The 230,686-nt window shown below is 60.3% G+C and carries 203 protein-coding genes and 4 tRNA genes (2 of these 207 running past the window's edge); 124 read left to right on the forward strand and 83 right to left on the reverse strand.

The window, feature by feature from the left end; all coding sequences use genetic code 11:
• Window positions 1-757, reverse strand: the 5' portion of a protein-coding gene (lipB, locus tag ABIE28_RS06235) for a lipoyl(octanoyl) transferase LipB (protein ID WP_502913363.1). It extends 8 nt beyond the left edge of the window; 757 of the gene's 765 nt are visible here — the first part of the coding sequence; the start codon lies at window positions 755-757; its stop codon lies off the left edge, out of view.
• Window positions 758-830: 73 nt separating this feature from the next.
• Between lipB and ABIE28_RS06240 the strand changes: the two genes are divergently transcribed.
• The 10 genes from ABIE28_RS06240 to ABIE28_RS06285 all read left to right on the forward strand — a co-directional run bounded on the left by ABIE28_RS06240 (window position 831) and on the right by ABIE28_RS06285 (window position 9,419).
• Window positions 831-1,064, forward strand: a complete 234-nt coding sequence (locus tag ABIE28_RS06240; protein WP_354061127.1) for a FliM/FliN family flagellar motor switch protein — start codon at window positions 831-833, stop codon at window positions 1,062-1,064.
• A 222-nt stretch (window positions 1,065-1,286) separates the two neighbouring features.
• A tRNA-Leu gene (locus ABIE28_RS06245) sits at window positions 1,287-1,373 on the forward strand.
• Between the two features lie 97 nt (window positions 1,374-1,470).
• On the forward strand, window positions 1,471-3,087 hold the full coding sequence (locus ABIE28_RS06250; protein ID WP_354061129.1) for a hypothetical protein: 1,617 nt from the start codon (window positions 1,471-1,473) through the stop codon (window positions 3,085-3,087).
• A 155-nt stretch (window positions 3,088-3,242) separates the two neighbouring features.
• Window positions 3,243-3,548 (forward strand): hypothetical protein, encoded by a 306-nt coding sequence (locus ABIE28_RS06255; protein WP_354061131.1) that lies wholly within the window; start codon window positions 3,243-3,245, stop codon window positions 3,546-3,548.
• A 5-nt stretch (window positions 3,549-3,553) separates the two neighbouring features.
• Window positions 3,554-4,621: a tyrosine-type recombinase/integrase gene (locus tag ABIE28_RS06260; protein WP_354061133.1), complete on the forward strand. Its 1,068-nt coding sequence runs from the start codon at window positions 3,554-3,556 to the stop codon at window positions 4,619-4,621.
• A gap of 5 nt (window positions 4,622-4,626) precedes the next feature.
• Window positions 4,627-4,839 (forward strand): hypothetical protein, encoded by a 213-nt coding sequence (locus tag ABIE28_RS06265; protein WP_354061135.1) that lies wholly within the window; start codon window positions 4,627-4,629, stop codon window positions 4,837-4,839.
• Between the two features lie 149 nt (window positions 4,840-4,988).
• Complete coding sequence (locus ABIE28_RS06270; RefSeq protein WP_354061137.1) at window positions 4,989-5,219, forward strand: hypothetical protein; 231 nt, start codon at window positions 4,989-4,991, stop codon at window positions 5,217-5,219.
• Window positions 5,220-5,567: 348 nt separating this feature from the next.
• Window positions 5,568-7,991: a hypothetical protein gene (locus ABIE28_RS06275; protein ID WP_354061138.1), complete on the forward strand. Its 2,424-nt coding sequence runs from the start codon at window positions 5,568-5,570 to the stop codon at window positions 7,989-7,991.
• A gap of 174 nt (window positions 7,992-8,165) precedes the next feature.
• Window positions 8,166-8,711, forward strand: a complete 546-nt coding sequence (locus tag ABIE28_RS06280) for a ribonuclease H family protein (RefSeq protein WP_354061139.1) — start codon at window positions 8,166-8,168, stop codon at window positions 8,709-8,711.
• 81 nt (window positions 8,712-8,792) lie between these two features.
• On the forward strand, window positions 8,793-9,419 hold the full coding sequence (locus tag ABIE28_RS06285; protein WP_354061141.1) for a hypothetical protein: 627 nt from the start codon (window positions 8,793-8,795) through the stop codon (window positions 9,417-9,419).
• Window positions 9,420-9,729: 310 nt separating this feature from the next.
• Here the strand turns inward: ABIE28_RS06285 and ABIE28_RS06290 are convergent, their stop codons facing one another.
• Window positions 9,730-10,068, reverse strand: coding sequence for a Rap1a/Tai family immunity protein (locus tag ABIE28_RS06290; RefSeq protein WP_354061143.1), 339 nt, complete (start codon window positions 10,066-10,068; stop codon window positions 9,730-9,732).
• A 159-nt stretch (window positions 10,069-10,227) separates the two neighbouring features.
• On the opposite strand from ABIE28_RS06290, the gene ABIE28_RS06295 reads away from it, so the two are divergent.
• The 3 genes from ABIE28_RS06295 (at window position 10,228) to ABIE28_RS06305 (ending at window position 11,738) form a co-directional block, all read left to right on the forward strand.
• Window positions 10,228-10,458, forward strand: a complete 231-nt coding sequence (locus ABIE28_RS06295; protein ID WP_354061145.1) for a Rha family transcriptional regulator — start codon at window positions 10,228-10,230, stop codon at window positions 10,456-10,458.
• Window positions 10,459-10,849: 391 nt separating this feature from the next.
• Entirely contained in the window at window positions 10,850-11,059 is a 210-nt protein-coding gene (locus tag ABIE28_RS06300; RefSeq protein WP_354061147.1) for a Rha family transcriptional regulator, read from the forward strand.
• Window positions 11,060-11,264: 205 nt separating this feature from the next.
• The gene (locus ABIE28_RS06305) at window positions 11,265-11,738 is read left to right on the forward strand and encodes a MarR family winged helix-turn-helix transcriptional regulator (RefSeq protein ID WP_354061149.1); all 474 of its coding nucleotides are present in this window, start codon (window positions 11,265-11,267) and stop codon (window positions 11,736-11,738) included.
• Window positions 11,739-11,740: 2 nt separating this feature from the next.
• Here ABIE28_RS06305 and ABIE28_RS06310 read toward each other — a convergent pair whose 3' ends face one another.
• Entirely contained in the window at window positions 11,741-12,178 is a 438-nt protein-coding gene (locus ABIE28_RS06310; protein WP_354061151.1) for a hypothetical protein, read from the reverse strand.
• A gap of 202 nt (window positions 12,179-12,380) precedes the next feature.
• On the opposite strand from ABIE28_RS06310, the gene ABIE28_RS06315 reads away from it, so the two are divergent.
• Window positions 12,381-12,935, forward strand: coding sequence for a recombinase family protein (locus tag ABIE28_RS06315; RefSeq protein ID WP_354061152.1), 555 nt, complete (start codon window positions 12,381-12,383; stop codon window positions 12,933-12,935).
• A 90-nt stretch (window positions 12,936-13,025) separates the two neighbouring features.
• Here the strand turns inward: ABIE28_RS06315 and ABIE28_RS06320 are convergent, their stop codons facing one another.
• The 3 genes from ABIE28_RS06320 to ABIE28_RS06330 form a co-directional block, all read right to left on the reverse strand.
• Window positions 13,026-13,745 (reverse strand): hypothetical protein, encoded by a 720-nt coding sequence (locus tag ABIE28_RS06320; protein ID WP_354061155.1) that lies wholly within the window; start codon window positions 13,743-13,745, stop codon window positions 13,026-13,028.
• Between the two features lie 33 nt (window positions 13,746-13,778).
• Window positions 13,779-14,552, reverse strand: coding sequence for an LEM-3-like GIY-YIG domain-containing protein (locus tag ABIE28_RS06325; protein WP_354061157.1), 774 nt, complete (start codon window positions 14,550-14,552; stop codon window positions 13,779-13,781).
• Between the two features lie 78 nt (window positions 14,553-14,630).
• Window positions 14,631-16,061: a trypsin-like peptidase domain-containing protein gene (locus ABIE28_RS06330; RefSeq protein WP_354061159.1), complete on the reverse strand. Its 1,431-nt coding sequence runs from the start codon at window positions 16,059-16,061 to the stop codon at window positions 14,631-14,633.
• Between the two features lie 191 nt (window positions 16,062-16,252).
• On the opposite strand from ABIE28_RS06330, the gene ABIE28_RS06335 reads away from it, so the two are divergent.
• Together ABIE28_RS06335 and ABIE28_RS06340 are read left to right on the forward strand one after the other, a co-directional pair.
• On the forward strand, window positions 16,253-16,804 hold the full coding sequence (locus ABIE28_RS06335) for a hypothetical protein (RefSeq protein WP_354061161.1): 552 nt from the start codon (window positions 16,253-16,255) through the stop codon (window positions 16,802-16,804).
• A 34-nt stretch (window positions 16,805-16,838) separates the two neighbouring features.
• A complete protein-coding gene (locus ABIE28_RS06340) occupies window positions 16,839-19,331 on the forward strand; it encodes a restriction endonuclease (RefSeq protein WP_354061163.1) in 2,493 nt (830 codons plus the stop codon).
• 633 nt (window positions 19,332-19,964) lie between these two features.
• On the opposite strand, the gene ABIE28_RS06345 is transcribed toward ABIE28_RS06340, so the two are convergent.
• Window positions 19,965-20,339, reverse strand: a complete 375-nt coding sequence (locus ABIE28_RS06345; RefSeq protein ID WP_354061164.1) for an MmcQ/YjbR family DNA-binding protein — start codon at window positions 20,337-20,339, stop codon at window positions 19,965-19,967.
• A gap of 135 nt (window positions 20,340-20,474) precedes the next feature.
• Between ABIE28_RS06345 and mgtE the strand changes: the two genes are divergently transcribed.
• From mgtE to ABIE28_RS06380, 7 genes are all read left to right on the forward strand, one after another.
• On the forward strand, window positions 20,475-21,890 hold the full coding sequence (gene mgtE, locus ABIE28_RS06350) for a magnesium transporter (RefSeq protein ID WP_354061166.1): 1,416 nt from the start codon (window positions 20,475-20,477) through the stop codon (window positions 21,888-21,890).
• Window positions 21,891-22,463 (forward strand): chloramphenicol phosphotransferase CPT family protein, encoded by a 573-nt coding sequence (locus ABIE28_RS06355; protein WP_354061167.1) that lies wholly within the window; start codon window positions 21,891-21,893, stop codon window positions 22,461-22,463.
• A gap of 354 nt (window positions 22,464-22,817) precedes the next feature.
• Complete coding sequence (locus ABIE28_RS06360; protein ID WP_354061169.1) at window positions 22,818-23,495, forward strand: glutathione S-transferase family protein; 678 nt, start codon at window positions 22,818-22,820, stop codon at window positions 23,493-23,495.
• On the forward strand, window positions 23,492-23,917 hold the full coding sequence (locus ABIE28_RS06365) for a DUF1489 family protein (protein ID WP_354061171.1): 426 nt from the start codon (window positions 23,492-23,494) through the stop codon (window positions 23,915-23,917). Before ABIE28_RS06360 ends, ABIE28_RS06365 begins: the two co-directional genes overlap by 4 nt.
• Window positions 23,918-24,096: 179 nt before the next feature.
• Entirely contained in the window at window positions 24,097-24,816 is a 720-nt protein-coding gene (locus tag ABIE28_RS06370) for a VWA domain-containing protein (RefSeq protein ID WP_354061173.1), read from the forward strand.
• Entirely contained in the window at window positions 24,813-25,529 is a 717-nt protein-coding gene (locus ABIE28_RS06375) for a DnaJ domain-containing protein (RefSeq protein WP_354061175.1), read from the forward strand. The genes ABIE28_RS06370 and ABIE28_RS06375 overlap by 4 nt, the downstream gene beginning before the upstream one ends.
• Before the next feature lie 112 nt (window positions 25,530-25,641).
• Window positions 25,642-26,481, forward strand: a complete 840-nt coding sequence (locus ABIE28_RS06380; protein ID WP_354061177.1) for a division plane positioning ATPase MipZ — start codon at window positions 25,642-25,644, stop codon at window positions 26,479-26,481.
• Between the two features lie 25 nt (window positions 26,482-26,506).
• Here ABIE28_RS06380 and ABIE28_RS06385 read toward each other — a convergent pair whose 3' ends face one another.
• Together ABIE28_RS06385 and ABIE28_RS06390 are read right to left on the reverse strand one after the other, a co-directional pair.
• Entirely contained in the window at window positions 26,507-26,776 is a 270-nt protein-coding gene (locus ABIE28_RS06385) for a hypothetical protein (protein WP_354061179.1), read from the reverse strand.
• A gap of 79 nt (window positions 26,777-26,855) precedes the next feature.
• Complete coding sequence (locus ABIE28_RS06390) at window positions 26,856-28,469, reverse strand: SPOR domain-containing protein (RefSeq protein ID WP_354061181.1); 1,614 nt, start codon at window positions 28,467-28,469, stop codon at window positions 26,856-26,858.
• Between the two features lie 562 nt (window positions 28,470-29,031).
• Between ABIE28_RS06390 and clpS the strand changes: the two genes are divergently transcribed.
• Both clpS and clpA read left to right on the forward strand, forming a co-directional pair.
• The gene (gene clpS, locus ABIE28_RS06395) at window positions 29,032-29,454 is read left to right on the forward strand and encodes an ATP-dependent Clp protease adapter ClpS (RefSeq protein WP_354061183.1); all 423 of its coding nucleotides are present in this window, start codon (window positions 29,032-29,034) and stop codon (window positions 29,452-29,454) included.
• Window positions 29,455-29,463: 9 nt separating this feature from the next.
• Entirely contained in the window at window positions 29,464-31,803 is a 2,340-nt protein-coding gene (clpA, locus tag ABIE28_RS06400) for an ATP-dependent Clp protease ATP-binding subunit ClpA (protein ID WP_354061185.1), read from the forward strand.
• A 93-nt stretch (window positions 31,804-31,896) separates the two neighbouring features.
• Here clpA and ABIE28_RS06405 read toward each other — a convergent pair whose 3' ends face one another.
• Window positions 31,897-32,550, reverse strand: coding sequence for a YoaK family protein (locus ABIE28_RS06405; RefSeq protein ID WP_354061187.1), 654 nt, complete (start codon window positions 32,548-32,550; stop codon window positions 31,897-31,899).
• A 377-nt stretch (window positions 32,551-32,927) separates the two neighbouring features.
• Between ABIE28_RS06405 and dnaE the strand changes: the two genes are divergently transcribed.
• The 13 genes from dnaE (at window position 32,928) to ABIE28_RS06470 (ending at window position 48,816) form a co-directional block, all read left to right on the forward strand.
• Entirely contained in the window at window positions 32,928-36,383 is a 3,456-nt protein-coding gene (gene dnaE, locus ABIE28_RS06410; protein WP_354061189.1) for a DNA polymerase III subunit alpha, read from the forward strand.
• Window positions 36,384-36,807: 424 nt separating this feature from the next.
• Entirely contained in the window at window positions 36,808-37,581 is a 774-nt protein-coding gene (gene rpsB / locus ABIE28_RS06415) for a 30S ribosomal protein S2 (RefSeq protein ID WP_354061191.1), read from the forward strand.
• A gap of 72 nt (window positions 37,582-37,653) precedes the next feature.
• Complete coding sequence (gene tsf, locus ABIE28_RS06420; RefSeq protein ID WP_354061193.1) at window positions 37,654-38,583, forward strand: translation elongation factor Ts; 930 nt, start codon at window positions 37,654-37,656, stop codon at window positions 38,581-38,583.
• 204 nt (window positions 38,584-38,787) lie between these two features.
• Window positions 38,788-39,507: a UMP kinase gene (pyrH, locus tag ABIE28_RS06425; protein WP_502913364.1), complete on the forward strand. Its 720-nt coding sequence runs from the start codon at window positions 38,788-38,790 to the stop codon at window positions 39,505-39,507.
• Between the two features lie 18 nt (window positions 39,508-39,525).
• Window positions 39,526-40,083, forward strand: a complete 558-nt coding sequence (gene frr / locus ABIE28_RS06430) for a ribosome recycling factor (RefSeq protein WP_354061197.1) — start codon at window positions 39,526-39,528, stop codon at window positions 40,081-40,083.
• A gap of 59 nt (window positions 40,084-40,142) precedes the next feature.
• Window positions 40,143-40,868, forward strand: coding sequence for an undecaprenyl pyrophosphate synthase (uppS, locus tag ABIE28_RS06435; RefSeq protein ID WP_502913428.1), 726 nt, complete (start codon window positions 40,143-40,145; stop codon window positions 40,866-40,868).
• Entirely contained in the window at window positions 40,771-41,730 is a 960-nt protein-coding gene (locus ABIE28_RS06440) for a phosphatidate cytidylyltransferase (protein WP_354061201.1), read from the forward strand. The genes uppS and ABIE28_RS06440 overlap by 98 nt, the downstream gene beginning before the upstream one ends.
• A 45-nt stretch (window positions 41,731-41,775) precedes the next feature.
• On the forward strand, window positions 41,776-42,912 hold the full coding sequence (rseP, locus tag ABIE28_RS06445; protein WP_354061203.1) for an RIP metalloprotease RseP: 1,137 nt from the start codon (window positions 41,776-41,778) through the stop codon (window positions 42,910-42,912).
• Window positions 42,913-43,096: 184 nt separating this feature from the next.
• On the forward strand, window positions 43,097-45,253 hold the full coding sequence (gene bamA, locus ABIE28_RS06450) for an outer membrane protein assembly factor BamA (protein WP_354061205.1): 2,157 nt from the start codon (window positions 43,097-43,099) through the stop codon (window positions 45,251-45,253).
• A gap of 74 nt (window positions 45,254-45,327) precedes the next feature.
• Complete coding sequence (gene lpxD / locus ABIE28_RS06455; protein ID WP_354061207.1) at window positions 45,328-46,356, forward strand: UDP-3-O-(3-hydroxymyristoyl)glucosamine N-acyltransferase; 1,029 nt, start codon at window positions 45,328-45,330, stop codon at window positions 46,354-46,356.
• Complete coding sequence (gene fabZ, locus ABIE28_RS06460; protein WP_354061209.1) at window positions 46,353-46,829, forward strand: 3-hydroxyacyl-ACP dehydratase FabZ; 477 nt, start codon at window positions 46,353-46,355, stop codon at window positions 46,827-46,829. Before lpxD ends, fabZ begins: the two co-directional genes overlap by 4 nt.
• Entirely contained in the window at window positions 46,826-47,635 is an 810-nt protein-coding gene (gene lpxA / locus ABIE28_RS06465; RefSeq protein WP_354061211.1) for an acyl-ACP--UDP-N-acetylglucosamine O-acyltransferase, read from the forward strand. The genes fabZ and lpxA overlap by 4 nt, the downstream gene beginning before the upstream one ends.
• Before the next feature lie 53 nt (window positions 47,636-47,688).
• Window positions 47,689-48,816 (forward strand): lipid-A-disaccharide synthase, encoded by a 1,128-nt coding sequence (locus tag ABIE28_RS06470; RefSeq protein WP_354061213.1) that lies wholly within the window; start codon window positions 47,689-47,691, stop codon window positions 48,814-48,816.
• Here the strand turns inward: ABIE28_RS06470 and gltA are convergent.
• Together gltA and gltX are read right to left on the reverse strand one after the other, a co-directional pair.
• The gene (gene gltA, locus ABIE28_RS06475) at window positions 48,813-50,102 is read right to left on the reverse strand and encodes a citrate synthase (protein ID WP_354061215.1); all 1,290 of its coding nucleotides are present in this window, start codon (window positions 50,100-50,102) and stop codon (window positions 48,813-48,815) included. The two genes, ABIE28_RS06470 and gltA, sit on opposite strands and share 4 nt — an antisense overlap.
• A gap of 150 nt (window positions 50,103-50,252) precedes the next feature.
• Entirely contained in the window at window positions 50,253-51,671 is a 1,419-nt protein-coding gene (gene gltX, locus ABIE28_RS06480) for a glutamate--tRNA ligase (RefSeq protein WP_502913365.1), read from the reverse strand.
• A gap of 77 nt (window positions 51,672-51,748) precedes the next feature.
• Here gltX and ABIE28_RS06485 point away from each other — a divergent pair, with 77 nt between their 5' ends.
• Window positions 51,749-53,881 (forward strand): ComEC/Rec2 family competence protein, encoded by a 2,133-nt coding sequence (locus ABIE28_RS06485; RefSeq protein ID WP_354061219.1) that lies wholly within the window; start codon window positions 51,749-51,751, stop codon window positions 53,879-53,881.
• Here ABIE28_RS06485 and ABIE28_RS06490 read toward each other — a convergent pair.
• From ABIE28_RS06490 to ABIE28_RS06510, 5 genes are all read right to left on the reverse strand, one after another.
• Complete coding sequence (locus ABIE28_RS06490) at window positions 53,850-55,808, reverse strand: beta-galactosidase (RefSeq protein WP_354061221.1); 1,959 nt, start codon at window positions 55,806-55,808, stop codon at window positions 53,850-53,852. The two genes, ABIE28_RS06485 and ABIE28_RS06490, sit on opposite strands and share 32 nt — an antisense overlap.
• 11 nt (window positions 55,809-55,819) lie before the next feature.
• A complete protein-coding gene (locus ABIE28_RS06495; RefSeq protein ID WP_354061223.1) occupies window positions 55,820-56,698 on the reverse strand; it encodes an SMP-30/gluconolactonase/LRE family protein in 879 nt (292 codons plus the stop codon).
• Window positions 56,695-57,306, reverse strand: a complete 612-nt coding sequence (locus ABIE28_RS06500) for a 2-dehydro-3-deoxy-6-phosphogalactonate aldolase (protein ID WP_354061224.1) — start codon at window positions 57,304-57,306, stop codon at window positions 56,695-56,697. The genes ABIE28_RS06495 and ABIE28_RS06500 overlap by 4 nt, the downstream gene beginning before the upstream one ends.
• Window positions 57,303-58,238, reverse strand: coding sequence for a 2-dehydro-3-deoxygalactonokinase (locus ABIE28_RS06505; protein ID WP_354061226.1), 936 nt, complete (start codon window positions 58,236-58,238; stop codon window positions 57,303-57,305). The genes ABIE28_RS06500 and ABIE28_RS06505 overlap by 4 nt, the downstream gene beginning before the upstream one ends.
• Window positions 58,239-58,373: 135 nt before the next feature.
• The gene (locus tag ABIE28_RS06510) at window positions 58,374-59,954 is read right to left on the reverse strand and encodes an amidohydrolase (RefSeq protein ID WP_354061228.1); all 1,581 of its coding nucleotides are present in this window, start codon (window positions 59,952-59,954) and stop codon (window positions 58,374-58,376) included.
• A 462-nt stretch (window positions 59,955-60,416) separates the two neighbouring features.
• Between ABIE28_RS06510 and ABIE28_RS06515 the strand changes: the two genes are divergently transcribed.
• A complete protein-coding gene (locus tag ABIE28_RS06515; protein WP_354061230.1) occupies window positions 60,417-62,228 on the forward strand; it encodes an IlvD/Edd family dehydratase in 1,812 nt (603 codons plus the stop codon).
• Between the two features lie 306 nt (window positions 62,229-62,534).
• Here the strand turns inward: ABIE28_RS06515 and ABIE28_RS06520 are convergent, their stop codons facing one another.
• From ABIE28_RS06520 to ABIE28_RS06560, 9 genes are all read right to left on the reverse strand, one after another.
• Complete coding sequence (locus tag ABIE28_RS06520; RefSeq protein ID WP_056230464.1) at window positions 62,535-62,747, reverse strand: cold-shock protein; 213 nt, start codon at window positions 62,745-62,747, stop codon at window positions 62,535-62,537.
• 382 nt (window positions 62,748-63,129) lie between these two features.
• Window positions 63,130-63,843: a transcriptional repressor LexA gene (gene lexA / locus ABIE28_RS06525; RefSeq protein WP_354061232.1), complete on the reverse strand. Its 714-nt coding sequence runs from the start codon at window positions 63,841-63,843 to the stop codon at window positions 63,130-63,132.
• Between the two features lie 108 nt (window positions 63,844-63,951).
• Entirely contained in the window at window positions 63,952-65,154 is a 1,203-nt protein-coding gene (locus ABIE28_RS06530) for a molybdopterin molybdotransferase MoeA (RefSeq protein ID WP_354061234.1), read from the reverse strand.
• Window positions 65,151-65,627, reverse strand: coding sequence for a cyclic pyranopterin monophosphate synthase MoaC (moaC, locus tag ABIE28_RS06535; protein ID WP_354061236.1), 477 nt, complete (start codon window positions 65,625-65,627; stop codon window positions 65,151-65,153). The genes ABIE28_RS06530 and moaC overlap by 4 nt, the downstream gene beginning before the upstream one ends.
• Window positions 65,627-66,439 carry an indole-3-glycerol phosphate synthase TrpC gene (gene trpC / locus ABIE28_RS06540; RefSeq protein ID WP_354061237.1) on the reverse strand — a complete coding sequence of 271 codons (813 nt, stop codon included), beginning with the start codon at window positions 66,437-66,439 and terminating at the stop codon, window positions 65,627-65,629. The genes moaC and trpC overlap by 1 nt, the downstream gene beginning before the upstream one ends.
• The gene (trpD, locus tag ABIE28_RS06545) at window positions 66,436-67,455 is read right to left on the reverse strand and encodes an anthranilate phosphoribosyltransferase (protein WP_354061238.1); all 1,020 of its coding nucleotides are present in this window, start codon (window positions 67,453-67,455) and stop codon (window positions 66,436-66,438) included. Before trpD ends, trpC begins: the two co-directional genes overlap by 4 nt.
• Before the next feature lie 2 nt (window positions 67,456-67,457).
• A complete protein-coding gene (locus ABIE28_RS06550; protein ID WP_354061240.1) occupies window positions 67,458-68,057 on the reverse strand; it encodes an anthranilate synthase component II in 600 nt (199 codons plus the stop codon).
• A gap of 228 nt (window positions 68,058-68,285) precedes the next feature.
• Window positions 68,286-69,794: an anthranilate synthase component I gene (gene trpE, locus ABIE28_RS06555; protein WP_354061242.1), complete on the reverse strand. Its 1,509-nt coding sequence runs from the start codon at window positions 69,792-69,794 to the stop codon at window positions 68,286-68,288.
• A 39-nt stretch (window positions 69,795-69,833) separates the two neighbouring features.
• The gene (locus ABIE28_RS06560; protein WP_354061244.1) at window positions 69,834-71,705 is read right to left on the reverse strand and encodes a peptidylprolyl isomerase; all 1,872 of its coding nucleotides are present in this window, start codon (window positions 71,703-71,705) and stop codon (window positions 69,834-69,836) included.
• Between the two features lie 126 nt (window positions 71,706-71,831).
• On the opposite strand from ABIE28_RS06560, the gene tpiA reads away from it, so the two are divergent.
• The 5 genes from tpiA (at window position 71,832) to ABIE28_RS06585 (ending at window position 76,896) form a co-directional block, all read left to right on the forward strand.
• Complete coding sequence (gene tpiA, locus ABIE28_RS06565) at window positions 71,832-72,587, forward strand: triose-phosphate isomerase (RefSeq protein ID WP_354061246.1); 756 nt, start codon at window positions 71,832-71,834, stop codon at window positions 72,585-72,587.
• A gap of 111 nt (window positions 72,588-72,698) precedes the next feature.
• The gene (gene secG / locus ABIE28_RS06570; RefSeq protein WP_354061248.1) at window positions 72,699-73,208 is read left to right on the forward strand and encodes a preprotein translocase subunit SecG; all 510 of its coding nucleotides are present in this window, start codon (window positions 72,699-72,701) and stop codon (window positions 73,206-73,208) included.
• 110 nt (window positions 73,209-73,318) lie between these two features.
• On the forward strand, window positions 73,319-74,947 hold the full coding sequence (pyrG, locus tag ABIE28_RS06575) for a CTP synthase (RefSeq protein ID WP_354061250.1): 1,629 nt from the start codon (window positions 73,319-73,321) through the stop codon (window positions 74,945-74,947).
• A 342-nt stretch (window positions 74,948-75,289) separates the two neighbouring features.
• Window positions 75,290-75,466: a DUF4169 family protein gene (locus tag ABIE28_RS06580; RefSeq protein WP_354061252.1), complete on the forward strand. Its 177-nt coding sequence runs from the start codon at window positions 75,290-75,292 to the stop codon at window positions 75,464-75,466.
• A gap of 140 nt (window positions 75,467-75,606) precedes the next feature.
• Window positions 75,607-76,896 (forward strand): MFS transporter, encoded by a 1,290-nt coding sequence (locus ABIE28_RS06585; RefSeq protein ID WP_354061253.1) that lies wholly within the window; start codon window positions 75,607-75,609, stop codon window positions 76,894-76,896.
• Between the two features lie 172 nt (window positions 76,897-77,068).
• Here ABIE28_RS06585 and ABIE28_RS06590 read toward each other — a convergent pair whose 3' ends face one another.
• Window positions 77,069-77,332 (reverse strand): VOC family protein, encoded by a 264-nt coding sequence (locus ABIE28_RS06590; protein WP_354061254.1) that lies wholly within the window; start codon window positions 77,330-77,332, stop codon window positions 77,069-77,071.
• A complete protein-coding gene (locus tag ABIE28_RS06595) occupies window positions 77,242-77,499 on the reverse strand; it encodes a VOC family protein (RefSeq protein ID WP_354061256.1) in 258 nt (85 codons plus the stop codon). The genes ABIE28_RS06590 and ABIE28_RS06595 overlap by 91 nt, the downstream gene beginning before the upstream one ends.
• A 188-nt stretch (window positions 77,500-77,687) precedes the next feature.
• On the opposite strand from ABIE28_RS06595, the gene eno reads away from it, so the two are divergent.
• Together eno and aqpZ are read left to right on the forward strand one after the other, a co-directional pair.
• Window positions 77,688-78,965: a phosphopyruvate hydratase gene (eno, locus tag ABIE28_RS06600; RefSeq protein WP_354061258.1), complete on the forward strand. Its 1,278-nt coding sequence runs from the start codon at window positions 77,688-77,690 to the stop codon at window positions 78,963-78,965.
• A gap of 123 nt (window positions 78,966-79,088) precedes the next feature.
• Window positions 79,089-79,808: an aquaporin Z gene (gene aqpZ / locus ABIE28_RS06605; RefSeq protein WP_354061259.1), complete on the forward strand. Its 720-nt coding sequence runs from the start codon at window positions 79,089-79,091 to the stop codon at window positions 79,806-79,808.
• Between the two features lie 271 nt (window positions 79,809-80,079).
• Here aqpZ and ABIE28_RS06610 read toward each other — a convergent pair whose 3' ends face one another.
• Together ABIE28_RS06610 and ABIE28_RS06615 are read right to left on the reverse strand one after the other, a co-directional pair.
• Window positions 80,080-81,555 (reverse strand): AMP nucleosidase, encoded by a 1,476-nt coding sequence (locus ABIE28_RS06610; RefSeq protein ID WP_354061261.1) that lies wholly within the window; start codon window positions 81,553-81,555, stop codon window positions 80,080-80,082.
• A gap of 336 nt (window positions 81,556-81,891) precedes the next feature.
• Complete coding sequence (locus ABIE28_RS06615) at window positions 81,892-82,332, reverse strand: DUF1801 domain-containing protein (RefSeq protein WP_354061263.1); 441 nt, start codon at window positions 82,330-82,332, stop codon at window positions 81,892-81,894.
• Window positions 82,333-82,420: 88 nt separating this feature from the next.
• Between ABIE28_RS06615 and folD the strand changes: the two genes are divergently transcribed.
• Together folD and ABIE28_RS06625 are read left to right on the forward strand one after the other, a co-directional pair.
• Window positions 82,421-83,323: a bifunctional methylenetetrahydrofolate dehydrogenase/methenyltetrahydrofolate cyclohydrolase FolD gene (folD, locus tag ABIE28_RS06620; protein ID WP_354061265.1), complete on the forward strand. Its 903-nt coding sequence runs from the start codon at window positions 82,421-82,423 to the stop codon at window positions 83,321-83,323.
• Window positions 83,320-83,862: a DUF1643 domain-containing protein gene (locus ABIE28_RS06625; protein ID WP_354061267.1), complete on the forward strand. Its 543-nt coding sequence runs from the start codon at window positions 83,320-83,322 to the stop codon at window positions 83,860-83,862. The genes folD and ABIE28_RS06625 overlap by 4 nt, the downstream gene beginning before the upstream one ends.
• Before the next feature lie 87 nt (window positions 83,863-83,949).
• On the opposite strand, the gene ABIE28_RS06630 is transcribed toward ABIE28_RS06625, so the two are convergent.
• Together ABIE28_RS06630 and metH are read right to left on the reverse strand one after the other, a co-directional pair.
• Window positions 83,950-84,303 carry a hypothetical protein gene (locus ABIE28_RS06630; protein WP_354061269.1) on the reverse strand — a complete coding sequence of 118 codons (354 nt, stop codon included), beginning with the start codon at window positions 84,301-84,303 and terminating at the stop codon, window positions 83,950-83,952.
• 148 nt (window positions 84,304-84,451) lie between these two features.
• A complete protein-coding gene (gene metH / locus ABIE28_RS06635; RefSeq protein WP_354061270.1) occupies window positions 84,452-88,204 on the reverse strand; it encodes a methionine synthase in 3,753 nt (1,250 codons plus the stop codon).
• 257 nt (window positions 88,205-88,461) lie between these two features.
• On the opposite strand from metH, the gene ABIE28_RS06640 reads away from it, so the two are divergent.
• From ABIE28_RS06640 to ABIE28_RS06670, 7 genes are all read left to right on the forward strand, one after another.
• On the forward strand, window positions 88,462-89,511 hold the full coding sequence (locus tag ABIE28_RS06640; RefSeq protein ID WP_354061272.1) for a septal ring lytic transglycosylase RlpA family protein: 1,050 nt from the start codon (window positions 88,462-88,464) through the stop codon (window positions 89,509-89,511).
• A 42-nt stretch (window positions 89,512-89,553) separates the two neighbouring features.
• Window positions 89,554-90,699, forward strand: coding sequence for a D-alanyl-D-alanine carboxypeptidase family protein (locus tag ABIE28_RS06645; protein WP_354061274.1), 1,146 nt, complete (start codon window positions 89,554-89,556; stop codon window positions 90,697-90,699).
• A gap of 161 nt (window positions 90,700-90,860) precedes the next feature.
• Window positions 90,861-91,547 carry a dTMP kinase gene (tmk, locus tag ABIE28_RS06650; protein ID WP_354061276.1) on the forward strand — a complete coding sequence of 229 codons (687 nt, stop codon included), beginning with the start codon at window positions 90,861-90,863 and terminating at the stop codon, window positions 91,545-91,547.
• On the forward strand, window positions 91,544-92,572 hold the full coding sequence (locus ABIE28_RS06655; RefSeq protein WP_354061278.1) for a DNA polymerase III delta subunit-related protein: 1,029 nt from the start codon (window positions 91,544-91,546) through the stop codon (window positions 92,570-92,572). The genes tmk and ABIE28_RS06655 overlap by 4 nt, the downstream gene beginning before the upstream one ends.
• Window positions 92,569-94,119, forward strand: a complete 1,551-nt coding sequence (gene metG / locus ABIE28_RS06660) for a methionine--tRNA ligase (protein WP_354061280.1) — start codon at window positions 92,569-92,571, stop codon at window positions 94,117-94,119. The genes ABIE28_RS06655 and metG overlap by 4 nt, the downstream gene beginning before the upstream one ends.
• A 2-nt stretch (window positions 94,120-94,121) precedes the next feature.
• Window positions 94,122-94,901 carry a TatD family hydrolase gene (locus ABIE28_RS06665; protein WP_354061282.1) on the forward strand — a complete coding sequence of 260 codons (780 nt, stop codon included), beginning with the start codon at window positions 94,122-94,124 and terminating at the stop codon, window positions 94,899-94,901.
• Between the two features lie 3 nt (window positions 94,902-94,904).
• A complete protein-coding gene (locus ABIE28_RS06670) occupies window positions 94,905-95,741 on the forward strand; it encodes an MBL fold metallo-hydrolase (protein WP_354061284.1) in 837 nt (278 codons plus the stop codon).
• 138 nt (window positions 95,742-95,879) lie between these two features.
• Here ABIE28_RS06670 and ABIE28_RS06675 read toward each other — a convergent pair whose 3' ends face one another.
• The 19 genes from ABIE28_RS06675 to ABIE28_RS06765 form a co-directional block, all read right to left on the reverse strand.
• A complete protein-coding gene (locus ABIE28_RS06675; RefSeq protein ID WP_354061286.1) occupies window positions 95,880-96,881 on the reverse strand; it encodes a TIGR03842 family LLM class F420-dependent oxidoreductase in 1,002 nt (333 codons plus the stop codon).
• A gap of 103 nt (window positions 96,882-96,984) precedes the next feature.
• Window positions 96,985-97,770 (reverse strand): ABC transporter ATP-binding protein, encoded by a 786-nt coding sequence (locus ABIE28_RS06680; RefSeq protein ID WP_354061288.1) that lies wholly within the window; start codon window positions 97,768-97,770, stop codon window positions 96,985-96,987.
• Window positions 97,767-98,780 (reverse strand): putative F420-0 ABC transporter permease subunit, encoded by a 1,014-nt coding sequence (locus ABIE28_RS06685; RefSeq protein ID WP_354061290.1) that lies wholly within the window; start codon window positions 98,778-98,780, stop codon window positions 97,767-97,769. Before ABIE28_RS06685 ends, ABIE28_RS06680 begins: the two co-directional genes overlap by 4 nt.
• Entirely contained in the window at window positions 98,777-99,724 is a 948-nt protein-coding gene (locus ABIE28_RS06690) for a putative F420-0 ABC transporter substrate-binding protein (protein ID WP_354061292.1), read from the reverse strand. The genes ABIE28_RS06685 and ABIE28_RS06690 overlap by 4 nt, the downstream gene beginning before the upstream one ends.
• Before the next feature lie 5 nt (window positions 99,725-99,729).
• Entirely contained in the window at window positions 99,730-100,560 is an 831-nt protein-coding gene (cofE, locus tag ABIE28_RS06695; RefSeq protein WP_354061294.1) for a coenzyme F420-0:L-glutamate ligase, read from the reverse strand.
• Between the two features lie 34 nt (window positions 100,561-100,594).
• Complete coding sequence (gene fgd / locus ABIE28_RS06700) at window positions 100,595-101,590, reverse strand: glucose-6-phosphate dehydrogenase (coenzyme-F420) (RefSeq protein ID WP_354061296.1); 996 nt, start codon at window positions 101,588-101,590, stop codon at window positions 100,595-100,597.
• 95 nt (window positions 101,591-101,685) lie between these two features.
• Window positions 101,686-102,447, reverse strand: a complete 762-nt coding sequence (locus tag ABIE28_RS06705; protein WP_354061298.1) for an anti-sigma factor family protein — start codon at window positions 102,445-102,447, stop codon at window positions 101,686-101,688.
• The gene (locus ABIE28_RS06710; protein WP_354061300.1) at window positions 102,447-102,965 is read right to left on the reverse strand and encodes a sigma-70 family RNA polymerase sigma factor; all 519 of its coding nucleotides are present in this window, start codon (window positions 102,963-102,965) and stop codon (window positions 102,447-102,449) included. Before ABIE28_RS06710 ends, ABIE28_RS06705 begins: the two co-directional genes overlap by 1 nt.
• Window positions 102,952-103,617 (reverse strand): TetR/AcrR family transcriptional regulator, encoded by a 666-nt coding sequence (locus tag ABIE28_RS06715; protein WP_354061302.1) that lies wholly within the window; start codon window positions 103,615-103,617, stop codon window positions 102,952-102,954. The genes ABIE28_RS06710 and ABIE28_RS06715 overlap by 14 nt, the downstream gene beginning before the upstream one ends.
• Before the next feature lie 15 nt (window positions 103,618-103,632).
• Complete coding sequence (locus tag ABIE28_RS06720; protein ID WP_354061304.1) at window positions 103,633-105,273, reverse strand: ABC transporter ATP-binding protein; 1,641 nt, start codon at window positions 105,271-105,273, stop codon at window positions 103,633-103,635.
• A complete protein-coding gene (locus ABIE28_RS06725; RefSeq protein ID WP_354061306.1) occupies window positions 105,273-106,232 on the reverse strand; it encodes an ABC transporter permease in 960 nt (319 codons plus the stop codon). The genes ABIE28_RS06720 and ABIE28_RS06725 overlap by 1 nt, the downstream gene beginning before the upstream one ends.
• Before the next feature lie 4 nt (window positions 106,233-106,236).
• A complete protein-coding gene (locus ABIE28_RS06730; RefSeq protein WP_354061308.1) occupies window positions 106,237-107,217 on the reverse strand; it encodes an ABC transporter permease in 981 nt (326 codons plus the stop codon).
• 79 nt (window positions 107,218-107,296) lie between these two features.
• Complete coding sequence (locus tag ABIE28_RS06735) at window positions 107,297-108,874, reverse strand: ABC transporter substrate-binding protein (RefSeq protein ID WP_354061310.1); 1,578 nt, start codon at window positions 108,872-108,874, stop codon at window positions 107,297-107,299.
• Window positions 108,875-109,306: 432 nt separating this feature from the next.
• The gene (locus ABIE28_RS06740) at window positions 109,307-110,098 is read right to left on the reverse strand and encodes a DUF1684 domain-containing protein (protein WP_354061311.1); all 792 of its coding nucleotides are present in this window, start codon (window positions 110,096-110,098) and stop codon (window positions 109,307-109,309) included.
• An 11-nt stretch (window positions 110,099-110,109) separates the two neighbouring features.
• Window positions 110,110-110,856, reverse strand: coding sequence for an ABC transporter ATP-binding protein (locus tag ABIE28_RS06745; protein WP_354061313.1), 747 nt, complete (start codon window positions 110,854-110,856; stop codon window positions 110,110-110,112).
• Window positions 110,853-111,650 carry an ATP-binding cassette domain-containing protein gene (locus ABIE28_RS06750; protein WP_354061315.1) on the reverse strand — a complete coding sequence of 266 codons (798 nt, stop codon included), beginning with the start codon at window positions 111,648-111,650 and terminating at the stop codon, window positions 110,853-110,855. The genes ABIE28_RS06745 and ABIE28_RS06750 overlap by 4 nt, the downstream gene beginning before the upstream one ends.
• Entirely contained in the window at window positions 111,647-112,498 is an 852-nt protein-coding gene (locus tag ABIE28_RS06755; protein WP_354061317.1) for an ABC transporter permease, read from the reverse strand. The genes ABIE28_RS06750 and ABIE28_RS06755 overlap by 4 nt, the downstream gene beginning before the upstream one ends.
• Window positions 112,495-113,442: an ABC transporter permease gene (locus ABIE28_RS06760; RefSeq protein ID WP_354066413.1), complete on the reverse strand. Its 948-nt coding sequence runs from the start codon at window positions 113,440-113,442 to the stop codon at window positions 112,495-112,497. Before ABIE28_RS06760 ends, ABIE28_RS06755 begins: the two co-directional genes overlap by 4 nt.
• Before the next feature lie 212 nt (window positions 113,443-113,654).
• Window positions 113,655-115,148 (reverse strand): ABC transporter substrate-binding protein, encoded by a 1,494-nt coding sequence (locus ABIE28_RS06765; protein ID WP_354061319.1) that lies wholly within the window; start codon window positions 115,146-115,148, stop codon window positions 113,655-113,657.
• Window positions 115,149-115,541: 393 nt separating this feature from the next.
• On the opposite strand from ABIE28_RS06765, the gene ABIE28_RS06770 reads away from it, so the two are divergent.
• From ABIE28_RS06770 to arr, 5 genes are all read left to right on the forward strand, one after another.
• Window positions 115,542-121,211, forward strand: coding sequence for a DUF4082 domain-containing protein (locus ABIE28_RS06770; RefSeq protein WP_354061321.1), 5,670 nt, complete (start codon window positions 115,542-115,544; stop codon window positions 121,209-121,211).
• A 28-nt stretch (window positions 121,212-121,239) separates the two neighbouring features.
• Window positions 121,240-121,548 (forward strand): hypothetical protein, encoded by a 309-nt coding sequence (locus tag ABIE28_RS06775; protein WP_354061323.1) that lies wholly within the window; start codon window positions 121,240-121,242, stop codon window positions 121,546-121,548.
• Window positions 121,549-121,568: 20 nt separating this feature from the next.
• On the forward strand, window positions 121,569-123,719 hold the full coding sequence (locus ABIE28_RS06780; RefSeq protein WP_354061325.1) for a peptidase domain-containing ABC transporter: 2,151 nt from the start codon (window positions 121,569-121,571) through the stop codon (window positions 123,717-123,719).
• Complete coding sequence (locus tag ABIE28_RS06785; RefSeq protein WP_354061327.1) at window positions 123,716-125,110, forward strand: HlyD family type I secretion periplasmic adaptor subunit; 1,395 nt, start codon at window positions 123,716-123,718, stop codon at window positions 125,108-125,110. Before ABIE28_RS06780 ends, ABIE28_RS06785 begins: the two co-directional genes overlap by 4 nt.
• 139 nt (window positions 125,111-125,249) lie before the next feature.
• Window positions 125,250-125,663 (forward strand): NAD(+)--rifampin ADP-ribosyltransferase, encoded by a 414-nt coding sequence (arr, locus tag ABIE28_RS06790; RefSeq protein WP_354061329.1) that lies wholly within the window; start codon window positions 125,250-125,252, stop codon window positions 125,661-125,663.
• Window positions 125,664-125,678: 15 nt separating this feature from the next.
• Here arr and ABIE28_RS06795 read toward each other — a convergent pair whose 3' ends face one another.
• Window positions 125,679-126,029, reverse strand: a complete 351-nt coding sequence (locus tag ABIE28_RS06795; protein ID WP_354061331.1) for a hypothetical protein — start codon at window positions 126,027-126,029, stop codon at window positions 125,679-125,681.
• An 84-nt stretch (window positions 126,030-126,113) separates the two neighbouring features.
• Between ABIE28_RS06795 and ABIE28_RS06800 the strand changes: the two genes are divergently transcribed.
• Entirely contained in the window at window positions 126,114-126,257 is a 144-nt protein-coding gene (locus ABIE28_RS06800; RefSeq protein ID WP_354061332.1) for a hypothetical protein, read from the forward strand.
• Between the two features lie 163 nt (window positions 126,258-126,420).
• On the opposite strand, the gene ABIE28_RS06805 is transcribed toward ABIE28_RS06800, so the two are convergent.
• Both ABIE28_RS06805 and ABIE28_RS06810 read right to left on the reverse strand, forming a co-directional pair.
• Entirely contained in the window at window positions 126,421-127,482 is a 1,062-nt protein-coding gene (locus tag ABIE28_RS06805) for a hypothetical protein (RefSeq protein WP_354061334.1), read from the reverse strand.
• 21 nt (window positions 127,483-127,503) lie between these two features.
• Window positions 127,504-131,223, reverse strand: a complete 3,720-nt coding sequence (locus ABIE28_RS06810; protein WP_354061336.1) for a vitamin B12-dependent ribonucleotide reductase — start codon at window positions 131,221-131,223, stop codon at window positions 127,504-127,506.
• A gap of 916 nt (window positions 131,224-132,139) precedes the next feature.
• On the opposite strand from ABIE28_RS06810, the gene ABIE28_RS06815 reads away from it, so the two are divergent.
• Together ABIE28_RS06815 and ABIE28_RS06820 are read left to right on the forward strand one after the other, a co-directional pair.
• Window positions 132,140-132,523: an NADH:ubiquinone oxidoreductase subunit NDUFA12 gene (locus tag ABIE28_RS06815; RefSeq protein ID WP_354066414.1), complete on the forward strand. Its 384-nt coding sequence runs from the start codon at window positions 132,140-132,142 to the stop codon at window positions 132,521-132,523.
• 52 nt (window positions 132,524-132,575) lie between these two features.
• Window positions 132,576-132,962 carry a DUF2155 domain-containing protein gene (locus ABIE28_RS06820; RefSeq protein ID WP_354066415.1) on the forward strand — a complete coding sequence of 129 codons (387 nt, stop codon included), beginning with the start codon at window positions 132,576-132,578 and terminating at the stop codon, window positions 132,960-132,962.
• 67 nt (window positions 132,963-133,029) lie between these two features.
• On the opposite strand, the gene aat is transcribed toward ABIE28_RS06820, so the two are convergent.
• The 5 genes from aat to ABIE28_RS06845 form a co-directional block, all read right to left on the reverse strand.
• A complete protein-coding gene (gene aat, locus ABIE28_RS06825; RefSeq protein ID WP_354061338.1) occupies window positions 133,030-133,668 on the reverse strand; it encodes a leucyl/phenylalanyl-tRNA--protein transferase in 639 nt (212 codons plus the stop codon).
• Between the two features lie 117 nt (window positions 133,669-133,785).
• A complete protein-coding gene (gene accC / locus ABIE28_RS06830) occupies window positions 133,786-135,132 on the reverse strand; it encodes an acetyl-CoA carboxylase biotin carboxylase subunit (protein WP_354061340.1) in 1,347 nt (448 codons plus the stop codon).
• 10 nt (window positions 135,133-135,142) lie between these two features.
• A complete protein-coding gene (accB, locus tag ABIE28_RS06835; protein WP_354061342.1) occupies window positions 135,143-135,643 on the reverse strand; it encodes an acetyl-CoA carboxylase biotin carboxyl carrier protein in 501 nt (166 codons plus the stop codon).
• Between the two features lie 34 nt (window positions 135,644-135,677).
• On the reverse strand, window positions 135,678-136,115 hold the full coding sequence (aroQ, locus tag ABIE28_RS06840; protein WP_354061344.1) for a type II 3-dehydroquinate dehydratase: 438 nt from the start codon (window positions 136,113-136,115) through the stop codon (window positions 135,678-135,680).
• Window positions 136,116-136,208: 93 nt separating this feature from the next.
• The gene (locus tag ABIE28_RS06845; RefSeq protein WP_354061346.1) at window positions 136,209-137,072 is read right to left on the reverse strand and encodes a DsbA family protein; all 864 of its coding nucleotides are present in this window, start codon (window positions 137,070-137,072) and stop codon (window positions 136,209-136,211) included.
• Window positions 137,073-137,228: 156 nt separating this feature from the next.
• On the opposite strand from ABIE28_RS06845, the gene ABIE28_RS06850 reads away from it, so the two are divergent.
• Window positions 137,229-138,374 carry a pyridoxal phosphate-dependent aminotransferase gene (locus ABIE28_RS06850; RefSeq protein ID WP_354061348.1) on the forward strand — a complete coding sequence of 382 codons (1,146 nt, stop codon included), beginning with the start codon at window positions 137,229-137,231 and terminating at the stop codon, window positions 138,372-138,374.
• Window positions 138,375-138,380: 6 nt separating this feature from the next.
• On the opposite strand, the gene ABIE28_RS06855 is transcribed toward ABIE28_RS06850, so the two are convergent.
• The 3 genes from ABIE28_RS06855 to ABIE28_RS06865 all read right to left on the reverse strand — a co-directional run bounded on the left by ABIE28_RS06855 (window position 138,381) and on the right by ABIE28_RS06865 (window position 142,281).
• Window positions 138,381-138,755: a VOC family protein gene (locus tag ABIE28_RS06855; protein WP_354061350.1), complete on the reverse strand. Its 375-nt coding sequence runs from the start codon at window positions 138,753-138,755 to the stop codon at window positions 138,381-138,383.
• A gap of 61 nt (window positions 138,756-138,816) precedes the next feature.
• Window positions 138,817-139,509: a helix-turn-helix transcriptional regulator gene (locus tag ABIE28_RS06860; RefSeq protein ID WP_354061352.1), complete on the reverse strand. Its 693-nt coding sequence runs from the start codon at window positions 139,507-139,509 to the stop codon at window positions 138,817-138,819.
• Between the two features lie 48 nt (window positions 139,510-139,557).
• The gene (locus ABIE28_RS06865) at window positions 139,558-142,281 is read right to left on the reverse strand and encodes an Rne/Rng family ribonuclease (protein ID WP_354061354.1); all 2,724 of its coding nucleotides are present in this window, start codon (window positions 142,279-142,281) and stop codon (window positions 139,558-139,560) included.
• A 606-nt stretch (window positions 142,282-142,887) separates the two neighbouring features.
• Here ABIE28_RS06865 and ABIE28_RS06870 point away from each other — a divergent pair.
• The 3 genes from ABIE28_RS06870 to ABIE28_RS06880 all read left to right on the forward strand — a co-directional run bounded on the left by ABIE28_RS06870 (window position 142,888) and on the right by ABIE28_RS06880 (window position 147,336).
• Window positions 142,888-144,141 (forward strand): N-acetylmuramoyl-L-alanine amidase, encoded by a 1,254-nt coding sequence (locus ABIE28_RS06870; RefSeq protein ID WP_354061356.1) that lies wholly within the window; start codon window positions 142,888-142,890, stop codon window positions 144,139-144,141.
• Between the two features lie 187 nt (window positions 144,142-144,328).
• Window positions 144,329-146,842: a penicillin-binding protein 1A gene (locus ABIE28_RS06875; protein ID WP_354061358.1), complete on the forward strand. Its 2,514-nt coding sequence runs from the start codon at window positions 144,329-144,331 to the stop codon at window positions 146,840-146,842.
• Window positions 146,842-147,336: a peptide deformylase gene (locus ABIE28_RS06880; RefSeq protein ID WP_354061360.1), complete on the forward strand. Its 495-nt coding sequence runs from the start codon at window positions 146,842-146,844 to the stop codon at window positions 147,334-147,336. The genes ABIE28_RS06875 and ABIE28_RS06880 overlap by 1 nt, the downstream gene beginning before the upstream one ends.
• A 39-nt stretch (window positions 147,337-147,375) precedes the next feature.
• Here ABIE28_RS06880 and ABIE28_RS06885 read toward each other — a convergent pair whose 3' ends face one another.
• Window positions 147,376-147,849, reverse strand: coding sequence for a c-type cytochrome (locus ABIE28_RS06885; RefSeq protein WP_354061362.1), 474 nt, complete (start codon window positions 147,847-147,849; stop codon window positions 147,376-147,378).
• 132 nt (window positions 147,850-147,981) lie between these two features.
• On the opposite strand from ABIE28_RS06885, the gene prfB reads away from it, so the two are divergent.
• Window positions 147,982-149,104, forward strand: a protein-coding gene (gene prfB / locus ABIE28_RS06890; RefSeq protein WP_354061364.1) for a peptide chain release factor 2 whose coding sequence is annotated in 2 segments (ribosomal slippage) — window positions 147,982-148,050 and window positions 148,052-149,104 — 1,122 coding nt in all. Because the reading frame shifts where the segments join, the coding sequence is not laid out codon by codon here.
• A gap of 159 nt (window positions 149,105-149,263) precedes the next feature.
• Here prfB and ABIE28_RS06895 read toward each other — a convergent pair.
• Together ABIE28_RS06895 and ABIE28_RS06900 are read right to left on the reverse strand one after the other, a co-directional pair.
• Complete coding sequence (locus tag ABIE28_RS06895) at window positions 149,264-150,355, reverse strand: M23 family metallopeptidase (RefSeq protein ID WP_354061366.1); 1,092 nt, start codon at window positions 150,353-150,355, stop codon at window positions 149,264-149,266.
• A gap of 118 nt (window positions 150,356-150,473) precedes the next feature.
• Window positions 150,474-150,962, reverse strand: coding sequence for a peroxiredoxin (locus ABIE28_RS06900; RefSeq protein WP_354061368.1), 489 nt, complete (start codon window positions 150,960-150,962; stop codon window positions 150,474-150,476).
• 148 nt (window positions 150,963-151,110) lie between these two features.
• Here ABIE28_RS06900 and ABIE28_RS06905 point away from each other — a divergent pair, with 148 nt between their 5' ends.
• On the forward strand, window positions 151,111-154,596 hold the full coding sequence (locus tag ABIE28_RS06905; protein WP_354061370.1) for a YhdP family protein: 3,486 nt from the start codon (window positions 151,111-151,113) through the stop codon (window positions 154,594-154,596).
• 98 nt (window positions 154,597-154,694) lie between these two features.
• Here ABIE28_RS06905 and tyrS read toward each other — a convergent pair whose 3' ends face one another.
• Window positions 154,695-155,945 carry a tyrosine--tRNA ligase gene (gene tyrS, locus ABIE28_RS06910; RefSeq protein ID WP_354061371.1) on the reverse strand — a complete coding sequence of 417 codons (1,251 nt, stop codon included), beginning with the start codon at window positions 155,943-155,945 and terminating at the stop codon, window positions 154,695-154,697.
• Between the two features lie 134 nt (window positions 155,946-156,079).
• The gene (locus tag ABIE28_RS06915; protein ID WP_354061373.1) at window positions 156,080-156,742 is read right to left on the reverse strand and encodes an alpha/beta hydrolase; all 663 of its coding nucleotides are present in this window, start codon (window positions 156,740-156,742) and stop codon (window positions 156,080-156,082) included.
• A 287-nt stretch (window positions 156,743-157,029) separates the two neighbouring features.
• On the opposite strand from ABIE28_RS06915, the gene ABIE28_RS06920 reads away from it, so the two are divergent.
• From ABIE28_RS06920 to ABIE28_RS06955, 8 genes are all read left to right on the forward strand, one after another.
• Window positions 157,030-158,160, forward strand: coding sequence for a cysteine desulfurase family protein (locus ABIE28_RS06920; RefSeq protein ID WP_354061374.1), 1,131 nt, complete (start codon window positions 157,030-157,032; stop codon window positions 158,158-158,160).
• 69 nt (window positions 158,161-158,229) lie between these two features.
• Window positions 158,230-159,732, forward strand: coding sequence for a Fe-S cluster assembly protein SufB (sufB, locus tag ABIE28_RS06925; RefSeq protein WP_354061376.1), 1,503 nt, complete (start codon window positions 158,230-158,232; stop codon window positions 159,730-159,732).
• A gap of 200 nt (window positions 159,733-159,932) precedes the next feature.
• Entirely contained in the window at window positions 159,933-160,682 is a 750-nt protein-coding gene (sufC, locus tag ABIE28_RS06930; protein WP_354066416.1) for a Fe-S cluster assembly ATPase SufC, read from the forward strand.
• Between the two features lie 3 nt (window positions 160,683-160,685).
• Window positions 160,686-161,894, forward strand: coding sequence for a Fe-S cluster assembly protein SufD (gene sufD, locus ABIE28_RS06935; protein WP_354061378.1), 1,209 nt, complete (start codon window positions 160,686-160,688; stop codon window positions 161,892-161,894).
• Window positions 161,895-162,128: 234 nt separating this feature from the next.
• Window positions 162,129-163,349, forward strand: a complete 1,221-nt coding sequence (locus ABIE28_RS06940) for a cysteine desulfurase (protein ID WP_354061380.1) — start codon at window positions 162,129-162,131, stop codon at window positions 163,347-163,349.
• 12 nt (window positions 163,350-163,361) lie between these two features.
• Window positions 163,362-163,757, forward strand: a complete 396-nt coding sequence (locus ABIE28_RS06945; RefSeq protein ID WP_354061382.1) for an SUF system Fe-S cluster assembly protein — start codon at window positions 163,362-163,364, stop codon at window positions 163,755-163,757.
• A gap of 52 nt (window positions 163,758-163,809) precedes the next feature.
• Window positions 163,810-164,190: a HesB/IscA family protein gene (locus tag ABIE28_RS06950; protein ID WP_354061384.1), complete on the forward strand. Its 381-nt coding sequence runs from the start codon at window positions 163,810-163,812 to the stop codon at window positions 164,188-164,190.
• A gap of 288 nt (window positions 164,191-164,478) precedes the next feature.
• Window positions 164,479-165,759, forward strand: coding sequence for a 3-phosphoshikimate 1-carboxyvinyltransferase (locus ABIE28_RS06955; RefSeq protein ID WP_354061385.1), 1,281 nt, complete (start codon window positions 164,479-164,481; stop codon window positions 165,757-165,759).
• A gap of 12 nt (window positions 165,760-165,771) precedes the next feature.
• Here ABIE28_RS06955 and ABIE28_RS06960 read toward each other — a convergent pair whose 3' ends face one another.
• The 4 genes from ABIE28_RS06960 to parE all read right to left on the reverse strand — a co-directional run bounded on the left by ABIE28_RS06960 (window position 165,772) and on the right by parE (window position 172,141).
• Window positions 165,772-166,827 (reverse strand): GGDEF domain-containing protein, encoded by a 1,056-nt coding sequence (locus tag ABIE28_RS06960; RefSeq protein WP_354061387.1) that lies wholly within the window; start codon window positions 166,825-166,827, stop codon window positions 165,772-165,774.
• A 145-nt stretch (window positions 166,828-166,972) separates the two neighbouring features.
• Window positions 166,973-168,460 (reverse strand): DEAD/DEAH box helicase, encoded by a 1,488-nt coding sequence (locus ABIE28_RS06965; protein WP_354061389.1) that lies wholly within the window; start codon window positions 168,458-168,460, stop codon window positions 166,973-166,975.
• Window positions 168,461-168,789: 329 nt separating this feature from the next.
• Window positions 168,790-169,944, reverse strand: coding sequence for a cytochrome P450 (locus tag ABIE28_RS06970; RefSeq protein WP_354061391.1), 1,155 nt, complete (start codon window positions 169,942-169,944; stop codon window positions 168,790-168,792).
• Between the two features lie 178 nt (window positions 169,945-170,122).
• Window positions 170,123-172,141 (reverse strand): DNA topoisomerase IV subunit B, encoded by a 2,019-nt coding sequence (gene parE / locus ABIE28_RS06975; protein ID WP_354061393.1) that lies wholly within the window; start codon window positions 172,139-172,141, stop codon window positions 170,123-170,125.
• A 192-nt stretch (window positions 172,142-172,333) separates the two neighbouring features.
• On the opposite strand from parE, the gene ABIE28_RS06980 reads away from it, so the two are divergent.
• The 4 genes from ABIE28_RS06980 to ABIE28_RS06995 all read left to right on the forward strand — a co-directional run bounded on the left by ABIE28_RS06980 (window position 172,334) and on the right by ABIE28_RS06995 (window position 176,346).
• On the forward strand, window positions 172,334-172,657 hold the full coding sequence (locus ABIE28_RS06980; protein WP_354061395.1) for a hypothetical protein: 324 nt from the start codon (window positions 172,334-172,336) through the stop codon (window positions 172,655-172,657).
• A 564-nt stretch (window positions 172,658-173,221) separates the two neighbouring features.
• Window positions 173,222-174,742, forward strand: coding sequence for an ATP-binding cassette domain-containing protein (locus tag ABIE28_RS06985; RefSeq protein WP_354061397.1), 1,521 nt, complete (start codon window positions 173,222-173,224; stop codon window positions 174,740-174,742).
• A 103-nt stretch (window positions 174,743-174,845) separates the two neighbouring features.
• Window positions 174,846-175,526: a PilZ domain-containing protein gene (locus ABIE28_RS06990; protein WP_354061399.1), complete on the forward strand. Its 681-nt coding sequence runs from the start codon at window positions 174,846-174,848 to the stop codon at window positions 175,524-175,526.
• A 133-nt stretch (window positions 175,527-175,659) separates the two neighbouring features.
• Complete coding sequence (locus tag ABIE28_RS06995) at window positions 175,660-176,346, forward strand: PilZ domain-containing protein (RefSeq protein ID WP_354061401.1); 687 nt, start codon at window positions 175,660-175,662, stop codon at window positions 176,344-176,346.
• Between the two features lie 67 nt (window positions 176,347-176,413).
• On the opposite strand, the gene glnA is transcribed toward ABIE28_RS06995, so the two are convergent.
• A complete protein-coding gene (glnA, locus tag ABIE28_RS07000; protein WP_354061403.1) occupies window positions 176,414-177,823 on the reverse strand; it encodes a type I glutamate--ammonia ligase in 1,410 nt (469 codons plus the stop codon).
• A 72-nt stretch (window positions 177,824-177,895) separates the two neighbouring features.
• Complete coding sequence (locus ABIE28_RS07005) at window positions 177,896-178,234, reverse strand: P-II family nitrogen regulator (protein ID WP_354061405.1); 339 nt, start codon at window positions 178,232-178,234, stop codon at window positions 177,896-177,898.
• A gap of 218 nt (window positions 178,235-178,452) precedes the next feature.
• On the opposite strand from ABIE28_RS07005, the gene ABIE28_RS07010 reads away from it, so the two are divergent.
• From ABIE28_RS07010 to ABIE28_RS07025, 4 genes are all read left to right on the forward strand, one after another.
• Window positions 178,453-178,803, forward strand: coding sequence for a nuclear transport factor 2 family protein (locus tag ABIE28_RS07010; RefSeq protein WP_354061407.1), 351 nt, complete (start codon window positions 178,453-178,455; stop codon window positions 178,801-178,803).
• Between the two features lie 67 nt (window positions 178,804-178,870).
• Window positions 178,871-178,955 (forward strand) — tRNA-Leu (locus ABIE28_RS07015).
• A gap of 43 nt (window positions 178,956-178,998) precedes the next feature.
• Entirely contained in the window at window positions 178,999-180,378 is a 1,380-nt protein-coding gene (gene tig, locus ABIE28_RS07020) for a trigger factor (RefSeq protein WP_354061409.1), read from the forward strand.
• 203 nt (window positions 180,379-180,581) lie between these two features.
• The gene (locus tag ABIE28_RS07025; protein WP_354061411.1) at window positions 180,582-182,057 is read left to right on the forward strand and encodes an NAD(P)H-hydrate epimerase; all 1,476 of its coding nucleotides are present in this window, start codon (window positions 180,582-180,584) and stop codon (window positions 182,055-182,057) included.
• 200 nt (window positions 182,058-182,257) lie between these two features.
• Here ABIE28_RS07025 and ABIE28_RS07030 read toward each other — a convergent pair whose 3' ends face one another.
• Window positions 182,258-183,514 (reverse strand): cytochrome P450, encoded by a 1,257-nt coding sequence (locus ABIE28_RS07030; protein WP_354061413.1) that lies wholly within the window; start codon window positions 183,512-183,514, stop codon window positions 182,258-182,260.
• Window positions 183,515-183,643: 129 nt separating this feature from the next.
• On the opposite strand from ABIE28_RS07030, the gene ABIE28_RS07035 reads away from it, so the two are divergent.
• The 3 genes from ABIE28_RS07035 (at window position 183,644) to clpX (ending at window position 186,330) form a co-directional block, all read left to right on the forward strand.
• Window positions 183,644-183,874, forward strand: a complete 231-nt coding sequence (locus tag ABIE28_RS07035) for a hypothetical protein (protein ID WP_354061415.1) — start codon at window positions 183,644-183,646, stop codon at window positions 183,872-183,874.
• Between the two features lie 376 nt (window positions 183,875-184,250).
• Entirely contained in the window at window positions 184,251-184,880 is a 630-nt protein-coding gene (locus ABIE28_RS07040; RefSeq protein ID WP_354061417.1) for an ATP-dependent Clp protease proteolytic subunit, read from the forward strand.
• A 172-nt stretch (window positions 184,881-185,052) separates the two neighbouring features.
• Window positions 185,053-186,330: an ATP-dependent Clp protease ATP-binding subunit ClpX gene (gene clpX, locus ABIE28_RS07045; RefSeq protein ID WP_354061419.1), complete on the forward strand. Its 1,278-nt coding sequence runs from the start codon at window positions 185,053-185,055 to the stop codon at window positions 186,328-186,330.
• 223 nt (window positions 186,331-186,553) lie between these two features.
• Here clpX and ABIE28_RS07050 read toward each other — a convergent pair whose 3' ends face one another.
• Window positions 186,554-187,636: a citrate synthase/methylcitrate synthase gene (locus ABIE28_RS07050; RefSeq protein WP_354061421.1), complete on the reverse strand. Its 1,083-nt coding sequence runs from the start codon at window positions 187,634-187,636 to the stop codon at window positions 186,554-186,556.
• A gap of 82 nt (window positions 187,637-187,718) precedes the next feature.
• On the opposite strand from ABIE28_RS07050, the gene ABIE28_RS07055 reads away from it, so the two are divergent.
• Window positions 187,719-188,840, forward strand: a complete 1,122-nt coding sequence (locus ABIE28_RS07055; RefSeq protein WP_354066417.1) for a citrate synthase — start codon at window positions 187,719-187,721, stop codon at window positions 188,838-188,840.
• Here the strand turns inward: ABIE28_RS07055 and rocF are convergent.
• Window positions 188,837-189,814 (reverse strand): arginase, encoded by a 978-nt coding sequence (gene rocF, locus ABIE28_RS07060; protein WP_354061423.1) that lies wholly within the window; start codon window positions 189,812-189,814, stop codon window positions 188,837-188,839. The two genes, ABIE28_RS07055 and rocF, sit on opposite strands and share 4 nt — an antisense overlap.
• 306 nt (window positions 189,815-190,120) lie before the next feature.
• Here rocF and lon point away from each other — a divergent pair, with 306 nt between their 5' ends.
• The 33 genes from lon (at window position 190,121) to ABIE28_RS07225 (ending at window position 224,481) form a co-directional block, all read left to right on the forward strand.
• Window positions 190,121-192,550 (forward strand): endopeptidase La, encoded by a 2,430-nt coding sequence (gene lon / locus ABIE28_RS07065; protein WP_354061424.1) that lies wholly within the window; start codon window positions 190,121-190,123, stop codon window positions 192,548-192,550.
• A 155-nt stretch (window positions 192,551-192,705) separates the two neighbouring features.
• On the forward strand, window positions 192,706-193,068 hold the full coding sequence (locus ABIE28_RS07070) for a hypothetical protein (protein WP_354061426.1): 363 nt from the start codon (window positions 192,706-192,708) through the stop codon (window positions 193,066-193,068).
• Window positions 193,069-193,384: 316 nt separating this feature from the next.
• Window positions 193,385-194,584 carry a Tet(A)/Tet(B)/Tet(C) family tetracycline efflux MFS transporter gene (tet, locus tag ABIE28_RS07075; protein ID WP_354061427.1) on the forward strand — a complete coding sequence of 400 codons (1,200 nt, stop codon included), beginning with the start codon at window positions 193,385-193,387 and terminating at the stop codon, window positions 194,582-194,584.
• Between the two features lie 210 nt (window positions 194,585-194,794).
• Window positions 194,795-195,067, forward strand: a complete 273-nt coding sequence (locus ABIE28_RS07080) for an HU family DNA-binding protein (RefSeq protein WP_300281988.1) — start codon at window positions 194,795-194,797, stop codon at window positions 195,065-195,067.
• 115 nt (window positions 195,068-195,182) lie between these two features.
• Window positions 195,183-195,258 (forward strand) — tRNA-Val (locus ABIE28_RS07085).
• A gap of 254 nt (window positions 195,259-195,512) precedes the next feature.
• Window positions 195,513-195,589, forward strand: a tRNA-Asp gene (locus ABIE28_RS07090).
• 183 nt (window positions 195,590-195,772) lie between these two features.
• Window positions 195,773-196,615: an N-formylglutamate amidohydrolase gene (locus ABIE28_RS07095; protein ID WP_354061429.1), complete on the forward strand. Its 843-nt coding sequence runs from the start codon at window positions 195,773-195,775 to the stop codon at window positions 196,613-196,615.
• Window positions 196,612-198,465 (forward strand): flavohemoglobin expression-modulating QEGLA motif protein, encoded by a 1,854-nt coding sequence (locus tag ABIE28_RS07100; protein WP_354061431.1) that lies wholly within the window; start codon window positions 196,612-196,614, stop codon window positions 198,463-198,465. Before ABIE28_RS07095 ends, ABIE28_RS07100 begins: the two co-directional genes overlap by 4 nt.
• A 10-nt stretch (window positions 198,466-198,475) precedes the next feature.
• Window positions 198,476-199,522, forward strand: a complete 1,047-nt coding sequence (locus tag ABIE28_RS07105) for a glutathione synthase (RefSeq protein ID WP_354061433.1) — start codon at window positions 198,476-198,478, stop codon at window positions 199,520-199,522.
• Window positions 199,523-199,616: 94 nt separating this feature from the next.
• Complete coding sequence (gene msrA, locus ABIE28_RS07110) at window positions 199,617-200,348, forward strand: peptide-methionine (S)-S-oxide reductase MsrA (RefSeq protein WP_354061435.1); 732 nt, start codon at window positions 199,617-199,619, stop codon at window positions 200,346-200,348.
• Window positions 200,349-200,419: 71 nt separating this feature from the next.
• A complete protein-coding gene (locus tag ABIE28_RS07115) occupies window positions 200,420-200,962 on the forward strand; it encodes an outer membrane protein (protein ID WP_354061437.1) in 543 nt (180 codons plus the stop codon).
• Window positions 200,963-201,293: 331 nt separating this feature from the next.
• Entirely contained in the window at window positions 201,294-201,878 is a 585-nt protein-coding gene (locus ABIE28_RS07120; RefSeq protein ID WP_354061439.1) for an outer membrane protein, read from the forward strand.
• Window positions 201,879-202,267: 389 nt separating this feature from the next.
• On the forward strand, window positions 202,268-202,633 hold the full coding sequence (locus ABIE28_RS07125; protein ID WP_354061441.1) for an NADH-quinone oxidoreductase subunit A: 366 nt from the start codon (window positions 202,268-202,270) through the stop codon (window positions 202,631-202,633).
• Window positions 202,603-203,205, forward strand: a complete 603-nt coding sequence (locus tag ABIE28_RS07130; protein WP_502913367.1) for a NuoB/complex I 20 kDa subunit family protein — start codon at window positions 202,603-202,605, stop codon at window positions 203,203-203,205. The genes ABIE28_RS07125 and ABIE28_RS07130 overlap by 31 nt, the downstream gene beginning before the upstream one ends.
• A 41-nt stretch (window positions 203,206-203,246) precedes the next feature.
• Window positions 203,247-203,834, forward strand: a complete 588-nt coding sequence (locus ABIE28_RS07135; protein WP_354066418.1) for an NADH-quinone oxidoreductase subunit C — start codon at window positions 203,247-203,249, stop codon at window positions 203,832-203,834.
• Complete coding sequence (locus ABIE28_RS07140) at window positions 203,831-205,024, forward strand: NADH-quinone oxidoreductase subunit D (protein WP_354061445.1); 1,194 nt, start codon at window positions 203,831-203,833, stop codon at window positions 205,022-205,024. Before ABIE28_RS07135 ends, ABIE28_RS07140 begins: the two co-directional genes overlap by 4 nt.
• Complete coding sequence (gene nuoE, locus ABIE28_RS07145) at window positions 205,024-206,331, forward strand: NADH-quinone oxidoreductase subunit NuoE (RefSeq protein WP_354061447.1); 1,308 nt, start codon at window positions 205,024-205,026, stop codon at window positions 206,329-206,331. The genes ABIE28_RS07140 and nuoE overlap by 1 nt, the downstream gene beginning before the upstream one ends.
• Window positions 206,332-206,340: 9 nt before the next feature.
• On the forward strand, window positions 206,341-207,648 hold the full coding sequence (nuoF, locus tag ABIE28_RS07150; protein ID WP_354061448.1) for an NADH-quinone oxidoreductase subunit NuoF: 1,308 nt from the start codon (window positions 206,341-206,343) through the stop codon (window positions 207,646-207,648).
• A gap of 4 nt (window positions 207,649-207,652) precedes the next feature.
• Window positions 207,653-207,988: a pentapeptide repeat-containing protein gene (locus tag ABIE28_RS07155; protein WP_354061450.1), complete on the forward strand. Its 336-nt coding sequence runs from the start codon at window positions 207,653-207,655 to the stop codon at window positions 207,986-207,988.
• On the forward strand, window positions 207,988-210,054 hold the full coding sequence (gene nuoG, locus ABIE28_RS07160; protein ID WP_354061452.1) for an NADH-quinone oxidoreductase subunit NuoG: 2,067 nt from the start codon (window positions 207,988-207,990) through the stop codon (window positions 210,052-210,054). The genes ABIE28_RS07155 and nuoG overlap by 1 nt, the downstream gene beginning before the upstream one ends.
• Window positions 210,055-210,063: 9 nt before the next feature.
• Entirely contained in the window at window positions 210,064-211,161 is a 1,098-nt protein-coding gene (gene nuoH / locus ABIE28_RS07165; RefSeq protein WP_354061454.1) for an NADH-quinone oxidoreductase subunit NuoH, read from the forward strand.
• Window positions 211,161-211,649: an NADH-quinone oxidoreductase subunit NuoI gene (nuoI, locus tag ABIE28_RS07170; protein WP_354066419.1), complete on the forward strand. Its 489-nt coding sequence runs from the start codon at window positions 211,161-211,163 to the stop codon at window positions 211,647-211,649. The genes nuoH and nuoI overlap by 1 nt, the downstream gene beginning before the upstream one ends.
• Window positions 211,650-211,660: 11 nt before the next feature.
• Entirely contained in the window at window positions 211,661-212,269 is a 609-nt protein-coding gene (locus tag ABIE28_RS07175) for an NADH-quinone oxidoreductase subunit J (protein WP_354061456.1), read from the forward strand.
• Window positions 212,270-212,284: 15 nt separating this feature from the next.
• Window positions 212,285-212,593 (forward strand): NADH-quinone oxidoreductase subunit NuoK, encoded by a 309-nt coding sequence (gene nuoK / locus ABIE28_RS07180; RefSeq protein WP_354066420.1) that lies wholly within the window; start codon window positions 212,285-212,287, stop codon window positions 212,591-212,593.
• Between the two features lie 11 nt (window positions 212,594-212,604).
• Window positions 212,605-214,683, forward strand: a complete 2,079-nt coding sequence (gene nuoL / locus ABIE28_RS07185) for an NADH-quinone oxidoreductase subunit L (protein WP_354061458.1) — start codon at window positions 212,605-212,607, stop codon at window positions 214,681-214,683.
• Window positions 214,683-216,251 (forward strand): NADH-quinone oxidoreductase subunit M, encoded by a 1,569-nt coding sequence (locus tag ABIE28_RS07190; protein ID WP_354061460.1) that lies wholly within the window; start codon window positions 214,683-214,685, stop codon window positions 216,249-216,251. Before nuoL ends, ABIE28_RS07190 begins: the two co-directional genes overlap by 1 nt.
• A 9-nt stretch (window positions 216,252-216,260) precedes the next feature.
• Entirely contained in the window at window positions 216,261-217,706 is a 1,446-nt protein-coding gene (nuoN, locus tag ABIE28_RS07195) for an NADH-quinone oxidoreductase subunit NuoN (protein WP_354061462.1), read from the forward strand.
• Window positions 217,707-218,537: a biotin--[acetyl-CoA-carboxylase] ligase gene (locus ABIE28_RS07200; protein ID WP_354061464.1), complete on the forward strand. Its 831-nt coding sequence runs from the start codon at window positions 217,707-217,709 to the stop codon at window positions 218,535-218,537.
• Window positions 218,538-218,610: 73 nt separating this feature from the next.
• Window positions 218,611-220,284 carry a ribonuclease J gene (locus tag ABIE28_RS07205; protein ID WP_354061465.1) on the forward strand — a complete coding sequence of 558 codons (1,674 nt, stop codon included), beginning with the start codon at window positions 218,611-218,613 and terminating at the stop codon, window positions 220,282-220,284.
• 140 nt (window positions 220,285-220,424) lie between these two features.
• On the forward strand, window positions 220,425-220,673 hold the full coding sequence (locus ABIE28_RS07210; RefSeq protein WP_354061467.1) for a DUF1467 family protein: 249 nt from the start codon (window positions 220,425-220,427) through the stop codon (window positions 220,671-220,673).
• Window positions 220,674-221,085: 412 nt separating this feature from the next.
• The gene (gene proS, locus ABIE28_RS07215) at window positions 221,086-222,435 is read left to right on the forward strand and encodes a proline--tRNA ligase (protein WP_354061469.1); all 1,350 of its coding nucleotides are present in this window, start codon (window positions 221,086-221,088) and stop codon (window positions 222,433-222,435) included.
• On the forward strand, window positions 222,432-223,802 hold the full coding sequence (locus ABIE28_RS07220) for an ABC transporter permease (protein WP_502913368.1): 1,371 nt from the start codon (window positions 222,432-222,434) through the stop codon (window positions 223,800-223,802). Before proS ends, ABIE28_RS07220 begins: the two co-directional genes overlap by 4 nt.
• Complete coding sequence (locus tag ABIE28_RS07225) at window positions 223,795-224,481, forward strand: ABC transporter ATP-binding protein (RefSeq protein WP_354061471.1); 687 nt, start codon at window positions 223,795-223,797, stop codon at window positions 224,479-224,481. The genes ABIE28_RS07220 and ABIE28_RS07225 overlap by 8 nt, the downstream gene beginning before the upstream one ends.
• A gap of 9 nt (window positions 224,482-224,490) precedes the next feature.
• Here the strand turns inward: ABIE28_RS07225 and ABIE28_RS07230 are convergent, their stop codons facing one another.
• Window positions 224,491-224,907, reverse strand: coding sequence for an HIT family protein (locus ABIE28_RS07230; RefSeq protein WP_354061473.1), 417 nt, complete (start codon window positions 224,905-224,907; stop codon window positions 224,491-224,493).
• A gap of 83 nt (window positions 224,908-224,990) precedes the next feature.
• Between ABIE28_RS07230 and ABIE28_RS07235 the strand changes: the two genes are divergently transcribed.
• Entirely contained in the window at window positions 224,991-226,001 is a 1,011-nt protein-coding gene (locus ABIE28_RS07235) for a zinc-dependent alcohol dehydrogenase family protein (RefSeq protein WP_354061475.1), read from the forward strand.
• Here the strand turns inward: ABIE28_RS07235 and ABIE28_RS07240 are convergent, their stop codons facing one another.
• The 6 genes in view from ABIE28_RS07240 to ABIE28_RS07265 are tightly spaced (at most 60 nt apart) and all read right to left on the reverse strand, a layout consistent with a single transcriptional unit that may run on beyond the window.
• Window positions 226,002-227,123: a hypothetical protein gene (locus tag ABIE28_RS07240; RefSeq protein ID WP_354061477.1), complete on the reverse strand. Its 1,122-nt coding sequence runs from the start codon at window positions 227,121-227,123 to the stop codon at window positions 226,002-226,004.
• Between the two features lie 54 nt (window positions 227,124-227,177).
• Window positions 227,178-228,356, reverse strand: a complete 1,179-nt coding sequence (locus ABIE28_RS07245) for a GNAT family N-acetyltransferase (RefSeq protein ID WP_502913369.1) — start codon at window positions 228,354-228,356, stop codon at window positions 227,178-227,180.
• An 18-nt stretch (window positions 228,357-228,374) separates the two neighbouring features.
• Entirely contained in the window at window positions 228,375-229,184 is an 810-nt protein-coding gene (locus ABIE28_RS07250; RefSeq protein ID WP_354061479.1) for an endo alpha-1,4 polygalactosaminidase, read from the reverse strand.
• A complete protein-coding gene (locus ABIE28_RS07255; RefSeq protein ID WP_354061480.1) occupies window positions 229,162-229,914 on the reverse strand; it encodes a glycerophosphodiester phosphodiesterase family protein in 753 nt (250 codons plus the stop codon). Before ABIE28_RS07255 ends, ABIE28_RS07250 begins: the two co-directional genes overlap by 23 nt.
• A gap of 60 nt (window positions 229,915-229,974) precedes the next feature.
• Complete coding sequence (locus tag ABIE28_RS07260; RefSeq protein ID WP_354061482.1) at window positions 229,975-230,433, reverse strand: RidA family protein; 459 nt, start codon at window positions 230,431-230,433, stop codon at window positions 229,975-229,977.
• Window positions 230,430-230,686 carry the final stretch of a DNA polymerase IV gene (locus ABIE28_RS07265; RefSeq protein WP_354061483.1) on the reverse strand. Its footprint extends 1,066 nt past the window's final position, so the window shows 257 of its 1,323 coding nt (coding positions 1,067-1,323); the start codon falls outside the window, past its right edge; its stop codon occupies window positions 230,430-230,432. Before ABIE28_RS07265 ends, ABIE28_RS07260 begins: the two co-directional genes overlap by 4 nt.

The following is a 230,686-nucleotide window of genomic DNA, read 5'->3' on the forward strand; positions in this document are numbered from 1 at the left end:
CTTGGCTATGCAAACCAGTGCTGACAAGGCTTTCCTCGGTTGCGGAAATGGTGGGGCCGAAGCGCCCTTCAAACGCGGTCCGCAGCACAGAATCAACTTCCGGCATTGAAACCAGCTGACCGAGGTCCTCAACGCTGGTTACGCCGTGATCCCTGATTCCACACGGCACTATGCCATCGTAATGGCCGAGATCAGGCATCACGTTGAGCGAAATGCCGTGGAACGTCACCCATTTGGAGACGCGGACGCCGATGGCGGCGATCTTGTCTTCGCTCAGCGCGCCCTTTTCCGGGCGCTTGACCCAGACGCCAATGCGGCCATCGCGGCGTTCGCCGGTGATATTGTAGGCGGCTAGTGTATCGATCACCCAGCCTTCAAGCCCTTGCACCAGGCAGCGGATGTCGCGGCCGCGCTGGGTCAGGTCGAGCATGACATAGGCCACGCGCTGGCCGGGGCCATGATAGGTGTATTGCCCACCGCGACCGGCATCATAGACCGGAAAGCGGTCCGACAGCAGATCCTCGGGCATGGCGGAGGTGCCGGCGGTGTAAAGCGGTGGGTGTTCCAGCAGCCAGATGGCTTCCTCGGCCCCTCCAGCAGCAATGGCGGCGGCGCGACGGCGCATGGCGTCCAGCGCTACCGGGTAGGGAACTGGATCGGAAGAAATGATCCACTGAACGGGTCTGGCGTCGTTTCGTGCCAATTTGTTACTGATTTCGCATCCGGCAATGCCGGTCGTTAACGCTTCCATAACCATGCCTGCCAGAGAGTTGCCTGTATCAGATTCAGCGGCCGCAGATTTTGGGCCGGGACGGGTTCCGCACATATCTATGAGCACATTAGACAATATTGAAGTGGACATCACTGTCGAGCTTGGTGCGGCGAAGATGCCGATCCACCATTTGCTTCGCATGGGTCGCGGCGCGGTGATCGAGCTCGATGCCACCGAAAACGATCCACTCAACATTTACGCCAACAATACACTGATCGCCCATGGCGAAGTCAGTGTCGAGGATGGCCATCTGCGCGTGCAGATCACCGAAAAGATCTTCCGGCGCGGCTAGCCGCACCAATCGGCCGCTCATAACGGCCTGCACACCAGGCCTTTTGCGCTCAGCCGTTCTCGATTTTTGTGCCGTTCGGCTCCGTCCGACCAGAAATCCGACATCCCCAGCGCCTTCCACGACCAACCTGTGGGAAATCTTGATTTAAGTGCTTGAGGTTAGGGATGACCTTTGCTACATCCCCACTCGCTTCGCCCGGTTAGGGTGATGCCTACCAAATGTGCGGTCGTGGCGGAATTGGTAGACGCGCAGCGTTGAGGTCGCTGTGCCCGAAAGGGCGTGGAAGTTCGAGTCTTCTCGACCGCACCAAACTCTCCCATTATCTCAATGGGGCCAAAGAGTTGAAGGATTACAGGCACTTGTAGCAGCCCACCCACTACAAAGGGCGCTACAAGTGGCTATCCTCATGACGACACTCTCCAAAGCAAAGAACGGCGATTGGTTCGCTCGCAAGGCGATACCTCCCGATGTGCGAGACGCTTATCAGCTCGCCTATGGCGTTCGTCAGGAAGTGCGCTTCCGGCTGGCTGGAACTGTCCCGCAAAATCTGGCCAAGGCCGAGTTTGGCGCATGGGTCTCAGAAGTCGAGTCGCGCATCGGCCTCATGCGATCTGCTCAGTCGGGCGACTCAGTTCAGCTCACTCATCGTCAGGTCCATGTTGTCGTCGGGCGCTGGTACGATTGGTTTGTCGCCCAACACGATGCGCTTCCGCTTCCCTTAGAGGTTTGGGACAGCCTCTTTGAGCAATACCAAAGCGCGCTTGAGTCGTTCGGTGGGCTTACCGCTCACGATGATGACAGCGAGTCGCCGCAATGGCATCGCACGCTCGTTCTAGCCAAGGTCACTGAGATTTCTCGACTACCGTCTTTCTTGGCACAGGAAGCTCTGTTGCTGGACAGCGTCAGTCACGCCGCTCTTCTGGATGCCTTACAGCCCCATCTAGTTGCTGCCATGTCGTTCATGAGGCGGCAGGCAGGGGGAGACTTTTCTCCAGACAGCCACCGCACCACGTTGCCCAATGCAGGGCCTGTTGCGCCGAGCAATGTCAAACTCGCTGGCATGAATGCTTGGGGCGCGTTTGAGGCATGGGTCGCTGAGCGTAAGCCTGCAGCAGCGACCGTCAATCGGTGGCGTGGCGTTCTGGAGCATCTCAACAAGCATCTCGATGGCCGTGACGTTGCGCTGGTGACCGATGAAGACGCGGTCGCGTGGAAGGACAAGTTGGTAACGGGTGCTGCCAGTGGCCGCACCATCAACGAAGTCTGGCTCACAGCGGCCCGTGGAGTGTTCAATTGGGTGAAGACCCAGAAGAAGATTTCCAGCAATCCCTTCGACGGCATCAAGGTTGCGGTGGCGAAGTCTGGTCCGACCAAGACCGAGTTCACTGATGACGATGCCAAAGCCATCCTTACCGCTACACTGGTCCCCCTCAGCGCCAGAACGTCACCATACTTCGCTGCGGCGGTGCGGTGGGTGCCATGGCTTTGCGCGTACACCGGGGCTAGGGCGGGGGAGATGACGCAGCTTCGCCGTGAGGACGTTGAGAAGCACCGAGACGGTTTCTGGACGCTCCGAATTAGCCCTGAGGCAGGCACGGTGAAGGGCGCTGTGACCCGTACAGTCGTTCTGCATGACCATCTGGTAGAGCAGGGGTTTGTGGACTTCGTCACCCGTGCGGGCAGGGGACCACTATTCTACGACCCCAAGGCAGGTGGTAGCCGTTCGACCAGCAAGACAGATGACCCGCTGAACCCCGTGCGTCCCATGTATGTGCTGCTTCGGCAGAAGCTTGCAGAATGGGTCCGTAACCTCGGCGTTACCGATAAGGGCGTGAGTCCGAACCATGCTTGGCGGCATACGTTCAAGCGTCGTGCAGCTCGTGCCAAGATCGAGCAGCGCATTCGTGACGCGTTCTGTGGTCACAGCGCTGGTCATGTTGGAGCGATCTATGAGCTGCCGACTGTTGAGGATTTGGCTGAGGCCATAAAGGACCTCCCGCGCTACCCCGTAGACACCCCCTAACAGCTCCTTGAACGGCGCATAGGGCGGCTTTGGCGCGGCTGTGGGCATATGCCTCCACTCCGTTGATACCCGGACTCTGTGCGCCTCTCTGGGGGCTGTTCCTCCACGTCTCCTCAAATCTGAGGTGACGTCACCGCGAAACCACGGGGCATTCCATGCGCGGTCTATTTTCTTTCGGTCGGGCTCTCATCAACGAAGCCAAGGAGTTTGGCGTGGGCGGGGCGATTGCCAACCTATGGGCAGACGCCTGCGAGGCTATGTCGGTGCATTTCGCAAACCACCTTGGCGGCTCTGATGTAAGCGGCATCTATGCCCGCGTCCCATTCACCCGCCTGAGCCTGTGGGTTGAACATCGTGAGGTGTCGGTGGGGCTCGGTCTTGAACGCGGCGCTGGCCAGCTAGAGTTCTTCTTGGGGCGCATCCAAGGCGTTCTTTGCGTTGAACCAGCAGCGGTACGGTGAGCGCTATGGCAATGCAAAAACGTCTTGCCTCGCTCAAGGTGGTCAACCGTGGGGAGGCGTTTCAGGCAACCCTTCAACTCTCGGGTAAGCGCTACAGGCGGCAGTTCCCAACCGAGATTGAAGCGCTGCACTGGGGACGACAGGGCCAGCTTTCATTGGCGGCTGGAGATGAGCCAGACAAATCCGCAGGCGCGGCATCCCGTAGTGGGCAATTCAGGCCAGCGGATTTGGATGAGCTGGTGGAATATCTCGTTGAGCATCGCTGGCGTGGGACCAAAGGCGAGAAGGCGGCGCTGATCAACGCCCGGCATATCGTTCGCATCATTGGCCCTGCAACGCCTCTGGAGAACGTCACCTCACACGTTGTGAACTTGGCCATCTCCAGACTTCGGGACGAAGGCTATCCTGAGGTGACCATCAACAAGAAAGTGTCGCCGCTTCGTGTTGCTATCAAATACGCTCACGAACAAGGCTGGATTGATCGTATCCCCACCATGCCCTTCTTCAAGGGTGGCGAGGGGCGTTTGCGCTACTTCACCGCTGCCGAAGAGCAGGCAATGCTGAAGTGGTGCGTCCAGAAGGGACATAACGAGCTTTGGGACTACATCGCTTTCTCGCTTGATACAGGCATGCGGCAAGGTGAGGTGCTGACGATCAAGAACCGAAACCTGTCCGATGGCCGCATTACAGTGTGGGGTGCCCAGACCAGCACCGACAACGGCACCAAGGCAGGCAATACACGAACCATACCACTGACTGAGCGGGCGCTTGAAGTCTGCCAAAGGAGAGCGCTGGACAACCCCGGCTTTCTCTTCCCGCACAACAAGGACGAGATTGGCCGCATGTGGAACAAGATGCGCACAGCGCTTGGGTTTATGGATGACCCCGAGTTCGTTCCTCATGCGATGCGGCATACGTTCTGCTCACGGCTCGTGATGGCCAAGGTCAATCTTGCAGTGGTCCAGCGTCTGGCCGGTCACCTCCGTATCGAGACCACCTGCCGCTACGTGCATCTCGATGACGAAGCTTTGGTGTCAGCCATCGCCACACTTCAAACCCCTGCGGGCCGGTGATCGGCATGACTGTTTTCATTGCGGCGCTTGTCGCGCTCTTGGCGCTGGCTGGGGCAAATCTGGTGATGTGGTTCGTGCTGAGTTTGGCGCGTGGTTCGAGCCCGGCCATCAACGCGCTGGTGGACTATTCGGCCATCGGTTGGGTCATCAAGGGTATCGGCTGGTTCGGGTGTGCATGGCTGGCGATGAGCGTGTTTCAGGCCATGGGCGGGCTGTGATGGGTAGATTGCGTCGTTAGTTCCAGCGCGAAAAAATGGACGCAATTGGTCAAGATCGAATGCCACTCCCCCTAGCAAACACACAACGCGAAATTGGTACTGCGGGAGAATTTTGCAGTGCCGCCACATGCCACACTACAGGACCGTCCATGACCACCGCCCTCATCCCTGACGCTGAGAAGTCCACCGAGCAGCGGGCCATGGACGCTGCAAAAGAAGAGCTTGAAACGGCTCAAGAAGAGCTTTCCGCGCTCAAGGCACAGCTCCAGCAGATGATGAACCGCAAGGCTGAGATCAAAGCTGAGCTGGTCAAGCATTCTCGGGACGAGTTGATCGACATGCTGATGGACGCTTACCTCCAGCTTGAGCAGCCCATCTAGGCTCATTCCAAAATGAGGTCCCCGCCGAGCGCTTTGTAGAACAGAATTCTACGAATTGATTTCCACCCACCCTCGGCCCTCGCAACCGAAAAACGGCAATTCTCAGAAAAGCAGTCCAACAGCCCAACGCTCCGTCAGCGGACGCGTAGCCGCATTCCTATTCACAACAACTATCAACTGGAGCGCCCTCAGGGCCTCCGCAAGGAAACCACTATGACAATCAATCACGTTAGCGGGCTTCGGCCCATGGGCGACCGCCCTAGCACGGGACGCCGTAACACTGCCCGTGTTCAGGGGCCAACCGCATCGGACATGCGAACACCCGGCCTGAAGCCTGTGGCGCGTCCTGTGGACACCTATAGCCGTCCCGAAGCACCGCAGCAGGGTAACTCATTCCTCGACTTTGCCCGCGCTCTTGGCGAAATCAATCCCGTCATCTCCAGCTTCGTCAATGAAGAGGCTGCACGCCAGCAAAAGGCGGCTGAAGATCGTGCCCTGCGGCGCATCGGCGGCATGTCCTTTGAAGAGGCCCGCAGCGCAGTGGAGAGCGGCACCATCAGTGAGATGGACAACCCGTGGTTCAAGTCTGCGTTCATGCGCGTGCTGGGCGAGCGGACGGCGTACAACACCATCAATACGCTAAGTGAGCAGTACGCCACTGACCCGAACCGGCACGAGATGGACTTCTCCACCTTCGTCCGCGAGAACGCTTCAAACGATCTTGCGGGGTTCGATGACCCCAGCTTCAGCGCAGGCTATCTCCCGGCCATCAACAACTTCGAGGCCAGCGGGGCAGCCAAGCACACCGACATACGGTCGGCACGGGCCATAGAGGAGGCGCAAGCAAATGTCTTCGGCGTGTTCCTCGGGCAGGCCAAGCAGCTCTCCAGCGAGGGTAAAGACCCCAAGGTAATTGCTGGTGAGCTGTTCGCCCGCTATGGCGGCAACGAAGAGTTCCTGCGGCTAGACCGGAACCAGCAGGACGAGCTGATGTACTCGGTCATCGACACGCTTGCGAGCGAGGGTGACTGGGAGCTGGTTCAAGCCCTGCTTCAAGAGCCGCGTCAGGATGAGTATGGCAACACCACCACGCTCGGCACCTCAGCGACCCACGCATCGAAAGTCGCCGGCATTGTCGAGAAGGCCCGTGATCAGCACGGCAAGCTGGCGCTAGAGCAGGACACCACTGCTGTCACCTCACTCTTCTCGATGGCTGAAGCTGGTAACCTCAGCCAGGAATATCTGGACCAGTGGCGCGAGCAGAACCCAAACATCGTGGACCCAAGCCGTGCCACGCAGCTCATTCTCCAGTCCAACCGCGCCCAAGCTAAGGCACAGGAGGACATCGCCACTGCCCAGCAGAAGTCGGTATGGCAGCAGGAAGGTGCGCGGGATGTGATGATTGTGGACACGGGCAATCTTAGTGCCGTCACCAGCGGTACATCTATCTTCAACCGGGACATTGAGATTGCGGATGGGAAGGGAGGAACCACGACCTACACCGCTAAGCAGCAGGATGAAGCGCTGGCCAAGGGCCTTGTAGAGCTAGTTGAAGCATACTCTAGAGAAGAGGGTGTGACACCGGATTTGGCACTAGACCGCGAGGTAAAGCTCTTCGCTACTGCCGGTATCGTCAACGAGCGCTGGTCTCGCACCCTCGCTGGTGGCGTCTCTCAGGCCACACCAGCCAACCTCAAGCAGTTCCTTGAGAGCGGTGACGCCGTGCTTCCGCCTGCGCTTGCAGACGGCATAAAGCTCTATGAAGAGCTGAGCCTGAAGAGTCCCTTGGTCCTCAGTCAGTATTTCAACAACTCCGACAACCGAGAGTTCTTTGAGCTGGTTGTGGCAGCGAAGAAGTACGCCAACGCTGAGGATGATTACGCCGCAGTCCGCATGGCGGCTTACGCCCAGCAGCAGGGCAAGCCGTCCCACCCCATGGCCTCAATGACCTACAAGCAGGCCGAGGCCGCGCTTGCAGAGATCAGGGTTGGTGGCTGGAATGGCATCGGCACCAGTGAACCAGCCAATGCGGGCATCGCCATGAACTTCATCAACAGGGCCATGGACCTCTATGGCCGTGTCGGTGTGATAGGTGACCCGGCTCAAAAGAGCGCGCTAGAGCAATTCAAGAACACCCACGTAGACATCAACGGCTTCTATGTGAACGTCGATGGCAAGGACGTGGGGAACCGCGAGCAGTTCGGCCAAGCGGTCGATCTGGTGTTCAGCGAGATCGTGTCCGACACGGCGCACTACCTCAATGGGCAGAAGATTGAAGCCTCAGACCTTACCCTTGTCCCAACCAGCAATGGCACGGGTGAATGGCTTGTGGCTTCAAAGGCGAGCTTCGGGGCCTTCCCGCTGGCTGGCGTTGAGCCTATAAACCTCCAGACGATGGCCGGGGCACTCCAGCGGCAAGCTGACATCGACGCAACGGCGATTGAGTATGAGCAGCGCAAGGCCACCTACCTCGCCAACATCAGCGATGCCCAGACCCGCAAGCAGCACATTGATGACCTGTCCAAGTTCATTGGCGACATCGAGAACTTCGCCACCAGCGATCACCTACAGCGTGCCTATGGTGCGCGATGGGGCAGCGCAAAGCTGGCTGAAGCAGTGTCGAACCTCCCCGCCAGCATCGCGGCGCGCAAGGCCGAGCTGGAGAAGCTCCGCTATGACGACAGTCTCTATCTCTTGGACACCGTGACCAACGCTGAAGACCCGTTGCGGACGGCACCGGCCACCCCAAATCCATCCCTCATGAAATTCTAAGGAGCGCCCTCAGGGGCCTCACTTAGGCCAAACCCAACCCTCGCTGCCACAGCGCTGCGGGGGACTCTCCTAGCGCCCGCCAAGGGCTTCTTCAGCCAGCTTCAGACAGACCCACCATAGCGCGCATAACGCCCGCCTGCGGCCTGCCTGTGCCCGTTTATTCAAGGAACTATCATGACCGTAGCCACATCGACACGCACCACCATCGATACCTCTGGGCGTCACTACGTTATCGCCACTGATGGCTCCTGCAATCCCAACCCCGGCACTGGTGGCTGGGGTGTCGTCATCCAGCTCAGGGAGGGTGATGAAGTCCTTAAGCAGCGGGCTTTGGCTGGGCAGGGCGAAGTGATGATCAGCACAAACAACAAGATGGAGATGACAGCGCCGATCATGGGACTGGCCAGACTGATAGAGCTGTCCACGCCTGTACTGGTTCTGTGTGACAGCACTTACGTCATCAACGGCATCACCACTTGGCTGCCGGGGTGGAAGGCGAACAATTGGAAGCGCAAGGCTGGGCCTGTCGAGAACCAAGACCTTTGGCAGCGACTAGACACCGCCTGTGATGGCAGAACCATTGAGTGGCGCAAGGTCAAGGGCCATGCGGGTCATAAGCTCAATGAGATGGCCGACATCTTGGCAGGCAATGCTTCAGCAGGGAAATACCCGCGCGGCGAACTGTCGGTAAAGAAGCTGCATCCCAACTGGTTCATCTGACGCGACAAATCGACCACCACACTTGCCTCCGCCTCAACCAGAGCCGGGGGCTTTTTTGTATCCAGAAGGACAGAATTGAACATGGAATATACCGAACAGATTTTAGACCGTCGCACTGGTGAGCTTATCACTGTCTCTCACGGTGACTGGGTAATGGTCTCGGACCTAGGAGACCTCTATGGCGTTGGCCGAAAGACCGTCCGGGTCATTCTTCGGGCCATGGACTTCCTTTACGTCGAAGGTGGCGGCACGCATCAGCGTCACCGACTATCGGTATGGGTGACTGCCAAGGGCTGGGGCAAGAGGGTAGAGCCCCGCTATGGAACGCCGTTCGATGTCATCAGCCCAGAGGGGCAGGCATGGATTGCAGAGCGGTGGCAGACGACTTCTGACCGGGTAAATGCTGAACGCTCCAAACCGTCTCTCGATGCTGGGTCGGCTCTTGCCAGGTTTGCTAATGATCGTGACAACTATCGAAGGGTGACGGGTCAGGAGCCAATGACCTTGGCGGAAAAGGTGTCTTGGTTGATCGACCACTTTCCATCTCTCTCACAGTCAGAGATGGCGTCCATCTTGATGGTCACACAGCAATTGGTATCGCGGTATGTTAACACCAGAGCAAAACAGCTTCGGGACTTGAAGGCTGCACGATGTCAGGTGCTTGTGACTAAAGAGCGGGTCGGGCGGGTCTTGCCTGAATGGGCATGAGCGACAGCATGGTTGTCGAGGTATATAACCTATGCCCACAACAAGCTGAAAAATGGATTTGGTGACCCTGTCCATATTGGACGAATTGAGGGGAGGCTGATTACCCCTCACCCTAGGAGAGATTACCCCCCACCCTAGGAGAGCTGCGTCTAAGGCTATGCTTATAGAGGATACAAACAGGATGTGTTTTAGGATACGTATTACAGGCATAGCTTATAGATTAGCTTTAAGCGTACCTGAAGCATTCCTGAAGAGCGCTTGAAGCTATGCCTTGGCAATGTCGCTTGTGAGCGATGTTGACCAGAGGGGACTAACAGGGCCACTTCTCGACGACTGCGTCGGCAAGATAGTCGAACGCTGGGCCTTCAGCCTTGTTTGCGGGAGGCTCCACGAGCAATCCACTGGCTAGGTCGAGGACTTCCTGAAGCTGAACTTCCTTGCCCCGACAGGAACGTTTGGCAGGCCAAGCCGTGGCTTCCAGCGCGTCAGCAACCCCAATGATGAAGCCAAGGCAAATCTCACCTTCGTTCCGACAGTCTTGGCTCAGCTCTTCTACCGAGATGAACATCATCCGCTTCTGAGCTTGGGCGGGCGAAACTGACAACATGCCAGTGACGATCACTCCGAGCATTGCCGACCTGATGTTCATTTTCGGCCCCGTGCCAACTCCATATCCTGATCATCGGGCATGCTGGGCGCATCTGCAATCCCAAGGTGAAATGTCCCCCGTCAACCGATGTGTCTTCCTTCATGCGCGGTCTCTATATGCACTCGCAAAGCGCGCTTCGAGCCCGCCAAAGGAATAGCCATGACCACCTCAACATCGATCATCCCTAACGTCGCGCTCGTGAAGGGCCAACCAATGACCAATAGCCGCGATGTGGCCGAGCTGTTCGGGAAGCGTCATGCTGAAGTGCTGCGGGCCATGACCGGCCTCTATTGCAGCCCCGAGTTCACTGAGCGCAATTTTGCGTTGAGTGAATATCGGGACAGCACTACCGCTCCTTCGATATGTGTAAGGATGGCTTCGCCATTCTAGCGATGGGCTTCAACGGGGCCAAGGCTCTTGGGCTCAAGCTGGGACACCCCACCAACCGTCAGTTGAATAGCGAAACTACCCACACCCCCAAGGTCACGATTGCCGTGAAAACTTCCGTGACCTTGTGGACCGCATCAATACAATCAATGACGCGATCAAATACGGTTTTTGGCTCATGAGAAGACTTAGCTTTCATGATCAACCCTCCAACATTTTATGTCCGGAATGAGCTTCCGGCTGCCCAGTCCGCGAGGATTGCTGACTGCCCGCTAGTGCGGGTGGACATTTGGGCAAAACGTGTTGGGGTGTCCCTCGGCGCTTTTCCTACACCGCCGCCACTTGGTCAATGAAGTTCGCAAAGCGCGGCCTGAAGCCCGCCTAAGGAATAGCCATGACCAACCTCCCGAAGCCCTACGTAACCCTCGTCCGCAATAAGGCGGTCACCAATAGCCGCCATGTTGCTGAGCTGTTCGGGAAGCGGCATGATCTCGTCTTGCGGGACATCGACAACCTCCGCTCGCAGGGTGTCCTCATTTTTGAGGAGACCTCCTACGTGCAGGCTCAGAACCGGCAGGCCATGCCGCACCTAAGCTTCGCCTGAAGAACGCTTGAGAAGGGGGGAATAAATTGGAGCAAAAATCCGAGCAGGTAGATCAGATCGGCGGCCCCGCGATACCCCCTCCACCCCTTTCTCCGCAGTCTTGGCCAGTAATTAGGAATTTGTCTTCCAGCATTAATGCTCATAAGAGCCGTTGACCTAGCTGCAACTCCCGGTGAACATTTAGAAAACCACTCGGAGATGACGATTGCAGCCAGCCAATGCGACAGCACAACTTTCTACTCGCTCGTCACTAGCAGCGCTGGAGGCGACCATCGAGCTGTTCAGGGGGCTGCGCGTTGAGATGCCGATACAGGTGCCGCTTGTCTTCCTCATCGTCGCCCAACACAAGGGCATCAGCGCGGCAGAGCTATGCAAGCGAACGGGACTAAGTCAGTCATCCGTCTCCCGCAATGTCTCGGTGTTGACCAAACAGGGCAAGGCCGGAGAAGCGGGCCTAGGCTTGATCGTTAAAACCATAGACCCAGCCAACACGAGAGCCCATGCCTATCATCTGACAAAGGACGGCAGGGCGATGGTAGGCCAGCTCACAGCGCTTTTGGCGAGGGCTGTGAAGGTGCGTAAGCCAGTTGATGTTGCGGCTCAGCTTGACGCACCAATGCCTGCGAGTGGTGCGCCTATCGCGTTTGCAGGAGCGCATTGGGAAGTGTGGGTGGACTAGGACTAGTCAGGCGTACAACTCACCGCATGAGGTGAATGCTCTGCAATCCATGCTCCAATGTCGGTGAGTACCCATGGTAGGGCACAAACGGCTCCCACCGGTGCCAATCTCTCCTCGACCTCATTCATCTGCTTGCTGTCTGGATAAAGTGTTAGCACGGCCCCATTGTGGAGGCTCATTGGCGTAGGGTGAAAGAGCCCGATAGTTATGGTTCTGCCATTCAGTACGAGCGTCCGCTGCTTGATAGCTTTAGTGAGGCTGATACGCATGCTGGGTCGCTCTGCGGCGATGGCTTCAAAAGCGCTTTCTAGCAAGTGCTTTTTCGGTGCCTGGATATACAGGCGCTCCTCAGGGCGGCTCACCAACCATGTCAAGCCACAGAGCCCCTCAAAGCCTGTGCAGGTTGGTCCCTGGAGATTTACATAGAAACGTTCAAGCATGCTCTCACCTAGGTGACAAACTATGGGCCTTGAATAGCGTAAGACGCAGTTCTTTCAACCCGGTAATTATCCCTTCGTCCGATAAGGTATACCCACCTCGGACACCATGCTCGCCTGTCTTTTTGTCCGACATGGGTTGACTGTAGATTTATCGGACGATATTCCGATTGTATCTTAAACCTTTTCGGACAAAGGTTCTCACATGAAGATTGGCTATGCCCGCGTCTCCTCAACCGGCCAGAATGAGGCAGCACAGGTGGACATCCTCACCCGCAACGGGGCGAACGATTTGTTCATCGAGAAGATGAGCGGCGCCACCAGAGAGGGCCGCGAGAAGCTGGCTGAGGCCATCCGCTTCGCCCGCAAGGGGGATGTGTTGATGGTCACCCGCTTGGACCGGCTGGCTCGCTCTGTCATCGATCTCCACGCCATCAGCCGTGAGCTTGACGCCAAGGGTGTAGACCTCATCGTCACCGAACAGAGCATCGACACCACCACACCCACCGGGCGGCTGATGTTCAACATGCTCGCGGCCATCGCTGAGTTCGAGACCGATCTGCGCAAAGGGCGTCAGCTTGAGGGTATCGCTAAGGCCAAGGAGGAAGGGCGATACAAGGGGCGTCCAGTGACCGTCGATGCAGGGGCTATCAGAGCTGCTTTGGCCGCTGGGGATAAGCCTATGGCGGTTGCAAAGCGGTTCAACGTGGCCCGTTCGACGGTCTATCGGGTGATGAGCGACGTGGTGGTGAAAGCGTAACCTGTGGGCAACCTAATGCGCGCTTTGGATAGGTTGCCAGCGTGTTTGAAGATAGGTGTCTGTTTTTTTTGAGCCGTCCTCCAACGCTGTTCAGGCATGCTTGCCGCTATCCTCTGATTGCTGCCTTCGGTGCCGATGCAACACGCCTTCTATGTCGGCTAATGCGTTTAGCGCACGAAGGCTTTTTGTCGAGACTGGAAACATCGGCTCAACCCATGGCCCGTTCTCAAGCGAAATCAAACCTGAGCGAGTACAGGAAACCGCCAGCGCCCTCGTTTCGTCCTCGGAATGGTTGTGTAGGTGCTGCATCTCATCTTTGACGGTCTGCCATATCTGATGCTTAGTGGCTTCTGTTGGGCGAGGAACAGCCTCAGCGCGTGAAAACTCTCCAAGTAGGAGAACCTCTTCCTTACTTAAGGACGCCAACATGTCCGCGTGCCTCAAAAACTCGTCAGCATAGAGCGCTTTCTCCCTCATTTGGCCAGCAGCAACAGCAGCAAGCAGTCTTAGGTTAAGCCTTGCCGTGCCCTCTACTGCGGCACGCGCATATCGAAACGTCACCGATGCGAGTTCGGCATCAGGTACATCGCCTATGAGTTTTTGCCCAAGTCTTAGCTCCTCGATGAGGATTTGACGCGCCTGTTCGGTTCTATTCGCTGTCAGCTTTTGCCAAGCACTGAGGCCGACAGCAGTAGACGCGCTACTACCAGCCAAGCCGTAAGCGCTCATCGCGTCCGTGATTAATGCGGCAACAACGTCAGGCACCATTGCATACACTGCCATCTTTGAGGCGGCTGAGACTAGCAGCATTCTCTAAGCGCCACGCCAAAGCCTGCTCTCCACTCAGCACCGCCAAAACCTCACAGGGTTCTGCACGTGCTTAAGCTCAGGATTGGTAACGCGCTTGCCACGGGCTCCTGCATACATCTCCCAAACCTCGCTTGCAGCCTCTTCTCCGACGAAGCCTATGCGATGGCTTTCTGAGCCGTCTGCATGGGGGATTTCCGGGAAGTTCTCAGGCGTTGCATTCATCCACCTGAGCGGCTTGAACACGCCTACAACGACGCCTCTGACCACTGCCAACACATAGTCAGCCTTCTCCGCACGGGCCTTTGAAACCCGCCAGCAGTACCGCACCAAATTGTAGATGGCCTTACGGTCAAAGCGCTCTTCCAGCCTGTTGATGTTGATAAGGACAAGAGCGTGTTCAGGACGCTCTGGGAACGCGGGCAGGCTGTATTTATCGACCAGCTCAATGTGGTTCATTGGCCCATAGGAACTGCTGGCATGACCGCCTTGGATGTTCGTCAGGCCGGGATAGGCGTCAATGAGCGCAGCCTCTACATGGAAAACTGCATTGTCTGGAATTTCATGGCGGTGGATGACGTGGATTACGGCCAAGCCTGCACTCTTTATGGCCCTGATACGGTCTAGCTTGGGCCCAAGGTTCTGGTCATCATCACCACCGGAGATGTCATGCAGTCCTTCGGCGTGGTCGAATACTCGGTTATTCTTTCCCTTGCCCACGTAGAAAGTCTCGCCATTGCGAGGGTCGATAAGGCGGTAGACATAGTTTCCAAGCTTGTCGCATACCTCTTCAGGGAACCGGCTGTGCATCGTCATCTTTCCTAAGTGCTGGATATGGCGGGAACTGGGACGGCTACCACTGACAGTTCATGGCAGGACGGCGTGGCGTCAGTTGACCTCGCAGATAACCTGAACGGTGAATTTGCGTCCCAGCTCGACCAGTTCCTTTGTGCTTTTTGGCTCATCGGTGGACACGCTTGCATCGGGCAAACGGAAAATACTGAGGTACTCAGAGACCGTGTCTCCTTTAATCGCAAAGCCCACGTTCGACGCGATGTTTCCGGTGGACGCAAGCAGGACCTCATCATTGATTTTGGCGACTGCTACGCCAACCACTCGCCCGTATTCGTCCAGAACAGGCCCGCCGCTATTGCCCGGTTGTAGGCCAACGTTCGTGGTGAACCACCGAGGCTCCCCCATAAGGCCAGTCTCAGACGATACGATACCGGTAAGGACCGTCAGGGATGAGTTCAGAAGGCTTGCCAGAGGATAGCCTATTGCCACTACGTCTTCACCCAACTCCACAGGGGAGGTTCTGATTTCAGCAACGGGGTGTGGTGTCGGCTTGAGGAGTTGTAGCACGGCGAGGTCGACTTCATCGTTGCTAGTGATGAGTTTGGCGTCACCAAAGCCCTTCACCCTGATGACGCTGCATCCATCAACAACGTGCTGGTTTGTCACTAGAACCCCATTGTCAGCAACGAAGAAACCTGAACCAGAGGAGGTCCCTTTAGGAGGGCTAGCAGTTTGCGACTGAGGCGCACTGTTTGTGGGCTTGGACTGCTCATTTGCTTCCGCTTGAGTGAAGTTCTCTTCAGTCTCAAAGGCCAACGGATAGGCATGTGAAGCCATAAAGACGGCTAGCATTGAGGCTAGCTCATTACGGGCGGGTACCCACTCAAGCGAGAACCCGGTACTCTCGCCCGGCGTGTGGCTCATGCGAATGTAGAAACTACGCCCCTCGCGCACCCCGGAGACGACAAAGGCATCTTCCGCGTAGTACTTGTATGTGACCTTGCGAGCCGCGGTACTGGCGCTCAACGACCTGTAGAGAGCATTGTAGGATTGTTCGGAGAACGGCTTCGTGATGGTTTCTAGGCGTATCGAGTTATCCGCGTTGAAATATGCTGAGCCTCGGCGCGTATCGGCCTCACGGCTCAGCACGGCCTCCGGTATCACCATCGACATCTGGCCGCGCTGGTCCTTGACGACAGCCATCCCAAGCTCTTGGAAGATTGCACTCGATTTTTGTAGGAGGGCATTTGATGCCGCGATGGTCAGTACACCGTCAGGCCGCTCACCAATCGCCTTTTGAAATGCTGTGATGGCCTGAAACGTATAGTTGCCAAATTCGCCATCGCTGGACGCACGATAGTGTCCGAGCAATATCAGAGACGTCTGGATTAGAAATCGGTCATCTTCGGGCTTCTGATTGAACCAGCGTTCGCTGCTCGAATAGTCTGCGTATGCCCACGTGGTTTGAGCCAACCCACACAGAATGATCAGCAGGGTGAGCAGCTTGCGACTAAGGATTTGCATGTTGAGAGTACCCCCGCCACGGTTCTCGCACCAACTCCTGCGAAGCTCAACTCCGAGTAAGCAAGCCTAGGTCTATTTGTTTTCGGTCTCTTGGCGCTTTTCAAACGATGCTCTAGGCATAGCTTCAAGGCATGAGGGAGCGAGAAGTGGTTAGGTTTTCTATAACTGTCTTGACGGCCGTTAGCAGTGTCGTGGCCGTTACGACCTGCAATGCTGGCGACCGCTTACGCATTCACCTCGACGACAGCTCACCGGCCCTACATATGCCGGTTGGGAACCGTCTCGATGAAGTTGAACCAGCATTCGAGGACTATGCATACATGCTGTTCGATGTTTGTAATGCGATGGGCCTCACATCAGATGAGTGCATGATTTACCCCTTAAACGGCGCGCTTGGGGGGAACGCGATTGCTACCATCGAAGATGGCAATCGGGTGATTGTCTATGATCGGGAGCTTTCGCCGCTGATCGGTAGTGATGGTGCCGAGATGGTAGTTGCCCATGAAGTTGCCCACCACTTTTGTGGTCATTTGGGCACGCCAACCGACGCTACTCAGGAGCTTGAGGTCGACCTATTCGCCGGGGCTGCGATGCGCCTAATGGGCCGCTCGCTCAACGGTGCCCTAAGTGCGGTTGACCTGTTCTCAGAGAGGCCCAGCAAGTCGCACCCTGCACGGGGCGACCGTATCGACGCCATCACAGCGGGATGGAACCGGCCTGAGGTAGGCAAAGTCTGCGGCTAAGAGCAGGTGGATGGATACCTAGGAATGGAGCCTATTGGCTTTCTACATCAATTCATTGTGGGCGAAGAACCGCACATACCAACCAGATTCTCAAATGAGGTTTCCGATGCCGTCAACAACTACATCCGGTAACCACTTTCGAGATGTGGTTCGAGGTCTCTTGGAGGCAGCGGGGTTCATCAATATCACAGTGGAAAAGCCGCTCCCTGGCAAGAATGTGGACATCTATGCGGAGCGGCGTGGTCTAGTGCCAGAAAAGTATGCGTTCGAGACTAAGGCATACGAGGCGACACTCTCTAACAGCATCGCCAATGAGTTCATAAGCCACTATGGCGCACTTCTGGTGACCCAGCAGATACATAAGGCGGTTTTGGTCTCCAAGGGCGCGATCAGCCCGTCTGCATATTCGGCCCTAAGGTCGCATCAAACCAGCGGAATGACCTTTGATGAGTTCCAGCGCCATATGTTCGGTGCGCCGGAGTATCTGAGCGATCTAGAACAAATCTACGAGGCTGATGACGCCCGCTCCCTCTATATCCCAGCGCGGGTAGAGGGGGAGTTACTTGAGGATGCAGTCAATGCTTGGCTACACGAAAGCCACAACCGGCCCCTAGTTGTCCTCGGAGGATATGGTTCTGGCAAAACTACATTCGCTTCCCACCTAACCGGCGTGATGGCTAAAGCCGCAATATCTAACCCGCACGTGCGCATCCCTGTCCGGATTAGACTTGGAGACCTGACAGAGCAAAACAACCTCGAAGGGCTATTCGGAGCGCACTTTACCGCTGCCCACACGATACATGGGTACAGCTGGCCTCTGTTCAGGAAGCTGAATTCGCTAGGCCGGTTTTTGATCATCTTCGACGGCTTCGATGAGATGAAGCACGGGATGACGATCGGCATGTTTCAGAAGCAGTTTGATCGACTCCTTCAGTTAGCTGAGGGCAAGGCAAAGGTTCTGGTACTCGGCAGAGACACCGCATTTCTTGATGAAGCGGAATTTAAATCAGTTGTGAAAGGACGCAGCTTCACTGCAAATGGGACCGAGGTTCTGAGCCTGTCGAGGCCTGAATGCGACCATGTGAAACTCCTTCCTTTCACCAAGCAGGAAGCCCACAAGTTTATCGCTGGGTACTTTCGGCATTTATTGATGAAAGATGGCAAGGATTTTGACGGCTGGGCTGAGGTGCGGTTGGGACAGCTTCTCTCGCCGCGGTTTGACCTGCTCATCCAGAAACCAGTTCACTCTCAAATGTTGTGCCGAATAGCCACGCGGCCGAATTGGGACATAGCGGGCCTCGACCACTTCAGCCTGTACGATCTTTTCGTTGAGTACCTGCTCATGCGTGAAGTCGATAAGGAGGGGCGATTTGCTGGGTTCGGCGTCCCTGTACGTCGTACAGCCAATTCAAGCCTTTCATGGTGGCTCTTCTCGCAAGACGCAGCGTCCACGATGTCGCTAGCCAGTGCGCCCGTAGGTCTCTTTAAGAAGGCAGTGTCTGCCGTTCCCCATGATTTCGATGACGAGGCGTTGGTGCGGGAGCTTGCGCAAGGGTGTCTGGTTGAGAAGGGAGCAGATGTTGTTTATTTTGGTCACCGCTCGATCCAAGAGTTTTTGGCCGCTGAGCATTTGTATCAGGCTCGGCTAACTCCCCACCAAGACCACGGGAGTAGCGTTCAAAATGTGTGCAAGTGGGCCACTGAGCAGGTTTGCGGCTTCCTAGAGGAGTTCTTCACAAAGCGGCCAGATGCGCGCGATGTTGCCGATGCTGCTCTAGAAACGTTTTTTGGCTATGTGGGGCCGGTTGATCTAGATCGCCTAACACCGTTTGAAATAGCTCTTCGTCACTCATCTATGGCAAAAAGTCACCTCGCCGGTGCCAGCGGAGTTTGGCTTGGTTGGTTGTCTCAGGGAAAGCTCTCCGACGCCTTCCTCAGCGAGGAACGTTCAAGCTCGCTGCTGAAGCGCATATATCACTCTAGTGGGAATGATGAATACGCAGCAGGCTTGCACTTGCTGTATTGTGCGGTGTTAGCCGGTGGTCCGATGCAGACCGGAAGTGCTGTAGCGCCTTTGATCGCCTCGTTGATAAATGTGCAGGAGTTGTCCGGGTTAGTCAGGGGAAGCCGAGGTAAGCGCAATCTGACTATTTCTTCATCGGAGCATTTGAAAAGCTTTGCTCTAGCGAGAGCCACGTCGCTGCATAAGCATAAGGTGAGCGGTGAGCTTATGGTTGAGTTGGACATCGATGCAGCCAACCAAGTAGCCCGAAAGGTCTTGGGCTATCTTCCTATAAGGAGTTCGGCGCTTGAAAGCCTAACGTTCGGCACTCCGCTGCTCTCTGCTCCCGTCCAGACTGTCATGCGAAGCCTTCGTGATCAAAGAGGGGAAAACTCATTGGGCGGGGGAAAAGACGAACTGGTGCGACAATTCTTCTCCGAAGAAGTACGGGAAAAAGTGTCCGCTGTTGAAGTGGCTAAATCTAGTAGGGCTGTTCAAGTGCCTCGACGCCAGCGAGGCTCATAGTTGACCACCGCTACAAACGCCGCTACAAACGGCCTCAACGCGGCGGCTAAAAGCCCTGTAATTTCAACGGTCTGAGGCGCTACCCTGCGTTTCTTCTCGACCGCACCAAATCTTTCCTTCGGGATTGGTTTTGATACGAAAACACAACGGGTTAGCTGGATTAGCATCTGGCGCCCGTTGTTTTTTGTCTGAACGTCGGAATTCACAAATCGCTGCAATGCAAAAAGGCCGCCCCGAGGGACGGCCTTTCGATGTCTTATGCTGGTGGGGTAGCCGGCGTTTCTGCTGGCGGAGCCGCGGGCTCCATCGCAGGCGGCGTGGTTGGCGTTGGAGTGGATGGCTCCGGTGTCATTGTGGGAGCGGGGGTCGCTGGCGCTGGAGTAGGAGGCGGCGTGACCGCGGGCTCGGCTGGAGCCGGCGTAACCACAGCAGGCGTATCGTCGGCCGGTGGAGTGGTATTGTTGGCTGGTGCGTCGCCGCCACATGCGGCGAGAGTCATGGCTAAGACGACTGCGAGGGGCGCCAAAAATTGTTTCGACATGGGATCTCCTAGGTTGAACCGTTTATTGATCTTGGTCTTCAAACACGCGTGAACTAGCGGGTATAATAGGGCGAAGATGGGGCCTTTTCTGGTTATTTGGGGTCGGGAGCGGCGGTTGGGCGTTCCGATGCAAGCCTTTTTGGGGCTTTGAAACGCCAGGCATCTTCTAGGCGCAGGGCGAGTTCTTCGTCGGCGATCACGTCGAGGCGGATCAGCACGGCAGGGTGACCGACATAGTGGGCGGTCTCGAAATAGATTTCGGGCGAAATATCCATCAGCAGCGCCTTCTGCTCGGACGGGCAGTGCAGCACCAGGGTCTGCTCATCCTTGAGGCGGGCAAACAGTGCCTTCCTCACCTTGAGTGAGGGGGAGCGATAGCTGGTCGAGCGTTCGAGGCCGGGCAGGGATTTACCTGCCGCCAACTGCTCAATTCGCACAAAAGCCTGATCAAGTTCTTTGGAGCTCATTTCAAGCTACTCCTTGAGTGCATAGGAGATTTTTCGTTGAGCGGAGCAATTTCGTACCTCTGAGTCTGGCGCTTCCAGTATCGATTGGCTACAGCTTGTTTTGCCCCCGAACCCCCCGGACACAAAGGGCTCCCTATGAGCACAGACTTCGAAACAGCATCCGGTGCCGAGGCCGGGGAAGAAACAAATGCGTTCCGCGACATCGAAGATCGGATCAGTCCACTCTGGCTAGAACGCCTGCGCGCCTATTTGGCTGCGGGGCGAAATGAAGATGTTGCAACTGTCATCGAACCGCTACACGCCGCCGACGTTGGTGACGTGCTGGAATCGCTCGATGCAGACGAGCGTTTGCACCTTGTTCGGGTGCTGGGCGACCGGTTCGATTACTCGGCACTGACCGAGGTTGATGAGTCGGTTCGTATCGAGCTGATGGAAGAATTGCCGAACGCGGAAATCGCGCGCGGCGTCAGTGGCCTCGACAACGACGACGCCGTCGCAATTCTGGAAGACCTCGAGCAGGTCGACCGTGACGAAGTTCTGGCCAAGCTGCCGACTTTCGAGCGACTGAGCCTCAAGCGGAGCCTAGATTTTCCCGAAGACTCCGCCGGCCGGCGGATGCAGACCGATTTTATCGCCATTCCGCCGTTCTGGTCGGTTGGGCAGACCATCGACTATCTGCGCACTGAGCCGGACCTGCCGGACGAATTCTATCAGATCTATGTGGTGGATGCGTCCTATCAGGTGCTGGGCACCATTCCGCTCGACAAGTTCTTGCGGGCGCAGCGCGCGGCTTCCATCGAAGAGTTGATGAACACCAATCTGGTGCTGGTCGACGCCAATGAAGATCAGGAAGAAGCGGCGCGCGATTTCGAGCGCTACGATCTGGTTGAAGTCGGCGTGGTGGACGAAAGCAGACGTCTGGTCGGCGTGCTGACCATCGACGACATCGTCGACGTTATCCACGAAGAAGCCGACGAGGATATCAAGCTGCTCGCCGGTGTGGGCGACGAAGATATTTCAGATACCACCGTCGATACTGTGCGCAGCCGTGTGCCCTGGCTGGTGATCAACCTGTTCGCCGCCGTCTGCGTGTCCATGGTCATCGGGCTGTTCGATGCCACCATCGAGCAAATGGTGTCGCTGGCCGTGCTGATGCCGATCGTGGCGTCGATGGGTGGCAATGCCGGTACGCAGACCATGACGGTCACAGTGCGCGCGCTGGCGATGCGCGAGCTCGACGGGCGCCGTCTACGCCGTCTTGTCACCCGCGAAGTGATCGTGGGTTTTGCCAATGGCGTGATCTTTGCGATCCTGATCGGGCTCGTGACCTGGCTCCGGTTCCAGAACCCCGAACTGGGCGTCGTCATCGGCATGGCCATGGTCATCAACATGATCGTGGCCGGCACGATGGGCATTCTGGTGCCGGTGACGCTGGACAAGTTCAAGGCCGACCCGGCGATTGCCTCGGCGGTGTTTGTGACGACGATTACCGACGTGGTGGGCTTCTTCGCCTTCCTCGGCATTGCAGGGCTGTGGTTCGGGCTGTTCTAGATGGTTGAGCGAGGCCGGATCATTCTGCTGCATGGCGCGTCCAGCAGCGGTAAGTCGACCCTCGCACGGGGCGTGCAGGCCCGGATCGGGCAGCCGTTCTGGCATTTATCAATCGACCACTTACGTGATGCTGGCGTGCTGCCGACCGCGCGATTCAAGAGCGGTGAATTTGACTGGAAGGCGGCGCGGCCCGCCTTCTTCGATGGCTTTCACGCCTCACTGATCGCCTATGCCAGCGCCGGCAACAATCTGATCGTCGAGCATATTCTCGACAACCCGCTCTGGCCCGCAGAGCTGGCACGGCTGTTTGCGCCGTTCGATCTGTTCTGTGTGGGTGTACATTGCCCGCTGCCGCTACTGATTGCCCGGGAGCAGGCGCGTGGCGACCGCCCTGTGGGCAGTGCAGAGCAGGACTTTCACACGATCCATCAGGGTGTGAAATATGACCTTGAGGTGCAGTCCGACGAGGACCCGGCCGGCAATGTCGAGCGCATCATTCGGCATGGGAACAGCGGGGACCCACTTCGGCTTTTGCAGAACTCGCGAAATTGTGACGAAAGCGAGACTGCGTAAAATGCCAGGTTTTCTGCTGTTTTCCGCTTAACTGTGGCCCCCAGCTGCCTGTGGACTGTGGCAACTATGCCGCTTGCAATGCATTTATGACGCAGTTAACGATTTGCTACCGGATGCTGCAAGCGGGTAACGCCTTAAGCTCCGGAGTGAACGGCTGACAAGGAGCGATCATGCGAAGTCAACCGAAGGCCACCATCTGGCGTGCAGCGACCTGGACTATGGTTTGCCTGCTATCTATGGGACTGGTTTTCTCCGTCGTTGCTGGCGTTTAAGCGCTAGAGTTCTTCACTGACAGCAATTTTGGAGGGCGCCCGGGCCACTGGGGCGCCCTTCTTCTTTCTCGGGAGATGCCGCGTGAAACTGTTGATCGGCAATCGCAATTATTCCACCTGGTCGCTGCGGCCCTGGCTGGTGCTCAAGCACTTCGACATTCCATTCGAAGACGAGGTGCTGCAGTTGTCCGGCGATGGCTGGCGCGAGGTGCTGGCGCAGCGTTCTCCGAGCGGCAAGGTGCCGGTGCTGATCGATGGCGATCTGGTGGTGGTCGAAACCATCGCCATCATCGAATATCTGGCGGACCTTTATCCCGACAAGCCGATCTGGCCTGCCGACATCAAGCATCGGGCGCTGGCGCGGGCCGCCGGGGCGGAGATGCATTCCGCATTCCTGTCGTTGCGCAGTCATGCACCGATGAATTTGCGGGCTTCGCATCCTGGAAAGGTCAGCGTCGACAGCATCGCCAAGGACCTGCACCGCATCGAAACCCTCTGGGGCGATCTGCTGGCTAAATCAGGCGGGCCATTCCTGTTTGGCGAGTTCACGGCGGCGGACGCGATGTTTGCGCCGGTGGCGACGCGGATCAGGACCTATCAATTGCCGGTGTCGGACGTTGCCAGTGAATATGTGGAAGCCATCTATGGCCTGCCGGCATTTCAGGATTGGCTGACGCTGGCGCTGCGCGAGCCGTGGATTGTCGACGATGACGAGATTGACGTCATTCAGGGCCGCGTGAAGCCGGGAACACTTGCATGATCCACATGATCAAACTGTCTGTTGGCGTTTCGAGCCTTGAAGAGCTTGAGAGCTACCGCGATGAGCGTGCCCATTGGTGGGGTGCCGACTATGGCGAGGACGTGCATGTTCACCGAACCCGCATGATGCCAAAGCGCGCCGCCGAGATGGAAGGCCAGTCCTCGGTCTATTGGGTGATCGCAGGGCAGGTGGTGTGCCGCCAGCCGATCCTGAAACTGGCGCGCTACACCAATCCCGAGGGGATCGACTACTGCGACATCATCATGTCCCGCGACATGATCCGCACGCTGCCTTACCCCAAGCGCCCCTTTCAGGGCTGGCGCTACCTGCGCCCCGAAGACGCACCGCCTGATATCGGGGCGAACGAGAATGCGGAATCGATGGCACTGGCCGCTGATCTGGCGAAGCTGGGGCTGATTTAGGCTGCGGTCATTGCACAGCAGCCCCAGTAGACCTCATCCTGAGCCCGTCGAAGGACGAGGTCGTGGCGCCATCCAGTCACGCCCTCGTGGTTCGACAGGCTCACCATGAAGGCTGTTGATGGCCCCTTGTTGGCATTGCCACACTTGCCCTAGCTACAGCCCGCCCACATATTGAGTTCATGGCAGAAAAAGACCCAATCGCGCGCAAGACCGGAAATGTGCCCCAGCAGGGCAAAGTGAGTGGCGATGTCGCAGCCTTCGTCAAGAAGGTTGGCACCATGGCCCGGCCCAATGCGGCGCAGGATGGGCGGTTGCTGTTTGCAATGGATGCGACCATGAGCCGGCAGCCAACCTGGGATCTGGCGTGTTCGCTGCAGGCGGAAATGTTCCGCGCCATTCCCAAGGATAGCGCCCTGCAGGTGCAGCTGTTGTATTTCCGCGGTTTTGGCGAATGTCGGGCCTCCAAATGGGTGGTCGACGCTGCCGGTCTCGCCAAACTGATGAGCGGTATCGACTGTCGCGGTGGCAATACGCAGATTTCCAAGGTATTCGCTCATGCACGCACTGAACACGCCAAGCGGCGGATCAATGCGGTGGTCTATGTCGGCGACGCGATCGAGGAAAATGTGGACAATCTTTCAGAAAAGGCGGGACAATTGGGACTGCTCGGATGCCCCATGTTCGTGTTCCAGGAAGGCCATGACGTGCGCGTCGAGGGTGCCTTCCGCGAGTTTGCCCGGCTGACCAAGGGCGCCTATGCCCGCTTTGACACCTCCGCGCCGCAGGAACTGGCGGCCTTGCTCAAGGCGGTGGCGGCTTATGCAAGCGGCGGCCGCGACTTAATGAAACTGCAGGGCAGTGGGCAGGCCAATGCCTTGCTGGCGCAATTGCCGCGATGACATATTTCTTTCTGGGCGGTTTCCTGCTGTTGGCAGGCCTTGCGATCTATCAGTATGTGCGCCGGCTCGATCCGCGCGTGTTCCGACGCAATCTGCGCTGGGTGATTGGCGGTGGCGCCGCGCTGATCGCTGGGCTGATGATCTTGGCGCGGCGCATCGATATTGCGGTGTTCGTGGCAGCCATGGCCTTTTCGATATTGCGCACGGGGCGGCTTGGCCCGTTCAGCATCGATAGTCTGGGCGGCGGCGTGTCCAAGGACGACGATGGCCAGACCTCCAAAGTGCGCAGCCACTATTTTGCGATGGAGCTCGATCACGATACAGGCGCAGTTGCGGGTAGGGTGCTCAAGGGCGAGTTTGCCGGCGCCGATCTGATGGATCTGGGCGAGGCGGATACGCGGGCCCTGATCGCCGAGATCGAGGGGGACAGTGACAGCATGAGCCTCCTCGAAAGCTGGCTTGATGCCAATCGGGCGGGTTGGCGCGAGTATTTCGCAGAAACCGTAGGCAGCGGCAGCTCTCAATCAACCAGCGGCCACGGCGACCCCATTGCGGAGGCGTACGAAGTTCTGGGACTCAAACCCGGCGCGACCAACGAAGAGATTCGGGCTGCGCATCGTGAATTGATGAAAGCGGTGCACCCCGATCATGGTGGATCGAGTTATCTTGCATCAAAAATAAACGAGGCGAGAGACCGGCTGCTCAAGCACTAAGTGTTCGTCCGGGCCCCAAGTGCCCTCTCAATGGCACAGTCCATTAACTCCCCATTAACCATGCGGGCCGTTGTTAGCAGCTAGTGGTGCTGACAATGATTTGGGGGCAACGATGTCGCGTGATGGTGCGCATGTCATTGTGGTTGGGAATGAAAAAGGCGGGTCGGGTAAATCCACCACGGCCTTCCACCTGGCCGTCTATTTGCTCTATGCAGGGCACAGCGTTGCCACGATCGACGTGGACAGCCGTCAGCAGACGTTGACGCATTATCTGCGCAACCGTCGCCTGCATTGCCAGGAGACCGGCAAGAAGCTGCTCAACCCCACTCATTTTCACCTGCCGACCGCCTGGGGCGACTCCGTCAAGGACAACCAGAAGGCCGAGTTCGACGTATTCCGCCGCGCCATTGGCGAGGTCGAGGACAATGTCGATTTTCTGGTGATCGATACGCCGGGCTTTGACACCAACCTGTCCCGACTGGCCCATTCGCTGGCCGATACGCTGATTACCCCAGTTAATGATAGCCTGATCGACATCAATGTGCTGGCGCGGATTGATCCTGAAACCGGATCGCCGATCGAAACCAGCCACTATGCCCGGCTGGTGCAGCGTGCGCGGTCCGAACGGCTCAATGTCGATGGCGAGACAGTCGACTGGGTGCTGGTGCGCAATCGTATTTCGATGCTGGGCTCGCGCAACGCGCGGCAGGTGCATTCGACGCTCGAAAATATTGCCACACGGTTTGGCTGTCGGCTGGCTGATGGCATTGCCGAGCGCGTTATTTTCCGCTCGCTGTTTCCAAGCGGGACGACGGTGTTTGATCCATTGGACGATGATGACGGTTCATCGATGTCTCATGTCAGCGCGCGTCAGGAGTACCGCAATCTGGTCGCCGCGCTAAATCTCCCTTTACGTGAGCGGGTGCCAGAGCCAATGGAACTCTGCGCCTGAAGTCACGACGGGGCAGGGTGAGCGCTTAGCGCTCGCCGATATTCATACGGATTGCGCGCGCGCCGCCGGGTGCGAAGACGTCGATGTCGATCTTGACGGGTTCCTGTGCCATGCGGCGCGTACGGGCTGACAACGTCAAAACCACGCCCAACAGATCGCCCACGCTGCGTTTGCGCTGCAGCATGCGGTCGGTGATGCCGGACAGGGCGCGATTGCGCACGGTCATGTCCTGCGAGGCAAGCGGCGAGCGCGCAACAAAGTTTGCCAGCTCGGTGAGGGCGGTATTCTCGCTCATTGGGCAACTCCAAACACAGGCGCCAATTTGCTGACTGGGTGAGCGGCACGACAGGCGCCGTTCTTTTCTCTTTGTTCGTTTAGCTCTGCATCGCCAGGCAGCTCAGGTTCTGCTGCTTGAGCTGGTTGCACATGGCGTTGGCATCGTCGCGTCCACCGAAGCCGACGAAGCGGGCACGGAAGAAGACCTGGCCGTTCTTTTCGAAGCGTTCCACATAGGAGCGGAAGTCGCCGAGATTGCCGACCTTGCCAGCGGCATCGGAAAGCATGGCGCGAGCGCTGTCTTCCGATGGGCCGGCGCCGATCTGCACGACCCAGCCGCCGGGCACTGCCGTGGCTGCTGCAACCTGCACGCTACCCGAGGTCATCAGGTCGACGGGCTGGTTGTTGTCATTGCTGGCGGCGGGTGGCTTGAAATCGAGCGGTGCGGATGGCGCAGTCTGCCCAAGAGCCGACGGCGGCGCGCCCAGATTATAGCTGTCGCTGAGCCATGCGCCTATAATGTCCTGGCTTGGGTAAGCCGGCTGCGGTGCCTGCGATGGCGCTGCAAGGATATTGGCGGCCTGAACGGCTGGCTGCAGGCCAAGGTCGGCCGGCATTGGTGCGGGCGACGGTGCGGCTGCTGCGACGGCCTGTGGCATGGCCTGAATGGCTGGCTGCTGCGCCTGTGCGCCATTGGCGGCAACGAGCTGCGCCAGGCGGAAGCCAGGCAGTGGCATTGGCGTCACATAGACGGGGCGGGAGTTCGATGCGGTAGCGGTCGTGGCGGCCGGAGCCGACTGTGCGACAGCGACCTGCATATTGCCCTGACGGCCTGGAATTGGGATCTGCGCGACATAGTTGCCGCTGCGGCTCTGGGGCAGGTAGGTGGCAACCAGCTGACGAACCTTTTCGTCGCGCGAACCAGCGGAGTTAAAGCCGAAGGCGACGACGACGATGTGGCGGTTGTCCTTGCGGGCAGCGGTCAAAAGGTTCGAGCCGGCAGCATTGATATAGCCGGTCTTGATACCGTCGACAGCTCCCATATAGCCCAGCACGCGGTTGTGGTTGCCATAGGTCGACTTGCCGTAGCTGAAGCTGCGGGTCTGGAAGAATTCATAGTAGCTGGGGAAGTGCTGGTAGATGGCAATGCCCAGGATCGCCTGATCACGCACGGTGGTGATCTGGCCGCCATCGGGCAAGCCCGAGGCGTTGCGATATGTGGTGTTGCGCATGCCAAGGGCACGGGCGGTTGCCGTCATACGCTCGGCGAATTTGGATTCAGTGCCAGAGATGTGCTCGGCGATGACGCGGGCCATGTCGTTGGCCGATAGCGTCACCAGCGACTTGATGGCGTCTTCGACAGTGATGGTGGCACCAGCGCGCAGGCCGAGCTTGGTGGGCACAGCGGCGGCAGCGTGGCGCGACACGGTCATCTTGGTGGAAAGTTTGAGGTTACTGGCGCTCAGTTCCTGAAACAGAACATAGAGCGTCATCACCTTGGCGACGGAAGCGGGGTAGCGCTTGCTGTCGGCAGCTTCTTCGTACAGCACCTTGCCCGACTTGGCGTCGACCACGATGCCCGCATATTTGCGCAGGTTCTCGATGCTCTGTGCGTGCGCCACCATGGGTGTGCTGACAGCCAGGGCCACAATGACGGCGGCAAAGGCGCGAACAAACACTGTGCGCCATGGGGTTTTCGCCTGAGAAGCCACCCGGTACTCCAAACTTTACTCATCGGGCACTTCTGTGCCCGTACGCATTACAACGACTGGAATTTCCGGGTGAGCCCCACCCCTCCGGATATCCCTAACTCCGGGACTGTACGGTGCTGCCGTTACCATTCCGTAAAATGCGAACGAATTTGTCCATGGTGTGGAGTGATGGTCACGGATGGGTGAGGGGGAAAGCTCGTCGGTCCTCTGACTACCTGCACGAAACGTCCCTAGACCTCATGGTGAGCCCGTCGAACCACGAGGTTGCAGCCCCAATGACGCGCACCATCTAAAGTGTCGAATGCTTGGATGGTTCGGACTACACTGCCCCATCCGGTAATCGGTGAATGAAAGGATGTAGGAGCGCAATGCGCCCGACGCCAAAGGGGCGTTCTTGTAGCCAGTGCCCGACCTCTTGGTTCGACAAGCTCACCATGAGGTCTGTGAGGGAATTAGGTCCCTCACAAAATCGAGAACTATCACCCCTTAACACGGCGCGGTTTTTGCCTACATAATGGTCCTCACCATGCTGCTTCGTTTTCCTCACGACAGATGTATCGCCATGAATTTCAATGACCTCCTCGTAACCACCGATGAGGCCCCAGTCGCGCTGCGGCTGGAGCCTGTGCCTGCCTATGCAGGGCCCAAGGAGAATGATCCTGGCAAAGGTGGCGGGGACGGCAAAAGTGACTCCGAATCCGGGACGATCACCAAGACCCGTCCCAAAACCAAGCGCCCGAACCTCTATCGGGTGCTCCTTCTCAATGACGACTACACGCCGATGGAGTTCGTCATTCTCGTTCTGCAGGACGTCTTCAATAAACCACGTGAAGAGGCCATGCAGATCATGCTGCACGTTCACCAAAAGGGGGTGGGTGAGTGCGGCGTATATCCATACGAAGTGGCCGAGACCAAGGTCACACGGGTCATGGATACGGCACGCAAGAACCAGCATCCGCTGCAATGCGTGATGGAAAAGCAATAGGAACATCATATGCCCTCATTTTCTCGCGGACTTGAAAAGGCTCTGCATCAGGCGATGAACCTGGCGCGTGAGCGCAACCATGAGTTCGCTACGCTCGAACACCTCTTGCTGGCCCTGACCGACGACCGCGAAACGATCGCCGTTCTGACCGGCTGCGACGTCGATATCGACGCGCTCAAGAGCGATCTTGAAGACTTCATCAACGAGGAGCTCGACAGCCTCATCGTGGCCAATGGCCAGGATGCCCGGCCGACGGCTGCCTTCCAACGCGTTATCCAGCGCGCCGTCATTCACGTGCAATCGTCCGGTAGAGAAGAGGTTACGGGTGCCAATGTGCTCGTCGCCATTTTTGCCGAGCGCGAGAGCCATGCTGCCTACTTCCTCGAACAGCAGGACATGAGCCGGCTGGACGCGGTCAATTTCATCAGCCACGGGATCACCAAGTCTGGTCCCAGCGAGGAACGCAAAGTGCGTGGTGCTGAAGACGGCGAAAACCAGGGCGAGGGCGGAGCAGAGGCCAAGAAGAGCTCGGCTCTGGCCGATTTCTGCGTCAACCTCAACGAGAAGGCCCGCAACGGCAAGATCGACCCGCTGATCGGGCGCGATGCCGAATTGCGCCGCACCATCCAGGTGCTGTGCCGCCGCTCCAAGAACAACCCGATCTATGTGGGTGACGCTGGCGTCGGCAAGACCGCCATCGCCGAAGGTCTGGCTCGCAAGATCGTCGAGGGCGATGTCCCCGAGGTTCTCAAGGAAGCCGTGATCTATTCGCTCGATATCGGTTCGCTACTGGCCGGTACGCGCTATCGCGGCGATTTTGAAGAGCGCCTCAAGGCCGTGATGAAGGAGCTCGAAAAGCTTCCGAACTCGGTGCTGTTCATCGACGAAATCCACACCATGATCGGTGCTGGCGCCACTTCGGGCGGTGCGCTCGATGCTTCGAATCTGCTGAAGCCAGCTCTGGCTTCGGGCGCGATCCGTTGCATCGGTTCGACCACCTATAAGGAATATCGCCAGTTCTTCGAGAAGGACCGCGCTCTGGTGCGTCGCTTCCAGAAGATCGATGTCAACGAGCCATCCGTGCCCGATGCCATCGAGATCGTGAAAGGTCTGCGGCCGTATTTCGAAGAGTTCCACAAGATCAAGTACACCGACGATGCCCTCAAGGCTGCGGTGGAACTGAGCGCGCGGTATATCAATGACCGCAAGCTGCCTGACAAGGCGATCGACGTGCTCGACGAGACGGGCGCCAGCCAGATGCTGGTGACCGAGGACAAGCGCAAGAAGATCATCGATGTCGAAGACATCGAAGCGACCATTGCGACCATCGCTCGCATCCCGCCAAAGTCGGTCTCCAAGTCCGATGCCGAACTGCTGTCGAGCCTCGAAACGAGCCTCAAGACGGTGGTGTTTGGTCAGGACGCTGCGATCACCGCACTGTCGTCTGCCATCAAGCTGGCGCGTGCCGGTCTGCGTGAGCCCGAAAAGCCAATCGGTTCGTATCTGTTTACGGGTCCGACAGGCGTCGGCAAGACCGAAGTGGCCAAGCAGCTCGCCGATACGCTCGGTGTTGAACTGCTGCGGTTCGACATGTCCGAGTATATGGAGCGTCACACCGTGTCGCGCCTGATCGGTGCCCCTCCAGGCTATGTCGGGTTCGACCAGGGCGGCCTGCTCACCGATGGCGTTGATCAGCATCCACACTGCGTGGTGCTGCTCGACGAAATCGAGAAGGCCCATCCGGATCTCTACAACATCCTGTTGCAGGTGATGGATCACGGCAAGCTGACCGATCACAACGGCAAGTCGGTGGACTTCCGCAATGTCATCCTGATCATGACGTCCAATGCGGGCGCCATGGACCTGCAGAAGTCGCCAATCGGCTTTGGCCGCAAGCGCGAAGTGGGTGATGACGAAGAAGCGATCAACCGCATCTTCACGCCGGAATTCCGCAACCGTCTCGATGCGATCATTTCGTTCGCGCCGCTGCCACGCGAAGTCGTGCGCCGCGTTGTCGAGAAGTTCGTGCTGCAGCTTGAAGGCCAGCTGGCTGAACGCGGCGTGACGATCATCCTGCAGCCCGAAGCTGCGGATTGGCTCGCTGAACGCGGTTATGACGAACGCATGGGCGCTCGCCCACTGGGTCGCGTGATCCAGGAATACATCAAGAAGCCACTGGCTGATCAGGTGTTGTTCGGCGAACTCGTCAATGGCGGCACGGTCACCGTGGCTGTGGTTGGTGAAGGCAACGAAGCCAAGCTCGAGCTGATCGCGGTTCCGCCGCGCCCAGCCAAGCCAAAGTCGCTGCCCAAGCCAAAGAAGCCAAAGGCAACCGCCGAAAAGAACTAAGGCATTTGGCCGCTGGTTTCGCGGCCCACAAATGCCACCCAAAAGTACAAAAGGCCCGGAGCGATCCGGGCCTTTTCGTTTTCATCCTTGGTTTTAGAGAGCCACGCTGCTCGGCGGCTCGACAACGAAGGCAATCAGAAACGCCAGGTAGAGCGCTGCGGGCAGCAACAGCGCGTAAATCCCGACAAAGCTGTAGGCCAGACCCCCGACGATTGCACCCACCAGGAGCGAAGCCCAGACCAGCAGATGCTGCGCCCAACGCCAAGGAGGAGCCAGACCACGCATAGCGCGGGCCAGGTCCTGACCGGCGGCGAACAGCGTTCCCGTAACGAAGGTGATACCCAATCGAACCGACCCGGTGGATGGCAGGATAGCGTTTTGCGCGCCTGCACCTGCGGCCAGCATCAGCATGAACTGGTCGGGCGGCGCGCCAAAAGCCGCCAGAACGACGGTCATGGCAAGACTTGCGAGCACGATGGCCGTGGTGGTCGCCGCAGCCCAGCGCGGGCCGGCAGCAATAGCCGCCAATGCTCCCAGCGTGCTGCCGATGAAGAACAGCGCAATCAGCGAGGCCGGCAGGATGATCGCTGTCCAATTACTTTGCAGCAGCGCGTCGCCGAGTTGGGTGGTGTTTCCGCTCATGAACGACACGAAATGCCCACCCAGTTCGATGAAGCCAACGACGTCGGCAAATCCTGCGGCGGCCGTCAGCAGCAGGCCAAAGCTCAAATGCGGAGTAGGGGTCAAGGCAGGCTCCAGTCGTGGTGGGCGCGACATTGGCAAGGGATGCTCCAGTCCGCAACCCATCGGCTAGTTCCTTGCCGCGCTGGGACAGCTGAAGTCATTTCCTAACGATTTGCTAACCAGTCACGGCCAATCCCCGCTGTTCCCGAACCTCACACTGGACAGGAACAAACTGCGAACTTATAAGAACATTATAGAAACACGGGAGACGCAGATGCTCACTTTCATCAAGGACTTTGCCGCATTCGTTACGCTGGGCGCCTTCACTGTTGGCTCCCTCACATGGATGGATGTGTTGGCCCGACTCGTGTGACGGTGCCTGTGGATTGTGGTTGAGCAGCGGTATGATCATCGCGCCAACCCGGTCATAAAGGTCCATCATGAGCGGTCCAGGCTTTATCCATCTCCACGTCCATTCTGCGTACTCCCTGCTTGAGGGAGCGCTGCAGCTTGAAACCATCCTCAAGCTCGCCAAGGAGGACAACCAGCCCGCGCTGGGCATTGCCGATACCGGCAACCTGTTCGGGGCGCTAGAATTTTCCGAAAAGGCCAGCAAGAAGGGCATCCAGCCCATCGCTGGCGTGGAACTGGCGATTGATTTCGCCGCTGCCGAAGAGCGCGTTAGCGAGCGCGGGCATGTGGCCTGGGCTGGCAAGTCCAGTGTGGTCATGCTGGCGCAGACGCAGCAGGGATTTGAAAACCTGTCGCGGCTGGTGTCCAAGGCCTATCTCGAAAGCGAAGACGGTGTCGCACGCGCCAAGCTCGACTGGCTGAGCCGGGAAGGGCTTGAGGGGCTGATCTGTCTCACCGGTGGGCCAGAAGGCGCCATCGATATGCCATTCTCGCTCGGGCAGGACGCCAATGCGCTGCGCCGTCTTGAGCGGTTGAGCGATCTGTTTGGCGATCGCCTTTACATGGAATTGCAGCGGCATGGTCGGATGCAGGAGGCCGGCGTTGAGCCGCGCCTGATCGACTTTGCCTATCGCAAGGGTATTCCGCTGGTTGCGACCAACGAGCCTTTCTTCAAGTCGGTCAGAGAATTTGAGGCCCATGACGCGCTGCTGGCGATTGCCGGTGGTACCGTGCTGGCCCAGACCGAGCGCCGCAAGCTCAACGACCAGTATTATTTCAAGACGCGCGCTGAAATGGCGGAGCTGTTCTCAGACGTCCCGGAGGCGCTGGCTTCGACGATTGAGATCGCGCGCCGCACCTCCTATCGGCCGCAGACGCGCAAACCGATTCTGCCAAAATTTGCCGCCGCGCCTGATTTGAGTGATGACGATGCCGTCGCCGCCGAAGCCGCAGCGCTGCGCGCTATGGCAGAAGATGGCTTGCGTGACCGTCTGGCGACGGATGGGCCTTCGCCGGGCAAGACTGAGAAAGACTATTGGGACCGGCTCGAATTCGAGCTCAACATCATCCAGTCGATGAAGTTCCCTGGCTACTTCCTCATCGTGGCTGACTTCATTCGCTGGTCGAAATCGCAGGGCATTCCTGTGGGGCCGGGACGTGGTTCGGGCGCTGGTTCGCTGGTCGCCTTTGCGACGACGATTACCGATCTCGACCCGCTGGCCTACAATCTGCTGTTCGAACGCTTCCTCAACCCGGAACGCGTGTCGATGCCCGACTTTGACATCGACTTCTGTCAGGACCGTCGCGAAGAGGTCATTCGCTACGTTCAGAAGAAGTACGGTTTCGAGCAGGTGAGCCAAATCATCACCTTCGGAACGCTGCAGGCGCGCGCTGTGCTGCGTGACGTCGGTCGCGTGCTGCAGATGCCCTATGGTCAGGTCGACCGCATCTGCAAGCTGGTGCCCGCCAATCCGGCCGATCCGTGGTCGATCGAGCGCACCATGAACGAGGTGCCCGAGTTCAAGCGGATGGCCGATGAGGACGAGACGGTGGCCGATCTTGTCGCCATCGCCAAGAACCTCGAAGGTCTGTTCCGCCACGCATCGACGCACGCCGCCGGTATCATTATCGGTGACCGTCCGTTGCAGGATCTGGCGCCGCTCTATCGCGATCCGCGTTCGGACATGCCGGTCTGCCAATACAACATGAAGTGGAGCGAGGCGGCGGGCCTCGTCAAGTTCGACTTCTTGGGCCTCAAGACGCTGACAACGGTGCAATACGCGGTCAATATGGTGAACCTCGACGGCGGCAGCTTCCGCATCGAGGACATCGAGATCGACGACAAGCCGACCTACGACCTCTATGCCCGGGGCGACACGTTCGGCGTGTTCCAGGTGGAAGGCGCCGGCATGCGGCGTGCCCTGGTCGATATGAAGCCCGACCGCTTCGAGGACATCATCGCGCTTGTGGCGCTCTATCGTCCGGGTCCGATGGACAATATTCCGCTGTTCAACGACCGCAAGCACGGTCGTGAAGAGGTGGAGTATCCCCATCCAGACCTCTCGGTGGTGCTCGACGAGACCTATGGCATTATCGTCTATCAGGAGCAGGTGATGCAGATCGCCCAGCTTCTGTCAGGCTATTCGCTTGGCGAAGCAGACATGCTCCGCCGCGCCATGGGTAAGAAGATCAAGGCGGAGATGGACGCGCAGCGCGAGCGTTTCCGCGAAGGCGCGATCAAGCATGGCCTCAAGAAGAGCCTTGCTGATACGATCTTCGACCTGCTGGCAAAGTTCGCCAACTACGGCTTCAACAAGAGCCACGCGGCTACTTATGCTCTGGTGAGCTATCAGACCGCTTATCTTAAGGCGCATTACCCGCACGAGTTCCTCGCGGCGTCGATGACGCTCGATATGGGCAATACCGACAAGCTCGCCGAATTCCGCAGCGAGGCCAAGCGCCACAAGATCGAACTGGTCGCGCCCTGCGTGAACAAGTCCGAGGTGGTGTTCTCGGTCAAGGACAAGCGCATTCTCTATGGCCTCTGCGCCGTCAAGGGCGTGGGCCGGCAGGTTGCCGAGCATATTGTGGAAGTACGCGGCTCGACGCCGTTCAAAGATCTCGGCGATTTCGCGCGCCGGGTCGATCCTCGCGTGCTGTCCAAGCGCACGCTTGAAACGCTGGCCAATGCCGGGGCGTTCGACGACATCGTGCCGCGCCGCGAAGTGGCAGTCGCGGCCATCGATACGGTGATGGGTATGGCTCAGTCGCTCACCCATGAGCGCAATGAAGGCCAGTGGAACATGTTCGACGCTGGCGAGCCCGAGCCCCTGCGCCTGCCAGCGGGCGTGCTCGATTGGTCCACGACCGAGCGGGCAGACCGCGAACTCGCGGCCATCGGCTTCCATCTGTCGGCGCATCCGCTTGATGCCTATGCCGACATGTTCGAAAAGCTGCGTGTGCAACGCTGGGCCGATTTCGAGCGGGCGGTCAAGGATGGGGCGGGGGCCGGGCGCTTGGCTGGCACGATCAGCGGTCGGCAGGATCGGCGCACCAAAAAGGGCACGCCGATGATGATCCTGACGCTGTCCGATCAGACAGGCAGTTTCGAGGTGGTCGCCTTCTCCGAGCAGATCAGCCAGTACGGCGCTATCCTGCAGCCGGGCAAGTCGGTCATTCTGGAAGTTGCCGCCGAAGAGCGCGCTGAAGGCGTCAGCCTGCGTCTGGGTGGCGCCAAGGCCATGGATGGCATTGAAGACACCATCGAACGACGCCTGACGGTCTTCGCCGCCGATGCCAAGGCGCTCGGCTCGATCAACGCCCAGCTCAAGCGGGGCGGGGAGGGCAAGGTCAATTTCGTGGTCATCCGCGATGAAGGCGCCCGCGAATACGAGATCGAACTGCCCGGCGCCTATCGCCTGACCGCCGAAGTTGCCGGCGGCATCAAGGCGCTGGAAGGCGTCACGGATGTGCGGTTCAACTGATTTGGTTGAGCTGGCCGCTGCATTGACTCAAGATACCGTGGTCACTGAACTGAAAGCTGTCGGGGCAGGGCGCACGCCTAATAGCCTTGGTGTATTCGCTACCCCGAAATAGCACGCGGAGGAGGTGAGCCTGAGCCCTTCCTCCCCCGCTTGGGGGCTTTCACCCTTGTCCCCATGTCTTGGCACGGGTCTATGTAGTTAATAATGATTAATCCGGTAAACGGTTCCCATAACAGGTTCGTGAGTGGCCGGCGGCCCTTGCGTTTATGGGATGCTTGCCCTATATCGCCCCTGCGTTTGACTGCGCGTCAGCGCGATTTCACACACGAAGCAGGCAGATCGAGGAATCGAAATGCCATCCGGTGACGGGAAACCGTCGCAATGTTTCGTGGCGGCATCAACCGGTAAACAAGGAGCAGCCATCATGGCACTGCCCGATTTCTCTATGCGTCAACTGCTCGAAGCAGGCGTTCACTTTGGCCACCAGAAGCACCGCTGGAACCCAAAGATGGAGCGCTATATTTTCGGCGTTCGCAACGACATCCACATTCTCGACCTGAGCCAGACCGTTCCAGCTCTCAGCCGCGCTCTGCAGCTGATCTCGGACACCGTTGCCGATGGCGGCCGCGTGCTGTTCGTTGGCACCAAGCGTCAGGCTGCTCCACTGGTTGCCGAGGCTGCCAAGCAGTCGGCCCAGTACTTCGTGAACTCCCGCTGGCTCGGCGGCACGCTGACCAACTGGCAGACCATTTCGAACTCGATCTCGCGTCTGCGCGAACTTGAGTCGATGAGCGAAGACGATCTGGCGCTCCGCACCAAGAAGGAACGCCTGATGATGTCCCGCGAGCAGGAACGCCTTGAGCGTGACCTCGGCGGCATCAAGGACATGGGCAACCTGCCTTCGCTCCTGTTCGTCATCGACACCAACAAGGAAGCGAACGCGATCAAGGAAGCCCGTCGTCTGGGTATCCCAGTGATCGCCATCGTCGACACCAACTGCGATCCCGACACCGTTGACTATGCCATCCCAGGCAATGACGACGCGTCGCGCGCTCTTGAGCTCTATGTGTCGCTGGTCTCCAAGGCTGCGATCGACGGCATCGGCCGTTCGTCTTCGGCTCTCGGCACCGATCTCGGCGCATCCGATCGCGCACCGGCTGAAGACCTGCCGGCCGAAGAAGCACCTGCCGCTAACTAAGCACGCATCGCGTACTTCTTTCTGATCTGAACCATGCGGCCCCGACAACAGGGGCCGCCGAAAGGTATTATCATGGTTGAAATTACTGCAAGCCTGGTCAAGCAGCTCCGCGACGCAACCGGCGTGGGCATGATGGACTGCAAGAAGGCTCTGGCCGAAACCAATGGCGACATGGAAGCAGCGGTCGATTGGCTGCGCACCCGTGGCCTGGCCAAGGCTGCCAAGAAGGCTGATCGCGTTGCTGCTGAAGGTCTCGTTGGTGTCATCACCGCCGGCACCAAGGCTGCTGTCGTTGAAGTGAACTCGGAAACGGACTTCGTTGCCCGCAACGAACAGTTCCAGGGCATTGTCAGCAATATTGCCAAGCTCGGCCTCGACGCTGAGGGCGACGTCGTCAAGCTCGGCGAAATGCCGTTCCCAGGTTCGGGTCACTCGGTTTCGGCCGAACTGACCGAAGCGATCTCCAAGATCGGCGAAAACATGAACCTGCGCCGCACCGAGACCGTTTCGGTCTCCGATGGCGTGGTGGAAAGCTACGTGCACAACGCCGTCAAGCCAGGTCTTGGCAAGATCGGCATCCTGGTTGCTCTTGAGTCGACCGGTGACAAAGCTGCGCTGTCGGCTCTTGGCAAGCAGCTTGCCATGCACATCGCCGCTGCCCAGCCACAGGCGATTGCGCCTGAAGAGCTGGATCAGGACGTGGTTGCTCGCGAGCGCGCCATCATACTTGAGCAGGTCAAGGAATCGGGCAAGTCCGCCGAGATCGCTGAAAAGATGGTCGAAGGCCGCATGCGCAAGTACTTCGAAGAAGTCACGCTGCTGTCGCAGGTGTTCGTGGTCGACGGCGAAACCAAGGTCGCCGACGTTCTCAAGAACGCCGAGAAGGACGTTGGCGCTCCGATCAAGCTGACAAAGTTCGTGCGTTATGCACTGGGCGAAGGCATCGAGAAGGTCGAGACCGACTTCGCTGCTGAAGTCGCTGCGACCTCCGGCGTAAAGTAAGCGCCTCGCTATTGCGGGTGGGCCCAAGGGCCCGCTCGCTGCTCTCCCTATGGTCATGATTTGGCCGGGATCGAGCTTAAAACCCTGCCATATTGCCTTTTCATTCGGTGTGACGCCTTCATTTGAAGGCGTTTTTGCCATAGGGTCTGCCGGGCGTCGCCGGATTCGGACCCCGCTAGATTTTTTCCAAAGAGGGGTTTGCCGATGGCGCCTGCCTATAAACGCATTCTCCTCAAGGTTTCAGGCGAGGCGCTGGCGGGAGATAATTCCTTCGGTATTGAGCCCGCATTTCTGCAGGGCATAGCCAAGCAGATCGCCGATACGGCCAATACCGGTGTGCAGATTGCCATCGTTGTTGGCGGCGGCAATATTTTCCGAGGCATGGCCGGCGCGGCCGAGGGCACCGACCGGGTGACCGCCGATCTGATGGGCATGCTGGGCACGATGATCAATGCCCTCGCTCTTTCCAATGCCATTTCGCGCCAGGGTGCCAAGTGCAAGCCCTATAGCGCCGCTTCCATGCCATCGGTGGCCGACACTTTCACCGCTCGCGACGCCAAGTTGGCTCTCGAAGAGGGCTATGTGGTGGTGCTGGGCGGCGGTACGGGCAATCCGTTTTTTACCACAGACACAGCCTCGACCCTGCGGGCGATCGAGCTGGAATGTGATGTGGTGCTCAAGGGCACGAAGGTTGATGGCGTCTATTCCGAAGACCCCATGAAGAATCCGAATGCGACGCGCTACGACCACGTCAGTTATGACGAGGTTATCGGCAAGAACCTGCGCGTGATGGATACTGCCGCATTTGCGCTTGCTCGCGACAACTCCATGCCCATAATCGTATACGCACTCGACGACGCGGCCGGCTTGGCCGGTGTGCTGGCGGGAACTTCCCGTTACACGCGTGTCGGCGAGCCGATCTAGCCTAGAAGGATAAAAACAATGGCCGGTTACGACCTCACAGACCTCAAGAACCGCATGCAGAAATCCATTGCTTCGCTTCGCGAAGAGCTGGCCGGACTGCGGACCGGTCGCGCCAGCGCGAGCCTGCTTGAGCCGGTGACTGTTGAAGCCTATGGATCGCGCATGCCGCTGAACCAGGTTGCCACTGTGACCGTGCCTGAGCCCCGCATGCTGAGCGTGCAGGTTTGGGATCGCCAGATGGCCAACGCTGTCGAAAAGGCCATCCGTGATAGTGGCCTGGGTCTCAACCCGATGGGGGAGGGGCAGATCATCCGTGTGCCTCTGCCCGAGCTCAATGAGCAGCGCCGCAAGGAACTGGCCAAGGTTGCGCATAACTATGCCGAGGCCGCCCGCGTTGCGGTGCGCCACATCCGTCGTGATGGCATGGACGCGCTCAAGAAGGCCGAGAAGGATGGCGATCAGAGCCAGGACGATGCTCGTGTGCAGTCCGACCTCGTCCAGAAGGCCACCGACGCGGCCGTTGCTGAAATCGACCAAGTCGTGGCGTCGAAAGAAGCCGAAATCATGCAGGTCTAAGCCGACTACGCTGCGCCGGGAGGGCGTGGATGTCCATTGATCCAGCTATCATCGCCGATGTGTCCCAACGTCCGAGATTGCGTATTCCAACGCATCTCGGCGTTATTATGGATGGCAATGGACGCTGGGCGAAGGCGCGCGGCAAGCGGCGCACCGAAGGGCATATCGAGGGGGTCAAATCCCTCCGCAACCTCGTTGAACTCTGCATCAACTACGGCGTGGCGCATCTGACTGTATTCAGCTTCTCGTCAGAGAACTGGACGCGGCCTAAGGATGAAATTTCCTTTATTTTCAACCTTTTGCGCCGCTTCGTTGCGTCCGATTTGCAGCGTTTGATCCGCAATAATGTGCGGGTTCGGATCATCGGTAGCCGTGAGGGGCTGGAGGCAAGTCTCGTTCGCCTGATCGACGATGTGGAAGCCAAGACGGCCAAGAATACTGGGCTCGTTCTGATCGTGGCCTTCAATTATGGGGGCAAGGCCGAGATCGCTGATGCAACGCGCAAGATTGCGCGCGAAGTCGCTGCCGGCCGGTTATCCCCAGATTCAATTACCGAAGACACTATCGCATCGGCTCTTTATACTGCCGGTTTGCCGGATCCTGATCTTATTATTCGCACCAGCGGCGAACAAAGAATTTCAAATTTTCTTCTTTGGCAGGCTGCTTACGCCGAATTCATCTTTGTCGATGAGTATTGGCCCGATTTCGACGAGGCAAGCTTCGTCAGGGTGCTCGAGACCTTCTCGATGCGTGACAGACGCTTTGGCGGTATCGGGGCGAGTTAACTTGAGCAATCCAGGCGATCCTGCGCCAGAGTCTCCCGCAAATCGGCGTCGCACCTGGTCTGACCTTGGGCCCCGGTTTATTTCAGCCATGGTGCTTATCGCGCTGACGGCGACCACTCTTTATATCGGTGGCTATGTCTTTGCCGTCGTTGTCGGCGTCGTGTTCGCCCTTGCGTATCGCGAGTGGGAAACCATGGTGTCGCGCGCGCCGCTGACACCAGCCGGCATGGTGCTGATTGCTCTGGTTGCCGTGTCCGGCGCCATCTATCCCGCTTTCGGTCCTCTGGGGACGATTGCCGTGATCGCCGTGGCCTGCGTGGTCGCGATCTTCATGCGGGGGGAGGGCGTGCTCTGGCGCGTTCTGGGTCTCATCATATATGGCGCCATCATCATTGCCGTCATTGCCATGCGTGGTGACACCATTACCGGCGTCTGGGCCGGTGTCTATCTCGGCACCGTCGTGTGGATGACTGACTCCGCAGCCTTCTTTGCCGGCCGCCAGATTGGCGGTGAAAAGCTTGCGCCCGACATTTCGCCGTCCAAGACCTGGTCTGGTGCGCTCGGCGGTTTGGCGCTCGGTACTGGGGCAGGGCTGGTTGTGTGGATCGTGGCGACGGACTCGCCATGGTGGATCGGTCTTGTGCTGTCCGCGACGATCAGCGTACTAGGCCAGCTCGGCGATTTGAGCGAAAGTGCCATCAAGCGGCATTTTCGTATCAAGGATAGCGGCGACATCATCCCGGGCCATGGTGGCCTGATGGACCGGCTCGATAGCCTCACATTTGGCGTGTTGCTGGTGTTGTTGGTCGGCGCGCTACATGCTGGATATGGCTCTGTGGCTGAAGGGCTGCTCTACTGGTAGCAGGACCGGCGCGCGCGGAGCGCACACGGCCTAGCAGGGATATCCATGTTAGAATTCATCTATTGGCTTTTGTCCTATGTCATTCCGTTTCTTGCGGTTTTGACGGTCATCGTGTTCGTGCACGAGATGGGTCACTATCTGGTCGCCCGCTGGAACGGCATTGCGATCCAGACCTTTTCTGTCGGTTTCGGGCCTGAGATTTTCGGCTGGAACGACCGCCACGGTACGCGCTGGCGCGTTTCGGCGGTTCCGCTGGGCGGCTATGTGCGCTTTGTCGGCGACATGAACCCATCGGGTGGTGTGGATGACGAGGTCGTCGCCAATGCTGATCCACAACTGGCGCCACGCCTGTTCGTGAACAAGAATGTCTGGCAGCGCATTGCCGTGGTCATCGCTGGCCCGCTCGCCAATGTCATCCTGACCTTCCTCATTCTCTATGCCCTGCTGCTCGGCTATGGCCGCTACACGATCCCTCCGGTGATCGGGGACGTGATCGTCGGCTCCGTCGCCGAGGCCGCCGGGCTTGAGCCGGGCGATGTGATCCGTTCGGTCGACGGCTATGCCGTGCGCGGCTTTGAAGATTTCCAGCGGCTGGTGGCGACCAGCCCGGCACGGCCCGTGACGATCCAGCTGGATCGCGGCAGCACGGCCGAGACCATTGTCGTGGTCCCTGAAGTCACCGAGATTGAAGACCGTTTCGGCAATATGCAGCGGATTGGCCGTATTGGCGTCAGCCGCAGCACTGAGCCGTCGGACGTGACGCTCTACAAGCCCGGCCCGATCGAAGCCATTGGCATGACCGGCGAAGAAATTCGCTTCATCATCCAGCGAACTGCGGCGTTTATCGGCGACTTTTTCGTCGGTCGCGGCGATATCGAACAGCTTGGTGGACCTGTCAAAGTCGCCAAGGTTTCGGGCGAAGTAGCGACGCTGGGAATCATCGCACTCATAAATCTGACGGCTTTGCTCTCGCTAAATATCGGAATCTTCAATCTTTTGCCGGTTCCAATGCTCGACGGGGGCCATCTGTTATACTATTTGGTGGAAGCTGTGAGAGGGCGTCCGCTCAGCATGAAGGTGCAAGAAATAGGCTTCCGCATAGGATTTGCCCTTGTCTTGAGCCTCATGGTGTTCACGCTGTTTAACGATACGATTTTTGCGCACTTCGGAATCTTTAGGTAAGCTTCGGTTAACCTTGGTTTGCAAGGTGTTGCAGGAATACAAGGGCACCAAGCTTTTGCTAACCGCGTACAGGCTTACGGCTTGTCGTTGGTTAAAAAGGCGGTAAAACGGTGCAATGGAGTTAGCCTTGGGAAGCGCTGTGCATGGCGATTCCTCTGGCCTGGTCGCAGAAGGCAATAATAATATGATCCATACCACCAAGCTTATGCGCGGCGCTTTCCTAGCGCTGGCGATTCTGGGTGCAGCGCCGCTCGCCGGACCCAGCATCCCGCTACTTGGCGCTGTGGCAGCCCAGGCGCAGGAACAGTTGGTTGGCTCCGTGCTGTTTGAGGGCAATCGTCGCTTCTCGGACTCCCAGCTTCTTGCCATGGTCGATATGTCGGCCTCCGGAATTTTCAGCCAGCAGCGTCTTGCCTCGGATGTTGAAAGCATCCGCCAGGCCTATGACCGCGATGGCTTCCTGTCCGTTACTGTCGCTGCTCGCACCGAGGCAACTGCCGACGGTCGCGTTCGGGTGATTTTTGTCGTCAATGAAGGTGATCGCGCGGGCATCGCAGCGATCAACTTCACCGGCAACAACGCTTTCAACTCTGGCACGCTGAAGAGCTCGCTGCTGACCAAGGAAACTGGTCTGCTCAGCTGGCTGTTCAAGGATGATAGCTATGATGACCGCAAGCTCGCTGTCGATCGCGAACGCGTCCGTCTCTATTATGCCAATCGCGGCTTCCCTGATGCGCAGGTGACTTCGGTCGGTGAGTATGATGCATCGCGCAATGCGTACTTCATCAACTTCACGATCAATGAAGGTCAGAAGTACCAGTTCTCCAATGTCGGCATCGAAACCAGCATTGCAGGCCTGAACACCGACGCGCTGCGTGGTTCGGTCAAGACCGACAAGGGTCGTACCTATTCGGCTAGCGATCTGCAGAAGTCGATCGAAGACATTGCCTACGAAGCTACGACCCAGGGTTTCTCCTTTGTCGACGTTCGTGCTCGTCTCGACCGTGATGTTGCAACTGGCACGTTCAAGGTGACCTACCTGGTCGATGAGGGCGCGCGCATCTATGTCGAGCGCATCAACATCACCGGCAACACCAAGACCCGCGACTTCGTTATCCGTCGCGAACTCGAGTTCGGCGAAGGCGATGCCTTCAACCGCGCTTTGGTTGTCCGTGGTCGCCAGAATATCGATCGTCTCGGCTACTTCTCTGCTGTTGATGTGACCACTGCACCCGGCTCGTCTGCCGACAAGGTGATCCTCAACATCAATGTTACCGAAACGACGACTGGTGAGTATGGCGCAACTGCTGGCTACTCGACCGTTGATGGTGTGCTGGGCGAAATCTCGCTGACTGAGCGAAACTTCCTTGGTCGTGGTCAGTTCCTGCGCGCTGCCATCGGTGCATCGCAGTCGGGCCGTACTTTCGACTTCTCCTTCACCGAGCCTCGCTTCATGGGTCTCAAGGTGTCTGCTGGCGTCGACGCATATCACCGCATCAACGACGAAACGACGTCGAGCGTCTATGGTACAGAAGCTACTGGCGGTCAGCTGCGCCTTGGCATCCCACTGACCAGCACGTTCTCAACTACGTTGTTTGCAGGTATCGAGCGCAAGGTCATCAAGGACGGCGATCCCAAGGATCCTAAAAACCTCCCCGATTCGACTCTTGTTCGTAATGGCGAGGAGTTCTACAAAGCATTCGGCGGTTATACGCTGACTTGGAATGGCCTCGACGATACTAAGAAGCCGACTGAAGGCCTGTTCGCAACCTTTACGCAGACGTATATCGGCTGGGATCATAACCTGCTGAAGACCGAAGCTCGTGCCCGCTACTTCATGCCTCTGATCCAGGATAGCGGTATTGTTGCTAGCGTTCGCGCGCAGGCTGGCGTCGTCAATGACTTCAGTGGTAACGGCGTCAATGTCGTGGAAGCCTTCTCGCCTGGTTCGCAGTTGGTTCGAGGTTTCGAAGGTCGTGGTTATGGTCCTCGTCTCGCCAATGGTCAGTACCTCGGTGCGGTTGCCTATGCTGGTGTGTCGGCTGAAATCCAGTTCCCGATCCCAGCGGTTCCAGAAAGCTATGGCCTGTCGGCTGCGATCTGGGCTGACGCTGGTTGGGTTGATGGTGCCAACTTGCCGAGCATCGTCAATCCGAATGGCGCTCCTCCTAATGCCGTCAAGGGAACCAGTAACGATGAGCCATGGCGTACTTCGATCGGCGCTTCGCTGATCTGGGACAGTCCGTTCGGTCCTCTGCGTGGCGACTTCGCTCACGTGCTGAATAAGTCGACCGACGACCGTACGCAGGTCTTCCAGCTGACGATGTCGACTCTGTTCTAGGCCAACCTGGCGTAACACAGTATTTTGAGCCGCGGGGCGGTAGCGCCGCGGCTCAATTCTTTTAAGTGACATATATGGTCGACACCCGTTTTCATCGTTTTGCCGGCCCCTCCACGATTGGTGCTATCCTGACTGCGCTCAAGCGCGCCGAGCTGGTGGCAAGTCTCTCAAATACAGAGCTGGAGGTGACTGGGGTCACCGAACTCAATCTCGCAAGTGGCGGGGATCTGGCGCTCGCTGCGCACAGCAATTACACCGAAGAACTGCGCGCCACCTCGGCCGGTGCTGTTCTGGTCATTCCATCGCTCGTTGCCGAAGTGCCAGCCCACAGCATGGCTATCGTTGTCGACAAGCCGCATCACCTGTTTGCCGAAATTCTCGACCACCTCTATCCCGCCGATACGCGCAGCAATATAGTGTCGGGCCGTGATGATCTGGGGGAGCCCATTTTTGAGCGCGACGTCGTGATCGGCGCCAATGTGGTGATCGGGCAGGGTGTTGAGATTGGCCGTGGTACGGTGATCGGCGCGAATACGGTGATCGGTGCAGGCGTGACCATTGGTCGAAACTGCACCATAGCGCCCAACTGCACCATTGACTGTGCCCATATCGGCAATGACGTGGTGATCCATTCCGGCGTACGTGTCGGCACGGAAGGTTTCGGCTGGCTCGATTTCGGGCAGACAAACCGCAAGGTGCCTCAACTCGGCCGGGTGCTGATTCAGGATCGCGTCGAGATTGGCGCCAATAGCACGATCGACCGTGGCGCGCTTGGCGACACCATGATCGGCGAGGGCACCAAGATCGATAACCTCGTTCAGATCGGTCATAATTGCCGTCTCGGGCGCAACTGCCTGGTGGCTGCCATGACCGGTCTGTCCGGTTCCACTATTCTCGGCGACGGTGTGTTGTTGGGCGGCGGTGTCGGCACATCAGGGCATTTGAGCATTGGCTCTGGTTCGGTCGTGCACGGACGCGCTGCCGTCACCAAAGACTGGCCTGCCGGCAGCAAGCTTGCCGGTGCGCCAGCACAGGATATAAGAGATTTTTGGCGAGAGATCGCCGCCATGCGGAAACTATCCAAGGGGGATAAGCGGGGATGAACGACAGCGCACCAGCGACCACAGAGCTCGGAGCAATGAATATTGCCGAGATCCTGATCAGCTTGCCGCACCGCTATCCGTTCCTGATGATCGACAAGATCATCAAGATCGACCGGGACGAAACAGCTATCGGCATCAAGAACGTCACGTTCAACGAGCCGATTTTCCAGGGCCATTTTCCTGAAAATCCGATCTTCCCGGGTGTTTTGATCATCGAAGGCATGGCCCAAACGGCTGGTGCCATCGTCATCAAGCACGACTCGGGCGGCGGCAAGAAGAACATCGTCTTGATGCTGGGCGTCGATAAGGCTAAGTTCCGCAAGCCTGCGGGTCCTGGCGATACCATCGAGTTCCACATCGCCAAGATCCAGCGCCGCCGCAATGTCGGCCGCTACGAGGCCAAGGCAATGGTCGATGGCGTGATCATTGCGGAAGCAGAAATCACCGCGATGATCATCGAGGCGAATTCGTGAGCCAACCCAGCGTTCATCCGACAGCGATTGTCAGCGCCGGTGCCGGCCTGGGCAGTGGCGTCAAGATCGGGCCCTATTGCATCGTCAGCGAAAAAGTCGTGCTGCACGATAATGTCGAGCTGATTTCCCATGTCAGTATCGATGGCAATACCGAGATCGGTGCGGGAACGCAGATCTACCCATTTGCCGCCATCGGCCACAAGCCACAGGATCTGAAGTACCACGGCGAGGATTCTCGCCTGGTGATCGGCGAACGTTGCGTCATCCGCGAGTCGGTGACGATCAATCCCGGTACCGAAGGCGGCGGGATGCTGACCAAGATCGGCAATGACTGCCTGATAATGGCCGGCGCGCATGTGGCCCACGACGCGATCATCGGCAACAATGTGATCATGGCCAACTATGTCGGCATCGCCGGTCACTGCCAGATCGCCGACAACGTCATTTTCGGCGGCAATTGCGTCGTGCATCAGTTCACCCGCATCGGTCGGCACGCCTTCCTTGGTGCCCATTCGATGATTGATGGCGACGTCATTCCCTATGGCATGGCGGTCGGCAACCGTGCGGCGTTGACCGGGTTGAACCTTGTCGGCCTCAAGCGCCACAAGTTTGATCGCGAGGCGATCCATCGCTTACGTGCAGCCTATCGGATGATCTTTTCCAGCGAAGGCACTTTGCGCGAGCGCGTCGAAGATGCGGCTGGTCTGTTCCAGGGCGACCAGCTGGTGCAGGACGTTGTGGCCTTCATCGCCGCTGCGTCGGATCGCCCGATCCTGTTGCCGCGCAACGGGCATGCTGACGACTAGTTGCGCGGTTCCCGGCGCTTGCGCCTTTGATTGCTCAGGCAGGGGCCGACATCATGAACGATCGTCTCAAACTCTTCATCCTCGCGGGCGAGCCCTCCGGTGACCGGATTGCGGCTGACCTGATCGAGCGCCTGAAGCTTCGCGTGCCGCTGGCATTCACCGGTGTCGGTGGCGACTATCTGCAGGCGCAGGGTATGCGGTCGCTGTTCCCGATGAGCGATCTGTCGGTGATGGGCATCACCGATGTGGTACTGCGCCTGCCGCTGCTGCTCGGTCGCATCCGGCAGACCGCCAAGGTCATTCGCGACGCCAATCCCGACATTGTCGTGTTGGTCGATTCCCAGGACTTTTCAAAGCTCTTGGCCAAGCGGCTGAAGAAGCTGGGCTACGCCGGTAAGCTCATTCTGTACGTGTCCCCGTCCGTCTGGGCACGCTCGCCCAAGCGGGCACCCAAGCTGGCCCCGCTGTTTGATGAAGTACTGGCGGTGCTGCCATTTGAGCCAGCGGTCATGGAGCGCCTTGGCGGACCACTAACCAGTTACGTCGGCCATCCCGCGCTGCATGAGCGCCTGGTGCGTCCCTCTGTCGACCGTGGACCCGTAGTCCTGCTGCCGGGTAGTCGTGACGGGGAATTGCGCCGCCATCTGCCGCTGATGCGGGAACTGGTTGAAAAGCTGGCGGGCCATCCCGCCATTGATGGTTTTGTTATTCCAACGCTACCGACGCTTAAGACGCGCATGGAAAATGCAGTTGCAAACTGGGCAGCGCCGGTGCGGATCGAATCCGAACGCAGCGCTCGGTCCGAGGTCTACAATCAGGCTGTTATGGCGGTTGCGGTGTCAGGGACAGTGACGCTGGAGCTTGCCTTGGCGCAAGTGCCGATGCTCGTCGCCTATAACATGGATCCCTATCAGACGCGCTACTACGACATGCATGGTCGCCCGCCTGTGTCGCTACCAAATATCATTCTGGGCCGTGTTGCCGTGCCCGAACTGATCGAAGGCAAGCTCGATGTTTGGGCCCTGATCAACGAGGCCAAGACATTGTTGGACAACAAAAAAGCCCGCCAGGATCAGATCGATGCCTTTAGCGAGCTTTCAATGTTGATGGAAAACGGCGGAGCGCGTTTTCCGAAGCAGGACCCGGCAGACCGGGTCCTGGCGCATTTTTCTCGCAGTTAGCGCGCGTCGAGCGCTTCGTAGTCGCGGGCAGGCGAGCCATTGTACAGCTGGCGCGGACGGCCGATCTTCTTCTGTGGATCGCCGATCATTTCCTTCCACTGGCTGATCCAGCCAACGGTACGGGCAACCGAGAACAGCACGGTGAACATCGAGGTCGGGAAGCCGATGGCTTCGAGAATAATGCCCGAGTAGAAATCGACGTTTGGATAGAGCTTGCGCTCGACGAAGTAGGGGTCTTCCAGGGCGATCTTTTCGAGTTCCTGGGCAACCTGCAGCGTCGGATTATTGTGCACGCCCAGCAGGTCGAGGACTTCCTTGGCGGTCTTCTGCATCACCGTCGCGCGGGGATCGAAGTTCTTGTATACGCGGTGACCGAAGCCCATCAGCTTGAACGGGTCGCTCTTGTCCTTGGCGCGGGCGATGAACTCGGGAATACGGTCAACGGTGCCGATTTCCTTGAGCATGTTGAGCGCGGCTTCGTTGGCACCGCCATGGGCAGGGCCCCACAGGCAGGCAACGCCGGCAGCGATACACGCGAATGGGTTGGCGTCGGACGAACCGGCCAGACGCACCGTCGAGGTCGAAGCGTTCTGTTCGTGATCGGCATGCAGGGTGAAGATCAGGTCCATCGCCTTGGCGATAGTTGGGTTCACCTTGTAGTTTTCGGCCGGAACCGAGAAGCACATGTGCAGGAAGTTTGATGCGTAATCGAGGTCATTGCGCGGATAAACGAAGGGCTGGCCAACCGAATACTTGTAGGCCATCGCGGCAATCGTCGGCATCTTGGCTATCATGCGGATCGACGCGATTTCGCGCTGTTCTGGATCGGTGATGTCGGTGGAGTCGTGATAGAAAGCTGCCATGGCGCCGACAACGCCGGTCATGATGGCCATTGGGTGGGCGTCGCGACGGAAGCCGCGGTAGAAATAGTGCATCTGCTCGTGCACCATGGTGTGGCGTGTCACCACTTCGTCGAACTCGGCCAGCTGGGCCTTGGTGGGCAACTCGCCGTAGAGCAGCAGGTAGCAAACTTCGATATAGGAGCTTTTGTCCGACAGCTGCTCGATGGGGTAGCCGCGATAGAGCAATTCGCCCTTGTCGCCGTCAATATAGGTGATGGCGCTGTCGCAGGCCGCAGTGGACGTAAAGCCCGGGTCGTAAGTGAATAAGCCGGTCTTGGCATAGAGAGATCGGATATCGATGACATCCGGGCCTACGGATCCTGAGAGCACTGGAAATTCGTGCGTCTGGTCCCCGATGACGAGTTTGGCGACTTTGTCGGTCATTTAGCTCTCCTCGAACGCCCCTTGCCCCCCGCCACAATGAATGGTCGGGTGGGGCGGTAAAACTGGGCAGTATGAACTGCTTCGGACAGGTATCGCTTTTGGCCCCCTGAGGCAACTGAAGGGTAAGCAAGGCTTACCCTCCTAATAGCACTAGACAGCGGTGATTTGGTCTTCTAGGCGTGCCATGCTTTCGTCGCGGCCGATCAGCACCATCACCTCAAAAATCCCAGGCGATACGGTCTTTCCGGTCAGTGCGGCACGCAGTGGCTGGGCCAGTTTACCGAGCTTGAGTCCCTTGGTTTCGGCCAGCGCGCGCATGGCGCCGTCGATGGCGGGAACCGACCACTCGGTGAGGCCACGCAGCGTCTCCGCCATATCGGCCAAAACAGCGCGCGTCTCGGGTGTCAGATGGGCAGCCGCAGCCGCATCAATGGCCAGCGGACGTACGGCATAGATGAACTGAGCGAGATCGATCAGTTCAAGCACCGTCTTGGCGCGAGGCTGCAGTTCGGGCAGGGCGCTCAGAACCGTGGCCTTATTCGCGGTGAGACCATCCACATCGACCTGGCGGCCGACTTCGGCAGCGGTTGCCACCATCACGTCATACAGATAATCGGCCGCTGCCTCGCGGATATAGTGGCCGTTGATGTTCTCGAGCTTGACGAAATCGAAGCGCGCCGCGCCCTTGTTCAGGCCCTCGAGGCTGAACCACTCGACCATCTGATCGGTCGAGAAAATCTCGTCATCCCCATGGCTCCAGCCGAGGCGCGCGAGATAGTTGCGCAGGGCCTCCGGCAGGTAGCCCATCTGGCGGTAGGCCTCGACGCCGAGCGCGCCGTGGCGCTTGGAAAGCTTTGCGCCATCCGGCCCGTGGATCAGCGGGATATGGGCCATTTCAGGCACGGTCCAGCCCATCGCATTGTAGATCACAATCTGGCGAGCGGCGTTGGTCAGGTGGTCGTCGCCACGAATGATGTGGGTGACGCCCATGTCATGATCGTCGACCACAACGGCGTGCATATAGGTCGGCGTGCCGTCGGAACGCAGGATGATGAAATCATCGAGGTTCTCGGTCTTGAACACGACCTTGCCCTGCACGTGATCGTCGACGGTGATCTCGCCGGTCAGTGGCGACTTGATGCGGATAACCGGAGCGACGCCAGCAGGGGCCTCGCTCTGGTCGCGGTCGCGCCAATAGCCGTTGTAGCGGGGTGGCTTGCCGGCGGCGCGGGCTTCTTCGCGCATCTGGTCGAGTTCAGCGGGCGAGCAATAGCAATAATAGGCGTGGCCCATTTTCACCAGCTCGTGGGCGACTTCAGCGTGGCGCGCGGCGCGGCCGAACTGGCTGATCGGATCGCCATCCCAGGTCAGGCCGAGCCATGTCAGGCCATCGACCAGCGCGGTAACGGCGGCTTCAGTGGAGCGCTCGCGATCGGTGTCCTCGATGCGCAGCAGCATCTTGCCGCCCTTGTTCTGGGCATAGGCCCAGCTGAACAGAGCGGTGCGGGCACCACCAATGTGGAGGTAGCCAGTGGGCGAAGGGGCGAAACGGGTGACGACCTGGGACATGAGACCGGAATGCTTGGAGGATTTAGGCGCCGTGTGTAGCATAGAGGGGCACGAGCGCAAGGGCGGGGGCAGAGCGGGTGCAGGGGGCGGAGACACGCGAGCGCGACGTCCGTGCGGTGCCAGCACTGGTGCCGGTCTCGGTTCGCCCGGGTTTGCCGCAGCTTACGCTGCCCAAAACGCAGTTTCTGTCAGTCAATTGGGTGAGCGACGCCATCGCGGCGCGGCGGCTGTTTGTGTTGTTGCCCTTTGCCATGATTGCCGGGCTGATCGTCTATGTCGTTTTGCCCTACGAGCCCGAGGCGTGGGCCTTGCTGCTGGCCGTCGTGTGCCTAGTGCCTGCGGCAATTCTGTTGTGGCATTCGACGACGCTCCCGCTGGTTGCCTTGCTGGCCGCGTTCTGGTCCGGACTGTGCCTCTTGCCGCTGCATGGCGTTTGGTTCGGCACCACGATGCTGGCTCGACCGGCGTATGGGCATTACGAGGCGCGGGTCGACGAAATCGTCTCAGCCACGACCGAAACGCGCCGGATTATCATATCGAGCATCATCCCCACGGCGGGCGACCGACCTGTCCGCATTGCCCGGGCGCGCATCATGGTGCCGCCCGAACCGGTGCTGGCACCCGGAGATATCATTCGCGGCAATATCAGGCTCGCGCCGGTGCCGGGGGCAATCCTGCCGGGCGCCTTTGATGGTCAGTTCCACGCCTATTTTTCGGGGATCGGCGCCTATGGCAATGTGACCAGCGGTTTTGAACTCGTGTCGCATGGCAGCGGGATGGACGCGACCCGCGCCGTCGAGACGCTGCGTACGGCCATCGGCAGTCGCATCGATGCGGTGCTGCAGGGTTCGTCCGCCGCCATTGGCCGGGCTATGGTGATGGGCGATCAGAGTTCCATCGACGACCACACCCGCGAGATCATGGCGGCGTCGGGATTGGCGCACATCTATTCGATCTCGGGGCTGCATTTGTCGATCGTTGCGGGTGGGCTGTATTTCCTGCTGCGCTGGGGGATGGCCGCCATTCCCGCCGCCGGTCGGCGCTGGCCGGTCAAAAAACTGGCGGCAATTGGCGGGCTGATCGCGGCGACGGGCTATCTGCTGTTGGCGGGTGGGCTGAACAACGTGCCGGCCCTGCGCTCGACGCTGATGCTGGGGCTGATCTTTGGCGCGGTGCTGGCGGGGCGGCGGGCACTCACCATGCGCAATGTCGCCATCGCGGCGATTGCCATCATCATCTTCGATCCGGCCAGCGTGTTCCGCGCCAGTTTCCAGCTCTCCTTCGCGGCCGTCGCAGCGCTTATCGGCATTTACGAAATGCCACGTCTCGGTGCGCCTAGGGACCGGAGCTGGGCGCAGCGCATGTGGGGCAATGTCTGGGGCACGGCGCTGACCAGTTTTATCGCTGGCACGGCGACGCTGTTGTTCTCGGCCTATCACTTCCAGCACACCGCGCCGCTCGGTGTCATCGGCAATGTGCTGGTATTGCCGGTCGTGAGTCTCGTCATCATGCCCTTTGCCGTGTTGTCGGTGCTGGCCATGCCATTTGGTGTCGAGGGGCCATTCGTCTCGGCCATGGGCTGGGGCATTGACCGGATGATGGATGGTGGCGAACTGGTTGCCCGTTGGAGCGAAGGACTGACCGGTAACCCGCTGCTTACGGGTTGGGCGTTGGTCATTGGTTTGCTCGCGCTGGCGTGGTTTTCGTTCTTCCCGAAATGGGCACGGATGGTCGGACCGGTTGTTGCTGTGCCGCTGATCCTGCTGTTTGGCATGGACCAGCGCCCCGATGTGCTGATCGCCGACACGACGCAGGCCGTCGCCTTGCGCACCGAAACCGGCATGGGGCTGATCACCGGCAAGACGGGCAGTTTTGCCGTCAACGTCTGGGGCGACCACTATCAGGAGACCATCGCGGCCGGGCTGGAGCAGGCGCGTTGCGACGGCCTGGGCTGCGTCGCCGATATGGGCGCATACTCCGTCGCGGTGATCCGAAATCCCGCCGCCTTCGCCGAGGACTGTGGCCTGCAAGATCTGATCGTGGCGCGTGTCCGTGCGCCGGTTACGTGTGTCGGCGGCCTGGTCATTGACGCCAATGATCTGGCGCGGGGAGGCGTTCACTGGCTGCGCTGGGACGCAGCGGCGGGTCGGTTCGACCTCCGCACCGCCGTCCCCAATCTCACGCGCCCGTGGCGAGTTTCGCCACGGTGACACCAGCCGCCGGCATCTCGGTCGAGCCCAGAATATACCCGGTCTCGTCCTTGGCCGGCACCAGCGTTGCGGCTGTCGCGCCATAGTTCACGTAGATGCGATAGCCCTCGCGTGTGCGGCAGCGTACGCCGGCGGGCAGGGTAAGCATTGGTAGGTCCGTCTCGGCGATCAGGTAATCGGCCACACGCTGCACCAGCGCCTTGGTGCCGCTGGCGCCGAGGTAATAGAGCTTGCCCTGATTGACCAGAACCGGCCAGCCATCGACGTCCTCGATCACCACATTGGCTTTGGTCTCGATCCGCTCGCGCCAGTGATGGATCGCGCCGCTGCCCTTGACCTCGATTTCCTGTGTCGGATCGATGCTGTCGACCCGGATCACCTTGAGGTCGAGCAGATTTCTCGGCAGATCAGGCGCCAGCTTCTCTGGGATAGAAAAATGTTCGGTTTTCGAGCCAGAGCGCGGGCCGATCAGCAGATGGCCATCGAACTCGGTGATCGCGCTGCGCAGATCATCGTTCCAGGCAAAGAGTGCCGGGATGGCGACAATGTCATAACCGGCAAAGCTCCTGGTGCTCGGCGGCAGGATGTCGATATCGACGCCATGTTTGCGGAATGCCGCAAAAAGCGCGCGCACATGGGCACTGTGGCTAAAACCCTTGGCCTGCGGCTGGATTTCCCAGGCCCATTCGCTCTGATAGTCAAAGACAATGGCGACGCGGCCCTTGTTGGCCGTGCCGGTCAGTCCAATGCTTTCAAGCTCCTCGGCCACCTGCATGGCCTCGAAATAGGCCGGCGCCGGTTCGCTATCGGGGCGCAGCAGGCCGGCATGCATCTGCTCCTGGGCAAAGGGCGCCTGCCTCCAGCGGAAATAGGACACAACCTCGGCGCCGTGAGCGAATGCCTCCCATGCCCAGAGGCGCGCCATGCCGGGCAGCGGATCGGGATTGTACTGCGCCCAATTCACCGGGCCGGGCTGCTGCTCCATGATCCACATGCGGCCATGCCCGACGGCGCGATAAAGATCGTGGTGGAAGGCCTGATAGTCCGGCTCGCCCTGCCGCATATAGAGCCGCTTGACGTCGTCGGGCTCGTTGCTGACCGCCAGATGACCGAGCGGGTAGGCGTCCCAGCTGGCCACATCAAGCGTCTTGGCCACGTCATAATGGTCGAACTCGGTATAGCGCCCCATGAAATTGTGGATCACGGGCAGGTCGGGACGCACGGCCTTGAGGATATCGAACTGCACCTTGTTAAAGGCCGCCACCTGATCGGACGCATAGCGGCGGAAATCGAGGTTATGCGTCGGCGTTGCCTCGCAGACCAGCAGATTGGGTAGCTCGATCTGATCGAAGCGATTGTATTCCATCGACCAGAATACATTGCCCCACGCCTTGTTCAGCGCGTCGATGCTGCCGTATTTGTCAGCCAGCCAAAGCTGGAAACCTTCTTTGGCGGCGGGCGAATAGGAATAGGTCGTGTTGTGGCAGCCATATTCATTGTCGGTTTGCCAGGCGCCGAGCGCCGGGTGATTGCCGACGGCGTCAGCCAAAAGACGCGTAATACGGGCCGCTTCCTCGTGATAGCCGAGATGGCTGAAATCATAATGACGCCGCGAGCCGAAGCCCTTTTGGCGACCCTGCGCATCTACCGCCAGCATGTCGGGATGTTTGTCGACCATCCAGCGTGGTGGCGTTGCCGTGGGGGTGCCGAACACCACCTTGAGGCCGTGCCGCCCCAACACGTCCATTGCCCGGATGATCCAGTCAAAGGTCAGGTTGCCCGGCGTTGGCTCCAGCCGCGACCAGGCAAACTCACCGATGCGCACCCATTTGATGCCCACCTCTGCCATGCGCGCCGCATCACGTTCCCACCAGCCCTCGGGCCAGTGTTCAGGATAATAGCAGACGCCAAGGGCAGGGGCGGACATGGGCACATCTCTTATAGGGTGATGATTGCTTCAGGTTGGCCGGCAACGTCGACGTCGATGGCAAAAAGGCCTCCGGCGACTTTTTCGGCGGCGAGCTGTTCGGCGCTCATGTTCTTGTTGGCTGTGGTGATGAACATGGTCTTGAGGTCCTTGCCGCCAAAGGCGGGGCAGGTGACCTGGCTGACAGGGACTTCGACGATGCGGTCGATCGAGCCGTCCGGCGCGTGGCGCACGACGCAACTGCCGCCCCACTTGGCGTTCCACAGATAGCCTTCACTATCGACGACCGCGCCATCGGGATAGCCGCGCCCTTCGGACACGTCAGCGAACAGTTCCCATTCGCCAATCGGCAGGCCGGTCGCCGGATCGGTGGCGACCTTCATGATTTTCTTGGTCGGGGTGTCGGTCCAATAGGCCGTGCGGCCATCGGGCGAAAAGCAGGTCGCGTTGGGAATGGCGATGCCCGATTTAAGCGTTGTCAGCGTGCCGTCACGATAGTGATAGACAGCGCCGATGGGAGCTTCCTCTTTGCTCTTGTCCATAGTGCCGACCCAGAAGCCGCCCGATGGATGGACGCGGCTGTCATTGGTGCGCGTCGCGGCATTGTCGGCCTCGATTGCAATGATCGGCGCGAGGCCACCTGTCGAAATCTGGAAGCCCTTGAGGCCGAATTCAGTGGCGAGCACCAGCGTGTCGTCATCGACGACGGCGGCTGCAGCAACGGTTTCGTTGAACAACCACTGGTCGGCAATTTCGCCCTCGGCGGTCACGGCAAAGAGGGTCTGCTCGTTGATATCAAAGAAGAACAACTGCTGACGGCCAGCATGCCAGATCGGGCCTTCGCCCAAGGCACACTGGCTGTCGAGGATGAGCCTTGCGATATTGCTCATCGAGCCTTCCCCGCATCGTAAGCAGCAACGGCGGTGGCCGCGCGCTCGGCGACGTCGGCCGCTGTCATACCGGGCTTATAGATATAGGTGCCGAGGCCAAAGCCGGTGCAGCCAACGTCGAAATATTCGTTGAAATTGTCCGGGTTGGCGCCGCCCACGGCATAGACCGGCATTTCGGGCGGCAGCACGGCCTTGATCGCCTTGATGCCCTTGGGGCCAAGAACTTCGGCCGGGAAAAACTTCAGCCCCGTCGCTCCGGCCTTGATGGCGCGGAAGGCTTCGGTGGGCGTGAACACGCCGGGATAGGACAGCAACTGGATGCGGACGGTTTCTTCGATCACAACCTTGTTGGCATCGGGCGACACGATGAACGTGCCACCGGCATCGGCCACGGCCCAGACCTGCTTTTTGGTCAGCACGGTGCCCGCGCCAATCGCGGCCTGATCGGCCAGCGAGTTTGAGGCCAGCGCAATACTGGTCAGCGCGTCAGGCGAATTGAGCGGCACTTCGATCATGGTGATGCCGGCGGCAATCAGCGCCTCGCACACCGCGACGGTTTCGCTTGGGGTAATGCCCCGCAGAATAGCGATGATGTGGCGGTGGTTCATCGACGAGGCTCCAGTTCATTGGTAAAATTACGCGCAGCCTTGAGGCCGGCGAGAACAATCGCGGTGGCATCCTGTGGCGTGCCGCTGGCGCCGGCCAGTGTGAGGACCTGCGCATAGAGCGCGCACAGCGTTGGCGAGCCGATCAATGGCACGTCCTGCGCGCCGATCAGATGACGATTGGCCCCCACTTCGGTGCCGATCAGCAGGCCTGAGAGATAGCCGGCGCACCAATCAGGCTGACGGCCTGATAGCAGCGATCCGGCACGCACCTGAAATAGCGTGCCCAGCAATTGTTCGGGATGATCAAGTCCCGCGGCAGCACCCGCCGCAAAGCCGTCCGCGCGACCCGGGCCATCTATGTCGCCGTTAAAGGAATGGCGCAGCACAGAATGGGTGCGCAGCACTTCAAACACTTCGCCGGTCATGGCAGTCGAAAAATGCTCGATGCGCGATCCGGAAAGCTTTGCCCATTTCGAATGCGTTCCGGGCATGCAGACAATGCCCGAAAAACCGGGATGGAGCGCCGCAAGACCGAGCAGCTGGGTTTCCTCGCCGCGCATCACATTGTCGCCGCCGGCCTTCTGGCAGACGCCCGGCAGAATGGAGGCGATGATGCGATTGTCGGCCATCGGCTGCACCGCACCGGCCAGCAGGCTGCGCAGATCGGTTGGCGCTTCCAGATAGGGAGCTTCTAGCCAGCCCTGTCGCGCACCCGCCATGCCGCAGATCAGCACCTGAATGGGGCCGCCATGCGCGGTCTGCACGTCTTCCAGCAGGCCCGTCAGCACGCCGGGATAGTCCTCGCGCGCTAGCTTGCCCATGCCGCTTGGCGAGACCTTTTCAAACACCACGGAACCATCGGCCGCAATGCCCCAGGCACGCAGGTTCGAGGTTCCCCAGTCCACGGCAACCCAGTCTACAATATCAGTCACGAAATCCCTCACCACCGGCGTCCTCGCGGCGCGACCCTAATCGCTGACACCAGATTCAGCCAGCCAGATTTTGTGAGGAGAGTGATGGCGGGCGGCGGGGAACCAGACTTGCCCCCGCCACCCGCATTGCCGATCCTAGTTCGCAGCGGGCTTGCCCAGTTGCGGATAGGCTATGCCGAGCTGTTCGAGATAGGTCTCGTGCTTGCTGGCATCGTAGTAGAACTCTTCCTGCAGCACGCGGAAGCGGGCGTCCGTGTCGGCATTAAGGTGCGTCGACGGCACATCGCCTTCGCCCTCGAATGGGAAGTACTGGATGTCCTTGGTTTGCACGTCGCTGAAATAGGTCTTGGCCGCGTCGACCAGCTCCGGCTCGAGCAGGACATCAAGCGCCGTCAATGCCGTCACCTTGGCACCTGTCAGGGCGCCCTTGTGGGCGATTGGCGTCGCTTCGGCGAGGGCTGCCTGCCAGTTGTGGATGGTTGTGCCGGCGATATTGGCCGGAAAGCTCAGGCGAACGGTCGGCACTGTCCACATGACGGCGCCAATGTCGTCGGATGGGCCCGAGCCAACGGTTTCGACGGGGCCAGCAAGATCGCCGATTTCGGTGCGAAGCCCGATCGGCGCCGAACCGACGGCTTCCTGCACGGCCTTGGCATAGCCCTGATCGTCGTCGTTCCAGGCCGGCATGCCGACGCTCTGGATATTGGCATACATGGCTTTGGCCAGCGCCTCATTGCCATGCGATGGCCAGGCTGAACCCAGAATGCGGCGTTCCCAATTGGTGCCGGTCATCAGCGTTGCGCCCTGGGCAATGTCGTCGGCAATCTCGAGCATTTCGAGTGCGGCTTGCGGCGACGTGTTGCGGAAATAATACCACACGCTGGCATTGTCCGGCACGATATTTGGCTGCAGCCCGCCATTGGTGATGACGTAGTGCGAGCGCTGGTTGGGGTGCATATGCTCGCGGCGGAAGTTCCAGCCAGCATTCATCAGTTCCACGGCATCGAGCGCGCTGCGGCCGACCCAGGGGCTGACAGCGGCGTGCGATGATGTGCCGGTGAAGCTGTACTCGGCCGATATCATCGACATCGAATTGGACTGGCCCCAGGACGTGCTCAAGCCATTGCCAACATGGTTGGAGAGCACCACGTCGATATCGTCGAAAACACCGGCAGCGACAAACCACTGCTTTGCTGCCAAAGCCTCTTCGGCAATGCCGGGCCAGACCTGCAGCGTGCCGGTGATGTTTTCGCTTTCCATGATGTCTTTGACCGACAGCGCAGCGACGACGCTTACCGCTATACCCGTATTGTGGCCTTCGCCGTGGCCCGATCCGCCCTCGACCATCGGCATCCGCTCCAGCACGCCGGGCATCTGCGATTGGCCGGGCAGGCCATCGACGTCGGAGTTAAACGAAATGGCGGGACCTTCGCCATTGCTCCAGGTTGCGACCCAAGCCGTCGGCATCCCCCCGATGCCGGTTTCGATGGTAAAACCCTCGGCCGCAAGCATTTCGGTGAGGTAGCGCATGGTCTCGGTTTCATGGAAACCGACCTCGGCGAAGCTGAAAACAGAGTCGACGATCTCCTGCGTCAGCTTGGCCTTCCCATCGACGATTTCGCCCAGTTCAGCTTTCAGAGCTGCAGCATCCTGTGCCGTTGCAGCAATGGATGTCGATGCAAGCAGAATACCGGCCAACACGGTTAGTCGCTTCATAGTAACTCTCCTGATTACGTCCCCGGCAATCCCGCCAATTTTTCGTCGGCGGGCCCCTAATGCCGGGAATGGCATCAGACTAGGTGGTGAGTTAGAATTGTCAACGCATTATGACCTAAAAATTAGCATTAAAAACTAATGCCTATAAATTGGGCTGAGTGATCTTTGTGGGGCTGTCGACGCGGGCGGATAGGAATTTGGCGGTCTGTAAAGCTGGCAAAATGTCCTTGGGAAAAACAGGAGTTCCACTCACTCCAATCTGCAGCGGGATGCGTCGATCGCGCTTAGAAGGTCGCGAAGCATTTCCTCAAATTGATCGAGAGGGGTGGATTTTGGCGAGGCAGGTTCCGTGATGATTAATTGTATGATTTTTGCGTGGAATGGCCTTCATTCTGCCGTACGTCATGCTAGAACGGTTCTAACGCGGGCGACCTGTGAGACCGCGATTTGAGGAAATCTGAGATGACGGCAGCAAACGGCGGGGCCGATTCGCCCAAGAAATTGCGTTCACGCGCATGGTTCGATAACCCCGACAATCCGGACATGACCGCGCTCTATCTCGAGCGCTACATGAACTTCGGCGTCTCGCGCGAAGAGCTGCAGTCCAACAAGCCGATCATCGGTATCGCCCAGACTGGTTCAGACCTGTCGCCCTGCAACCGCCATCACATCGTGCTGGCCGAGCGCGTGCGCGAAGGCATCCGCGAAGCGGGCGGCATTGCCATCGAGTTTCCGGTTCACCCGATTCAGGAAACCGGCAAACGTCCTACGGCCGGCCTCGACCGCAACCTTGCCTATCTCGGTCTCGTCGAAGTTCTCTATGGCTATCCGCTGGACGGCGTTGTGCTGACCATTGGTTGCGACAAGACCACTCCCGCCATGTTGATGGGCGCGGCGACGGTCAATATTCCGGCCATCGCGCTGTCGGTCGGGCCGATGCTCAATGGCTGGCACAAGGGCGAGCGTACCGGCTCCGGCACAATCGTCTGGAAGGCCCGCCAGATGATGGCGGCCGGCGAGATCGACTATGCCCAGTTCATCGAGCTGGTCGCGTCCTCGGCGCCGTCCACTGGTTTCTGCAACACTATGGGCACCGCCAGCACCATGAACTCGCTGGCTGAATCGCTCGGCATGCAGCTGCCCGGCTCGGCCGCCATTCCGGCGCCATATCGCGATCGCCAGGAAATGGCCTATCGCACCGGCAAGCGCATCGTCGACATGGTGCACGAGGACCTCAAGCCCTCCGACGTCCTGACCAAGGACAACTTCATCAATACCATCGTGGTCAATTCAGCCATTGGCGGTTCGACCAACGCGCCGATCCACATTCAGGCCATCGCCAAGCACATCGGCGTGGAGCTCGACCTGCAGGACTTCCAGACCTACGGTCACAAAGTGCCGCTGCTGGTCAACATGCAGCCGGCTGGCGAGTATCTGGGCGAGGACTTCTACCACGCGGGCGGTGTGCCGGCGGTGGTCAACGAGTTGATGGCCCAGGGCCTGATCCGCGAGAACGCCCCGACCGTCAACGGCAAGACCATTGGCGAAAACTGCCGGGCGTCCACGATTCAGGACGACAAGGTCATCCGCCATTTCGACAATCCGCTCAAGGCCGAGGCCGGTTTCCTCGTGCTGCGCGGCAATCTGTTCGACAATGCCATCATGAAGACCAGCGTGATCTCGACCGAGTTCCGCGATCGCTACCTCAACAACCCAGACCATCCGGGCATGTTCGAGGGCAAGGCGGTGGTGTTTGATGGTCCCGAGGACTACCACCACCGGATCGACGATCCATCGCTCGACATAGACGAACACACGCTGCTGTTCATGCGCGGCGCGGGTCCGATCGGTTATCCGGGCGCGGCCGAAGTCGTCAACATGCGGCCGCCCGATTACCTGATCAAGAAGGGCATTCATGCGCTGGCCTGCATCGGCGACGGCCGTCAGTCGGGCACGTCGGGTTCGCCATCGATTCTCAACGCCTCTCCGGAAGCGGCGGCGGGCGGCAACCTCGCTATCCTCAAGACGGGCGACCAGGTGCGGATCGACCTCAACAAGGGTCAAGCCAATATACTGATCTCGGACGAGGAAATCGCGACGCGTCGGGCCGAACTCGAAGCCAACGGTGGCTACAAGTACCCCAAGCACCAGACGCCATGGCAGGAAATTCAGCGCGGTATCGTCGGCCAGCTCGGCGATGGCGCCATCCTCAAGCCAGCCGAAAAGTACCAGCGCATCGCCCAGACTTTTGGCGTGCCGCGCGACAATCACTGATTGGTTCGCTGAAAATGACGAAAGGCCCGCGCATCGCGCGGGCCTTTTTGTTTGGGATGAGTGGTGGCATGCCCTCGTGGTTCGAGGCTCGTCAGAACTCGCACCTCACCATGAGGGCTACTCGAACACTCGACCATATGAGTAGCCCTCATTGTGAGGCGGGAACGCAGCGACCCTCGAACCACCCTGAACTTGTCGAAGGAGGACGTGCCCCAAAGCTCAATGCACAAAAGAAAAGGCCACCGCGAAAAATCGCGATGGCCTCATCCGAGCTGCGCCGAAGCGCGCTCGCCAGTCTAGAAAAAACTAGAGCAGGGTCAGGTTGGTTGCCGATTCCTTGCCGTCACGGCCGGTCTCGAGCTCGTAGGTCACCTTGTCGTTCTCGTAGAGGCCCTGGAGGCCCGAACGCTGAACAGCCGAGATGTGGACGAAAGCATCCTTGCCGCCATTTTCTGGCGAGATGAAGCCGAAGCCCTTGGTGGTGTTGAAGAATTTAACGGTGCCGGTGATGAGGGCCATGATAGTTTCCTTTTGCTCGTAGCATCAGCGAACGAGCGGTTATCCAATGACAACATGCCAGAGGAAAATAACGTTCGCATGGTAGAGAAGGAAGCCACGGTCCGGCGAACCGGCATTAGGCAGCCGACTTAGGCTGAAAACGTATGCGACCTATATGGCACGGAATAGTCTATATTGCAAGATGGACGATATTGACAGTTTGCAGCCAACTGTGAAGCACATTTCAGCTTTTGTTCGAAGTGCTGACAAAACAACGACATATGCGACCGGGTGATTTCCGTCATCGGTTGCTGGCAGGCAAGGTGTCCCGGTCAAATTCGCGTGCGCGCCAACAAAAAGGGGCCGCGCCAACTGCGCAGCCCCATAGATCAGCAGCCGATGGTCAATACTTGCGAAGCAGACCCACAAGGCGTCCCTGTACCTTGACCCGGTCTGGTGGGAAGATACGCGTTTCGTAGGCGGGGTTGGCTGCTTCGAGCGCGATGGTGTTGCCCTTGCGGCGCAGCCGCTTCAACGTTGCTTCCTCATCGTCAACAAGTGCGACGATGATCTCGCCCGTGCTGGCGGCATCCTGCTTTTTGATGAGCACGGTGTCGCCATCGAAAATACCGGCGTCGATCATCGAGTCGCCGCGCACTTCGAGCGCGTAATGCTCACCGGCGCCGAGCATTTCGGGCGGCACCATGATGGTGTGGGTGTGATTCTCGATTGCCGAAATCGGCGTACCCGCCGCGATGCGGCCCATGACCGGAATGGAAATCGGCCTGGCATAATCCTCGGCCGCCGACATGCGCGAGGGGGGCGATGCGACCTTGCCCAGATTGCCTTCGATCACCGATGGCTCAAAGCGCGCCTTGCGGCCACCGAGCGAAGGGTTCATCGAATCGGGGAGTTTAACCACCTCCAGCGCGCGGGCCCGATTGGGCAGGCGGCGAATGAAGCCACGCTCTTCGAGCGCCGTTATCAGCCGATGAATGCCGGACTTGGATGCCAGATCAAGCGCATCCTTCATCTCATCAAAGGATGGAGGAATGCCGCTTTCCTTCATCCGTTCGTGGATGAACATCAGCAGCTCGTGTTGTTTGCGCGTGAGCATGGGCCCTCTCGGAGCGGGAATCGGAACATAGGCAGAACGACCATACGCGTTCCAGTTATGTTCTGCAATATGCCCAGCAAATTTCTGCTTTTGGCAGCGAGTTGTCCGTCAGAACCCGTCGAGCGGGATGGCCCGGACAATGGTTCCGGGCGACTGCCCAGGGTCAAATTCTGGCTGAATGATCAGCATATCGGCCTGCGCCAGCGACGAAGTATGGCCGCTATCGGTCTGCGCGATCGGCTGCAGCTGCGGGCCGGTCGGCGTCTGGATTAGATGGGCGCGCATGAAGTGGCGGCGGGCGGTGTTGGGCGGCGTGGGACCAGCCAGCGGCAGGCTCCACAGCGCGGGCTCAGGAAAGCCGAGGAAGGCGCGCAAAGCGGGGCGGATGAATACCATGGATGTGACCATGGCCGAGACCGGATTGCCGGGCAGGCCGAACACCAGCGTCTTGCCACGAGTGCCAAACATTAGTGGTTTGCCGGGCCGCATGTTGATGCGCCAGAAATCGAGCGTCACGCCAAGGTCGACCAGGATTTCCTGGACGATATCGTGATCGCCAACACTGGCGCCGCCAGTAGTGATCAACACATCCGGTTCGGCTGCGAATATCTCGGTTAGCTTGTCCCGCAGTTCCTGCCGATCATCGCGGGCGATGCCGTAGTCGGTGACGGTCTCGGCATAGGGCAGCAGTTCGGGGCGCAGGCCAAAGCTGTTGGAGGCGACGATCTGGTCGGGGCCAAGCTCGGAGCCAGGCAGCACCAGTTCGTCGCCGGTGGCCAGTAGCGCGATGCGCGGGCGCCTGGCCACCTGCAGCGTTGCGGCATTGGCGGCGGCGGCGACCGCCAGTTGCATCGGTGCGAGGCGGACATGGGCGTCGACCACCTGCTGGCCCACGGCAAAGTCATTGCCTAGTGCGCGCACGCTGTGGCCACGGCGTGCTTCGGTGGTGAAGGAGACAAAGCCATCGCTGGCCTGCGCCTCTTCCTGCATGATGACAGTATCGGCGCCCTCGGGCACCGGGGCGCCGGTGAAGATGCGGATCGCTTCGCCGGGCATCAGCGTTTTGGCGTAGCTTGCGCCGGCCTGCGAGGTGCCAACCACAGGCAGGCGATGACCGGGCACGATGTCCTCTGCGCGCACGGCGTAGCCGTCCATGGCGCTCGAATTGAACGGCGGCTGGTTGTGGGTCGCGACAATGGGTTCGAGCAGCACACGGCCGGTCGCATCGGCCAGCGATACCGTCTCGGCGACGGGGGCGGGCACGCGCTTCAGGATTGCCGCGATGGCGTCTTCGACGGGCAGCAGGCTCATGGTCGGGCAAAGTCGCCGGATTTGCCGCCGGATTTTTCCAGCAGGCAGATATCGGTGATGGTCATGGCGCGGTCGATCGCCTTGGCCATGTCATAGAGCGTCAGTGCAGCTGTCGAGGCGGCGACCAGCGCTTCCATTTCGACGCCGGTCTGTCCGGTGGTTTCGGCCGTCGCGTGAATGGTGATCGCTGTGGCGCCATCGGCCTCGATATCGACGCTCACCTTGGTCAGCGGAATGGGGTGGCAGAGCGGGATCAGGTCGCTGGTTTTTTTGGCGGCCATGATGCCGGCAATGCGGGCGACGGCAAGCGCGTCGCCCTTTTTGAGCCCACCGCCCATGATGGCGCTGACCGTGGCGGCCTCCGCAGTGATGCGCGCCTGCGCCACGGCCCGACGTTTGGTAACGGCCTTGTCGCCGATATCGACGATATGGGCTTCGCCGCGGTCGTTGAGGTGGGTGAGCCTGTTGGTCATCAGGCGGCGGTCTGCGGCGAGCCAGTCAGCAGTGTGCGCGTGGCGGCCACCACGTCGTCCTGCCGCATCAGGCTTTCGCCGACGAGGAAGGTGCCGATGCCCGCTTCTCGGTCGAGCTTGAGCACATGCTCGTGGTTGAGAATGCCGCTTTCGCTGACCAGCAGAGTGCCCTTGGGCACGCCGACCGCGAGGTTGATCGAGGTTTCGATGCTGGTCTCGAAGGTGCGCAGGTTGCGGTTGTTGACGCCGATGAACGTGGCTTCAAGCGCCAGGGCGCGGTCGAGCTCAAGCTGGTCGTGTACTTCTACCAGCGCGTCCATACCCCATTCTTCGGCTGCGTCGAGCAGGTAGCGGGCGGTTTCGTCGTCGACGGCGGCCAGGATCACGAGGATGCAGTCGGCGCCCCAGGCGCGGGCTTCGGCGACCTGATAGGTTTCGAACAGGAAGTCCTTGCGCAGCACGGGCAGCTGCGTCGCCGCACGGGCCTCGATCAGATAGCTCGGCGAGCCCTGAAAGCTGGGGCGGTCGGTCAAAACCGACAGGCAGGCGGCGCCTGCGGCCTCATAGGCGCGGGCGATTTCGGCCGGGTTGAAATCGGGGCGGATCAGGCCCCTGGAGGGGCTGGCCTTTTTGACTTCGGCGATCAGGGCATATTCGCCCTTGGCACGCTTGGCCTTGATGGCTTTGATGAAGCCGCGTGGCGCGGGCTGGTCATGCGCCTCGGCAACCACTTCGGCCCATGGGCGCATGGCTTTTGCTGCCGCGATTTCTTCGCGTTTATAGGCTTCGATCTGCTGGAGAATATCGGTCATTTATCTCGTCCGTTCGATACCGCCACGAGGCGGGCGAGTGTTTCTTTGGCCTTGCCACTGTCGACGATGCTGGCCGCCGCCTCTGCGCCTTCGCGCAGGTCTGCAACCTTGTCAGCCACAATCAGCGCCGCGCCTGCATTGAGCAGCACGACATCGCGATAGGCGCCGGGGGCGCCATCGAACAAAGCATGGATGGCTTGGGCATTATAGTCTGGATCGGCGCCGAGCAGGTCCTTTGCGTCATAGCGCTTGAGGCCTGCCGATTCCGGGGTCACTTCAAAGCTGCGCAGGTCGCCATTGGCAATCTGGGCGACAAAGCTGGGGCCGGTGACGGTGATTTCGTCCAGACCATCGCTGCCATGCACGACCCAGGCCTTGATGGCGCGATTGGCGAGCAGTGCCGCAGCAACCGGTTCAACCCATTCCTCGGCATAAACGCCGAGCATGTAGCGGCGCACGCCGGCTGGGTTCGATTGCGGACCGAGCAGGTTGAACATCGTGCGCACGCCCATTTCGGCTCGGGCAGGGCCCACATGGCGCATGGCCGGGTGGTGGCTTGGCGCGAACATGAAGCCGATGCCAGCTTCGGTGATGCAGCGCGAAATTTCTTCGGGCGTGAGGTCCAGCTTGACGCCCAGCGCTTCGAGCGCCTGCGACGAACCGGACTTGGACGACAAAGCGCGGTTGCCATGCTTGGCCACCGGAACGCCGGATGCCGCGACCACGATGGCGCTGGCCGTCGAAATATTGAGTGTGCCGCCGCCGTCACCGCCGGTGCCGACAATGTCGACGGCGTTTTCGGGGGCGTCGACCTTGACCATCTGCTCGCGCAGGATCGAGACCGCCGCAGCGATTTCGCCGACGCTTTCGCCCTTGATGCGCATGCCCATCAGGAACGCGCCGATCTGGCTGGGTGTCGCGTCGCCCGACATGATGATGCGCATGACGCTGCGCATCTCTTCGCCGGTCAGGTCCTTGCGGTCGGCAATCTTGTGCAGTGCTGCCTTGATATCCATTGTTACGCGGCCTTCTTCTGGTTGAAGTCGCGGGCAATGTTCAAGAAGTTCTGCAACAGGGCATGGCCGTTTTCCGAGGCGATGCTCTCGGGGTGGAACTGCACGCCATGCACGGGCAGGGTCTTGTGCTGCATGCCCATGATCAGGCCGTCATCGGTCGTCGCAGTCACTTCGAGCACGTCGGGCAGGGTGTCTTGCTTGACGATCAGCGAGTGGTAACGCGTCGCTTCGAAATCGTTGTTCAGCCCACGGAACAGGCCCTGGCCGGTGTGGTGGATCTTCGACGTTTTTCCATGCACCAGGTGCGGCGCACGGATCACATCGCCGCCCATGGCCTGGCCGATAGCCTGATGGCCGAGGCATACGCCAAGGATCGGCGTGGTTGCCGAAAACCGGTCGATCAGCGCCAGGCAAATGCCGGCTTCGTTGGGCGTCGCCGGCCCGGGCGACAGCAGAATGGCTTCGGGCGCCATGGCGGCGATTTCATCAAGCGTAATCTTGTCGTTACGCACGACCGTGATGTCGGCGCCGAGTTCGCCCAGGAAATGGACGAGATTGTAGGTAAAGCTATCGTAGTTATCGATGACGAGAGTCTTGGTCATTTGGCTCGCTCCTCAGCAGTCTCTTTCCAACCACCGGGTCATTCCCGCACAAGCGGCACCCCCGGTTTCAGAAGCAGCCCCGCCATCGATGTTGCGGCCCAAAACTATCCCCATCGTCACCACCGGGCTTGTCCCGGTGGTCCATGCCTACTGGCAGCACCTCTTGGATTGCCCGGACGAGCCGGGCAATGACGGCAGTGGAAAGGCTTGGGCTATCCAAATTTACGCTCATTGCCCGATCCTCGCCTCGCCGGCATAGCGTAGCGCTTCCTCGGCGGCGCTGAACAGGGCGCGGGCTTTGTTTTCGCATTCCATCTGCTCGAGGTCGGGCTGGCTGTCAGCGACGATGCCTGCGCCGGACTGCACGTAAAGCTTGCCGTCCTTGATGATGCCGGTGCGCAGCACGATGCAGGTGTCCATGGTGCCGTCGGCGCCGAAATAGCCGACGCAGCCGCCATAGATGCCGCGACGCGACTTTTCGAGTTCGTCGATGATTTCCATGGCCCGCACCTTCGGGGCGCCCGACACGGTGCCCGCCGGGAAGCCAGCCGACAGCGCATCGACGAAATCATACTTCGGATCGAGCACGCCGACGACGTTCGAGACGATGTGCATGACGTGTGAATAGTATTCGAGGAAGAACTTGTCGGTCACCTTGACCGTACCGGTCTTGGCGACGCGACCGACATCGTTGCGGCCCAGATCGAGCAGCATCAGATGCTCGGCCAGCTCCTTTGGATCGGCCAACAGTTCGGCAGCCAGTTCGGCATCACGGGTTGGCGTCGAACCGCGCTTGCGGGTACCGGCGATGGGGCGGATGGTCACTTCGCCATTCTGCACACGCACCAGGATTTCCGGGCTTGAGCCCGCGACCGCGAAGTCGCCGAAATCGAGAAAATACATATAGGGGCTGGGATTGGTCCGGCGCAGCGCGCGATACAGCGCGGTCGGGGGCAGATTGAACTCGGCCTCGAACCGCTGGCTCAGCACGACCTGGAAAATGTCACCGGCGGTGATGTAGTCCTTGGCCTTGGCGACCATCGCGAAATATTCGTCGCGGCTGGTGTTGCTCTTGACCGCGATGGATTCAAGATCGGGCAAAGCAGGCGTCGTCGGCAGGGCCTGGCTCAGCCGGGCGATGGCGTCGTCGATCCGGCCTTCGGCGGCTTCATAGGCCTGACGAGCGGACACTCCAGCCCGCACATGGACGGGCGCGGTGAGATAAAGCTCGTCCTTGACCGTGTCGAAAATAGCCAGCAGCGATGGCCGGATCAGCACCGATTCAGGTGTCTTGAGGTCGTCTGGATTGCTGTTGGGCAGCACTTCCATATAGCGGACCATCTCATAGCCCAAAAAGCCATAGACGCCGGCCGATTGCGGCGGCAGGCCTTCGGGGACCTCGATGGCGCTTTCGGCCACAAGATTGCGCAGCGCGTCGAGCGGCAGGTCGGGCAGGGGCTCGAAACTGGTGTCGTCGACCTGCGCGGACCGATTGATCGACGCCTGACCGGCATCGACCTTGAGGATCAGGTCCGGCTGGCTACCGATGATCGAATAGCGACCGCGCGTCGTCCCATCTTGCACTGACTCGAGCAGGAAGGTGTTCTTCCGGCCCTGCGCCAGCTTGAGATAGGTGCCGATCGGGGTTTCGAGATCCGCCACGATGCGACGCCACACGATCTGCGACTTTCCAGCATTGTATTGCTCGGAGAAGCGCTGAAAGAGGTCGTCGCCCATTGGTGTGGTGTCCAGTTTCCGGGGTGGTCCGGCCTGTGGTTACAGGCCGGTATTGAGCTGCAGCGCCTGTGTCAGCGCCTGCTGGTTGACGCGCAGACCAGCTTCGGTGCTGATCGCGGTGACGAAGTCGCCATACATGCCAACGCGGGCTTCGTTTTCAAGGCTGGCATTTGCCGGGGCTTCGAGCGGGCCGGTCGCAGCCGTCAGATCGACAACCTGAAACACGATGAACTCGCCATCCTGGCTGACGACCGAACCGTGATGCTTGTCGTCACCGGCAAACACGGCCGATGCGACAGCGGCGTCGATGGTGCCGTCTTCAGCGCCAAAGCGAGTGAAGGCTGGGCTAATCTGCGGGAACACGTTGTAGGAGGCTGCGACGTCAGCAACGGCTTCGCCATTGTCGAGACGGGTCACAGCCGCGGCCTGTGCAGCAAGGATCGCATTGTTGGTGCGTTCTGCCGTCAGTGCAGTCGTCACGCGATCACGCACTTCGTCCAGCGTTTCATCACGGGCAGGCTCGATGGCGGTCAGGTCAAACCACACATTGGCATTGCCAGCGAGTGGAATGGCGGCCGTCAGCGCGCCCTGCTGGGCAGCAAAGATGGCCTGGGTGATGCGTGGGCGGTCTTCCTGCGCCAGATCGGGCAGAACGCTGAGTTCAGCGCCGGTCGAGGTCACGTCGGCTTCATAGAGGTCGAGGTTGAACCGTTCGGCGATTTCGGTGAGCGGACGGAAAGCGGCGCGCAGTTCTTCGATCTGGTCCTGAATGTCGGCCAGTTCATTGCGGGCCTGCGCCAGCGCGAGGTTGTGCGCGATGTCTTCGCGGGCTTCGTCCAGCGTTGGTGCGCCACCGGCCTCGATGGCCGAGACGTGCACGGCACGCTTGCCGGCCACGCCGTCGATCACGGCAAAGCCGTCATTGGGCAGGCCGAAAGCGGCATTGGCGAGATTGGTGTCGGTGATTTCGCTCTGGGCCAGGGTGCCAATGTCGGTTGGCGTCAGGCCGGCAGTGCTCACCAGCGTTGCGAAGGGCGTTCCGGCGGTGAGGCCGGCTTCAAACGCGGTGACCTGATCGGCGTTAAGTACGACCTGCTGGATGGTGCGGCGCTCTGGACGGGTCAGGCTGGCCTTGGTGCGCTCGTATTCGGCGGCAACGTCGGCATCAGCAATGGTCTTGGTCGCGGCAAGGTCGGCAGCCGACAGGCGCAGCAGCTGCACATTGCGGGTTTCGACGGTGCGGAATTCGGACTGATGCTGGGTCAGGTAGGCAGCCAGTTCAGCCTCGGTCGGCGCGGCTGGCGTTTCGATATTGGTTTCGCCGAGCACGAAATAGTCGATTGAACGCTGATCGGCGACATAGCGATTGATCAAGGCCGATGCGGTTTCGGGCAGCTTGGTATCGCCAAACAGGCTCAGGATCAGCTGCTGGCGCTTGGCCGCATTGCCCTGCTGTTCGAAATACTCGGCTTCGGTCAGACCGCTATTGGCCAGAACCTGCTTGAACGAGGCTGGATTGAAGGTGCCCACTGCGTTCTGGAACGATGGATCTTCGCGCAGCATCTCGCTGAGCTTGTCTTCCGACACGCCCATGCCAAAGCCGTTGGCCATCTGCGTCAGCGCTGCGTCCTGGGCCATGCTCTGCAGCACCATGCCGGGGATGCCAAAGCTCATGGCCTGCTCGGCGGTCGGCAGCGAACCGATCTGCTGGGCGACCTGATTGAGCTGGTTCTGATAGGCCCGCAGGAACTGCCGCGAGTTGATCTCCTGATCGCCCACACGAGCAATCGTATTGGTGCCAAGATCCGTGATAACGTTGTTGATGCCGAAACCGGCCACGCCTACCAGCAGAAAGCCGCCAAGGATCTTGCCGGGCCAGGATTTTGCAAAAGCACGCAAACTATCGAGCATCTAAGACGTTCCAATTTGGGCAACACCAGGCTTTACCGCGACTGCGGGAGCGCACTAGTAATCCATTTTTACAAGCCGGGTTAGGGCAAAGCTGGCCCCGGTGCAAGAGGTAGCAGGAGCTAAAGAGTGACAACCACAATCACGCCGCTGATCGCAGGAAACTGGAAAATGAACGGCCTGAGGGGGTCTTTGGATGAGTTGACGGCTCTGGCAGGCATGCTCACCACAGGGGAAGCACCGCGCGCCGTGGTCGTTATTTGCCCGCCAGCCACCATTCTTGCCGCCATTGCCCGCCAGGGCGCCAGTGCCGGTATCCTTGCCGGCGGGCAGGATTGCCATGCCGCGCCGTCGGGCGCCCATACCGGCGATATCTCCGCCAGCATGCTGGTCGATGCCGGTGCCCAATATGTGATCGTCGGTCACTCCGAGCGCCGCGAAGCGCACGGTGAATCAGATGCGGACGTGCGCGCCAAGGCCGAAGCCGCCATCGGGGCAGGGCTCAAGCCAATCATCTGTGTCGGTGAAACCGAAGCCCAGCGCGATAGCGGGCAGGCGCTCGATGTGGTCGCGGCCCAACTGGCCGGATCGATTCCCGACGCGGCCGAACTGCACGAAATCATCGTCGCCTATGAGCCGATCTGGGCCATTGGCACGGGTCGCACGCCGAGCAATGACGATATTGCCGAAATGCACAATTCGATCCGCGACAAACTGGTGCAGCGTTTCGCCGACAAGGGCGCCTCGGTGCGTATTTTGTACGGTGGTTCGCTCAAGCCCCAGAATGCGCGGGAAATTCTGGCCGTGGATAACGTCAATGGTGGGCTGGTTGGCGGCGCCAGCCTCTTGGCAAAGGACTTCTACACCATTATCTCCGCAGTCTAGTGCTGCGCTTGTGCCAGACGGCAGGTCGGAATTTCCGCTCCGCCTCTGGCATTTGGCGCGCGGGGCGTGTAAGACGCCGCATCTTTTGCTCGACTAATAGACTGAGACACGATGGCTAACGTCCTGATTGTGGCCTATTTGCTGATCGTCCTGGCGCTGATTGCAGTTATCCTGCTGCAGCGCTCTGAGGGCGGCGCTCTGGGTATTGGCGGCGGCGGCGGTGGCGGCGGTATCATGACCGCACGCGGCTCTGCCAACCTGCTCACGCGCACCACTGCGATTCTCGCGACGCTGTTCTTCGCGACAGCAATCGGTTTGACGATCCTGTCCGAACTGGATCGTGGCACTTCGGGTATTCTCGAACGTGCTGCAGCGTCCCAGGACGGCGCGGCGCCGACCAGCGTGCTCGATGCGCTCAACTCCCTTCAGGGTGGCGGCGCACCGTCTGATCTTCCTGTTCCCACGAGCGATCCTGTTGCCCCAGCTGGTAGCGATCCCGTGACGCAGGATGTGGTTCCGTCCACGACGTCTGCTCCCGCAGCGCCAGCAACTCCCGACGCATCGGGCGACCTTCCGGTCCCCGACGCTCCGGAAACGCCGGCCGCTCCGGCCTCGAACTAACCGCCGTAAGGCGAACCAAAGAGGGGGATGGAAACATCCCCTTCTTCTTTTTGTGTAGAGCGTGTTGCGCGCTCTACGAATCGGCGCTGATGTGATTAAGGTGAACGCCCATGGCTCGGTACGTATTCATCACCGGAGGCGTGGTCTCCTCATTGGGTAAAGGTCTTGCATCGGCAGCGCTCGGCGCAGTCCTGCAAGCGCGCGGCTACAAGGTCCGCCTGAGGAAACTCGACCCCTATCTCAACATTGATCCGGGCACGATGTCGCCCACCCAGCACGGCGAGGTTTTCGTCACCGATGACGGCGCAGAGACCGATCTCGATCTCGGTCACTATGAGCGCTTCACCGGTCGTGCCGCCAACAAGCGGGACAACATCACCGCTGGCCGGATCTATTCTGACATTCTGGCGCGCGAGCGTAAGGGCGACTATCTCGGCGCGACCGTGCAGGTCATTCCGCACGTCACCGACGCGATCAAGAATTTCGTGCTCGAAGGCAATGACGAGTTCGACTTCGTGCTGGTCGAAATCGGCGGCACTGTTGGCGATATCGAAGGCCTGCCGTTCTTCGAAGCCATCCGCCAGCTTGGCAACGATCTGCCACGCGGCGATGCCTGCTACCTGCATCTGACCCTGATGCCCTACATTTCCTCGGCTGGCGAACTCAAGACCAAGCCGACCCAGCACTCCGTCAAGGAACTGCGCTCGATCGGTATCGCACCAGACGTGCTGCTGGTCCGCTGCGATCGTCCGATCCCCGAAGGCGAAAAGAAGAAGCTTTCCTTGTTCTGTAACGTGCGTGAAAGCGCCGTTATCCAGGGTCTCGACGTTTCCTCGATCTATGACGTGCCGCTGGCCTACCACAAGGAAGGTCTCGACACTGAAATCCTGGCCTCCTTCGGTATCAAGGACGCACCAGCGCCTGATCTGTCGGCGTGGGAAAATGTCTCGGCGCGCCTCCACAATCCAGAAGGCGAAGTGAACATTGCCATCGTCGGCAAGTACACGGGCCTCAAGGATGCCTACAAGTCGCTCAGCGAAGCACTGGCCCATGGCGGCATCGCCAACAAGGTCAAGGTCAACCTGCAGTGGATCGACTCGGAAGTGTTCGAGCGCGACGATCCTGCGCCATATCTTGAGCACGTGCATGGCATTCTGGTGCCCGGCGGCTTTGGTGAGCGCGGTTCGGCCGGCAAGATCGAAGCGGCCCGCTTTGCCCGCGTCAAGGATGTGCCCTATTTCGGCATTTGCTTTGGCATGCAGATGGCCTGCGTTGAAGCAGCCCGTAACACGGCAGGCATCAAGAACGCGTCCTCGACCGAGTTTGGCCCGACCAAGGAGCCAGTCGTCGGCATGATGACCGAGTGGGTCAAGGGCAACGAGACCGAGAGCCGTTCGACCGGCACCGATCTTGGCGGCACGCTGCGCCTCGGCGCCTATCCCGCCCAGCTGACCCGCGGTAGCCGCGTTGCGGACATCTATGGCAGCACGCGCATCACCGAGCGCCATCGTCACCGCTATGAGGTGAACATGGATTACCGCAAGCTGCTCGAAAAGAACGGCCTGCTGTTCTCCGGCGTCTCGCCCGATGGCAAGCTGCCCGAAATCGTGGAGCGCACCGACCATCCATGGTTCATCGGCGTGCAGTTCCACCCCGAACTGAAATCCAAGCCCTTCGAGCCCCACCCTTTGTTCGCCAGCTTCATCGCTGCCGCAATGGATCAGAGCCGACTGGTCTGATCGGATCAAATCACAAGCGCCCGCAGCCAAAAGCTGCGGGCGTTTTGTCTAAGTGACCCGGATAGCTGATCGCATTTGCGCCGCCGCTACACCCATCCACCGCGTCACCCCGGTCGTGAGCCGAGCGTGTTCATCTCGCGCACTCTCGGCCCGCCCACCGCGCTACCCTCGGGCTTGACCCGAGGGCCTGTGGGAGAGCCACCAAGTATGGGCTTGGGGAGAGCGACCCTCGGGTCAAGCCCGAGGGCAGCAAAGTGGGAAGTGGTAGGAAGCCAATCCAACCGAGCCCCCTCGCTCCACCCGATCTTCCGTCAGCCCCCGAGCATCTGCTACAATCCCCCCATGGCTGACATCATCAATCTCCGCACCGTCCGCAAACAGAAGGCCCGCGCCGAAAAGGAAACGCAGGCGGCGCAGAATCGTGTGCTGTTTGGGCGGACCAAGGCCGAGAAGCTGAAGCAAGAGGCCGAGAAAACCCTCGCCGAAAAGGTCATCGACGGTCACAAACGCGAGGATTGATCGGGTTTTTCCCGCTTTCCGGGTTGTCGCGGGGCGTACTCTGCGTTACGGCTGCGGTACTTGTTAATCGACGGCGCGAGTTTTCTAGGGGTGGAGGCGCGTCCCGGTGACACCCATCTGATCTTCACCCCGGACTTCTAATGACCACCGCTACTGCCACCAATCCGGTGCCTGCTTCAGGCAATTCGGCTCGCCGCGTTCTCGCCGCGAGCATGATCGGCACCACCATCGAATTTTTTGATTTCTACATCTACGCCACCGCTGCGGTGATCGTATTCCCGCACCTGTTCTTCCCGGCAGGCGATGAGGCTTCGGCGCTGCTGCAGTCGCTGGCGACCTTCGCCATTGCCTTCTTTGCCCGCCCGATCGGTGCGGCGTTCTTTGGCCATTTCGGCGACAAGATCGGCCGCAAGGCGACCCTCGTCGCGGCGCTCCTGACCATGGGCATATCCACGGTCCTGATCGGCGTGCTGCCAACCTATGCGCAGATCGGCGTCTGGGCGCCGCTGCTGCTGGCGCTGTGCCGTTTGGGGCAGGGGCTTGGTCTGGGCGGTGAATGGGGCGGCGCCGTGCTGCTCGCCACCGAAAACGCTCCTGAGGGCAAGCGCGCCTGGTACGGCATGTTCCCGCAGCTCGGCGCACCGGTTGGCTTTTTCTTCGCTACCACGATCTTCCTCGTGCTCGCCCATTTCATGGGCGATGAGGCCTTCATGTCGTGGGGCTGGCGCATTCCGTTCCTCGCCAGCGCGCTGCTGGTGATCTTTGGCCTGTTTATCCGCCTCAAGATCAGCGAAACGCCCGAATTCGCCAAGGCCGTCGAAAAGGCCGAACGCGTTGAAGTGCCATTCGTCACCGTGTTCAAGGACCACAAGCTGAGCCTGCTGCTCGGCACCATGGCCGCGCTCGCCACCTTCGTTTTGTTCTACATCATGACGGTGTTTTCGCTTAGCTGGGGCACCAATGCCCTGGGCTATTCGCGCGAAGAGTTCCTGATCCTGCAAATGGTTGGCGTCTGCTTCTTCGGCCTGTTCATCCCGATTTCGGCCGTACTGGCTGACCGCTTCGGCATGCGCCGCGTCATGGTCGGCGTTTCCATCAGCATCGCCATCTTCGGCCTGCTGCTTGGCCCGCTGTTCGGTTCGGGCAATGTCGTGGGCGTTTTGGGTTTCCTCTGCATCGGCTTTGCGTTGATGGGCATGACCTATGGTCCGCTGGGCACTGCACTCGCCGCGCCATTCCCCACCGCCGTGCGTTACACCGGCGCTTCGCTCACCTTCAACCTCGGCGGCATCTTCGGCGCGTCGCTGGCCCCCTATGTGGCGACCTATCTGGCCGGCACTTATGGCCTCCACACCGTCGGTTTCTACATGATCCTGGCAGCCTTGGTGACGCTCGTCGCCTTCGGCCTGATCCGCCAGACGTCGGAGTAAGATAGTACGGGCTCACCGCAAGGTGGGCCCTCTGAACCTCAGGCTCACCCGCAAGTCCCCAGTAGACCTCATGGTGAGCCTGTCGAACCACGAGGTCGTTGCCGCCATCGTGCCACGACCTCGCCCTTCGACAAGCTCAGGGTGAGGTCTGATGGGGCTTCCTAGCGTCCCCTTACCAATCCACCTCACACACAGCGCCGCGTGGCCCAAACTGCATGCTCTCGTCGGTGTACTGGAAAATCTCCAGCTTCACCCCGTCCGGGTCAGCCGTCCACGACTGCCAGGTATTGTCCGCCCCGCGTTTCTTGTCCGTCACGCTGATGCCCTGCGCCCGCAGATGCAAGATCAGCCCATCCAGATCGTCCGTCTCAAAACAGAAATGGTTGATCTGGTTGGTCTCGTCGTAGCGCGCGCTGTCCTTGCTGAACACTTCCACAAAGGTACGGCCACCAAGGTCGAGGTAAAACCCGATCTTGTCGGCCTTGCGCTCGAAATGAAGGCTGTCTCAAAGCCGAACCCGTCGCGATAGAACGCCTCCGACTTTTCGAGATCGCGCGAAAAGATGCAGACATGGGCAAGCTGCTTGATGAATGGTTTGGTCATGGGCCTCCTCCGGGGGAATCTGATGTTCCTGCGGCCAGTCTGCGGCTAAATCTGCCGCCGCGCTGCCTAAAATCGACCTGTCGGAGCGACAATCGCGGTTTTTTTCCGTGGCCCTCTTTTACTTGTCACGCCCCACGTCTAGGAGAAGGCTGGAAAACGATAGAACCCATCCGGGAAGGGATTATTCGATGTCTTCAATCATCCTCGTCAATGGCCGTCAGATCTATGACAGCCGCGGTAATCCCACCGTCGAAGTCGATGTCGTACTGGACGATGGCAGCTTCGGCCGCGCCGCCGTTCCATCGGGCGCATCCACCGGCGCGCACGAAGCCGTCGAGCTGCGCGATGGCGGCAAGAAGTATTCCGGCAAGGGCGTCACCCAGGCCGTCGAGAACGTCAACACCGCCATTTTTGACGAAATCCAGGGCATGGACGCGCTCGATCAGCTCGCCGTCGACAAGGCGATGATCGACCTCGATGGCACGCCAAACAAGTCGCGCCTTGGCGCCAATGCTATTCTCGGCGTGTCGCTGGCTGTCGCCAAGGCCGCTGCCGAGTCGAGCGAACTGCCATTCTACCGCTATATCGGCGGACCAAACGCCCACGTTCTGCCCGTGCCGATGATGAACATCATCAATGGCGGCGAGCATGCCGATAACCCGATTGATATGCAGGAATTCATGATCCTGCCCGTCGGCGCCGAAAATCTGGCCGACGCCGTGCGCATCGGTTCGGAAATCTTCCACACCCTCAAAAAGGGTCTGTCGGCTGAAGGCCACAACACCAATGTGGGCGACGAGGGCGGCTTTGCGCCAAACCTCGGCTCGGCCGATGAAGCGCTCGGCTTCATCATGCGCTCGATCGAAAAGGCCGGCTACCGTCCCGGCGAGGACGTCTATCTCGGCCTCGATTGCGCTTCGACCGAATACTACAAGAATGGTCGCTACGAGATGGTCGGCGAAGGCAAGTCGCTGTCGTCCGAAGAAAACGTGCGCTTCCTTGAAGACCTCGCAAACCGCTACCCGATCATCACCATCGAAGATGGTATGGCGGAAGACGATTGGGATGGCTGGAAGGCCCTGACCGACGCGATCGGCAAGAAGGTTCAGCTGGTGGGCGACGATCTGTTCGTCACCAACACCCAGCGCCTCGTTTCGGGCATCAAGATGGGCGTCGCAAACTCGATCCTCGTCAAGGTCAACCAGATTGGCTCGCTCAGCGAAACCCTCAACGCCGTCGATACCGCGCACCGCGCCGGTTACACCTCGGTGATGTCGCATCGTTCGGGCGAAACCGAAGACACTACCATTTCCGATCTCGCGGTCGCGCTCAATTGCGGCCAGATCAAAACCGGCTCGCTGTCGCGTTCGGACCGGATTGCCAAGTACAACCAGCTGATCCGCATCGAAGAACAGCTCGGTGAATCGGCCAAGTATGCCGGCTACTCGGTCGTTAAGGGCCGCTGATACAACAATAAATTTCTGAGGCGTGCCGGGGCGAATACATCGCTCAGGCCCGCTTCTTTTTGTTGATTACCGAAATCCAAATTGTGCGTAAGCTTCTCATGGGAATCATGAGGAGGGCTCACAATGTTCCAAAAACTATCTGCAGAAGCATTCGGCACGTTTTGGTTGGTTTTCGGCGGGTGCGGCGCCGCTGTACTTGCAGCCGGCGTCCCTGACGTCGGTATCGGCTACCTTGGCGTAGCATTCGCGTTCGGCCTGACAGTCTTGACCATGGCCTATGCCGTTGGCGGCATTTCCGGCGGTCACTTCAACCCGGCCGTGTCGCTCGGCCTCGCCGTTGCCGGCAAGTTTGAATACAAAAACCTGCTGCCATATTGGGGCGCGCAGCTCGTCGGCGGCATCCTGGGCGCTGCCGTGCTCTATCTTATCGCTTCGGGCAAGGTCGGGTTCGTTGCTGGCGGCTTTGCCTCCAACGGCTATGATGCACTGTCGCCCGGTGGCTATGGCCTGTTCGCCGCTCTGGTGGCCGAAGTCGTGCTGACGGCGTTCTTCATCATCGTCATCCTCGGCGCAACGTCCAGCCGCGTACCTGCGGGCTTTGCACCGATCGCCATCGGCCTGTCGCTGACCCTGATCCACTTGATCTCGATCCCGGTCACCAACACCTCGGTCAACCCGGCCCGCTCGATCGCCGCGGCCATTTTCGCCCAGAACGGCGCTCTTGGCCAAGTCTGGCTCTTCATTGCCGCCCCACTGGTCGGCGCCGCCATCGGTGCCGTCCTCTACAAGGGCCTGCTCACCCGCAACGAAGCCGCAACCGCTGCAGCAGCACAGCACGCGTGATCTGCTAGAAACCGCAAATCGAAATGAAGAAGCCCGGCAGCGATGCCGGGCTTTTTTCATTGCCACGCCCTCGTGGTTCGAGGGTCGCTACGCTCCCACCTCACCATGAGGGCTGCTGAAGTAACGCGCTAGAAGTAGCCCTCATGGTGAGGTGCGAGTTCTTCACGAGCCTCGAACCACGTGGGCGTGGCACCATATTTCGTCGTATGCACCAGCCAGACTCCTCCTCCTATCAGGGGGAGGCGGGGTGGGGGTATCCCGGCAAATAACCCTACTGGAACGCCGTCTCGGCAAAGCTACGCAGTTTCCGGGAATGCAGCCGTTCTGCTGGCTGGTCCCGCAATATCTCCATCGCCCGCAGGCCGATCTGCAGATGCCGATTAACCTGCGTCCGGTAGAAATCCGACGCCATGCCCGGCAGTTTCAGTTCGCCATGCAGCGGCTTGTCGGATACGCACAACAGCGTCCCGTAGGGCACGCGGAACCGGAAGCCGTTGGCCGCAATCGTCGCCGATTCCATGTCCAGTGCCACGGCGCGGGACTGGCTCAGGCGCTGGGTGATTTCGGCCTGGTCGCGCAGTTCCCAATTGCGGTTGTCGAAGGTCGCGACCGTGCCCGTGCGCATGATCTTTTTGGTTTCGATGCCTTCGGTTTCGGTGATTTCATGCACCGCCTGTTCGAGCGCCACCTGCACTTCGGCCAGCGCTGGAATTGGCACTGATAGGGGAAGATCGGCGTCGAGCACGTGGTCTTCGCGCACATAAGCGTGGGCCAGCACGTAGTCGCCCAGTTCCTGGCTGTTGCGCAGGCCGGCGCAGTGGCCGAGCATGATCCAGGCATGCGGGCGCAGCACGGCGATGTGGTCTGTGATGGTCTTGGCGTTGGATGGACCGACGCCGATATTGACCATTGTGATGCCGCGACCGCGATCCGCTGTCAGGTGGTAGGCCGGCATCTGCGGCGCACGTACGGGCGCAGTGCCCGCCACAGTACCGCCGCGCAGGGCGTTGTCGGTCACCACATTGCCGGGCTCGATGAAGCTCTGATAGTGCGAATGGCCATCGGCCATGTACTGCTTGGCGATGCGGCAGAACTCGTCGATGTAGAACGCGTAATTCGTGAAGATCACGAAGTTCTGGAAGTGGCTCGCATCTGTGCCGGTGTAGTGGCTGAGCCGGAACAGCGAATAATCGACGCGCGGCGCGGTGAATGCTGCCAGCGGGTAGGGCCCGCCGCGGGGCGGCACAAAGGTGCCATTGGCGATTTCGTCGTCGGTATTGCCCAGGTCCGGCGCGTCGAACACGTCGCGCAGCGGAATGTTGAGCGCGTTCAGCGCATCGCCGTCGATGCGTTCATTGGCCGGCACGGCAAAGTGCAGCGGGATCGGAGTGTCGGACTCGCCGATGTCGATCGTGCCGCCGTGGTTTTTCAGGATGACCGTGAACTGCTCCTGGAAATAGGTCCGGAACAGGTCCGGCGCCGTCACCGTGGTGCGGTAGAGGCCAGGCGTATGCAGGAACCCATAGGGCAGGGTGCTTTCCGACCGGCTATAGCTGGTGGAGCGCACTTCGACCTGCGGATAGCAGGCCCGCACGCGGCCATCGGGAATGCTGCCCTTGGCGAGCGCGGCGAGATGGCTGCGGATGAACTCGGTATTGCGGTGATAGAGCTCGGCCAGATATTCCCACGCCTTCTCGGGATCGGTGAAGGATTGTTTTTCGGTGGGTGGGGGGCTGATCGTCGTCATGGAGCTCTTTCATCTCGCAGGCCCCGGATCAGGCCTGCCTAACGGGCTGAATCGCACCGCATATCCGGCAGCGTTTGTAGCCATTTCAAATGACAGTTTCTGGGCTTGCCAGCAACTGTGCGGTCAATCCGGCAAAGATTTCACATCCGAGTGATGAGCACTTTTCTTGCCGCATTTACGCACCATCTTGATGGGAGTTCACTGGCACGGCAAGCGACCCATGCAAAACCGGTGAGCGAGGAATTTCTGGCTGGCTGCTTGTCCCCCAAGCCCTCAACAGCGCGGTCGGCCGATTTTCCCCAGGGCTGCAAGGACAGAGATGTCGTTGCAGCCCTTTTATTTTGCCGCAGGATAGGCCGAACGCATCGTGGAAACCGAAATCTCGGCCAGCTCCCGCAACACAGCCATGTCGATGTCGCTCAACCGCTTCACATAAAGGCACGCCTTACCCATGCGGTGCTTGCCCAGCTTTCCCAGCAGCCCATCCCGCCGCGCGATTTCTTCGGGCGAGTAAGTGCCCATCAGATAGATGCTGAACTCCGCCTTGCGCGGCGCAAAGCCGATCAGCGCCGCGTCGCCCTCATGCCCGCTGGCATACTTGTAATGATACTGCCCAAAGCCAATTCCCGCGCCCCACAAGACGGGTGGCTCGCCCGATACCTCCTGCAGAAGCGCGATCAGCCGGTAGCTGTCCTCGCGCTTAGCTGCGTCCGGCAGCTGTGCCAGAAACGCATCCACATCGCCGGTATTGGGCTTGTTCTTTTGCTCGTAAGCCATCGCTCGCGCCGCTTTCCTTTTCGACAACGGTAGACGAACCGCCCGCCGTTTTCTATTGCTGCGCCATTCTCACCATATGGAGGTTCCCATGACTGCAAAGATCATTGACGGCAAAGCGTTTGCCGAGGGCCTCCGCGGTCGCATCGCGGGCCATGTGGCGCGCCTCAAGGCCGAGCATGGCATCACGCCGGGTCTGGCGGTCGTCATCGTCGGGCACGATCCTGCGAGCCAGGTCTATGTCACCAACAAGGCGAAACAGACCGCCGAAGTGGGCATGGCCTCGTTCAAGCACGAGCTGGCCGAAAACACCAGCGAGACGGAATTGCTGGCGCTGGTAAAGCGCCTCAATGAGGATAAGAACGTCCACGGCATTCTCGTTCAGCTGCCCGTTCCCAAACACATCGACCCCATCAAGGTGATCGAGGCGATCGATCCGGCCAAGGACGTCGATTGCTTCACGCCCGCCAATGTCGGCAAGGTCCAGATCGGCCTTCCGGGTCCGGTGTCCTGCACGCCACTTGGCTGCCTCATGCTGCTGCGCGACGAACTCGGTTCGCTGGCCGGGCTCAATGCCGTCATCATCGGGCGCTCCAATCTGGTTGGCAAGCCGATGATGCAATTGCTGCTGCGCGAGAACTGCACGGTGACCGTCGCCCATTCCAAGACCAGAAACCTCGCCGAAGTCGTGCGTGGCGCCGACATCGTGGTGGCCGCCGTCGGTCGTCCGGAGATGATCAGGGGCGACTGGATCAAGCCGGGCGCCACTGTCATCGATGTCGGCATCAACCGTATCGATGCGCCCGAGCGGGGCGACGGCAAGACGCGCCTTGTCGGCGACGTAGCCTATAAGGAAGCCGCCGAAGTTGCTGCCGCCATCACTCCGGTGCCCGGCGGCGTTGGCCCGATGACCATTGCGTGCCTCCTGGCCAACACGGTTACCACCGCCTCGCTAATCAATGGCCTCGTGCCGCCGAGCGATCTGACCGCATGAGTTCTGCCGCGCACGACCCCGGCGGCAAGGTTCGGCTGGCTCTGATGCCGGGCGTCAATGGCGACGCGCGGTTTAGCGCCGATGGCAAATACCGCCAGCTGATGCGCCGCTGGACCGGCGACGCGTTCCCTGCGCGTTACGTGTTGTTCATCGGCATGAACCCCAGCACCGCCGACGCGACGGTCAACGATCCCACCTGCGCCCGCGAATGGACCTTCGCCAACCGCGAGGGATTTTCAGCCATGGCAAAGGCCAATGTCGGGGATTATCGGGCGACAGACCCCAAGATGCTGCTGGCGCCCGGCGTGGTTGCGGTATCTGACGAAAACCTCCCCACCATCCGCGCTGCGGCGGCAGACGCTGATGTCGTCATCCTCTGCCACGGCAAGCTCAACAAAGCCCTAGCCCCCGCCGGCAAGGCGCTGGTCGAGGCCCTCCGGGCCGATGGGATTGATCTGTGGTGCTTTGGGAAAAATGCCGATGGTTCCCCCAAGCATCCGCTGTATTTGAGGGCCGATACGCCGCTGGTGCGGTTTTAGAGGTAGGTACCACGCCCTCGTGGTGCGAGTACTTACGAGCCTCGAACCACGAGGGCGTGCCCCATCCTACTAATTTTTAGATGGAGCTCACCCCACCAGATAGAACGACCGCGCCACCGTATGATCCCGTAGAGCCTGCGCTGGGAGTTTGCCCGTCAATGCCGCAATTACCACCGAAACATCCGGCACGGCACTGGCATCCACCACCACCTTTTTGAACGCGGGCCGTAGGCCCTGTTTGGCGCCTTCGAGCATGTCGAACAACAATGCCCGCACGTCGGTGCGCATGGCGCAGGCGATGCATTGCGCGCCGTCCTCGTGGGCATGCCCGGAATTGGCGGGCAGGCGGAGCAGGGCTGTATCGGCGTCGAGCGCGGTGAAGCGGTTGGGCTCGGTTACCAATGTGACGGGGATTGGGTCGAGTTTGCGATGGTTATTCAAGAGGATACCCCCACCTAACCTCTCCCTGATAGGGGGAGGGACTGATCGAGTTTGAGGCACGTTTTGTGATACCCACCAGCCACATTCCTCCCCCTATCAGGGGGAGGTTAGGTGGGGGTATCCCAAAAAAGGTTCAGCTTCGCCGCCTCTACTCCGCCGCCACGATCGCCGGACCCGGAATATAGTTCAAAATCGGCCCCAGCCACCGCTCGACCTCGGCCAGCGGCATGTTCTTGCGTTCCGCATAGTCCATCACCTGATCACGCTCCACCTTGGCTACGCCAAAATAATACGCATCGGGATGGCTGAAGAAGAGCCCCGAAACCGACGAGCCCGGCCACATGGCAAAACTTTCCGTCAAGGTCACGCCAGCCTGCTTTTCAGCGTCGAGCAGGCGGAACAGGGTGGTCTTTTCCGTATGGTCCGGCTGGGCCGGATAGCCTGGCGCCGGACGGATGCCGCGATAGGTTTCGCCCAGCAATTCCTCATTGCTCAGCGTTTCGTCGGCCGCATAGCCCCAGAATTCCTTGCGGACACGCTGGTGCATATATTCGGCGAACGCCTCGGCGAAGCGGTCGGCCAGTGCCTTGACAAGAATGGACGAGTAATCGTCATTGGCTGCCTCAAAGCGCTCGGCAATAGCGACCTCTTCGATGCCGGCTGTCACGACGAAGCCGCCGATATAGTCCGGCGTGCCGGCCGGTGCCACGAAGTCCGACAAAGCCATATTGGGCTTGCCGTCGCGCTTGGACAGCTGCTGGCGCAGGGTGAACAGCGTTGCCAGTTCTTCGGCGCGGCCTTCGTCGGTATAGAGACGAATGTCGTCGCCATCGGCATTGGCCGGCCAGAAGCCCACCACGGCGCGTGGCTTGAACCAGTCTTCGTCGATGATTTGCTTGAGCATCCGTTGGGCGTCGTCAAACAGCTGGCGTGCGGCCTCGCCCTGGCGCTCATCCTGCAGGATCGCCGGATAGCGGCCCTTGAGCTCCCAGGTCTGGAAGAACGGCGTCCAGTCGATATAGCTGGCCAGCGTCTTGAGATCGACGTCCTCGATCACCTTGGTACCAAGGAAGCTCGGCTTGGGCGGCGTGTAACCAGCCCAGTCCGGCTTGAACGCATTGGCGCGGGCTTTGGCCAACGGCACGCGCTGCTTTTCGCTTTCGGCCCGTTCATGAGCTGCAGCGGCCTTGGCGTATTCGGCGCGAATGTCGGCGATGAAGCTGACCTTGGTGTCCTTGCCGAGCAGGTTACCCACCACGCCCACGGCGCGGCTGGCGTCGTTGACGTGCACGGCTTGCCCCGCATGGTAACGCGGGTGGATTTTGACCGCCGTATGGACGCGGCTGGTCGTCGCGCCGCCGATAAGCAGCGGAATGTCAAAGCCTTCGCGCTCCATTTCGGAGGCGACATGCACCATTTCATCCAGCGATGGCGTGATTAGGCCTGACAGCCCGATGATGTCGACATTCTGCTCCTTGGCGGTCTGCAGAATTTTGGCCGTCGGCACCATGACGCCGAGATCGATGATCTCGTAATTGTTGCAGCTCAGCACGACGCCGACGATGTTCTTGCCGATATCGTGCACGTCGCCCTTTACCGTCGCCATCAGCACCTTGCCGGCGCTCTGGCGGCCCGTAGCGTTACCGTCGGCATTCTTTTCGGCCTCCATGTAAGGCAACAGCAGCGCCACGGCCTGCTTCATCACGCGGGCCGATTTCACCACCTGCGGCAGGAACATCTTGCCCGAGCCGAACAGGTCGCCGACGATGCTCATCCCGGCCATTAGCGGGCCTTCGATCACATGCAGCGGACGCGCCGACTTCAGCCGCGCCTCGTCGGTGTCGGCGTCGATATATTCGGTAATGCCGTTGACCAGTGCATGCGCGATGCGGTCCTCGACAGACTTTTCGCGCCAGCTCAAATCCTTGGCCGCCACTTCCTTGCCCGCCGTGCCGCGATAGCGTTCGGCCAGCGCCAGCAGGCGGTCGGTGCCGTCGTCGCGGCGGTTGAGGATCACGTCCTCGCAGGCGTCGCGCAGTTCGCGATCAATGCTCTCGTAAACCGCCAGTTGCCCGGCATTGACGATGCCCATGTCCATGCCATTCTGGATGGCATAGTAGAGGAACACGGCGTGCATCGCCTCGCGCACCGGCTCATTGCCGCGGAACGAGAAGCTGAGGTTCGAGATACCGCCCGAAATATGCACATGGGGCAGGGTGTCGGTGATGTCCTTGGTCGCTTCGATGAAGTCGACGCCATAATTGTTGTGTTCTTCGATACCGGTGGCGACTGCAAAGACGTTGGGATCGAAAATGATGTCTTCCGGCGGGAACCCCACTTCCTCGGTCAGCAGTTTATAGGCGCGGGTGCAGATTTCGACCTTGCGGGCGCGCGTATCGGCCTGACCTTGCTCGTCGAATGCCATCACCACAACCGCAGCGCCATAGGCGCGCACCAGCCTTGCGTGATGCAGGAAGGCCTCTTCGCCTTCCTTCATCGAGATCGAATTGACCAGCGCCTTGCCCTGCACACATTGCAGACCCGCCTCGATCACGTCCCACTTGGACGAGTCGATCATCAGCGGCACTTTGGCGATGTCGGGTTCGGCCGCGAGCAGGTTGAGGAACTCGATCATCACCTGTTTGGAGTCGATCAGGCCCTCATCCATGTTGATGTCGATGATCTGGGCGCCATTGGCCACCTGATCGCGCGCCACGTCGAGCGCAGCGGTATAGTCGCCAGCGGTGATCAGCTTGCGGAAGCGGGCCGAGCCGGTGACGTTGGTGCGCTCGCCGATATTGACGAACGGAATGTCCTTGGTCAGCGTAAAGGGCTCAAGGCCGGCCAGGCGCAGCAGGTTTGGCACTTCGGGCACGGCGCGTGGCTTATGCTTGGCCACTGCCTGCGCGATGGCGCGGATATGGTCGGGCGTCGAGCCACAGCAGCCGCCAACGATGTTGACGTAACCGGAAGCGGCAAAGCCCTCGATCTGCTCCGCCATGAATTCTGGCGTCTCGTCATATTGACCGAACGCATTGGGCAGGCCGGCATTGGGATAGGCGCAGATGAACGTGTCTGCGCCGTCCGAAAGTTCGGCCAGGTGGGCGCGCATGGCATTGGCGCCGAGCGCGCAGTTCAGCCCGATGGTGATCGGATTGGCGTGGCGCACCGAATACCAGAACGCCGTTGGCGTCTGGCCCGACAGCGTGCGGCCGCTGAGATCGGTAATCGTGCCCGAAATCATGATCGGCACGTCGATGCCGCGCTCGTCAAAAATCTGACGGGCAGCAAACAGGCCGGCCTTGGTGTTGAGCGTATCGGTGATGGTTTCAAACAGCAGCAGGTCGGCGCCTGCGTCGAGCAGGCCGCGAATGGCCTCGCTATAGGCGTCGCGCAACTGTTCGAACGTGATCGATCGGAAACCGGGGCTGGCCACGTCGGTCGACATGGACGCGGTCTTGGTGGTCGGTCCGATAGCGCCCGCTACAAAGCGACGGCGACCGTCTTCGGCCTCAGCGCGCAAAGCAGCCCGGCGCGCCACGACGACGCCCTGATAGTTGATGTCATAGACCGCGCTTTCGCACTCATAGTCGGCCTGCGCCACCCATGTGCCCGAAAACGTGTTGGTTTCGGCGATATCGGCCCCAGCCATGAAATACTGGTAGTGGATATCCTCGATCATCTGCGGTTCGGTTATAACCAGCAGATCGTTATTGCCCTTGAGCGGCAGCTGCCAGTCCTTGAACCGTTCGCCGCGGAAATTTTCTTCGGTCAGTTTGAGGCGCTGGATCATGGTGCCCATCGCGCCGTCCAGAATCAGGATGCGTTCGCGCGCAGCCTTGGTCAGCGCTGCGCGGACCTCGTTCCAGTCGGGAATATGGGCGTCATCGTGCTGGCTCATCGCCAAATACCTCAGGTTCGGTGATTTTCCGATCACATAAAGATATCTTTATATCTGGCGTGATGCAAGTTCCGATGGGTGCGCGTTCTGTCTCACTTTGGGAACGTTTTCGCGTCAAATGTTACTCTCAACGCTAACAGTCTGTTGTCTTTAACCTCACTGAAACCAGAAACCTGTTCTGTGCGGGTGAGGGCGGCCAAAACGCGTTATGGTCCGTACTCATAGTGTGAATAGCGTAAAAGAGTTTGAGTACAGTGATGACGCCCGCCTGGCGCAATGCCATCCGTTTCGTCGCCCTGGCGACCCTGATCACCCCTATGATTGCGGCCTGTGCCAGCGGTGGTGGCCTCGGCGCCACAGTCAAACGCGGCGCCTTCACGTCGTCCGAATTCGGTGTCAGCGCCTCGCCGCGCGTCACCAATAATCCCAATCCGCCCAAGGGTGGCGGCCGCTATCAGGTCGGCAAACCCTATACGGTCCGCGGCAAAGTCTACACGCCAGCCGAGCAGCCCGGCTATGTCGCGACCGGCGACGCGTCCTGGTATGGCTCCGATTTCCACGGCCGCCGCACCGCCAATGGCGAGATTTTCTCGGCCAACGCTTTGACTGGCGCCCATCCCACTTTGCCGCTGCCGTCCTATGTCCGCGTCACCAACGAAGCCAATGGCCGTTCGGTCGTCGTTCGCGTCAACGATCGCGGGCCCTATATGCCCGGCCGCATCATGGACCTGTCGCACCGCGCCGCCGAAATGCTAGGCTACGTCAACAACGGCCATACGACAATCAAGGCCGAATATGTCGGCCCAGCGCCACTTGAGGGTGATGACACCCGCATGCTGGTCGCCAGCTATTCCGGCCCGGCCAACTATGGCGGCAGCTCCAGCAATACCCGTGTCGCATCGGCCGGTGGTAATCGCAGCGTTGCCGATATTGCCGGCGATTTCTTCGGCGGTTTCTTCTCGTATGCCGACACCACGCCAGAGCAGCAGGATGCAGCGATCGGCACGGCTTTCTCGGCCGTCAATGCCATGGCGACCCGCACGACCGACCTCAATGACTGGGTGCAGTCAGTCGATGCCGATTCCCGCTCGATCCGTCTGGGTCTTGGCGTCTTCAGCGACCAGAACAACGCCATCAATATCGCCGAGCGCTTCGCCGTTCTCGGCGCGGTGGATGAGGAGCAGGTGACCGTCAATGGCCGTCCGGCGACGCGCCTGACTCTAACCCATCTCAAGGCCGGCGCCTCAAGAGTTGATGTGCAGGATCTGGGCCGCGAGCTTGGCCTTAACGACATAGTTCTCTATTAATATAACAGCCGGGAAAGCCCGGCGCCGAAGGGGCAGGTGGTCGTGAAAAAGATCTGGCTAACAGTGGCGACAATGCTGGCGCTGACGGCGCCAGTTCTGGCCCAGGTCCTGTTCGAAACCAAGGCACCCTACGCCATTCTGATGGACAATGAATCCGGCACGGTCATCTTCCAGAAAGATGCCGACGCCCGGATCGAGCCGGCCAGCATGGCCAAGCTCATGACCATCGCTGTGGTGTTCCACGAAATCCGCGATGGCCGCGTGAACATGGCCGACGAGTTCTTCGTTTCGGAAAACGCCTGGCGCACCGGTGGCGCGCGCTCGGGCGGCTCGACCATGTTTGCCGAACTCAATTCCAAGATCAGCGTCGAAAACCTCGTCCGCTCCGTCATCATCCAGTCGGGCAATGATGCGGCCATCGTTCTGGCCGAAGGCATTGCCGGCTCCGAAGGGAGCTTCTCGGCCATGATGAATGAGCTGGCGATAGAGATCGGGCTTGAGCACTCCCACTTCACCAATTCCACCGGCCTGCCGGACCCGGACATGTATGTCACGGCCCGCGATCTGGCCGATCTCGGCCGCTACCTGATCCGCGAGTTCCCCGAATACTACCACTACTTCTCCGAGCCCGAGATGGAGTGGAACAAGATCAAGCAGCCCAACCGCAACTCGCTGGTCGAAATGGGCATTGGCGTTGACGGTCTCAAAACCGGCCATACGCAAGCTGCCGGTTACGGGTCGGTTATCTCGACGGCCGAAGGCGGGCGCCGTCTTGTCGCGGTGCTGCATGGCCTGCCGTCGATGGCACAGCGCGCCGAAGAGGGCCGCAAGCTGATCACCTGGGGCGCTCGGGCCTTTGAGCGCGTCTCGGCCTATCCCGACGGCGCCATCGTCACCTATGCCAACGTCTATGGCGGCACCAGTTCCAGCGTCGGGCTGGTCGGCAAGGGCGAGGTCGCGCTCTACCTGCCACGCGGCTCTCGCCGCTGCCTCTCCGCCACCGTGGTCTATACCGGCCCGCTAATGCCGCCGGTGATGGAAGGCGACAAGGTCGCTGAACTCCGCGTCTTCTGTGATGACCAACTCGTGCAAACTGCGCCGCTCTATGCTGCCTACACGGTGGAAGAAGGCGACGTCATGCGCAAAGCCACCGACGCATTAAAGCAACTGGCCCTCGGCTGGCTCTGAGACGCCCCAGTATATCTCCCCAGTAGCCCTCATCCAGTAGACCTCATGGTGAGCCTGTCGAACCACGAGGTCGTGCCGCAATGCCGCCGTACCTCGCGCTTTGGCACGTAAGCTCCCACACCCGACTGGTTCTGCAAATCTGACTCGTATAGAACGTGCTCATGCCCGAAGCGTCAAACAGCAGCCGCGCCCGTTTCATCACCTTTGAGGGTGGCGAAGGCGTTGGCAAATCCACCCAGATCAAGCGTCTGCAGCAAAACCTTGAGCGCCGCGCCATCAATGTCGTGCGCACGCGGGAACCCGGCGGAACGCCCAAGGCCGAAGCTATCCGCTCCTTCATCCTGCAAGGGCGGTCCGAAAGCTGGGGGCCGGGGGCCGAAGCCGTGCTGTTCGCCGCGGCGCGGCTTGATCACGTCAATCAGCTGATCGCGCCCAACCTGCGCAATGGCACCTGGGTACTGTCGGATCGCTTCCACGATTCCACCCGCGCCTATCAGGGCCTGACCGGTGGCGTAGATGACAAGCTGATCGCTGGCCTTGAGTCACTGGCCCTCGACGGCAACACCCCCGATCTCACCATCGTGCTCGATATGGACCCTGATGCCGCCTTCAAGCGTGTCGCTGATCGCGCCATCGAAGATGGTCTTGCCCTGACCGGCGATCGCTTTGAAAAAGAAGAGATCGAGTGGCACAAGCGCCTGCGCGAAGGGTTCCTGGCTATCGCCAAGGAAAACCCTGACCGCTGCGTCGTCATCGAAGCCGCACAGTCCGAAAACGCGCTGGAGGCCGCCATCTGGGCGGTCGTCAGCCAGCGCTTCCCTGAACTTCTGGAAGGCTCACCGGCGTGAGTGATCCCGACGGACTTGCCGAAATGGTGCCACCCGAGCGCCGCCAGCGTGCCCGCGGGCACGAGAACGCCCGCTCGGCTATCCTCAAGCAATTGGCGGAACACCGTCTGCCCGGCGCCATTCTGCTGCATGGTCCGCAGGGTATCGGCAAGGCGACCTTTGCCTTTGAACTCGCCGCCGCCATCCTGACCTCCACGGGCGATGAGGAAGCCCATCGCGTCGAAGAACAGGTTTCGGCGATGTCCCATCCCAATCTGTTCCTGCTGCGCCGCCGTCCCAAGGACAGCAAAAGCTATTACACCGTGATCCGCGTCGAAGACATTCGCGAGCTGCGCGATAGCCTGCATCACACACGGGGCAGGGCCGGTCACCGCGTCGCGATCATCGACAGCATCGACGATTGCAATCCGTCCGCTGCCAACGCGTTGCTCAAGACGCTGGAAGAGCCGCCAGCCGACACGATTTTCCTGCTGATCTCGCATCGCCCTGGACAGCTACTGCCAACCATCAAATCGCGCTGCCACAACCTGGCGTTGCGGCCGGTCGCGCCCGACGACGTGCGCTCCGTGCTGGTCGAGCACGATCCAAGCCTTGGACGTGCCGAGGTGGATCAGGCGATTTCGCTTGCCGGCGGCCGCCCACGCCGCGCCTTCGAAACCTTGGCGCTTGAAGCCGATTCCGCGCTCGGCGCGCTGCAGACGTGGCTCGCTAATCCGGCGCAGCATCCGTCCGGTGTGTCGCTCAAACTGGCCGATGCCCTCGGCGCCGATACCCAGAGCACCGAGCTAAGCTTCGCCCGCGAAATGCTCGATGACTGGATGGCCGATGAGGCGCGCAACGCCGCCATGCAGCCCGGAGCCCGCAGACGTCTTGCCTCGGCCAACGAGCTATGGGACAAGGCACACGCCCTTTTCGCCGAGGCCGACAGCATCAATCTGGATATGAAACAGACGCTTGTCGCCATTTTTGACGCGATCAGGAAGCACTCTGCCATGACCGCACCCGTTTCTGCCGAGTCCCTATGACCCTTAAGCCGTTTTACGTCACCACAGCGATCTCCTACCCAAATGGCGCCCCACATATCGGGCACGCCTATGAGATGATCGCGACCGACGCCATCGCCCGTTACAAGCGCCTCGAAGGTCGGGAAGTCTACTTCCTGACCGGCACGGACGAGCACGGTATCAAGATGGTGCAGACGGCGGCCGCGCAGGGCATCACGCCGCGCGAACTGGCTGACCGCAACTCGGCCGAGTTCCGGCGGTTGGCGGAAGTGTTGGACATTTCCAACGACGATTTCCTCCGCACCACCGAAAAGCGCCACTACGATTCCAGCCAAGCGATCTGGAAGAAAATGTCCGCCAACAACAATGGCGACATTTTCCAGTCCACCTATAAAGGCTGGTACTCGGTTCGCGACGAGGCCTATTTCGACGAAGAAGAGCTGACGGAAAAGGACGGCAAGAAATTTGCCCCCACCGGCGCCGAAGTAAACTGGGTTGAAGAGCCAACCTATTTCTTCCGCCTGTCGGCCTACCAGCAGAAGCTGCTCGACCTCTACGAGTCCAATCCAGACTTCATCGCGCCCAAGGAACGCCGCAACGAGATCATCTCGTTCGTAAAGGGAGGCCTGCAGGACCTCTCGATCTCGCGCACCACCTTCGATTGGGGTGTGCCGGTTCCCGATGCGCCGGGCCACGTCATGTATGTGTGGGTTGATGCGCTCACCAACTACATCACCGGCGTCGGTTTCCCCGATGAAGCCAGCGAGCTGTTCAAAAAGTTCTGGCCAGCCGATCTGCATGTCGTGGGCAAGGACATCATCCGCTTCCACACCGTCTATTGGCCTGCATTCCTGATGAGTGCCGGCATTGAGGTTCAGCACCGCGTTTTCGCGCATGGCTTCCTCACGGTCGACGGCCAGAAGATGAGCAAGTCGCTCGGCAATGTCATTGACCCATTCGAGCTGATCGAAGAGTTCGGCACTGACGCATCGCGCTACTTCTTCCTGCGCGAAGTCTCGTTCGGCAATGACGGCGACTACAGCCACGAAAAGCTGGTCAACCGCGTCAATGCCGACCTTGCCAACAACCTCGGCAATCTTGCGCAGCGCTCACTGTCGATGATCAACAAGAACTGCGACGCCAAGGTGCCCCAGCTCGGCGCGCTCTCGGAAGCCGATCAGGCGATCATCCGCGAAGTCGACGAAGCCCTCGACGCCGCCCAGAAGGCAATGGACCAGCAACTGGTTCACGAAGCGACCGGCGCGATCATCGCAGCGCTAAGTTCCGCCAATAACTACTTCGCCGCTCAGGAGCCCTGGGCACTCAAAAAGACCGATCCGGAACGCATGGCGACCGTTCTCTATGTGACGGCCGACACGGTTCGTCGACTGACGATTCCGATGCAGGCTTTCGTTCCGGCATCGGCAGCGCGCTTGCTCGACCAGTTGGCTGTGCCAGAGGACCAGCGCACACTCGCTGCGGCTCGAAATGCTAACAGTCTGCTAACCGATACTCCCCTTCCAGTACCGCAAGGCGTGTTCGCGCGCCTCGAACGCAAGGCGGAATAGGGATGTTGATCGACAGCCACTGCCACCTCGATTTCGAGGCGCTGTCCAACGATATCGACGGTGTTCTGGCGCGCGCAGCCGCTGCGGGCGTCACCGGCATGGTGACGATTTCCACACTTGTGGAAAAGTTCTCCACATACGCCGCGATAGCCGAGCGCTACGACAATGTCTGGTGCTCGGTCGGGACCCATCCGCACAATGCGGACAAGGAACTGCATATCGAGGTAGATGAGCTTGTCCGGCTAAGTGCCCATCCGCGTTGCGTTGCTATTGGGGAAGCCGGGCTCGATTATTTCTACGATAACGCCCCGCGTGAGGCGCAGGCCATTGGCTTGCGTCGTCACATTGCTGCCGCCCGGATCACCGGTCTTCCACTGGTTATCCACAGCCGCCAGGCTGACGAAGACATGGCCGCGATCCTCGAGGAAGAAACCGCACAGGGCGCATTCCCCTTCGTGCTGCATTGCTTCACGGCTGGTGTGGGCCTTGCCCGTCGCGCATTGGCGCTGGGTGGTTATATTTCGTTCTCGGGCATCATCACCTTCAAGAACGCCGAAGAGATCCGCGAGGTCGCCAAGTTCGTTCCGGCCGACCGCTACATCGTTGAAACCGATGCGCCTTATCTGGCGCCGATCCCGCATCGCGGTCAGTCCAACGAGCCAAGCTTTGTGCGTCACACCGCCGAAAAGCTGGCTGAAGTGCGGGGCATAAGTCTCGAACAACTTGGCCAGGAAACCACCGCAAATTTTGCGCGGCTGTTCTCGAAAACGGGACTTGCCTGACCCATGCCAGCCGCCCAGCGGATCGTCGCAACGATACTCGGCTGCGGTTCATCGGGCGGCGTGCCGCGCATCGGCAATGTCTGGGGCGTCTGCGATCCAGCCGAGCCGCGTAACCGGCGCCTGCGCTGTTCGCTGCTGATCGAAGGCTGGATCGACGGCAGCGATCAGCCGACCCGACTTGTCATCGACACCGGCTGCGATCTGCGTGAGCAGATGTTGGCCGCCAATGTCGATCGTGTCGAAGCCGTGCTCTACACCCACTCGCATGCCGACCACACGCATGGCATCGACGATCTGCGTGTTCTGGCGCTGCACAATCGCCGCCGCGTGGACGTCTATTTCGACGCGGAAACCGGTACCCGTTTGCGAGAGGCCTTCGGCTATTGTTTTGAGGCGCCCAAGGGCAGCGACTATCCACCTATCCTCAACCCCCACGAAATTATCCCCGGCAGCGTGCTGCATGTCGATGGCCCCGGCGGCACCATCACCGTCACCGCCTTCGAGCAGACCCACGGCAACATCACCTCGCTCGGCTACCGCGTCGCCGATTTCGCCTATTGCTGCGACCTCTCCGGTTTCCCAGAAGCATCATTTCCAGCCATTTCCGGCCTAAGTCTCTGGATTATCGACGCTCTCCGCCCCACGCCGCATCCGAGCCATCTCAGCCTGCCAGAAACGCTGGACCTGATCGAACGCTTCGCCCCGACGCAAGCTGTGCTGACCAACATGCACATCGATCTCGACTATGCCCGCACCGACGCAGAAACGCCGGCGAACGTGACGCCGGCGTTTGATGGGATGCAGATCGATGTTCTCAACGGCGCGATTTTGAACCGGTAGTGCCACGCCCTCGTGGTTCGAGGGGCGCTACACTCCCGCCTCACCATGAGGGCTGTTGAAATACCGGGTTTCCAGTAGCCCTCATAGTGAGGTGCGAGTTCTTACGAGCCTCGAACCACGAGGGTGTGCCCCCAATCCCTACCGAAACGCCGGGATCACATGGCGGCCATAGCCCGCAATGATCTCTTCTTCGTCGCCGCTATCGAGATAGATGTTGAACTGAGTTATCCCCGCGTCCTTAAGCTGATGTATTTTGGCGATGTGTTCATCAGGCTCGCCGAGCACGCAGAAGTTTTCCACTACATCGGGCGTGATGAAATCAAGGAACGGATTATCGGCCTGGCCGTGTTTGGCGTAGTCATATCCCCGGCGCTTTTCGATATAGCTGGTCAGGCTCGCGGGAACCTTGTCGCTGTCGGCGCCATACTTTTCGACGATATCAGCGACGTGGTTGCCCACCATGGCCGGGAACCACTTGGTGGCTTCGATGGCACGGACCTTGTCGCCAAAATAGGCGGGCGCTGCGGCCATTGAGCGGAAGTTCGACATATCCTTGCCAGCCGCTTTACCGGCGTCGATACACTGGTCGGTGAACCACTTGCAGAGGCCGGGATCGGCCAGTTGCAGCACCACGCCATCGGCGTTTTCACCGGCGGTCTTGAGGGCCAACGGGCCGTAGGCGGCGACCCAGCTTGGCATTTCATGCTCGACGGCCCAGGGGAATTTGACCGGGGCAGGGATCTCGCCATAGCTGACCTCTTCGCCGCGCACCATGGCCTTGGTCTTGGCGATGAATTCGGCTACGCGGGCCAGTGTTGCGGGCTTCTTGCCCATGACGCGCATGGAACTGTCGCCACGGCCAACCGCCAGATCAAAACGCCCGCCGCTCTGCTTGGACAATGAGCCGAAAATCGACGCGGCAACTGACCAGTCGCGCACGTCCGGGTTGGTCACCAGCGGACCGAAGCGCATGTTTTCGGTGTGCTCCATGCACATGGCAATGGCGGCGTAGCAATCGCGCCAGAGGATGTGGGAGTCGTAGAACCAGCAATAGCTGAAACCGGCATATTCAGCGGCGCGCACCAGATATCGTGCCCGTTCCGCCTCGATGAAACCTTTGAAGGTGATACCGAATTCCAAAGCTGCCTCCCGCTTGCTTTCGATCCAAATTTTGACCAGTCGATCAAAATTCTGGGTCCGCATCGAAGGATTGTCAATTGCAATTGCGCGGCTGATCGCCGATTTAGCCGGGCAGGTCGTAGGCGATTATCGGGCGGCCATCGCGGGGGTGACGCAGCAGCGTAGCGTCGACCTGATAGACCGTCCGCAGCAGGTCAGGTGTCAACACCTGCTCAGGCGTTCCGGTCGCGACCTGGCGGCCCTGATGCAGAACGACAAGCTGGTCGCAGAAGGCTGCGGCAAGGTTGAGGTCGTGGACGGCGACCAAGACGGTCACGCCAGATTTCGCCTGCTGCCGCAGCAGGTTGAAGGCCGAAAGCTGCGCCTGGACATCAAGGTGACTGGTCGGCTCGTCGAGAATTAGCAGGCGTGGTTGCTGCGCCAATGCGCGAGCCAGTTGGATGCGCTGCTGCTCACCGCCGGACAGCGTGTGATAGAGCCGCTGTTCAAAGCCGCCCATTTGCACGGCAGCAATAGCGCTATCCGCGATAGCGGCATCTTCAGGGGCAGGGCCCGATTGCCAGACTGACTGGAACGGAATGCGACCCAACATAACCACGTCGCGCGCCGATAGCCGCGCATCGGTCGTGCTGCTTTGTTCGACAAAGGCCGCGAACTGCGCCCGCGTGCGGCGGGGCAAGGCGAGGATGTCTTGCCCGTCAAAGGTGATCGAGCCAGCTTCGGATGGGGTCAGGCCCAGGCTGGCGCGCATCAGCGTCGACTTGCCGGCGCCGTTGGGTCCGATCAGGCCGGTCACCTGGCCGGGCTTTGCCTGCAGGTCAACCGAACTCAAGATAGGGCGTTCGCCGAGCCGCACCGTCAGGTTTGAAATGACCAGGCCGTCGCTCATGTGATCCGCCGATAACGCAGCAGCACAAGCAGGAAAATTGGCGCGCCGAGTAGCGCGGTGATAATGCCGACCGGCAGTTCACGCGGCGCAAACAGGCTGCGTGCTGCTGTGTCGGTCCAGACCATGAAAATGGCGCCGATCAACATGGCGACAGGCAGCAGCACCCGGTGCCGCGATCCCGTCAGCAGCCGAGTCAAATGCGGAATAATCAGGCCAACAAAGCCGATGGCGCCACCTATCGAAACCAATATGCCGGTGAGCAGTGCCGTTCCCCCGAGCAGCAGCCAGCGCAAGCGGTCGACATCGACGCCAAGAGCCGCCGCCGCCGTGTCGCCAAAGGCGAATGCATCCAGCGACCGCCCGGAAAACAGCACCGGCACGCCCGCCACAACCAGCGCCGCGATCACCAGCAATGCCTCCGACCAGACGACGCCACTCAGCGAGCCCATCAGCCAGCTGAGGATTTCGCGATAGGAGTCGCCGGTCGCCGACCAGAAGATCAGCAGCGACGTGCCGGCCGCCGCCAGAGCCGAAATGGAAATACCCGCGAGAATGGCCCGTGTTGGCGTCGCGCCGCCAAGCAGTTGCGTCACCAGCAACGTCAGCGCCATGGCCGCACCAGCGCCCAGAAATGCGCCAAGCGGCATCATAAGGCTGGCACCCAGTAGCAGGAACGACACAGCGCCAAGTGAGGCACCCGATGACAGGCCCAAAAGGTATGGATCGGCCAGCGGATTTCGCGTCAGCGCCTGCATTACCGCGCCACACAGCGCCAAGCCCGAACCGACCGCCGCAGCCGTCAGCACGCGAGGCAGGCGCAGTTCCCAGATGATGGCATCGCGCAGAACGCTGACGGGGCTCTCTGGCAGCAGGCCGAAATGATAGCCGATAGTCTGCCACACCTCGATGGGCGAGATATCGGCGGGACCGAACGTTACCGCCGTGATCAGGCTGGCGACAAGGATCGCCAACAGGCCAAGCCCGACACGTGCCAGCGCGGATGGCTTCACGGCGTGAAGCTGATCCCAGCCAGTTGTTTGGCCATGTCCGCCGTCGCGCCCACATTGCGCACGCCCGCTTCTGATGCAGGGAACGGAACGATCAGGTAGCGCTGGTTGATGACCGCGTCGAGCTTGCTGGTTATGGGGTTCTCGGCCAGCAGCTTCTTTTTCTGCTCGGCTGAGTTCCACACAGCGTCGACCAGAACGATGACGTCCGGGTTGGCATCGACAATGGCTTCCCAGCTCGCCGAGACCCAGCCATCGTCCACGCCGGCCATAATGTTCTTGAGGCCAAGGCCTTCCAGCATCATCTCCGGCGCGCCGCTGCCAGCGCCCACATATGGCGTCTTGGTGCCCGACGAGTACCAGACCGCCGTGAGGTCGCGGGTGTCGGGTGCCACAGCCGCAAGCGCTGCCTTTTGCTCCGCAATCAGCGTGTCAGCGCTGCTCTTTGCGTCGAAAATGGTGCCGATTTCGCCGATCTCGGCGAAAACGTCGTCAAAGCTCAACTTGGCTGGCTTGATCGACCGGCACGCCGCTGGCGACACGTAGCTGGCAACGCCCAGGCTCTCAAGCGTCGGGCGTTCGCCGGCGCCATCCGCGGTGAAATTGCTCTCCCAGCCGCCATAGACCAGATCGGGTTCTGCCTCTAGCACCACTTCCTGCGATGGCAGCTTTTCGGCGATCACTGGCAGTGCCGCCGCCGCAGCCGTCCAAGGCTCGGGCGCGGGTCCATCCTGAAAACCAACGCCGACGATCCGGTTGCCCAGACCGAGCGCGAGTAGCATTTCGGTGGTTGTGGATTTGAGCGTAACCACCCGCTCCGGCGACTTGGCCAGCGTGACCGAGAAGCCGCAATTCTCAATTGTCAGCGGATATGTGGTTTGCGCGAAAGCGTAGCTGGACGATGCAAGAAGAACGGCGAAACCGAGAGTTAAGGGCAGGGGACGCATTGGGGTCAGTCCTGATTGACGCGATTTAGCTTCTGGGATTCTTGCTCACGCTGTTCGGCGAGGGCCGCCTCATAGCCAAGCTGATAGGCCTCGGCAGAGCCGAAGCGGAACATGTCATCGTCGACCGAGCGTACCAGCGTGCGCGCACCGGGTGCTCCAACGTCGGTCACCAGTCGCGACAGGCCGCGCACCACGGCCACCGGAATGCCGCTGGCCTTGCCTTTCACCAGATCGGCTGCACCAGCCAGTTCGTCAGCCAGTACGGTGATGGTCACATTGAGCGCTCGGCCATTGGCATCCGTGCCGCCGCGCAGATCATCGGTGACGATGATACCGGCCGCGCCAATCGCAACATCGGTCTGCCCAACCCGCCACGGGCGGCCAAGCGTGTCGGTGATGATGATACCAAGATCGACGCCATAACGCTCCCGGAGGCCACGGCAGATGTCCTGCGCCGACCGATCCGGATCCTCCGGCAGCCGCAAAGCAAGACCATCGGGCACGTTCGACGTATCGATGCCGGCTGCCGCCATGATCAGGCCGTGGCGCGTCTCGACGATCTGTGTCACGCCGCCGGGATGGACGCGCTCGGCGACGACCCGAACGGTGTCGGCAGCAATGGCTTTTTCGCGATCGGCCACCGGCACCTGCATGCCCTCGGCTTTGGAGACGATCTTGCTGGTGATGACCAGAATGTCGCCATTCTGCAGCTCGGCGTCCGGATCGGTCGAGATCGACGCGTCGATCGCAGTCGCGATGTGATCCACCAGGTCATCGCCCTTGTTGATCTCGGGCAGACCGGTCACGCCCCAAACTGTGTATCGCGGCAAAGTCATCGAAAGTGTTCCAACGGTCGGCCAGCGGGCAGGGCTAAAGTGCCCGCAAACGGGGCAGGATTTCTTTGGCATAGAGCGAGATGAAGCGGCTCTGGTCGTCACCCGGTGCATGGAACACCAGATGATCAAAACCATAATCGATATAGGTCTTTATAGCCGCAACATGTTCTTCTGGATCACTTGAAACAATCCAGCGCTTGGCGATGCGCTCGATGGGCAGCTGCGACGCCAGACGTTCCATTTCGGCCGGGTCTTCAACCGAGTGCTTTTCCTCAGCGGTCAGCGACAATGCCGCCCAGCCGCGTGTGTTTTCCAACGCAGCGGCAGGGTCGGTGTCGAAGGACACCTTGACCTCTATCATGCGCTCAAACGGCAATCCGGCTCGATCTGACTCGGCGCGGCCAATAGCGACGTTGGGCAGCAATTGGTCGACGTAAAGCTCGGCGCCTTTACCCGAGGTGCAGATGAAACCGTCGCCCGCACGCCCAGCATACTTCGCATTGAGCGGTCCACCGGCAGCAAGATAAATCGGCACCATCCTGTCGGGCTTGTCATAGATTGTGGCATTCTGCGTCTTGTAGAATTCGCCATCAAAGGTGACTCGATCCTCGCTCCACAGCTTGCGGATCAGCGTCACGGCCTCGCGAAGGCGCGCCGAGCGTTCCTTGAGCTCGGGCCAGACCATGCCGGTCGACGGCACTTCATTGAGCGACTCGCCGGTGCCGACGCCGAGAATGACTCTCTCAGGGAACATGGCGCCGAGCGTGCCAAAGGCATGGGCAACGACCGAAGGATGCAACCGAAATGTCGGTGTCAGCACCGACGTCCCAACAATCAGCTTTTCAGTCCGCGCAAGAGCTGCAGCCATCCAGGCCGGTGCAAACGGCGCATGGCCGTCGGTATGTTTCCAGGGCTGAAAATGGTCGCTGATGAAAACCGAGTCGAACCCGGCTTGCTCCGCCTCAATGGCAAAGCCTAGCAGTGTGTTCGGTGCAAACTGTTCAGCAGAAGCTTTGTAACCGAAGCGCATTTCACTCCCCAATGCTCACCGGACCCGTAGATACTTTTACCAAACGGTCAAAATTGTCCATGGGAATTATTTGGGGGATGGAGAAAAGGCACACTCTACCGCATCGACTCAAACAGTGCGGTCGCCGTCTTTGCTACATCTGCTGGTGCGGCGGAGGAGACTAGGGCGTAGGCGGTGGGGCCTAGTTGCCAGTAGGCGGTGGTGGTGTCTTCGACGGGAAGGGTCATGGGGGACGTGGTCAGGGACTGGCCGGGGCGCGCGGCGAAGATGGAGATGGGGCCGAGGTCATTGGTGTTGATCGCGACTTCAATGCTTGGACCGAATTCGGACGGGTAGACCTGAACGTCGGTAATGGTCCAGCCGACGGGCAGGACGGGCATCATAATGTCTGTTCTGGCGAGAAGTTCGACCGGGTCGAACTCGGTGGCCTGGGGTTGCGAGTGCATTAAGGCGCGCAGTTCGGTGGTGTGGTGGGCGACGACGGCGGCGGTGACATATTCGGGCACGGTGCTGGAGGCCAAAGCGGGCGTGTTGCCGATCTGGGCGTGGGCGAGCCAACCGATGGTCAGGAGCAGCGATGCGGCCATCAGGGGGCGCAGGTTGCGGAATATCCTGTCGCGCTGCAGACGGCCGTTGAGGCGCCGCGCAAGGACGTCGGTGGCGAGCGATGCGGGCACTTCGTCGGTACCACGCACGAAGCGCAACTCGTCGCGCAGTCGCAGGTCGGCCATCACATCGGCGGCGGCAGACGGGTTTTGCGACAGCCAATGTTCGACCGCGATGCGGCGCGAGACATCGAGCTGGTCATCGACGTAGGCAGCGAGTTCGACCGGATCGACGGGTTCGCTGTGTGGCATTACTCGCCTCCTTTGACCAGTTTCAGGGATGGGCCGCTTTCCCAGCGACGCAGGGCTTCGCGCCCACGCGAAATGCGCGACATGACCGTGCCCGCCGGCACGCTCAGCACCGCGGCGGCCTCGTCATAGCTCAAACCTTCGATGGTCACGAGATGCATTGCTTCGCGTTGTTGTTCGGGCAGCAGATCGAATGCTCGGCGCACCTGCGCCAGCCGCAAATTATCAAACTGGTTGGGGGGCAGGTTTTCCGCCATGCGGGCGGCGAACTCTGCGTCGCGGCCGATGGCACTGGCGCCTGAGCGCCGACCGTCAACGTGCAGATTATGGACGATGGACAATAGCCAGCCGCGCAGATTGCCGTCCGCGCGGAAAGTGGAACTACGCTCGATGGCGCGGACGAGGGCATCGTGCACCAGGTCTTCGGCGTCCACTGCATTGCGCGTGAGGCTCAGCGCATAACGGCGCAGTGAGGGTAGCTCGTCGAGCACATCTGATTTGCGGAGCTTACGGGGTGCCATGTTCCGTGCCGGACTGGGTGGTCGCCTCATTGCGCTCAAGATGCGGATTTTGTCGGACCGGGTCAAACTGCGTGTCTCTGACGCCGGGCTCGAACAGGGCCAGCAACTGCTCGGCGCGATTATCGAGATCGGCTTCCGGGTCGTGTGCCCATTGCAGCAGGCCGCTTTCGATGGCGCCGGACAGGGCATTGGCCACCACCTGTACGTCAAAATCCTTGAAGTCGCCCGATTGTTGGCCGGCCGTCAGGACATCGGCCAGCCAGGTCTGCTGCTCGCGCCAGACGGATAGGTGATCGGATGCGGCGCTGCCACCAGCATTGGTTGATGCGAGATGCCGCAAGGCGAGGACTTCGGCGCGGTGGTCACGGACATGGGCGAGGTAGGCAGCGACGAAGGCTGAAATGCGCTCCCAGGCATCATCCAACCTTTCTGTTTTGGTGATGGCTGCAGCCACGGTGCGGTCGCGCACGCTGGTCAGGACGGCGTCATAGAGGCCGTCCTTGGATTTGAAATAGTAGCAGATGATTCCCTTGGCGACCTTGGCCTCTTTTGCAACCCGCGACAGCGAGGTTCCCGCCACACCATCGCGCACCAATACGCTGATGGTGCAATCAATGATGTTGCGGCGACGCTGTGTTTCGAGAGTGTCCACTAGAGCCCATCCACCTCAAGCGACCTTGGAAATGTCCGGCACGGCATCGAGCAACATCCGCGTGTAATCCGCCTGCGGATTATCGAAGATTTCGTCGGTGGGCCCCGATTCCACCAGAACGCCATTGTGCAAGACGCCAACGGCGCTCGACATCTGGCGCACTACAGCCAGATTGTGGCTGATCAGCAGGTAGGTGAGGCCGAACTCGTCCTGCAGCGCCCGCATCAGATCGAGCACCTGTGCCTGCACCGACACGTCGAGCGCCGAGGTTGGCTCGTCGCAGACGATGAATTCAGGCTGGCTCGACAGGGCTCGCGCGATGGCAATGCGCTGGCGTTGACCCCCGGAGAATTCATGCGGGAACTTCCGCATGACGGACGGATCGAGCCGCACCTTGTTGAGCAGGTCGGCGACGCGACCTTCAACTTCGCCCTTGTTGCGGGCAATGCCCAGCGTGCGCATGGGCTCGGCGATGATGTCGGCGACCCGCCAGCGGGGGTTAAGGCTGGCATAGGGGTCCTGGAAGATCATCTGCACGCGCTTGCGCCGTTCGTGCTCGCCCGCGCCACCGGCCCAGACGTCGTGCCCGTCGACAAGGATCTTGCCGTCGGTGGGACGCACCAACCCAACGATCATTTTGGCACAGGTGGATTTGCCTGAACCGGATTCGCCCACAAGACCGTAGGTCTTGCCCTTCTGGATGGAGAAGGAGACCTCGTTGACCGCGCGGAAGACTTCGGCTTTGGACTTGAACAGCTTGGTGAAGTTGCCGCCGCCGAGTTCGAAATCGCGCACGATGCCCTTGATCTGAACGAAAGCCCCATCGTCATTGGCGGGCGCCGATGCAGGGGCACCGGAGCGATCGCTGGCAATGGTGGGGATCGAGTTGATCAGCTTGACCGTATAGGGCTCGCGCGGGCGACGGATGATGTCTCCCACCGTGCCGGTTTCAACGATCTTGCCCTGATGCATCACCACCATGCGGTCGGCGGTCTGGGCGATGACGCCCATGTCGTGGGTGATCAGCATCACCGCTGCGCCGTGATTGGAGCAGAGCTTTTTGAGCACCTTGATGATCTGGGCCTGCACCGACACATCGAGCGCCGAGGTGGGCTCGTCGGCGATGATTAGTTCGGGTTCTGCCGCAATGGCCAGAGCAATCACCACGCGCTGGCGCATGCCGCCGGAGAACTGGTGCGGGTAGGAATTGATCCGCTCGGCCGCCTTGGGGATGCCGGCCTCGGTGAGGAGGTCGATGGCCCGCCGACGCGCCTGATCTTCATCGAGCGGCAAGTGCGCGCGGATGGTCTGGATCAGCTGAAACCCGATGGTATAGAGCGGGTTGAGGCTGGTCAGCGGGTCCTGAAACACCATGCCGATCCGCTTGCCACGGAGGCTGGCGCGCTCTTTTTCGGGCAGGTTGTCGATACGCTGACCCTTGAGCAGGATCTCGCCCGAGGTGATGCGACCCGGGCGTTCGATCAGGCCGATGACGGCAGAACCGGTCATCGACTTGCCGGCGCCGGACTCACCAACCACACCCACTATCTCCCCCGGCATGATGTCGAAGGAGATGTCGTTTACGGCACGGAAATTGTCGTCATGGAAGGGGAAGTCGACGACGAGGTTTTTGACGGAAAGGACTGGTTCGGTCATCAGCGCAACTTCGGATTAAGAGCATCGCGCAGCCAGTCACCCAGAAGGTTGACCGACAGGGCTAGCAAGATGAGGGTGATGGCCGGGAACAGCAGGATCCACCATTCGCCAGAGAACAGGAACTGCTGGCCGATACGGATCAGCGTGCCGAGCGATGGCTGGGTCGGTGGAACGCCAACGCCAAGATAAGACAGCGTTGCCTCTTCGATGATGGCCAGAGCCAGACCGATCGTGCCGATGACCAGCACCGGACCCATGACGTTGGGCAGCACGTGGCGAAGCAGGATCAGGAACGGATTGACGCCCAGGATGCGGGCGGCCGCCACATAGTCCTTCTGCCGCTCCACCATGGTTGCACCGCGCACAGTACGGGCAAACTGCGCCCAGTTGGCGAGGCCGATGGCAAAGATAAGCACCCAGATGGCGGCGCCCTCCTGCTGGTTCGCCGGGATGACGCCACGGGCGACGCCGAAAATCAGCAGCGCGATCAGGATGGCCGGAAAGCTGAGCTGCACGTCGGCGACGCGCATGATGAAAGCATCCCAGATGCCGCCGAAATAACCGGCGACGAGGCCAAGGCCGACGCCCATCACCATGGCGAACATGGTGGCGGAGAAGCCGACGAACAGCGAAACACGGCTGCCGTACATGATCGAAGACAGCACGTCGCGGCCCTGATTGTCGGTGCCGAAGGCGAAGTATTTGCCGGTGTAGGATTCAGTGTTCGGCGCCGTCATTCCATCCATGAGGTTGAGCGTGGCGGGATTGAATGGGTTATGGGGCGCCAGCAGCGGCGCAAACACCGCCATCATCACCAGCAGAAAGGCGATGATGGAAGCAATGATGGTCACCGGCGAACGGCGGTACGACCAGAAGATGTCTGAGCCGAGGAACATCTTCCAGCGCGACACCTTGGCGGCGACGACGGGTTGTTCGGGGCTGTGCGGCAGGTCTGTCATGGGGCTATTTCCCGCTGCGAACGCCGTCGCGCAGGCGCGGATCGACGATGAAGTAGAGGATGTCGACGAACAGATTGATCACGACAAAGACGAGGGCCACAAAGACCAGATAGGCAGCCATCACCGGTACGTCGACAACCTGAACCGAGTTGACGAAAAGCGAGCCGACGCCGGGCCACTGGAACACCGTTTCTGTGATGATGGCGAAGGCGATGACCGAGCCCAGCTGCAGGCCGGTAATGGTGATCACTGGCACCATGGTGTTGCGCAGCGCATGACCGAAATTGATGGCCCGGGTCGACAACCCGCGTGCTCTTGCAAAGCGGATATAGTCCGTGCGCAGCACTTCGAGCATTTCCGCCCGCACCAGCCGCATGATCAGCGTGAGCTGGAACAGCGACAGCGTAATTGCCGGCAGGATCAGTGAGCGCAGACCGGACTCCGTCAGCAGGCCCGTCCGCCACCAGCCGAGGTCGGTCACCGTGCCGCGACCAAACGATGGCAGCACCTTGAGCTCGACGGCGAAGACATAGATCAGGCCGATGCCGATGAGGAATGTCGGCAAGGACACGCCGATCAGCGAGGCCGTCATGATGACGCCGCTCGAGAAAGCGCGCGGGCGCAAGGCGGTGTAGATGCCCAAGATGACGCCACCCACCAGAGCGATGGTGGCGGAGGCCAGTGCCAGCTCGATGGTTGCCGGCAGGCGCTCCATGATGAGCTTCCCGACTGGCTGTTGCAGACGATAGGAAATGCCGAACTGGCCCTGCAGGGCATTGGTCACGAAGTGATAAAACTGGATGTAGAAGGGCTGATTGAGCCCGAGCCGTTCGCGCAACGCTTCATGGTCGGCGATGGTGGAATCCTGGCCGAGCATAGAGGTGACAGGGTCACCGACATATCGGAACACAAGGAATGCAATGAACGCCACGACCAGCATGACGATGACGGACTGCAAGAGTCGTCGAACAACGAAGGCGAGCACGATGTCCCTCCAAAATTGAGAACCGCCGCAACATCCCCGAAAAGGGCGGGTTGCGGCGGTTCTGGACTTGCTGGAAGGATTACTCGAACGTGACCGTGGTCAGGCGCGGCTGATCTTCTGGATGGACCGGCAGGGTCATGCCATCACGCATCGCATAGGACAGAACCTGATTGTGGATCGGCAGCAAAACGCGGTCTGCCTTCACCACTTCCCAGATTTCGGCAATGCTGGCATTGCGTGCATCCAGGTCGGTCTCGGTTCCCAGTGCGATGATCTTTTCATCGAGCTCTGGGTTGGAATAGAGGCCGCCATTATAGGTGCCGTGCTTGTCGGTCTTGGTGTGCACCAGATCGTTGAACACATAGGCCGAGTCAAAGGTCGGTACGCCCCAGCCGAGCAGGTAGAAATCGCTCTGGTTGTTGATGACCAGTGGCGAGTGTTCGGCAACTGGACGCGAGGCGAGGGTCACCTTGACGCCAATCTGGCCGAGCATACCAACGAGCGCGGTCGAGATCGCCTCGTCGTTGACATAGCGATTGTTTGGCGTGTCGAGCGTGATCGAGAAACCATCGGGGTAACCCGCTTCAGCCAGCAGGGCCTTGGCCTTTTCCAGATCCGGCGCCGGATAGGCGTCCAGTTCAGCCGTCCAGCCGTTGACGAATGGTGGGTTGGGGATACCGGTCGGGATCGAGTTGCCACGCATCACGATCTGCTTGATCGCGTCGCGATCGAGCGCCAGTTCCATGGCTTCACGAACCAGGGAATTGTTGATCGGGTTGCTATCGGTGATGTTGGACGACTTCAGTGGCTCTTCGCCAAAGCGGTAACCAAAATAGATGAAGCGGTTTTCTGGACCAGTTTCGATCTTGAAGCCGGCCGAATTGCGCAGACGCTCGATATCCTGCACTGGTACGTCCTGTACCAGATCAACGTCGCCCGAAAGCAGCGCTGCAACGCGGGTCGCCGCGTCGGTGATCGGCAGATAGACGATTTCGGTAACGGCAGGCGCGTCGGCCCAATGGCCTTCAAACGCGGTCAGCACCGACTGCACGTCCACTTCGCGGGACTTCAGCACGTATGGACCGGTGCCGTTGGTGTTGAGCACGGCGTAGTTGCTCTCGCCAGCGGCAAAGTCCTGCACGTCCTGCAGTTTGTGCTCTTCCGACCAATCCTTATCCATCACGAAGGTATTGGTGATGTTGTTTGGATAGAGCGGGGAAGGGCCGATCATCTGGACTTCGACCGTGTGGTCGTCGATAGCGGTCACGTCTGCCACTTCAGCGTGGAGCTGCTTGAGGTTGGAGCCGTCCGAGCGCGCACGGTTGAACGAGAAGACAACGTCTTCAGCGGTGAAGTCAGCGCCGTTGTGGAACTTGACGCCTTCGCGGAGCTTGAAAACCCAGACGGTCGGGTCGCCGTCCTTGACAAACCATTCGGTCGCCAGGCGCGGCTGCAGATTGCCGTCGCTGTCGCGATCGAGCAGGGTTTCATAGATATGGTGGGCGAAAGTGTGGGTCACGCCCTGGTTCTGCGAGTGAGGGTCCAGGGTCAGCGCATCAGAGGCGCGCGCCCACCGGATCGTCTCCGCATTGGCAGCCCCAACAAGCATAGTCGAAGCGATCAGCGCCGCTGTAAGGCGCACAAGTGTCTTCTGCATCTACGTTCTCTCCGTTCCCGAATATAACCCCCTCGAATTTGATGAATGGGGGATTTGGGCCACACGAAAGCCTAGTTTCTCCAACAGATCAATTGCGCCAATCCGTCGAAAAATCCGCGTAGATGCGTTTGAATTTCAGTTTTTGACCGATTGGTCGATAATTGTAAGATTAATACTTCAAATATCGAGCGCTCAGGTCAGGGATACGAGAGCCTGCAAGCGGCATGCCTCGTATACGAAGCCAACAGAGCTTTTCTTCCGCGGATGTGGAAAATAATTGTGAGGAGGGGCGGAGGCGAGGCTGAGAGCTGCTCCGTCGCCTGATTTCATGGCGCTCAGTAGAATTGGTGCGCGGCACTTCGCATCCTAGCTCCACTATGCGCGCATCCTCACCAGCAGATTGCTGGTGAGGAGACTGTGCTCGACGAACCCCTAGTGGCCTCCAGCCAGGCGCTTTTCGCCGGCCTCGATGCGGATGGGCAGCACGTTTTCTGGCGGTGGGAGCGGGCAGACTGCGTGTTCGGTGAAGGCGCAGGGCGGGTTGATGGCCTTGTTGAAGTCCAGAACGATGGTCTTTTCGGTGACGTCTTCTCCGAAAACGAAACGCGACGCGGGATAGGTTGTGTCGCGCGAGGTCAGGTCGCGGATTACGAACTGCGGCGAGGTTGCCGTGCCGTGGGTCGCGTAGATCACGAAATTCTGGCCGTCGTGTGTGAACACGGCCTTATGGGTCGCCTGCACGTCGGTCTGGATGGACTTGCTGGTGTCTACTGTCATGCCCTTGGGTGTTTCGAGCGCGACCCAGTCAGCAACGATGCGCCAGTCTGGGCGGGGCGGGAAATATTCAATCGGGGCCAGTTCGGCTGGCGCGGTGGACTGGGTGTCGCGGATACGCAGGGCGTTCTGGCCGTTCAGCGTCGTAACTTCGAGCAGGAGCTGCCCGACGGTGAAGCGGGGTGGGTGCGCCTTGTCAAGCTCGAGGACCTGCGGGGGGCTGCGATCGGCTGGGGTGAAGGTCACGCCACCGGTTTCGTCCTGCGTCAGCGAACCGACATGCTCGGGGCCGGCCGAGAGGACGAGGTCATTGTCGGCGGCGGTGCCCACCGTGGTGGTGCCGTTCTCGAGCCAGAAGCGGCCGATGATGTTCAGCCAGCCTTCGGGGCCTTTTAGGTTTGCTAAGCGTTTGATTTTCCAGGCTTCTAGATCGGCGAGATAGTCGGACATGGTGGATTCCTTCAGGCTGGCATGCGCGGCACGCTGGCGAGCAGCCGCTGCGTGTAGGGGTGTTGTGGGTTGGCGAGGATGTCGGCGGTATAACCCTTTTCGACGATCCGGCCGCGTTCGAGGATAACTATGCGCTCGCACAAGGCGGCGACGACGCCGAGGTCGTGCGAGACGAAGACCAGCGTCATGGTCTGGCTGAGGCCTTTGAGCAATTCCACGATGCGGATGCGCGTCGACAGATCGAGCGCACTGACCGCTTCGTCGGCCAGCAGGAGGCTGGGGCCCGACACGATGGCGCGCGCAATCGCGATGCGCTGGCGCTGGCCGCCAGAGAACTCGTGCGGGTAGCGTTCGAGCACACTGGCGTCGAGGCCTACCGACACCAATGCATCGGTGACCATCTGGCGGTGATCGCCAGCGATGCGGAGCGAACGCAAAGGTTCGGCGACGATGGCGAAGACCTTCTGGCGCGGGTCGAGTGAGGAATAGGGGTCTTGAAAGACCACCTGAACCTGCCGTCGATATTCGCGCATGAAAGCGGCTTTGCCTGGGTCGAGCTGTGCGGCCTTGAAGGTGATGCGGCCCGATGATGGGCGGATAAGGCCCAGTAGCAGGCGCAACAGCGTGGTCTTGCCCGAGCCGGATTCCCCGACCAGACCGATGCTATCGCCGGGGGCTATGTCGAGCGAAGCGCCGTCGAGGACGAGGCGGGTTTTGGAGTAGCCGAAGCTGACGTTATCGACGGTAAGAAGGCTCATGGCGCGCCTCCGAGAGCGGCGTCAAAGGCGTGTGCGGCGGAAACCAGTGACTTTGTGTAGTCGTGCTGTGGCGCGCCGAAAACGCCGGCGATGGGGCCGGTTTCGACGATCTCCCCGTGACGCAGGACGACAACGCGATCAACGATGGTGGCGACCACAGGCAGGTCGTGGCTGATGAACAAAAGCGCCATGTTTCGCTCGCGCACCAGGCGGTCCAGAAGGGCGAGGATCTCCGCCTGGGTGGTGACGTCGAGGGCGGTGGTGGGTTCGTCGGCGATCAACAGAGCCGGCTCGCAGGCGAGCGCCATGGCGATGGCGACGCGCTGGCGCTGGCCGCCGGAGATTTCGTGCGGATAGGCTCGGGCAATACGGTCCGGGTCGGGCAGGGCGACATCGTGCATCAATTTGAGCACGGCGGCGTGCAGCGCTTCGCGGGAGAGGCGATGGGGTGCGTGACGCTGGATGGGCTCGGCAATCTGACGGTCGACGCGCATGAGCGGATCGAGCGCGGTTAGCGGCTCCTGAAACACGAAGGCGGCGACGCGACCGCGCAGGGTATTGAGCTTGCGTTCTGATGCGCCGATGACCTGTGTGTCGCCCAGAATGACCGAACCCTTGGCGGTGATGCCGGGCGCGAGAAGTCCGGTGGCGGCCATGGCGGTCAGTGACTTGCCAGAGCCGGATTCCCCGATCAGCCCGACGCGCTCGCCGGGGGCGATGGTAAGGTTGACGCCGGACACCAGAGTGGTCTGGGGCGTGGCGATGGACAGGTTTTCGATGGTGAGCAGGCTCATCGTGCGCGCCTCGTCGGGTCGATGCTGTCGCGCAATCCGTCAGCCAGAAGGTTGATGCCAATGACCAGCGACACCAGCGCAATGCCGGGCGCGATGGCGCCGATGGGGGCAGTGTAGACGGTGCCTTGCGCTTCCTGCAGCAGGCGGCCCCAAGAGGCGTTGGGCGGTGGAGCGCCAAGGCCGAGATAGGACAGCGAAGCTTCGGCAATGGCGGCGAGGCCAAATTGCAGGGCGAAGCTGACCGACAGGGTTGGCCAGATATTGGGCAGAACGTGGCTGAAGACTATGCCGAGCCATGACGTACCGGAGGTGCGGGCGGCGGTGATGTAGTCCATCAGCAGCACGCGTTTGGCGAGGATGCGCGTGAGGCGCGCGACGATGGCCGAGAGGGCAATGCCAAGGGCGAGAATGGCCGAGCCAAGGGTTGCAGTCTCGCTGGCGGCGACCACCAGCATGGCGATCAGCAGCGTCGGGAAGGCGATGAGGATATCGAGTGCTGCGGCCAGCGCGTCATCGAGGAACTTGCTGGCGAAGGCGGCCAGAAGGCCCAGCGTGACGCCGATTGCTGCGCCGATGGCGACGGCGCCAATGCCCACGGTGAGGGCGATGCGCGAGCCGATCATGATCTGGGTAAGGAAGTCGCGACCCAGGCGGTCCGTGCCCACCCAATGCAGCCAGGACGGCGCTTCGAGGCGTCCGCCAGCCATGGCGCTGGGGTCATAGGGCGTCCAGACGAGCGTCAGCAGGCCGACGATAACGTGCAGCGATACAAGGATAATTCCGGCCCAGAGGGTGACGGATTTCCAGCTGCGGCGTCGCGATGGGGTGATCTGGTCGATGGCGGTCATGGTGTGCCGGCTCCACGATCGCGCAGGCGCGGATCAACAATGCGCTGGGTGAGATCAGCGGCAAAGCCGATGAGCAGGACGAGCAAGGTCGAGATGAACAGCACGCCCTGCACGTTTGGGTAGTCGCGCTGCTGGATGGCCAGCAGGAGCATGGAGCCGAGGCCGGGGAGGCTGAACACGCGCTCGATGACCACGGCGCCGAGGAAGGTGCTGGCGAGCTCGATGCCCAGAATGGAGATGACCGGAACCGCGCCATTGCGCAGGCCGTGGCGGATCAAGGCTTCGGGGAAAGAAGAGCCAAGGGCACGGGCGGTGCGCAGGTAGTCGCTGCCCAGAACCTCAAGCGTTGCGGCGCGGACATAGCGCAGCATGGAGGCGGACATGACCAGCGCGATAGTGAGGACCGGCAGGATCATCGCCGTACTGGCTTCGCCGAAATTGGCCCAGCCCTTGAGCGGGAAACCGCCGGACGGCAGCAGGCGCAGATTGATGGCGAAGAACGAGACCAGAAGGATGCCAACCCAGAAAACCGGGATGGCGATGCCGAGCTGGGAGATCACGGAGATGGCCGCGCCATACCACTTGGTGGAGCGGACGGCGGCGATGATGCCGAGTGGGATGGCGATAATGAGGGCGGTGACGAAGCCGAGAATGGTCAGGGGCAGGGTGACTGAGAGACGGTTGCCGATCTCTTCGACCACCGATGCGCGGCTGACGAAGGAGGTGCCGAGATCGAAACGGGCGAGATTGCCGATGAAGGAAATGAACTGCGCGTAAAGTGGTTGATCGGAGCCAACCTGGGCGCGCGCGGCGGCAATCTGGGCTTCGGTGGCGCCGACGCCGAGCAGCGCATTGGCCGGATCGCCGGGCAATAGGCGGAGAAGGATAAACAGCACCACGGCTGCTACCAAAAGCGAGAATAACAGGATGACCAAACGGCGCAGGGTGTAGGCGAGAATGGGTCTGGTCTTTCGATTTATGTGGGCCGGAAAATGATCCTAGCCCATTGGTAAGGGCCGGACAAATGGCTGTCGCCATTGTATCCGACCCTTTGAATTCGTTAGCACACTGCTAACATTTCGACGTTGATCGCGTGAGTGCTTTTCAGGCCATCCTGCTATGCTTGTGGCGCAGAAGGATGAACGTTTTAAGCCGCTTACTTGGCCTTCTGGATGTCGTAGGCGAAGAACTGCGAGTTCAGGCCGTTGACCGGGTATCCCGTGACGTTCGAGGCAGAGACCACGATCTGGGGATAGAGGTAGAGCCAGTTGCTGGCCGCGTCCTCGGCGATGATCTTGTTGGCTTCGGTGAGCTTGGCAGTCTGCTCATCGACCGAGACAGCCGATTCCGCATCAGCGATCAACTTGACGACCTCCGGGTTGTTGTAGCCCCAGTAGAAGTCTGGATTGCCGTAAAACACGATATCGCGGTGGTTGACGTGTTCCTGCAGCGTCGCCTGGAAGTTCTTCTCCTGGTAGACCTTGGTGTACCATTCGTTGGCGGTGATGATGTTGATGTTCGCCTTGACGCCGATCTTGGCAAACTCGCTCTGCAGGAACTGGGCGACCAGTGGATGCGGATCGTAGTCAGGGGTGTCGATGGTGAACTCGAAGCCATCTGGATAGCCAGCTTCGGTCAGCAGTTCCTTGGCGCTGTCTGGGTTGTAGGCATCAACGCCGGTCAGATCGACATACCATGGGTCGGTTGGCGGAACGAACGAGCCGATCAGCGTGCCGTAGTCACCCCAGATGGAGTTCAGCAGCTTTGCCTTGTCGACGGCGCGGGCGAGAGCCTTGCGAACCTTGACGTTGTCGAACGGTGCGACGCGGTCGTTATAGGCCAGGATTTCCTTGGTGGTCGAAGCGCCTTCGGTGACGGTGTAGGCGGCGTTGCCGCTGAACTGCGCCAGTGAATCGGGGCTCTGAACCGAGGTGATGACATCAACGGCGTTGGTCAGCAGCGCGTTGTTGAGCGCGGTTGCGTCGGTGAAATACTGGTAGACGACTTCGCCATTGGTTGGCTTGTCGCCCCAATAGCCGTCAAAGCGGGCGAGGGACAGGGCCGAACCGCGACGCCATTCTTCGAGCTTGTAGGGGCCGGTGCCGTCTTCGGTTGCGGTGATGTCGGCAGCCTTGTCGTTGACGATCCAGACGTAGCTGAGATTGTAAGGCAGCGAGATGGAGCGAGCAGAAAGGGTGATGACGACGGTATTGTCGTCTGGTGTCTCGATGCCAGTGATGGTCGAGAGGCTCTTCTTGCGCGAGCTCTTGGAGGTTTCGGCAGTAACGCGCTCGATGGAGTATTTCACATCGGCAGCGGTCAGAGGCTCACCGGAGTGAAATGTGACGCCGTCCTTGAGGGTGAATGTATAGGTCAGGCCATCTTCGCTGACCTTGTAGTCGGCGGAGAGCTTTGGCTCGACGGTGCCGGCATCGGTCAGCTGGAAGAGAGCTTCGTAAACGTTGCCGTTGAAGGCTTCGTTGATGCCCTGGCCAGCGCCAGCGGTGTTATCGAGGTTCTGTGGCTCATAGAGCGAACCGATACGGATGGTGGCGTCGGCGTCGTAATCCTGGGCGAAAACGGCCGGGGAAACGGCAACGCTTGCGAGCAGGGCGGCAACCAGCAGGTTGCGGCGGGAGATAATCGACATGGGAGGAGTCCTGTCAGTGGGTGAGTGCGGACGCTCCGCCCACAACTCTTGAGCAACAAATATCGCTTTCCCAACCAAAACCCCATCCGCAGGTTAGTTTATAAATGCATGTTCCTTGGGCGGGTAGAAATGACTTCCTGCGCCAACCATGCGGGTGAAAATCTCATTTCAGAGACAGCCATGGATGCGCCGAAGGTCTGCCGGGCGGGCTTTGGGTCGAACGGTGGGATTGTCGTCCTAGGACCGTGCGGGTGCCCAGGATGATCTGGCTGCGCTTGAGGCACGTCCAATGGCGTTAGAAGCCTCCACAGACTAACCCGGCAATAATCCTTCGATTGATTTCGGCGTCCCGGGCCGCATGCGAACGTTCCTTGTCTTTTTCTGGGGGAGCGCATGAAAACCTACAGCAATTCTGTTCTTGCCCAGTCCATCACGCTGTCCAGCAAGTTTTCGGGACGCGCGACGCGCTCCGTCGTTCAAACGCGTGAGCCGTCGGATGGCTCGAAGTCTGTCGTGCGGTATCGGCGTGACGGTGGACGGTCGTGGGGCGCTTTGGCTTCGGGCGAAGGGGGCGGTTTTCACGGGCACGACAAGCATGGCTTGCACCAAGTGTTTTCGGGCAAAGGTGATGGGGCCCCAGGGCGGAACTACGCGGTAACATCGTCCTACGCGGACCCGCTTTCGGTGGTTTCGACAGGACCGGTGCTGTCGCCAACAGCGCCGGTGACCGCATCGGAAACGTCGATTCAGCCGGCGGCGCCTGTGCTGTCGCCGGTTGCGCCTGCGGCGACGACGCCGGCGGTGGTGCCTGCGCCGACGACAGGATTTCAGATTGCGCCGGTCGACGCGCCGGCAGCCACAGCGCCCGATGCGGCGGAGGCTTCGGCGGCGGTTGTTGACTGGCGCGCGAGCTGGCTGGCCGCTGCGGCACAGACGCCATGCGGGTCTTGCACCGGGCGCGCCTGCACCATGTGCTCGGTGCGCACGGGTGGCCCGGCAGCAGGCAATGGCAAGCCGACGGGCTATGCGCCGCGCACGCTGATATTTTACGACCCATCCGAAGAGGCAGCAGGCGCCGAAAAGATTGCGCCGGCTCTGACTGTGCCGTCGGCACGCACCGACAACGCTGGCACTTCGTCACTCACAGCGGCTGCGGCGCCCAATGCCATCGTGCTTGAAAACCAGAAGCAGGGCACGCCGGAAAGCGTCTGGATGATCGGCAAGGCCGATGCGTCCATCGAAGGCTATGCGGCGGAGTTCACGCTCAACCACGGCCAGAGGGTCGACTTCAAGATCAACACCGATTCCAAGAACTACCGCGTCGATATCTATCGGCTGGGCTATTATGGCGGCGATGGCGCGCGGCTGGTGCACACGATCAATCGCACCCTCACCACGGCGCAGGGCCAGCCGGTGCCGCTGTTTGACCCCACCACAAAGCTGGTGGATGCCGGCAATTGGTCGGTTTCGACATCCTGGGACATTCCGGCGGATGCCGTTTCGGGCGTCTATTTCGCCAAGCTGACGCGGCTCGATGGTTCGGGCGGCGAGAACATGATCCCGTTCATCGTGCGCGACGACCAGGCACCGAGCGACATTACCTTCCAGACATCCGACACGACTTGGCAGGCCTATAACTGGTGGGGCGGCTACAATTTTTACGGCGGCATCGATGCGGGCGGGAGGGAAGGGCGCGCCAGTGCGGTGAGCTATAACCGGCCGATCATTTCGCGCGACGGTGGCTTTTCCGCAGGGCCGCAGGACTTCATCTTCGGGGCGGAATATTCGGCGATCCGGTTCATCGAGCAGAACGGCTACGACGTCAATTACATCTCAGGCATCGATAGCGCGTCCAATGCGGCGCAGCTGCTGAATAGCAAGATTTTCCTGTCGGTCGGGCATGACGAATACTGGTCGGGCGAGCAGCGGGCGAATGTCGAAGCGGCACGCGATGCGGGCGTCAACCTGTCATTCTGGAGCGGCAACGAGGTCTATTGGGAGACGCGCTGGGAATCGAGCATCGATGGCACGGGCACGCCCTACAAGACGCTGGTTTCGTATAAGGAGCGCTGGGACAACGCCAATAGCGACGTCAATGGCACAACCTCGACCTGGCGCGACCCGCTGCTGGGTTCAGGCAAGCCGGAAAACAGCCTGACAGGCACGATCTTTACGGTCGATTCCTACCGGCTCGATGCCATCGATGTACCCTATGATATGTCGAACCTGCGCTTCTGGAGCAATACGGCCGTGGCCGGGATTGAGCCCGGCGAGGTCTATACGCTGACCAAGAACCTGCTCGGCTATGAGTGGGACTCCGATCTGGACAACGGCTTCCGGCCAGCCGGGTTGGTGCCACTGTCGTCGACCACGGTCGATGTCAATTCCCTGCTGCTCGACTATGGCAATGCCGTGGGGCCGGGCACGGCGCAACACAGTCTGACGCTTTATCGTGCGCCCAGCGGCGCCTTGGTGTTCGGCGCAGGTACGGTCTACTGGTCATGGGGGCTCGATAGCCATCACGACAATGAAGCGACGCCGATCGACCGCAATGTGCAGCAGTCGATGATCAACCTTTTTGCCGATATGGGCGTGCAGCCGACGACGCTGATGCAGAGCCTCGTGGCAGCCAATCAGACCACTGATCATCTCGCGCCGACCAGCATCATCACCTCGCCGACAGCGGCGGGCGCACTGACGGCGGCGCAGACTGTGACCATCACGGGGACGGCGACCGATGCGGGTGGTGGACTGGTATCGGTGGTGGAAGTGTCGACCAATGGAGGCACCACATGGCACAGGGCGACCGGGCGCGGAAACTGGACCTATAGCTGGACGCCGATCATTGGCGGCAACTACACGATCCTGTCGCGGGCAGTCGATGACAGCGTCAACCTGGAGACGCCCAGCACCGGCATAACGGTCAATGTGAGCCAGGGTGGTTCGGGCAATCTGTTTGGGCCAAACGAAACCCCAGCAACGCCCTATGTGGTCGATCCGACGCCAGTCAATGTCGGCGTCACCTTCAGCGCCAACACGTCGGGCAGCATTGTGGGACTGCGCTACTTCAAGGGCGCGGGCAATACCGGCCAGCATATCGGCTCGCTCTGGACCTCGACCGGGACGCTGCTGTCGAAAGCCACGTTCCAGAACGAAACGGCCAGCGGCTGGCAGACGGTGATCTTTGATGCGCCGATCTCTATTACGGCTGGAACCACCTATGTCGCGAGCTATTACGGCACGCTCGGCTATGCTGCATCGTCGAACTATTTCGTGTCTCCGCATACACGCGGCGCGCTGACCTCGACCAATGGCGTCTACACCTATGCCAACCAGAACGCGTTCCCAACCATCTCGTCATCGGGCACCAATTACTGGGTCGATGTGGTGTTCAGTGGCGCGGTCACCGCCAACGATCCGCCGGTCGGCAACAATGACAATGGCTTTCTGGTGCAGCGCAACACGCCGATTACCTTTTCGGCGGCAACATTGCTGGCCAACGATACCGATCCCAACAACGACCCGCTGACCATTATCGGGGCAGGGGCAGCGTCGGGTGGCACGGTGACCTTTAACGCACAGGCGCAGACCATCACCTTCACGCCCAATGCCGGTTACACCGGGACGGCGACGTTCGGATATTCGATTTCGGACGGTCGCGGCGGCACCGGTTCGGCCATGGTCAGTATGAATGTGGTGACGGCGGTCAGCCAGAGTTCGCTGTTCCAGCCCAGCGACACGCCGAGCAGCCTTTCCAGCACCGACACGGCCCATGTCAATCTGGGCGTCAAGTTCGTGGCGTCGGCAGCGGGGATCATCACCGGGATCAAATACTACAAGAGCGCCACTGACGTCGGCACCCATACCGGCTCGCTGTGGAGCAGCACCGGAACGCTACTGGCCTCGGCGACCTTTGAAAACGAGACTGCGAGTGGCTGGCAGACGCTGAGCTTCAGCAATCCCGTCCAGATCGCGGCGGGGGCGACCTATACGGCCAGCTTCCACAGCAATGGCCACTATGCCACGACGCCCAACTACTTCACGACGGCCCATACCAACGGGCTGCTGACCGCACCGGCGGCCGGCAATGGCGTGTTCACCTATGGCATCGGCAATGTCATGCCGACCAGCACCTATGGCAACACCAATTACTGGGTCGATGTGGTGATGAACTCGACCGCCAGCACCAACCAGGCGCCCGTTGCAACGAATGATAGCGGCTTCACGACGCCGCTCAATACGGCCCTGACGCTGGCAGCCAGCGCCTTGCTGGCCAATGACACGGACCCCGACAGCGATCCGCTTTCGGTGACCGGCGTCAGCAATGCGGTCAATGGCACGGTGACGTTCAACGTCCAGACCAACAGTGTGCTATTCACCCCGACGGCGGGCTATTCGGGGGCGGCGTCCTTTGTCTATGCCATTGCCGATGGGCGTGGTGGCACGTCCAACGCGACGGTCAATCTCACCATTGCTGCCGCACCCAATCGGCCGCCGGTTGCCGGCAATGACAGCGGCTACACCACGGCGCAGGGGCAGGCGCTGCAGATCGCCGCCGCTGCGCTGCTGGGCAATGACACCGACCCCGACGGCGATCCGCTGACCATTACCGGCGTCAGCGGCGCGGCCAATGGCACGGTCGCGTTCAACGCCCAGACCAATATCGTGACCTTCACGCCAAACGCCGGTTACACGGGCGCGGCGAGCTTTAACTATGCCGTGGCCGATGGCCGGGGCGGGACCGCATCGGCGGCGGTGGCGCTGAACGTTACAACGCCGATCACCGGCAGTACGGTGTTTGCCGCCAATGCCACGCCTGCGACAGCCAACATCAATGACAGTGCATCGGTTGAACTCGGGATGCGGTTCACGGTCGCCTCGGCAGGCTTCATCACCGGCGTGCGCTTCTACAAGGGTGCACAGAATGTCGGCACCCATACCGGCACGCTGTGGAGTGCCACCGGCACCCAGCTGGGCACGGTGACTTTCGGCAATGAGACGGCGTCGGGCTGGCAATCGGCCAGCTTCAGCAACCCGATCGCGGTCTCGGCGGGCACCAGCTACATCGTATCCTACCATGCGCCAAACGGCCACTATTCGGCCACCGGCGCCTATTTCGGCACGGCTACAACCAATGGCCAGCTGACCGCACCGCAGAGCGTTACGGGCAGCACCAATGGCCTCTTCACCTACGGCTCCAACACAGTCCTGCCGACCAGCAGTTACAATGCCACCAATTACTGGGTCGACGTCTATTACCAGCAAGGCGCCAATACAGCGCCGGTTGCCAACAATGACAGCGGCCTGACCACCCAGCGCAACGCGCCGCTGCAGATCGCGGTGGCTACACTGCTGGCCAACGACACCGACGCCAATGGCGATCCGCTGGTGGTGACGGGCGTCAGCGGGGCAACGAACGGCACGGTGAGCTTTAACCCCCAGACCAATATCGTGACCTTCACGCCCAATACCGACTATTCCGGCGCTGCGAGCTTTAGCTACGCGATCTCGGATGGGCGAGGGGGCACGGCATCGGCAAATGTGGGGCTGACAGTCGCGCCACCGGTCGCCGGAACGTCGCTGTTTCCCAATACGGCAGTGCCGACCACAACGACGGTCAACGATCCGAACGGGGTCGAGCTGGGCATGAAGTTCACCAGCTCGCAGGCCGGCACGATCACCGGCGTGCGCTTCTACAAAGGCGCGCAGAACACCGGCACCCATACCGGGACGCTGTGGAGTTCGGCGGGCGTCAAACTCGGCACCCTGACGTTCCAGAACGAAACGGCAAGCGGCTGGCAGACCGCGTCCTTCGCGACGCCAATCGCCATCACGGCCGGCACGACCTACATCGTGTCCTATCACAGCAATGGCAATTACTCGGCGAGCGCCAACGGCTTCGCATCGCCCGTCACCTCGGGGCCGCTCACGGCGCCTTCGAGCGCGTCGAGCGGCGGTAACGGCCTTTATGCCTATGGCGGCGCCAGCGCCTTCCCGACCAACAGCTACAACGCCTCCAACTACTATGTCGACGTGGTCTTTAACGGACAGCTGGCGTCCTGAGCCGGCATCAGAACAGGGAACAACTATCATGCAAGGCGAACTCTACGCCGACGCTATCGGAGAAATCACCGTGACGGGAACGGTGGTGCGCATCGACCTGGTGAGCCTGTCGGCCACCATGCGCGATGACACCGGCCAACCTGTGCCGGAGCTGCGCCAACGCATCGTCATGTCGCTCGAAGGCTTCGCCAACAGTTTTGATGTGCTGCAAAAGGCCATGAACGGGCTGATCGAGGCGGGCGCCATTCGCCGCAACGAGCCCGATGATGTGGTCGTGCCGGTCAAGGGCAAGACCAATGGCAATGGCCACCACAATTCGTCACCCAACTTTGCCTGAGAGGCGGCGCACGCGCCATCATGCAGCCCCCAGTTCAGACCGGCCCGGAATGTCTTGCGGCCACCTTGCGACACCATGGTTTTGATGGCGACGCCGAACGGTTGATCGCCGAATATGCCATTCGCGACGAGGGGGTCGGGTTCGACCTCATGCTGCGCATGGCCCGCGACGCAGGGCTCAAGGCGCGCCGGACCAGGTTGAAACCTGCGGCTATTCTGCGCCTGGGGCAGGCCTATCCGGCGCTGGCCCGGCTACAGAACGGCAACTGGATCACGGTGCTGGGAGCAGGCAAGGACGAGGCCGGCGCGGTTGTCCTGCGCCTGTTCGATCCGCTGGCCGAGGTGCCCGGTGGACTGATCACGGTCCAGCTCGAGCAGTTTGCCAAGCACTGGAACGGCGACCTGCTGCTGGCCAAGCGCAGCTATGCCATTGCCGATCCGGAACAGCCGTTCGGCTTCCGCTGGTTCGTGCCCGAAATCATGCATCAGGGTCGCCTGTTTGGTGATGTCGCGGTGGCGGCGCTGTTTCTCTATGCGCTCGGGCTGGCGACGCCGATGTTTTTCCAGCTGGTGATCGACAAGGTGCTGGTACACCAGAGCTATGCCACGCTGTCGGTGCTGGCCATCGGCGTTTGCGTGTCGCTGTTGTTTGAGGCGGTGTTCGTTTTTCTACGGCGCTATCTGCTGATCTATGCCACCAACCGGATCGATATCCGTGTTGCGACCAAGACATTCCGGCATCTGCTGGATCTGCCGATCACCTTTTTCGAGCAGGCCTCGGCGGGTGTGCTGGTCAAGCACATGCAGCAATCGAGCCGCATCCGCGAGTTTCTGACCGGCAGGCTGTTTCTGACCCTGCTCGACGCGATGTCGCTGTTCGTTTTTGTGCCGGTGCTGTTTCTCTATAGCCCGACGCTGTCGATGATCGTGCTGGGCTTTAGTGCGCTGATCGGGGTGGTCGTCGCCTCGTTGATCGCGCCCTTCCGCAAGCGGCTGGCGGCGCTCTATGCAGCCGAGGGCGCGCGTCAGGGCCTGCTGGTCGAGACCGTCCACGGCATCCGCACGCTCAAGTCGCTGGCGATGGAACCGCAGCAGCGCCGCGTCTGGGACGATCGCTCCGCCCAGACCATCAACACGCGCTTCAAGGTGGAAACCATCTCGATCACCGCACAGGCGGTTACGGGGCTGCTCGAAAAACTGATGGGCGTGGCCATTATCGGTGTCGGCGCGCTGCATGTGTTTGACGGCAGCATGACGGTCGGTGCGCTGATCGCGTTCAACATGCTGGCCGGGCGCGTCTCGGGGCCGCTGGTGCAGATCGTCACCATGGTGCACGAATATCAGGAAGTGGCGCTGTCGGTGCGCATGCTGGGCGAGGTGATGAACCAGAAGGTCGAGCGCTCTGACCGTACCGAAGGCCTGCGCCCCGAACTGGTGGGCAATATCGACTTCGAGAACGTGGCGTTCCGCTATCGCTCGGACGGGCCATTCGCGCTCAACGAAATCAGTTTCACCGTGCCCGATGGCTCCATCATGGGCGTGGTGGGCCGCAGCGGCTCGGGCAAAAGCACGGTGACCCGGCTGATCCAGGGGCTGTACCCGATCCAGCAGGGTCTGATCCGCATCGGCGGGCATGACCTGCGCGAACTCGATCTCAACCACCTGCGCCGCAGCGTCGGCGTCGTGCTGCAGGACAATTTCCTGTTTCGCGGCACGGTGCGCGAGAACATCTCCGCGGCCAAGCCGGACGCCACGTTTGAAGAAGTGGTCGAGGCGGCCAAACTGGCGGGCGCCGTGGAGTTCATCGAGCAGATGCAGCGCGGCTATGACACGCTGATAGAGGAGGGGGCCGAGAACCTCTCCGGCGGCCAGCGCCAGCGCCTGTCGATTGCGCGGGCCCTCGTCACCAATCCGAAAATCCTGATCCTCGACGAAGCCACCAGTGCGCTCGATCCAGAAAGCGAAGCCATCGTCAAACGCAGCATCAAGGGCATCGCGGCCGGACGAACGGTAATCATCGTCTCGCATCGCCTCTCCATGCTGACCGATGCCGACGCCATTCTGGTGATCGATCGCGGCCGTCTGGTCGATGTCGGGCCGCATAGCCAATTGGTATCGCGTTGCACGACTTACCGACATCTGTGGAACCAGCAGATGAAGCTCGCAGGATGAGTGTCGCTCAGAGGCGTCCAAGGCTGGTCAAGCCGCCGAACAAGCCTGATCTGAAGCTCGTCTCCTCGGTCAAGCAACCCGCCGTCATGGATTTCCAGACCGACGCCATCGCGCTGGAGGAGCGCAAACCGCCCGTTACCGCCCGCATGACGCTCTACCTCGTGGCCCTCGCGATCGGATGCGGCATCTACTGGGCAAGTGTTTCGCAGATCGACGAAATTGTCGTGGCGCCGGGCAAGCTAACCACCAGCCAGCCAACGCTGGTCATGCAGCCCTTTGAAACGTCAATTATCCGCACCATCGAGGTTAAATCCGGCGACATCGTCCATAAGGGACAATTGCTGGCAACACTCGACCCGACTTTTGCGTCTTCCGACACGGGGCAATTGCAGGCCAAATTGACGGGATTCGAGGCGCAGATCGATCGGATCAAAGCCGAGCTCGCCGGCACGGCCTATACGCCGCCGCCAAATGCGTCAGCCGAAGCCTTGATGCAGGGGCAGTTGGCAGCGCAGCGCCTCGCCGCCTACCAAGCCAAGCTCGACGACTATGACGCCCAGATCGGGCACGGCAATGCCACGATGGCAGCTGCCAAGGCGCAGGAGGCCAAGCTGGAACAGCGGCTGGAGGGCCTGCAGGAAATCCAGACCATGCACGCCACACTCGCCGATACCGGCAATGTGTCCAAGCTGACCTTCATGCAAAGCCGCGACCTCAGCCTTGATCTGCAGGTGACGCTGGCGCAGGTCAACGGCCAATATGCCGAGGCCGTCCAGCAACTGGAACAGGTGCAGGCCGAGCGGCAGAACTATATCGAGGACTATCGGCGTCTCGCCATGGAGGCGCTGGTCGACCTCGAAGACAAGCAGGCCGGCGCCAGCGAAGAGCTGCGCAAGGTGGACTTGCGGACCTCGATGTCACAACTGATCGCGCCCGCTGACGCCGCCGTGCTCGAAGTCGCCGAGCGTTCGGTGTCCTCGGTCGTGCAGCCCGCCGAGCCGCTGATCACGCTGGTGCCGCTCAACGTGCCGCTGGAAGTCGAAGTAACGGTCGCCAGCAACGATATCGGCCATCTGGCCGCTGGCGATGCTGCCCGGGTCAAGTTCGACGCATTTCCGTTTCAGGAACACGGCACGATTGACGGCAAAGTCGTTTCCATCAGCGAAAACTCCTTCGCCAAACCGGCCGGCGCCGATCCCGCCGGCGGCGCCGCCTTCTACAAAATCCGCATTGCCCTGGGCCAAGACCAGCTCAAAAGCGTCCCCACAACCTTCCGCCTCCTGCCAGGCATGACCGTCTCCGCCGAAATCCACGCCGGCGAAAGAAGCATCATCTCCTACTTCCTCTACCCCCTGATCCGGGGGCTAGACGAAAGCCTGCGCGAGCCTTGAGGGTTCAACTGGAAACATCATGGAACAATCAAGGTGCCCATGTGCACCTGCTACCTCTGATCTAGGGAGCGCGATGGGCTTGTTTCAAGCCCGGCTTCTGAGTCTATGATCGCCTGTCTTCGTTCGAAGGGAGAGACGCATGGCGGCCACAGCTGAGGGTATTAGCGGGCCTTTCTATCACGGCACGCGCGCCGCGTTCGGTATCGGCGATCTGATCTCGCCCGGTTTTAGGTCCAACTATGGCAAGGGGAACAGGGCGTCGTGGGTCTATTTCGCGGCGACGCTGGAAGCGGCTGTCTGGGGTGCCGAGCTGGCGCTCGGCGATGGGGCGCAGCGGATTTATATCGTTGAACCCACCGGGCCGCATGTCGACGATCCGAACCTGACGGATAAGAAGTTTCCCGGTAATCCGACAAAATCCTATCGCTCGCAGCAGCCGGTACGAGTGATTGGCGAGGTGGAGAGCTGGGTGGGTCATCCGGCCGAACAGCTGCAGGCGATGAAGGACATGGTGGAACGGCGGCGGCAGGAAGGCGTCGAGGCGATCGACTAGCGTCGCCGCCCTTCGTCAGGGCGCGGGGTCGGTTACGATGGGCATGATGTCCACCCCATCGCCGGGGAAGGTGGTGATGTGGGGATGGGTCTCGAAAATCCGGGCGGCATCTTCGATGGTCGCGGCTTCGACGACGAGATAGCCACACAGCGCGTTGCTGGCGCTGGCAATGCCATCCCGCTTCACCCGCATTGTTTTGCCGACCATGCCGCCCTTGTCGAGGATCGACCCGGCATGGCGCTCTTCCCATGCCGCCCATTGCTGGACGCCCAAAGCATCCACAGCGTCCTGCTCAGCCTTGGGCATGGCGCGGAAACGATCAAAGTCTTCGTGACGCATAGTGTAAACGGCGAGGAAGCGCGGCATGGCAAAAGCTCCTGGCAGTCGTTAGCCGGGAGAGACTAATCCAGAGCGACGGCTTCGTCACGCGGGATACCAGACAATGATCGCTTGTTCGACGACTGGCTGTCAAAGACCGACGAACTCAACGTCCTCCCAACCCGCCGCGTCCTGCGCTGCCAAGACGAATTCCAGCGTTACAATGCCAGCTGGAACTACATCATCGACACCTTCCTGACGCCCCAGCAAAACTAGGCTTGCAGGTCATCCAAAATGAAAAACACCGCTCCTTTGGGGCGGTGTTTTTAATGGGTGTCCGTCGAACGAGAACGCAGAAAATCTGCAATGCATGTGTGATGTTCGATTTCCTAGACCCAGCGATTTAGACACGGTACGTCGCGCGTTCCAGTATCTGGGGCTACTGTCTGAGTGTGCGTCCGTACTCGTCAAATATTGCAGCGCATTTGAGGTCGGAACGAAGTGATACCCTCTCGCTAGAATAGAAAGTAGGGTTTGACGCTACGCTGGAAAAGCTGGCGACGACGGAACTCTTAATTGTGTCAATGTCTGATTCTGAGAAACCATAGGCGGTTCCTATGACTTGCCTCAGGTTCGTTTTTCCCGTCGTTGCCAAGGTTTGCATGTTGATGTCGTGATAGCCGAAGCCGAGAAAAACCATCCGCACCGCAGATTTCACTTCTATGTCTATAGCTAGTGAAAGTGCTTCGTCGCTTATCTGCTCGGTGAATGTGCGAATGCCTTTCGCCAAGTCGACATAGTCATCGCGCCCCGAAATCCCAAACCGCACTGCATTATTTTGGCGAGCAACAGCTGGCAAGCTTCCTATCGTTCCATATGGGTGTATTACTTGAAGGCGAGACATAACTTCTTTTGTCCGACTATCATCAAGCGAGAAAAAATTCTGAATCGCGTGTTGAAGGTACCATTCAAGAGAGCGATCGTAATTGAAGGATATGAATGAGACATTCTCAAATATATCTTCGACATTGCTCTTGCGTAGTCCCTCAGTAAGTAGCTGAAATAGGCCGTGATAGTGAGTTGAGGTCACTCTTCCAAGCATGGCTGGAACGTCGCTTACTTCCTTGAAGTATATGGCGCTATTTTTCTCGCATTCGGCAATTTCTCGGACGACCGCTAGCTTTCCTAGGAAAGCAATATCGTCATCCTCCTGCGCGTCGATGTAATTGTCTATGGAAAGCGCCAACGGTAACGCCGCTACCATCCGCCGCGTTTTATCGAGGTAGCGGTTTATATCGCCCCCACGGCCTTTAGGGCCTTCGACAACTGACCGCAAAGCATCAGTTATAGCTGGGTCTCCTGACGACTGGGTCCAGCCGTCAGGAAATCGAATGTTAAGGCGGGCCGCTAGCTTGTGCTTCAGCTCGGCACCGGTTGGGAAGCCGATCTCCTTACTGGCACCGGCTCCCAGAACGAACAACGTCTTCGAGTTGACCGCCATTGCTAAATTTTGCAGCCTGACTCAGCTGCAACCTGTCGTCGTGCCGCAGGTGTCGCACTTCAGGCAGGTGCCGTTACGGACCATGGTGAAGTTGTGGCACTCGGTGCACTGGTCGCCGGTGTAGCCCTTCATCTGGGCTTCGGCGCGGAGCAGGGTTGGGTCCTTCTGGGTGGGCGGGCTCGGGATTGGGTTGAGCTCGGCCGGAGCGAAGGCCGCCGGAGCGATCTGGGTTTCCTGCTTGAGGGCCGTGGCGGTGCGCAGCGCGGTCACGGTTGAGGTCTGCATTGCCTGGACAGGATTGTACTGGTGGTCGCCCGAGACGATCATCAGCGACTTGTTGGCAACGCGGCCGCGGGTCATGCCGCGGGAGACAAAGCGCTCGGCGGGCACCGGGGCAGGGCTGTTCGCAGCGTGCGACGGCGCCTGCTCTTCGGCAACGCCCTTGCCGAGCGAAGTCGGGCTGTCGGGATTGACGTGTGCAAGGTCATCCCGGTCGAGATAGGAAACGGCCAGTTCGCGGAACACGTAGTCGAGGATAGACGTCGCGTTCTTGATGCGATCATTGCCCATGACCATGCCGGCAGGCTCGAAGCGCGTGAAGGTGAAGGCCTCCACGAACTCGTCCAGCGGCACGCCATATTGCAGACCAATCGAGATGGCGATGGCAAAGTTGTTCATCATCGCGCGGAAGGCGGCGCCTTCCTTGTGCATGTCGATGAAGATTTCGCCCAGGCGACCGTCGGCATATTCGCCGGTGTGGACATAGACCTTGTGGCCACCAACGACGGCCTTCTGGGTATAGCCCTTGCGGCGGTCTGGCATCTTTTCGCGGTTGCGCACTTCGATTTCGCGCTCAACGATCCGCTCGACGATCTTTTCGGCGATGAGCGGGATACGGGCATCGGCGTTCATCGCAACGAGGTTTTCGATGTGGTCTTCGTCGTCATCCTCGTCAGCCGCAGCCAGAACCGAAGAGTTCAGCGGCTGGCTGAGCTTGGAGCCGTCGCGATAGAGCGCGTTGGCCTTGAGCGCCAGGCGCCAGGACAGCATGTAGGCTTCCTTGGCTTCTTCGACGGTGGCGTCGTTTGGCATGTTGATGGTCTTGGAGATCGCGCCCGAGATGAAGGGCTGGGCCGCAGCCATCATCAGGATATGCGATTCAACCGAGAGGTAACGCTTGCCGATCTTGCCGCATGGTGTGGCGCAATCGAACACGGGCAGGTGCTCATCCTTGAGGTGCGGCGCGCCTTCGAGCGTCATCGCACCGACGACGTGCAGGTTGGCCGCGTCGATGTCCTTGCGCGAAAAGCCCAGGAACGGCAGCAGCTCAAAGGTGAAGTCATTGAGCTGCTCGTCGGTGACGCCCAGGCTCTTGAGGAAGTCGGCACCAAGCGTCCACTGGTTGAAGATGAACTTGATGTCGAAGGCCGAAGCGGTCGCGGCGTTGAGGGCTGCGATCTTTTCGTCAGTGAAGCCCTTGGCCTTGAGCGTTGTCGGATTGACGCCGGGTGCCTGGTTCAGGTTGCCATGGCCGACGGCATAGGCTTCCATTTCGGCAATGTCGGATTCCGAGTAGCCGAGGGTGCGCAGGGCTGGAGGAGCCGCACGGTTGATGATCTTGAAGTAACCGCCACCGGCGAGCTTCTTGAACTTGACCAGCGCGAAATCGGGCTCGATGCCGGTGGTGTCACAATCCATCACCAGACCGATCGTGCCGGTCGGCGCGATAACGGAAACCTGCGCGTTACGGTAGCCGTGCTTTTCGCCGAGCGCGAGGGCATTGTCCCAGGCGATCTTGGCGCGTTCGCTGAGGTTCGCGTCGATCAGCGAAGCATGGTCCAGCGGAACAGGCGTGATCGAGAGGTTTTCGTAGCCGGTCGCATTGCCGTGGGCGGCGTTGCGATGGTTGCGGATGACGCGCAGCATGTGCTTGGCGTTGCGCTTGTAGTCCTTGAAGGGGCCGAGTTCCTTGGCCATTTCAGCGGACGTGGCATAGCTGACGCCGGTCATGATGGCGGTGACGGCACCGGCAATGGCGCGGCCAGCCTCTGAGTCATAAGGAATGCCCGAAGTCATCAGGAAGCCGCCGATATTGGCGTAGCCGATGCCCAGGGTGCGATATTCGAACGAGCGCTCGGCAATCGCCTTGGACGGGAACTGCGCCATCATCACCGAGATTTCGAGCACAATGGTCCACAGGCGGACAGTGTGCTCATAGGCGGCCGTGTTGAACGAGCCGTCCTCGTTGCGATAGGGCAGCAGGTTCACCGATGCCAGATTGCAGGCGGTATCGTCGAGGAACATGTATTCCGAGCAGGGGTTCGATGCATTGATCGGGCCCGCTTCAGGCGAGGTGTGCCACTCGTTGATGGTGGTGTGATACTGGATGCCGGGATCAGCCGATGCCCATGCTGCGTAACCAACCTGTTCCCACAAATCGCGGGCCTTGAGGGTCTTGGTGACCTTGCCGGTGGCGCGAGCCTTGAGATCCCAGTCGCTGTCGCCTTCAACGGCGCGCAGGAAGTCGTCGGTCACGCGGACCGAGTTGTTGGAATTCTGCCCGGAAACGGTCAGGTAAGCTTCGCTATCCCAATCGGTGTCGTAGACCGGGAATTCGATATCGGTGTAGCCCTGCCTGGCGAACTGGATGACGCGGTAGATGTAGTTCTCGGGAACCAGCGCCTTCTTGGCAGCACGCACTTCGCGCTTGAGAGCGGGGTTCTTGGCTACGTCAAAGCAATCGTCGCCCGAACCTTCGCAGTTCACGGCAGCCTTCATGATCAGCTTGAGGTGCTTGGAGACAACCTTGGAGCCGGTCACGAGAGCGGCGACCTTCTGCTCCTCCTTGACCTTCCAGTTGATGTATTCTTCCACATCTGGGTGATCGATATCGAGCACGACCATCTTGGCGGCGCGACGCGTGGTGCCGCCCGACTTGATGGCGCCAGCAGCGCGATCGCCGATCTTGAGGAAGCTCATCAGGCCAGAAGACTTGCCGCCGCCCGAAAGCTTTTCGCCCGAACCGCGCAGAGCCGAGAAATTGGTGCCGGTGCCCGAACCATATTTGAACAGGCGCGCTTCGCGGACCCAGAGGTCCATGATTCCGTTTTCATTGACCAGGTCGTCATTGACCGACTGGATGAAGCAGGCGTGTGGCTGTGGGTGCTCATAGGAGCTCTTGGACGAGACCAGCTTGTGGGTGAAGGGGTCCACATAGAAGTGCCCCTGGCCGGGGCCATCGATGCCATAGGCCCAGAACAGACCGGTGTTGAACCACTGTGGGCTGTTTGGCGCGACGCGCTGGGTGGCCAGCATATAGGCGAGTTCGTCAAAGAACGTGCGTGCGTCCTCTTCGCTATCGAAATAGCCGCCCTTCCAGCCCCAATAGGTCCAGGTGCCGGCCAGGCGATCGAACACCTGGCGCGAGTCCATTTCCGAACCATAGCGTTCGGCTTCGGGCAGCTTGGCGAGCGCAGCTTCGTCGGGGACGGAGCGCCACAGCCAGGACGGCACGGAGTTTTCTTCGACTTTCTTCAAGGCCTTGGCGACGCCAGCCTTGCGGAAATACTTTTGTGCAATGATGTCAGCCGCGACCTGGCTCCAGGTCGAGGGGATTGCGATGTCTTCGAGCTTGAACACCACCGAGCCATCGGGGTTGCGAATCTCGCTCGTGGCAGAGCGGAATTCGAGGGAGCCGTAACGGTCCTGATTGGCGGTGGTAAACCGGCGTTCGATGCGCATTGTCGTCGTAATCCCCAATGTAACGAGCACACACATGCTCGCGAGCCGAAATCCGGCCTCTCATCCAAATCTGTGTTGACGCTTCACCAACCGGGCCCGTTTGGCGGACCCGCGAAATTGCCTGTGCCAAGACTGTGGTGCTGGTCTGATTGCCTGCACTCTTGCCGAGGACTTGTCCGTAACAGCATGTGTACCGGACCGTCGAAAACATTCTGCCGATTCAAAGCCAGCGTCAACGACAGAAATCACAAGGTCTAGTGGTTCGTGACGATGATGCGACAACAGCTAGTAGGGGTAATATGTGGATTACGGGGACAAAGTGCAAGGAAAACACAGGGCTTGAGCAAGTGATTTGACGCTTTTTCCAAGCCCTACCGGCAAGCTAAATCCGCACTGAGGAAGCGCCGCTAACACCACGGAAATCCTTGATGATCGCCTCTTTGCGATGGGTGTTAATCGCGCGTTTACGATGAATGTTGCGCGTAGAATCGCCGGCCCGGAATGGTGTCAAGCGCAGAAATTTTGCCATAAAACCGTCGCCTACAAATGGACACCACCACTTGTGGGTTGGTTGTGTGCGAACACACCACGGCTTCGCGCCAGCCTGACCACGGCAGATCAAGGGTTATTGCGCGTTTGAGCCCATCGGCGGGGCAGGTGCTCCATATTTGGGTGATGGCTGTCTCGAAGATGACGGCAGCACACAACCCCTAGATGTTGTGTCTGAGATGAGCGGGCCACTATGAGTCGTGCTGCTGTGCATATGTCGCCGAACAGCCTCGGTGGCAGTGCGCTCATGGCTGGGTTGAAGGCGCGGTAAATTCACCGCCAAACACTAGGCTGCGTGGACCACCCATGGTACACCGGCGCAACTCGAATATCTCGACGGCGGAATCGACAATTGGCCAAATCCGGTATCAAGCAGTTCCTCAGTGAAATCTTCTCCTGGTGGGGCGGGCAGACGTGGGGAACGCGGCTGTGGATCAAGCGCTTCGGCAAATATGTCGGCAGCGACGAATTCGGCAATCGCTACTATCAGGACACCAAGGCCGACCGCCGCTACGTGACCTATGTCGGCTATGCCGATGCGTCCAAGATCCCGCCCGGCTGGCATGGCTGGATGCATCACCGCACCGACATCGTGCCGTCGCAGGACAAATACGTTCCGCACGCCTGGGAAAAGCCGCACGAGCCCAATCTGACCGGCACCGCCGCCGCCTACCGTCCAGACGGCAGCCTGCTCAACAAGGGCGAGCGTCCTCGCGTGACCGGCGACTACGACGCCTGGTCGCCTGAATAGGGACTGCGGCGCCTTGCGCCTTAGCGATTCAACAGGTTTGCGTGTGCTGACAATGCTGGTGCCCATGGTGGCGCTCGCAGGTCTGCCTCTGCCCGCCGCTGCCCAGCCCATTGCCAATCCCGTCGCGACCTTTGCCGGCCTCGACAAGATCACGGGCCGCATCACGCGCTTTGACGTCTATATCGACGAGACAGTGCTGTTCGGCGCGCTCGAGATCACGCCACGCGCCTGCTACGACCGCCCGGACACCGAAGCGCAGCGCGTTTCGGCCTTCCTTGAAGTTGACCAGCGCAGCCTGACCGGCGTTTCCAAGCGCATTTTCACCGGCTGGATGTTTGCCGATAGTCCGGCGCTGAACGCTGTCGACCACGCCATCTATGACGTATGGCTGGTCGAGTGCAAAACCAGCACCGACGTTCCGCCACCCGAGGCGCGCTAAACTGCGGGCAGGGCAGATTGGCCCTATCGTTTTCCGGGAATGATCGCTCTTTGGAGCAGCAACGGGCTCAGAGATTAGCGCGGTCCCAGGCCCACCAGTCGCCCTTGTGCTGCAGGGCCTCGGCGAGGCGCTCCTCATAGTCCTCGCGCGGAATTTCCGTGCCGCCCAGTGACGCCAGGTGGTCGGTCACAAACTGGGTGTCGAGCAGCACATAGCCGCCGGCATTAAGGCGGTCGACCAGATGCGCCATCGCCATCTTGCTGGCATTGGTGCGGCGATGAAACATCGACTCGCCAAAGAAGGCGCCGCCGATGGCGAGGCCATAGAGGCCACCGACCAGATCCCGGCCGTCCCATACTTCCACCGTGTGTGCGACGCCCCGACGGAACAGTTCGCCATAGACGGAGCGAATGGTGCGGTTGATCCAGGTGTTGTCGCGGTCCTGCCCGACGGTGGCGCAGCCCTCGATGGTCGCTGCGAAATCGCTGTCAACCTTGACGGTAAAACCCGTCTTGCGGATCGCCTTGCGCAGGCTGGTCGAGAGGTGAAAGCCATCGAGCGGGATGATGCCGCGCATTTCCGGGCTAACCCAGAATATGTCCTCGTCCGTCGCGTCTTCGGCCATCGGGAAAATGCCGGCGCGATAGGCGCGAACGATCAGCTCGGGGGTGATGTCGACATCGAAGGGGTCTTGTCGGCGGGCCATCAGTAGACCTCATCCTGAGCTTGTCGAAGGGCGAGGTCGTGGCACCATGCGGGCACGACCTCGTGGTTCGACGGGCTCACCATGAGGTCTGCTGCGACACCCATGATGAGCCTTCAATCAGACCTTGTTCTCGGCCAGGTATTTTTCGAGCCAGTGAATGTCGTAATTTCCGGCCAGAACGTCTGGCTCGCGGATCAGACGCTGGAACAGCGGCAGGGTGGTCTTGATACCGTCGATGACGAATTCGTCGATCGCGCGGCGCAGACGCTGCAGGCATTCCTCACGGGTACGACCGTAAACGATCAGCTTGCCGATCAGCGAGTCGTAATAGGGCGGGATCTTGTAGCCCTGATAGACAGCAGAATCGACGCGCACACCAACGCCACCAGCGGGGTGGTAGAAGGTGATCGTGCCCGGCGATGGTGCGAAGGTCTGTGGGTCTTCAGCATTGATACGCACTTCGATGGCATGGCCATAAAAGCTCACATCGGACTGACGCATCGACAGCTTCTCGCCCGAAGCGACACGAATCTGTTCGTAGACGATGTCGATGCCGGTGATGCGTTCCGTAACCGGATGCTCCACCTGCAGACGGGTGTTCATTTCGATGAAATAAAACTCGCCATTCTCGTACAGGAACTCGATCGTGCCAGCTCCCGAATACTTCAGCTTGCGCATCGCGGCGGCGCAGATCTCGCCGATCTTGTCGCGCTCTTCCGGCTTGATGGTGGGGCCACCGGCCTCTTCCCAAACCTTCTGGTGACGACGCTGCAGCGAGCAGTCACGCACACCAAGATGCACGGCATTGCCCTGGCCATCGCCAAGCACCTGCACTTCGATATGGCGCGGCTTGCCGAGGTACTTTTCCATATAGACGGAATCGTTGCCAAAGGCGGCCTTGGCTTCGGTGCGCGCGGTCGACCAGGCTTCGAGAACGTCGGCTTCGGTCTTGGCGACCTTCATGCCGCGACCACCACCACCGGCGGTTGCCTTGATCAGAACCGGATAGCCGATTTCGCGGGCGGTCTTGATCGCGTCTTCGTCGCTTTCAACGGCGCCGACAGAGCCGGGAACGACCGGAATACCAAGCTCGACGGCGGTCTTCTTTGCCGTGATCTTGTCGCCCATAATTTCGATATGGTGCGACGAGGGACCGATAAAGGTCACCTTGTGCTCGGTCAAAATCTTGGCGAAACGGGCGTTTTCCGACAGGAACCCGTAACCGGGATGTACCGCATCGGCGCCAGTGATCTCGCAGGCCGCCATGATCGACGGAATGTTGAGATAGCTGTCCTTGGCGGCTGGCGGACCAATGCAGACGCTTTCGTCGGCGAGGCGCACATGCATGGCATTGGCGTCGGCCGTCGAATGCACCGCAACGGTCTGGATACCCAGTTCCTTGCAGGCGCGCAGGATGCGCAGAGCGATTTCGCCGCGATTGGCGATGAGGACCTTTTGGAACATGAAGTCCCCCTTACTCGATGACGACGAGCGGCTCGCCGTATTCCACCGGCTGTGCATCCTGAACGAGAATGCGCGTGACGGTGCCGGAGCGATGCGCCGGGATCTGGTTCATGGTCTTCATGGCTTCAATGATCAGCAGCGTCTGGCCCTCGGTGACCTTGGTGCCAACTTCGGCAAAGGTTGGCTTGCCTGGCTCTGGCGAACGGTAGGCAGTGCCAACCATTGGCGAGGTCAGCGTGCCTGGGTTCGACGCGAGGTCTTCGGCTGCGGCAGGGGCAGCTACAGGAACCGAGCCAGCAGGCGCGATCGAAGCTGGCGCGGCAGCGGCTGGGCCTGGCGCATAATACTGCGGCGGAGGCGCCGCATAGGTCACGCCTTCATTGGCGTATGAGCGGGTGACGCGGACCCGGAAGTCCTCCTGCTCGATCTCGATTTCAGCGAGATTTTCCTTGTTGAGCAGCTCGGCAATGGTCCGGATCAGGTCCTGATCCACTTGCGATGACTTGGTCATTCTTGTCGGTCTCCCGCGCTAAACGCGTTGATCGTTATTTCAGTTTATCGGCGAGCGCTATGAGCGCCAGTCTATACCCGGTGACGCCAAAGCCGCAAATGACGCCAAAGGCGACGGCCGACACATAGGAATGGTGCCGGAAGGCTTCGCGCTGATGGATGTTGGAAATGTGCACTTCGGCAACCGGCAGGCCCACGCCCTTGAGGGCATCGGGGATCGCCACCGAAGTGTGCGAGTAACCGGCCGGATTGATGATGATGGCATCGGCGGTTTCACGCGCTTCATGGATCCAGGTGATCAGCTCACCCTCATGATTGGACTGCCGGAAATCGACGCTCAGCCCCAATTCGTCGCCGACCTGCTTGCACAGATTTTCGACGTCTTTGAGTGTCTCCGAACCATAGATTCCCGGCTCGCGAGTTCCGAGCAGGTTGAGGTTCGGGCCATTGAGGACAAGAACGCGCTTAGCCATTATTTTTGCCTTTTGCACCGGCGCTTTGGGACAGCGCAAGAGCGGTTATACGAAATGCACCGAAAAGGCAAAAAACACGGCAGAATTTGGGCCTTAGCCCTTGCATTGGGTCTCTCCACAAGCCCGCATATTGGCAATGCGGCTGCGCAGCTCGTCGGCGCCAATGGCACCGGGAATGATCTCGTTACCGATGATATAGGTCGGGGTGCCGGTGATGTTGAGCGCGCGGGCGATCTCGTAGGAGGTCTGGATCGACTTCGAGACGGCTTCGCTGCCCATATCGAGTTCGATCGACACCGGGCTCAGGCCCAGATCGGCAGCGGCGGCGAGGGCCACCTGCTTGTCGACCTGGCCACGGCTGGTGAACAGGGCTTCGTGGAAGGTCCAGTAGTCCACATCTGCGTCGCCAACCAGCACGGCCACGCGGGCCGCATCGATTGATTCGTTGGAGAGGATCGGGAATTCCTTGAGGATGACGCGCAGGTTCGGGTCTTCGGCCAAGAGGGCCGCCATGTCTGGCACAGCAGCGCGGCAATAACCGCAATTGTAGTCAAAGAACTCGACCAGCGTGACGTCGCCATCCGGGTTGCCAATGACGATCTGGCCGGGTGCGTTGAAGATCTTGTCCTGCATGGCGGCGATTGCCGTCTTGGAGCTGGCGCGGGATTCGGCCTGCAGGGTCGAATCGAGCGCAACGGACATGCGCTGCAGGATTTTTGGATCGCTCATCAGGTAGGATTCGATCAGCGGGTTGATCGTGTCGGCATCGATCGCGGCAACCGCTGGCGTCGATTCGGTTGGCTTGCGGGTCGCGTCATAGGAAGCGATGGCCTGGTCGATCATCACCTGAACGGCAGCGGTATCGGTCTGCGGCGCGGGCTTGTTGACCACCGAATAGCCCAAGGCCCCGGCCAAAACGCCCACCAGGGCAACAAGGGCAAAAGTGACGCGCGACATGGACCGGAGGCTCCCGCAATATTTCGTTGTGCTGCTTCTAGCAGAGCAGCAACCACATTGGCACCCAGGAGTGTCGGGCGTCTTACCCAAGCCATCAATTGTTGTTGAGGCACGCCGCAGAACGGGCTAGGCCCCATGGGTAGCAAGGAACCGCCCATGACCGACCAGCCTGCCGACGGCTTGATGCCATTTCATGCCATGGAAATCCTCAAGCGCGCCAAGGCCATTGAGGCAACCGGGCGGACGGTGTGCCACCTCGAGGTGGGTGAGCCCGGCTCTCCACCCGCGCCACGCGTGATCGAGGCGGTCGCCAGGGCTTTGCCGCAGGCGCAGGGCTATACCAATGCCAAGGGACTGCACGAACTGCGCGACGGACTGGCGAAATACTATGCCGAGCAGCACGCGGTCAGCGTCGATCCCGACTCGATCCTGTGCACCATGGGTTCGTCGGCCGGCTTCATCATTGCATTCCACACCGCATTCCGCCCCGGCGCGCGCATAGCCATCACGCGACCCGGTTATCCGGCCTATGTGAACACGCTGCTGGGCCTTGGCTTCGGCATCGCCGAAATTCCGCTGACCGCCGCCAATGGCTGGCGTCTGACCGGCGCCGATATTGCCGCCGCCCATGCCGACCAGCCATTCGATGGATTGCTGTTTGCCAGCCCGGCAAACCCGACGGGCGCCGCGGTCGACCGGGCAGGGCTGCAGGACATCGTCGATACCTGCAAGCGCCTCGGCGTGCGGCTGATCTCGGATGAAATCTACCATGGGCTCGACTATCGAGGCCCATCGGTCAGCGCGCTGGAGCTGACCCGCGACGCCATCATCATCAACAGCTTTTCCAAATACTATTGCATGACCGGCTGGCGCATCGGCTGGATGGTGTTGCCGGACGATTTGATCCGGCGCGCCGAAATCCTGCAGCAAAACCTTTTCATCTCGGCGCCAACGTTGAGCCAGATCGCGGCCACGGTGGCGCTCGGTGAGCGCGATTATGCGGAGGAACAAAAGGCGGGCTACGCCGCCAATCGCGTGCTGCTCAATGATGGCCTCCACGCGCTTGGCTTTGACATCGGCACCCCGTCGGACGGCGCGTTCTATGCCTATGCGGGCATCAGTTCATTCTCCAACGACTCGCTGAGCTTTTGCGAAACGCTGCTGGACGAAGCGGGTGTTGCGGTGACGCCGGGGATCGATTTCGACCGGGCCGGCGGCAACCGCTATGTCCGCTTCTCCTATGCCGGCAAGCGCGAGCAGATTGAACTCGCCCTCGAACGGATGCGTGGCTTTCTCAAGTAGTCCAGATCAGCGCGGATTGGCGGCGACGGCAAAAACGCGCAGGCGATGCCCGTCAGGGTCTTCGGCGGTAAAGGTGAAGCCAAAGTCCATTCGCGTGGGCGACTGCAGGATGGTTGCGCCCTTGGCGCTCCAGTCCTCGTAGGTTGCCGTAACCGCGGCGTCATTGTCTTCGCTGAAGCCAATTTCGAGGCCGCCGGCATCGCGCGGTGCCGGCTCGATTTCGCCCCTGATCCACAGCCCCAGTCGGATGCCATTGGGCAGCACATAGAGCACGAAGGATGGGCTGTTTTCGACCGGCTTGATGCCCAAGAGGTTAGAGTAGAATGCCTCGCTACGAGCGGGGTCGGCGACGGACAGCAGAAGGTAATTGAGAATACGCATGGTGGTCTCCTTTGATGGAGAGACCATGCGCCAATGGGGTGTCAGTTTCCGGCAGTGGCTGTCAGGTCGGGGGCGAAATGTTGTTCTGCGCTCGCCAGGCCTTGAGCATTTCCGCACGGCGACGCGGATAGCGAATCTCGGTCGTCTCAAGCCTCGTGATGCGATCGATGCGGAAATGGCGAAAATCCTGCCGTAACTCGCACCAGCCGCCAACAATCCGCGCCTGCTCGAAAAAGCCGATCAGGAACGGCCAGATCGTCCTTTCCGTTTCGCGGCCATCAAGGTCGGCATAGGTGATGATCAGCTTGCGCTCATCGCGGACGGCGAGGCGGATCAATCCGGCGTCGACGCTGGCTGGTGGCGGTCCCATCCGCGCGACCAGCAGATTGGTCGCCTCGGCCCGCTCGCGCAAATCCTTGGGCAGCACGGCGGTGATCTTGCTCAGCGCCTGCTTGGCCGATTGGCTCAACCGGCTGTCATCGGCACGCGCCGCGACCCAGCGCGAGCCTAGCACGATGGCTTCGATTTCGTCAGCCGAGAACATCAGGGGCGGCAGGGTAAAGCCGGGGCGCAGCACATAACCAAGGCCCGGCTCGCCAACGACGTCCGCGCCTTGCGCCTGTAGCGTGGCGATATCGCGATAGAGCGTGCGGATGGAAATGCCGAGTTCGGCTGCAAGGTCAGGCCCGGTCACCGGTGTCGTCCGGTTGCGCAGCAATTGCAGCAGATCGAGCAGTCGGTTGGTGCGAGACATGGGCGCTCAAAAAGAGAAAAGGCGGCCCGAAGGCCGCCTTTGTTATTTCTAGCCAAGACCGAGGCGGCGCTGCCACCAACCGGCTTTTTTCTTGGGCTGCTCTTCGGCATCGCCTTCGACTTCAGCCTTTGGCGCGCTGGAGGACACCACGACGCCTTCGGCGGGCAGTTCCTTTTTGACGCGACGCGACTTTGGAGCCTCTTCGGCAACCTCAGCTGCAGCTGGTGCTGCAACGGGTGCCTCTGGCGCTGGAGCAGGGGCCGCTTCAGCGACAGGCGCCGCTTCGGCAACCGACACAGCTGGCGCGGCTTCCTCCGTCTCAGCCTTTGGCTTGCGGGCCCGTGGCTTGCGCTTTGGCTTTTCGGCGGCAGCAGGAGCTTCCGCCTCAGCTTCCACCGGGGCCGCTACTTCGGCCGGTGCTGCAGCTTCAGCTGGCGCGGCTTCCGCCGTTTCAGCCTTTGGCTTGCGAGCCCGTGGCTTGCGCTTTGGCTTTTCGGCGGCTGCGGCAGCAGCTTCAGCTGCCGCTTCCACTGGAGCCGTTTCGGCAGCGACGATGTCGTCCTGAGCCAGCAGTTCGCCGGCAACAGCTTCGGTTTCCGAAGCTGTCAGGCCCTCTTCGCCAGCTGGCGATGGAGCGCGTTCTGCACCTTCTTCGCCTTCACGACGATTGCGGCGACCACCACGGCGGCCACGACGGCGGCGCTTGCGTGGCTCGTCATCGGAACGGGCCTCGCCGTTGGCGCCGACGGTTGCTTCCTCGTGGTCGCCTTCGGCGTCTTCGTCGTCAGCCACGGCTTCCGCTTCAACGCTTGGTGCCTGTGCGGCGCGCTGCTGCTGTGGACGCTGACCATTCTCTTCGCGATCGGCACCGCCACGACGGCGGCGACGACGACGACGACGGCCTTCGCCTTCACCAGCTTCGGCGGCGGCAGCAGCCGGACGGGCTTCTGCCTCGGCTTCTTCGTCCTCGACTTCGTCGATGATATCGTCGTCTGCGTCGTCTTCGATCACGGCGCTATCGACACGAACATGTTCGGTCGCGCGCTGTTCGGCATAAGCGATGACGCGGGCTTCGCCCTTTTCGATCGCGAACTGGTTACCGGTCAGCTTGCCGTCAGCCGTGATGGTGATCGACAGCTGATTGCGGATTTCGAGAGCAGTCAGAGTCTCGCGCTTGAAGTTGAGGATATAGAGCGCAACATCGACCGGCACGCGGACGTTGATCGACTGGCCCTGACGGCGCAGCACGTGATCTTCGATGTGACGCATGATCATCAGCGCCAGCGACTCGACCGAACGCACGAGACCCGTGCCATCGCAGATCGGGCACTTGTGGGTCGAGCTTTCGACAACGCCGAAGCGGATACGCTGACGGCTCATTTCCATCAGGCCGAAATGGCTGATGCGGCCAACCTGGATGCGGGCACGGTCGTCCTTGAGGCAATCCTTGAGCTTGCGCTCGACGGCCCGGTTGGAACGGTTCTCCATCATGTCGATGAAGTCGATGACGATCAGGCCGGCCAGATCGCGCAGGCGGAGCTGACGCGACACTTCTTCGGCCGCTTCCAGATTGGTCTGGAGCGCGGTGTCCTCGATATTGTGCTCCTTGGTGGAGCGGCCCGAGTTCACGTCGATCGAAACCAGGGCTTCGGTCGGGTTGATGACGATATAGCCGCCAGAGGGCAGGGTGACCGTCGGCGAGAACATCGAATCAAGCTGGGCTTCGATGCCATACTTGGAGAACAGCGGCTGATCTTCCTTGTAGAGCTGCACGTTCTTGGCGTGGCTCGGCATGATCATGCGCATGAAGTCTTTGGCTTCGCGGTAGGCGTCGTCGCCCGCGACCTGAACCTCGTCGATGTCCTTGTTATAGAGATCGCGAATGGTGCGCTTGATGAGCGAGCCTTCTTCATAGACGAGGCATGGTGCCTGCGACTTGAGGGTCAGCTCACGCACGCTCTCCCAGAGGCGCATCAGATATTCAAAGTCGCGCTTGACCTCGGCCTTGGTGCGCGAAGCACCCGCCGTGCGCAAAATGACGCCCATGCCCTGCGGCACTTCCAGATCGGACGTGATTTCCTTGAGGCGCTTGCGGTCTGCAGCGTTGGTGATCTTGCGCGAAATGCCGCCACCGCGAGCGGTGTTGGGCATCAGCACCGAATAACGGCCAGCCAGCGACAGATAGGTCGTCAGAGCCGCGCCCTTATTGCCGCGCTCTTCCTTGACCACCTGCACCAGCATGACCTGGCGGCGCTTGATGACTTCCTGGATCTTGTAGTGGCGACGGCTCTGGCTCGAGCGGCGACGCTCGGGCACTTCTTCAAGCGCATCGGCACCACCGATCGACTCGACAGGCTCGGTATTGGCCGGTGCCTGCTCGATATGGCTGGCGCCTTCCATGTCCTGCGTGTCGGTCTCGGCGTCAGGCTCGGTTACGCCTTCGGGGAGCGAGATGTTCTCGTCCACGTCGTCGTGATGGTCTTCGGCCTCTTCGTCGCGCAGCAGCGCTTCGCGGTCGGCAACAGGGATCTGGTAGTAGTCAGGATGGATTTCGCTGAAAGCGAGGAAGCCGTGGCGATTGCCGCCATACTCCACAAACGCAGCCTGCAAGGACGGCTCAACGCGCGTTACCTTGGCGAGGTAGATGTTACCCCGCAACTGGCGGCGGGTCGCCGATTCAAAATCGAACTCGTCGAGCCTGTTACCCGATGTGACGACAATCCGTGTTTCTTCCGGGTGGATGGCATCCACCAGCATTCTCTTGGTAGCCATTATGAACTCCGCGCGCTCGCGCGCCGACAAGAGGCCGCCGGATAGCCGGCATCCTTCTGGTGGCGCAGTGCGAGGCGAATGGTTTGGGGGTAGTGGCGCGCAGAAGCTCTGCCTTGAACGCACCGATATAGTTGGTCATGGCCGGAAGATGCAGCGTAGCAAAACGGCAATCGGACATATCGATCGCGTCACGTTCTGTTCGCCTGCGGGCCATCTGACCTCTTCCTATTGGGCTGCAAGCATCCGGAGATGGTCGCAACCGTCCGGTCCAGTGGGACCGAAATTCTTCAACGAAGCGCAGGATCTGCCGCTTCTGAACCAGCCTTTGGGATATCTCTTCGTTCCCTGAGCTGGCCACTTCGTGCGTCGCTGTCACTGCCCGATGGGCCGCGTAAACTGGTACCGCAAGAAGCATGCGCTTCACCTCTAAGCGTGTAGGGATGTTGCGACGGATTGGCAACAGGAAAGTCAAAACCTGACTGCGCACACCAATTCACAGTCCCTTTATTGGCCCGCCCCGCAAATCATCGCATAAGAGCTTTCGCGCCGCAGAATCGCCCGATCAGGGTGTCACGCGGTGTCTGCAGGAATATGGGGCCGCTCCGCTTGTTGAATTCCCTAAGACTGTTCATCGTCCCGTTCGTTGCGGCGCTTTGCCTTGCTGGCTCTTCACAGGCCCAGGATGCACCGGCGCCGGCGCCAGCAGCACCCGTGGCGCAGGTTGGCCTGCCCAACGTTATCGACGTGCGCGTCTCGGCGACGCCCGAACGGGCGCGGCTGGTCATCGACCTTGCCTCCAAGACCGAATTTGCCCTGGTGACGATGACCGACCCGGATCGGCTGGCCATCGACGTGCGTGCCGCGACCTTCTCCGTGCCCGAACCAACCGGTGTTCCGTCGGGCGAGGGCGTGGTTTCGGACTATGAGGTCGAGCAGGCGGCCGCCGACCGCGTGCGCACGATCCTGAACCTCTCCGGTCCGGCGCAGGTGCAGCAGGCCTATATGCTTGACCCATTCGAGGGACAGCCCGCCCGCCTCGTGGTCGATGTCATTCCCGCCACCGCCGAAGAATTTGCCGCCAACGTTGCGCGTGATCTGGCGGCATCAGGCACCGCCGCGCCAGCCATTGCGACTTCGACCCCGGCAGGCGGCTCCGAACTACCGATCGTCACGCGGCCACTGGTGGTGATCGATCCGGGCCATGGTGGCATCGATAGCGGCGCCGGCACCCCCAGCGGCGTCAAGGAAAAGGACATTGTCCTGGCCTTTTCGTTGAAACTGCAGGAACTGCTCGTCGCCTCGGATCGCTTCGACGTCGCCCTGACGCGCGAGGACGACACCTATCTGCGTCTTGAAGAGCGGGTCGCACTGGCGCGCACCAACAAGGCCGACCTCTTTATCTCCATTCACGCCGACAGCTTTCAGCAGCCTGAAATTCGCGGCGCCAGCGTCTATACGCGCGACGAGAACGCCACTGACGTCCTCGACAAGGTGCTCGCCGAGGCTGAGAACAAGACCGACGTGATCGCGGGCTTTGCCATGCCGCAAATGGCGCCTCAGGTGGTCGATATCCTGCTCGACCTGATGCGCCGCGAAATGCGCCACCAATCCTATATGGCGGCGCAAGCCATCGTGCATCAGCTGGAACCCAGCGTTGAACTGCGCCGGTTCCCGGTGCGCCAGGCCGATTTCTTCGTGCTGCAGGCGCCCGACGTTCCATCGGTACTGATCGAGTTGGGCTTCCTGTCCAATGCCGACGATATGGCCAACCTGATGCGCAGCGAATGGCAGGATCGCACCGCCGAAGCTTTGGCGCGCGGCATATCCTCCTATTTCGACAGTCTTGCCCCTGAAGAGTGATGTGACAATTCGGTCACGCCGCCTGACAAGCGATGCGAGCGGGGGAGAGTTTCGGCCTTGTGATCGAAATTTCCGCGCCCGTCTGCTATGATTCCACCTGAATTTCCGATGCGCTGTTGCGGCGGCTTCGGTGCATATGTGCGGTCGACCGGCTTTGGCGGGGCACGACCCTGGAGAGAATAACTATATGCTGCGCTTGCTCGGCTGGCTTTTTGGCTTCGGTATGTTTGCGGCTCTGGGGGCCATTGGCGTGGCCGCCATTTACCTCACGCATGTATCGGCTGAACTGCCCGACTATACGGTTCTCAAGGACTACCAGCCGCCGGTGACGACCCGCGTTCACGCGGCCGATGGCACGCTGCTGGCCGAATTCGCCCGCGAGCGCCGTCTGTTCCAGCCCATTGAAACCGTGCCGCCACTGCTGGTTGAAGCGTTCCTGTCTGCCGAAGACAAGGATTTCTACAACCACGGCGGCATTGCGCTCGACGGTATTGTCCGCGCGCTGCGCGACAACGTTTTGGCCCGCATGGATGGCAACAGCTCCATTCAGGGCGGCGGTTCATCGATCACCCAGCAGGTCGCCAAGAACTTCCTGTTGAGCTCCGAACAGACTTGGGACCGCAAGATCCAGGAAGCACTACTCGCTGTTCGTATCGAGTCGACCTTTTCCAAGGACCGTATTCTAGAGCTTTATCTCAACGAAATTTTCCTCGGCCTCAATTCCTATGGCGTGGCCGCTGCGGCGCTGAACTACTTCGACAAGGCGCTCTACCAGCTGACGCTGAGCGAAGCCGCCTATATCGCTGCACTCCCCAAGGGCCCGAACAATTACCATCCGTTCCGTCGCCCACAGGCCGCTGTCGAGCGCCGCAACTGGGTGATCGATCGCATGGTCGAAAACGGCTATGTCACCACCGAGCAGGCCAATGTGGCCAAGGCCGAGCCGCTCAACGTGTTCCCACGCGCCGGTGGCAGCCAGCTCTATTCGGCCGAGTATTTCACCGAGGAAGTGCGCCGCGAACTGGCCAAGCTCTATGGCGAAGACCAGCTCTATGGCGGCGGTCTGTCGGTGCGCACCACGCTTGAACCCAAGCTGCAGGAATATGCCCGCAAGTCGCTGATGGATGGCCTGATCTCTTACGATCACAGCCGCGGCTTCCGCGAGCCGGTCGCCAGCATCGAAATTGGCGACGATTGGGGCGTCGACGTTTCCAAGATCATCCCGCTCAGCGATGTGCCGGAATGGCAGTTGGCGGTCGTGCTGGAAGTCGGCAACAACCAGGCCAGCATTGGCCTGCGCCCGGATACCGTTGCCGGCGGCGCCGTGGCCGACGACCGGGTTGTCGGCACTTTGGCTGGCTCCGACATCAAGTGGGTCTCCAAATCCGTCCAGAGCTTCCTCAAGGTCGGCGACGTGATCTACGTATCGCCAGTGGCCGGCAAGGTCGGCAATTACACGCTCGAACAGGTGCCTGAAATCGAAGGCGCACTGGTTGCGATGGACCCGCGCACCGGTCGCGTGCTGGCCATGGTCGGCGGCTTCTCCTACGCCATGAGCGAGTTCAATCGCGCCACGCAGGCCCTGCGCCAGCCGGGCTCGTCGTTCAAGCCGATCGTTTATGCGGCGGCGCTGGACAATGGCTATACGCCGGCGTCTGTCGTGCTCGACGCGCCCGTCGAAATCCGCAATGGCGACGGCTCGATCTGGCGTCCGGAAAACTACGCGCAGCAGTTCTATGGCCCGCAGACCCTGCGGCGCGGCATTGAACGCAGCCGTAACGTCATGACCGTGCGCCTGGCCAAGGATATAGGCATGCCGCTGGTGGCCGAATATGCCAAGCTGTTCGGCATCTATGACAGCATGCAGCCGGTGCTCGCCATGTCGCTCGGCGCCGGTGAAACCACCGACATGCGCATGACCGCCGCCTATGCCACCATCGCCAATGGCGGCCGCAAGATCGTACCGACGCTGATCGACCGTGTGCAGGATCGCTATGGCGTCACTGTTTATCGCCACGATCAGCGCCTGTGCCAGGGCTGCGAAGCCACCAGCTGGACCGGGCAGGGCGAGCCCGTCATCGTCGACAATCGCGAGCAGGTGCTCGACCCGATGACCGCCTACCAGATCACTTCGATGATGGAAGGCGTTGTGCTGCGCGGCACCGGTACTGCAGCCCGCGTGCTGAACCGTCCTGTCGCCGGCAAGACCGGCACCACCAATGACTATAAGGACGCCTGGTTCGTCGGCTTCACGCCCGAACTCGCCGTTGGCGTCTATGTCGGTTACGATCGTCCGCGCTCGATGGGTAGCTCTGTGACGGGCGGCACCTTCGCCGTGCCGATCTTCACCGAGTTCATGGCCAAGGCGCTTGAAGGCAAGCCGCCAACCCCGTTCAACGAACCACCCGGCATGACCGACGCCTGGATCAACCCCAATACCGGCACCACGGCCTCGGCCGGCGAAGGCTCGATCAAGGAAGCCTTCAAGCCCGGAACAGGTCCAAATTCGATGACCTCGGTTATCGGCATCGGCGACATCAACGCCTATGACGCCGCCCAGCGCCAGCAGAGCATGCAGCAGGAATACGGCCAGAGCATCACGACCCAGCCCGCCCTGCAGCAACCAGCGGCAGCCGGCCAGCGTATCTATGATCCAACGACCGGCCAGTGGGTAGCACGCGGCGGTGGCGGACTGTTCTAATGCCGGACTTCGCAATCTGGCCGAACCCCGCGCTGACGTCAGCTGCCACACCGCGTCCGCTTGACATAGCGCTTCTCGATGCCGGTGAGCGGCTGCTGGCCGCCGCAACCGAGGTCAACGCCTATGGCCTTGCCGCAGCCCATCTTGGTCTGGTCGAGCCCGTCGTCGTGGTGAGCGTCGCTACCGATGTGCAACAGCGCGACTATCGCGTCATGTTCAACCCGGTTATCGGCGATGTCTCGACCGAAACTGCGATCGGGGCAGAGGGCTCGGTATCCCTGCCGGGCATCGAAGTCCCTGTAGGGCGCCCGGTCTGGGCCGACGTGTCCTACGAGACTGGTGACGGCCAGGCCCACAGCGAACGCCTCGAAGGCTTTGCCGCCCGCGTCGCTTTGCATGAAATCGAGCAGATGCAGGGCGTGTTTTTCCTGCAGCGGATCTCACGCATCAAGCGCGACACAGCGCTGCGCAAATTCGAGAAATCGAGGCGCTAGAAATCAGGCCCGCGCTGTTGCAAGGCGGGCCGGTGTTGTTCAGCCAGCCGGCATCACCGGAACGAAGACGATATAGGGCGTCGTCGGCTTTACGCCGGGTGGCACATAGGTCGGGGCAGGGTCGCCCGGCGCGCCAAGTGACAGAATATACTGATGCAGCGACCGGATTTCGGACTCGTCGAGTTCGTGCACGTTGAACCAGGGCATCGGCGGCATGGTCTCAAAATGCTTGAGATAGTCGATGAACTGGGTCTCCGAATATTTCGCCGCCTCGATACGCAGATTGACGGCGTAAGTCGTGCCCCACGGCCCCTGATAGCCCACCGGGCTACCGATTAGCGCCACGGCCGGATCGAGCACCCCATTGGCCTCGCTATATCCGGGCGTGTGGCAATCGTGGCACCCACCGATCTTGGCAATACGGGCGCCTTTTTCAACTGAGACATCCTGCGCGCTGGCAAGCGTCGCCATCGTCAGGAATGACATCCCGACGGCAAACAGCTTCGTATACACGGTAGCTACCTCCTCAACAGGTGAGGGGATGCTAGGCTTCTATTGCCCCAACTACAATGAGCGCCCATCTAGGCGGTTGATCCTATTCGGTGGGTCCGCTAAACGGGGCGCCGTTACTAAAGGAATTGTCCAATGCGTATGGAAATCGAAAGAGCCATCGCCGAAATCGAGCAGGTTTTGACCCTGCTGAGGAGGCATCTTTGACTGGGATACTGCTGAACTGCGCCGCGACGCGCTGACCGCCGAAACTGAATCTCCCGATTTCTGGAACGACGCCCAAAAGGCCCGCGCCAAGATGCGCGAACGCGACGAGCTTGACGTTGCCGTCAAGGCGGTGCGCGAGCTTGAAGCCGGCATCCGCGACAATGTCGAACTGATCGAGATGGGCGAAGCCGAAGGCGACGCCGAGATCGTCAAGGACGCGGAAAACGCTCTGCTTGAGCTCAAGTCCGTCGCTAAACGTCGCCAGATCGAGACACTGCTCTCGGGCGAAGTCGATGCCAACGATTGCTATGTCGAAATCCACTCCGGCGCTGGTGGCACCGAGAGCCAGGATTGGGCCAACATGCTGCTGCGCATGTATACCCGCTGGGCCGAACGCCGGAAGATGAAGGTCGAAGTGCTCGAAATGCACGACGGCGAAGAAGCCGGCATCAAGTCCGCGACCATTCTGGTCAAAGGACACAATGCCTATGGCTGGCTCAAGACCGAAAGCGGCGTGCATCGTCTGGTGCGCATCAGCCCCTACGATTCGGCGGCGCGCCGTCACACGAGCTTTTCGAGCTGCTGGGTTTACCCGGTGGTCGATGACTCCATCGACATCGAAATCCGCGAAAGCGATCTCAAGGTTGACACCTATCGTGCGTCGGGCGCCGGTGGTCAGCACGTCAACACGACGGACTCCGCCATCCGCATCACCCACGTGCCCTCGGGCATTATCGTGGCCTGCCAGCAGGAGCGCAGCCAGCACAAGAACCGTGCAACGGCCATGGCCATGCTGAAATCGCGCCTCTACGAGGCCGAATTGCAGAAACGCGAAGAAGCGGCAAACGCCCAGGCGGCCAGCAAGACCGATATCGGTTGGGGCCACCAGATCCGTTCCTACGTGCTGCAGCCCTACCAGATGGTCAAGGACCTGCGCACCGGCGTCGAAAGCGGCCAACCCTCAGTCGTGCTCGACGGCGACGTCGACGAGTTCATGGAAGCAGCATTGGCGCAGCGCGTCGGTGTGGCCACGGACGTCGCGGCCGACTAAGGCAAGAATACCCCCACCTAACCTCCCCCTGAAAAGGGGGAGGGACTGATCTAGTCTGACGCGCGATCCCGCCAGATCCAGCAGCCCAACTCCTCCCCCTATCAGGGGGAGGCGGGGTGGGGGGTATCCTCTAGGAAATGGCGCTCCGCCTAAGCGCAACTAGCCCAATATGGCCAGCAAGCGCTTCCCGGCCTCGAGAAATGTCTTGGGATTGATTGCGTTGTCGGCCTTGCGCACTTCAAAGTGCAGATGCGGTCCGGTCGAGCGTCCGGTCGACCCAACCTTGGCGATTGGCGTGCCGGTATTAACCGACTGGCCTTTTTCGCTCAAAAAACCCGAAAGATGCGCGTAGCGTGTGATCAGCCCATTATCGTGGGTCACTTCCACCACATTGCCATAGCCTGAGCGTGTGCCGACAAAGCTCACCACGCCCTTGCCTGCGCTGAGCACGGTCGTGCCCGATGGCGCCGCAAAGTCCAGTCCAGCGTGAAACGCGCGGCCACCCGAAAACGGGTCAGTCCGGTTGCCGAAGCCCGAACTCTGGCGGAAATTGCCCGAGATCGGCATATGGATCGGCGCGCCATCGATGCTTTCGCGCGCCACCTTGTAGCGTAGCAGGGCGGCCATTACGGCGTTGGCGTCGTCCACCACCGGCGAAGCGGCGTCACCACCTTCGATAGCGGGCAAGAGTGGTCCGCCCATTCCGTTAAGGCCCGATGGCAGGTTGACCCGGATGCCGAGGCCAGACAGTTCCGACACGATGCTATCGGTGCGCACCGTCGCCGTTTCGGCAATCGAGGTCATGGCATATTGGGTTTCGTTCATCATCCGCGTGACCGCATTGGCCGTCGCGCTGATGTCTGGATTGCCCGAGCTGGTCATGGCAGGCGCATAGGCCGTGTCAGCGCTGAAATCATGTGGCGGCGCAGAAGCCTCGATCCCGAGCGCGCCCGCCTTGTCGACCAGCACGCGCACCAACTGGTGCTGCTCGGTGAGCACTTCCTGCTGCTGTGCCAGTTCCTGCAGTTGCAGATTGATGTCGCCGGTCTGCGCATAGCTGCGCGAATGCAGCCGGTCGACCTCGACCCGCAGCTGCGCGATGCGATCTTCGTAGGCTTCCACGATCTGCGTGGACTGGCCATTCATCAGACGGGCGATGTCGGGCGAGAGCAGCAGCGCCGTGCCGAGCAGGGCGTTGCCGGAGAGCAGCACGGCAAACATGCCGTAAAACAGGCCAGGGTGGACGCCCATGGCGCGGCGTTTCTGCGGAGGTTCGGCCCGTGCAAAATTTCCCTGATTACGCACCCAACACACCCCGCGACGCCACAAATATGGTGACCGCAGTATGACGATGCATGGTTAACAAAGCTTATTTGGCTGGGTTTTCAGCCACATGCGCAGCAAGCGCTTCGAGCAGTTTTTCGGCATGACCGGCAATGCGCGTCGCCTTGATGATCCGCGCCACCCGGCCATCCGCGCCGATAATGAACGAGGTGCGGATCAGCCCCATGAACTCGCGGCTATAGAGTTTTTTGGGCTTCCACAGCCCGAATGGCTCGATGGCGAGGTGTTCCGGGTCTGCCGCCAGCGGCACGGTCAGGCCATGCTTAGCGCGAAACTTGGTGTGCTTTTCCAGCGTGTCCGGCGAAATGCCGATCAGAGTTGCCCCGAGGCGGGAAAATTCGGGCGCAAGTTCGGAGAATTGTTTGTTCTCGGTCGTGCAGCCACCGGTATCGTCCTGGGGGTAAAAGAATAATACAACCGGATGTCCGCGCTCAGCCGCAAGATTAAAAGTCCTTCCATCATCGAGTGGTAAGGTAAAATCCGGAGCAAGGTCGCCTTCGGTCAAATCTGGCATCAGGGACCTTTCAGTCAACAGTTGCGGCCAAGAGAGAATGTGGGTGTCAGTGCCATATTCCAGCCGGTATCATTGGGCAAGAGACCGCCTTCTGCGGTTGATTCTTGAGGTGCCAGCAGATATCGGCCCGGTCTCGTCGTGGAAGCAAGTGAGCGCGTCAACCTTACCCGCAGACACCCCGGTTTTGCCGTCTGCCTCGGGCACGCGGCACCCTGCGCGGCACGCGGCCAAGCTTGCCGTCTGGATATTGGGCATCCCCTGCGTTCTGACGCTGATCCTCTATCTCGTCTTGCTGTTCACCCCCGTGCGCCTGCCATTTGGCGGCGAAGCGGTGCGCTCGCTGGCCCAATCCGCCATTCCCGCAACCGCAACGCTCGAACTCGGCGAAATGGCGCTGACGCTGGAAAACGGCATCTGGCCGGTCGTCCAGTTCTCGCCGGTCCTATTCACCGACACCAAAAGCGGCGCGCGCATCACCACTGACGCGCTCGAGATCGGCTTTTCGCCAGTCCGTGCCATCTTCGGCCAACCGGGCGCGACCATTACTATCGTTCGCCCGCATATCCAGATGGTGCAGGATCTCTATGGGCCACGCCCCACCAGCTTTGCCATCGAGGAAAACGCTGACGGCGGGCCGCCCACCATCCGTATCAGCGAGGGTGACGATGCCTTTCCGGCCGTCGAGATTTCGCCAACCGGCGTTGATATCGAAGGCACCGACCAGCCGATCACCATGCGGTCTGACAATGACTGGCTGATCTACAATCTGGAATCGGGCGAGCACAGCATTGCCGATATCGTCGATCAGGCCGCCCAGGGGCGGTTTTCGCGCCTCGTTGTGCGCGACGGCACCGTCGATATGAACGACGTCGTGTATGGCCTCTATCGGCGCTTTGAAAAGATCAACGTCGCCATCGAGCCAACGGCCAACCGCCGCAAGACCGATGCCACATTCTCCGCCACGCTGGGCGGTCGCGTCATGACCGGTGGCCTCAGTCGCACCGTCGATGATGATGGCGGCTCGCGGCTTGAGGCCGATGTCACCAATATCGACTTCGCGGCATTCCTGCCCTTCATCGACGATCCCACCAGCATGGCTGCGATGCGCGGGGCCGGGGCGTTGTCGGTCGATGCGAACTTTACCAAGGACGGCGGCAAGCTCATCGACGGCAATTTCAAGGTCGACCTGACCGGGCTCGATCTGCGCCTCAAGGATGCCTATTTCCCCATCGCCAGCTCGATCATGGAAATCAGCTGGTCGCCCGAAGCGGGGGAGTTCACCCTCAATGAGGCGGCGATCCAGCTCGGCGACAGCAGCGCCTACATATCGGGCACTTTTGCCATGGGGCTGGACCCGACCTATGGCCCGACCATGGCCATGCTGATCAAAGCTCGCGACGTGGTGATCGATCCAACCGACATGGACGCCCCCGCCGCGCCCTTTGACAGCATGGAGTTTACCGGCTGGTCGGCACCGCTCTACGGGACACTGGGCATTGACCGTTTTCTCGCCAGCAAGGGTGACGGGACCGTGGAAGGCGCCGGACGGATCGATATGCTGCAGGCTGGCCTTGGCGTTAATCTGTCGATCGTCGGGAAGGGCGTTACGGCCGACGATCTCAAGCGCCTCTGGCCATATACGATGGGCACCGAGAGTCGCGACTGGTTCGTCGCCAATGTGACCGAAGGCAAGGTCGAGCGCTCGCGGATGGATTTCAAATTCCCGGTTGGCTCGATTGGCCGCGAAGGGGAAGACAAGCCGATCCCCGAAAATGCCATTCAGATCGACATGGTTGGAACTGGCGTGGCCGTCAAACCAACTGCCGAAATGGCGGCTATCGCCATCGAGGGCGAAACGCGGCTGCAGCTTGATGACGCCAATCTCACGGTCTCGGCCGGTGGCGGCAGGCTGACGACAGCCTCGGGCGATATTCGCGTCACCAACCCGGCCGTGATCATGGACAATTCCAATCCGGCCGAGAGCATCATCGAGGTCTCCGGCGACATCAACGCGCCGATCCCGGCGCTGCTCGCTCTGGCCAAGGAGCAGCAGCCCGACGCCGTCGCCAATGCAACGCTGCCCATCGACCTCAATGCCGTCACGGGTTCGGTCGATATGGGGCTCGTTGCAACGATCAACCTCGCCGACGAGGCCAGCGGGCGGCCGATGGACATTGGCTATGTAGTCAATGGCACTGTCAGCAATTTCGCCAGCAGCAAACCCATTCAGGATCGCAAGATCGGCAATGGCCAACTGGCTTTCAGCGCCTCCCAGGACGGCTATCAGCTCGGCGGCACCGCTGAGATCGACGGGCTGCCGGCTGAACTCGAAATCGCCGGTACGCCCACCACCGACCCATCGATCAAGCTGGGTTCGACCATCGACGTGGCCGATCTGGCCAAGATGGGCTTTGACGCCTCGGAATTCATGAGCGGCACGGTGCGCTTCATCGCGCAACCGACGACCGACGGCGCGCTCAAGGTGGTGGTCGACCTCAAGGACGCGGCGGTCAACATCAAGGATATCGGCATCCGCAAGGCGGCAGGTGCGGCGGGTTCGCTTAGCGCGACCGTCAAGCCCTCGGGCGATGTGACAGAACTCAGCGACATCAACCTGGCCTTTGGCACGGTGACGGCGGTCGGCGACCTGACCTATCACGCCAAGGATGGCCAGGTGTCCGCCAATTTCAGCCAGTTTGGCCTCAGCAGCGGCGACCGCACGCAACTGGCGCTGCGGCCCATCGATGGTGGCTACGCCGTCCAGATCAATGGTAGCCAGCTCGATCTCAAGCCAATGTTGCGGCAGTTTTTCGGGCTCGGTGAAGGTTCGGGTGGCGTGCAATCGACCCAGTTCACCCAGACCATCTCGCTCGACGTCAAGCTCGACCGCGCGCTCGGCTACTACGCCACCACGGCGTTCAACGTCGATCTGAACCTGTTGCTGCGTGGCAGCGATATGCGCCGGGCGAACCTGACGGCACAGTTCAGCGACGGCAACGGTATCTCGGTCACCACCAATCCGGCCCCCAATGGCCGCACGCTGTCGGTGGCGTTCAACGATGCCGGCACCATCCTGCGCCTGCTCGGCGTTTATTCGCAGCTCGCAGGTGGTTCGGGCAATCTGGTGCTGACGACCGACCGCAAGGTCAATGCCGAGGCCGGGCAACTGATCATGCGCGGCTTTTCGATTGTCGATGAGGCCAATGTCATTCAGGTGCTGGGCAATCACTCGGATTCCCGCAATGCCATCGCGCGACAAAACCGCCTCGATTTTGACGGTGCGCAGGTCGATTTCCAGCGCATGCCGGACCGCATCGAGGTGACCAAAGCGATGTTGACCGGCGACATGGTCGGCGGCACGGCGCGCGGCTTCATCTACACCAATAGCCGCCAGTACGATCTGACCGGCACCTATGTGCCGCTGTTCGGGCTCAACAACGCGTTCCAGCAAATTCCGCTGCTGGGACCATTGCTCGGCGGTCGCGAAGGCGAGGGGCTGCTCGGGGTCACCTTTGCCGTCAGCGGACCGCTCGACAAGCCAGAGTTCAAGATCAATCCGCTCTCGGCCCTGGTCCCCGGCGCCTTCCGCGAACTGTTCGAATTCCGCGCGCAGGAACGCCCACAGATTAGATAGACCACCCCGATCTGCGTTTCAGGGTCTCAAAACACAACAGAGGGGTTCCCGCTTTGGCGGGAACCCCTCTGTTAGCAGAACACCGATGGACAGTGGTCTTAGACCGGCTTGATCAGCGCATGGCGCTTCTTGCCGACCGATAGCTTGATGACGCCCTCAGGCAGCAGCGCATTGTCGCCGATGTTGAGCTTGTCGTCCTCGATCACCGCATCATTGACCCGCACCGCACCCGACTGGATATGGCGACGTGCCTCGCCGTTCGACCCGGCAAGACCAGCCGTCACCAGTGCGGCGAGAATGCCGAGGCCGTTGGCCAGTTCGGCATGGGTCACGGTCGACGTTGGCAGGGACAGGTCGATCGAGCCTGTTTCAAACGTCTGGCGTGCTGTGTGCGCCGCTTCTTCAGCCGCAGCACGGCCATGCACGATGGCGGTGATCTCGGTCGCCAGAATCTTCTTGGCTTCGTTGATCTCGGTTCCACCCAGCGCTTCCAGCTTGGCGATTTCGCTCAGCGGCAGGCGCGTGAAGATCTTGAGGAACTTGCCGACGTCGGCGTCTTCGGTGTTGCGGAAATACTGCCAGAAATCATAGGGGCTGAAGAGGTCGCCATTGAGCCAGACAGCGCCCGATGCGGACTTGCCCATCTTTTCGCCGCTCGACTTGGTCAGCAAAGGCGTCGTCAGCGCATAAAGCTGTTCGCCGCCCATGCGGTGATTGAGGTCCACACCATTGATGATGTTGCCCCACTGATCAGACCCACCCATCTGCAGCACCGTGCCATAGCGCCGGTTCAGCTCGGTGAAGTCGTAGCCCTGCATGATCATGTAGTTGAATTCGAGGAAGCTCAGCGACTGCTCGCGGTCCAGCCGCAGCTTCACCGAATCAAAGCTCAGCATCCGGTTGACCGAAAAGTGGCGGCCCACATCGCGCAGGAACTCGACATAGTTCAGCTTCAGCAGCCAGTCGGCATTGTTGACCATGGTGGCTGGATTGGAGCCCTCATAGTTCAAGATGTTGCTGTAAACCTTCTTGATGCTCTCGATGTTGACGTCGATCTGCTCGGTGGTCAGCAGCTTGCGCTGATCATCGCGGAACGACGGGTCGCCAACCATCGAGGTGCCGCCGCCCATCAGGCTAATCGCCTTGTGGCCGGTTTCCTGCAACCAGTAGAGCATGGTGACCGAGATCAGATTGCCGATATGGATCGACGTTGCCGTCGCGTCATAGCCGACATAGCCGCTGATCGGGCCCTTGAGCGCCAGCGCGTCGAGCCCCTCAGGGTCGGAAATCTGGTGAATGAAGCCGCGCTCATCGAGAACGCGCAGGAAGTCGGATTTGAATTTTGTCATTTAAAGACCAACGAGGCTGTTGAGACCTCATGGTGAGCTTGTCGAACCACGAGGTCGGTGCATGCGGGACCCCGTCCTTCGACAGGCTCAGGATGAGGTCCCTTCCAACGGATCGCGAAGCTGCGCTTTAAAACTTAGCGCCCGCCGCCGGCGGCGATCTCGAGCCGGCGACGGTCGAGATAATCAGCCGAACGCGTGGTCAGTTCGTCGATCTTGCCTTCAAAGAAGTGGTTGGCGCCCTCGACGATCTGCTGCTCGATGACGATGCCCTTCTGGGTCTTGAGCTTGTCGACCAGCTTCTGCACCGACGTTGGCGGCGCAACGCGGTCCTTGTCACCATGGATGATCAGGCCCGAAGACGGGCAGGGGGCGAGGAACGAGAAGTCGTAGAGGTTTTCTGGTGGCGCAACCGAGATGAAGCCTTCAACTTCTGGACGACGCATCAGAAGCTGCATGCCGATCCAGGCGCCGAACGAAAAACCGGCAATCCAGCAGCCGCGCGATTCGCGGTTGATGACCTGCAGCCAGTCGAGCGCGGCGGCCGCGTCGGAGAGTTCACCGATGCCGTGATCGAACATGCCCTGCGAACGGCCGACGCCGCGCGAGTTGAAGCGCAGCACAGCGAAGCCGCGCTCGGCGAACATATAGAAGAGATTGTAGACGATCTGGTTGTTCATCGTCCCGCCAAACTGCGGATGGGGATGAAGCACGATGGCGATCGGAGCATTGGGCTCCTTGCCTGGCTGGTAACGGCCTTCCAGACGGCCCTCGGGACCATTGAAAATCACTTCTGGCATGGGTCAACTTTTCCGGCCACTTTTGGCTCTATTGCGTGGTCTTCTCGGCTCCGCGTCGGCGGCGTTGCGGCTTGACTAAGCGCGCCTCGCTGCCTAAAACATGGGTCGAAAACACCAGTTTAGAATTGTTCAAAACGGGTTTTAGGCCGCATAGCGGCCTGTAAGTGCGCCCCTTGTAATGAAGTTGGGCGTCAAATTTCAAGAAGTGTTTGGATTCGATGGCGCTACGACGCCTTGAACTGGACATGGATGGTATGACCGGCGCGCATGCGCCACCTGGGAAACCAATGACGCGAGCGGCGATATATCTCGATCACAACGCCGCGTCCCCGCTTCTGCCTGAAGCGCGGGCGGCGCTGATTGCTGCTCTGGACCTCGTTGGCAACCCATCCTCCGTACACGGCCACGGCCGCGCGCTGCGCAATATGATCGACACCGCTCGCTCCCAGGTCGCGACCCTCGCGGGCGCCGAGCGCAAGCAGGTGGTGTTCACCGGGTCTGCCACCGAAGCGATCACGCAGGCCATTGTCGGCGGCGCCAAAACCTTCGCATCGACCGCCATTGTCATCAGCGCCGGCGAACATGCCGCAGTCGCCAAGGCCGCCGAGGCAACTGGCTTGCCCGTCATCACCATCGCGCTTCTGGCCGATGGCAGCATTGATCTCGATCAACTGGCCAAGACTGTCGCTGATGCCGAGGGCAACCTGCTGGTCGCGCTGCATTGGGTGAACAACGAAACCGGCGTGGTGCAGCCAATTGGCCGCATCAACGCGATCGTTGGTCCGACCCGTCACACACTATTCATCGACGCGGTACAGGCCTTTGGCAAGCTGCCCCTCGAATTTGCCGCTTCCGCACCCGATATGATGGCGGTCAGCGGCCACAAGATTGGCGCTCCGGCCGGTATCGGCGCACTGCTGGTCAAGGCGCATGCCGATGTCGTCCGGCTTATTCCCGGTGGCGGGCAGGAGCAGGGCAGGCGCGGCGGCACCGAGGCTGCGGCCCTGATTGCGGCGTTTGGCGCGGCTGCTGCGGCCATCGAAACGCGCTATGCGACCGCCAACGTTCAGTCGTTGATCGCTCAGCTGGAAGCCGCACTTTCCGGCGACGCAGTGGTGTTCGGGGGCAATCGTCTGGGCAATGTCACAAATTTTGCCGTGCCCGGCGTCAAGAATACGACGGCGATGATGGGGCTGGACCTTTTGGGTCTGTCCGTTTCGTCAGGTTCGGCCTGCTCGTCGGGCAAAGTCGGACCAAGCCATGTGCTGGCAGCCATGGGCGTATCGGCGGATCTCGCCGAATGTGCCCTGCGCGTTAGCCTGGGCTGGAATTCCACGGCGGCGGACGTCGATGCGTTTACTGCCGGTTACCAATCAATCCTTGAGCGCCAGCGGGCGCGGCAAGGGCAGGCGGCTTAGGCCGCGCAAGAGTTTTGACGGCTCGCGGCGACCTTGAATCGCCAGTCGGGTAAATAGGAGAAGCCAATCATGGCGGACTACGACGACATTCCGACGCTCAAGGAAAACATTGACCGCGCCACCGTTGACTCGGTGCGTTCGCTCGATGTGGACAAGTACAAGTACGGTTTCGAGACCGATATCGAATCCGACATGGCTCCAAAGGGCCTGAGCGAAGACACTGTCCGCTTCATCTCCGCCAAAAAGAATGAGCCCCAGTGGATGCTGGACTGGCGTCTCGAAGCCTATGCGCGCTGGCTGACCATGACAGAGCCGAACTGGGCCAAGGTTCATTATCCGAAGATCGATCTTCAGGACATGTACTTCTACGCCGCGCCCAAATCGACGCCGGCGCCGACCAGCCTCGACGAAGTCGATCCTGAACTGCTCAAGATGTACGACAAGCTCGGCATTCCGCTCAAGGAGCGCGAAATTCTGGCTGGCGTCGAGCGTCCCAAGGTTGCCGTCGACGCGGTGATGGATTCGGTGTCGGTCGTCACCACGTTCCGCGAAGAACTGGCCAAGGTTGGCATCATATTCTGCTCGATCTCTGAAGCCATCCGCGAGCATTCCGAGCTGGTGCAGAAGTACCTCGCTTCGGTCGTGCCGGTTTCGGACAACTATTATGCCACGCTGAATTCGGCAGTCTTCACCGACGGATCGTTCGTCTACATCCCCAAGGGCGTTCGCTGCCCGATGGAGCTGTCGACCTATTTCCGCATCAACGAGAAAAAGACCGGCCAGTTCGAGCGCACGCTCATCATCGCCGAAGCTGACTCCTATGTGAGCTATCTCGAGGGCTGCACCGCTCCGATGCGCGACGAAAACCAGCTGCACGCCGCAGTGGTTGAACTCGTTGCGCTCGAAAACGCCGAGATCAAGTATTCCACCGTCCAGAACTGGTATCCGGGCGACAAGGACGGCAAGGGCGGCATCTACAACTTCGTCACCAAGCGTGGCGATTGCCGTGGCGACAATTCCAAGATTTCCTGGACCCAGGTGGAAACCGGTTCGGCGATCACCTGGAAGTATCCAAGCTGCATCCTGCGTGGCGACGGTTCGCGCGGCGAGTTCTATTCCATCGCCATTTCGAACGGCTACCAGCAGGTCGATAGCGGCACCAAGATGATCCATCTGGGCAAGAACACGTCTTCCCGGATTATCGCCAAGGGTATCGCCGCCGGCTTCTCGGACAACACCTATCGCGGTCAGGTTTCTGCCCACGCCAAGGCCAAGAACGCCCGTAACTTCACCCAGTGCGACAGTTTGCTCATCGGCGACAAATGCGGTGCCCACACCGTGCCTTACATCGAAAGCCGCAATGGCACGGCGGTGTTCGAGCACGAAGCCACCACGTCCAAGATCTCCGACGACCAGATGTTCTACTGCGCCCAGCGCGGCCTCAACGAGGAAGAAGCTGTGGCCCTGATCGTCAATGGCTTCGTCCGCGACGTGCTGCAGCATCTGCCCATGGAGTTCATGGTCGAAACCCAGAAGCTGATCTCGATCAGCCTCGAAGGCAGCGTGGGATAAGTTTTGGGGTAGGGCGCCGGAAAGGCCCCCTCACCCGGCGCGTTGCGCCGACCTCTCCCCCAAAGGGAGAGGTGAAGAGCAGAATGATGGCTCGCACCCACCTCTCCCTTTGGGGGAGAGGTCGCCCGAAGGGCGGGTGAGGGGCCTTAACGAAACTGGCGACTAACTGGCGCCCTGGAGACCGACTGATGACCACCCCAATCCTTGAAATCCGCAACCTGCATGCGCGCATTGAAGATCGTGAAATCCTCAAGGGCGTGAACCTGATCATTCCGCCCGGCGAAGTGCATGCCGTGATGGGCCGTAACGGTTCAGGCAAGTCGACGCTGAGCTATGTGCTTGCCGGCAAGGAAGACTACGAAATCACCGACGGCGAAGTCCTGCTCGATGGCGAAAACCTGCTCGACATGGATCCCCATGAGCGCGCGGCTGCCGGCCTGTTCCTAGCCTTCCAGTACCCGATCGAGATCCCCGGCGTCGCCACCATGACCTTCCTCAAGGCGGCCATGAATGCCCAGCGCAAGGCGCGCGGCGAAGGCGAACTGTCGACCCCGGACTTCATGCGTGCGGTCAAGACCGCAGGTACCGATCTCAACATCGACACCGATATGCTCAAGCGCCCATTGAATGTCGGTTTCTCCGGTGGCGAAAAGAAGCGCGCCGAAGTGCTGCAGATGGCACTGCTCCAGCCCAAGATGTGCATCCTCGACGAGACCGATTCCGGCCTCGATATCGATGCGCTGCAGGTTGTGTCCAAGGGCGTCAACGCGCTGCGCAATGGCGGCCGTTCGATGCTGGTCATCACCCACTATCAGCGCCTGCTGAACCACATCGTGCCCGACGTGGTGCATGTGTTCTCCGACGGCAAGATCGTCGAGAGCGGCGACAAGGACCTGGCGCTTCAGCTCGAAGCCAAGGGCTATGCCGACTTCGACGGCGCGGCGGCCTGATCCATGACCCTGTCCATTCCCGTCCGGCTCGGAGCAGCCGAGAACACACTGATCGAGCAGCTCAACTCTGTTGGCGCGACGGCTGAAGCCGAACGCATCACCATTGCTGGCCTGCCGACCCGTCGCGTCGAGGCCTATCACTATACCGACCTCAAGACGCTGCTGCGGACCATTCCGCCGCTGGCCCAGGCTGCCAACGAAGCCAGCGCTCCTGCGCTGCGCGTTCCCGGCGCCTATCAGCTGATGATCGCCAATGGCGTGGTCCAGACGGCCTCTACGGCACCAGCAGGCGTTATCGTGGGCAAGACCGCCGGTGGCGTCCTGTCGACCCGCGATGATGTGCTGGTGCACCTCAATGGCGCGCTCGCCAAGGAAAGCCTGACCCTGACGCTCGAAAACAGCGTCGATCCGGTGATCCAGATCGAGCGTCGCATCGAAGGCGCAGCCGCCCATGTCGCCGACTCGGTCAAGATCTTCGTGGCTGACAACGCGTCGGCCGTGATCCTCGAAACCTTCTCGGGTTCCGACGCAGCTCACGTCGGCAACCACGGCACCTATCTTGCCCTGGGCAAGAACGCCGTCGTCACCCACGTCACGATTGACCTGTCGCCGCGCGCTGCAGCCCATTTCGCCAGCAACGAGTACCATCTCGCCGATGGCGCCAAGCTGCGCACGCTGGTCATCCATGCCGGCGCCGGCCTCAGCCGTACCCAAGTTTTCCCGCGCTATGAAGGCGAAGGCGCTCACGGCGACATCACGGGCCTGAATCTGGTGTCCGACGGCCAGCACGCCGACATCACCATGGATGCTCTGCACGCCGTGCCAGGCACTACGTCCCAGCCGCTGTTCAAGTCGATTGCCCGCGGTCGCGGCAAGTCGGTGGTGCAGGGCAAGCTGGTCGTGGCGCGCGACGCCCAGAAGACCGATGCCAAGTTCATGCATCAGGGCCTGATGCTGTCGGACGAAGCTGAGATTCTCAGCAAGCCTGAGCTCGAGATCTATGCCGACGACGTCGTTTGCGGCCATGGCTCGACCTGCGGCAAGCTCGACGAAGACAGCATGTTCTATCTGATGAGCCGCGGCATCCCCAAGGAAGAAGCCGAAACCATGCTGGTGCGCGGTTTCCTCGAGGAACTCGTCGACCCCATCGAAGACGAAGCCCTCGCCGAAGCCCTGCACGGCATCATCGACGGCTGGCTGCTGGGTAAGTAGTGCCGATCTCCTCTTCACCTCTCCCCTCGGGGGGATAGGTCGGCGCGCAGCGCCGGGTGAGGGGGCCTTTACGGGGCTAGGGCACCAACGTGCCATGCCCACAGCCCGGCACCTCCCCCTCGACGGGGGAGGACGGGAGGGGTGTTGAGAGCCCCGATATTGGGGCCAATCCAGCCCCACCCTTGATCCCTCCCCGCAAGGGGGAGGGTGTCGACTGAGACATTGGGAATTTGCATGACCTTCGACCTCGAAAAAGTCCGCGCCGATTTTCCGATCCTGTCCGAGGTCATCCACGGCCATCGGCTGGTCTATCTCGATAGCGGCGCATCGGCGCAAAAGCCGGTGCAGGTGCTCGACCGGATGGATTATGCCTTCCGCCACGAATACGCCAACGTGCATCGGGGCCTTCACACGCTCGCCAATCGTGCCACCGAGGCCTATGAAGGCGGGCGTGAAGCCGCGCGCAAATTCCTCAATGCTGGCCGCGTTGAAGAGATCATCTTCACCCGCTCGGCCACCGAGGCGATCAACCTTGTCGCGCAGTCCTTTGCCGGTCCGCGCATCAGCGAAGGCGACGAGATCGTGACCACGATCATGGAGCACCACTCCAATATCGTGCCATGGCACTTCCATCGCGAGCGCAAGGGCGCGGTCATCAAATGGGTCGATGTCCGCGATGATGGCAGCTTCGATATTGACGCCTTCGCCGCCGCGCTGACCGACCGCACCCGTATGGTTGCGGTTACCCATATGTCCAACGTACTGGGCACCATCACCCCAGTTAAAGACATAGTCGAGATCGCGCATGCCCGTGGCATTCCGGTGCTGATCGACGGCAGCCAGGGCGCGGTTCACACCACAGTGGACGTGCAGGACATCGGCGCCGATTTCTACGTCATGACCGGCCACAAGCTTTACGGCCCGACGGGCATCGGCGTGCTCTATGGCAAATACGACCTGCTGGCCGAAATGCAGCCCTATATGGGCGGCGGCGAAATGATCGACGTCGTGACCATGGACACCGTCACCTATAACGAGCCACCGCACCGTTTCGAGGCCGGCACGCCCCCGATCGTTCAGGCCATCGGCCTCGGCGCGGCGCTGACCTATATGGAAACGCTGGGCCGCGACGCCATTGCCGGACACGAGCATGCCGTGGCCGAATACGCCCACGAACGCCTCAGTCGGATCAATTCGCTGCGCATGATCGGCACGGCGCCGGGGAAGGGCGGTATCTTCTCGTTTGAAATCGCCGGCGCCCACGCCCATGACGTCTCCACTATTCTCGACCGCTACGGCATTGCCGTCCGCGCCGGCACGCATTGCGCGATGCCGCTGCTCAAACGTTTCGGTGTCACCTCTACCTGCCGCGCCTCCTTCGCCCTATATAACGGCAAGGACGACGTGGACGCGCTGGTGGACGGCATCGAACGCGCCCAGAAATTTTTCGCGTAACGCGAGGACCACATGACCGACGAACCCGAAATCGCTCCCGCACCGGCTATCCCGGATCAGCGCATCCAGCCCACAATTTCGAGCGAGCTGCCGGAATCGGAAGTCGAGCGCATCACGTCCGATCTGATCGGCGCGCTCAAGACCGTCTACGACCCGGAAATCCCGGTCGATATCTATGAGCTGGGCCTGATCTACAAGGTCGATCTCGACGACGACCGCAACCTTGTCATTGACATGACCCTGACAGCGCCTGGCTGCCCGGTTGCCGGCGAAATGCCCGGCTGGGTTGAGAACGCCGCGCGTGGCGTCGAAGGCATTCAGGACGTGACGGTCAACATGGTGTTTGATCCGCCATGGGACGCTACACGGATGAGTGAAGAAGCCCAGGTTGCGCTGAACTGGTGGTAATTCGGCGCGCTTCACGCTATATATCGTGAAATGCCGATAGAAAGTGACGTCCATGGCCTTCAAGATCATGTCGCTGACCGATGCCGCCGCCGAGCGCATCACCGAGATCATCGAAGATTCCGATAAGCCCGTCATCGGCCTGCGCATCGGCATCAAGAATTCCGGCTGCGCTGGCGTTGCCTATACGATGGATTACGTCGCCGAGCCGGTGAAGGGCGACGACCACGTCACCGACAAGGGCGTCAACGTCTGGATCGACCCCAAGGCGACCATGTACCTGCTCGGCACGGTGATGGATTTCGAAACCGCCAAGATGAGCTCGGGCTTTACCTTCAAGAACCCCAACCAGACCGGCGAATGTGGCTGCGGCGAAAGTGTGACCCTCAAGCCTGCGGACTTGAGGGCAATTGCCGAGGCGAGAGCAACGGCCTGAAGCCCAGATGCATCACGAAACGATACGATCCCCGCGAAAGCGGGGATTTTTGTTTCTGCGCTGTCTATCCCAAGCAAGAATACCCCCACCTAACCTCCCCCTGAAAAGGGGGAGGAATCCCATCCAGTTTGCGGCACAATCTCATGACACCCAACGGCCGGATTCCTCCCCCTATCAGGGGTAGGCGAGGTGGGGGTACTCCGATCCCTCCCATCAAACGCATATCGGACAATCTTGGTAGCAACCCAGTTGCACCGCGCGTCACCATGAGGCATTGATCCGGCCATCATGCTGAACCCACTTCCGCCTGCGCTCGCCATCACTCCGCCAAACCGTCCGCTTGTCGGTCGCGTTTCGCCGCCGGGGTCGAAATCCATCACCAACCGTGCGCTCTTGCTCGCGGCGCTTGCCAACGGCACCAGCCGTTTGACCGGCGCGCTCAAGAGCAAGGACACGACCCTGATGGCAGCCGCTTTGCGGCAGATGGGCGTGACCGTGGAAGAGCCCGACGCGACCAGCTTTGTGGTGACCAGCACAGGCCGCTTGCAGCAGCCGGGTGGCCCGCTATTCCTCGGCAATGCCGGCACGGCCACTCGTTTCCTGACCGCCGCCGTTGCAACCGTCGATGGCGAAGTCATCGTCGACGGCGATGACGAAATGCGCGTTCGGCCGATTGGCCCACTGGTTACCGCCTTGCAGTCCCTCGGTATCGACGCAACCAGCCCAACCGGTTGCCCGCCCGTCACCGTTCGCGGCAAGGGTAGCTTTGGTGCCGGCCGCGTCGAGATCGATGGCGGCCTCTCCAGCCAGTATGTTTCGGCCCTGCTGATGGCCGCGCCGCTTGGCGACGCCCAGATCGAGGTTGCGCTGACGGGCACCGAAATCGGCGCGCGCGGCTATGTGGAACTGACGCTGGCCGCCATGCGCAGCTTTGGCGCGCAGGTCGAGCAGGTCGATGCCGGCACCTGGCTGGTGCAGCCGACTGGCTATGTCGCGACCGATCTATTGGTCGAGCCCGACGCCTCGGCGGCAACCTATCTCTGGGGCATCGAGGCGCTGACAGGCGGCAAGATCGACCTTGGGATGGCGGCTGACGCCTTCACGCAGCCAGACGCCGCTGCGCAGGCCATTATCGCGCAATTCCCCGATATGCCTGCCGTGATCGACGGCTCGCAGATGCAGGACGCCGTGCCGACGTTGGCGGTGCTCGCCGCGTTCAACAACCACCCGGTGCGCTTCGTCGGCATTGCCAATCTGCGCGTCAAAGAAACCGATCGCATCCGTGCCGTCGCCAACGAGCTCAATCGCATCCTGCCGGGCCTCGGCACCGAGGAGGGCGATGATCTGCTGGTGGCGTCCGATCCCGATCTGGCGGCCAAGGTGGCGGGGCGCAATTCGCGTGCCAAGATCGAGACCTATCACGATCATCGTATCGCCATGAGCTTTGCCCTGGCGGGCCTGCGTGTTCCGGGAATCGTTATTTTGGACCCAGCCTGCACCGGCAAGACCTATCCCGCCTATTGGGACATGCTGGCGGCTTTGGGCGTCGAACTGACGCCGACGACATAGGGCCGTCTAGTCCTAGCCGACCGCGCGGCGTGGCGGTGCGTTTTCGAGTTCTTTTTCGCTGAGCACGCGGTTACGCCCCGCGTGCTTGGCGGCATACAGGCACCGGTCAGCCCGCTCGATCAGCGATGACGCCGTGTCATTGGGCCGGAACGCGGCAACGCCAAAAGACGCCGTGATGCGGCCGAGCTTTTCATTGGTCGACCGCTTGAGCAATTCCTTGGCCTGAATGGCGCTGCGCACATTCTCGGCCACGATCACCGCGCCTTCGACATCGGTCGATGGCAGGATAGCCACGAATTCTTCGCCGCCATAGCGCGCGGCAAGATCCTTGCCCTTGATATTGGACTTCAGTGTCATCGCCACGAGGCGCAACACCTGGTCGCCGGTCTGGTGGCCATAGGTGTCGTTGAAATTTTTGAAGTGATCGATATCGACGATCATCAGCGATAGTGGCGTGCCGTCGGCCTTGGCCTCGGCAATCGCATTCTCCATGCCTTCGTCGAAGCTTTTGCGATTGGCGATCTTGGTCAGCGGATCGAGCATCGATTCGCGCCGCACATGGTCGAGATCGCGCTGCAGCGAGGCAATGTCGTCGCGCGAGGCCGCAAGCTGGCTCTCAAGCGCGTGGTTGTTTTCCTGCATGCGTCGCGTTTCCGCAAGCAGCGTGCTGGTCAGCGCCTTGATCGCGCTGGCCGACATTTCGCCGTCCAGCACATCACTGGCCGCATCAAGAGAGCCGGAATAGGCCTGAGCCGTGCTCATCGCAGAATCGATGGCCTTGTGCACGGCGCCAATGCGCTCGTGCATCCGCTCCGAAACATCGGAAATGCGGTCGCTCATGTCTGATTTGAGAAACTCATCATAAAGCGTTTCGGCGAGGTCTGCCGTTGGCGCGTCGCCGGAGCGGAAGATGGCATTGATCCGGGTATTTAGGTTCGGATTGACGCCGGTTGAGTAAGTGTAAAGTAGCTCATAGAATTGAGGATACGGCGGAATTCCGCTCCGCTTCAGCAAATCAAATGCTGAGTTGGCATAACCGAGAGCGCGTTTGAATTCCTGATCGGACAACTCTACCCCTCGCGCAACGTTGCGCCTCGTCCAGCCCGATTTGCACCGTGGCTGGAGTCACAGACATAGTTAACGCCGAGGTCTTAATGAACACAACTGTGCACTCGCAATAAAGCGAGTACTTGCACAGTCATTTCGTGATTCATTACCCGGCGATGCGGGTTGGGCGCAGCAGAAACGCTGGGATTGGGCCGTCATTGCCGAATGGGGACGTACTGTTGCTTACGTCCGAATCATTATCCGTCGCCTTTGGCCGCTCGCGACTGTTGCGCTGTGGGCGCTGTGCGTTGCGTGGCGGATTGGCCCGCTCGGCTGGCTCGGCCTTTTCAACCTTCTCGACAGCAACGGGTGCTGCTGGCTCGACGATCTTTTCAGGCGCAACCTGCGCTGCTGCGGCTTCCGCTTCCTTGCGGGTGCGTGGGCCACCGCGACGCGAGCGTGCGGGACGGGCAGGGCGCTCGGCTGCGTCTTCTTCGGTCGCGGGTGCGGCTGCCGTCGGCTTGCTCGATGTTTCGAGCCAGTCGATCGGCTTCTGGATCAGCTTGAGAATAGCATCGAGATGCTTGCTGTCGGCCGGGCCAACCAGCGTATAGGCAACGCCCAGACGACCGGCACGACCAGTCCGGCCGATACGGTGCACATAGTCTTCGGCATGCACTGGAACATCGAAGTTGAACACGTGGCTCACAGCTGGAATGTCGAGGCCGCGCGCTGCAACGTCGCTGGCGACCAGCAGTGTCAGACGGTTGTTCTTGAACGCATCGAGCGTTTCGGTGCGGCTCTTCTGGTCCATATCGCCATGCAGCGCGCCGGCACTAAAGCCGTGGCGTTCGAGCGAGCGGGCAAGTGTCGCCACGTCGCGCTTGCGATTGCAGAAGATGATCGCGTTGGTCAGGGCTTCGGAGCCCTTGATCAGGTCGCGCAGCGCAGCGCGCTTGTCTTCAGGCTTGGAGCCGACCTTGACCAGCTTCTGGTCGATGGTGTCGGCCGTCGATGCTGCGCGAGAAACCTGCACATGCACCGGGTCTTTGAGGAACTTCTTGGTCAGCTTCTCAATCTGCGCATCCATTGTCGCCGAGAACAGCATGGTCTGGCGGCGTGGTGGCAGGCGATTGACGATCTTTTCGATGTCGTCAATGAAGCCCATGTCGAGCATACGGTCGGCTTCGTCGATGACGAGGATTTCAACCCCGTTGAGCATGATCTTGCCGCGCTCGATCTGGTCGAGCAGGCGGCCGGGCGTGGCGATCAAAACGTCAACGCCGCGATCGAGCTTCTTGTTCTGGTCTTCAAACGACACGCCGCCGATGATCAGCGCCATGGTGAGACGGTGGTTCTTGCCGTACTTCTCGAAGTTCTCGGAAACCTGCGCTGCGAGTTCGCGCGTCGGTTCGAGAATGAGCGTACGGGGCATACGAGCGCGGGCGCGGCCGTTTTCCAGCAAATGCAGCATGGGCAGCACAAAGCTTGCCGTCTTGCCGGTGCCGGTCTGCGCGATGCCGATGACATCCTTCTTCTGCAGGACATGCGGAATGGCCTGCGCCTGGATCTCGGTTGGCTTGGTATAGCCAGCAGCCAGAACAGCATCGGTTACTTTGGTGGACAGGCCCAGCCCGGAAAAATCATCAGTCAAGTTCGGTAATTCCACTCAGAATATGTGGCCCGGGGCCAGTTCCAGTTCGAGACATTCGAACGGTACTCCGGGGTCTTCAGTAGTGGGCGGGAATTCAGCACGCGAACGCGTCCACAACTGGCGGCCACCGGACGGAATGCAGAACCTGCAATAATACAGCGGGGTGACCCTGGGGAAAATTCGGCGATGAGCGCGCATGAGTAGTAACACGGCGTCAAACCGGAAATGCTCCAGCGGCGCGGACCATAGCGCAAACCCCTTGTGAGTCAACGGGTCTGCGGGTTTTAGGGTTATCAAGGGCTGCCAGATTGCTCCGGCAGCCCTTCGCACTAGTCCAGATGCACTGCAAAGCGCTCAACAATACGCGTCAGCTGCGGCAGAAAAACCGTGTCGCCGAGTGGTCGCACACGCGCTTCCACAAGCAAAGCTCCGACCGCCGCCTCGGTCACGACCGAGCTGATATGTCGCCCGAGGCAGGCATGCGCCCCCACACCAAACGACAGATGGCGATTATTCGCCCGATTGGGATCGAACAGCAGGGGCTCCGGAAAGGCCGTTTCATCAAGGTTTCCGGCGGCCCACCACATCATCAGCGGTGAACCCGCAACAATATGGTGACCGTTCCAGTCGATGTCCTCATGCGCAATTCGGCTGGTCAGGGTCGCCGGTGTGGCCAGCCGATAGGCTTCCTGCACAGCCGCTTTCCGGGTGAATGTGCCGTCAGCCAATTCATCGCTGAACGCCTCGCGCCGCATCAGCAGTTCCAGAACGTTGAACAGCCCTGTCGATAGCATCTCCACATTGTCGAACACGAAACTGCCGACGAGTTCGCTGGCCGAAGCCGGGCTATCCGCTGGCAGCTTTGCCGCAATGTCACGGATCAAGTCGGAGGTGCCTTCTGCCTCGCACCGCTCCAGCTGGGCCAGCAGCGCGCGCGCCGACCGGTTAGCCAAATCAGCCCCCTCCGGTGCACGGCCATTGAACTGGTCGCCAATTCGGTCGATGGCCTCCACGATGCCGGGGACTTCAGCCTCATCGAGACCAACAAACCGGCAATAGACCCGCGCCGCCAACGGCTTGGTGAAATGCTCCAACAGATCGGGTGTGGTTGCGGCCGCCAATACGGCGCGCTGTTCCCGGGCCATGGCTAACGCGAACTCCTGCAGGTTGCCGATCCGCACCGCGGACAGCCCTGCAATCACCGCCTGCCGCAAGGGTCGGTGCAGTGGCGCACTCATGGCGAAGAGGCCCCATTGGAGCAGCCGGAAGATATTGTCGCTGTCCGCCCCAAGGCCTTCGGCCGGAAACGGAAAGCCTTCGACGCGCGGGTCGCGGCCGAGTTCAAACAGGGCGTCATAGCCCAGCACGGCATAGCCGCCGCTACTCATGGCGAGGAGGCCATCGCTTTGCGACAGGGCGGCTTGATAAAATGGGAATGGGTCCTGCCAGAAGGCAGGGTCAGAGGGGACGTCGAAGACGTTCATCAGCTTTTCGCTTTTCTGAATTGAGCGCAGCAAATCGTCCCCAGCCAGCGGGCATGGGGCGACGGCGTTGGTTCAAGTCAGTTCAGCGCAAGCGGATCGAAGCGGTCATCGGAACCTCTGTAATGTCCTCAAATTAACGGCGGCTGCCAAAACTGACAACCGCCGATGGCGGCTCGGCCTAAACGTCCAGATCGGTGACGAAGGCCGCGTTTTCCTGGATGAAGTCGAAACGCGCTTCGGGCTTGGTGCCCATCAAGCGATCGACGCTGATCCGCGTGGCGTCGAGATCGTCGCGCACCTTGACCTGCAACAGCGTGCGGGATTTTGGCGACATGGTCGTTTCGCGCAGATGCGCAAACGGCATTTCGCCAAGGCCCTTGAAGCGGCTGATTTCGACCTTGCTCTTGCCGGTAAACTCGGTCGCCATCAGTTCGGTCTTGTGCGCGTCGTCGCGCGCATAAAGCGTCTTGGCGCCCTGCGTGATGCGGTAGAGCGGCGGCAGCGCCAGATAAAGGTGCCCGCCATCGATCAGCTTGGGCATTTCCTGGAAGAAGAACGTCATCAGCAGCGCAGCAATATGGGCCCCGTCCACGTCAGCATCGGTCATCACGACAATCTTGTCGTAGCGCAGATCTTCTTCGCGATAGCGATCCCGCGTGCCGCAGCCGAGCGCCTGGATCAGGTCCGCGATCAATTGGCTCGCCTGCATCTTTTCGCGGCTGGCGCCCGCCACGTTCAATATCTTGCCGCGCAGCGGCAACACGGCCTGGCTGGTGCGGTTACGCGCCTGCTTGGCCGAACCACCTGCCGAGTCACCCTCGACGATGAACAGTTCTGCGCCCTGTGCAGCCGTCTGTGTGCAGTCGGCCAGCTTGCCGGGCAGCCGCAACTTACGCGTCGCGCTGGCGCGGTCGATCTCTTTTTCCTTGCGGCGACGGAGACGTTCCTCGGCCCGCTCGATGGCCCAGTCCATCAGCTTGCCGGCCTGGTTCGGCGAGGCCGCAAGCCAATGGTCGAACGCATCGCGCAGCGCCGTATCAACGATACGCGTCGCTTCACCCGAGGCCAGCTTGTCCTTGGTCTGGCCCACAAATTCTGGCTCGCGCACGAAGACCGACAGCATGGCGCTGCAATGGGCGAAGACGTCGTCGGCCGTCAGCACGGCGGCAGCTTTGTTTTTGGTCAGCTCGGCATAGTTCTTGAGGCCGCGGAGCAGGGCGCTGCGCAGGCCCGCCTCGTGCGTGCCACCATCGGGCGTCGGCACGGTATTGCAATAAGAAGAGACCCCGCCATCGCCCAGCGTCCAGGCAACCGCCCATTCCACCGCGCCATGCTTGCCCGCCGTGCCATGGGTGCCGGTGAACAGCTCATCGACAATGCGCGTTTCGCCCTCAATGCGGGCGGTCATGAAATCCTTGAGGCCGTCGGGATAATGGAACACGGCCTTGGCCGGCGCGTCCTCGGTCACGAGGCTCTCGTCACAGCTCCAGCGCAGCTCGACGCCGGCAAACAGATACGCCTTCGCCCGCGTCATGCGGAACAGCCGCGCCGCCGAGAAATGCGCCAGATCGCCAAAAATCTGCGGATCGGGATGGAAGCGCGTGGTCGTGCCGCGACGGTTGTTCACCCGGCCGAGATGCTCGATCGCGCCCTGCGGAATACCGCGCGAAAAGCGCAGGCGATGTAGCTGCTGCTCGCGCGCCACTTCCACGACCATGTCGTCAGACAGCGCATTGACCACCGAAACGCCAACGCCGTGCAGGCCGCCGGAGGTCTCATAGGCCTTGGAATCGAACTTGCCGCCGGCGTGCAGCACGGTGTGCACGATTTCGAGCGTCGACCGGCCGGGATATTTCGGATGGTTCTCTACGGGAATGCCGCGACCGTTATCGCTGACGGTGATGTAGCCGTCTTCGCCCAGATGGACTTCGATGCGCGTCGCATGGCCGCCAATGGCTTCGTCCATCGAGTTGTCGATGACTTCGGCAAACAGGTGGTGCAGGGCATTGGCGTCGGTGCCGCCGATATACATGCCCGGACGGCGTCTGACAGGCTCAAGCCCTTCCAAAACCTCAATATCGTCAGCCGAATACGATCCCGGGGTCGCGACGGGCGCGGCCTTGGGAGTTGGCTTTACGGGTTCGGGTTGCGGGGTTGCTGCGACTGGCCCGCCGAAAAGGTCTTCTGCTTGCGACATGCACATTCCGTATCTGCGCCCGAATCAGGCGTTCCGCCTTTTAGCATATCCCAGCGATTACCCTTCGATGCCGGAACCAGAACTCTGTCCACGCTTTGTCCACAAAGCTGAACCCCGAATGAACGAGCGGTTTCGCAGTCGTTCAAGCAAGGGGATATAAGGTGCCCAATTGGACAGATTTTGGAGGCTGAGATGAACAAGTTTGTCGCATTAGCGCTGACAGCGGCTCTGTTGGGCAGCGCGTTGGCCCAACCAGCCATGGCGCAGCAGCAGCGGTTCGGTGTTTTTTTCGGTGATGAGCCACGAGACTTTTTTCCTGAACGCATCATGTGTCTGACCGATCTGCAGATCCGCACCACAGTGGCGAGCCTGGGCTACACCAACATTTTCCTTAATGTGCCAAACAAGAAGCATATTCAGGTGCGTGCGACCCGGGATGGCTGGGTTTATCTGCTCGATTTCAACTTCTGCACCGGCCAAATCGACGGCTCCCAGGAGCTACGCCGCGCCAACTAAGCGCCAGTTAGAGACAAAGTCGTCCCAAGATCGGGCGCCGTCTTTACGTTCTGTTCGTCTCTTGAAAGCACTTTCTTAAACGCGTGCTGCTAAACCAACGTCATACGGTCTTTTGTTTGGAGTTACCGTATGCGAGCCGACAGGGATCATAGTTCTGCGTACCCGGTTCCCGCCGGTTCAGTTGTCTTCGGTGTTTGGCCGCATGCCGGGTTTTCAGGTATTGCGTACCGGCTGGCCAAGTTCACCGCCCCGCGTTCCGGGGTTATCGCGCTAATGGCGGCGATGTTCTATCTCATCTAACTGCCGTGATTGATTTCCGCGCCCTGCGCGGTTATTCGTCATTGCAAGCGACACACCAACCAGGAGGGCGCGATGACATTTTCGTTCGAGCACCGCTCTCGTGGCCCCGTCCAGGCCCTGTGGCTCAAGCTGCAGGGCTGACCGGTACTGGTACGGACTTCCTTTTCTGTCTCTCCCAATCTGGTTTGCCCTTCGTGGCGGTCGTTGACCGCCTTCTGACGGCACGCGCGCCTTTTAACGCGCTTCTACTCCAGTGAGACGAAAATGGGCTCCATCAGCCTCCGCAATGCCGGCCTCGTGGCCACCGAAACTCTCTTTTCCAATCTCAACTTCGTCATCAGTGACGGCGACCGCGTCGGCCTGGTCGCAGGCAATGGCCGCGGCAAGACCACCTTGCTGCGCGCCTTGGCCGGGCAGGGTGAGCTGACATCGGGCGAGATTGTGCGCTCGCGCGGTCTCACCGTTGGCTATGTCGAGCAGGACATGCCCGAAAAAAGCATGGCCCTGACGCTCTATGATGCGGTGCTGGAAGCGTTGCCGCCGGCCGATCGGGACACCGACAGCTGGCGCGTCGATGTGGTGCTCGACGAGTTCGAGACGCCCGACACCATGCGTAACCGCAAGCTGACTGAACTCAGCGGCGGCTGGCAGCGCATTGCCCTCATCGCGCGCTGCTGGGTGCTGCAACCCGATGCACTACTGCTCGATGAACCCACCAACCATCTTGACCTCGGCAAGCTGTTCCAACTCGAAAACTGGATCAATCAGGCGGCCCGCAACATCCCGGTCATCATCGCCAGCCACGACCGGCAGTTCCTTGATGCCACGACGAACCGGACATTGTTCCTAAGGCCCGACGCGTCACACTACTACGCTTTGCCCTATAGCAAGGCCCGCATCGCTCTGGCCGAGGCCGATGAGGCCGCCGAGGCCAAGCGCGAGCGCGACCTCAAGGAAGTCAGCCGCCTGCGCAAGCAGGCCGCGAAACTCACCAATATCGGCATCAACTCCGGCAGCGACCTGCTGGTGGTCAAATCCAAATACCTGCGCGAACGCGCCGCCAAGATCGAAAACGCCGTTCTATCCCTACACAAAGAGCGCAGCGGCGATATCAAGCTCGGCAATAGCGGCGCTCAGGCCAAGGTGCTGCTCGCCATCGAAAACGTCGATGTCACCACTCCAGTGGGCGATAAGCTGTTCCGGGTGGAAAAGCTGCACGTCTTCCAGGGTGACCGGCTGGTCATTCTCGGCCGCAACGGCACGGGCAAGTCCCAGTTCATCGGTCTGGTGCATCGCGCCATGAAGGGCACCGAAACGCCCGGCATTCGCGTCAGCCCGCAGGTGGTGCCCGGCTATGTCGATCAGGCCATGAGCTTTTTGCCAGCCAGGGAATCGCCGCTCGGCTTTATCGCCGGGCGCTTCAATCAGGGCGACCAGCGCAGCATTAGCCTCTTGGCCGCGGCCGGCTTTGCCATCGAGAAGCAGGACCGCCCGATCTCCGAACTGTCCTTCGGTCAGCGGGCGCGGCTTGGTCTGTTGGCCATCCGGCTGCTCGAACCGAACTTCTACCTGCTGGACGAGCCGACCAACCACGTCGACATTCCGGGCCAGGAACGTCTTGAGGATGAAATTCTCACCCATGGTGCCACCTGCATTCTGGTGTCGCATGACCGCAGCTTTGTGCGGGGGCTCGGCAGCCGATTCTTCCTGATCGAAGGCAAAAAACTCAAGGAAGTCGACAGCCCTGAACCACACTTTGCCGCCCTCGCTATGGAGCAAAACTGACCAGCGACTGCGTCGACTTTGTCAAATAAGTAGATGCCACAGTGGGTAAAGTATTTATGTTTGCCGTCTAGCCTTCCAGCTCGGTCAAGCTGGGGGGCTGACTTTGTCGCAACAAGAACAACAACCCGTCCGCAAAACACTTCGTCCCGCTGTTCGCTTCATGGGGCAGGTGACGGGATGCTATGCGCTGTCGCAGCGCCGCGATGGTGCTGACGAGCCCGTGCCGGTCTATGCCTGCCGCCTGCTGTCGATTTCGACCAATCAGGCCAGCATCGTCACTGCCGTCGCGGTGCCAGAGGGCCAGACGGTCGTCATGCACTTCCCCGATTTTGGCATGTTGCGCGCCCAAGTGGCGCGTGAACTCCCCACCGGCTTTGCCGCCGAACTCATTCTCGACGAAGACGCCAAGGACAAGCTGGCGGCCAAGATCCGCTGGAAGCGCGACAATTCCCGCAATGCAGTGCCGGACCTGCGCGATCACCCACGTATTCTGCCGCGCAATCCGCGCTCGGTGCTGACACTTGGCGACGGCTCGCACTATCCGTGTTTCGTCATCGACATTTCCCAGTCCGGTGCTGCCGTATCGGCCGCCGTGCTGCCGGCACGCGGCGCCCATGTTGCCGTTGGTGCCATGGTGGGGCAGGTGGTGCGCCGCCTCGATATCGGCTTTGCCGTCGAGTTCAGTAAAACCCAGCCCACCGAAGAGCTGGAAAAGCGCATGGCGATGCCTCCCGGCGCCGACCTGCCAAAAACCGAGCGCCCGCCACTGCTCAAGATCGGCTGACAATGGAGCGTTGCGATGGTGAAGGACGGCTTACCAAAGCGGGGAAACCTCTACCGACCCCATGCACCGGGTTTTCACTTGGCATCTGTATAATTACGTAATGTCACTGGGCCCGGGGGGGGACGCCATTTCCGTGAACGCGCAGCATAATAAAGCCAGAAGCATCAGCAGCGTCGCCGGACGCTACGTTTTGGGCAACCAGCCCAAGCGCCCCGGTGTCAACCTCTTCGCTTGCCGCCTGCGCTCGATCTCGCCCAGTAGCTTCGCCGTCGCCGCGCCCGTCATCGGTGCCGTGGGCGAAATGGTCTCGGCCAGCTTTGAGCCCTTTGGCAGCGTGCGCGGCCGTATTTCCCGGCTGATGTCGGATGGCTTCGTGGTCGATATCGAGTGTGATCACCTGCAGCAGGCAGCCCTTGCGCAGCGCGTCGACAGCTATTGGCACAAACCCTGGCTTGGCCTCGCCGAACGCCGCGCCGAACAGCGCTACATGCCCGCCGAACCGCGCTCGGTCATCATTCTCGATGACGGCACTCCGCTTCCATGCCTCGTCGTTGATTTCTCCGCCATCGGCGCGTCCGTCTCGGCCGCTGTCCAGCCCAAGGTCGGTGATCACGTAACGGTCGGCCACGTCTCCGCCAGTGTCGTCCGCATCTTCGATGTCGGCTTTGCCGTCGCCTTCAATACGCCGCAGCCCGAAGACGAGATCGAGGGCCTGCTCGAAGCCCCGCAGGAATGGCGCAAGGCCGTCGCGGTCTTGCCCACCGGCCGGATCGACACCAGAGAAGCCGGCGACAGCGACGAAGGCTATGGCTACGACTGATCGACAAACCATCTCAGAATAACAAAAGGGCCCCTTTCGGGGCCCTTCGTTCGTCTGCCACTGGCGCTTAGGCCGAGTAGTACATTTCGTATTCGACTGGGTGTGGCGTCTGGTCGACGCGGATCACTTCAGCCATCTTCAGCTCGATATAGGCATTGATGAAATCGTCATCCATCACGCCGCCGACCTTGAGGAACTCGCGGTCCTTGTCGAGGTTTTCCAGCGCTTCGCGCAGCGAACCCGAAACGGTCGGGATTTCCTTGAGCTCTTCCTTTGGCAGCTCGTAGAGATCCTTGTCCATTGGATCGCCGGGATGGATCTTGTTCTTGATGCCGTCGAGGCCAGCCATCAGTAGGGCCGTGTAGGCCAGGTACGGGTTTGCCAGTGGATCTGGGAAACGGACTTCAACGCGCTTGGCCTTCGGCGACTGGCCGAATGGAATACGGCACGACGCCGAGCGGTTGCGAGCCGAATAGGCCAGCAGCACTGGAGCTTCAAAGCCGGGCACCAGGCGCTTGTAGCTGTTGGTGGTCGGGTTGGTGAAGGCGTTGATGGCCTTGGCATGCTTGATCACGCCGCCGATGTAGTAGAGGCAATCCATCGACAGACCGGCATACTGGTCACCGGCGAACAGCGGCTTGCCGTCTTTCCAGATCGACATATGGCAGTGCATGCCCGAACCGTTATCGCCATAAACTGGCTTTGGCAGGAAGGTCGCGGTCTTGCCATAGGCATTGGCAACCTGCTGCACGGCATACTTGTAGATCAGCACGTCGTCAGCCGACGCGATCATCTGCTTGTACTTCAGGCCCAGCTCGTGCTGAGCGGACGCCACTTCGTGGTGGTGCTTTTCGATGATGACGCCCATCTGGCCCATCGCTTCGAGCATTTCGCCACGCATGTCCTGCGCGCTGTCGAGCGGCGGAACCGGGAAGTAGCCCTTCTTGAGGCCGATATGGTGGCCGTTGTTGCCGCCTTCATAGTCGGCATCGTTGTTGGTCGGCAGTTCCGACGCGTCGATCTGGAAGCCAACCTTGTAGGTGGTGGTGGAATACTTCACGTCGTCGAAAATGAAGAATTCTGGCTCTGGGCCGAACACCACGGTGTCGCCGATACCCAGCGTCTTGACCAGGGCTTCAGCCTTCTTGGCGATCGAGCGTGGATCGCGGTTGTAGGGCTGGTAGGTCGATGGCTCGAGAATGTCGCAGTTGATGGCGAGGGTCGAAGCCGAGAAGAACGGGTCGATATAGGCTGATTCCGGATCGGGCATCAGCACCATGTCGGACTCGTTGATGGCCTTCCACCCGACAATCGAGGAGCCGTCAAACATCACGCCGTCTTCGAACATGTCGGCATCGACGACGGAAGCATCCATCGTGACGTGCTGCAGCTTGCCGCGCAGGTCGGTAAAGCGCACGTCGAGATACTTGATGTTCTCGTCTTTCATGCGCTGGATAATGTCTGCTCCGGTGGTCATTTGACGTCCTCTGTCTAAATCGGAATGCTTGTTGGGTAGGTTCACGGCTGGCGTCGCGTTGGGGCAGGGCCCCTAGAGCGCGTCGTCGCCGAATTCTCCGGTGCGGATACGAATGGCCTGCTCGACGGTGTAGACGAAAATCTTGCCATCACCGATCCGACCGGTTTGCGCGGCGTTACGGATCGCTTCGATGGCTTTTTCGGCTAGCTCGTCGGGGCACACGACCTCGACCTTAACTTTGGGTAGAAAATCGACGACGTATTCGGCGCCGCGATAAAGTTCGGTATGACCCTTCTGGCGGCCAAAGCCCTTGGCTTCGGTCACGGTAATGCCCTGCAGACCAACTTCCTGCAGTGCCTCCTTGACCTCGTCGAGCTTGAACGGCTTTACGATAGCCTCGATCTTTTTCATTTGCGCCTCCATGTGCCGCATGCGGCGGATACCGCCAACCCGTATGCATGCTCTGTGCCACGCTGATGCGAAGCAAAAAAATCTTTTCGTATGAATGACTTAACTTAGTCAGGCGGGAGTGTCGTGAACAGCGATCATGCACTGCATGGCTAAATTAGCGCCAAACTGCACAAAATATATGCAATAGCCTCACTTTCTTTCCGAAGGACACTAACGCGATGTCTAATATGACGCCACTGCAATGCGTCGAACTGCAGTTCGATGCCTATAATGCGCGCGATTTGTCGCGCTTTCTGGAGGCCTTCGCCGAAGACGTGCAAAGCTTCCGCCTGCCGGAAATGACGCCGACTTTGACCGGAAAGGCCAGTTATGCGGCGTTTTACGCCGAGCAACGCTTCAATCGGCCAGGCCTGCGCGCCGAGCTGATCAACCGCATTGTGGTGGGCAATACCGTCATCGACCACGAGCTGATCCATGGCCTGGGCGGTGCGCCAATCGAGACCGCGATCATGTTCGTTATAGAGAATGGACTGATCAACAAGGTCTTTGCCATTCCCGGCAAATCGTAAAGCTAGGCTTTGACGGGCTTTGCTTCTTCATATAGATGCATCGCCAACCCGGCCAACGGGTCCTTTTGCGGGTGTGGCGGAACTGGTAGACGCACTGGATTTAGGTTCCAGCGCCGCAAGGCGTGGAGGTTCGATTCCTCTCACCCGCACCAATCTTGGACTTGGCCTGACATCAATGAATACGGGATACACCGAATGCAGGTTACCGAAACCCTCAATGAAGGCCTGAAGCGCAAGCTGAGCGTGACCATTCCGGCCGCCGACCTCAACACGCGCCTTGGTGCCAAGCTCGCAGAGCTCAAGGGCCAGGCCAACATCAAGGGCTTCCGTCCCGGCAAGGTTCCGCTGGCGCACATCAAGAAGGTCTATGGCCGTTCTGCCATGTCCGAAGTGATGACCGACGCGATCAACTCGACCGTTTCGGACACGCTGGACGAGCGCAAGGAACGCGCTGCTGCACAGCCAAAGGTTGACCTGCCAGAAGATCAGGCCGTGATCAACGACGTGCTGGACGGCAAGGCCGACCTGGCATTCGTGGTGGAATACGAAGTTCTCCCACCGGTTGAGCTGATGAAGCTGGACGGCGTCAAGCTGACCAAGCCAGTTGTCGCGATAACCGACGAAGAACTCGATGCCGAAGTCAACCGCGTGTTCGCTCAGAACCGTGGATACACCGACAAGGGTGACGGCGGCGTTGTCGAAACCGGCGACCGTCTCGGTCTGTCGTTTGTTGGCAAGATCGACGGCAAGGCATTTGATGGCGGCACGTCCGACCATGCTCACCTGACTGTTGGCGCTGGCGAATTCATTCCCGGCTTCGAAGAGCAGCTGGTTGGCATGACCAAGGGCGAGACTCGCGAAATCGAAGTCACCTTCCCAGCCGACTACCAGAGCGAAGAACTGGCCGGTAAGAAGGCCACGTTCGAAGTCAACATCCTGCACGTAGATGGCCCGAACACCGGCGAACTCGACGACGAATTCGCCAAGCGTCTCGGCGTCGAAAACGTCCAGGCCATGCGCGATGCCGTCAAGACCCAGATGGAAGCAGCTCTTGCCTCCATGAGCCGCCAGCACGTCAAGCGCCAGATTCTGGATGCTCTCGACGACGGTCACAAGTTCGACGTCCCAGCCCAGCTGGTCGACGCTGAATTCGACACCATCTGGCAGCGCGTCGAGCACGAAGTGCAGAGCCACGGCCGTTCGTTCGAAGACGAAGGCACGACCGAGGAAGCTGCTCGCGAGCAGTACCGCAAGATCGCCGAGCGCCGCGTGCGCCTGGGCCTCGTGGTCGCCGAAATCGGCAACCAGAACGAAGTGAACGTGACCGAAGAAGAGCACCAGCAGGCGCTCATCGCTGAAGTCCGTCGCTTCCCCGGCCAGGAACAGCAGGTTTATGACTACTACCGCAAGAACCCACAGGCTCTTGCCGGTCTTCGCGCTCCAGTGTTCGAGAACAAGGTCGTCGACTTTGTTGCCGACAAGGGCGCTATCACCGAAAAGACCATGACCCGCGAAGAACTCGCCAAGCTGATCCAGGCTGACGAGGACGACGTTCCGGAAGAGCACCACCACTAAGATCGGTGATCTGACCTAAAGTTTTGAAAGCCGCCCAGAAATGGGCGGCTTTTTTATTATTCTGGCACCACCTAGGGCTCACCCACGACGTCATTCCCGCGAATGCGGGAATCCCCCTTTTTGTGGCTCTGGAAGGGAGGTTCCCGCTTTCGCGGGAATGACGCAGTGCATAAGCATAAACAACGTAACTCCGGAAACTATTCATGACCCAGTCCAACGCCGACATTCTGCTCACACCCCGCCAGATGGGCGAGGCCGACAGGTTGGCGGTGGAGGGCGGCACCAAGTCGCTCAAGCTGATGGAGGCCGCTGGCAAGGCGGTCGTGGAGGCCATTGTCGAGCGCTACTACCAGCGCTCCGTGCTGGTCCTGTGCGGCACCGGCAATAATGGCGGCGACGGCTTTGTGGTGGCCCGCCTGCTCAAGCAGAAGGGCTGGCCCGTCCAGCTCCGACTCATCGGCGACGCAACCGCCCTCAAGGGCGATGCCGCCGCCGTGGCCCAGCAATGGACCGGCCGCCTTGTCGCGCCGACTGCCAATGACATCGAATCGGCTGACCTGATCGTCGACGCTCTGCTCGGCGCGGGGCTCGATCGCGACATTGAAGGCGACTTCGCTGCCATCATCGACGCCACCAATGCCAGTTCGCGCCCGGTCGTCAGCATAGACGTCCCCAGCGGCATAGATGGCTCCACGGGCGCCGTACGCGGCGTGGCGATGGTTGCCGATATGACGGTCACCTTCTTCCGCCTCAAGCCCGGCCACCTGTTGCAGCCGGGCCGCGAACACAGCGGCGAAACCGTGCTCGCCGATATCGGCATTGCCGAAACCGTCCTCGACACCATCGCCGCCGATTGCTGGCAGAACACGCCAAGCCTGTGGTCCATCCCGGTCGCTAGGCAGGAAAACAACAAGTTCGACCGCGGCCATTGCGTCGTCGTCTCCGGTGGCCCGCTGCAGACCGGCGCCGCGCGCCTCGCCGCCATGGGCGCATTCCGGGTCGGGGCAGGGCTGGTGTCGCTCACAGGCTCCAGGGGGGCACTGGCGGTCCACGCCGTCCATGTCACCGCCGTCATGCTCAAGCCCGCCGAAAACAAGGCCGAACTAGCGGACCTCCTCGCCGACAAGCGGATCAAGTCCGCCGTGCTCGGCCCAGCGCTGGGCGTTGGCGAAAGTACGCGGGATTATGTTCTGGCTGCTCTCAATTCCGGCGCGGCAACCGTTCTCGACGCCGATGCCATCACCAGCTTTGCCGGTTCTGCCGAAGCCCTCTTCGCCGCCATCAAGTCAAACCCGGACCGCCCGGTCGTCCTCACCCCACACGAGGGCGAGTTTCAGCGTCTGTTCGGCGACGTTCCCGGCGGAAAACTCGACCGCGCCCGTGCCGCTGCCAACCATTCCGGCGCCATCATCGTCCTCAAGGGCAGCGACACCGTCATCGCCAGCCCCGACGGGCGCGCCGCCATTAACGCCAATGCCCCCGCATGGCTTGGCACAGCCGGATCAGGCGACGTGCTGGCGGGCGTTATCGCCGGTTTGATGGGGCAGGGCATGCACGGCTGGGAAGCCGCCTGCGCCGGCGTCTGGCTCCACGCCGAAGCCGCCAACCGCTTCGGCGGCCCCGGCCTCATCAGCGAGGATTTGCCACTGCTGATCCCAGGGGTATTGGCTAGTTTGTAACCGCCCGCCCCGGAGCCGTTATCCTGAGCCCGTCGAAGGACGAGGTCGAGCGAGTGGCGGTCCCTGTGCCACGCCCTCGTGGTTCGAGGGTCGCTACGCTCCCACCTCACCATGAGGACTACTAGAACACCGCATTTTCGGTAGCCCTCATGGTGAGGTGCGAGGCCCTTGCCGACCCTCGAACCACGAGGGCGTGCCCTCTAACGCCAGCTCACCATCAGCTTCTCCAGCCCGTGGAAATGATAAACGTCATTATACCGCGGCTCCTCGGCCAATTTTAGCTTCGGCAAGCGCCGGAATAGCTCGCTGAACGCCACCTGCAGCTCGATCCGCGCCAAAGGTGCGCCGATACAAAAATGTATCCCCGCGCCAAAGCTCACATTGGCGCCATCGGTGCGGAATGGATCAAAACTGTTGGCATTGGCAAAGCGCGCCGGGTCGCGGTTGGCGGCGCCCAGCATCAGGCCCACCACGTCGCCCTTGCGCAACTGGATGCCCTCATAGTCGAGGTCGCTCAGCGCGTAGCGGGTGAACATATGCAGCGGCGCATCGAAGCGCAGGCATTCTTCCACCGTCGCCGCCGTCTGCTCTTCGCTTGAGAAAAGCGTAACCGGATCGATACCGCTCTGCAGGATAGATTTGACGCCATTGCCGGTGGTGTGGACCGTCGCCTCATGCCCGGCATTGAGCAGCAGGATGGCGGTCGACATCACCTCTTCGTCGCTCAGCTTGTCGCCGCCACGATCCGAAGTCAGCATGTGGCTCAGCAAATCCTCGCGCGGGCTTTTGCGCCGGTCGACGATTGAATCGGCGATGAAATCCATGAAATCCTGCGACGCCTCGTTGGCATCCAGCTCGGTTTCGTGGCTGACGCCAAACATATACATGGCCACCATCCGGTTCGACCACGCCAGCAATTGCGGCGCGCTTTCGGCCGGCAGCCCAATCATTTCGGCAATGATGATGGCCGGGATCGGCGCGGCGAATGCCTTGATCAGATCGACCGAATCCTCGCCCTCGAACGCGTCGATCATTTCATTGGCCAGCTTGACGATGCGCGGCCGCAGCTGCTCGACATGCCGTGACACAAACGCCCGGTTCACCAGCGTGCGCAGCCGCGTATGCGCCGGCGGCTCGAGATTGAGCAGCGAATGCTTCTCGGTCAGATCAAACGAGGCCACATGCGGCTTGGGCTCGGGCATGCCCAGCTCTTCGCGCGTCGCCACATGCAAAATCTCGCGACCAAAGCGTTTGTCGCGGAGCAGGGCGCTGACCTCCTTGAACCCGGCAAAGCACCAATGGCCATACTGATCCCAAAAGAATGTCGGGTTGCTCGCATGCTGCCGGTCGTAGAACGCATAGGGGTTTTGAAAGAAGGCCGGGTCGCGCGGATCGGCGCTGGCGCGGCGGTTTTCAGGAACGTTTTCGATCGGCTTGAGCTGTAAAATGGCGGCCATGAGCGAGGGGTAACCGATATAGTAATTGGACACCCGACATTACGAGGTCGCAATCGCAATGCAATCGGCGGCTTGCCCTTGTGGGAAAAATCGCTAGTTGAGTGGGAACGAGCCAAGGAGTGCCGAGACGTGAGCGACCTGACCCTGAGCCAAGCCATCGACAACATCTATGCGTCGATCAAGAACAACAACGAGGATCTGGACACCCATATCGCTGCGCTTAAGGCCGCGATGACCGCCGAAGGCGCCAAGGAAGCGGTGTTCGAGCCGTCCAAGCTGGCGCAGGGCAATCGCCAGGGCCGCAAGATCATGCAGGCCTATTTCAAGAAAAAAGGCGTCGCAGTCAGCTTTTCGGCTTAAAGGGATCGGCTACTTTTCCCCCGTCTCCGTCATTGCCCGGCTTGTCCGGGCAATCCATGCTGCAGTGTGTGGAGAGATATGGATTACCCGGACGAGCCGGGTAATGACGGTGGCTTTAGGGTCGGCTGTCCATTTGTCGAAAGTGATGCGCATTCACCTTCCGAAGACTAGTCCGGCTTCCGCTATTGAAGCTCGCCCCAATGCAGCCTATCTGTGCCTTTACCGCACGTTAAGGCGGCGCAGTCTGCAATCGGCCAGTCGCGCTGATTCGAAATTTCGACACGACCCCGCACTATGGATGTCCGAGTGCATGGGTTATGTTTCAACTGAAGACGGCTAGCCCGGTCCGCGACCCGGCACAGCAAAGGGGCATCACATGCGGGATCCGCACGATACTTACATGAATACGCTCGTTCCCATGGTGGTCGAGCAGTCCAATCGGGGCGAACGCGCCTTCGATATCTATTCGCGCCTGCTGCGCGAACGCATCATTTTCGTGACCAGCGTTGTCGAAGACAACATGGCGTCGCTGATCGTGGCACAGCTCCTGTTCCTCGAATCAGAGAACCCGAAGAAGGAAATCTCGCTCTACATCAATTCGCCTGGCGGCGTTGTGACAGCTGGTTTGTCGATTTATGACACCATGCAGTTCATCCGCGCACCAGTCGCAACGATGGTGATGGGACAGGCCGCCTCCATGGGTTCGCTCCTGCTCGCAGCCGGTGAAGCCGGCATGCGTACGGCTCTGCCAAACGCGCGCGTCATGGTCCACCAGCCTTCCGGCGGCTTCCAGGGTCAGGTCACTGACATCCTGATTCATGCCAAGGAAGTCGAGGGCTTAAAGCGTCGTCTTAATCAGATTTATGAGAAGCATACCGGCCGTACCTACGAGGAAATCGAGAACGCTCTTGAGCGCGATCGCTTCCTGTCGCCGGAAGAAGCCAAGACCTTTGGCCTCATCGATACCGTGTGGGACAAGCGCCCCGTACCGGAGACTCAGGGCTGATTGACCTGCGTTAAGCACATTGCCGATGCGCCGTGGACTGTGATCCGCGCGCAATTGCACCAAGCCGGATCGATCTTTAGGATCGGTTCGGCTTAGACTTTGTTTATGCCTTCAGCGTTACCGTTTTAGATGACGCTGAATTTTGGAGGCCCTTGCCTCCGGGAGTGACAGGATGTCCAAAGAGACAACGAACGGCGAAACCTCAAAGAACACGCTTTATTGCTCGTTCTGCGGGAAATCCCAGCATGAGGTTCGCAAGCTGATCGCCGGTCCGACCGTGTTCATCTGTGATGAATGCGTCGAGCTGTGCATGGACATCATCCGCGAAGAGAACAAGACCTCGATGGTCAAGTCCTCCGATGGCGTGCCGACCCCTGCAGAAATCTGCAAGGTGCTCGACGATTACGTTATCGGCCAGTTCCGCGCCAAGCGCGTGCTCTCCGTGGCCGTCCACAACCACTACAAGCGCCTGCACCATTCGTCCAAGAACCAGGATATCGAACTTTCCAAGTCGAACATCCTGCTGATCGGGCCAACCGGTTCGGGCAAGACGCTGCTGGCTCAGACGCTGGCTCGCATTCTGGATGTGCCATTCACCATGGCCGATGCCACCACGCTGACCGAAGCCGGCTATGTCGGCGAGGACGTGGAAAACATCATCCTCAAGCTCCTGCAGTCTGCCGACTACAACGTCGAAAAGGCCCAGCGCGGCATCGTCTACATCGACGAAGTCGACAAGATCTCCCGCAAGTCCGACAATCCGTCGATCACCCGCGACGTTTCGGGCGAAGGCGTGCAGCAGGCTCTGCTCAAGATCATGGAAGGCACCGTGGCTTCCGTTCCGCCCCAGGGCGGTCGCAAGCACCCACAGCAGGAATTCCTGCAGGTGGACACGACCAATATCCTGTTCATCTGCGGCGGCGCCTTTGCTGGTCTCGAAAAGATCATCTCGGCACGCGGCGAAGGCTCGGGCATTGGCTTTGCGGCTACCGTCAAGGACCCCAACGACCGTCGCGTCGGTCAGGTTCTGGCTGACGTTGCCCCCGAAGATCTCGTTCGTTTCGGCCTGATCCCGGAATTCATCGGTCGTCTGCCAGTTCTGGCAACGCTCGAAGACCTGGACATCGCCGCCCTGATCGAAATTCTGACCGCCCCGAAGAACGCTCTGGTGCGCCAGTACCAGCGCCTGTTCCAGATGGAAGAAGTCGAACTGACCTTCCACGAGGACGCTCTCAAGGCGATCGCCGAGAAGGCCATCGAACGCAAGACCGGCGCCCGTGGCCTCCGCTCGATCATGGAAGCGATCCTGCTCGACACCATGTACGATCTGCCATCGCTTGAAGGCGTCGAAGAAGTGGTGATCTCGGAAGAAGTGGTAAAGGGCAAGGACGTCCGCCCGCTCTACATCTACTCCGAGCGCAAGAAAGACGAAGAGCCGGCATCGGCTTAAGTTTTTCGCAGCTGAAATTGAAAACGCCGGGCCTTGAGCCCGGCGTTTTTGTTTTTGGGGTCTGGGTCAGGAAGAAAGAATACCCCCACCTAACCTCCCCTGAAAAAGGGGAGGAACTCTCCCTGTGTTCGTATGAGATCCCCCCCCAACCACCGCCCGAATTCCTCCCCCTATCAGGGGGAGGCGAGGTGGGGGTACTCCAATCCCTCAATGATGCCCAAACCTAAGCCGCCACTCTCCCCACCGGCCCCACATAAACCGACTGCGGCCGGATCAACCGCCCCCCAATGGCCTGCTCCCGCGCATGCGCAATCCACCCGCCAACCCGCCCCATGGCAAAAACACACGTAAACGCCTCCCTCGGAAACCCTAGCGCCTCCAGCAGCAGCGCGGTATAAAACTCCACATTGGTATCGAGCGCCCGATCCGGCTTCTTGCGCTTCAGCAAGTCGAGGGCCGCCGCTTCGATGCCTTCCGCCAGCGCCAGCCGGGCAGGGTCAATCGCCCCCGATACTGCGAGCAGTCGTACCGCGCCCTTGAGCGCATCGGCCCGAGGATCGCGCACGCGATAGACCCGATGCCCAAATCCCATCAGCCGCTCACCCCGCGCCAGCGCATCATCGAGCCACGCCGTTGCATTGTCGGGCGTTCCAACCCCATCGAGCATATCAAGCACCGGGCCGGGCGCCCCGCCATGCAGCGGCCCCTTGAGGGCCCCCAAAGCCGCCACCACCGACGAGGTCAGCCCCGACTGCGTCGACGCCACCACCCGCGCCACAAAGGTCGAGGCGTTGAGGCCATGGTCCGCCACGGTCACCAGATAACGATCCAGCGCCGCCACCTGCTGCGCCACCGGCGCCGTGCCATGCAGCATGGTCAGAATATCTTCGGCATGGGACAGCGCCGCGTTCGGTGGCACCAGCGCCTCGCCGGCCCGCAGGCGCAACAGTCCCGCCGTGAACACACCGGGGCCGGCGACCAGCTTCAGCGCTGCATCGGTGTCATCGCCATCCGGTAGGCGCGCCAGCAGGGCCCGCAGCCCATCCACCGGCGATAGCGCCAGCAGGTCCGCATCGACCGCCTGCAGATGGTGGAATACCTCCACCCGCGCCGCGCCAAGAGCCGCCCGCATATTCGCCGGCATGTCCAGAAACCCGTCAAACAACAGCTCCAGCACGTCCTCGTAGCGGCTGGACTTGACCAGTTCGTCCAGCGACACGCCCCGGACGATCAACCGCCCGTTCTTTCCGTCAACATCGGACAACACCGTTTCGGCGGCAACTACGTCTTCAAGACCACTGCTCATCACGCTCTCCTTTGGCTTGTTGCCATAGAAGGTAGGCGTGCTAACATTGACGTCAATCTTGACCAATTGGATCAATATCAACATGGACTGGATGACCGCGAACGAGGCGCTGACCTTGCTGGGCACGCAGCCGCAAACGCTCTACGCCAATGTCAGTCGCGGTCGTATCAAGGCCAAACCCGATCCCGCCGACAGCCGCCGCAGCCTCTATCGCGGTGACGATGTGCGCCGTCTGGCGCAACGCGGGGCAGGTCGCCGCAAGCAGGAAACCATCGCCGCCGAGGCCATCCGCTGGGGAGAACCGGTTCTGACCTCCAGCATTTCCACCATTGTCGACGCCCATCTTCTCTATCGCGGCCACGACGCCGCCGAACTGGCCGAGACCTATACGCTGGAACACCTCGCCGGCCTGCTGTGGGAAACCTCGGCGGTCGAACTCCGCGATGGCCCTATCGAAGGCCCGGGATCGATCCGCGCCGGCCTCGTCGCCTTGGCTGAGCGAGCCGCAACCGACTGGACCACCCTCGGCCGCTCGGAAAGCGTCCTGAAAACCGAGGCAAACTCGGTGCTTTCAACCGTTTCCATGGCCCTGATCGGCGCCCATTCGGAAACCGGACCGTTACACATCCGTCTTGCCAGTGCCTGGGACTGCCCGGACGCCACCGACCTGCTGCGCCGCACGCTGGTCCTGCTCGCCGATCACGAACTCAACGCTTCGACCTTCGCCGCGCGCGTCACCGCATCCACCGGCGCCTCGCTGGCTGCGGCAACGCTGTCCGGCCTCGCAGCGTTGACAGGTCCGCTGCATGGCCGGGCCTCCATCGCGGCGCTACAACTGAGCGAAGAGGCCAAAACACTCGGGGCCGAAGCTGCCGTACTGGCGCGGCTGGGGCAGGGCCGTCACATCACCGCTTTCGGCCATCAGCTCTATGACGATGGCGATGCCCGGGCCAATGCGCTGTTCGATCATTTCGAGATGCCGCAGCACTTTGCCGAACTGCGTGCCGCCGCCGAACGCATCACCGGCGCGCGGGCCAATATCGACTTTGCTTTGGCCGCCATCACACGCGCCCACAATCTGCCCGAGGACGCGCCGATGATCCTCTTTGCCCTCGGCCGCAGCGTCGGCTGGCTGGCGCACGCCCTCGAGCAGGTCACCAGCGGCGAACTGATCCGCCCACGCGCCCGCTATGTCGGCGACTAGCCCGCTTCGTCGGCGGTAATGAACTCCACCGGTCCCGCTTCCTCGCCCATGATCGCCCGACCAAACAGGCTTGCCACCAGATCGACCAGCAGCGTTGCGCTCTTGCCGCCGTGATCGAGGAACGGATTGAGTTCCACCACGTCGAGCGAGCCCACAACGCCGCTATCGTGCAACATCTCCATGATCAGGTGCGCCTCGCGATAGCTCAGCCCGCCCGGCACCAGCGTGCCGCCGCCAGGGGCGATGGCCGGGTCCATCGCGTCGACATCAAGGCTTACGTGCAAATGCCCGCCAGCGGCCTTCACGCGCGATATGACGCCACGCATCAGCGCCACAACGCCCATCTCGTCGATCTTGCGCATGTCGATCACCTCGACGCCGCGCGCATTGAGCAGCTTGCGCTCGTCCCGATCGATCGACCGCGCGCCGATCACCGTCACATTGTCCGGCGCGATCTGCCCCAGCCATGGCCCTTTGTAGATATCCTCAAACCCCGGCTCGCCGCACAGCAGCGCCAACGGCATGCCATGCAGGTTCCCGCTCGGCGACGTCGCCGGCGTATTGAAATCGGCATGCGCATCGATCCACAGCACAAACACCGGCTTGTCCTTGGCCGCACAATGCCGTGCCACGGCCGATACGGTGCCCATGGCGATGGAATGATCACCGCCGATGAACACCGGAAAATGCCCGGCGCTCAAAATATCGAGCCCCAGATCGCTGGCTCGCGCCGCCAGATCGAGAACGTCATTGCGCCGCTCGTCCGGCAGCCGCCAGCTGGCCGGATTGGCATCCAGCACCGGATGCGGACGACGCAGGTCGCCATGGTCCACCACATCGTGTTCCAGCTCCAGCAGCGCCTCGGCCAGCCCCGCCACCCGCAGTGCCTCCGGCCCCATGCCGCAGCCCCTCACGGACGCGCCGGCGGCGGTCGCGATCCCCAGCAAATCGATGCGGCTTGGTCGTGTGCTCATAGAGCGCGTTCCTTGTGTTTGGATGCCATGATGCCCATGTGGACAACATGAGCAAGGCCTATCGGCTGCTCCCCTCAAACCAAAGCCACATCCACCCTGCAGCCAAGGCACACGGGTGTTTCCGGGCCACTTCGCATATCTCCTGTGCGTTCACGACTTAACCATGACAATTCCGCGAAGGTTGACTTGTGTGGCCGCTAGGTCGACCTATTTATTAACCGGAATCAGCCCAGCCTTCTTGCTGGAGCTGTCTGCTACGGGCGCGCACCTTCTCCCTTCCTCCGCGCGCCCCGGAAAGGATACGAGATGACGGACGTCAATCCCACGGGCGGCGATTTCAGCCGGGATCGCGTTTACCCAGTTCTCCCACTGCGCGATATCGTCGTTTTCCCCGGCATGATCGTGCCGCTGTTCGTCGGCCGCGAGAAGTCGGTCAAGGCGCTTGAAGAAGTCATGCGCGATGACAAGCACATTCTCGTCGTGACCCAGAAGAACGCGCAGGACGATGATCCGGCGCCCGACCAGATTTATGCAACGGGTACCATTGCAACCGTGTTGCAGCTGCTCAAGCTGCCCGACGGCACCGTAAAGGTGCTGGTCGAGGGCCTGAACCGCGCAACCATTGATCGCTATCTCCAGACCGTCGATTACTTCGAGGCCGAGGCATCCATCCTGCCTGAGCCCGAAGAAGACGCGACCGAGCTTGAAGCCCTGTCCCGTTCGGCCACCACCGAGTTCGAGAGCTATGTGAAGCTCAACAAGAAGATCTCGGCCGAGGTCGTTGCGGCCGTTGGGCAGATCGAAAATCACTCCAAGCTTGCTGACACCATTGCCAGCCACCTGGTCATCAAGATCAACGAGAAGGAAGACCTGCTCTCCACCGTTTCGGTTGCCGAGCGCTTCCAGAAAATCCTTGGCCTGATGGAAGGCGAAATCGGCGTCCTGCAGGTGGAAAAGCGCATCCGCAGCCGCGTCAAGCGGCAGATGGAAAAGACCCAGCGCGAGTACTACCTCAACGAGCAGATGAAGGCGATCCAGAAGGAACTGGGCGACGGCGAAGAGGGCTCCAACGAGATCGCAGAGATCGAGGAGCGCATCGCCAAGACCCGCCTGTCCAAGGAAGCCAAGCTCAAGGCCGAGGGCGAGCTCAAGAAGCTCAAGGCCATGAGCCCGATGTCTGCCGAAGCCACGGTTGTCCGCAACTATCTCGATACGCTGCTCGGCCTGCCATGGGGCAAGAAGAGCAAGGTCAAGCGTGACCTGATCCTCGCCGAAAAGGTGCTGGATGAGGATCACTATGGCCTCGAGAAGGTCAAGGAACGCATTCTGGAATATCTGGCTGTGCAGGGCCGTACCGGCACCCTCAAGGGTCCGATCCTCTGCCTCGTCGGCCCTCCAGGTGTGGGCAAGACCTCGCTCGGCAAGTCGATTGCCAAGGCAACCGGTCGTGAGTTCGTGCGTATGGCGCTCGGCGGCGTTCGGGACGAAGCTGAAATCCGCGGTCACCGTCGGACTTACATCGGCTCCATGCCCGGCAAGGTCATCCAGTCGCTCAAGAAGGTTGGCAAGTCCAATCCGCTCTTCCTGCTCGATGAAATCGACAAGATGGGCCAGGACTTCCGTGGCGATCCAAGCTCGGCACTTCTCGAAGTGCTCGATCCTGAACAGAACCACACCTTCGCCGATCACTACCTCGAGGTCGATTATGACCTGAGCGATGTGATGTTCGTGACCACGTCGAACACGCTCAACATTCCCGGCCCATTGATGGACCGTATGGAGATCATTCGTCTGTCGGGTTACACCGAGCAGGAGAAGCACGCGATCGCCAAGCAGCACCTGATCCCTGAGACCCTCAAGGAAAATGGCCTGCAGCCCGGCGAATTCGAACTCTCCGACGAGATGCTGACCGCTTTGATCCAGCGCTACACCCGCGAAGCGGGCGTGCGTAACCTCAAGCGCGAAATCTCCAAGTTGATGCGCAAGGCCGTGGCCGAGATCGTCAAGACCAAGGTCAAGACCATCACCATCGACGAAGACAAGCTGACCAAGTATCTCGGCGCCGATATCTACAAGCACGGCGAGATCGAAGCTGAATCGCAGGTTGGTCTGGTGACCGGCCTGGCCTGGACCTCCGTTGGCGGCGAACTGCTGACCATCGAAGGCGTTATGACCCCCGGTAAGGGTCGCATGACGGTTACGGGTAACATCAAGGAAGTGATGAAGGAATCGCTGACTGCGGCCACGGCTTATGTCCGTTCGCGCTCGATCGATTTCGGCATCAAGCCACCGATGTTCGACACGCGTGACATCCACGTCCACCTGCCAGAAGGCGCCACCCCCAAGGATGGCCCATCTGCTGGTATCGGCCTCGCCACGGCAATCGTCTCGGTCATGACCGGCATTGCCGTCCGCAATGATGTCGCCATGACCGGTGAGATCACGCTGCGGGGCAGGGTGCTGCCGATTGGTGGTCTCAAGGAGAAGCTGCTCGCAGCCCTCCGTGGTGGCATCAAGACGGTCCTGATCCCTGAGGAAAACGTACGCGATCTCGCCGAGATCCCGGACATCGTCAAGGAAGGCATGGAGATCATTCCAGTCAGCCGGATGGATCAGGTAATCAAGCACGCGCTGGTTCGCCAGCCCGAGCCAATCGAGTGGAACTTCGACGAAGCTCCCGCTCCAGTTGCGACGCCAGATGCGACCGACGATGCCGCAGCGGGCCTCCCGCACTAGATCGGCTCACAAGCCCAATATGAACGGCGGCCCAACGGGCCGCCGTTTTTGCATCAACTTCACGACAAAAACCATGCGACGTCACCTTTGGCGCAAGCTATGAACCTGTCATGCGGACCATTTCGTTCCGCCAAGCGTCCAACGAAAGAAAAACAATGAAAGCCAAACTGCTTGCCGTCCTTACCGCCGCTGCTCTGCTAAGCCTTGCTGCTCCGTCCTTTGCCCAGGACGAAGAAGAGGTTAGCGACGACGTGGATATCGCTATGTGGTGCGGCGCCGCCTACACGGTCACGACCCAGATCGATGGCATGAGCGCAGAAGACGTCGCCAGCGCCAACACGCTCGCCGAGCTGGCATTCGCCAAGGCCCACGCCGCGCTGGTGGCCGATCAGGTTGAAGAAGGCGAATATGATCGTCTCGTGTCGTTCTACGTCGACGCTGCTGTCGAAGATATGACCAGCGCGGAACCCGACATGCGCTACTCGGCTGATGACTGCGCCGAGCTGATCGCGCAGTAATTTCTGCAAAATTGCACCGAAACGGCGGCCCCAGTGGCCGCCGTTTTTGTTTGTGCGGGGCATCTCTTCAAGGGGCGGCAGGAAAGCACCTCACTACGAAGAGACTTCATCGAGAGCCTCCCTCAATAGACCTCATGGTGAGCCTGTCGAACCACGAGGTCGGTCGAGTGGAGTGCACCACCGCTACCTTCCCAACTCCCACTGCTGTCGAAACCTGTCAGCATGGCTCGTCATAACCGTGAGCCGCTGCTTGTAACGCGCCGGCGGAAGGCTTACCTCGCTCTGCCGCAGCCACGGCGCATTCAGGAGAACGTTTGTGAACAAGGCTCTCGTCGTTATCCTCGCCGCCGTCGTGTTGGACGCTGTTGGCATTGGCCTGATCTTTCCGATTCTCCCGGCGCTGCTGCGCGACGTTGGCCACACCTCCGAAATCGCCACGCTGCTCGGCCTGATGCTGGCGCTCTATGCCGCCTGCCAGTTCCTGTTCTCCCCGATTCTCGGCGTGCTGAGCGATCGCTTCGGCCGTCGCCCGATTCTCCTGATCTCGCTGGCCGGTGCCGCCATCGATTATCTGGTCATGGCTTTTGCGCCCGAACTCTGGATGCTGGTCATCGGCCGCGCCGTCGCCGGCATCACCAGCGCCAATATGGCTGTCGCCACCGCCTACATCACCGACATTTCGTCCGAAGATCAGCGCGCCAAGCGTTTCGGATATTTCCACGCCATGTTCGGCATCGGCTTCATCATCGGGCCGGTGCTCGGCGGTTTCCTCGGTGACTACTGGGTTCGCGCGCCGTTCATCGCTGCAGCGCTGCTCAACGCGGCCAACTTTGCGCTGGCGCTGTTTGTCCTGCCCGAATCGCGCAAAGGCGTACCGGGCGCCAGAATCACGCTCGATACCCTCAACCCGTTCAAGCCGTTGCGCTGGGCGCTGACCTTCAAGGCGCTGATTCCCATGATGGCGATTTTCGTCATCCTCAATTTCGTCGGCACCGTCTATGGCACCGCCTGGGCCGTGTTCAGCGAGGATGTGTTCCACTGGAATGGCCTGATGATCGGCCTGTCGCTCGGCGCTTTCGGCGTCTGCCACGCTTTGGCGCAGGCCTTCCTCACTGGTCCTGTCGTTTCTCGCCTCGGCGAACGCTGGTCGCTGATCGTCGGCATGGCGTTTGAAACCGGGGCCATGCTGTGCTTGACCTTTGCTACCCAGGGCTGGATCCTGTTTGCCATGGCGCCGATCTTTGCCATGGGCGGCATCGGCATGCCCGCGCTGCAATCGCTGACGACGCGTCAGGTCGATGGCGAGCGGCAGGGACAGTTGCAGGGCGTGCTGGCCAGTCTCGTCAGCCTTGCCGCCGTGTTCGGACCGCTGTTTTTCAGCTTCATCTACTATGGGCTGCGCGACAGCTGGCCGGGCCTGATCTGGCTGGTGGCGCTCTGCGTCTACCTGCTGGCGCTTCCGTTGATGCTGATGATTCGACCCACCCCGATGGGGCAGCCACAGCCAGCAAAATAGTGTGCAGAATGTCCCACAACCCCTGCAAAACCGGCAAAAATGCACAAAGCGGTCTTGCGAGGCCTCACTTTCCGGTCCATTAACAGCTTTGCACCGTCCGGCCTCGCAAAAAGCCCGGAAATCCTTGCGTTTCGCTCAGAATCGACCAAGGGTTGCCGCGTCTTATTGGCTCGCCAGCGAGGGCGGGCAATTCCACTGTAAGGAAACGCTATGAACAAGAACGATCTGGTTGGCGTCGTTGCCGACAAAGCGACGATCACCAAGGCACAGGCCGCTGAAGCGGTTGACGCAGTGTTCGAGGCTATCACCGGCTCTCTGAAGGCTGGCGAAGAAGTCCGTCTCGTCGGCTTCGGTACTTTTGCTGTGTCGCAGCGCAAGGCTTCGACCGGCCGCAATCCAGCCACTGGCGCTGAGATTCAGATTCCAGCCTCCAACCAGGCTAAGTTCAAGCCCGGCAAGGGCCTGAAAGACGCGATCAACTAAGATCGATCCACGGATCGACGACAGTGATCGGCCCCGAGCGCTTTGCGCCGGGGCCTTTTTCTTTTCCGGGTTGACGTTACCGGGAAGGGGCCCTAATCAGAGCCCACCCTGCGAGGGGCGATTAGCTCAGTTGGTAGAGCGCTTCGTTTACACCGAAGATGTCGGCGGTTCGAGCCCGTCATCGCCCACCAGTCCCTCCCGACATCTCAATGCTAGCAGTGTGTTAGCATTTGACCGCCAAATGCGGTCGCGCGCTGTTTGCAGCGCTGCTTTGATCCGTCACATCAACAAAAACGCGCTACCGATTGTTCGGATGGTACTTTTCCACAGGCCGAAGCGGTTTTTTTGAAAATCTCATGACGATCCGCTCAACCTCGCTTGACTTACCAATAGGTGCTCGGTAAACGGACCACACGTTGCGCAGATCAGTTGATCGGCAAGCGCTGCGGGAGTAGCTCAGTTGGTTAGAGCGCCGGCCTGTCACGCCGGAGGTCGCGGGTTCGAGCCCCGTCTCTCGCGCCACTCATTCAAGCATTGCTTATGAGTGGCGCAGACAGGGTAAGATAGCGTTTCATATAGATAATCACCGCCTGGTTCGCTGAACAATCGTTCGCGGGCCATTCCTCGTTTCCGCTCCATGGAACTGTCCGGCCGTGCTGTCGTTGACTGACGTCACTCAGGAAGTGGCGGCAAACAAGCGTCGGCATGCCCAGTCAAAATTACACATCTCCACCGGCGGACGAATTCGCCATTTCGACAGCGGCCACAGACCTGTGGTCCGTGCATCGCGCGTCATCACCGATCATCGGCACAGCTATCCACAATGGACACGCAGTGCGGGACGAACTCGCAAGCCTTATGGCGCTTGGTGAATCCGGGCGTCTGCGTGAAGAAGATCCCTTTACCGAGTACTTTATCCGCGACGTGCCGAACCGGGTGATCTTCCACCGCTCGCGATTCGAGATCGATCTTAACCGCGCCCGTGACGGCGCCGTGTACCTCACGCCCGAACAGGCTTGGGGCCTGCAGGTCTGGCAGCAGCAGCCGTCGGCAGAATTGGTCGAGCGCTCGCTGCACTCCCACGATTCCTACTACGCGATGCTGTCGCAGCTCCTCTCCGGCATCGAAGTCGAGTTCGGCAGCTTCGTGGTGCTCGATATCCATAGCTACAACCACCGCCGCGCCGGCCCAGACGCCGCTGCCACCACAGAAGCAGAGGCGCCGGTCATCAATATCGGTACCTTCTCCATGGACCGGGAGCGCTGGGCGGGCGTGCTCGATCCCTTCATGGACAGCATGCGCAGCTTCCAGTTTCGCGGGCAGGGCATGGACGTTCGCGAAAACATCGCCTTCGACGGAAGGGGCGAGCAGACCCGTTTCATCCATGAGCGATTCCCGCTGACGGGCTGCGCCATCGCCATCGAGTTCAAGAAGGTTTTCATGGATGAGTGGACCGGCGAACCTGACCAGGAAACGTTGATCGCCTTCCGCCGCATGATCAAGGAATCGCTGCCGGTGCTTGAGCAAAGCCTTAAGGCCCGCGCATGAGCCGGGGAGACGACGCCAAGCTGCTCGCAGAGATTGACGCGCTGCTAAAGGCCGGCGAACCAATCCGCCTGGATTTTGGCCGCGGCGAACGGCTGCATATCGACCGGCCTTTGCCGTTCCTGTTCGTTCAGGTCGGCCGCGCCAAGCACCCGGCTGCGCGCGACGTTGTGAGCTCCAACTCGTCCTATTTGTTGGTCGGCAGCGTGCCGCGCGCCAAGGCCATTGTTGAGCTAGTCGCTGCGAGCATGACCGAGCGTTTTGGAGCATTTGTCCTGCTCGACATTGGCGAGTTGGAACGCGATCGACTGGCCAGTGACGCGGACTACCTCCCGCCGTTTGAAATGACGATTTCAGCTACTACCGACACAGGCGGCCAGGCCGCTCGGTCTGTGTTCACGGCCGCCACGGAAAAGGTGCACGCAAAATTCCGCACGCCCAAGATTGCCCAACCGTCGATCACCGACGATCCGGCCGCCAAGCTGGCGCGGGCATTGCCAAAGCTGCCAGCGCTGACAGTTCGCTTTGCGCCAATCTATCGCGTGCCCGAATCCGATGCTGTCTATCCGCAACTGCTCGAACAACTGGTCGCCAATATCGTTGACGCGGGGCTGCAGGCCGCCGCTGCCTTTGCCGAGGCCACCAAGAGCCTCGCCATCTCGACACACCGCGCCCTGGGCCGGAAAGCCTTTATCGATGCAGTAAGCCGCGCCGATCGGGCGATTGACGACGTAGCCCAATCCTTTGACTTTCTATTGGCCGTGACACCGATCAATGCGCGCGATGCCTGGGAGCAGTTCAAGGTCGCCGGCTTCGAGCGCGCTCCACGGCTCTTGTATCGCCCCCTGACAGTCGAAACAGACCTCCAGAAGAAGCGGCTGTTCTCCGTTGCGCTGGACCATTTCGAAGATCCGGTTCTGACAGCACTCTATCGAGAAAAGCAGCAGGAACTTGATCTGCAGCTGTCGCTGCTGGCGGCCCGCGAAACGCCGCGCTTCGTGGAATTGGGACGAGCGCTTTACGGTCGCGTGGAGCCGTCCCTTCTAAAAGCGGCCACCGATATTCTCGATGGTACCAAGTCGGAACGCGGCAAAAGCCAACCGCCGGGCGAGGATGCCGATTTCGCCTTTGTCGAGCGCAAGGCGCAGAGCATGATCAGTGGCTATGCGAGTGACTATGATGGCTTTTCGGCCAGCATCGAGCTGCGCGACGATCTGCCGGCCGGATTGATGGTGTCTGGCGGGCGTCTCCTGATTTCCCGCAACACCACAATGGCAAAGACGCGCGTCGAAGCCTTGTTGAGCCATGAAGTCGGTGTGCACCTTCTGACTTATTTCAATGGCTCGGCACAGGGCCTGCGCCTGTTCCGTTCCGGTCTTGCAGGCTACGAGGGCGTGCAGGAGGGGCTGGCTGTGCTCGCCGAATATCTGGTCGGCGGCATGACGTTGGGTCGTCTCAGGCTGATTGCCGCGCGCGTTGTTGCCTGCGCATCGATGCTTGAGGGCGCCAGCTTTGTCGATTGCTACCGTCAGGTTCGCGCCTTTGGGCTCGCGGAGTCGTCGGCGTTCAACCTGGTCATCCGGGTCTATCGTGGCGGCGGCCTTGCCAAGGATGCAATCTACCTGCGCGGGCTGCTCGAGATTTTGAGCCATCTGCGGGCAGGGGGCGCGCTTGGCCCATTCTGGATGGGCAAGATCGCAGCATCCCATTTCAGCATCATTCAGGAGTTGAGCACGCGCGGCCTGTTGCGGGCGCCGCGCCTGATACCTGCCTTCATGTCCCACCCAGAAGCTGAAGCCCGGCTTTGCAAAGCCGCCGTCGGCATGACGCCAATCGAAATGATCACCACCTAGGAGCCTCAAAATGCGCATCGCGTTCTTCGTCAACTCGATCAGCGGCGAGACCCCAAACTACTCCACAACGCATCTGGCGCTGGCTGCACTCAATCGTGGCCACAATATCTGCTACGTGACGCCTGGGGATTTCGTGCTGCGCCCGGATGACACGCTGGTGGTGCGGGCGCTGGTTTTGCCCTCCACAAAATACAAGAAGGCCGAAACGCTGCACAAAGACCTGCAGGGCGACGCCCCGATCATCCAGACCATCGACGTCACCGACATCGACATTTTGCTGCTGCGCAACGATCCGTCTGAAGATGCCGCTGACCGCCCTTGGGCGGCAAATGTCGGCACGGTGTTTGGCCGCATGGCAGCGGCGCGCGGCGTCATTGTGCTCAACGACCCCGACGGCTTGGCCCAGGCGCAGAACAAACTCTACTTCCAGGATTTTCCAGCGTCTGTCCGGCCAGAAACTCTGATCTCCAAAAGCATTGAAGAGATACGCAGCTTTATCTACGGCCAGCCCAAGGGCGTCATCCTCAAGCCCTTGCAGGGTTCGGGCGGCAAGAACGTCTTTAAGATCGCCTCGCCAAAAGATTCCAATCTCAATCAGATTTTTGAGGCCGTAAGCGGCGAAGGCTACCTCATCGCTCAGGGCTTCATGCCTGCCGCAGCAGAGGGCGACGTGCGCTTTTTCCTGATGAACGGCGTCCCACTACAGCGCGACGGACGGCACGCCGCCTTCCGCCGCGCGCCGGCCAAGGGCGAGATTCGCTCCAATATCCACGCCGGGGGGAGCGCCGAGACCATCACCGTCACCGACACCATGCTCGCCATTGCCGAAACGGTGCGGCCGAAGCTGGTGCAGGATGGGATGTTTCTTGTCGGCCTCGATATCGTGGGAGACAAGTTGTTGGAGATCAACGTCTTCACGCCGGGCGGGCTGAGCAATCTGTCTCAAATGTATGAGACAGATTTTACCCTGTCGGTGATCGAGGCGCTTGAAAACAAGGTCGCTATTCGCGCCAATTACCGTGGCACGATCGGCAATCGACAGCTGGCAACGCTGTGATCGGCTTCATTTCGCCGTGAAGCGGCTGATCTGATCGACCTGCAGGCCCATATAAAGAACACCAAAGCACACATCGACCAACAAGGTTCGTCCCATGCGCAATGCTCAAGCTACTGTCGCCACGTCGTCCATAGTTTGGCGTGCCACTCTCGCGTCATTTTTGATCCTGCCCGCTCTGGCGTTTGGCCTGTTCGGACATCCGGCTGCAGCACAGGAGGCGGCTGTCGTCATTCCCGCACCGACGGCCGATATAGCCGACACGGGAACGACAGCAACGGCAGTGTTTGCCGGCGGATGCTTTTGGGGCGTGCAGGGCGTGTTTCAGCATGTCGTCGGCGTGACCAACGCTGTGTCAGGCTACTCGGGCGGGGCCGCCGACACCGCGACCTATGATCAGACCAGCAGCGGCACGACCGGCCATGCCGAGACGGTTCAGGTGACTTATGACCCCTCGGTGGTGAGCTATGGCGATCTGCTGCAGATCTATTTCTCGGTGGCGCACAATCCGACGCAGTTGAATTATCAGGGGCCGGACCACGGCACGCAGTATCGCTCGACCATCTTTGCTCTCAATGATGACCAGGCCAAAACGGCCAAGGCCTATATTGCCCAGCTTGACGATGCGCATCTGTTTGAAGGCCCAATCGTTACCACCATCGAACCCTTCAAGGCCTTCTACCCTGCCGAGCAGTATCATCAGGATTTCCTGACGCTGAACCCAACCTGGCCTTACATCGTGATCAATGACCTTCCCAAGGTTGCTGCGTTGAAGGCCCTGTTTCCCAAACAGTATCGCGAAGACCCTGTTTTGGTCGGCACTCTCTAAGAAGCGCGATTGGGAACTAGCACGTCGACGTAACGTTGAGATCGCGAGACTCCTTCGGCAAGGACACAACGATGCGCCAGTTCTTTACAATCGCCGTTGCTGCCCTCGCGGCCACTCTCACGTTGGGAGGAGCGTTTGCGGCAGATGCGATTACAGTGCCGACCAGTTCGGCTGACGCCATACCGGTCTCAGAGGGTGGATTTGACTGGAGCGGCTTTTATGCCGGTGTTTTCGCAGGTGCACAGCGCCCCGGCGGCGGGGACACCCAGTTGGGCCTCGGCATACAGGCTGGCATCAACGCCCAGTTCGATTTCTATCTTGTTGGCCTTGAACTCGCTGTGCAGGGCCTGTCAGGTAGCGTCGGCGAAACCAGCTATGGCCAGATCCTGGGACGCGCAGGGCTGGTCGTCACCGATGACGTCCTCGTCTATGCGGCGGGCGGCTATGGAATCGATCTGGGGCCATCGCAAGACCAGAATGTCTTGATCGGCGGCGGCGTGGAACTGGCAGTGACGGACATCGTCACAGTCGACGCCCAATATCTGCACGGTTTTCCGACAGATGGCGGTGCCGCCAACGACCAATTCACGATTGGCGCCAACTTCCACTTCTGAGGATTCTGCTTTCAGTGAGCGATTCCTGTCCCCAATGGCCCGCTGTCGGTGGGTTTCAGGCGGCGGATTTTCTTCAAGAGCTGGAATCAGTTGCTTGTCGGAGAGTCCCCTTGGGGCCCAAATTGCAACACTTGGCGGCCCCAAATGCTGGCAAATTCCTTAAACTTTGTATCAAAGTGGGCCAATACCGCGACATTGGCGCAACACCACCCTCTAAATGGTCACCCATTCTTATCCCAGATGCCAATATGGGGCACCAAAGGCTTGTCAGGCGCGTTAGGGTGATGCATCTAAACGGTCGACTACGGTTAACTCTATGGGAGTGCAAGATATGTTTGTACGTTCGCTTACTCTTGGTGTTGCTGCTGCAGCACTGCTCGCTGGTGGTGCTCAGGCCGCTGACCTGATCATCCCAACGACTCCAGTTCCAATCTACGAAGCTGCTGGCTTCAACTGGGAAGGCCTCTATGCAGGCGTTCGTCTCGGCGGCCAGTTCGTCGGTCAGAACAACGGCCAGTATGGCAACCAGCTCAATGACACGACCTATGGCGTGCTCGGCGCTGCTGTTGGCGTGAACTTCCTGCCAGCTGATCCATTCCTGATCGGTGCTGAAGTTACCGCTGACTACATCTGGAACCAGAATGCACTCAGCACTGGCGAATTCTTCGCCAACCTGCGCGCTGGTGCGGTCCTGACCGATGCGGTTCTCGTTTACGCAATCGCTGGTGTTGGCGTTCAGACTCAGAACGGCAACAACGAAGGCGTTTACCAGCTCGGTGGCGGTGTTGAACTTGCTGTGACTGACGCGATCACCGTTCGCGGTGAAGTTGTCGGCCAGGGTGACTTCCGTGATGAAGCTGGCGATGCCTTCTTCGAATCGGCTAAGGCCACCGTCGGTGTGTTCTACCACTTCTAAGATTTGCAAAATGATCGGGGCGGTTCGCCGCCCTGGTCAAAAGTCTTGCAAACCCAATTCGGCGAACCGCACCGCGGTTCGCCGTTTTGGTTTTTAGCCCGCCATGCGCGGGCTTTTTGCGTTTCTGAGCGATTTTCCGGATTTGCCGCAGTTCGAATTGTTCGCCAAAATGAGCATGGTCGGTTACAGGGCAGGGAACGGCAGAAAAGAATGTGCTGACTTTAGCTCGTACGATACATGATTATTCTGCTCATATTTTCTTTCCCTTGAAACAAGATAGCCAAAGGTCTAAGCCCAACGCATCAACTGTTGCGTCGGTTTGCTCGCCCCAATTGCTTGCATGACCCGCGTAACCCGGTTCTTGGTCCGGATAAAAAACAGGCTGCCGCATGACTGATTTGCTCAGCGACTATCTGCCGATAATCATCTTCCTCGCGCTTGCCGGGGTTATTGGTATCGCTCTATTGGTGACGCCGTTCCTTGTCGCCGTGAAAAATCCCGACCCTGAAAAGGTGTCCGCATTCGAAGCAGGCTTTGACGCCTTCGACGACGCGCGCATGAAGTTCGATGTGCGATTCTATCTCGTTTCTATTCTCTTCATTATTTTCGATCTTGAAGTCGCGTTCCTGTTCCCTTGGGCCGTTGCGTTCCATGATGTTGGTTGGTTCGGTTTCTGGTCGATGATGATCTTTCTCGGTGTGTTGACCGTGGGCTTTATCTACGAATGGCGCAAAGGGGCCCTGGAATGGGATTGAGCGAACAAAATGGTACGCTGGTCGCGCCGCGCCCCACTGGTCTTATCGATCCGCGCACCAACCAAGTTGCTGGCGCCAACGATCCGTTCTTCACTGACGTAACGGACGAGCTGGCCGACAAGGGTTTCCTCGTTTCGACCGTGGCGCAGCTCGTTACCTGGGCGCGCACGGGCTCATTGATGTGGATGCAGACTGGTCTGGCGTGCTGCGCCGTTGAGATGATGCAGATGTCGATGCCGCGCTACGACATCGAGCGATTCGGTACAGCGCCGCGCGCTTCACCACGCCAGTCTGACGTGCTGATCGTCGCTGGCACGCTGACCAACAAGATGGCACCCGCTCTGCGCAAGGTCTACGACCAGATGCCTGAGCCGCGTTATGTCATTTCTATGGGTAGCTGCGCCAATGGCGGCGGCTACTATCACTATTCTTATTCGGTTGTTCGTGGTTGTGACCGTGTGCTGCCGGTGGACGTCTATGTTCCAGGCTGCCCGCCAACCGCTGAGGCCCTTCTTTACGGTATTCTGCTGCTGCAAAAGAAAATCCGCCGCACCGGCACAATTGAACGCTAGGATCACACACGATGGATGAAGCAATCCAAGTCGATCGGTTGATGGATCTCGGCGATCATATCGCAGGCGCTCTTGGCGATGCGGTTCTGGCTCAGGATGTCGCCTATGGCGAACTGACCTTGACCGTCGAACGTGACGCGATTGTCACTGTCGCCACTTTCCTGCGCGACGATGCGCGCTGCCGGTTTATCAGCTTTACTGACGTCTGCGGTGCTGACTATCCGGCGCGCGATGAGCGGTTTGAAGTGGTCTACCACTTTATGAGCCCGCACCTGAACCAGCGTATTCGCGTCAAGGTGGCGGCCGACGACATTACCCCAGTGCCGAGCATCACCGGCGTATTTAAGGGCGCTGAATGGTTCGAGCGCGAGGCTTATGATCTATACGGCATCCTGTTCTCGGGTCATGGCGATTTGCGCCGCATCCTCACCGATTACGGTTTTGACGGGCATCCGCTTCGCAAGGACTTCCCGACCACGGGCTTCGTGGAAGTGCGTTACGACGAAGAGCGGAAGCGCGTTGTCTATGAGCCGGTAAAGCTCATGCAGGAATATCGTTCGTTCGACTATTTGTCGCCTTGGGAGGGTACAGACTATGTGCTGCCCGGTGACGAGAAGGCCAAGCAATGACCGTTGAAGCCGAAGTCCGCAATTTCACGATCAACTTTGGTCCCGTGCACCCCTCGGCGCACGGTGTGCTGCGTCTGATTCTGGAACTCGACGGCGAAATCGTCGAGCGCGTCGATCCCCATATTGGGCTGCTGCATCGCGGCACCGAGAAGCTGATTGAATCCAAGACCTATCTGCAGGCCGTGCCGTATTTTGATCGCTTAGACTACGTGGCGCCGATGAACCAGGAGCATGCGTTTGCCCTGGCCGTCGAAAAGTTGCTCGGTCTGGAAGTGCCACGTCGGGGCCAGCTGATCCGCGTGCTCTATTCGGAAATCGGGCGCCTGTTGGCGCATCTGATGAACGTCACGACGCAGGCCATGGACGTTGGTGCGCTGACGCCGCCGGTCTGGGGCTTTGAGTGGCGCGAAAAGCTGATGATTTTCTATGAGCGCGCTTCGGGCGCTCGTATGCACGCAGCCTATTTCCGTCCTGGTGGCGTGCATCAGGACCTCCCGCAGGCCCTGATCGACGATATCGAGACGTTCTGCGTCGAATTCCCCAAATTCATCGTTGATCTCGACACTCTGCTGACCGAGAACCGCATCTTCAAGCAGCGCAACGTCGATATCGGTGTCGTGAAGCTGGAAGACGCCTGGAATATGGGCTTTTCGGGCGTGATGGTGCGCGGTTCGGGCGCTGCCTGGGACCTGCGCAAGAGCCAGCCATACGAGTGCTATGACGAGATGGAATTCGACATTCCGATCGGCAAAAACGGCGACTGCTACGACCGCTATCTCATCCGTATGGAAGAGATGCGCCAGTCGACGAGTATCATGGCGCAGTGCGTTGCCAAGCTGAATGCGCCGGAAGGCAAGGGACCTGTGTCCTCGCTTGACGGCAAGGTCGTTCCGCCCAAGCGCAGCGAAATGAAGCGCTCGATGGAAGCGTTGATCCACCACTTCAAACTCTACACCGAGGGCTACAAGGTTCCCGCCGGTGAAGTTTACGCCGCCGTTGAAGCGCCCAAGGGCGAGTTCGGCGTCTATCTGGTCAGTGACGGCACCAACAAGCCGTATCGCTGCAAGATCCGTGCTCCGGGTTTTGCGCATTTGTCGGCCATGGATTTCCTGTGTCGCGGCCACATGCTGGCTGACGTCTCGGCCATCCTTGGCTCGCTCGATATCGTGTTCGGAGAGGTTGATCGCTAATGGTTGCGCGTCGCCTTGCGGATGAGTCGGTTCAACCGGCCGCGTTCGCCTTTACTGCTGACAACGCCAAATGGGCGGAGTGGAAGATCGGGCTTTACCCGACCGGCCGTCAGCAATCCGCTGTTATTCCGCTGCTTATGCGCGCTCAGGATCAGGACGGCTGGGTCAGCCGCGCTACGATCGAGACCATCGCCGATATGCTCGGCATGGCCTATATCCGCGTGCTGGAAGTGGCGACGTTCTACACCCAGTTCCAGCTGCAGCCGGTTGGCTCGCGCGCTCACGTTCAGGTTTGTGGCACGACGCCATGCCAGCTGCGCGGCGCCGAGGCTCTGATCGAGGTTTGCAAGAGCAAGATCCACCACGATCCACAGCACCTCAACGATGACGGTACGCTAAGCTGGGAAGAGGTCGAGTGTGCTGGCGCCTGCGTCAATGCACCGATGGTCGCGATTTTCCACGACACCTACGAAGACCTGACGCCAGAACGCCTGGAACAGATCATCGACGCCTTCCAGGCGGGCAAGGGTGACACGATCAAGGCTGGCTCCCAGATTGATCGTCTGAACTCTGCCGCTGAGGGCGAACGGACGACGCTGCTGGAAGCGCCAAGCGCCAATCGCGAGAAGTTCATCCCGCCAGCTGACGCCGCAGTGCCTGCTGCAGCAGCACCCGCCGCTGCGCAGGCGCCAACGACTGCTGCAAAGCCAAAGGACGTGAGCGAAGAATCCGCTCCTGCTCTCAAGGGCACGCCAGCGGCGGCCAAAGTTTCCGAAGCCAAGGCTGAGGGCGAACGCAAGGCCGCAAGCTCGTCTGCCAAGGCAGACGGCGAACCAAACAAGGCCATGCGCGAAGACGCAACGGGTTCTGAATCCGATGCGTCCAAGGTTGACGGTGGCAAGGCTCCCGGCAAAGCCACAGCGTCCGAGCCTGCTGAGGGCGGCGCGAGCACGGCTGCTCAGAAGACTCGCACCATCATTGCGCCAAGGGCCAATCAGGCCGAGGTCAATCCGGTGGCTGAAAAGGGCGGAGCTGCTAAGCCACTGTTTGAAGCGCCTGCCGGCGCGCCAGACGATCTGAAGTTGATCTCCGGCGTCGGTCCGGTGCTCGAAGCCAAGCTTGTTGGCCTCGGCATCACCAAGTGGAGCCAGGTCGCGGCCTTTACCGAGGCTGATATCGCCAAGGTCGAAGACTCGTTGAGCTTTAAGGGTCGCGTCACGCGCGACAACTGGCTGGGTCAGGCCGCTGCGCTCGCCAAGGGTGGCGAAGCTGAATACATCCGCGTCTTCGGCAAGAAGCCGCGGTAGGAGTGAACGATGCTCGCTGATAAAGACCGCATTTTCACCAATCTCTACGGCCAGGGCGACTGGACGCTCGAAGGCGCGCGTTCGCGCGGCGCCTGGGTGGGCACGAAAGAGTTCATCGACGCCGGTCGTGACTGGATCACCAACGAGGTCAAGGCCTCTGGCCTGCGTGGCCGTGGTGGTGCCGGTTTCCCGACTGCGCTCAAGTGGACCTTCATGCCCAAGGTCAACGATGGCCGTCCGCATTACCTGCTGGTCAATGCCGACGAATCCGAGCCCGGCACCTGTAAGGATCGTGACATCCTGCGCCATGATCCGCATCATCTGGTGGAAGGGTGTCTGCTGGCTGCCCGTGCCATGGATGCCCACCTGGCGTTCATCTATGTGCGCGGCGAGTTCATTCGAGAACGCCAGCGCCTCGAGGCTGCCGTCGAGCAGGCCTATGAAGCCCGCCTGATCGGCAAGGACAATATCCACGGCTGGGACCTGGACATCATCGTCCATCACGGCGCCGGCGCTTACATCTGCGGCGAAGAAACCGCGCTGATGGAATCGCTGGAAGGCAAGAAGGGCCAGCCACGCCTCAAGCCGCCATTCCCGGCTGGCATGGGCGTTTATGGCAACCCGACGACCGTCAACAATGTCGAGTCGATTGCTGTCGTGCCTGAAATCCTGCGTCGCTCCGGCGCCTGGTTTGCTTCCATCGGCCGTGCCAACAATACCGGTACCAAGCTGATGTGCGTCTCGGGCCACGTGAACAAGCCAGCGACTTTCGAAGAAGCCATGGGCGAAAGCTTCAAGGACATTATCGAAAAGCACTGCGGCGGTATTCGCGGCGGCTGGGATAACCTGTTGGCCGTTATTCCGGGCGGCGCCTCGGTGCCGTGCGTGCCGGGCGAAAAGATCCAGAACGCCATTGTCGATTTCGACGGTCTGCGCGAGGCGGGCTCTTCGCTGGGCACTGCAGCCATCATCGTGATGGACAAGCAGACAGACATCATCAAGGCCATCTGGCGCCTGTCGGCCTTCTACAAACACGAAAGCTGCGGCCAGTGCACGCCATGCCGTGAAGGCACGGGCTGGATGATGCGCGTCATGGCTCGCATGGTTGAAGGCCGCGCCCAGAAGCGTGAAATCGACATGCTGTTTGAAGTGACCAAGCAGATCGAAGGCCACACCATCTGCGCACTCGGCGACGCTGCCGCGTGGCCGATCCAGGGCCTGATCCGTAACTTCCGTCACGTCATCGAAGAGCGGATCGACCAATACACATATTCGTCCACCAGCGACGGCGCCGTGCCGTCGATTGCGGCGGAGTGATCTCATGAAGTTACATCAGCAACACGAACGGCTCGAAGTGACCGTGTGTGACGCGTCGGGTTCCGTGTTCGACGACGTGAACCTGTCGGGTAGCGTGTTTCACAACGTGAACCTGTCCGGCTGCTCGTACAGCGACATCAACCTGTCCGGTGCCACGGTCACGAATGCAAATTTGACCGGCTGGAAAGTCGATGATGTGAACTTTGCCGGCTTGTCGATGAAAAAGGCAAGCTTGCGCGGGGCCGCTTTCACCGAGTGCAATTTCGACGGCGCAACCATCGACGGCATCGCAGTGTCTGATCTGCTTGAATGCTGGCAGAAGAACAAGGCGGCGGCATAATGGCAAATATCAAGGTCGACGGCGTCCTCGTCGAAGTTCCTGACTACTACACGCTGATGCAGGCCGCCGAAGCAGCTGGCGCGGAAATTCCGCGCTTCTGCTACCACGAGCGTCTGTCGGTTGCCGGCAACTGCCGCATGTGCCTCGTTGAGGTCAAGGGTGGTCCACCAAAGCCACAGGCGTCCTGCGCCATGGCGGTCAAGGACCTGCGTCCGGGCCCCAATGGCGAACCGCCAGAAATGTTCACCAACACGCCAATGGTCAAAAAGGCCCGCGAAGGCGTGATGGAATTCTTGCTGATCAACCATCCGCTCGATTGCCCGATCTGCGATCAGGGCGGCGAGTGCGATCTGCAGGACCAGGCCATGGCTTATGGCGTGGACAAGAACCGTTTTGCCGAAAACAAGCGTGCCGTCGAAGACAAGTATATTGGCCCACTGGTCAAGACCTCGATGAACCGCTGCATTCACTGCACGCGTTGTGTGCGCTTCACTACCGAAGTTGCTGGCATTGCCGAGATGGGTTTGCTCGGTCGTGGCGAAGACGCCGAGATCACCACCTATCTCGAAAAGGCACTGACCAGCGAGCTGCAGGGCAACGTCATCGACCTGTGCCCGGTTGGCGCGCTGACGTCCAAGCCATACGCCTTCAATGCGCGTCCATGGGAACTGGTGAAGACCGAAAGCATCGACGTAATGGACGCCGTTGGCTCCAATATCCGCGTCGATAGCCGTGGCCGCGAAGTGATGCGAGTTCTGCCGCGTCTCAATGAATCCATCAATGAAGAGTGGATCTCCGACAAGACCCGATTCATCTGGGATGGCCTCAAAAGCCAGCGCCTCGACCGTCCATATGTTCGCCGTAACAAGAAGCTCGGCGCGACCACCTGGGACGATGCGTTCCAGACCGTTGCCAAGGCGCTCAAGAAGCCAGGCGCACGTATTGGCGCCATCGCTGGCGATCTCGCGGGCGTTGAAGAAATGTTCGCGCTCAAGGCGCTGCTGGCTTCGCTTGGTTCGACCAGTGTCGATGCCCGTCGTGCCGGTTCGGCCCTGACGCCAGGCAATGGCCGCGCCAGCTATATTTTCAATCCGACGATTGCCGGCATTGAACAGGCTGACGCGATCCTGCTGATCGGCACCAATCCCCGCAAGGAAGCGTCGGTTCTGAACGCCCGCATCCGCAAGGTCTGGCGTGCAACCGGTCTGCCAATCGGCGTGATCGGCGAGAATGCCGACCTGACCTACACCACCCAGCATCTGGGCAATGGTTCCGACACGTTGGCCGAACTTGCCGATGGCAAGAGCAGCTTTGCCGAGATCTGGGCCAAGGCCAAAAAGCCGCTGGTGATCGTGGGCGAGGGCGCCGCGACTGCTGACGTTCTGGCTGCCGCTGCCAAGCTCGCCACCGGTAACGCCGAGATTGCGGAAGGTTGGAACGGCTTTGCTGTTCTGCACAATGCTGCTGCGCGCGTGGGTGCCCTGGACATCGGCTTCGTGCCGGCCAAGGGTGCTGCCGATACCGCCGCCATGCTGTCGGGCGGCGTCGATGTGCTGTTCCTGCTCGGTGCCGACGAGTTCGACTTCGCCAATATGGGTGAAACGCTGGTCGTTTACATCGGCACGCATGGCGACAACGCCGCGCACCGCGCCGACGTCATTTTGCCAGCTGCCACTTACACCGAAAAGAGCGCGACATACGTCAACACCGAGGGTCGTGTGCAGATGACCAACCGTGCCGTCTTCCCGCCCGGTGAAGCCAAGGAAGACTGGGCGATCATCCGCGCGCTGTCGGCTGTTGCAGAGCAGGCGCTGCCGTTCAACTCGCTGTCGCAGCTGCGCGCCGCGATCTACGCGCAGTATCCGCACTTTGCGCGTCTCGACGCAATTGCCGCTGGCAATTCCGCTGACATTGCCAAGCTGGCCCGGACTTCGGTCAAGGCGCAGAAGGCAAGCTACGTCTCGCCGATCACTGAGTTCTACCTCAGCAATCCGATCGCCCGCGCCTCTGCCGTGATGGGTGAATGCGCCGCCACAGCCGCCGGCCTCCGGCAAGCTGCGGAGTAGGGGAGCACAATGGACTTTATTACGACCGCTCTCGACTATCTGCTCGGCATCCCAATCCTTGGTTGGGGTGTGCAGGTCGGTCTCGTCTACAAGGCGCTGCTGCTGCTTGTCGCGCTTCTGGTGTTCACCGCTTTCATCCTGCTCGCCGATCGCAAGATCTGGGCAGCGGTGCAGATGCGTCGTGGCCCCAACGTGGTTGGCCCGTTCGGCCTGCTGCAGAGTTTTGCCGATCTGCTGAAGTTTGCCCTCAAGGAGCCGATCATTCCGGGCGGTTCCGACAAGGTGCTGTTCCTGATGGCGCCGCTGCTGACCGCAACGCTGGCCCTTGCTGGTTGGGCCGTCATGCCTGTTGGCGCAGGTCTCGTAATCGCCAACATCAATCTTGGCGTGCTGTATCTGCTGGCGATCTCGTCGCTCGGCGTTTACGGCGTGATCATTGGCGGCTGGGCCTCGAACTCGAAGTATCCGTTCCTCGGTTCACTTCGCTCCGCGGCGCAGATGGTGTCCTACGAAGTCTCCATCGGCCTCGTCATAATCACCGTGCTGCTCTGCGTTGGCTCGCTCAACCTGACAGACATCGTGACCGCACAGCAGGAAATGGGCCTGGCCCATACGCTGGGCGTGCCATGGTTGAGCTTCCTTAACTGGTTCTGGCTGCCGCTGTTCCCGATGTTCATCGTGTTCTACATTTCGGCACTGGCTGAAACCAACCGCCCTCCATTCGATCTTGCCGAAGGCGAGTCCGAACTGGTTGCTGGTTTCATGACCGAATATTCGGCCACACCATACATGCTGTTCATGCTGGGCGAGTACATCTCGATCCTGCTGATGTGCGCCATGACCACCATCCTGTTCCTGGGTGGCTGGGCTTCGCCGATCGACCTGCCACCGTTCACCTGGATCCCGGGCGTCGTGTGGTTCGTCATCAAGCTGAGCATGGTGTTCTTCATGTTCGCCATGGCAAAGGCCATCGTGCCGCGCTACCGCTATGACCAACTGATGCGCATTGGCTGGAAGCTGTTCCTACCGCTGTCGCTGCTGATGGTCGTCATTGTTGCTTTCGTTCTTCAGCTCACCGGCTGGGGCTGGCATGGAGGGATGGCTTGATGCGCGCCGCCCAGTTCGTCAATACGCTGCTACTCACGGAACTGGTGAAAGCCTTCTTCCTGACCATGCGGTATTTCTTCTCGCCCAAGCCGACGATCAACTACCCGTTCGAAACCGGCCATGTGAGCCCACGCTTCCGCGGTGAGCACGCCCTGCGCCGCTATCCCAACGGGGAAGAGCGTTGCATCGCCTGCAAACTGTGCGAAGCCATCTGCCCAGCGCAAGCCATCACCATCGAAGCTGGTCCCCGCCAGAACGACGGCACGCGCCGCACCGTTCGGTACGACATCGACATGGTGAAGTGCATTTATTGCGGTTTCTGCCAGGAAGCCTGTCCGGTGGATGCCATCGTCGAAGGCCCGAACTTCGAATTCGCAACCGAAACGCGTGAAGAGCTGTACTTTTCCAAGGACAAGCTCCTCGCCAACGGCGACCGTTGGGAGCGTGAAATCGCAGCCAACCTCAGCGCCGACGCGCCGTATCGCTGAGAGAGAAGAGCATGACCCTTCCGTTATTTTTCTTCTATCTGTTCGCGATCATCGCCATCGCCTCGTCGGTGATGGTCATTTCGGCGCGCAACCCGGTGCACGCCGTGTTGTTCCTGATCCTGACCTTCTTCAACGCATCTGGCCTGTTCATGCTGGCCGGCGCCGAGTTCCTCGCGCTGCTGCTGATCGTGGTTTATGTGGGCGCCGTGGCGGTGCTGTTCCTTTTCGTCGTGATGATGCTCGACGTGGACTTCACCTCGCTCCGCTCAGGGTTCCTGCAATATGCGCCGATTGGCGCTGTCGTCGGCATCATCCTGTTGCTCGAACTGCTGCTAGTCGCTGGTAGCTTCGTGGTATCGCCTGAAATCGCGGCCGGGTCGGGCCTGCCGATTGATGGCGGCGTCGACAATATCCGGGCAATCGGTCTGGTGCTGTACACGCGCTACATCTTCCTGTTCCAGGGCGCGGCAGCGGTGCTGCTGGTGGCAATGATCGGCGCAATCGTGCTGACGCTGCGCCACAAGCCAAACGTCAAACGCCAGAACCCGGTGGATCAGGTGGCCCGCAGGCCAGCCGATACGCTGGAAGTGGTTAAAGTCAAAAGCGGTCAAGGGCTGTAGGAGGCAAACATGGGCTTGGGTATCGGGCTCGGTCACTACCTGACCGTAGCAGCAATCCTGTTCACGCTCGGCGTGTTCGGCATCTTCATCAACCGCAAGAATATCATCGTCATCCTGATGTCGGTGGAATTGATCCTTCTTGCGGTCAATCTCAACATGGTGGCTTTCAGCGCCGAGCTCAACGATCTGCAAGGCCAGATTTTCGCGCTGCTGATCCTCACAGTTGCTGCTGCCGAGGCCGCGATCGGTCTCGCCATCCTCGTCATTTTCTATCGCAATCGCGGCTCCATCGCGGTTGAAGACGTCAATCAGATGAAGGGCTAAGAACCACCGCTATGATTCAAGCGATTGTTTTCCTGCCCCTCATCGGCGCGTTGATCGCGGGGCTGCTGGGCCGTACCATTGGTCACCGCCCCAGTGAGATCATCACCACCGCTTTGCTGATCATTTCGGCGATCCTGAGCTGGGTTGTCTTCCTGCCAGTCGCCTTTGGCGGCGGGCTCGCTGGCGCCGTCGTCGATGGCCATACGGCTGTCGTCAAGGTCGAGATCATGCGCTGGATCCAGGTCGGTGACATGGACCTGCGCTGGGTGCTGCGCGTCGATACGCTGACGGCCATCATGCTGGTCGTGGTCAATACCGTGTCGAGCCTGGTGCACGTCTATTCAATCGGCTACATGGCCGACGATCCGCATCGCAACCGGTTCTTCGCCTATCTGTCGCTCTTTACCTTCGCCATGCTGATGCTGGTGACTGCCGACAACTTCCTGCAGATGTTCTTCGGCTGGGAAGGCGTTGGTCTTGCGTCCTACCTGCTGATCGGCTTCTGGTACACGCGTCCATCGGCAACCGCTGCGGCGATGAAGGCTTTCATCGTCAACCGCGTCGGCGACTTTGGCTTTGCACTCGGCATTTTCGGCGCCTTCATGGTGCTGGGCCATATCGACTTCGACAGTGCATTCCACGCTGCTGGCGAGTTTGGTACGACCGGTCTGCCCATCATGCAGTTCCTCGGCTGGCAGCTTGATGCCATGACCGTCATCTGCCTGCTGCTGTTTATGGGTGCCATGGGCAAGTCGGCGCAGTTCCTGCTGCACACCTGGCTACCAGACGCAATGGAAGGCCCGACCCCTGTTTCGGCCCTAATCCATGCCGCCACCATGGTGACGGCCGGTGTGTTCATGGTCGCGCGTCTGTCGCCGCTGTTTGAAACTTCGCCTTTCGCTCTAACCGTCGTTCTGATCGTCGGCGCCATCACCGCATTCTTTGCGGCGACGGTTGGTCTGGTCCAGAACGACATCAAGCGCGTCATCGCTTACTCGACCTGTTCGCAGCTCGGCTACATGTTCGTGGCGCTGGGGGCAGGGGCTTACTCAGCCGGTGTGTTCCACCTATTCACCCACGCCTTCTTCAAGGCACTGCTGTTCCTGGGCGCCGGCGCGGTGATCCATGCCATGCACCATGAGCAGGACATGCGGAACATGGGCGGTCTTCGCAAGAAGATCCCGGTGACCTACGCCATGATGCTGATTGGCACGTTGGCGCTGACAGGTGTCGGCATCCCCGGCACGGACTTCCTCGGCTTTGCGGGCTTCTTCTCCAAGGACTCGATCATCGAGGCGGCTTATGCGGTCGGCGGCAATACGGGCATGTTCGCCTTCTGGATGCTGGTTATCGCTGCGCTGTTCACGAGCTTCTACTCGTGGCGCCTGATCCACCTGACCTTCCACGGCGAACCTCGTCCTGCGGCCCACGCCCATGATGATCACGCGGCTCATGACGACAGTGCGCACGATGATCATGCCCATGACGATCATGGCCACGGCCATGGTTCGGCATACGACAACGCGCATGAGCCTCCTCGGGTCATGCAGATCCCGCTCTACATTCTGGCTGTCGGCGCTGTGCTGGCTGGCGCGGTGTTCTACGGCATGTTCTTCCACGACGTGGAGCACATCGAGCACTTCTTCGCCGGTGCTATCGTCGTCGACCATGATATCATTGAGGCTGCACACCACGTGCCACTCTGGGTGAAGTGGAGCGCGACCATCTCCATGATCATCGGTTTTGTGACCGCCTGGTACATGTATATCCGCAATCCAGCCGTTCCCGGCCGCCTTGCTGCGCAGAACCCTGGCCTCTACCAGTTCCTGCTCAACAAGTGGTACTTCGACGAGCTCTACAACAACATCTTCGTCAAGCCGGCTCTGTGGATCGGACGCGCCTTTTGGAAGGGCTTCGATGACTGGCTGATTGACGAAAAGCTCACCGAGGGCCTCGGCCGTCGGGTGCAGAATGTTACGTCCTGGGTCGTCAAGCTCCAGTCCGGCTACCTCTACCACTATGCCTTCGCCATGCTGATCGGCATTGCGGCACTGCTGACCTGGGCCATTACGGCCGGGGGACTGATCTGATGACATTCGATAATTCCATTCTAACAGTCCTCACCTGGCTACCCGTACTGGGCGCAGCGGTTCTGCTGTTCACGCCGAAAACGGCGTTGAGCACGATCCGTTGGATCACGCTCGCCGTTACGGCCGTGACCTTCGTGCTGTCGCTCGCGATGTGGCAGGCGTTCGATCCGTCCAATCCCGGCTTCCAGTTCGTCGTGAACAATGCCTGGATCGGCGATACCATCGGCTACCGCGTCGGCGTCGACGGCATTTCGGTGCTGTTTGTTGTGCTTACCGCGCTGCTGATGCCCTTCGCCATTCTGGCGAGCTGGGAAGTCGACAAGCGGGTCAAGGAATACATGATCGTATTCCTGATCCTCGAGACTCTGATGATCGGCGTGTTCACCACGCTCGATCTGGCGATGTTCTATGTCTTCTTTGAAGGCACGCTGCTGCCGATGTTCCTGATCATCGGTATCTGGGGCGGCTCCGCCCGCATCCAGGCCAGCTACAAGTTCTTCTTTTACACCTTCATCGGCTCGGTGCTGATGCTGCTGGCCATCATGGCCATGTACTGGAATGGCGGCACGACCGATATCGTCAAGCTGCTGGCCCACGACTTCCCTGAATCCTGGCAGCCATGGCTGTGGTGGGCGTTCTTTGCCTCGCTCGCCGTCAAGATGCCAATGTGGCCGTTCCATCGCTGGCTTCCAGAGGCGCACGTTCAGGCGCCCACGGCTGGCTCGGTGATCCTTGCGGCAATCCTGCTGAAATTGGGCGGCTACGGCTTCCTGCGCTTCAGCCTGCCGATGTTCCCCGATGCGTCGCTGCAGTTCTCCAACATCATCTTCTTTCTGTCCGTTGCCGCCATCATCATCACCTCGCTGATCGCGCTGGTGCAGACCGATATCAAGAAGCTGATCGCCTATTCGTCCGTCGCCCATATGGGTTTTGTGACCATGGGTATCTTTGCGGGCAATGCACTGGGCATTCAGGGCGCCCTGTTCCAGATGATTTCGCACGGCATCGTGTCCGGCGCGCTCTTCCTCTGCGTCGGCGTCATCTATGACCGCATGCATACTCGTGACATCGCTGCCTATGGTGGTCTTGTCGAGCGCATGCCGCGCTACGCCTTTGCGTTCATGGTGTTCACCATGGCCAATGTTGGTCTGCCAGGTACATCGGGGTTTGTCGGTGAATTCCTGACGCTGATGGGTGTGTTCCAGGTCAATACCTGGGTGGCGTTTGGCGCGGCCTTCGGTCTGATCCTGTCGGCCGGCTATGCGCTCTGGCTCTATCGCCGCGTGATTTTCGGTGCGCTGACCAAGGATAACCTCAAGGCCATCCTCGATCTGAACCTGCGTGAAAAGGTCATCTTGTACCCGCTCATCATTCTGACGATCGTCTTCGGCTTCTATCCTGCGCCGATCCTCGATACGACCGCAGCGGCCGTCAACAACCTCGTTACCCACTACGCTACGGCTGTGGGCCTCGATCCGGCCGTCTCGTTGGCCGATGCGCAGGCACCGCTCGCTCATGCCGAACCGGTGGCGGCTGCAGAGCCTGCCGCCGCGCCAGCTGCCCACTAGGAGAGTCCCGTGAACTCAGACGTTACAGATTTCGCGAGCCTGGCTCCTGCCTATCCAGAAATGCTGCTGGCCGTTGGCGCCATCGTGCTTTTGCTGGTCGGCGTGGTGATCAACAAGGAACGCTCCTTGCTGGTCTCTTACGGCGCTGTTCTGCTGTTGCTCATCGTGGGCGCGCTCATCCTGTTCGCGCCTGCCGACGGTGTGCTGTTCAATGGCGTCTTCATCTCCGACAGCTTCGCGCGCTTCATGAAAGTGCTCGTGCTGGGTGGTTCGGCCTTCTCGCTGATGTTGGCTTTGCCACGCGCCGAAGAGAACGGCACCCACAAGTTCGAATATGCCATTCTGGTGCTGCTCGCGACGCTGGGCATGCTGGCCATGGTGTCGGCGAACGACCTGATGAGCCTTTATGTCGGTCTTGAACTACAGTCGCTATCGCTCTACGTGCTCGCCGCCATCAAGCGCGATGACTCCAAGGCGACCGAAGCGGGCCTCAAGTACTTCGTGCTCGGCGCACTCAGCTCCGGCATGCTGCTCTATGGCGCATCGATGATCTATGGCTTTACCGGCCATACCAATCTGCAGGAAATCGTTCTCGCCATCGCCAATGAAGGTCGTTCGATCGGCCTGATCTTTGGTTTGGTGTTCCTCCTGGCTGGCGTTGCCTTCAAGATCTCGGCCGTGCCGTTCCACATGTGGACGCCCGACGTTTACGAAGGCGCGCCAACCCCGGTCACCGCGTTCTTTGCGACGGCTCCGAAGGTTGCCGCCATGGCACTGATGGTACGTCTGGTCATGGACACCTTCCAGGGCATCACCAGCGACTGGCAGCAGATCATCATCTTCCTTTCGATTGCTTCCATGGTGCTGGCCGCGTTCGCTGCCATTGGCCAGAAGTCGATCAAGCGACTGGTTGCGTACTCGTCCATCGGTCACGTCGGCTTTGCCCTCGTGGGTCTGTCGTCGGGTACGCAGGTTGGCGTTGAAGGCGTCGCGATCTACATGGCTATCTATATGGCGATGACGATCGGGCTCTTTGCCTGCATCCTGTCGCTGCGCACCGAGAATGGCTATGTCGAAACCATCGACGAATTGGCCGGCGCGGCACAGGCCCGTCCATTCGTCGCTGCGATTATGGCGATCATCATGTTCTCGCTGATCGGCATGCCGCCACTGGCTGGGTTCTTTGCCAAGTGGCACGCTTTCCTGGCTGCCATCGACGCGCATCTCTATGTGCTCGCCGTGATCGGCGTGATGGCCTCGGCCGTCAGCGCCTTCTACTACCTGCGGGTGGTCAAGGTGATGTATTTCGACGAGCCGGTCCGCCAGTTCGAAGCGGTACCAGCGGAGCTCAACATCATCATGGGCGTGAGCGGCTTCCTCGTCGTCACCTACTACTTCACGGTTGGTAGTCCATTGGCGAGCTTTGCCAAGGTCGCCGCCGGAAGCCTGTTCTAGGTGACAGACTTCGCACTTGGACCCAAGGCGCGCGCGGCCGGATACCGGCTGCGCGGCTATGACAGTGTCGGCTCGACCAATTCCGAGGCTTTGGATGCTGCGGCTGCCGGCGATGTCGGCGGAATCTGGTTTGCTGCGCGACAGCAGACAGCGGGCAGGGGGCGGCGTGGCCGTCCTTGGGTCAACCCGCCCGGCAACCTTGCCGCGACACTATTGATTGTTCCAGATGCCGATCCCACTTCGGTTGCAACGCTGGGCTTTGTTGCCGGCGTGTCGCTGAGCGCGGCGCTGAGCGCCATCTTGCCGGGCGGTATCGTGAAGGTGGGCATTGATGGTGCCGATAGCGCCGGAGGCGAAGGCCGCATCGCGCTCAAATGGCCCAATGACGTTTTGGCCGACGGCGCGAAACTGGCCGGCATCCTGCTCGAAGCCAACAAGCTTCCAGACGGTCACCATGCAATTGCCATCGGCATTGGCGTCAATGTGTTGGCGGCTCCCACGGGCTTGCCCTATCCAGCCACCAGCCTGAAAGATCTTGGCGCTATCCGCACAGCGGAAGACGTCTTTGAAGCTCTCAGCGATGCCTGGGTCGATGCCTTTGGCCTGTGGAATGACGGGCATGGCATAAGTGAAGTACTGCGCAGATGGCGCGGTTCTGCCGCAGGGATTGGCGCAGAAGTTGCCGTCAATCAAAACGGCGAAGTGCTACGTGGGATATTTGAAACCATCGACGACGCCGGACGCCTCATCGTCCGCGCCGACGACAACCGTCGCATCGCGATCAGCGCAGGCGACGTCCATTTTGGGGCAACGGCCAGCGCCCGAAGCTGACCATCAACAATTGCGCAGTCGACCGGCGACCAATGATCGCCTGGCGTTGCGCTCGAAAGGACTAAACTGACCCATGGCTAAAAACCAAAGGGATGAACTCGTCTTCGTGCCACTTGGCGGCGTCGGCGAAATCGGCATGAACATGGGCGCTTATGGCTTTGGCCCTGAGCGTTCGCGGAAGTGGATTGTCGTCGATTGCGGCGTGAGCTTCGGTGGGCCGGACCTGCCTGGCATCGAGTTGATCATGGCCAACCCCGAGTTTCTCGAGGAACGTGCCGATGACGTGCTGGGCCTTATTCTGACCCACTCGCACGAAGACCACTATGGCGCGGTGCTTGATCTGTGGCCCGGCTTTGAAAAGCCCGTGTTCTGCACGCCGTTCACTGCATCCATGCTGGCCGCAAAGCGGGCAGGAGATGGCATTGTCGAAAACGTCGACGTCACCATCATGCGCCCGGGCAAGCCGTTCGAGCTTGGCCCCTTCACCATCGAAGCGATCAACGTCGCGCACTCGATCCCTGAATCGAATGCGCTGCTGATTTCCACCCCAATCGGCCGCGTTCTGCATACCGGTGACTGGAAGCTTGATCCGACCCCAGTCGGCAATGCGCCAACCGATGTGGCCCGTCTGCAAAAGATTGGCGAAGACACCTCGACGCCGCTGGCCCTGATTTGCGACTCGACCAACGCGCTCAAGGACGGCGAAAGCCCGAGCGAAGCTGAAGTTGCTGCCAATCTGGCCGCGATGATCGCCGAGTCGCCAAACCGTGTTGCGGTCACGACATTCGCGTCCAACGTTGGCCGCGTCATCTCGATCGTTCGCGCTGCCGAAAAGGCTGGCCGTCAGGTGGTGATGTCTGGTCGTTCGCTGCACCGTATCACCGGCATTGCCCGCGAACTGGGCATGCTGGAAGGCCTGCCGCCGCTGCTCGATCAGGATGCCTATAAGAGCATCGCCCGCAACAAGATCGTGCTGATCTGCACGGGCAGCCAGGGCGAAGCCCGCGCCGCAATCGCCCGCATAGCGCGCGGCGATCACCCGGTGATCGATCTGACCGCTGGCGACCGCATGATCTTCTCTTCCTGGGCCATTCCCGGCAACGAGCGCGAAGTCATCGACATCCAGAACCTGCTGATCGACAAGGGCGTCGAAGTCATCACCCAGAACGATGGCCTTGTGCACGTCACCGGCCACCCACGTCGCGAAGAACTGCGTAAGCTCTATAGCTGGGTGAAGCCGCAGGTGTTGGTTCCGGTCCATGGCGAAGCCGTCCATTTGCAGGCCCACGCCAAGTTGGGCCGCGAAGCTGGTATCCCGACCGTGTGCGAAGCCCGCAACGGCGATCTTGTGCGCCTGTTCCCTGAGCCAATGGCATTCCCGCAGGAAGTGCGCACCGGCGAACTTTATCTCGATGGCCTCGTGCTCTGCACACCAGAGGAGTCGGGCGTCAAAGGCCGTCGTCGCTTGTCCTTCGGTGGGCATATTGTTGTCAGCCTCTGCGTTAATGGCAGCGGCCAGGTTGTCTCAGGTCCCGATCTAGTCGTTGAAGGCCTGCCCGAGACCGAGGACGAGTCGCTTGGAGATCTGGTGGAAGACACCATCGCCGGTGTCCTGAAATCCATGCCGCCCAAGCGCCGCAGCGATACCGAAGTTCTGAACTCGGCGCTGTTCAAGGCGATCCGGAACGAAGTGAACGCCTATTGGGGCCGCAAGCCCAACGTTTCGGTTTTCGTTCACCGCGTATAGCGGCGACGTGCCTCACCTTTTGGGTGCAGGCAGACCTGTCGAATTGCGAGGCTTAGGGTTATTATCGAGCCACAGCCTTGCGGTTCGACCGCACGCAGATGAGTCCATGACGGCGTGGACGGATCGGGAAAGGAACGCTCATGCAAATCGGTTCTATACTGGCGGTGTTCTTCGTCGTCTGGTGGCTGAGTTTCGTCGCCGTTCTGCCGATTGGCAATCGCAGCCAGGCCGAAGCTGGTCATGTCGTTGCCGGTACGGATCCGGCCGCGCCGGTAACGCCTCGCGTGCTGCTTCGGGCTCTGATTGCCACTGGCATTGCCATTGTGCTGACGGCTTTGCTGTTGTGGAGCCTCACCAACGAAACCCTCCATTATTACTGGAATCGCTAGTCCTGCCGTCAGGATGCCCAGCCGACCATCACCAGTTTCCTGGCGGCTTGTAAGCGCTAGTCATCTGTTCGCGTACGATGAGGTGGCGGTGGATGTCATCTTTTCGTCATCTCGAAACACTAAGACCGCGACAAACAAAAAAGCGGGGCACAAGGCCCCGCTAATATGAGTTTGATCGACAATACGCTGGTCTTAGGCACGCTATACAGCGGCAGCCAACGCTCCTCCCTTGACGTTGTCGACGTCCGGCGGTTTGTGACCGCCTGTGCTTTATTGCGTCGGACCCTAACAACAAGATTTGCACCTGTCACGCAGATTCTGCATGCCTTCCATGCTTGCATCGGATGGACGAGTAGGATTTGAGTGGGCATCAACAAAAGCCTTGAGTCGACGGACCTTTTCGGGAGTTCACATGCGCCTGTCTCGCTACTTTTTGCCGGTCCTGCGCGATGTGCCTAAAGAGGCCGAAATCGTCTCGCACCGCTTGATGCTGCGCGCCGGCATGATCCGCCAGCAGGCCTCTGGCCTCTATTCCTGGCTGCCGCTCGGCTATAAAGTACTGATGAAGGTACAAAAAATCATCGAAGAAGAGCAGAATCGCTCCGGCGCGATCGAGCTTTTGATGCCAACCATCCAGTCGGCCGATCTGTGGCGCGAGTCCGGTCGCTACGATGCCTATGGCAAAGAGATGCTGCGCATCGAAGATCGCCACGAGCGCGAATTCCTCTATGGCCCGACCAATGAGGAAATGATCACCGACATTTTCCGCACCTATGTGAAGTCCTACAAGGACTTGCCGCTGAACCTTTACCACATCCAGTGGAAGTTCCGTGACGAGGTGCGTCCGCGCTTCGGCACCATGCGCAGCCGCGAATTCCTGATGAAGGATGCCTATTCCTTCGATCTGTCCAAGGAAGCGGCCGTGCAGGCCTACGAGCGCATGTTCGTTGCCTATCTGCGCACCTATGCCCGCATGGGCCTGACCGCCATTCCGATGCGCGCCGATACCGGCCCTATCGGTGGCGATCTCAGCCATGAGTGGATCGTGCTGGCCGACACTGGCGAAAGCGCCGTGTTCTGCGACCGCCGCCTGCTCGAAAAGCCAATTCCTGCCCAGGACGTCGACTTCCGCGGCGACCTCAATCCGATCTTTCAGGACTGGACCTCGCTTTACGCCGCGACCGAAGACATGGTCGATATGGGAGAGTACGAAGCCGCTGTTCCAGAAGAACATCGTGTTTCTGCACGCGGTATCGAAGTCGGCCATATTTTCTACTTCGGCACCAAGTACTCCGAGCCCATGAAGGCGACCGTCACCGGTCCCGACGGCAAGGAAATCACCGTGCATATGGGCTCTTATGGTATCGGACCGACGCGTCTCGTGCCGGCCATTATTGAAGCCTTCCACGATGAGTCCGGCATTGTCTGGCCCGTCAGCGTTGCGCCTTTCGAGGCCGTGCTGATCAATCTTAAGGCCGGCAATGCCGCGTGCGACGCTGCGTGCGATGCGCTTTACGCCGAATTGAACGCGGCCGGGCTCGACATGCTCTATGATGATCGCGATCAGGGTGCGGGTGCAAAGTTCACCACGGCTGATCTGATCGGTATCCCATACCAGATCATTCTCGGACCACGTGGCCTTGCCAATGGCGAAGCCGAAATCAAGCACCGCAAGACCGGTGAACGCGAAACGTTGCCGATTGCCGACGCAGTGGCACGCCTCAAGAGCCTTATCGAACCACAGCGAAAGACTGACATTTGACCGACACGGCGCAGCCTGCACTGAATAAGGGCACGCGCGCCTTCTCGCGCTTTGAATGGATGGTCGCGGGACGATATCTGCGCGCCCGTCGCAAGGAGGCGTTCATTTCGGTGATCGCCAGCCTGACCATGGTCGGTGTTGCCATTGGCGTGGCGACGCTGATCGTCGTCATGTCGGTGATGAACGGCTTCCGCGCCGAATTGCTGACCAAGATTCTGGGTCTCAACGGCCACTTCACGGCCTATCCGATCGAGCGTGAGTTCACCGACTACCAAGAGACGATCGCGGCGATGCAGAAAATCGACGGCGTCGATTTCGCCGTCTATTTCGTCGAAGGTCAGGTGCTGGCGTCTGGTCGTGGCAGTTCGACCGGCGTCACCGTTCGCGGCATGGACGAAGAAAACATCAAGAAGCTCAAGCTGCTCTACAACGCCGCAAATCAGGGTGGTTGGGACCAGTGGGATGATAGCCGTGGCATCGCCATCGGCTACCGACTGGCACAGACCCTGGGCGTCTCGCTCGGCGATCAGGTGCAGATTATCAATCCTGATGGGGCCATGACCCCGTTCGGATCGACACCGCAGATCCGCTCCTATCCGGTCAATGTGATCTTCGATCTCGGCATGGTCGAGTTTGATAGCTTCTTCATGTACATGCCGCTCGAGCCGGCTCAAGACTATTTCAAGATGTTCGACGAGGTGCTGCGTCCGGGCTTTGGACCGCTGGACCCGCTGGCCAGCGATGCTGAAATCGACGCCGCCTATGAGCGCATCAATCGGGTGACGGCAGCTGAAGTGTTCATTAAGAACCCCGATGACGTTGCCCTTATGCGCGATCGGCTACAGGCCGATACGGAAATCCGCCCGCTGATTCTGACCGATTGGCAGCAGCGCAACGAGACCTTCTTCTCGGCGCTGCAGGTCGAGCGGGTAGTGATGTTCACGATCCTGTCGATGATTATCCTCGTCGCCGCGTTCAACATCATTTCCAGCCTCATCATGCTGGTGAAGGACAAGAGCTCAGATATCGCCGTGCTGCGCACCATGGGTGCCACACGCGGCTCGATCATGCGCATCTTCTCAATCACCGGCACCACTATCGGCGTGATCGGCACGTTGAGCGGCACCATTCTTGGATTGATCGTTGCGGCCAATGCCGAGCCGCTGCGGGCCTTTGTGTCCAATACGCTCGGCGTCGCAATCTTCCCCCCGGAAGTGTTCTTCCTGTCGTCGCTGCCATCCAAGACCGACCCTATTGAGGTCACTGTCGTGGTTTGCCTGGCGCTTGGGCTGAGCTTCCTTGCTACGCTTTACCCGGCCTGGCGCGCCGCCCAATATGATCCAGTCGAGGCCCTGCGCTATGAGTAAGCCACATCTGGTTCTGACCAACGTTCACCGCCACTATGGCGAAGGCGACAAGGTCGTCCGCGTTCTCGAATCCGCCAATCTTACGGTGGCGAGCGGCGAGCTGGTCGCTCTGGTCGCTCCATCGGGCGCCGGAAAATCGACGCTACTGCATCTGTCGGGCCTGCTCGAAAGCCCGCAGGGTGGTGAGATCGAGATCATTGGCATCAAGACCAGCAAGCTTGGGGATCGCGGCCGCACGCAACTGCGCCGCTCGACCGTTGGCTATGTCTATCAGTTCCACCACCTGCTGCCAGAGTTCACTGCGCTCGAGAATGTTTCGATGCCGCAGCTGATCGCCGGCAAGTCGCAGCAGGAAGCCGACAAGCGTTCGATGGAATTGCTGGATCTGCTCGGTGTGGCGCCACGCGCCAGCCATCGTCCGGCCGAGCTTTCGGGCGGCGAGCAGCAGCGTATCGCCATTGCCCGCGCTGCAGCCAACCATCCCAAGGTTATTCTGGCTGACGAACCGACCGGCAATCTTGATCCGGAAACCAGCGATATCGTCTTTGGCGCGCTGGCCAACCTGATCAAGAATGAGGGCGCTGCCGCCCTCATAGCCACCCACAATCACGATCTGGCCCGTCGCGCGGACCGTATCGTGACGCTCAAGGGTGGTCTCGTTATCGACCACGAACTCTAGGAGCGGCGCTTAGAGCGCCGCTGCAATGTCCTTGGCCAATACGGCCAGTTCGGCATCGTCAGCCTTGCCGCCGCCGTGGGCGCCCAGCGCCACGCCGTCATAGACGGGAATGATGTGGAAATGCAGGTGGAACACTGTCTGCCCGGCCGGTGCTTCGTTGAACTGGGCCAGCCGAATGCCATCTGCGCCCGTCACACCCTTCACAGCCTTCGCCACCCGTTGAACCAGTGGCATCACGGCCGATAGCGCCGCCGGATCAGCGTCCAAAAGGTTACGCGAGGCGGCCTTTGGGATCACCAGTGCGTGGCCGCGCGACTGCGGGAAAATATCCAGCATCACGATAGCGGTATCGTCCTCATAGACCTTGTGCGCCGGCAGTTCCCCGCGCAGGATCTTGGCGAAAATATTGCTGGAATCGTAGGTCATGGCACCCTCTGTTTGCTGTTGCCCAGACCTAGTACCAGCATGCCCGAAAGCGCAAGCTTGTCCGGGCACTATGGGAGGATCAAATGCGGGCAGTTCGGCTGGAAGACATCGGGCACATGGCGATGCGCGAGGTGGACAAACCCAAGGCCGGACCGGGCGAAGTCCTCGTTCGCGTTGAGGCCGCCGGTATTTGCGGCTCCGACCGCCACATGTTCAAGGGCGAGTTCCCCACCGGGCGCCCGGTGACGCTGGGGCACGAATTCTGCGGTATCGTTGAATCCATCGGTGATGGCGTCTCGCGATTCTCGGGCGGTGAACGCGTTACGGTCGATCCCAACATCTCATGCGGCGTATGTAGTTCGTGCCGCCGTGGCCGGCCCAATCTCTGCGCCAGTCTCACCGCTATCGGTGTGTTCCGTGACGGTGGCTTTGCCGACTATGTCGCAGTGCCGCAGCGGCAGGCATTCCTCCTGCCAGCTGATCTCAATCCCGTGCATGGTGCCTTCAGCGAGCCGCTGGCCTGCTGCCTGCATGCCCTGGACATTGCCCGCATCAAGCCCGGCGATAGTGTTGCCGTGCTCGGTGGCGGGGTCATTGGTCTGTTGATGGTGCAGCTCGCTCGTCTGGCCGGGGCGGGGCAGGTGATCCTGGTCACGCGCCAGAAGGCACGTCGTGACCTGGCGCTGCAGATCGGCGCGTCGTTGGCGTTCGACCCCTCTGGCGAGGATGCCGTGGCCGCAATTCACGATGCCACTGATGGTGGCGTCGATGTGGTGCTCGAATGTGCCGGTGTGCCCGAAACCCTGCGCGACGGCTTGCGCATGGTGCGGCCGGGTGGCGCGTTCGTGCTGTTTGGCGTAACGCCCGCTGGCGTTGAGGTGCCGATCACGCCCTTTGACATGCTGGTGCGCGAAATCCGGCTTGAAGCGGCCTATCTCAATCCGCTGACCCATGCCCGCGCGGCCAAGATGGTGACCAGCGGCGTGCTGGAACTGGATCGTCTTATTACCCGCACCATCGGGCTCGATCAGGTCGCGTCCGTTGTCGGCTCCGCGCCAGAGCAGGGCGAGATCAAGGTGATCGTGCGGCCCTAGCTATTCGGCCGGCGCGTCCTGCGTTTCGGGCTTCTGGAAGTAGCGGAAGCGGAAGAAATTGAGGAAGGCCAGGCCGGTAAAGGTAACCGGCACGTAGCGGAAGCCGCGGCGGATAAAGAACAGTGCGATCTTTACCGCCGTCTCCGCGCTCATCGCGCCCTTGCCCATGGCTGAGGTGAAGGACGACGGCACGATGTGGCGGTAGATCAGCGCGTCGGAGCGATAAAACTCGCGGGCGCGCAGGGCAAAGGCCCGCTTGGATGCCGAATAGTCCTTGAGCTCGTCCATGCCCATATCGCCGTGGAACTCGACCTCCGAGCCCAGCGCCCAGACTTCGGGTGGCGCCAGACGGGTCTTGCCGATCTCAGTGAACAGTTCGGTCAGTTCGCGGAAAGTGACATTGTTGGCGTTCCAGCAATCGTCGCTCTTGGCGCCGTGCGACAGGATCAGGACATCGGCGTTTTCCAGCTTTGTACGCATCGCTTCGTAATTGTCCGGGGTGAAATCGACGCCGGACTTGGCTGTTTCGACAATGCCGCCCAGCTTGGTGAGCTTTTTGACCATGGCGGAACCGAAGGCGCCGCTGGCGCCAGTAACGAGGAAGCGACGGCCTTCAATCTGGCAGGATTTGCCGAAGATCAGGTCGAATACATTGGCGAATGACGAGAAGAAATTGTGCGGATAGACGTGATGCATGGCGTGGTAATTATTGTCTACCCACAGCATGTTCTGCTGCCCGCCGACGCGATCCATCGACATGTGATTGTAGTCGAGGCCTTCTTCCTTGAGCGTCATGACCAGCATGAAAGTGCGGACCACGGCGACTGCCGCGATCGGCGCCCATGGGAAAACCAGCAGGAAAATCAGCGTGCCGAGCATCGAGGTCAGGTATTCGGGCAGCACGTGGAACCAGATATTGGCCCGCGCATAGGCCGGGTTGATCTGCATATCGAGGCCGAGGAATTTGTGGTGCACCCAGTGCCACGACGAGAACTTCCGCAGCAGCGGATTGCTCGAGCCTTCCCACTTGTGCAGCGTCCAGTGCAGCGCGTCGAACAGCGCCGTTGAGACCACGAATACAAGCACGGCTTGCAGGATGAAAACGACAATGTCCCAGATCATGGGTCCCTACATAAAGCTGTTGGGAGGTCGGTGGAAGTGCGTTAGTGCCACGGCTTAGCGATCGGTGCGCTCACCCTTGCGGAATGGGGTGAACTCTTCGAGCATTTCCTGATTGCGCTCCACGGAGCGGCGCTCCTGCTCCAGATAGTCCGCGACAGCGCTGCGCAGGCCGGGATGGGCTATCCAGTGGACGGAATAGGTGGAGGAGGGGGCGTAGCCCCGCGCCAGCTTATGTTCGCCCTGTGCGCCTGCCTCGACGACTGCCAGCTTGTGTTCGATGGCGTAGTCGATGGCCTGATAATAGCAGAGCTCGAAATGGAGGAACGGCACGTCGCGCGTACAGCCCCAGTTGCGGCCGAAGATGCGATCCTTGCCGACGAAATTGATGGCGCCGGCAATTGGCGTGGGCCCGTCATAGGCCAGCATCAGCACGATGCGGTCAGCCATGGTCTCGTTGAGGCGTGAGAAGAATTCGCGGTTAAGATAGGGGCGGCCCCATTTGCGGGCGCCGGTGTCCTCGTAGAAATCGTAGAATGCGTCCCAATGGTGCTCCTTGAGGTCCGCACCTGACAGCCACCTGACGGTCAGCCCATCGGAGAGCGCGTCGCGCCGTTCGCGGCGGATGGTCTTGCGCTTGCGCGATGACAGGGTTTCGAGGAATTCCTCGAAGCTAACAAAACCCTCATTGTGCCAATGGAACTGAGTATCGACGCGCCGCAGCCAGCCATCGGCTTCGATTTCGGCAGCTTCGGCTTCGGGCACAAAAGTTGCATGTACGGATGAGGCTTCGCGCTGTGTCGCGAGTTGCTGGGCGGTCGACAGTAGAGCGGCCCTGATGGCCGGATCACCGGATGGCACCAACAGCTTTGGCGCAGTGGCAGGGGTGAACGGCACAGAGCATTGCAGCTTGGGGTAATAGCTGCCGCCGGCACGCTCAAGCGCGTCGGCCCAACCGTGGTCGAACACATATTCGCCCATGGAGTGGGTCTTGAGAAACAGCGGCATCAGGCCGAGTGGCGTGCCGGCGTCGTCGCTCAGCAGAATGTGCTGCGGCCGCCAGCCGGTGCGGCCCGTGGCACAGCCCGATTCTTCCAGGGCCAGGAAAAACGCATGGTCCAGAAACGGGTTATCGGTACGCCCATCGGTGGATGGCACAAGCGAATTCCACGTCTCAGCAGGGATGCTGGCCGTGGTGGGGTGGATGGTGGCGCGAAGTGTGGGCTGGTCAGCCAAGGGAAGTCCCGGCGCGGGTCAACAGGTCTGATAGAAATAGGACGGTTCGCCCGACATTGTAAGGTTGCGGTCGCGTCGTATCACGGAGATTTTGCTGCCGCGTGCTTCGCAGGCCGTTTCGAAATAGGCGGCGTCAGTATCGGTGTATTCGATTTCCAGCACATGGGCGCCGAACACGTCGGTGTACTCACCGCACTCGTCATAGACTTGGCATGATTCCACGATGGCAAAATCGAAGCCTGCAGCCTTGCCGCGGTCGCCGAGTTCGGCGCCATTCTTCTGGCCGAAAGCCAGCCCGAGCGAATGGGCAAAGCGCGCCAGGTCGGCGGCATAGGACAGATTGTCGTCAAGCTTGAGCGCGCCGTCTGAGCGCGAATAGGTATCGAGGTTGTCGGCTTCGATGGCTTGGTATCCGTCCGTGGCACATTTCGCGATCCAGCCGCTGACGATGCCGAACAGTGCCGCACGCTTTTGCGGTGTGCTGGTGTCGAGCAGGATTTCGCCGGGCCAGTTTGGGTCTTCGAAGAGCTTGCCAGATGGGTCTTTCAGCAGGAGGTCGGCATGCTCGCCCCTCCACAAATCCAGCTCCTGCGGCTGGGTCTGGAAGGCGTTGATGTAGCAGATGTTGTAGAGCCCCGGCACGGCGGGCTCAGCGCGATCGCGGCTGAGGGTGGTTACGCCTTCCGGTGGCGGATAAGCGCCGCCCAGCTGGGAATCATATTGGCCTCCGGCCGGTGGCGGCGACACTTCCACGGCGTGGACTGGCGCCACCCCGAGCAACGCCAGCGCTATCAGCGCCCAAAACTTACGCAGGATCGAAGCCTTCAAAGACGATCTGATCAACAAATGGCCGGGCCGCGTCGGCTTCTGCTGCTGACTTGATGGTCCAGGCCGTTACTGGCTTGCCGAGCGCACGCCAGAAGATGATGGCGGGGAGCTGCAGCGCGTTCTTGTCACAGGAAATGAAATCGAACTGGGTTTCGTGCCAATGCAGCAGATGCCGCAGGGTGTAGCGCTGGTTTTCGGTGAGGTAGGTGTCTTCGGCGGGATCGGCAAAATCATAGGTGATGATGCCGCGTGGACCGGTGAAGCCAAACTGACGGATCGCCGTCAGCAGGTTTGGATCAAACGATTCTATGGTGACCGGGCCGTCATAGCCCTTGAGCGCTTCGGCAACGGCGCGGGCCAGCAATTGGGTGCCCGTCGCGTCGCGCTGGTGCTTGAGCTCGATCTGCAGCAGTGCGCGACCAGCGATCTGCGACAGGAACGCCCCGAACCGCTGTGGGCAGTCGCCAGCGGCGCTGCCGAGCAGTGGGGTGGACGTGATGTCGGCTGCGGTCACATCGGCTACCGCGCCGCCTTTGCCCAGTAGGCGCTTCATGTCGTCGTCGTGGAAAACAACCGGCACGCCGTCGCTGGTCAGTTGCACGTCGCACTCGATGGCGAAGCCGCCGGTAATGGCGGCCTCGAAGGCGCTCGCTGTGTTTTCGATCACGCCCGCGGCGCTGTTATGCAGGCCGCGATGCGCGATCGGATTTGGAAACAGGGCGTCGGTCATGCTGGCCTCGTCATAGTTGAGACGCCTCAATGACATCGGATTGTGACAGTGGCGTTGCGCCTAGACTTCGATAACCGCGTCGATTTCGACGGCGGCACCAAAGGGCAGGGAGACGACGCCGAAGGCCGCGCGGGCATGTTTGCCCTTGTCGCCCAGCACGCCAACCAGCAGGTTCGAGCAGCCATTGGCCACCAGGTGCTGTTCGGTAAATTCAGGTGTCGAGGCCACAAGGACCGTCACCTTGAGCACGCGCTTGATGTCTTCGAGTGGTACGCCGCCGATATGAACGACCTGGGACAAAATGTTGACCGCTGCCAGTTCGGCAGCATTGCCGCCCTGGACGACATTCATGTTGTCGCCGAGCAGTCCGGTGACCACGCCATTTGCTTCGGCTGAAATCTGGCCGGAGACATAGAGGATGTTGCCGGACCGGGCCACGGAAACGTAGCTGGCCACAGGTGCCTTTGGCGCTGGCAGTTCATAGCCATATTCACGGAGCTTTTCGATCGGACTGGTCATCTGGTCTTGCCTTCGTTCTGGTCGTCTTGTTCTGCCGGCTGCGGAGCCGGCTTGTGTTTGTATAGCTTGCCGCGCACCACAGCCTCTCGGCCAAAACGGGTACGCACGCGGTCCATGGCCCGCTCTGCGGCGGCCTTGCGGGCGATGGCCGGCTCCAGCAAGTCTGCCGGATCACTGCCGTCGGCCATATCGATACCCGAAACTCCGATTCCAATCAGCCGGAAAGCGGTGCCGTCGACCTCGCGTTGCAGCA

Source organism: Devosia sp. 2618 (genome assembly GCF_040546815.1).
GTDB lineage: Bacteria > Pseudomonadota > Alphaproteobacteria > Rhizobiales > Devosiaceae > Devosia.

Bases quoted from the DNA above. Each gene is read 5' to 3' on its own strand.
- ABIE28_RS07105 (WP_354061433.1), top strand. From the start codon at position 198,476: ATGCGCATCGCGTTCTTCGTCAACTCGATCAGCGGCGAGACCCCAAAC.
- sufB (WP_354061376.1), top strand. From the start codon at position 158,230: ATGGCGGACTACGACGACATTCCGACGCTCAAGGAAAACATTGACCGC.
- msrA (WP_354061435.1), top strand. From the start codon at position 199,617: ATGCGCAATGCTCAAGCTACTGTCGCCACGTCGTCCATAGTTTGGCGT.
- ABIE28_RS07155 (WP_354061450.1), top strand. From the start codon at position 207,653: ATGAAGTTACATCAGCAACACGAACGGCTCGAAGTGACCGTGTGTGAC.
- ABIE28_RS07025 (WP_354061411.1), top strand. From the start codon at position 180,582: ATGACCCAGTCCAACGCCGACATTCTGCTCACACCCCGCCAGATGGGC.
- ABIE28_RS06515 (WP_354061230.1), top strand. From the start codon at position 60,417: ATGACGGCAGCAAACGGCGGGGCCGATTCGCCCAAGAAATTGCGTTCA.
- ABIE28_RS07210 (WP_354061467.1), top strand. From the start codon at position 220,425: ATGCAAATCGGTTCTATACTGGCGGTGTTCTTCGTCGTCTGGTGGCTG.
- ABIE28_RS06955 (WP_354061385.1), top strand. From the start codon at position 164,479: ATGCTGAACCCACTTCCGCCTGCGCTCGCCATCACTCCGCCAAACCGT.
- ABIE28_RS07230 (WP_354061473.1), bottom strand. From the start codon at position 224,907: ATGACCTACGATTCCAGCAATATTTTCGCCAAGATCCTGCGCGGGGAA.
- ABIE28_RS06725 (WP_354061306.1), bottom strand. From the start codon at position 106,232: ATGACAGACCTGCCGCACAGCCCCGAACAACCCGTCGTCGCCGCCAAG.
- lon (WP_354061424.1), top strand. From the start codon at position 190,121: ATGACGGACGTCAATCCCACGGGCGGCGATTTCAGCCGGGATCGCGTT.
- ABIE28_RS06920 (WP_354061374.1), top strand. From the start codon at position 157,030: ATGACGCGAGCGGCGATATATCTCGATCACAACGCCGCGTCCCCGCTT.
- proS (WP_354061469.1), top strand. From the start codon at position 221,086: ATGCGCCTGTCTCGCTACTTTTTGCCGGTCCTGCGCGATGTGCCTAAA.
- ABIE28_RS06765 (WP_354061319.1), bottom strand. From the start codon at position 115,148: ATGTCGATTATCTCCCGCCGCAACCTGCTGGTTGCCGCCCTGCTCGCA.
- tig (WP_354061409.1), top strand. From the start codon at position 178,999: ATGCAGGTTACCGAAACCCTCAATGAAGGCCTGAAGCGCAAGCTGAGC.
- ABIE28_RS06320 (WP_354061155.1), bottom strand. From the start codon at position 13,745: ATGCTGCTAGTCTCAGCCGCCTCAAAGATGGCAGTGTATGCAATGGTG.
- accB (WP_354061342.1), bottom strand. From the start codon at position 135,643: ATGACCAAGTCATCGCAAGTGGATCAGGACCTGATCCGGACCATTGCC.
- rseP (WP_354061203.1), top strand. From the start codon at position 41,776: ATGTTAGAATTCATCTATTGGCTTTTGTCCTATGTCATTCCGTTTCTT.
- arr (WP_354061329.1), top strand. From the start codon at position 125,250: ATGGCGGCCACAGCTGAGGGTATTAGCGGGCCTTTCTATCACGGCACG.
- ABIE28_RS06295 (WP_354061145.1), top strand. From the start codon at position 10,228: ATGACCACCTCAACATCGATCATCCCTAACGTCGCGCTCGTGAAGGGC.
- ABIE28_RS06755 (WP_354061317.1), bottom strand. From the start codon at position 112,498: ATGACCGCCATCGACCAGATCACCCCATCGCGACGCCGCAGCTGGAAA.
- clpX (WP_354061419.1), top strand. From the start codon at position 185,053: ATGTCCAAAGAGACAACGAACGGCGAAACCTCAAAGAACACGCTTTAT.
- secG (WP_354061248.1), top strand. From the start codon at position 72,699: ATGGCTAACGTCCTGATTGTGGCCTATTTGCTGATCGTCCTGGCGCTG.
- ABIE28_RS06780 (WP_354061325.1), top strand. From the start codon at position 121,569: ATGCAGCCCCCAGTTCAGACCGGCCCGGAATGTCTTGCGGCCACCTTG.
- ABIE28_RS07055 (WP_354066417.1), top strand. From the start codon at position 187,719: ATGGACTGGATGACCGCGAACGAGGCGCTGACCTTGCTGGGCACGCAG.
- ABIE28_RS06970 (WP_354061391.1), bottom strand. From the start codon at position 169,944: ATGAACGTCTTCGACGTCCCCTCTGACCCTGCCTTCTGGCAGGACCCA.
- ABIE28_RS06385 (WP_354061179.1), bottom strand. From the start codon at position 26,776: ATGAGCGAGAATACCGCCCTCACCGAGCTGGCAAACTTTGTTGCGCGC.
- ABIE28_RS06705 (WP_354061298.1), bottom strand. From the start codon at position 102,447: ATGCCACACAGCGAACCCGTCGATCCGGTCGAACTCGCTGCCTACGTC.
- parE (WP_354061393.1), bottom strand. From the start codon at position 172,141: ATGTCGCAAGCAGAAGACCTTTTCGGCGGGCCAGTCGCAGCAACCCCG.
- pyrG (WP_354061250.1), top strand. From the start codon at position 73,319: ATGGCTCGGTACGTATTCATCACCGGAGGCGTGGTCTCCTCATTGGGT.
- sufD (WP_354061378.1), top strand. From the start codon at position 160,686: ATGACCCTGTCCATTCCCGTCCGGCTCGGAGCAGCCGAGAACACACTG.
- aroQ (WP_354061344.1), bottom strand. From the start codon at position 136,115: ATGGCTAAGCGCGTTCTTGTCCTCAATGGCCCGAACCTCAACCTGCTC.
- ABIE28_RS06615 (WP_354061263.1), bottom strand. From the start codon at position 82,332: ATGGCTTACGAGCAAAAGAACAAGCCCAATACCGGCGATGTGGATGCG.
- ABIE28_RS07235 (WP_354061475.1), top strand. From the start codon at position 224,991: ATGCGGGCAGTTCGGCTGGAAGACATCGGGCACATGGCGATGCGCGAG.
- ABIE28_RS06440 (WP_354061201.1), top strand. From the start codon at position 40,771: ATGAGTATTGGCCCGATTTCGACGAGGCAAGCTTCGTCAGGGTGCTCG.
- ABIE28_RS06270 (WP_354061137.1), top strand. From the start codon at position 4,989: ATGACCACCGCCCTCATCCCTGACGCTGAGAAGTCCACCGAGCAGCGG.
- ABIE28_RS07255 (WP_354061480.1), bottom strand. From the start codon at position 229,914: ATGACCGACGCCCTGTTTCCAAATCCGATCGCGCATCGCGGCCTGCAT.
- fgd (WP_354061296.1), bottom strand. From the start codon at position 101,590: ATGCGCTTCGGTTACAAAGCTTCTGCTGAACAGTTTGCACCGAACACA.
- tyrS (WP_354061371.1), bottom strand. From the start codon at position 155,945: ATGACAAAATTCAAATCCGACTTCCTGCGCGTTCTCGATGAGCGCGGC.
- pyrH (WP_502913364.1), top strand. From the start codon at position 38,788: ATGGCGCCTGCCTATAAACGCATTCTCCTCAAGGTTTCAGGCGAGGCG.
- ABIE28_RS07080 (WP_300281988.1), top strand. From the start codon at position 194,795: ATGAACAAGAACGATCTGGTTGGCGTCGTTGCCGACAAAGCGACGATC.
- glnA (WP_354061403.1), bottom strand. From the start codon at position 177,823: ATGACCACCGGAGCAGACATTATCCAGCGCATGAAAGACGAGAACATC.
- ABIE28_RS06625 (WP_354061267.1), top strand. From the start codon at position 83,320: ATGAGTTCTGCCGCGCACGACCCCGGCGGCAAGGTTCGGCTGGCTCTG.
- clpA (WP_354061185.1), top strand. From the start codon at position 29,464: ATGCCCTCATTTTCTCGCGGACTTGAAAAGGCTCTGCATCAGGCGATG.
- clpS (WP_354061183.1), top strand. From the start codon at position 29,032: ATGAATTTCAATGACCTCCTCGTAACCACCGATGAGGCCCCAGTCGCG.
- ABIE28_RS06665 (WP_354061282.1), top strand. From the start codon at position 94,122: ATGTTGATCGACAGCCACTGCCACCTCGATTTCGAGGCGCTGTCCAAC.
- ABIE28_RS07005 (WP_354061405.1), bottom strand. From the start codon at position 178,234: ATGAAAAAGATCGAGGCTATCGTAAAGCCGTTCAAGCTCGACGAGGTC.
- ABIE28_RS07010 (WP_354061407.1), top strand. From the start codon at position 178,453: ATGTCTAATATGACGCCACTGCAATGCGTCGAACTGCAGTTCGATGCC.
- ABIE28_RS06240 (WP_354061127.1), top strand. From the start codon at position 831: ATGAGCACATTAGACAATATTGAAGTGGACATCACTGTCGAGCTTGGT.
- ABIE28_RS06380 (WP_354061177.1), top strand. From the start codon at position 25,642: ATGTCGCGTGATGGTGCGCATGTCATTGTGGTTGGGAATGAAAAAGGC.
- ABIE28_RS07260 (WP_354061482.1), bottom strand. From the start codon at position 230,433: ATGACCAGTCCGATCGAAAAGCTCCGTGAATATGGCTATGAACTGCCA.
- ABIE28_RS07205 (WP_354061465.1), top strand. From the start codon at position 218,611: ATGGCTAAAAACCAAAGGGATGAACTCGTCTTCGTGCCACTTGGCGGC.
- ABIE28_RS07095 (WP_354061429.1), top strand. From the start codon at position 195,773: ATGCCCAGTCAAAATTACACATCTCCACCGGCGGACGAATTCGCCATT.
- ABIE28_RS06710 (WP_354061300.1), bottom strand. From the start codon at position 102,965: ATGGCACCCCGTAAGCTCCGCAAATCAGATGTGCTCGACGAGCTACCC.
- ABIE28_RS06365 (WP_354061171.1), top strand. From the start codon at position 23,492: ATGATCCACATGATCAAACTGTCTGTTGGCGTTTCGAGCCTTGAAGAG.
- ABIE28_RS06770 (WP_354061321.1), top strand. From the start codon at position 115,542: ATGAAAACCTACAGCAATTCTGTTCTTGCCCAGTCCATCACGCTGTCC.
- ABIE28_RS07130 (WP_502913367.1), top strand. From the start codon at position 202,603: ATGGCGCAAAGGGGCCCTGGAATGGGATTGAGCGAACAAAATGGTACG.
- ABIE28_RS06795 (WP_354061331.1), bottom strand. From the start codon at position 126,029: ATGCCGCGCTTCCTCGCCGTTTACACTATGCGTCACGAAGACTTTGAT.
- ABIE28_RS06325 (WP_354061157.1), bottom strand. From the start codon at position 14,552: ATGCACAGCCGGTTCCCTGAAGAGGTATGCGACAAGCTTGGAAACTAT.
- ABIE28_RS06285 (WP_354061141.1), top strand. From the start codon at position 8,793: ATGGAATATACCGAACAGATTTTAGACCGTCGCACTGGTGAGCTTATC.
- ABIE28_RS06785 (WP_354061327.1), top strand. From the start codon at position 123,716: ATGAGTGTCGCTCAGAGGCGTCCAAGGCTGGTCAAGCCGCCGAACAAG.
- trpD (WP_354061238.1), bottom strand. From the start codon at position 67,455: ATGGATATCAAGGCAGCACTGCACAAGATTGCCGACCGCAAGGACCTG.
- ABIE28_RS06580 (WP_354061252.1), top strand. From the start codon at position 75,290: ATGGCTGACATCATCAATCTCCGCACCGTCCGCAAACAGAAGGCCCGC.
- lpxD (WP_354061207.1), top strand. From the start codon at position 45,328: ATGGTCGACACCCGTTTTCATCGTTTTGCCGGCCCCTCCACGATTGGT.
- ABIE28_RS06850 (WP_354061348.1), top strand. From the start codon at position 137,229: ATGACCGACCAGCCTGCCGACGGCTTGATGCCATTTCATGCCATGGAA.
- ABIE28_RS06895 (WP_354061366.1), bottom strand. From the start codon at position 150,355: ATGGGCGTCCACCCTGGCCTGTTTTACGGCATGTTTGCCGTGCTGCTC.
- gltA (WP_354061215.1), bottom strand. From the start codon at position 50,102: ATGACCGACAAAGTCGCCAAACTCGTCATCGGGGACCAGACGCACGAA.
- ABIE28_RS06855 (WP_354061350.1), bottom strand. From the start codon at position 138,755: ATGCGTATTCTCAATTACCTTCTGCTGTCCGTCGCCGACCCCGCTCGT.
- ABIE28_RS07225 (WP_354061471.1), top strand. From the start codon at position 223,795: ATGAGTAAGCCACATCTGGTTCTGACCAACGTTCACCGCCACTATGGC.
- ABIE28_RS06865 (WP_354061354.1), bottom strand. From the start codon at position 142,281: ATGGCTACCAAGAGAATGCTGGTGGATGCCATCCACCCGGAAGAAACA.
- ABIE28_RS06315 (WP_354061152.1), top strand. From the start codon at position 12,381: ATGAAGATTGGCTATGCCCGCGTCTCCTCAACCGGCCAGAATGAGGCA.
- bamA (WP_354061205.1), top strand. From the start codon at position 43,097: ATGATCCATACCACCAAGCTTATGCGCGGCGCTTTCCTAGCGCTGGCG.
- metG (WP_354061280.1), top strand. From the start codon at position 92,569: ATGACCCTTAAGCCGTTTTACGTCACCACAGCGATCTCCTACCCAAAT.
- ABIE28_RS06810 (WP_354061336.1), bottom strand. From the start codon at position 131,223: ATGCGCATCGAACGCCGGTTTACCACCGCCAATCAGGACCGTTACGGC.
- ABIE28_RS06950 (WP_354061384.1), top strand. From the start codon at position 163,810: ATGGCCTTCAAGATCATGTCGCTGACCGATGCCGCCGCCGAGCGCATC.
- ABIE28_RS06265 (WP_354061135.1), top strand. From the start codon at position 4,627: ATGACTGTTTTCATTGCGGCGCTTGTCGCGCTCTTGGCGCTGGCTGGG.
- ABIE28_RS06280 (WP_354061139.1), top strand. From the start codon at position 8,166: ATGACCGTAGCCACATCGACACGCACCACCATCGATACCTCTGGGCGT.
- ABIE28_RS06290 (WP_354061143.1), bottom strand. From the start codon at position 10,068: ATGAACATCAGGTCGGCAATGCTCGGAGTGATCGTCACTGGCATGTTG.
- ABIE28_RS07050 (WP_354061421.1), bottom strand. From the start codon at position 187,636: ATGAGCAGTGGTCTTGAAGACGTAGTTGCCGCCGAAACGGTGTTGTCC.
- ABIE28_RS06250 (WP_354061129.1), top strand. From the start codon at position 1,471: ATGACGACACTCTCCAAAGCAAAGAACGGCGATTGGTTCGCTCGCAAG.
- ABIE28_RS06470 (WP_354061213.1), top strand. From the start codon at position 47,689: ATGAACGATCGTCTCAAACTCTTCATCCTCGCGGGCGAGCCCTCCGGT.
- rocF (WP_354061423.1), bottom strand. From the start codon at position 189,814: ATGAGCACACGACCAAGCCGCATCGATTTGCTGGGGATCGCGACCGCC.
- nuoG (WP_354061452.1), top strand. From the start codon at position 207,988: ATGGCAAATATCAAGGTCGACGGCGTCCTCGTCGAAGTTCCTGACTAC.
- ABIE28_RS06610 (WP_354061261.1), bottom strand. From the start codon at position 81,555: ATGACGACGATCAGCCCCCCACCCACCGAAAAACAATCCTTCACCGAT.
- ABIE28_RS06940 (WP_354061380.1), top strand. From the start codon at position 162,129: ATGACCTTCGACCTCGAAAAAGTCCGCGCCGATTTTCCGATCCTGTCC.
- ABIE28_RS06880 (WP_354061360.1), top strand. From the start codon at position 146,842: ATGCCGGACTTCGCAATCTGGCCGAACCCCGCGCTGACGTCAGCTGCC.
- ABIE28_RS07040 (WP_354061417.1), top strand. From the start codon at position 184,251: ATGCGGGATCCGCACGATACTTACATGAATACGCTCGTTCCCATGGTG.
- ABIE28_RS06550 (WP_354061240.1), bottom strand. From the start codon at position 68,057: ATGACCAAGACTCTCGTCATCGATAACTACGATAGCTTTACCTACAAT.
- ABIE28_RS06720 (WP_354061304.1), bottom strand. From the start codon at position 105,273: ATGACCGAACCAGTCCTTTCCGTCAAAAACCTCGTCGTCGACTTCCCC.
- metH (WP_354061270.1), bottom strand. From the start codon at position 88,204: ATGAGCCAGCACGATGACGCCCATATTCCCGACTGGAACGAGGTCCGC.
- trpC (WP_354061237.1), bottom strand. From the start codon at position 66,439: ATGACCGATATTCTCCAGCAGATCGAAGCCTATAAACGCGAAGAAATC.
- gltX (WP_502913365.1), bottom strand. From the start codon at position 51,671: ATGTCCCAGGTCGTCACCCGTTTCGCCCCTTCGCCCACTGGCTACCTC.
- fabZ (WP_354061209.1), top strand. From the start codon at position 46,353: ATGAACGACAGCGCACCAGCGACCACAGAGCTCGGAGCAATGAATATT.
- ABIE28_RS07125 (WP_354061441.1), top strand. From the start codon at position 202,268: ATGACTGATTTGCTCAGCGACTATCTGCCGATAATCATCTTCCTCGCG.
- aat (WP_354061338.1), bottom strand. From the start codon at position 133,668: ATGGCCCGCCGACAAGACCCCTTCGATGTCGACATCACCCCCGAGCTG.
- ABIE28_RS07030 (WP_354061413.1), bottom strand. From the start codon at position 183,514: ATGGCCGCCATTTTACAGCTCAAGCCGATCGAAAACGTTCCTGAAAAC.
- ABIE28_RS07120 (WP_354061439.1), top strand. From the start codon at position 201,294: ATGTTTGTACGTTCGCTTACTCTTGGTGTTGCTGCTGCAGCACTGCTC.
- aqpZ (WP_354061259.1), top strand. From the start codon at position 79,089: ATGTTCCAAAAACTATCTGCAGAAGCATTCGGCACGTTTTGGTTGGTT.
- ABIE28_RS07140 (WP_354061445.1), top strand. From the start codon at position 203,831: ATGACCGTTGAAGCCGAAGTCCGCAATTTCACGATCAACTTTGGTCCC.
- ABIE28_RS07190 (WP_354061460.1), top strand. From the start codon at position 214,683: ATGACATTCGATAATTCCATTCTAACAGTCCTCACCTGGCTACCCGTA.
- ABIE28_RS07175 (WP_354061456.1), top strand. From the start codon at position 211,661: ATGACCCTTCCGTTATTTTTCTTCTATCTGTTCGCGATCATCGCCATC.
- ABIE28_RS06345 (WP_354061164.1), bottom strand. From the start codon at position 20,339: ATGAGCTCCAAAGAACTTGATCAGGCTTTTGTGCGAATTGAGCAGTTG.
- ABIE28_RS06530 (WP_354061234.1), bottom strand. From the start codon at position 65,154: ATGAGCCTGCTGCCCGTCGAAGACGCCATCGCGGCAATCCTGAAGCGC.
- eno (WP_354061258.1), top strand. From the start codon at position 77,688: ATGTCTTCAATCATCCTCGTCAATGGCCGTCAGATCTATGACAGCCGC.
- ABIE28_RS06805 (WP_354061334.1), bottom strand. From the start codon at position 127,482: ATGGCGGTCAACTCGAAGACGTTGTTCGTTCTGGGAGCCGGTGCCAGT.
- ABIE28_RS06745 (WP_354061313.1), bottom strand. From the start codon at position 110,856: ATGAGCCTTCTTACCGTCGATAACGTCAGCTTCGGCTACTCCAAAACC.
- ABIE28_RS06985 (WP_354061397.1), top strand. From the start codon at position 173,222: ATGGGCTCCATCAGCCTCCGCAATGCCGGCCTCGTGGCCACCGAAACT.
- accC (WP_354061340.1), bottom strand. From the start codon at position 135,132: ATGTTCCAAAAGGTCCTCATCGCCAATCGCGGCGAAATCGCTCTGCGC.
- ABIE28_RS06520 (WP_056230464.1), bottom strand. From the start codon at position 62,747: ATGGCCCTCATCACCGGCACCGTTAAATTCTTCAACACCACCAAGGGC.
- ABIE28_RS06260 (WP_354061133.1), top strand. From the start codon at position 3,554: ATGGCAATGCAAAAACGTCTTGCCTCGCTCAAGGTGGTCAACCGTGGG.
- tsf (WP_354061193.1), top strand. From the start codon at position 37,654: ATGGTTGAAATTACTGCAAGCCTGGTCAAGCAGCTCCGCGACGCAACC.
- nuoI (WP_354066419.1), top strand. From the start codon at position 211,161: ATGCGCGCCGCCCAGTTCGTCAATACGCTGCTACTCACGGAACTGGTG.
- trpE (WP_354061242.1), bottom strand. From the start codon at position 69,794: ATGGGCGACGACCTCTTTCAGCGCTTCTCCGAGCAATACAATGCTGGA.
- dnaE (WP_354061189.1), top strand. From the start codon at position 32,928: ATGAGCGGTCCAGGCTTTATCCATCTCCACGTCCATTCTGCGTACTCC.
- ABIE28_RS06845 (WP_354061346.1), bottom strand. From the start codon at position 137,072: ATGTCGCGCGTCACTTTTGCCCTTGTTGCCCTGGTGGGCGTTTTGGCC.
- moaC (WP_354061236.1), bottom strand. From the start codon at position 65,627: ATGACCAACAGGCTCACCCACCTCAACGACCGCGGCGAAGCCCATATC.
- ABIE28_RS06900 (WP_354061368.1), bottom strand. From the start codon at position 150,962: ATGCCAGATTTGACCGAAGGCGACCTTGCTCCGGATTTTACCTTACCA.
- folD (WP_354061265.1), top strand. From the start codon at position 82,421: ATGACTGCAAAGATCATTGACGGCAAAGCGTTTGCCGAGGGCCTCCGC.
- ABIE28_RS06255 (WP_354061131.1), top strand. From the start codon at position 3,243: ATGCGCGGTCTATTTTCTTTCGGTCGGGCTCTCATCAACGAAGCCAAG.
- ABIE28_RS06310 (WP_354061151.1), bottom strand. From the start codon at position 12,178: ATGCTTGAACGTTTCTATGTAAATCTCCAGGGACCAACCTGCACAGGC.
- ABIE28_RS06945 (WP_354061382.1), top strand. From the start codon at position 163,362: ATGACCGACGAACCCGAAATCGCTCCCGCACCGGCTATCCCGGATCAG.
- ABIE28_RS06370 (WP_354061173.1), top strand. From the start codon at position 24,097: ATGGCAGAAAAAGACCCAATCGCGCGCAAGACCGGAAATGTGCCCCAG.
- nuoF (WP_354061448.1), top strand. From the start codon at position 206,341: ATGCTCGCTGATAAAGACCGCATTTTCACCAATCTCTACGGCCAGGGC.
- ABIE28_RS06735 (WP_354061310.1), bottom strand. From the start codon at position 108,874: ATGCAGAAGACACTTGTGCGCCTTACAGCGGCGCTGATCGCTTCGACT.
- ABIE28_RS06595 (WP_354061256.1), bottom strand. From the start codon at position 77,499: ATGACCAAACCATTCATCAAGCAGCTTGCCCATGTCTGCATCTTTTCG.
- ABIE28_RS06820 (WP_354066415.1), top strand. From the start codon at position 132,576: ATGCTGGTGCCCATGGTGGCGCTCGCAGGTCTGCCTCTGCCCGCCGCT.
- ABIE28_RS06355 (WP_354061167.1), top strand. From the start codon at position 21,891: ATGGTTGAGCGAGGCCGGATCATTCTGCTGCATGGCGCGTCCAGCAGC.
- ABIE28_RS06330 (WP_354061159.1), bottom strand. From the start codon at position 16,061: ATGCAAATCCTTAGTCGCAAGCTGCTCACCCTGCTGATCATTCTGTGT.
- ABIE28_RS06490 (WP_354061221.1), bottom strand. From the start codon at position 55,808: ATGTCCGCCCCTGCCCTTGGCGTCTGCTATTATCCTGAACACTGGCCC.
- ABIE28_RS06495 (WP_354061223.1), bottom strand. From the start codon at position 56,698: ATGAGCAATATCGCAAGGCTCATCCTCGACAGCCAGTGTGCCTTGGGC.
- ABIE28_RS06915 (WP_354061373.1), bottom strand. From the start codon at position 156,742: ATGCCAGAAGTGATTTTCAATGGTCCCGAGGGCCGTCTGGAAGGCCGT.
- ABIE28_RS06510 (WP_354061228.1), bottom strand. From the start codon at position 59,954: ATGAAGCGACTAACCGTGTTGGCCGGTATTCTGCTTGCATCGACATCC.
- nuoH (WP_354061454.1), top strand. From the start codon at position 210,064: ATGGACTTTATTACGACCGCTCTCGACTATCTGCTCGGCATCCCAATC.
- ABIE28_RS07240 (WP_354061477.1), bottom strand. From the start codon at position 227,123: ATGATCTGGGACATTGTCGTTTTCATCCTGCAAGCCGTGCTTGTATTC.
- mgtE (WP_354061166.1), top strand. From the start codon at position 20,475: ATGAGCACAGACTTCGAAACAGCATCCGGTGCCGAGGCCGGGGAAGAA.
- tmk (WP_354061276.1), top strand. From the start codon at position 90,861: ATGCCCGAAGCGTCAAACAGCAGCCGCGCCCGTTTCATCACCTTTGAG.
- ABIE28_RS06500 (WP_354061224.1), bottom strand. From the start codon at position 57,306: ATGAACCACCGCCACATCATCGCTATTCTGCGGGGCATTACCCCAAGC.
- ABIE28_RS06670 (WP_354061284.1), top strand. From the start codon at position 94,905: ATGCCAGCCGCCCAGCGGATCGTCGCAACGATACTCGGCTGCGGTTCA.
- ABIE28_RS06680 (WP_354061288.1), bottom strand. From the start codon at position 97,770: ATGAGCGACGGCCTGGTCATTTCAAACCTGACGGTGCGGCTCGGCGAA.
- ABIE28_RS07115 (WP_354061437.1), top strand. From the start codon at position 200,420: ATGCGCCAGTTCTTTACAATCGCCGTTGCTGCCCTCGCGGCCACTCTC.
- ABIE28_RS06690 (WP_354061292.1), bottom strand. From the start codon at position 99,724: ATGCGTCCCCTGCCCTTAACTCTCGGTTTCGCCGTTCTTCTTGCATCG.
- lexA (WP_354061232.1), bottom strand. From the start codon at position 63,843: ATGCTCACGCGCAAACAACACGAGCTGCTGATGTTCATCCACGAACGG.
- ABIE28_RS07135 (WP_354066418.1), top strand. From the start codon at position 203,247: ATGGATCTCGGCGATCATATCGCAGGCGCTCTTGGCGATGCGGTTCTG.
- rpsB (WP_354061191.1), top strand. From the start codon at position 36,808: ATGGCACTGCCCGATTTCTCTATGCGTCAACTGCTCGAAGCAGGCGTT.
- ABIE28_RS06860 (WP_354061352.1), bottom strand. From the start codon at position 139,509: ATGTCTCGCACCAACCGACTGCTCGATCTGCTGCAATTGCTGCGCAAC.
- frr (WP_354061197.1), top strand. From the start codon at position 39,526: ATGGCCGGTTACGACCTCACAGACCTCAAGAACCGCATGCAGAAATCC.
- cofE (WP_354061294.1), bottom strand. From the start codon at position 100,560: ATGACTTTGCCGCGATACACAGTTTGGGGCGTGACCGGTCTGCCCGAG.
- nuoL (WP_354061458.1), top strand. From the start codon at position 212,605: ATGATTCAAGCGATTGTTTTCCTGCCCCTCATCGGCGCGTTGATCGCG.
- ABIE28_RS06775 (WP_354061323.1), top strand. From the start codon at position 121,240: ATGCAAGGCGAACTCTACGCCGACGCTATCGGAGAAATCACCGTGACG.
- nuoE (WP_354061447.1), top strand. From the start codon at position 205,024: ATGGTTGCGCGTCGCCTTGCGGATGAGTCGGTTCAACCGGCCGCGTTC.
- ABIE28_RS06375 (WP_354061175.1), top strand. From the start codon at position 24,813: ATGACATATTTCTTTCTGGGCGGTTTCCTGCTGTTGGCAGGCCTTGCG.
- ABIE28_RS07070 (WP_354061426.1), top strand. From the start codon at position 192,706: ATGAAAGCCAAACTGCTTGCCGTCCTTACCGCCGCTGCTCTGCTAAGC.
- ABIE28_RS06750 (WP_354061315.1), bottom strand. From the start codon at position 111,650: ATGAGCCTGCTCACCATCGAAAACCTGTCCATCGCCACGCCCCAGACC.
- ABIE28_RS06300 (WP_354061147.1), top strand. From the start codon at position 10,850: ATGACCAACCTCCCGAAGCCCTACGTAACCCTCGTCCGCAATAAGGCG.
- ABIE28_RS06560 (WP_354061244.1), bottom strand. From the start codon at position 71,705: ATGCTCGATAGTTTGCGTGCTTTTGCAAAATCCTGGCCCGGCAAGATC.
- ABIE28_RS06875 (WP_354061358.1), top strand. From the start codon at position 144,329: ATGCTGCGCTTGCTCGGCTGGCTTTTTGGCTTCGGTATGTTTGCGGCT.
- ABIE28_RS06585 (WP_354061253.1), top strand. From the start codon at position 75,607: ATGACCACCGCTACTGCCACCAATCCGGTGCCTGCTTCAGGCAATTCG.
- ABIE28_RS06740 (WP_354061311.1), bottom strand. From the start codon at position 110,098: ATGTCCGACTATCTCGCCGATCTAGAAGCCTGGAAAATCAAACGCTTA.
- ABIE28_RS06980 (WP_354061395.1), top strand. From the start codon at position 172,334: ATGAACAAGTTTGTCGCATTAGCGCTGACAGCGGCTCTGTTGGGCAGC.
- ABIE28_RS06640 (WP_354061272.1), top strand. From the start codon at position 88,462: ATGACGCCCGCCTGGCGCAATGCCATCCGTTTCGTCGCCCTGGCGACC.
- ABIE28_RS07100 (WP_354061431.1), top strand. From the start codon at position 196,612: ATGAGCCGGGGAGACGACGCCAAGCTGCTCGCAGAGATTGACGCGCTG.